The organism is Sphingobium sp. TomTYG73 (assembly GCF_055394245.1).
On record NZ_AP027340.1, the window covers coordinates 1 to 229029 of the forward strand.

Here is a 229029-nt window from a genome sequence, read left to right on the forward strand (position 1 = left end):
GTGACGATGAGGCGATCATCCATTGACGCGCGCAGCGTTCCCCCTCCTGGCGAACAGGAGATGCAGGCGCATTTAAACAAAGTGCTGATGAGCCCCGTCTTTGAACGCAGTCCCCGTATGCAGCGATTTTTACGCTATCTCTGCGAGGAGATGTTCGCGGGGCGAGGATCGCTCCTGAAGGAATATAGTATTGCGCTTGGCGTTTTCGACAAGCCTCAGGATTTTGATCCCGGCACCAGCGCGACTGTCCGGGTGGAGGCAGGACGCCTGCGCCGCCTGCTGACAAGCTATCAGATCAACCATGGCCAATCCGACACCATTCTGATTGTCATTCCCAAAGGAGGATATGTCCCAAGCTTCCAACGCAAGACGGAACAATCGGAAATTCTTGAGCGAGACGATGACGCTCCTGCAAAGGCTGCGACCCCGGATTTACCTTCGCATATGGAACTGCGCAGGGTAACGGTATTATCCTGCTCTTTCCGGTTAAGAGACATTTCCCAACTGACGGCCGAGTTCCTTGAAGAATTCGACCGCTTCCACGCATATTTTTCCTCGACCATGACGCAATTGGGCGGTGTCATGGAGAACGGCGCAACGGCCCGGCTCACCGTCTATTTCGGCTGGCCCACCTCGCTGGAAGATGCTTCGGGACGGGCGATGACAGCGGCAACGGAAATCGTTGCCTACGCACGGCGCGAACATCGAGATAATTGTGAGGTCCGTGTAGCCATTGATACAGGCAATGTTCTCTCACGACCCTGCCTGGAACAGCCGCTGATATTGGGTAACGTACCCACCATCGCCCTACAGATAATCGATCACACGCCATCTAACGCAATTCTCGTTTCGGAAGAGACCCGCCAACATTCACGCACCGCATTTGAAACCATTCCGGCTGGAGCAATAGAAGGCGAGGATGGGCACCAGATTCTTCTTTGGCGACTGCTGAGCCCCAGATCGACAACATGTTTTCTCGCGAAGCAAGATGCTCCGTCGGCCGACATCATCGGCCGGGGTGCTGAATTGGATCTGCTACGCAACCGTTGGCTCCTGGCTTCCACCGGAGAGGGGCAATCCGTCATCGTCGAAGGTGAAGCGGGTATCGGCAAATCCTGTTTGTCCGAAGCATTGATCAAACGGCTGCGGCCAAGGGGCTATCAAATCCGCCTGCAATGCTCTGCGCACCACAGCAACAGCGCACTTTATCCCGTTATCCAAATCCTCCGCCGGTTGATGGCGGGAAACGATCCATCAAACGCCGTACTGGGTCAATTTCTTAAGAGAGTCGGTTTGGACGGGCCGATCAACAGGGCGCTTCTTCAAACATTGCTCGCTCAGGCGGATGTGGAAGAAAATATGGAGGGCATCCTCCCATCGGCGAGCGAAAAGAAGGAAAAGACACTTCAGCTTCTGATCGCCATCCTTTCTGCCTTATGTAGCCGCAGACCAGTTATCCTCCTTGTCGAAGACATACATTGGGCGGACCCCACGACGCTGGAGCTGATTGGATTTGCCGCGTCGGCATGCCAGGATTTACGGCTCTACCTGCTAATGACGGGCAGGTCAGGGTGCGCGGCGCTGTTTGGACCGGGACAACCGGTTACTGTTCTTCGTCTCACCCGATTATCCCGCCAGGATTGTAGCCGGATGATTGACGGCATTGCGGGGGATGCGGCGTTGCCAATCCCGGCCCGGGATACGATTATCGACAAAGCCGACGGGGTGCCGCTTTATCTGGAGGAACTGACTAAGCTCCTGCTCGCCCAGAATGTTGGGAAGGGCGATCTGTCGACAGTGCCCGATAGCCTGAACGACTTGCTGGCATCTCAGCTCGGCTGCATGGGCTTTGCACGCCGGGTTGCGCAGGTGGCTTCCATAATAGGGCGGGACTTCCCTGGCGAGATATTGAGGGCTCTGGTCGGCGATGAAGATCAGCGGGTGGCCGCTGCGATCGACCAGCTGCTGGCCGCCGGCATTCTGACGCGCGGTCGCTCCAACGGCAAAGGTCGATATGCCTTTCGGCACGCGTTGCTCCGCGACGCGGCCTATACGTCGATGATGGACGCAGACCGTCAGGACCTGCATTCTCGAACTGCCGACATCCTGGTTGACTATTTCCCGGAAATAGCAGCCGATCACCCCGAAGTAATCGCTGGACATATGCGCCATGCGGCGCGTTTCGACGAGGCGGTATCCTTCTGGCTGGATGCTGGCCGCAAAGCGGCACAAAGATATGCCCTCGCTGAAGCAAGCGCGAACTATCACGCGGCGATTGAAACCCTTGCTTCGATTTCACCAGGTATCGGACGAAGCGAACGCGAACTTGATGCCTTGTTGGAGTTGGGGGCAACTGTTCGGGAAGCGGAAGGCTATTATGCCCCGGACTTGAAGCAAATTTACGAGCGCGCGCACCTGCTGGCGGAGGAGGTCGGACGGCCTGAAGCGCTGGCGGCCAGCCTGCATGGGCTTTGGACCGTGGCGGCGGGCCGTGGGCGCTGGAAGCATGCCGACCTGTTGGCGATTGAGTTCGACCAGTTCATTCATTCACTGGGACCAAATGCCCGCCTGGAGGCGGAAGGAGGGCGCCTGCTGGGCGCTGGCGCGGCATTCCGGGGAGACTTTGCCGCAGCCCGAACGCACTTCGAGCGCGTGGTCGCTGTCTATGATCCCGCGCAACACGGCCGCAGCTTCGGCTATGATCCCGGTGCGGCCTCCACGGCCTATCTTTCCTGGGTACATTGGCACACCGGCAATCCTGAACAGGGCAGGCGAGAGGCTGAGCGCGCCTTGGCCATGGCGGAAACCCTTGGCCACCCGGCAACTTTGTCACTGGTGCTGGTGTGGCTGCTCTTCCACGCGGTTTGCGAAAGGGATTACGGCCGTATCCACACCTATAATGACCGGCTTCAAGAGCTATGCTCGCAGCAGCTTTGCCGGTTCTGGCAGCCTTTCGGGCGAGCTTGCCTGTCCTGGGCGTCGTTCCATTCGACGCGTGATCCGTCACATCTGGATCAGCTCCTGGCCCATACGAAGGCCTTTTCTGAGCATTATCTCACATCCTGCCTGCACCTGCTCGCCGCTGATATCTGCGACGAAATGGGCCATTACGAAAAAGGCCTGCACCATACCGGTTTGTCCGCGACGTTCATGGCCCAGCATGACGAGCGGATATGGGAAGCGGAATATTGGCGCTTAACCGGACGGTTGCACGCACGCTGGGGGCCGGACAAGAGCGAGGCGCGGCGTTGCCTGGAACAGGCGCTGACCATCGCGCGTCAGCAAAACGCGGTCACGCTGGAACAGCGGGCCATCGCCGGCCTGCAAGCTCTGTCGGGTGCGGATATCGGCCTCGTTGCCTGAGCTGCCGACGCTGACCACGAGATAATACCCGATGATCTGGGAAGCCCGCCTAGCTGCGGGATGATCCCCGGTCAGCCATAGGGCAGCAGGGACAATGGCATCTCTATAGGCGGCGCCTCCTCAACCGGAATGGGCCGGGTGTAAAATCGTCCGGTCTCGCCCGAGGGGAAAGGCGTGTCTATCCATTGCCTTGGCCGATCGGCAGGCACCACAGGCAACTCGATCGCCGATGGCCGTGCGGCATCGTGATGGATCGTCTGGCGCGCGATCCGATAATCTTTTGGAGCAGCGGTGGAAAGGTCGATGAAATCCTGGGGGTTCACCTCGCTGTTCGGATAATCGCTGCTCGAAATGACGATGCGAACGCGGTGCCCCTTTTTGAACAGGTTGCTGGTTGGCGCCAGCTCGATCTCATATCTTTCTACCGCATCCGGCATCAGCCCTTCCGGAGCCTTGCGCGATTTACGATAGCGCGCCCGCACCATGCCGCTCGCCAGATTGTAGGAACGGCCGTCCGGAAACAGGTCGATCAGCTTCACGAACCAGTCGCAGTCCGTTGCCGACGATTGCGCATGGAGGATGACCCGGATTGCGCCCGTCACCTCCATATCCTCTTCCAGCGTCGCCGTCGTATAGACAAGAATATCCGGCCGATGGTCATTCGGCCGTTGATCCGCAGGCCCGCCGTGCAACGAATGCCCGCCCAGCGAAGGCACGGGATTAGCAGGATCGCTGACATAATGGTCAGCGGGTTCATCCGCGCCCGGAGCAGCCTGAGACAGCAGCCCGCCGCCCTCTGCGCCGTTCGCGTTACCATCGCTGTGCAAGTAGAACAGCGTCGGCCGAGCATCGGGGAGCGGCCAATCCTGCTCGGCCCGCCAACGATTTTCACCCATCACGTACAGCATAACCCGATGGTCGTCCCCTTCCCCCGAGCCCCCCAGAAGGTGGCGGTCCATCCACGCCCCCATCATGGCGACGTCATCGACCAGCGCATTGGGGAAATGACAGAGCATCCCGTTCGCGACGTGACCCCATGGCCCTATGATCAGCCGCTGCCCCTGACGCGCCGCTTCAGTGGCGCCATGGCGAGAAATGTTGACGAACGCATCCAGCGAATTACGGTTGAACAGATCATACCACCCGGTGAAATGCAGAACCGGCACTTTCACCCGGTCAAACCGCGAGGCTGCGTCATTCGGGGCGAAGAATTCCGGATTATCCCTGTTGTCGAGCCAAGCATTCCAGAATGGCATATGCCGGTTAATCGGGACGTCTTTCAGCGCGTGCCCGCGCGCGATCTCGAAAGCCAGGTCTGGGGATGCCATTAACATTTGCGGAGCCGCAAAGCCGCTGGGCAAGCCAACCGCCCGAGCGTCGGCCTTGATCGCTGCGGTCACCTCTTCGCCCATCCGTGCCGCAGCGGTGAACGCCATGCCCATGGTCCAGCACAAGGCCGTGCTATCCATCACGCCCCCCTTGTAGACCCAGCCATTGTTGAACTGGTTGACGGCCGGAACCTGAACGAAGGCGGCGTCGATCTCATTATCTTCGGCCTGGAGGTGCAGCAGCTGCGTCCCACCCATATAGGACTGGCCAGTGGTGCCGACCTTCCCGTTGCACCAACCTTGCTGCTTGATCCAGCGGACAGTATCGATGCCGTCCTGCCGTTCACCCCACCCCTCATTCATCATCGGGTCGAACACGCCGCCCGACCCGTTCGTACCGCGCACATCCTGAACCAGAACAGCGTAGCCTCGCCGGGTCAGATAAGCGGGCGTTCCAAACGAACCCTGCACAAACAGCTTGTTATAAGGCGTGCGGATAACAACCACGGGATAACCGACATCCGGCTCCACCTGTCCCGACGCCATCGGCAGGTATAGGTCGGCGGCCAGATCAACACCATCGCGCATTGGCACGACAAGGTTCCGGAAAACAGCTGTTTGCGCGGTTGTCAGATCCGATGGCACGATGGTCACTCCACTGATTGAAGGGCGCAGCGGGCCGTTTTCCAACCGATCGCTGTGTTTCCCCCGATATACTCTTCCCAGACGCCGTTGGAACATATCAGTTCGCTATCTAACCGTATGCTACTATCATCAAATCGCGCATTGGGAGAGCATTTCCGAAAGGCTCGAATGAGGCCTGAAGAATATGTCGGAAAATGCATTGGAGGGGAATTGAATATGTCTGTCAGGAAGTGGGCACTATTGGCCTCTGCGCCGCTGTTTCCGGCCATGGCCCATGCGCAAATCCCGCAGTCGGAGGACGAGCCTTCAGGCGCGGGAATGCTGCAAGATATTATCGTCACGGCGCAAAAACGTGCCGAGCCACTGCAATCGGTGCCTGTTGCTGTTTCCGCTTTCAATAGCGAAACATTGGAGCATGCGCGTCTGGATAACCTGACCGGACTGCGCGGACTGGTGCCGGGGTTGACGATCAACCGATCCGGCGCGTCCGTGGACGTTCCCCAGCTTAGCTTGCGCGGCATGTCCATTCAGGACGTGCTGCCCAGCCTTGAATCCAGCATCGGCTTTACAGTTGACGGCATCCCGATCGCCTTCCAGCGCGGATCGCTCATGGACGCCTATGATATTGAGCGGATCGAAGTGCTTCGCGGCCCGCAGGGTGTCTTGAATGGCAAGAACACGACGGGTGGCACCATCAACGTCATACGTTCGCGGCCCGACCCGGCAGCCGACGCGACCGGCAAGGTTCGCTTCACCATCGGCAGCTTTGGCGAAAATGATTATGAAGGCGTCATAATGGCGCCGATCGTCAATGACCTGTTGGCGGTCAAGGGCTCGATCACGGTACGAAAGAATAACGGCCAGTTCAGAAATATCGTTACAGGCGGGCGCAATGGAGACCGGGACGTCCGCACGTTTGGATTGGCATTCGTCGCTACGCCAACGGACAAGCTCAACCTGTATCTCGCGCTGGATCGGGTGGAAAATGACAGCGACTTGCCGCCCTACTCCCAGTTGCTGACGCCAAATCTGATCACCTACAAGGTGCCGGGTTATTTCGGCGGCGCCAACTCGCCTTGCCTCAATCCCTATACGGCGTCCATCTGCACGCCTCTCACCAAAGACAAGAATGTTGTTGAATCGCGACCATTCCCCGGTTCCCTGCGGCTTAATGCCCTGACCGGCGAAATTTCATATCAGGCAACAGATGAAGTTCGGCTCGTCAGCCTTACCGGCCTGCGCGAGTTCAAGGAATATACGCTCGGAGACTATGACTCCACGCGCTTCGCCCTGGCGCGCAATGAGAGCAATTTGAAGGCGCATCAGTTTTCCGAGGAACTAAGGTTCGAAACGTCTTTCAATGGCCCCTTCAATCTCGTCGGCGGCTTCTTCTACATGAACTATGAATATACTCAGAAAACCAACCTTTCCGTGGACCTTGCCGCCTTGCCTCCCATCGCCACGGGATTGCCCGATTGGCTGCCGCCAGGCTTTGCCTACCTCAATTCGGTGGATGCCTATGTCACCAACCAACATAACCGGTCGACCGCGCTATTCTTTCAGGCCGATTACGACCTGACGGACCAACTTCGCCTGACTGTCGGTGGACGACAGACCTGGGACCGCAAGAAAACGCATTATATCCTCTATTCGGCCGTGCCAGGAACGGTGCGGGACATGAGCGTTCTGGGACCGCTGGTGGGCGACGTCTCTGCTGGGGTGAGCTTTCAGAAGTTCACGCCAAAGGTCAACGTCCAGTATAAGTTCAATCCCGACATACTAGCCTATGCGAGCTACAGCCGAGGTTACAATACGGGAGGTTTCAGCGGCCGCACTGGCAATATTGTAACAGCTGTTCAGCCCTATGATCCCGAAGTGATGGACGCATTTGAAATCGGTTTCAAAAGTGAGCTCTTCGATCATCGTGTCCGCTTCAACATCGCGGCATTCCATAATATTCTCGACAACAAGCAAGAGAATGTTCTCCAGGTTGATGGATCGCGTCTCTTGTCCAGCACCTTAAATGTCGCGAAGGCGAAATATACGGGGGTAGAGGCAGAGTTGACCCTCGTGCCCACTCGGAACTGGACGATCCTGGCGACAGGCGGCTATCTGCACGCCAAATATTCAGAGTTCAGGGGCAACCTAGGGCAGGGGGACGCTGACCTGTCGGTACTCCGCCTACGCCGCACGCCCAAATGGACCGCTGGCCTCGTTTCCGACTATACAATCGACGCCGGAACCGGGAAATTCGGCCTGAACGCTGCTCTATACTATACTTCACGATATGAAACGGACGCGTTGAACGATCCGCGAGGATCGATCCCGCCTGTTGCCCGAATGGATGTAGGCATCCGTTACGAACTGCCGGTCAGCGATGGCACGAAGTTGGAAATTTCGGGCTTCGTGAAGAACGTCACCGACAACACCACTTACGATGGCATTACGTCGGGCGAGAGTCCGGGTTCATTGGTCGAGTTCGCGAACCCGATCACGGGCCGGACGTGGGGCGTTTCCCTGTCCGCGCGCTTCTAAAGCACTTCTGTCCAGAAGCTCGTGCCTGTCGCACCAAGTTGCGGCTGGCACGAGCCAGGAAATTCTCCAACAAACAAGCCAGCGACTGATCGCCTGATCAGCGACCGCGCCACGCCCCCGCGCGCTTCTCCACAAAAGCGCTCATGCCTTCTGCCCTGTCCTCGGTAGCGGTGAGGATCTGGAAAAGGCGCCGCTCGGTCAGGATGCCTTGAACCAGCCCCGTTTCAAAGGCGATGTTCACCATCTCCTTGTTCACCATTGCTGCCATTGGCGGCATCGAGGCGATGGCGGCGGCGGTTTTGAGCGCCTCTTCCAACAGCTGCGCGGCAGGCACGATGCGACTTACCAATCCGGAACGCTCCGCTTCGGCGGCATCCATCATGCGGCCGGTCAGGCACATTTCCATCGCCTTCGCCTTGCCCACGGCGCGGGTCAGGCGCTGGGAACCGCCCATGCCAGGGGCTACGCCCAACTTGATTTCGGGCTGGCCAAACTTCGCCGTCTCGCCTGCGATGATGAAGTCCGCCATCATCGCCAATTCGCAACCGCCGCCCAGCGCAAAGCCCTGCACAGCTGCGATCCACGGCTTGCGCGTTGCCACCACGCCAGTTTGCCAGCCATAAAAGAAATCCTCCAGGAAGAAGTCCGCCGCCTGCTTCTCGACCATCTCCTTGATGTCGGCGCCTGCCGCAAAGGCCTTCTCACCGCTTCCGGTCAGCACCGCGCACCGTTGTGCCGGATCGGCGTCATAGGCGGCGAATGCAGCGCTCAGATCCTTGAGCACCTGGCTATTGAGTGCATTGAGCGCTTGCGGCCGGTTGAGCGTGATTAGTGTGACGGCGTCATGCTGTTCGACGATAATGGTTTCAAAGGTCATGAGAGATTTCCGTTTGAGGCAGAGGGGTCCATTCCTTGTCCTGCGGCAGAGGCGCGAAGAGACTATCTATCAAGGTGCCATCGACCTCCTCGGGCGTCGCCGGGGACCATTTCGGAGCATTGTCCTTGTCAAAGATCACCGCGCGCACACCCTCGACGAAATCGGGACGGCGAATGATGTGGCAGGCCAGGCGATATTCGTTCCGCATATTGTCCGCAAAGTCGGTGAAGCCAGCGCCTTCCACCAGTTGACGCAGGGCGACCTTGACCGCTTGCGGCGATTTGGTTGCGAGCACCGCCAACTGCTTGTCCGCCCATTCCGACCCGTCCGCCTGGAGGGCAGCAAGGATATCCTCCAGGGCATCGCTCGCGAAAAGGCGATCGATCCTGTCCCGCTGCGCCATCAACCGGGATTCCGGAGCGGGCTCATTTACCTGATCAAGGATGGTCGAAACTTGAGAGGGATGTGCAAGGATTTCAGCCTTGAGCGCATCCAGCCTGTCAGAGCCGACATAATGGGTCGCAATCCCGATCGCGACGCAATCCGCGCCATCCAGACGTGCTCCAGTCGCGGCAAGCCATGTGCCGATCCGCCCCGGCAGCCGAGGCAGAAACCAGCCTCCACCCACATCGGGGAAAAGGCCAATTCCTGTTTCAGGCATGGCAAAGGTCGTACGCTCCGTCGCGACCCGATATCGGCAAGGCAGTGAGAGACCGACGCCGCCGCCCATCACAATCCCATCGATGAAGGCCACAATAGGTTTGTCGTAGACGAACAGCAGATGGTTCATTCGATATTCGACGCGGAAGAAATGCTCCGCTGCTGCGCAGTCCGTCTTTGCGCTATTGGCGATAAGCGCGATGTCACCTCCGGCACAGAATCCGCGCCCTTCGGCATGGTCGATCATGACCATGAGCACCGCCGGATCGTCGCGCCAATCCAGCAGCGCCTGATTGATTGCCTCGCACATCTCCGGGGTCAGCGCGTGGATAGCCTTGGGACGGTTCAGCCGGATGCGGCCCACGCCATTTTCGACCGAGAGGATCAACTGGTCAGTCATGTCTTTTCCCTGCACTCGCGGAGCGTCTCCGATAATGACCAGGCGTATGATCTGGCTGTGTTTCCCAGGGCCGATATTCCAAAGAGCACAGCAGTCGCGCCAATCGCCATGGAGCTGTGCTGTCCATGCGCGGGCGCGATTGTGCAATCAACATCTCATATTCGCAAATTAGGTCTGCATTTTTGCAGTGATTGGCATGATCAACATAGGCGACGCACCGCTCGAATGAGCCGCCGCCTGGCGCAATACTTCTCCCACAGGCTGCGGGCGAACCCCCATGAAAAAAGCCCGCTGCTTGGGGGCAGCGGGCTTCTGTATCTTGGCGCTATGCGGGCCGATCAGTGGAGGCCCGAGCCGCCGCCCGCCAGTTCCTTGGCGATGGAGCCGACCATGTCCTTGGCGTCGCCGAACAGCATCTGGGTGTTGCTGTTATAGTAGATCGGATTGTCGATCCCGGCGAAGCCCGCGTTCATCGAGCGTTTGATCACGAACACCGACTTGGCGCGGTCCGCTTCGATGATCGGCATGCCCGCGATCGCGCTCTGCGGATCGTCGCGCGCCGACGGGTTCACGGTGTCGTTCGCGCCGATGATCACCGCAACGTCCGCCTGCGGCAGTTCGGGGTTGATGTCATCCAGATCGACCAGCTGCTCATAGGGCACATTGGCTTCGGCCAGCAGCACGTTCATGTGACCGGGCATGCGGCCCGCCACCGGGTGGATCGCGAACTTGACGTCCACGCCCTTCTTGGTGAGCGCCTGGTACAGCTCGCTGACCTTGTGCTGCGCCTGCGCGACCGCCATGCCATAGCCGGGAATGATGACAACGCTGCTCGCGTTTTCCAGCTGCATTGCCGCTTCTTCGGCCGAGGCGGAGCGCACGACACGGTCGTCCTTGCCGCCCGCAACGCCCGCGACCACCTTGCCAAAGCCGCCGAACATGACATTGGCAAAGCTGCGGTTCATCGCCTTGCACATCACCAGCGCCAGGATGAAGCCCGATGCGCCATCGAGCGCGCCCGCCACGATCAGCAGCTTGTTGCCCAGCGCAAAGCCCATCGCGCTAGCTGCAAGACCCGCATAGCTGTTCAGAAGCGCGATGACCGTCGGCATGTCCGCGCCGCCGATCGGGATCACCAGCAATATGCCGAACAGCAGCGCCAGGCCCGCGAACAGCGGGAACAGCCAGGTCTGCGTCGGGTCAAGCGCCAGCGTCACCCCGATCGCCACCGTCGCCAGCGCCACCGCGCCATTGACGATGCGCTGGCCCGGGAAGGACACCGGACGGCTGCCCATCAGTTCCTGCAACTTGGCAAAGGCGATGATCGACGCGGTGCAGGTCAGGAAACCCAGCAGCATCTCGAACATCAGCGCCCACAGGATGAAGCCGCCCGCATATTCCGCATGGGCATGCTTGTAATATTCCGCGGCGCCGATCAGGCCGACGGCGAGCGCGCCAAAGGCGTGGGAGATGGCGGTTCGCTGCGGGATCGCCGTCATCGGCATCAGCAGCGCCATCGGAATGCCCGCCGCCGCGCCCGCGATCATCGCGATGATGATCAGGTTGTAATCAACGACCTCATGCTGAACCAGCGCGCCGATGATGGCGATGACCATGCCGATCTCGCCCGCGCGCACGCCGCGACGGGCGGTCGAGGGATGGCTCATCCACATCAGCGACAGGATGAACAAAGCGGACGCGACAATCGCCGCGAAGGGTACGAAAGCGTTCATCTCTTACTTCCCCCGCGGCTTGAACATCTTGAGCATGCGATCGGTGATCATGAACCCGCTCACAAGGTTCACCGTCGCGCAGAACACCGCGATGAAGCCCAGCGTCTTCGCCAGAGGCGTCGCCCCTGCCTCACCTGTAATCGTGATCGCCCCCACAATCACCACCGCCGCAATCGCATTGGTCAGCGACATCAACGGCGAATGCAAAAGCGGCGATACCTTCTTGATCAGCTGAAAACCAAGAAAAGCCGCCAATATGAAGACGAACAGATAATCTGCATTGAAAGCGTTCACTGACTTATCCCCTGTCCAGAAACCGCGATCCTATCAAGAAACCCTAGCGATCTTCCAATTTCGCACGGGTTCGGAGCATATTGCCCCTGCCATGATCGCTGGCTCCTATAAAATCCCTCCACGCACTATTAAGCGTGCCATATTGATCCAATACATCGCAGGCAAGCCGGTCAGAGCAATTTATCACATAGTCGATTCGCGCAACGAATTTATTCAACCTCTACGACAAGTAGGGCTGCGGGCATCAGCGATTTTCAAAATCGCTTGCAGCCGCGCTCTTCTTCATCCGCCTTGCTTGAGTGTCAGGGGCAGGCCAGCAGCGACAAATACCACCCTGTCGCAAGCGGCCGCCACATGCTGACTAAGCAGGCCCGCTTCGTCTCGGAAACGGCGGGCAAGTGCGTTTTCCGGGACGATGGAGAGGCCGACCTCATTGGCGACCAGCACAATGGGAACGGTGCAGCCGGTGATGGCGGCGATCAGTTCTTCGCTCCACCGGGCGATGTCTTCGCCAGCCAGCAGCAGGTTGGACAGCCACAGGGTAAGGCAATCGACAAGGATCGGGCCAGATGGCGTACGCGCGTGGGCATTCCGGATCGCGGCGGGCAGATCGATTGGGGCTTCGATCGTTCGCCAGCGCGCGTTGCGGCGGGCGCGATGCGTGGCGATCCGTTCGTGCATCTCAGCATCATACGCCTCGGCCGTCGCGATGTAGGTCATGACGCCGGGCAGGGCTTCGCACTGCGCTTCGGCATGGCGGCTCTTGCCCGAACGGGCGCCGCCGAGCACAAGCAGCTTCTGGAAAGCGGTCATCGCCCGATCCATCCGATCAGCGCCGTTGCGAGCCAAAGGAGCGCGCAGGCCCGGACGTAGAGCGCCAACGCGGCGCGGGCGAAAGCGGGCGTGGCTTCGCCCCCTTCCCCGCCGATCCATGGCTTGGCATGATATTGGCCTTCATAGGCGACCGGCCCGGCAAGGCGGATGGCCAGTGCGCCTGCCATCGCCGCTTCCGGCCAGCCTCCATTGGGCGATGCGTGACGGCCATGATCGCGCCAGAGGATGCGCCAGCCGCCCATGCCCGCGACGCAGATCAGGAAGCCGGACAAGCGCGCGGGGATCAGGTTCAGCAAGTCATCGAAGCGAGCGGCGGCCCAGCCAAAGGCCGCGAACGGCTCCTCGCGATGGCCGATCAGGCTGTCGGCGGTGTTGGCCGCCTTATAGGCCCAGATTCCGGGCAGTCCGCCCACGAGCAGCCAGAAGAGCGGCGCGACGACGCCATCGCAAAAGCTTTCGGCAAGGCTCTCTATGGCGGCTCGTGCGACGCCTGCTTCATCAAGAGTGGCGGTATCGCGTCCGACGATCTGGCTGACCGCGCGGCGGGCAGCGAAGAGATTGCCTGCTTCTAGAGCCTGAACGACGGGCAGGACATGGTCGTACAGACTGCGCTGCGCAAGTGCTGGCCAAGCGGCAAGCGCAAGCCCTGCCCAGGCCCAGGAGCCGAGCAAGTGGCGGATGATGAATTCTGTGGCCCACCCTGCTGCGATGGTGGTCGCGAGGAGGAGTAGCAGCGTGACGATACCGCCGAAACGGCGACGCGCTTTGCCGAAGTGGCGCCGGTTCAAACCGCGCTCGCAAGCGGTGATGATCCCGGCGAAGGCTCCGACCGGGTGGCCGATACGGGCGTGCAACCGGGCTGGCCAGCCTAGCGCCGCGTCAAGGATCAGCGCGGCCAGCTCAACCAAGCGCTTCGTCCAGCCGGGACATGGCGGCATCATCGGCGGGCAGACCGAAGCGGAGCCAATGAGGGTAATCTTCGAAAGGGCGGGTGAGAATGGCGTGGCGCGCGAGGCGGTCGAACAGGGCGGCGGCGTTCGGCGTGTCGATCAGGCGGAATAGCGGGCAATCGCCGCGCGGGATGAACCCGTGGCGGATAAGTAGCGCATCGAGGCTGGCGGCGCGGGCGGGGAGGGTCGCGATCGTCTCGTCAATCCAGCGCTGGTCTCGACAGGCGGCGCGGCCAAAGTCGATCGCGGCTGCGGAAAGGGGCCAGTCTCCCAGCAGCCTGCGGCAGGCGGCAATGATGGAGGCCGGGCCGAGGAGGAAGCCGAGGCGGACGCCAGCAAGCCCGAAGAATTTGCCAAAGGAACGGAAGATGAGCAGGCGGCGGTGATCCCCAACTTCGGCCGCCATGCTGGCACCGGGCAGGCAGTCGGCGAAGGCTTCATCGATGATCAGCCAGCCGCCCCCTCTTTCCTGTTGGACCAGAAGCTGCTGCATTTGCGCCTGCGTATAGAGGCGGCCATCGGGATTGTTAGGATTGGCGAGCAGGAGCGCGGTGCCCGGTGGCGCGTCTTCGGGTCGCTGCAACGGGCGCGAATTCGGGAAAACCTGCGCATGGGTGCGGTAAGACGGCAGGATATGGCAGGCGGGCGTATCGATCAGGTGGCCAAGCAGGCGCAGGCCGGTTTCGGTGCCCGGCAGTGCGCAGATGTGATCGGGGGAGACGCCGAAATATGTGGCGGCGGCCTGTTCGAGATCGGCAAGCGCTGCGGGATCGGGGAGGGATTGCCAGTCCGGGTTGATCGTGGCGGTACCGGGCCAGACGAGCGGATTTATGCCGGTGGAAAGATCAATCCAGGGAAGGCGCGTCTCATAATGCTGACGCGCCGCCGCCAGACGACCGCCATGCCAACGAAAGATGTCACTCATCGTGCCAGCACCAGTGCGGCGAGCAGGCCGCTTTCGATGAGTTCGATCCCGGCGCCATGACCATCGCCCGAAATGCCGCCGATCCGGCTGCGCAGCCACCATCCCCAAAGCGGGACGAGGATAGCGGCGGACAGGAGGGCGGGAATGATCAGGCAGAAAGCTAGGGCCAGCATTGTCCAGCCGAGCAGGTGCGCCGGGCTGATGCTTTCACGGAAGCGGCTGGCCAAGCCCTCATGGAGCGGCGGGAGCCAGAGGGTCCATGCCAGGGGGCCGATCCGCGCGACGAAGGGCACGGCGATGAGGGCGATCGGCGCGACATGCTCCGCGCAGAGGCGCAGCAGGACGAGCTTCGCCAGCAGTTGCAGGACGATGGTGACGACGCCGAAGCTCCCGATATGCGGGTCGGCAAGAACGGCGGACAGCTTTGCCGGGTCGCCATGGGCTGCCCCTACCCCGTCAGCGATGTCGCCAAGACCGTCGAGATGAAGCGCCCCGGTGATGGCGACCCAGGCGATCAGGCCGAGCAAGGCGGCCATCCAGGGTTCGACGAGGAGGCCGATCGTTATGGCGGCGGCGACGGCAAGGCCGACGATGATGCCGGTCGCGGGAAACCAGCGGATCGCAGCGGCAAAGTCCTTTGCCTCCGCGCGCACTTGCGGGAGCGGCAGGCGGGTCATGAGTTGCAGCGCGAGGACGAGGCGGATCATGTCACGAGGCCGGTGATCTGCGCGTTTGGATTGTCTCCCGTCCAGATACGCAGGCTGAGCAAGGCGCCATAGGGAAGGTCGATTGCCCAGGCCTGCTGGTACGTGAAGCCATACAGCGTAGTCAGCGCCCCCCGTATCGCACCGGCATGGGTGAGGACCAGCGAGGACCGGTCGATTTCGCCAAGTGCCGCCTTTACGCGCAGGCAAAGGCCGGACCAGCTTTCCCCTCCCGGCGGAGGATGGTCGTCCGGGGATGACCAGAAACGACCAATTTCCTCAGCAGGGAGAGTTGCGGGATCGGTGCCTTCCCACGCGCCGAAGTGCAGCTCCCGCCAGCGCGCGTCGACGTCGTGCGGCACTTGCCTGTTGGTTGCGATCAGGGCGGCCGGAGCGTGGGCGCGTGCAAGGTCGGAGCTGATCAGGCGGTCGAACGCAAGCGCGCGGGATCGTTCGATGCATAGCTGCATGGCGGCCGGGTCGGGGGGCATATCCATGTGACCGAGCAGGAGGCCGGGCGTTTGTGGCGCTGCGTGGCGCATCAGATGGAGCGTGAGCGGGCTCATAGCGCGTTAGCCACGGCGGCTTCGGCGAAGGTTGCCATCTGGTCGTGCGCGGCGAGGGCCGAGCGGATGAGTTGCGCCGCGACCGCTGCGCCGCTGCCTTCGCCGAGGCGCATGTCGAGGTGAAGCAAGGGGTGCAGGCCGAGCTCTTCGAGCAGCCGGGCATGGCCTGCTTCGGCGGAGCAGTGGGCGGCGAGGCAGTGGGCCGTGATGGCGGGATTGTCTCGCGCCAGAGGGGCGATGGCCGCGCCGCAGATAAAGCCGTCGAGCAGCACCGGCACACGCATCATGCGCGCGGCAAGGACGGCGCCTGCCATCGCCGCGATCTCTCGCCCGCCGAGACGGCGGAGGGTTTCGAAGGCGTCGGTGCAATGGGGACCGTGCAGCGTATGCGCGATCTGGACGGCCTGCGTCTTGCGAGTGAGGGCGGCTGCGTCGATGCCGGTGCCCCTCCCCGTCCAGTCCTGCGCCTCGCCATCAAAGGATTCAAGGCACAGTGCGGCGGCAGAAGTGGTGTTGGCGATGCCCATTTCACCTGCGAAGAACAGGTCGCAATCTTGCACGACGGCGGCGGCGCCCGCGTTCAGGGCGTCGAGGCACTCCGCTTCCGTCATCGCGGAGGCTTCGCATATGTCGGCGGTGGGATTGTCGAGGGCGAGCGGGACAATGACCAGCTCGGCTCCGCAGGCGCCCGCAAGCGCGTTGATCGCCGCGCCACCTGCTTGGAAGTTCGCGACCATCTGCGCGGTGACGGAGGGCGGGAAGGCGCTGACACCGCGCGCGGCGACGCCATGATTGCCCGCGAAGACGGCGGCGCGGATGCGGTCGGTGCGTGGACGTTCGCGACCTTGCCAGCCTGCCATGAAGAGGGCGACCTCCTCCAGGCGGCCGAGCGATCCGGCGGGCTTCGTCAAAGATGCCTGCCGCGCCGCTGCCGCTTCGATCGCCGCCGCATCAGGCTGAGGGAGGTTGGCGAGCGCGGATTGGAAGCCACCGCGATCCTGAAAGCCGATCATGTGCAAACAAAGCCTTCGGGCGGGGTGCGGACGATGAAATGGCCCTTCACTCCCTGCGGCCATTCGGCGTAGCGCACGACGCCTTCTTCGCTGGCCGCGTGGCGCAGGGCATAGTCGAGGATGGCGCGGGCGGCGTCGGCATCCGGGTTGAAGTCGCCCAGCACGTAGCCGACCTTGCCGGGGCCACGCACATGGACGGTGCAATGACGCTGACAGGCGAAGAGGCAGGGCATGTCCTGCACGGCAACCGCATCATAAGCAGGCTCGGCCGCCTGAAGATCGCGCATCGCTTCAACCAGCAACGCGCCGCCGCGCCGTCCTGCTCCATCTTCCCGCTGATCAGCGGACAGGCGGCAGGTCGAGCAGACCACCACCGACGCCCCGTTTTCGACCGCGCGCAGCATCAGCGGCGCACTTTCATAACCATGTGAACATGAAAGACCGTCATCATGGTCCTCCCCGCAAAATCGAACCGCAAACGGCCCTGCCCGGCCGGATGGCGAGCAAGGCGGTGGCTGTCGTCCGCGAGGGGAACCCCGTTCGTCCGGCACACCCTGTCCGGTCGAAGAACGACTGCGGCAGGCAGGTCTCCTGGCTCACGGGTCGCTGCGAACCGACCGCCTTCTCGGGAGAAAAGCTCCCCCAATGGCTGCGTGGCCGGTCCACTCACCGCTTACAGTTGCAGGGGCAGCGCGGGCATTACACCCGACTTCCCTTTTGATCCCCGAGGGGAACCTGTCGCGGGGCTGCTGATAAAGAGCCCGCGGCGCGTCCGCAAGCGGTAGATGGAGCGGCGCTTTGTCAGTCGGGCAGGCCCCCCCCCGAGAGTATGGCATCGGGCCGGGCAAGCACGACGATCGGCAATCCGGCGCTGGTCGCACGCTCGGCTGCCAGACGGGTCGGGGCGGATATGGTGACGAGCAGCGGGCAATTGGCGAGCGCTGCCTTTTCCACCAGCTCAAAGGAACAGCGGGAGGACAGCAGCGCGAAGCCGCCATCCCAGGATAGCTGCCGCCTCCGCATGGCCCCGATCAGCTTGTCGAAGGCATTGTGGCGGCCCACATCCTCATAGGCGAGGCGGATCGCGCCATCCGGTCCCGCCAAGGCAGCGGCATGGACCGCGCCGGTTTGCCGGTTGAGCGGCTGATGTGCGGCAAGATCGCGCAGGGCGCCGAAGATAGCTTCCCGGCTCGCTTCCGATCGGGCGGTCACGGCAGGCAAGGGCCGCATCGCCTGCTCCAGATTTTCCACGCCGCACAGACCACAGGAGGAATCGGAGACGCGATGACGGACCCGGCCGAGCAGCCCCTCGACGCGGTCTTCCGGCAGCGTGGCCCGCGCGACAAGGCCCTGCTCCGTAGCATGGACATCGACGTCGATCGGCGCGTCGGATGGGATGACCAGCCGCTCGGCCAGCGCGAACCCCTGCACCAGTTCCGCAACGTCGGCGGGCGTCGCCATCAACACGGCATAGCCAACGCCGTTGAACTCGATCGCGACGGGCACTTCCTCCGCCAACTCGCGCGTCACGGACGATGCGTCGCCATCGGGGGTGATGCGGGTGAAGGAGAAGGGCGAAGACATAGGGCCGGTCTAGGCGGGCAATGTGCCTCCGGCAAGCAAATGGACGCGGCCATGCAACTGCCGCTTCCCTTTGGCGGGCAAGCCATCTATGCACGGCCTCGATCGCGCCGGTGCCCGGAAGGGCTTTAAAGGGAATGCGGTGCGGGCTGCTGACAAGGCGCCCAAATCCGCGGCTGTCCCTGCAACTGTAAGCGGTGAGCGAGACGCATATCGACCTTCCGTCACTTGTCGGAGGGTCAGCCACTGGGCCGGACGCTAAATCATGCGAGGCCTGGGAAGGCCATGTGTCGAGCGATGACCCGCAAGCCAGGAGACCTGTCGGCGTCTGGTCGCTCTTGCTTTGGCCCAGGGGATGGCCGGGGCACGGTATTCCGTCTGAGCGACGCGTGCGGCGGGGCCGCACCGGCATGCGTGCCGGGCGCAAAGATGCGTCCGTCCGGCGCGGAATGTCGGCCGCTTAGCGGAGGTCCCGTCCAGTCTCGCTGACGCTGACGGGAGCCATGCTTTTATGGCCATGCAATTTCCGGCGCTTCGTCGCCGTGCCACTTTCATCTTCGCGGGGCTGATCGCCGCCAACATCGCGTTATGGCTATGCGCCTCGCTGATCTTTGCGGGCGACACGATGATGCTGGGCACCGCCCTGCTCGCCTGGAGCCTGGGGCTGCGCCATGCAGTCGATGCCGACCATATCGCCGCGATCGACAATGTGACGCGCAAGCTGATGCAGGAAGGTCAGCGGCCGCTGACCGTCGGCCTGTGGTTCGCGATCGGCCATAGCGCAATCGTGCTGATCGCGGCGGTCCTCATCGCCTTCGCCGCCAGCGCGCTTAGCCGCGTTGAGGCGGCGGGCGAGATTGGCGGGATGATCGCGACGATCATCTCCGCCACCTTCCTCTTTGCCATTGCCGCGATGAACCTCATCATCCTGCGGTCGGTTCTAAAGACCTTCAACCACGTCCGCAGTGGTGGCGCCTATGTCGATGAAGATATGGACATATTGCTGGGCAATCGGGGCATGTTGGCCCGCCTGTTCCGGCCGCTGTTCCGTCTGGTCACGCGCAGCTGGCACATGGCGCCGCTGGGTTTTCTGTTCGGGCTAGGGTTCGACACGGCGACCGAAGTCGCGATCCTCGGCCTGTCCGCGGGTCAGGCGGCGAGCGGGCTTTCGATCGCGACCGTGCTCATATTCCCCTTGCTGTTCGCGGGGGGCATGGCGCTGATCGACACGGCGGACGGCGCGCTGATGATGGGCGCCTATCAATGGGCGTTCGTGAAGCCGATCCGCAAGCTCTACTACAACATCACCATCACATCGGTGTCCGCGCTGGTCGCAATCGTCATCGGCGGGATCGAGGCGGCGGCGCTGCTGGGCGACAAGCTGGGCCTGACGGGCGGCGTCTGGTCGGTGGCCGCCAATCTGGGCGAGCACTTCAACAGCCTCGGCTTCTTCATCATCGGCCTGTTCGCCGCCTGCTGGCTGGTGAGCTGGATCATCTACCGCTGGAAGCGCTTCGACGAAATCGAGGTGCTCCTCTCCAATCAAGGACAGACTTTATGAGCAAGGTTCCCGCCACCGTCATCACGGGATTTCTGGGCGCCGGTAAGACGACGCTGATCCGCCACCTGATCGAAAATGCGGGTGGGCGGCGGCTTGCCCTCATCATCAACGAATTTGGCGATGTCGGCGTCGATGGATCGCTGGTCAAGGGGTGCGGCGATGAGGCTTGCACGGATGAGGATATTATCGAGCTGGCCAACGGTTGCATCTGCTGCACCGTGGCGGACGATTTCCTGCCCACGATGCAGCGACTGCTCGACCGAGATGTGCCGCCCGATCATATCATTATCGAGACTTCGGGCCTTGCCCTACCAAAGCCGCTGGTGAAGGCGTTTCAGTGGCCGAATATCCGGACACGGGCGACGGTGGATGGGGTGATTGCACTCATCGATGCCGATGCTCTGGCTGCGGGGCGCTTTGCCCATGACGAGGAAGCGCTGGCTGCGGCACGGGCGGCGGACCCGACGCTCGACCATGACAGCCCGATCGAGGAGCTTTTCGAGGACCAGCTGGCCTGTGCCGACCTTGTGCTGCTGAACAAGACCGACTTGGTCGAGGGCGGCAGGCTTGCGGAACTGGAGCGGGATCTGGCGGCGGAAATCCGGCCGGGCGTGCGTATCGTCCGCACCGCGCGGGGGGAGATCGACCCGGCGGTCCTGCTCGGCCTTGATGCCGGGGTCGAGGACCAGGTTGACGCCCGCCCCTCCCACCATGACGAGGAGGAGGATCATGACCATGAGGATTTCGACAGCTTCGTCATGGAGTTGGGAGAATTGGGCAATCCTGCGCCGCTGCTGGATGCTCTGAAGCAGGTCATAGCCGATCACGACATATTGCGGGTGAAGGGCTTCGTGGCCATTGCGGGCCGTCCGGCGCGGCTCGTCATTCAGGCGGTCGGGCCACGCATCCAGCATCATTATGACCGACATTGGCAGGCGCAGGAGACGCGCGCTTCGCGGTTGGTGGTGATCGGCCAGGCGGGGCTGGACCGGACGGCGATCGAACGGGCATTCATCCGGCAGGTGGCGGCCGCCTGATGCATTTGCTGACCGCCACGCCGGGCACCGTCTCCAATGGAGACGAAGCGATCGACCTTGGCCAATCGCCGGGCGACATCGTGCTGCTGACCGTGGCGGACAGCGATCTTGCCTGTTTTGCCAGCGCCGCCGCCATGCTGGGGGAAAGCGCGCCGTCCATCCGGCTGGCCAATCTCCTTCAGCTCAAGCATCCCTATTCGGTCGACCTGTATGTCGAGAAGGTGATTTCCCACGCGAAATTCGTGTGCGTGGTGCTGTTGGGGGGCAAGAGCTATTGGCCCTATGGCATTGAGGAAATCGCCAATGTCGCGCGCGACAGGGGCATTGCCTTCGCCGCCATCGCCGACGGGCGGGAGGATGATCCCGAACTGCGGATGGCGTCTACCCTGCCCCCGGAAATATGCGACCGGCTGCGCGATTATCTGCGGCAGGGTGGCGTCGCCAATGCCACGGCTTTTCTAAGGACCGCCGCGCGGATTGCAGGGTTGGACGCGGGCGCGCCCGACGCGCCGGTTCCGCTCGCCGACGCGGGATTGTATCTTCCCGGTGCCGAACGCCCGACGCTGGAACAGGTGAAGGCCGGTTGGATATCCGGCCAGCCGACGGCGTTGTTTCTTTTCTACCGCGCCTTGTTGATCGCCGGGACGCTGGAGGCGGTGGACGCGATGATTGCGGGATTGCGGGCTGAGGGACTTAATGTCCTGCCGGTCCATGTTCGGGCTTTGCGGGAACCCTTTGCGCGCGACTTTCTGGAAGGGGTGATCGGGGCGGCTCGGCCGGACGTCATTCTGAACGCCACCGCCTTTGCCGCATCGGCGCCGGGCGAACCGCGCACGCCATCCATATTGGAGCGGGCCGATTGCCCGGTTCTCCAGACCCTGTTCGCCAGCGCCGAACAGGCGGCGTGGCAGGACAGCGCTCGGGGGCTGGGTCCGCGCGATTTGGCGATGCATATTGCCTTGCCCGAAGTGGATGGGCGCATCTTCACCCGCGCGGTCGCTTTCAAGGCCGCCGCCCGCTTCGATACGCGGACGGAATGCAGCATCGTGGTGCCGCAGCTTCTGGCTGATCGTGTGCACTTTGTTTCCCAACTGGCTGCAAACTGGGCCAGATTGGGACTGACGCCGGTTGAAGGCCGCCATGTGGCGCTGGTCCTTGCCAATTATCCGAACCGGGATGGACGGATCGGCAATGGCGTGGGCCTCGACACGCCGGAAAGCGCGGCGGCGATCCTGCGCGCGCTGGCGGAGGCTGGCTACCGGACTGGCGACGCGCCAACCGATGGCGCGGCACTGATGCGGCATATGACCGGAGGTGACGCGCCCTGCTCGCTCGCACTCACCGACTATCGGGCGGCATTTGATGACTTTCCCGAAAACGTTCGTACAGCCGTTGCCGAGCGATGGGGCGAGCCGGAGGACGATCCCTTCTGCCGGGGTGAGGCATTCTCCCTTCGGGTCCATCGCTTCGGTCAGGTCGCGGTCGCGGTCCAGCCGTCGCGCGGCTATGATGTCGATCCGAAGAGCAGCTATCATGACCCGTCGCTGCCGCCGCCGCACGCCTATCTCGCCTTCCACATCTGGCTGGCGCGCACATTTGCCGCCCACGCGGTCGTGCATGTCGGCAAGCATGGCAATCTGGAATGGCTCCCGGGCAAGGCGACCGCGCTGTCCGAGAATTGCTTTCCGGAAATCTGCGCCGGGCCGATCCCGCAAATCTATCCGTTCATCGTCAACGATCCGGGCGAAGGGACGCAGGCGAAACGCCGCATCGGCGCATGCATCATCGACCATCTGACGCCACCCCTGACCCGCGCGGAGACCTATGGGCCGCTCAAGGAACTGGAGGCGCTGGTCGACGAATATTATCTGGCGGCGGGGATGGACCCGCGCAGGCTGGAAACGTTGCGCCGGGACATATTGGCATTGGCGGCAAGCCAGGGACTGGACAAGGATGCGGGCGCGGAAGGCAGCGGGGACGATGCCTTAGCGGCTATCGACAACTATCTCTGCGAACTGAAGGAAATGCAGATTCGTGACGGGCTGCATGTCTTTACCCGATCGCCTGAAGGGACGTTGCGGCGGGACCTGCTGATCTCCCTTGTTCGCTGCCCGAGAGGTTTGGAGGAGGATCAGCAATCGCTGCTGCGGGCTCTGGCGGACGATCTGGATTTGGGTTTCGATCCGCTCGACTGCGGCATGGGCAAGCCTTGGGATGGGCCGCGCCCGGACGTGCTGGCAGGCGTGGCGCAGGATGCATGGCGCAGCACCGGCGATACGGTGGAGCTGCTGGAGCTCTATGCCATGCAGTTGCTCGACAGGGGCGAAGCTGCGCCGGGGCAGCGCAGCGCGGCGGTTCTGGATGCGGTTAGGAACCAGCTTGCGCCGCGCGTGGATGCTTGCGGCGAGGCGGAGAAAGCGGGGCTGCTCAGCGCACTCGACGGCAAGTTCGTGCTGCCCGGCCCGTCCGGCGCGCCGACGCGGGGGCGGCCCGATGTGCTGCCGACCGGGCGGAACTTCTATTCGGTCGATACGCGCGCGGTGCCGACTGTGGCCGCATGGAATTTGGGCCAGCGATCCGCCGACCTCATTGTGCAGGATTATCTTCAGCGGGAGGGCGATTATCCGCGCGCCATCGCTCTGTCAGCCTGGGGCACGGCGAACATGCGGACGGGCGGCGACGACATCGCGCAGGCGCTGGCTTTGATGGGCGTGCGGCCGCGATGGGAGTGGGCTTCGGGGCGGGTCGTGGGCTTTGAGGTGATGACGATCGCCGAACTGAACCGGCCGCGCGTGGATGTGACGCTACGCGTGTCGGGCTTCTTCCGCGACGCCTTCCCGGAACAGATCGACCTGATCGATAGCGCCGCGCGCGCCGTGATGGCGCTGGATGAGCCCGATGAGGACAATCCGGCTGCGGCTCGTCACCGGGCGCAGGCGGCGGCGCTGATTGCCGAGGGGACGCCTGAGAAGGCGGCGCTGCGCCGCGCGGGGGCTCGCGTTTTTGGATCGAAGCCCAGCGCTTATGGCGCGGGATTGCAGGCGATGATCGACGAGCGGTTGTGGCATGACCGGGCGGACTTGGCGAAGATCTATCTGGATTGGGGCGGCTATGCCTATGGCGGCGGGGTCGAGGGCGATACCGAACGCGACCTGTTCGCCCAGCGGCTGACCGAAGCCGACGCGCTGATCCAGAATCAGGATAATCGCGAGCATGACCTGCTCGACAGCGATGATTATTATCAGTTTGAGGGCGGCATCGCGGCGGCGGTCGAGCATCTGTCAGGGCGCAAGCCGCTCAGCTATCATAATGACCTTAGCAGGCCCGAGCGGCCGGTCGTCCGGACGCTGGAGGACGAAATCGGCCGCGTCGTCCGGGCGCGCGTCACCAACCCCAAATGGATCGCGGGCATGATGCGGCATGGCTATAAAGGCGCGTTCGAGATCGCTGCCTCGGTCGATTATCTCTTTGCCTTCGCCGCCACGACAGACGGGGTGAAGGACCATCATTTCGACGCCGTCCACGCCGCCTTCATCGAGGATGAGGCGGTGCGGGCCTTCATGGCCGACGTCAATCCCGCCGCCCTGCGCGAGACCGCCGCGCGCCTCCACGAAGCGCTGGACCGGGGGCTGTGGCGGCCGCGGTCCAACAGCGCCGCCATGCTCCTCGCCCAACTGAAGGACCCATCATGATCGAACGCACGCCCGAACAACATGCCGAAAAGATGAAGAAAAAACAGGCCGCCCATGACAAGATCATGGCGACCAAGACGCAGGAAAAAGGCCTGCTGATCGTCCACACCGGCAAGGGCAAGGGCAAGACGACCGCTGCGCTGGGCATGGTCGTGCGCGCCATCGGTCATGGCAAGAAGGTCGGCGTGGTCCAGTTCGTGAAGGGCGCGATGACCACCGGAGAAAAAGTCGTGTTCGATGCGTTTCCGGACAATGTCACATTCAAGCCGATGGGCGAAGGCTTTACCTGGAACACGCAGGACAAGACCCGCGACATCGCCCTCGCCCGTGAAGCCTGGGACGAGGTAAAGCGGATGATCACCGATCCCGCCTATGATATGGTGCTGGCAGATGAGCTTAATATCGTCCTGCGCTACGACTATCTGCCCGTTGATGAGGTGCTTGAGGCCGTGGCGAGCAGGGACGAGATGAAGCATGTCATCATCACTGGCCGCAACGCGCCCGAGGCTCTGGTCGAGGCGGCGAACCTTGTGACGGAAATGACGCTAATCAAACACCCCTTCCGCAGCGGCGTGAAGGCGCAGGCAGGGATCGAATTTTGATGAGCGGACCCGCTATTACCCCGATCGACAGCGCGCAGTTCGAGGCGCTGGTGCGGGCGCGGCGGGACATTCGCCATTTCAGGACCGACCCGATCGACGAAGCGGATGTCGAATGGCTGTTGAGCATGGCGCATCGCGCGCCGTCCGTCGGCCTGTCTCAGCCTTGGCGTTTCGTGCGGATCGAGACGGCGGAGTTGCGCGAGGGGCTGGCGTGCCATGTCGACCGCCAAGTCAGGGAAGCGGGTAAGGAATATGACGGGGATCAGGACCGGCTCTATCGCAGCCTGAAACTTCATGGGCTGCGTGAGGCGCCGGTGCTGTTCGCCGTCTATTGCGACGATGGGACGGAGACCGGCCATCATCTGGGCGCTGTCACCATGCCCGAGGCGCGACGCTATAGCTGCGTGATGGCGGTCCATACGCTGTGGCTAGCGGCGCAGACGCGGCGGATCGGCATGGGGTGGGTGTCGATCATGGAGCCTGCTGGCGTGGACGCGATGCTGGATATTCCGGAGGGCTGGGAGTGTCTGGGGCTGCTGTGCCTTGGCCGACCGGTGAGCGAGGAGGATGTGCCGGAGCTGGAACGGCGGGGATGGGAAGAGCGCACGGATTGGCATTCGGTGGTGGTGCGGCGGTGACTAGGCCAAGTCCGCCTCCGTTCGCCCTGAGCTTGTCGAAGGGCTCCACTTCTTCAAAAGAAGTGAAGGGCTTCGACAAGCTCAGCCCGAACGGGGAAAAGGTAACTTTCTCACCCCCGCAAGAAATCCAGAGCCAGCGCTTCAAACCGGTCCTTGTGTTCGATCATCGTCCAATGGCCGCAGCGCGGAAATACATGCAACTCCGCATTGGGGATGATGCGCATGGGCAACAGCGCGCCGTCGAGCGGGCTGACCTTGTCATCGCGGCCCCACATGATCAGCGTGGGCGCCTGAATCCTGCCCAGATAATCGATACGCTGAGATACGCCCGCCCCGCTCATCGACTGGGCGATGAAACCGAGCGCGGCGCGCGTGTACATTTTGCGGCTGCTTTCCATCGTCACCGGCTCCAGCGCCGCCTTGTAACGCATGTCGATCAGTTCGTCGGTGATGATCGATTTGTCGTAGACCATGGATTCGAGCCACGCGATGATGTTCTCTCGCGTCGGGTCTTCGATAAAATCGACGAGGCGGGTCAGCCCTTCATTGGGGAAGGTGGAGGTAATGTTGAAACCGATCCCGCCAATCGTGATGTAGCGCAGCACGCGGTCAGGATGGGACGCCGCCAGATGCCCGCCCACGATCCCGCCATAGCTGTTGCCGACCACATGGGCGCCGTCGATGCCAAGGCCGTCCATCAGGGCGACAACAGCGTCGCGCGCCACGCCCACCGGATCGCCATCAACGGGATCGCTTTTCCCATAACCGGGCGCGTCCAGGATGATGGTGCGGAAATGCTGGGAGAAGAAGGGCAGGTTACCCTGAAAATTCGCCCAGCCAGTAACACCGGGGCCTGAGCCGTGAAGCAACAGCAGCGCGGGGCCTGATCCGGCTTCATGATAATGGAGCCGCCCCTTGTCCGTTTCCAGAAAGCGGCTGGTGGCTTCAAAGCTGAAATCGCTCATCTTTTCCTCTCCATTCTACAGTCGTTGATGAAGGCGTAGCGGTGACATTGGGTTGACGCAAGGAAGCGGTCCTTGGCCACTTCCCTTTGGCCTGCATCCCCCTTATGAAGCGGATCGAGCCGGGTTCGTCCCGGTTCATCGATCGCGCCGGTGCCCCGCAAGGGGCTTAAATGGGAACGCGGTGCGGGAGGGTTTCCTCCCTAATCCGTGGCTGTCCCTGCAACTGTGAGCGGCGAGCGAGGCATGGACCGGCCGACCCTGAGAATGGGGCGGCCAGCCACTGGAGCGATCCGGGAAGGCCCCATGCCAAGCTGTGACCCGCAAGCCAGGAGACCTGCCGGAGCAAAGGTCGCTCTTGCCATGATCCAGGGGATGGTCACGGCTCGGTTCTCCGTTTGAGCGACGAATTTCGTGCGGCTACGGCCGTGCAGGCGTGCGGCCTGTCCGCCTGCCTGTGCGTGCCGTCCGTGTGTTGTGGCGCTGGTGCGGGGAGTGCAGGAGCAATGCAGGAGCTGATGCGGCGTGACGCAGCGCGAGCTGGCGTGCGCGGCTGGTGCCCGACAGCATGGCGGCCGATGATGGCGGGCGACGGGCTGCTGGTGCGGGTGCGACCGGCGCTCGGGCGGATGAGCCGAGCGCAGGCGGTGGGGTTGTGTGAAGCCGCCCTCACGCTGGGCAATGGCCATATCGACATCACCAATCGCGCCGCCTTGCAAATCAGGGGCGTGAGTGAGGCAAATCATGCGGCGTTAATGGAGCGGCTGGTCGCGCTGGGGTTGGCGAATGCCGATGCGGAGCGGGACAGGCAGATTCCTGTCCTGATCAGCCCCGACTGGCTGCCGGGCGATGACAGTTCGGTCATAGCCGCCGCCTTGATCGAGCGCATGGCCGAGCTGCCCGATCTCCCCACAAAGGTCGGCTTTGCGATCGATGCGGGGCCTGCTCCGATGCTGAGTGATGTTCCAGCCGATTTCCGGATTGAAAGAGGGACGAACGGCGGGCTGATCCTGCGCGCAGATGGGCGCGCGCATGGCGTGGCTGTGAGCACAGAGAACGCCGCCGAGAGGTTGATCCGCTTCGCCCACTGGTTCGTGGCCAGCGGTGGCGCGCAGGCGGGGCGCATGGCGCGGCATTCGGCCCCGCTGCCTGATGTAGCGACTAAGGCCCCTGCCCCCGCCCGGCCTCGCGCTGCTGCCCTGGCGGCTGCGCCCGGCTCTTTCCAGGCGGCGCCCTTTGGCCGGATCGAGGCAGCTGCGCTCCTTGCCGTGATGACGGGCGGCGTAGAGGCGGTGCGCCTCACCCCCTGGCGTGGACTGGTGCTGGAAGGCAGCGACACGCCGTCCGATGATCCAGCCGATCCGCGACTTTCCGTCGATTGCTGTGCCGGTGCGCCCGCCTGCCCGCAAGCGAGCGTCGCCACGCGCGATCTGGCCGCCCGGCTCGCGCCGCATGTTCGCGGACTTCATGTCTCGGGTTGCGCAAAGGGTTGCGCGCGGCCTTCGCAGGCGGCGGTCGTCCTGACTGGACGAGAGGGCTGCTTCGACCTTGGCCGCAATGCGCGCGCGGGTTCGCCGCCGCTGCAAACGGGCCTGTCACCCGATCAGATACTTGCCCTTTTCGGAGCCCAATGATGCCGCATCTCTATGAAACCGACGGCGCGGAAATCTATCGCCAATCCTTCCGCATGATCCGGGCGGAGGCGACGCTCGACCGCTTTGCGGCAGAGGAAGAGCGGGTTGCCGTGCGCATGATCCATGCCGCTGGAATGGTCGGACTCGCGCCGCATATCCGCTTTTCGCCGGGCTTCGCTAAAACCGCGATCGCGGCGCTGGAGGCAGGCGCGCCGATCCTGTGCGATGCGCGCATGGTATCTGAGGGGATTACGCGCGCGCGACTGCCTGCTGGCAATTCGATCCTCTGCACTTTGAACGACGGCCAAGTGCCCGATCTTGCCCGGTCGATGGCGAACACGCGGTCGGCGGCGGCGCTGGAGCTGTGGCGGCCTCATCTGGCGGGAGCGGTGGTCGCGATCGGCAACGCCCCGACGGCGCTTTTTCACCTGCTCAACATGTTGGAAGACCCGGCATGCCCTCGCCCGGCGGCGATCATCGGTTGCCCGGTCGGTTTCGTCGGCGCAGCGGAGTCGAAAGAGGCGCTATGGGAGGCGCAGCCTGTGCCATGCTGCATCGTCGAAGGGCGGCTGGGCGGCAGCGCGATCACCGTCGCGGCCGTCAACGCGCTAGCGAGCGCAGCCGAATGAGCGGGACCATTCATGGCGTGGGCCTTGGCCCCGGCGCGCAGGACCTGATGAGCGTACGGGCCGACCGGCTGATCCGCAATGCACGCCACATCGCCTATTTCCGCAAGCCCGGCCGCGCGGGTCATGCGCGGAAGATCGTCGATGGGCTGCTGCGTCCCGATGCCATCGAATATGCGATGGAATATCCGGTGACGACCGAAATCCCGGTTAGCGACCCGCGCTATAATCAGCACCTTTCCGCCTTCTACGCCGAATGCACCGCGCATCTGCATAGACTAGCGGCGGCGGGCGAGGATGTGGTCGTGCTGTGCGAGGGCGATCCTTTTTTCTACGGCAGCTTCATGCATCTGCACAGCCGCCTGTCGCCACTCGCGCCCGTGCGGATCGTGCCCGGCATCACCGGCATGTCGGGCGCCTGGACAGCGAGCGGCACGCCGATCAGCTGGGGCGACGATGTGCTGACGGTCCTGATGGCTACCCTGCCCGAAGAGGAACTGGCCCGCCGCATCCATGACAGCAATGCGCTGGTCGTCATGAAAATCGGCCGCAATCTGGCCAAGCTCCGTCGCGCGGTTGAGGCAGCGGGCAAGCAGGACTGCGCCTGGCTGGTCGAATATGCGACGATGGCAGATCAGAAGATCACTCCGCTAAACAAGGCAGAGGCGATCACCAGCTATTTTTCCATCCTGCTGATCCACGGTCAGGGAAGGCGGCCATGAGCGGATGGGTGGCGGTTGCAGGGCTAGGCCCCGGAGCTGACGCGCTCGTGACGCCAGAAGTAACGCTGGCGCTGACAGAGGCGACCGATCTGGTGGGCTATGCGCCCTATGTCGCGCGGGTGGAGCACCGCTCCGGCCTTTTGCGCCATGCGTCGGACAATCGGGTGGAACTGGATCGCGCCGCCCATGCGTTGGAAATGGCCGCGGCGGGGCGGCGGGTCGTGGTGGCGTCGTCCGGCGATCCGGGCGTGTTCGCGATGGCGTCGGCGCTGTTCGAGGCGTTTGAGGCAGGGCCGCGCGCGTGGCGCGAGATCGACATTCGCATCCTGCCCGGCATTACCGCCATGCTGGCCGCAGCCGCGCGGGCGGGCGCGCCACTGGGTCATGACTTTTGCGCGATCAACCTATCGGATAATCTGAAGCCATGGGCGTTGATCGAGCAGCGGTTGCGCCTCGCCGCGCAGGCCGACTTCGCGATGGCCTTCTACAATCCCCGGTCGAAGGCGCGGCCGGAGGGCTTTGCGCGGGCGCTCGACATATTGCGCGAGGAATGCGGGGACGACCGGCTGATCCTCTTCGCGCGCGCTGTATCGACGCCGGACGAGCAATTGCGGATCGTCACGCTGGGCGAGGCAAGTGCCGATATGGCAGACATGCGCACGATGGTGATCGTGGGTTCAAGCCGCACCCGCCTTATCGAGCGCGCGGCCAGCCCGATCCTCTACACGCCGCGATGGGCCGCATGATCGATCCACGCCAGCACATCGCCGAGGTCGTGAACCGACTGCGCCTGTGGCATGGGCGGCCGGTCGATCATGATGACCGGCAAGCCGAGCGCCCGTGCCGCGTCGATCTTCGCGCGCGCGCCTGTGCCTCCGGCATTTTTGGCGACGACCAGATCGATGCCGTGCGCGCGCATCAGGGCGAGGTCACCCTCCAGCGTGAAGGGGCCGCGATCCACGGTCAGGTGATGACGCGGCAAGGCGGGCGGCGCATCGGGCGCATCGACAAAGCGGAGCAGATAATGATGTTGTGGTTGGGCGGCGAAGGCTTCGACATGCATGCGTCCGAGCGCCAGCATGACGCGCCGGGGCGGGCCGTCGAGTGCGCGGACAGCACTGGTTATGTCGGGAACATGGGTCCAGCGGTCGCCCTCCCCCGCTTGCCAGTCCGGGCGAGTGAGGATCAGATGAGCGACGTCCGCCTCATGCGCGGCGGCGACCGCATTGGCGCTGATCGTCGCGGCGAAGGGGTGGGTCGCGTCGATCAGGTGGGTGAACTCGCCCTCCATCAGGAACGCCGCCAATCCGGCCGCGCCGCCAAAGCCGCCGACGCGCACCGGCAGCGGCTGGGCACGCGGATTGCCGGTGCGTCCGGCATAGCTCAGCATGGCGCGCTCACCGCACTCGGCAAGGGACTTGGCGAGGGCTCTCGCTTCGGTCGTGCCGCCAAGGATCAGGATGTGGCGCATGGTGGCTGAAGGTCCCTGGCTGACGATCATCGGCATAGGCGAGGATGGAGCGGCGGGCCTGTCCGACGTTGCGCGCGCCGCACTGGAACAGGCTCGCATGATCATCGGCGCGCCGCGCCATCTGGCGCTGTTGCCACCTCTTAGAACCGAACGGCTGAGCTGGCCAGTGCCCTTTGAGGATGGCGTGGAGGCGCTGCTCGCCCGGCGGGGGGAGCCGGTGGTGATGCTGGCGTCAGGCGATCCCTTCTGGTTCGGAGCGGGGATGAGTGTCACGCGGCATTTGCGGCCTGAGGAATGGGTGTCGCATCCTGCGCCGTCGAGCTTTGCGCTGGCGGCTTCGCGGCTCGGCTGGGCTTTGCAGGATGTGGCCTGTCATGGCCTGCACGCCGCGCCGTTGACGCGGTTGAGGCCCATGCTGGCGCGGGGGTGCCGCGCCATTGTGCTGCTGCGCGATGGGGCAGCGGTGCATGCGCTTGGTTCCTACCTGGCGGAGGCGGGCTTTGGCGCGTCCAGCCTGCACGTCATGGAAGCGCTGGGTGGGCCGCGCGAGCGGGTGCGGCAGGCGCGCGCCGATCAGATTGGCTTTGACGATATTGCGCACCCTGTGGCGGTGGGGATACAAGTAGCGGGCGACGGCGAGGTGATGCCCTGCGTCAGCGGACTGGTGGATGACTGGTTCGATCATGACGGGCAGATCAGCAAGCGGCCGGTGCGGGCGCTGACACTGTCGGCGCTGGCCCCGCGTCCCGGCGAGACTTTGTGGGACATCGGCGCGGGATCGGGATCGGTCGCGATCGAATGGCTGCTCAGCCATGCTTCCACGCAGGCGCTGGCTTTTGAGGCTGACCCGGTACGCGCCGCGCGGGCGAAAGCGAATGCGGAGAGGCTGGGCGTCGACCGGCTGACGCTGATCGAAGGGCGCGCGCCGGCGGTGCTGGCGGGACGGGTCCGCCCTGACGCCATCTTCATCGGCGGCGGGCTGAGCGATGCGTCAATGGAAGCGATCATCGCCCTGCCGGGGAAGCGGACACGGCTGGTTGCCAATGCGGTGACGCTGGAATCCGAAGCGCTGCTGGCGCGGTGGCATGAGCGGCTGGGCGGCGAATTGCTGCGGATCGAGATGACGAGCGCCGCGCCGATCGGCACGCGGCGGGGGTGGAAAGCCGCCTATCCGCTGGTGCAGTGGAGCGTGACGCTATGATCGTCGCTGGCTTTGGTTGCCGCAGTGGAGCGAACCAGCAAGCCTTGCGCGCGGCGTTGGGCGGGCATGGGGCTGGCGTCACTGCACTGGCGACCTTGGCGCATAAGGAAGCGCTGCTTGCCCCCCTCGCCCGCGCCTTGGACTTGCCGCTGATCCTGATCGAACCTTGCGCCATCGAGGGAGCGGACACGCCCACGCGCTCCGCCGCCAGTCTGGCGGCTTACGGCACGGGCAGCGTCGCCGAAGCGGTCGCGATGACGGCGGCGGGACCGGGCGCGCAACTGATCGTCGCCCGCATCATCTCACCGGATGGGCAGGCCACCTGCGCGCTGGCCCAAGGAGTATCGCCATGACCGTCCATTTCATCGGCGCCGGGCCGGGTGCGCCGGACCTGCTGACACTGCGCGGCCGCGACCTGATCGCCGCCTCTCCCGTCTGCCTCTATGCCGGGTCGCTGGTCCCTCGCGCGCTGCTCGATCATTGCCCGGCCGAAGCGCGGATCGTGAACAGCGCGCCGCTGACGCTCGACGAAATCATAGCCATCATCGCAGAGGCGGACGCGGCGGGGCAGGATGTCGCGCGGCTGCATTCGGGCGACCTGTCGGTCTGGTCGGCGATGGGCGAGCAAATCCGCCGCCTCAAGGCACTGGGCGTCGGCTATACGGTGACGCCCGGCGTTCCGTCCTTCGCGGCGGCGGCGGCGGCGCTGGAAGCGGAACTGACGTTGCCCGGACTTGGCCAGTCGCTTGTCCTCACGCGCACGCCGGGGCGGGCGAGCGCCATGCCGCCTGGCGAGACGCTGGCGGCCTTTGGCGCGACCGGCGCGACGCTGGCGATCCACTTGTCCGTCCACAATCTGGCGAAGGTGGTCGCGGATCTGGTGCCACTCTATGGCGAGGACTGCCCGGCGGCGATCGTGTGGCGGGCAAGCTGGCCGGACCAACGCATCGTGCGCGGGACGCTAACGACGATAGAGGAGCAGGCGGCAGGCGGGCCTGAACGCACCGCCCTCATTCTCGTGGGACCAGCGCTGGGCGAGGGGGATTTCGCCGAGAGCCAGCTTTATGCGCCCGGCTATGACCGGCGATTTCGTCCCGCCACGACGGAATCGCGTTTCGCCGGATCAGAGGAATGACGCCCAGCGTCCTTATTGCCGCACCGCGATCCGGATCGGGCAAGACGATCATTACGCTCGGCCTGCTCAGAGCGTTGAAGCGGCAGGGCTTGAGCGTCCAGTCCTATAAATGCGGGCCGGACTATATCGACACGGGCTATCACCGGCTGGCGAGCGGACGGCCGGCCTTCAACCTCGACAGCTGGGCGATGGATGCGGCGCTGCTCCACGGTCTGGCGGGTGAAGCAGCGGACGCCAGCCTGATTGTCGCGGAGGGCGTGATGGGCCTGTTCGACGGCGCTCCGGCGCGGGGCGCGAGCGGCAATGGGAGCAGCGCGGACATAGCGGCGGCGCTTGGCTGGCCGGTCATCCTGATCATCGATGTGTCGGGCCAGAGCCAGTCGGCAGCCGCCATCGCGCAAGGTTTCCGCATGCTGCGGCCGGACGTGCGGGTCGCAGGAGTCATCCTCAACCGCATCGCCAGCCCGCGCCACGAGGCGATAATCCGGCAAGCGATGGAGGATATCGCCATGCCCGTGCTGGGCGCGATCCCGCGATCCGATACTCTTTCCATCCCGGAACGGCACCTTGGCCTAGTGCAGTCGGGCGAGCAGGCAGAGGTTGAGCAGACGATCGACGCGATCGCGGACCTGATCGAAGCGCATGTCGATCTTGCCGCTCTTCAAAAGGCGGCCGACGCGTTGCCGGGCACATCAGCGCCCCCCCATCGCTGCCCGCCGCCGGGGCAGCGGATTGCACTGGCGCAGGATGCCGCCTTTTCCTTCATCTACGCCCATTTGCTGAACGGCTGGCGCGCGGCTGGGGCGGAGATACTGCCCTTTTCCCCCTTGGCCAACGAAGCGCCGGACCGGCAAGCCGACGCCATCTGGCTACCCGGTGGCTATCCTGAACTGCATGCGGCTCAGATCGCCAATGCCGCGCGGTTTCTGGAGGGCCTGCGCCGCCATGCGCAGGATCGCCCCATCCACGGCGAATGCGGCGGCTATATGGTGTTGGGGCAAGCGATCGTCGATGCGCGGGGGCGGTCGCATGCGATGGCGGGGCTGCTCGGGCTTGTTTCCAGCTTTGCCGAACGGCGGTTGCAACTGGGCTATCGGCAGGCGCAGTTGCTGTCACCAATGGGCGGCCACGAGGCGGGAGCGGAGCTGCGCGGGCATGAGTTTCACTATTCGACGATCGTCGATCAGCCCGACGAACCGCTTGCCCATGTCGTGGATGCGATGGGCGCTGCGGTCGCCGCGACTGGATCGCGCCGGGGGCGCGTGACGGGCAGCTTCTTCCATCTTATCGCGGGTGCCGCATGATCCGCTTGTCACTGATCGGTATCGGCACGGGCAATCCCGACCATCTGACGCTCGCCGCCATTCGGGCGATGAACGAGGCTGACCTGATCCTGCTGCCGCGCAAGGGAGAGGCCAAGTCCGACCTGATCGACCTGCGCCGGTCCATCTGTGCACAACTACTGACCGGCCCCGCACGGGTCGTCGAGTTCGACATGCCCAAGCGCGCGGATCAGGCCGCCTATGTCGAGGCGGTCATCGACTGGCATGATGCAATCGCCGCCATCTGGATGGAGCAGATAGCGTTGCACCTGCCCGATGGCGGCACGGTTGCGCTACTCGTCTGGGGCGACCCGTCGCTCTATGACAGCAGCCTGCGGATCGCAGAACGGCTTGGCCCCTCGGCCGAGATCAGCGTCGTACCCGGTATCACCAGCGTTCAAGCGCTGACGGCCGCGCATGGCATCTGCCTCAACCGCCTGGCCGACCCAGTGCTGATCACCACGGGCAGGCAGTTGCGCGAACGGGGCTGGCCCAACGGCGTGCGCGATGTCGTCGTGATGCTGGACGGTCATTGCGCATTCCAAACGCTGGAGCCGGAGGGGATAACGATCTGGTGGGGCGCCTATCTGGGCATGGAGCATCAGTCGCTAGCCCACGGGCCTTTGACCGTGACAGGACCGGAAATCCTCGACCGCCGGGCACAGCTGCGCCAGCGGCATGGATGGATCATGGACGTGTATCTGCTGCGCCGGGACGCCTGAGGAAAACGCGCTTCAGGCGGCGTTGACGGTCAGCTCGATTACCGGTTTGCTGATCACCGGGCTAACTCCGTCGATCGTCCCCATCGCGGCACGACGACGAAATTCGGCGGCCATTGCCTGATGCATGGTCCGCGCGGACGCATCGGCGGTTGTCGCCGCAAGCTGTTCATGCATCCGGGCTCGTTCAAGACATTCTTGTGCATTGAGGGCATGAGTCATGAAAATGCTCTCCTGCTTCTTTTTGAGCGCTCCATGCATCGCAGGATGCGACCGATCGCTGGAGCCACTCGCGAAACGCGGCAGAATTTACGCTTTTCAGCCCTGCTTTGGAAATGGAATCTTAGCATCGCCGGGGGCTTGCCGCCACGGCGCACCGTTTCAGCCGATCCAGCCCTGCTGCGGCTGGCAACGATGGCTTTTCAACTCCTTACGACTTTCGGCATGAACTTCGCTCAACGCCACTTCATAACCCCATAGATTGGCGAGGCTTTGCAACACCATCGTCGCGTCGGACGCGTCCAGCACCACGCCATCGATGACCGCATGTTCCAGCATCAACGTCCGGTCACCCGCCAGATCGACATCCACCACCTGGATATCGGGCTCCTGCCGGGCAATGTCATGCTCGCGGGCCAGCGCGCGGCGGATGCGGCGATAGCCGCGCTCGTCATGAATGGCGTCGACGCGCAGTTCCGACTCGCTTTCCTTGTCGATCAGCTTGAACAGGCGCCACTGGCGGATAAGGTGCGGGCTGAGGAACTGTGACACGAAGCTTTCGTCGCGATAATTGGCCCAGATATCCTTCAGCACCTCGACCGGGTCGCGCGAACCGGCAAAATCGCTGAACCATTCGCGATCCTCCGCCGTCGGGTCCATGCAGATCCGCTCGATGTCGGACATGATGCCAAAGCCCAGCGCATAGGGATTGAAGCCCCCGAAATGGCCGGAATCGAACGTCGGTTGATAAACGACGCCTGTGTGCGACTGGATAAATTCCATGAAAGCGCCGTCGGTGATCCAGCCGCGATCATGCAGGATCGTCATGATGCGATAATGAGTGTAGGTGGCGCAGCCCTCGTTCATCGCCTTGGTCTGGCGCTGGGGGTAGAAATATTGGGCGATCAGGCGGACGATGCGCAATATCTCGCGCTGCCAGCTTTGAAGGAGCGGGCCGGTTTTCTCCAGGAAATAGAGGATATTTTCCTGCGGCAGGCCAAGCGCGGCGCGGCGCTCGTCCGACGGGACGGCGGCCGCCTTCGCGCCCACCGGCACCGTGCGCCAGAGGTCGTCATAAATGCGATCACGATAGGCCTGGCGCTCCGCCTCCCGTTCGGCCTCCGCCTTCAAATCGCGGGGACGAATGCGCGGATAGCGATGCACGCCCTGATTCATCAGCGCGTGGGCAGCGTCCAGCACCCGCTCGACGGCGAGCTGGCCAAAACGCTCCTCGCAACTCGCGATGTAGCCTTTGGCGAACTCCAGATAGTCGAGAATGCCCTCCGCATCGGTCCATTGGCGGAAGACATAATTATTCTTGAAGAAGTGATTATGCCCGAACGCGGCATGGGCGATGACCAGCGTCTGCATGGTCGCGCTGTTTTCCTGCATCAGATAGTTGATGCAGGGATCGCTGTTGATCACCAGCTCATAGGCAAGGCCGCGAAGCCCTTTGCGGTAGAGCATTTCATTGGTCACGAACTGCTTGCCGAACGACCAATGTTTGTAAAATAGCGGCATACCGATGGACGAATAGGCATCCAGCATCTGTTCGGCGCTGATAATCTCTATCTGATTGGGATAGATATTGAGCTTCATCTCCTGAAGCGCGATCGGCTCGATCACTTCATAAATGCGGTTGATCAGCGAAAAGTCCCAGTCGCTGCCGGTGAACAGCGGGGCGGATGCGCGCTCCCCCGTCAAGCGGGCGTCCCTTCGCCCACACCGCGCCGCTGGAACAGTTCACGGAACACCGGATATATTTCCCGCCGGTGCGACACCTTGCGCATCGTGAATTGCCGATTTGCCTGGCTGACAGGCGCATAGGCTTCCCAAAGCCCCGTGGCGGAGGTTGCCGCTTCGATGGAGGCGAACTCCTCCCGGCCAACCTCAAGATAGGCGAAATATTGGCAGAAGGGCAGGATTTCATTCTGCATCAGGTTGGCCACCCGCGCATTGTCCGACGCCAGCGTATCGCCGTCCGAGGCCTGCGCGACATAGATGTTCCAGTCGGTGGGGCTGTACCGATCCTTGACCACCTCGATGAGCTTGTCGAGCGCGCTCGATACCAGCGTGCCGCCCGTCACCGTGCTGTAGAAGAAGGTTTCCTCGTCCACTTCGGCCGCGCGGTCGGTATGGTGGATGAACACCACATCGACATGCTCATAACAGCGCGACAGGAACAGGTGCAGCAGCGCAAAGAAGCGCTTGGCGAGATCCTTCATATGCGCCGTCATGGAGCCCGAAACGTCCATCAGGCAGAACATCACCGCCTGGGCCACGGGTCGTGGGACCGGTTCGAAACGGCGGAAGCGTAGGTCAACAGGGTCGATATAGGCGATCAGGTTACGGCGGCGAATGATGTGCGCCCGCTCCTCCTTCAGCCTTTCCAGCGCCACGGCATCGTCCGGCAACGGCACCGATCGCCCCTCGATCTCGGCGATGGCCTCGTCAACCCGGCTGAGGTCACGGCCACTCGGGCGACGTAGTGCGATGCGGCGGGACATCGCCTTTTGCATCGTGCGCGGGACGGACAGGTTGGACGGGTTGCCGATCGTGGAATAACCCGCGCGGCGTATCCCCTCTATCTTGCCCGCGACCAGCTTCTTCTTGGCCATGTCGGGCAGTTCAAGATCTTCCAGGAACAGGTCGAGAAACTCCTCTCGGCTAAGCGCGAAGCGGAAATCATCCTCATCCTCGCCCTCCCCCGCCTGCGACCCGCCACCACCGCGGCCGTCGGGGCGCTTGATCCGGTCGCCTTCCAGAAACTCCTTATTGCCTGGAAGCACTCGCTCCCGGTCGCCACCCTTTGCCGCGCGGTGCAGCGTGGGTTCGTGAATGACGTCGCGGCGGATGGTGATTTCGCCTTCTCCGGCAAGGTCCTTGATGCTGCGGTCCTTCAGGCTGTCGCGCACCGCCTGGCTGACATAGGCTTTCGCCCTCCTCAGGAACCGTTGCCGGTTGACAAGGCTCTTGCCCCCTGGGTTCAGCCGTCTGTCGACTATGTGCATGGTGGGCCAAGCGCCTCCATCTGTTTATCCGGCCTGCTTGACCCTTATATACCATTCCACCAGCCGCCGGACCTGCCGTTCGGTGTAGCCCCGCTCGATCATCCGCGCGACGAACTCGTCATGCTTGCCCGCCGTGTCGCCATCCTTCTTGGATCCGAAGCTGATAACCGGCAGAAGGTCCTCGACCTGGCTGAACATCCGCTTTTCGATGACTTCGCGGATTTTCTCATAGCTCGTCCAGCTGGGATTGCGTCCGTCGTTGCTGGCCCGCATGCGCAGCGCGAACTTCACCACCTCGTTCCGGAAGTCCTTGGGATTGGCGATCCCGGCGGGCTTTTCGGTCTTGGACAATTCCTGGTTGATGATTTCCCGGTCCAGAAGCTGCCCCGTGTCCGGGTCCTTGAAATCCAGGTCCTCGATCCACGCGTCGGCATAGGCGACATAGCGGTCGAACAGGTTCTGGCCGTAGTCGTTATAGCTTTCGAGATAAGCCTTCTGGATTTCGTTGCCGATGAACTCGGCATAGCGCGGCGCAAGCTCGCCCTTGATGAATTCCAGATATTTGGCTTCCACATCGGCGGGGAATTGTTCCTGCCGGACCATCCCTTCCAGCACATACATGAGGTGGACGGGATCGGCGGCTATTTCGCTGCTGTCATGGTTGAAGGTCGCCGACAGCGCCTTGAAGGCGAAGCGGGTCGATGTGCCCGACATGCCCTCGTCCACCCCGGCGGCATCGCGATATTCCTGCATGCTCTTGGCGCGCGGATCGATCTCCCGCAGCATTTCGCCATCATAGACGCGCATCTTGGAATAGAGATTGCTGTTCTCATGCTCCCGCAACCGCGTTAGGACAGAAAAACGCGCCAGCATGTCCAATGTCCCCGGAGCACAGGGCGCCTTGCTGAGGTCAGACTCCCTAAGCAGCTTTTCATACACATGCCGTTCTTCGGTCGCCTGCAAGCTATAGGGCACCTTGATGACATAGATACGGTCGATGAAAGCTTCGTTATTCTTGTTATTCTTGAAATTCGACCATTCCGATTCATTGGAATGGGCCATGATGATGCCGTTGAAGGGGATGGCACCGATATTCTCCGTGCCGATATAATTGCCCTCCTGCGTCGCGGTCAGCAGCGGGTGGAGCATCTTGATCGGCGCCTTGAACATCTCGACAAATTCGAGCATCCCCTGGTTCGCGCGATTAAGGCCGCCCGAATAGCTGTAGGCATCGGGGTCATTCTGCGACAGCATCTCCAGCTTGCGAATATCGACCTTGCCGACCAGCGAACTGATGTCCTGATTATTCTCATCGCCCGGCTCGGTCTTGGCGATGGCGATCTGCCGCATGCGCGAAGGCATCAGGCGGATGACCTTGAATTGCGAGATGTCGCCGGAAAACTCGTCCAGCCTCTTGCGCGCCCATGGGCTGATCATGCCGGTCAGGCGGCGGCGGGGAATGCTGTAATTTTCCTCGATGAACGCGCCGTGCGTTTCCGCATCGAACAGGGCCAGCGGGCTTTCGAAGATCGGGCTGATCTCATCCCCGGCCTTCAGCGCATAGATGGGGTGCGTTTCCATCAACGCCTTGAGCCGTTCAGCCAGCGAGGATTTGCCGCCGCCGACCGGGCCGAGCAGATAGAGGATCTGCTTGCGCTCCTCCAGACCCTGGCTGGCATGGCGCAGGAAGCTGACGATATGTTCGATCGTCGCTTCCATGCCGTAGAAATTGGCGAAGCTTTTATATCGGCGGATGGTGCGGTTCATGAAGATCCGCCCGAGCCGCTGATCCCGGGACGTGTCTATGATCTCCGGCTCGCCGATCGCCGCCAGCAGGCGCTCCGGTGCTGATGCATGCATCAGAGGATCATTGCGGCACCCCAGCAAATAATCCTCAATCGACATCTCGGCTTGACGCCGTTCGTCAAAATTCCGCGTGAAGCTCGAAAACAGTTCGTTTTTCGTCACTGACGACTCCCGCCGCAGTAGTCATGTTACGAATATAATACGCGCGAGCCCGCAAAAATAGTCCTACAAAATTGAATGACTGTAAAAATTATTCCTGACCATCCGGATATTTCAGGATAAAGTGTCTGCGGGACGCGGGCACCTTGGCGATGCGCGCCTCACGCCGCGAACTCTGTCGAAGCGAGCGGAGCGAGCCTCCTCGCTCCGCTCCCGACGCCTTACTTTTTGCCGTTGCCCGAACTTCCATTCCCGGAACTGCCATTACCCGAACTCCCGTTGCCCGAACTGCCATTTCCGGAGCTTCCATTGCCCGAGCTGGTGCCGCCCGTCGTAGTCCCGCCAGTGCTCGTCGTCGTGGTGCCACCTCCGCCGGTGCTGCTACTTCCGCCGGTCGATGAACCGCCAACAGCACTCGATCCGCCGCTGGATGAGCTTGACGAACTCGTCGAGCTACTCCCTGCGGATGATGCGAACAAGGCTACCTGCTGGTTCATCTGACTGCCTACCGCCTGCCCCAACAGCCAGGTCGCCCCGACCATCCCGCCGCCGATGATGGCCAGCAAAAGCGCATATTCGGCAGCCGTAGCGCCTCCACGATCGCGCCACAGTCTTGAAGCTGAAAAGATTCCAGGCATGATGCTTCCCCATTCGCCGATGCGCCTTCCCGGCGCACGGCGTCCACACCCGCCTTTGGATATATAGCATAAATGCTATTAACCGCGATGGGCAAAGAAGGGTATAAGAAGGCGACCATTTTCGCGGTCTTAAGAGCATGGAGAGGTGCGATGACATCCATTCTGCTCCACATTCACGACGATAGCGCCATGGAGAGCCGACTCCAGGCCGCCAGTGACATTGCCCGGGCGCTCGAGGCGCATATCCACTGTGTGCAGGTCACCTCCATGCCTAACCTTGTCGCGGGGGATCTTTACGGCGGGGCATCCATCGCCCCCGCGATCATGGCCGAACTGCACCAGATCGATGCGCGCATGCGTGTGAAGGTGGAGCAACGGCTACAGCGCGAAGACGTAAACTGGGATTGGCGACAGGTCGATGGCGACATCGTTCACGGCCTGCTTTCAGCGTCCGCCCTATGCGACTTCATGATCGTGACGCTGCCCGCTGGCCCTCGGCGGGAAATGAGCGATCCGTTGCATCTCGCCGCCGATCTGGCGATGGGCGGCCGCACGCCGGTCCTCGCCGTGCCGGAGGACGCGCGGGGCATGATGATCACGGGCCGGGCGCTCGTCGCTTGGGAAGGATCGCGCGAGGCGTCGGCCGCGCTCCGTCTGGCCGTACCGCTGCTGAAGCATGCCGCAGAAGTGGATGTGGTGACCGTTGAGGAGGCGGGCAAATATCCCTTCCCCGCGACCGATGCGCCCGAATATCTCTCCCGTCATGGCGTCAGGACGCAATTCCACACATGGCCGCAGGATGGCCGCACCGTGGAGGCGACACTGAAAGCCGCGATCAATGTGCTGAAGCCCGATTGGATGGTGATGGGCGCGTTCGGGCACAGCCGCTGGCGCGAACTCGTCTTCGGCGGCGTGACCCGCACGATGCTGCGCGAGGCGCATGTTCCGCTCTTGCTGGCGCACTGACGAGGCCGCAGCGAAGCTCCGATCCGGAGAGATTGCGCCAAATTGAACCTTTCGCGCGCTCGATCACGCGCAAGAAAAGCCCTTGCGCGCGCGGCGCCACGCAAATGCCGGGCGAAGAAGTTAACGCCGGGCAATATTTGCCCCTCTGGTCCCATCATATCGGCGGCATCTCCAGTCCCCTCGGCCGCCGATAAAGCATAGATTCCCCGAAGCTACAGGGTCTTGCCTCCACACGGGGCGATTTGCGTGGACGCAAGATCAAGGGGGGAATTGATGCAATTGGGGTGGAAAGCCAGGATCATGATGGTTGCAGGCATGGTTGCCGCCATGCTGTTCCTGCTGCTGGGCGTTCGCGAAATGCAGCGATCGTCAGCAGCGACGGTCCCGACGGCCCGGTCGGCAGCGGACAGTCGATCCCCCCAACCCGTAGTGCTTGCATCCGCCGCCCGCCCGATCCGGACAGGCGAGACGATCACCGCCGCGATGATCCGCAATGCCATGGCCGACCCCGCGCGCCATCCCGCCGCCGCCACGCCCGCCGAATTGATCGGCAAGGTCGCCACCCGTGCAATTGCCGCAGGCGCGCTCATCCCCAGGGACGCGGTCGGCGGTGAGGAAAAGCTCGCGATCCGCGTGCCGGTCGGCATGCGGGCGATCAGCATCGACACCACGGCGGAGATCGCCGTTGCGGGCCTAGTCCGCCCCGGCGACCGCGTGGACGTACAGGTCGTCTATCCCGGCGCCGACGCCATCAGCGGCGCGCGCGGCGCAGGCCGCAGCCGCGCCCAGACATTGCTTCAAATGGTTCAGGTACTCGCCGTGGGCGACGCCGTCCTCGGCACCGCGCCAGCATCAGGGACGAAAGACCAGCTTTCCTCCCCGCCGCCGCCCGCCCGAACCGTGACATTGGCACTCGATCCTCGCCAGGTCTCCATCCTGTCGCTGGCGAAAAGCACGGGCGCGCTCACTCTCTCCCTTCGCAACCCGGTGGACAGTGAGGAGGTCGCGGTCGCACCAGCCAATTCCAACGGTCCCGATCCCGTCCCGCTCGCCCAAGCCCCAGCCGCGCGCCCTGCGCCCGTGGCCGCGCAGGCCCGCCCCGCCCCTGCTCCCCGCCAGCCGATCGAGCTGGTCATCGGCGACCGCCGCGAAACCATCTATTCGGGGAGCGCCCAGCGTTGAAACTCATCCTCGCCCTCGCAGTAGCGCTCGCCGCAGCACCTCCCGCCCAGGCGCAGGATCAAAGGTCGCTGTCGATCCAGCAGAAGCGGACGCTCACCTACCCCCGCCCCATCGGCCGGATAGAAGTGGATCGGGACAATGTTATTTCAGTCGCCGCACCCACCACCCGGTCCTTGAGCGTCACTGGAATAGGCGCAGGCACCACCACGATCAGCATATTCGGCCGCGACGGGTCACTGATGGCAGAAACGCACTTTGCCGTGTCATCCTCCCCCGCAACCGCGCGGGAGCCGGGCGCGCTCATGAGCCCCCGCATCGTCGCTGGCGAACAGGTCGTCGCCGTTGATGTCCAGTTCGCCGCCGTGTCTTCCTCCACGCTTAAGGCGTTGGGCTTCAACTTCTCCAAACTCAGCGGCGACATTCAGGGCGCGGTCGTCTCTCCCAGCAGTTTCAAGAGCGCCAGCTTCGCGCCCGGCGGCTCCTCGCTCGACGCCAGCGTGCCCATCCAGAACGCCTTCAACCTGTTCCTGTCCGCCCCCAATCGCGGCATCAACGCGGTGCTGAGCGCCCTTTCCTCGAACGGCCTGTCCGAACTGCTGGCCCAGCCCACCCTGCTCGTCCGCTCGGGCGAGCAGGCAAGCTTCCTCGCCGGGGGCGAGATACCTGTCCCGGTGCCGCAAGCGTCGGGCAGCGGCAACGCCATCTCGATCCAATATAAGGAGTTCGGCGTCCGCCTGTCGGTCACGCCCTTTGTCCTGTCGCCCGACCAGATCGTGCTGAAAATCGCGCCGGAAGTCAGCGAACTCGACTATAATAGCGGCGTCCAATTGCAGGGCTATGTCGTGCCGGGCCTGCGCCGCCGTTCGGCAGAGACCACGGTCGAACTGGGCAGCGGCCAGAGCTTCGTGATCGCGGGCCTCAGCTATTCCAGCCAATCGACCACACGAGAAAAGACGCCGTTGCTAGGCGACATCCCCGTGATCGGCGCCTTCTTCCGCCGCCAGCAGACGCAGAAGGAGCGGCAGGAGCTGGTGATCGTCGCGACGCCCCGGCTAGTGGGGCCGGTACAGGCAAAGGATGCGCCCGCCCTGCCCGGATCGCTGCTCGACACCAAAGACCCGGTCGTCCCCTTCGGCGTGGTGAGGCCATGACCATGGCGCGCATCATCCTCCTGTCGGTCGATCACAGCCTCGCCGCGCGGATCGGCGAAGCCATGCAAGGCCGCGCGGCCGTCGAGCTGACGCAATCAGTGATGCCGGATATGGTCGAGGGGCCATGCGTTATTCTGGTGGACCGGGACGCAATCCCTCCAGAACGCTCGATAGCAACAGCCCTGTCGGCAGTGGCCGAAGGCGCGACCGGACGCCCGATCGTGCTTGTCACCGGCGACACAGGCGCGGACGAGATATTACACGCCATCCGTTCCGGCGCCGACGATGTCATCCCCCGTGCGGCAGAGGGTGACGAAATCGCCACCATTCTCGGACGCCTGCTCAACCGCTCAACCGCCGATCATGGCAAGGGCGGACGGCTGACGCTGGTCCTTGGCGCAGATGCCGAAGCCGCCGCAATGGTCGCGACCGACATGGCGATCAGCCGCGCCCGCGCCGGTTCCTCTACGCTGCTGATCGACTTCACCATGCCGACCAGCGCGGCGGAAGCCTATCTCGACCTCCCGGTAAACTACGGCATCGCCTCAGCCATCGCCGACATAGAGCGGCTGGACGCAAGCCTGCTGTCAAGCGCCCTCGCCCGGCATGAGCCAAGCGGCCTGATGCTCCTCACGCTGGACGGCGGCTCAGGCACCGAACCTGCGGGCATCGCGCCAGCCGACATAGCCGCGCTCGTCCGCCTGTTGCGGGCCTGCTGCGGCGATCTCATCCTCTGCGCGGGCAGCCTGCGCCATCCGGGCCTCCTGCGCACGCTAGCTTCGCTCGCCGATCGCATCGAACTGGTCTGCGCGCAATCAATCCGCGAAATGGACGCCTGCCGCCGCTTGCTCGACCGCATCGGCGAGGATGAAGCCACGCTCGCCCGCACACGCCTGCTCGTCTGGGATCATCAGCCCGCCATATTGCTGGACAGCCGCCGCATGAGCGACATCCTGCGTACCAGCAGCACCCAACCGCTCCCCATCGACCAAATACGCATGCGCAATGCCCTGAATGCGGGCCGCCCGCTCGCCATGGAGGCCACGCCAGACCGCTACATGCGCGCCATCCGCACTGCCTGCGGCATCGAACCGCAGCGTTCGTCCAAGAGCCTCGAACGCCTCCGCCGCCTGCTCCAGCGCCCGGTGGAACCAGCGGCATGAGCCTGCTCTTCGACACCAGCCTGCCGCGCAGCGCCGCCCGCCCCGCTCCAGTGGCGCAGCCAGCCGCCCAGCGGATGAGCGACAGCTATCAGGCGGTGATGGCCCAGACCTGCGCGCAGGTCATCGAACAGCTGGAAGCACGCGGCAGCACCGCCGAAACGCTCGGCGCACGGGCACTGCGCGCCGAAATAGAACAGGTCATCACCAGCCGGAGCAGGCGCGGCCAACTCGCCCTCAATGCGGCGGAGCGCCTGTTGTTGATCGAGGATGTGGAGGACGAAGTCGCCGGGCTCGGCCCGCTAGCCCCACTGCTCCGCGACGGCAGCATCGATGACATCATCGTCAACGGCCCCGGCACCATCTATGTCGAACGCAGCGGCCTGCTGGAGAAGGTCGACCGGCGCTTCCGCGACGACGCGCACCTCATGAACATCATCCAGCGCATCGTCGGCCCCATCGGCCGTCGCGTGGATGAAGCCAGCCCCTATGTCGACGCGCGTCTCTCCGACGGCTCCCGCGTCAATATCGTCATCCCGCCGGTCGCGCTCGACGGCCCGATGCTGTCGATCCGCAAGTTCCGCATGCAGGCGCTGGGCATAGAGGATTTCATCAACCGCCAGGTGATGAGCGCCGAAATGGCCGCTTATCTCGCCGCCGCCGTGCGGTCGCGGCTCAACATCCTCATCTGCGGCGGCACCGGCGCGGGCAAATCCACCCTGCTCAACATGCTGTCGCACTTCATCAGTGATCGCGAGCGGCTGATCACCATAGAGGACGCCGCCGAGTTACAGTTGCGGCAGGACCATGTCGTCCGGCTGGAAACCCGCCCGCCCAATGTCGATGGCAATCGAGAGATTAGCGCCCGCGAGCTCGTCCGCAACGCGCTGCGCATGCGCCCCGATCGCATCATCCTGGGCGAGGTGCGCGGGGTCGAGGTGGTGGAGATGCTGCAAGCCATGTCCACCGGCCATGACGGGTCGATGGCGACGCTGCACGGCAACTCCCCGCGCGACGCCTTTGCCCGTCTCGAAATGCTGATGGGCTTTGCCGGGGTGCAGAATGACATCCGCGCAATCCGGCGCTTCATCGCCAGCAGCGTGCATGTCGTGGTGCATATCCAGCGCCTGTCGAACGGCAGCCGCCGCGTGACCGGCGTGACGGAAGTCACCGGCATCGAAGGCGAAGCCTATTCCTTCAACGAGCTGTTCAGTTTCCACGAACAGCCCGCCATGTCCGGCATAGGCGAATTCCGCAGCCACTCGCCCCGCCCCTATTTCGCCCCACGCCTGCGCGATTATGCGCCCGCCCCCTTCCGGCAAGGCATAGTATGAAGGCGGCAGCGTTCCTCCTGCTCGCGCTGTTGACTCTGGCAGCGGCGACATCCCCGCTGCTCGCCCTGCGCGCGCGAGAACAGGCGCGGCTCTCGCGGCGGCTGGCCGCGATCACACCCGGCGACGCCCCCGCATCCCGCCAAAGCGTCCGCCTGACTGTCCCCAGCCTCGCCGCGCCACTGCTGGCCCGAGCGCAACTGGAAATAACCACGCGCGCGATAGGCATCTTCGGCGGCTGCATGGCATTATTCACCCTCGCCACATTGCTGGCAACCGGGCCGGTGATGACAGTCATCCTGCTACCGCTCCCGCCAGCCCTATTGTTCCTGTGGATCAGGTCGCGCGCGCAGCGCCGCGTGAATGCCCTCATCGAGGCCCTCCCCTTCTACATCGACGCCGTGCGCCAGATGCAGGCAGTCGGCAGCTCATTGCCGCAAGCGCTGGAACGATCGCTCACCGACGCACCCGGCATCGTCCGCAGCTATCTAGCCCCAGCCGCACGCCGCCTCGAACTCGGCGCCCCGGTCAGCGAGGCGATGCAGCAGCTCGCCGACCGTCTCCGCGTTCCTGAAATGTCGATGCTGGCCGCCGCGATCCGCACCAACATGCGCTATGGCGGCCCCGTCAGCGCGGTGCTGTCGAACCTTTCCGCAATCCTGCGCGAACGCATCCGCATCGCGCGCGAACTGAAAGCCGCAACGTCCGAAGCCAAGGTCAGCTCCCGCGTGCTGATCGCCATGCCGATCGTTGCGATGGCGCTGCTGATGGCGTCCAACCCCGCCTATATCGACTTCTTCCTCGACGACGCGCGCGGGCACCGCATGGCATTCATCGCCATCGGACTTCAGATCGCAGGCATGCTGGTCATGCGCCGGGTGATGAGGCTCGCCTTCTGATGCCCTCGGCCTTTCTCCTCGCCTGCCTCCTCATGGCGCTCATCGGGCTCGGCGTAGCCTTGCTCGGCGGCCGGATGCTGATCGCCGATCGACGGCTGGAGGCACGGCTCGCCCGGTTTACGCCAATCGGACAAGCCAAGCCCTCGCTGCGCCTACCCACCATACTCGGAGCCGAAGGCCGCAACCGGTCGAGCCTCGAACGCCAGTTACAGCTCGCAGGCTATCAAGACCCACGCGCCATCAACCACTTCCTCTGGCTCCGGCTCGCCGTGACCCTGCTGGCGGCCCTGCTAGCCGCGCTCCTGTGCCGCATTCTCTGGCACGGCTGGCTATCCCGCCCGATGCTCATCATCATCGCCGCAGGACTCGCCTTCGTGGGCGCGCGTCAAGCGCTGAACCTGCTCGCCTCCAGCCGGGCAAGAAAGATCACCGCCGAATTTCCCTTCCTGCTCGACCTCATGCTGATGATGCTGGAAAGCGGCGTGTCGCTCGACCAATGTTTCCGCTCGATCACGCGCGACGAACAGGCGGCGGTGCCGCACCACGGCCAACTGATCGGCCTGCTGGTGACCGACCTCGACCGGGGCATGCGCTATGAACTAGCACTCGACCGCTGGGCCTCACGGGTAGCAGTCAGCGGCGCGAAAGAACTCGCATCCCTGTTCCGCCAGGCCATGTTCCAGGGAATAGAGCTTGCCCCCGCCCTGCGCGAATTCGCCCGTGAATTCACCCAGCGCCGCGTAGCCCGTGCGCGGGAAGCAATGGGCGGCATCACCGTGCGCATGGTCGTGCTGATGATCCTCTTCTTCATGCCCGCCCTGTTCATCGTTCTGGGCGGGCCGCCCGTCGTCGCCATCCTCGACACCTTGCGGGCGAGCGCGCGATGATGTGGCTCCTCCCCCTGCTCCTCGCAGCCGCCGACACATCCAGCGCGACACGCAACCTCTATCTGCAACTCATCCATCAAGCCCGCGCCGATGGCAGGCCCCGCGCCGCCATCGCCTATCTAGACGATTTCGACCGCCGCTATCCCGGCGACCGCGACGCCCGCATCCTGCGGGTGAACAGCCTGCTAGATCTCAACGATCTCAATGCAGCCGAAGCAGCCGCCGCAGCCCTCCCCGACGGCGGCGGCAGCGCGGTACGCGGCCACCTGCTCGCTGCGCGCGGACGCTGGTCCGAAGCCATCGCGCCCTACAGCCAAGCGGTTCAGGCAAGCCCCGCCGACCCCATGCTCCGCAACGCCCTCGGCTTCGCCCAGCTATGCGCGGGGCTAGCAGCGGAAGCGGCGGAAAGCCTGCGCGGCGCGCTGGACCTGTCGCCGGGCACCCCAGTGATCCGCAATAACCTCCTGCTCGCATTGAAGGCAGCCGGTCAAAATGCCGAGGCGGAAACCCTCCTCTCCACCATCCGCGATGAGCCTCAGCGTGACGCCCTCCGCCGCCAGATCGCCGCGCAAGCCGCTCGTCTCCCCGCACCAAAGGACCGCTGATGCTCTGCCTTTGCCTTCTATTGGCTTCCGCCCACACGCTCCCTGAGGCCGATCAGGCACGCCGCGTGATCGAATGGCAGCTACGCTCACCACCCCGCGCGCAAGAAAGCGCCGGCCTCAGCGCGGAAGAAGCTGAGGTCATCCGCAACCGCTACCTAGAATCCATCGGCCAACGCCTGCCCCGCTCCGCCGATCAGGACTCCATGCCCATCCCATGATGCTGCTCCGCCGCCTCCATCCCCTGTGGCACGACCGGCGCGCAGCCGTGGTGCCGATGGTCGCGGCGTTCGGCGCCGTGCTGGTCGGGGCGATGGGCTTTGCCCTCGACGCGGGCCTCTATTATGCCGGGAGCCGCGACCTGCGCGCCGCCACGGAAAGCGCCGCCCTCGCCGCCGCCATGTATCCCGCGCAGGCCGAAGCGCGCGCCCGCGACAGCCTCATCCGCAACGGCTATGACCCCGCAATCCTGCGCTTGGTGGAGCTTGGCCGCTACTGCGCCGACGCGGCCCTTTCCGCGCCCCAGCGGTTCGACGCCAGCTTCACCCGCTGCCCCGGCAATGGCCAGCCCAATGCCATCCGCATCCGCACCGGCAAGCCCAGCCGTCAATTCTTCACCCGCGTGTTGGGTGGTGCCAATCCCATCCCCGAACTCGCCGCCACCGCCACCGCCGCGCGCATCGACGAAGCGGGTGTCGGCGTCAGCTCCGGCATCCTCACCGTCACCAGTTCGCTGGTGAACAGCGTCAATGACCTGCTCGGCGGGCTGCTTGGTATCCAGTTGCAGTTGGGAGCCAGCGACGTCCAGACGCTTATGGGCGGCTATGTCGATGCTGGCCGCTTCTTCGACGCACTGGCTCAGCGCGTCGGCGAAACGGGCACCTATGGCGCCCTGACCAGCCGCAGCGTGGGATTGCGCGACCTGATGCTGGCGGCGGCAAGCGCGGCCGACCAACCAGCCACCGCCGCCACCCTGACCCTCGTCGCAGGCCGAGTGAGCAACAGCTACTCCGTGCCATTGCAGGGCCTGTTCGGCCTTGGCGTATGGAAGAACATGCCCGTCGGCGAGGCGGACGAACAACCCGGCCTGCGCGCGGGACTGAACGCCTATCAGCTTTTCGCCTTCGCCGTTCAGGCGGGCAATGGCAGCATCGACCTGTCCGACGCCATCAGCCGCCTCGCATCGGGCAGCACGATACGCCTCGCCGCCGTGGCCACCGGCCCAATCGACAGGCCGCGCTTCTCCTTCGGACCAGCGGGCGAGACCAGCGCCAGCACATCGGCGCTGCGGTTGCAGCTGAACCTTGGCCTCAACCTCAACATATTGGGGATCGGCGTCGAATCCGTCCCGCTGCTTATCGACGTCGCCGCAGCCCGAGCGGACATCAGCGCCATAGATTGCGCCAACACGGCGGAGCAGGCGCGTGACAGCCGGGTCAGCATTCTCGCCACCTCCGGCCTCGTCAACGCCTATATCGGTCAGGCCCCCGCCAACGCCATGAGCCGCCCGATGCCCCCGCTTTCCGCCAGCGACATAGCCCCCGCACGGATCCTGAGCGTCCTCAACCTCATCACCGCCGACGCCCGCGCGGTCGCGCAGCCGGTGATGGGCAATAGCGGAACGCTGCTTTTCGGGCCGGGCGGTCAGGGGACGATTGGCCGCCCCGGCACGCCCGGAACACCCGCCACCATCGGCAACGGGTCGCAAACGGGGCCACTGCTAACGTCCCTCACCAACAGCCTCAGCGGCCCGAACGGCCTTCAGGTGAAGCCGCTCAACCTCTGCATCTGGCCGGTCTGCGACACAGGCGCCACGCGGTCCCAGCTGCTCGGCGCGATCACCACCCCGCTGGCCGCGCTCATCGGCAACACCGCCGATCCACTGCTCGACAATCTGCTCGCCGCGCTCGGCATCCAGCTTGGCCATGCGACCGTATGGGTCACGGGCGCCCGGTGCGGTGTGCCGGTGCTGATTTAAAGGAGACCGGCGGCGCGATCCCCTCCACGCGCCGCCGATCATGACCGGAGGGATTTAAGGAGAATGACGATGATCATCGATGTGGCACGAAAGTTCATGAAGCGCCTGGCGCGCGACGAAAAGGGCCTCACCGCCGTGGAATATGCCGTGCTGGGCGGCGTGGTCGTAGCCGCCATCTCTGCACTACGCGGCGACTTCACCGCAGCGCTGGACGGCGCCTTCACGTCCCTGTTCAACAGCGTCACCTAAACCCCCGATGAAAGCCCATCGCAGGAGGAGCCGCGCCCCCGCGTCCCGGCTCCTCCCCCGGCTCTTCGATTGTCAGAAAGGCATCGCCGCGCTGGAGTTCGCGCTCGTCGCTCCAGCGCTGCTGATGCTGATCTTCGCGATCATCATCTATTCCTTCTGGTTCTCGGCCCTGCTCGGCGTCCGCCACGCCGCTGCGGAAGGCGCGCGCGCTGCGATGGCAGGCCTTTCCTCCAGCGAACGCGCCACACTGGCCCGCACCCGCGCACAGGCCGTCATCAACGGCTATGGCACGCTGCTCTCTTCGGGAGGGACAGTCGACATTCAGGCCGCGCCAGACGGCATAGGCCAGTTCAGGGTTCAGGTTCGCTACGACATAAGCGGGTCGCCGCTCATGCGCTACTCCACCTTCATCCCGCTCCCCTCGACCACCCTCGACGCAACGGTGATCGTCACCAATGGCAGCTATTGACCGGCCCGGCTGCCCGCCCTGCCGTAACAGCTACGAATATCAACAATCCCCCTTTCCTTTTCGCCGACGGCTGCGTAACTGTCCGCTCTCGCCATGACGCGCGCGCAACATTGATTGTCCGCGCGTTACGGGATGTCCGGAGCGGCGCTGAGCACTAGTTCGGATGTCCGCGGGGTAGTTTAGGGCACGCTTTTGCACCCGCAAGAGACGCCGCCATGCAGGAGTTAGCCATGCTTTCAAAGGTCACGCTCGCCAATACCGACCTCTCGGTCAGCCGTCTGTGCTACGGCACCAACATGCTCGGCTGGTCGATCGACCAGGACCGCAGCAACGCGATCCTCGACAAGTTCCTGGAGCTGGGCGGCAATTTCGTCGACACCGCCCGTTCCTATGGCGACTGGATGCCCGACGCGCCCAAGGGCGCCAGCGAACGCGCCATCGGCGCCTGGCTGAAGGGCAAGAAGCGCGAAGACGTCATCGTCGCGACCAAGGGCGGCCATTTCGACATGCGCGCTGGCGACTATCGCAACCGCGTCAACGCCACCGACATCGGCAGCGACCTCAATGAGAGCCTTGAGCATCTGGGCGTCGACACGATCGACCTCTATTGGGTCCACATGGACAATCCGGAAACCCCGGTTGCCGAACTGATCGACTTCCTGAACGAAGCGAAGAATGCGGGCAAGATCCGCTATTTCGGCGCGTCGAACTGGTCCGACGCCCGCGTGCTGGAAGCCAATGAATACGCCAAGGCGAACGGCAAGGCTGGCTTCGTCGCCGTCGAACCCTTCTGGGGCCTCGCCAAGCCCAATGAAGAAGCTGCCACCGCTCAGGGCTACCAGATGTATTTCGAAGATCATGGCGGCAAGCTCAAGGATGCTGGTCTCGCCATCATCCCCTATTGCTCGCAGAGCCGCGGCTACTTCGCCTTCGCTGAAAAGGGTGAAGTGCCCGAGCATCTTCAGGGCTTCTACGACAACCCGGTCAACAAGGACCGTCTGGCCGCTGCCAAGGACGTCGCCGCCAAGCATGGCGTCAGCGTTTCGGACGTGGCGCTCGCCTATCTCCTGAACCAGCCGCAGCAGGTGATCCCCATCTTCGGCGCGTCCAGCCCAGCCCGTATCGAGGAAGCCGTCAAGGCCGCCTCGCTCACCCTGTCGGCTGACGAAGTCGCGGCGCTGAAGATCGGCTGATCTTCCTAAGCTCGAAAAGAATGAAAGGGGGGCGATCCGGCGATCGCCCCCTTTTTTATTGCTCATCCCGATCAATTTTGCGCGAAGCGATCAATCTGGAATAGATTGTGCAAATTATTACGCGATCACTATTATTTTTGCCTGACTAACGACAAAGAACGCGATAAAAGGATGACGACCATACGCATGTGGCAAATCTAGGAGATCATGATGACCGCTGCCCTTTCACAATCACGGTCGGGCGCAGCGCCTGCATCTCTCACCACACCGGGCCAGATCGGCGCGCTGACCCTCCCCAACCGAATCATCGTCACCGCCATGGGCGTCAGCCTGGCCGAAGCAGACGGCACGGTCAGCCAGCGCCTGATCGATTATCATGTGGCGCAGGCAAAGGGCGGCGCGGGCCTGATCATCATGGGCGTCACCGGCGTCGCTTGGCCAGTGGGCGCGGTTCAGCCTAACCAGACCGCAATTTCCGACGACCGCTTCCTGCCGGGTCTCACTAAGCTGACCGAGGCCGTCCACGCAGCCGGCGGCCGGATCGCGGCACAGCTTCACCATGGCGGCCTCGTCGCCGGGCATAGCGCGCAGGACGGCCATCCCCTTTGGGCTCCGGCCTATCCGCCGCCCTTCGCGGGCGACTTCCCCGACTATTTCCTGCCCGAAGAGATGGCGGCATTCGCGGGCGGCGTGGTGCCGGAAATCAAGGTTCTGGAGAAGGCCGACATCGACCATGCCGTCCGCCAGTTCGCCGACGCAGCACTCCGTGCCAAGCGCGCCGGAATGGACGGCCTGGAAATCCATGGTGGCCATGGCTATCTCCTCTCCTCCTTCGTCTCCCCGTCCACCAACACGCGGCAGGATGAATATGGCGGCGGCGTGGCGGGCCGCGCGCGCCTGCTGCTGGAGGTCGTGCGCGCCGTTCGCGCGGCGGTTGGTCCCGACTTCCCGATGTGGGTCAAGATGGACTCGCGCGAACTGGGCAAGAAGAACGGCATCACCATCGACCATGCCCTCGAACTGGCGCCGCTGGTCGAAGCAGCGGGCGCCGACGCCCTCACCATCACCGCCTATCATGACGTTGGCCAGGGCAAGCTCCATTCGGGCTCCAACATCCCGCACGAACCCGCCTTCAATCTGGAAGCCGCCGCCGCCATCCGGAAGGTCGTTTCCATCCCCGTGATCGCATCGGGCCGGGTAGAAATCGACCGCGGCGAAAAGGGATTGGCGCAGGGCGAATTCGACTTCCTCGCCATGGGCCGCAAGCTGCTCGCGGACCCGGACCTGCCTCGCAAGCTGACGGAGGGCCGGGTCGCCGACATCCGCCCCTGCATCTACTGCTATACTTGCGTCAGCACCGCCTATCTCCGCGAACAGGTGCGCTGCGCCGTCCGATCGGAAACGGGCTATGAGGACCTTGACTGGTCCCCGGCCAAGGTTCCGGGCCATGTCGTGATCGTGGGCGGTGGCCCCGGTGGTATGGAGGCTGCGCGCAGGCTGGACCTTGCGGGCGCCAAGGTCACGCTCATTGAAAAATCCGATCGTCTGGGCGGCACGCTGCGCTTCGCGGGTCTCGCTTATGAACCCAATGAGCGGCTGCTCAACTGGCTGCGTGACCAGCTTGGCAAGTCGAAGGTCGATGTGCGCCTGAAGACGGTGGCGACCCCGGAACTGATCGCCAGCCTGATGCCCGACAAGGTCATTGTCGCGACCGGCGCCGTGCGCGACATGCCGCCGATCCCCGGCAATGATCAGGATTTCGTGCTGTCGGGCGACGATCTGCGCGGCATGATGCTGGGCGAGGACTCCGCTGAAATCCGCCGCAAGACCAGCTGGACGACCCGCGTCGCGACGAAGCTCGGCGCAGCCACCGGCGCAACCGCCAATCTCGATCTGGTGCGCAAGGCCACCCACGCCTGGATGCCGCTCGGCAAGCGCGTCGTGATCATCGGCGGCGAACTGGTCGGCGTGGAGCTAGCCGAATTCCTGATGGAGCGCGGCCGTGAAGTCACCGTCATCGGCGAAGCCCCCAGATTCGGCGGCGGCCTGCTGCTGGTGCGCCGCATGCGCCTGCTGGCGGAACTGCGCGAACATGGCGTGGCGATGTTCCCCGGCGCGAGCGGCATCGCGATCGGCAAGAACAACGTCACCTTCACCAATGCAGACGGTGAGCAAAAGAGCGTCGCTGCCGATCATGTCGTGGTGGCCATGGGCGCCCACGGCGACTCCACCCTCGCCAACGCGCTCCGTGCACAAGGCCATGATGTGGTGGAGGTCGGCGACGGCACTGGCGTCACCTATATCGAAGGCGCGATCCGTGGCGCGGCTGAGGCTGTGGCGGCAATGGGCCGCTGATCGCACTATAGAGCGTCAGAAAAAAGGGGAGCGCCGCAACGCTCCCCTTTTTGCATTTGATCTGCCCCCTCCCCCGTTCGGGCTGAGCTTGTCGAAGCCCTCTACTTCTAAAAAGAAGTAAGGCCCTTCGACAGGCTCAGGGTGAACGGAATTGAGGGATCAAAAATTCCTAGCGCCCGACCAATTCCGCCCCAGCCTCAACCCGATAATCCGCCAACACCGGAGCCGCCATGGCATCGGCAAACGCCTCATAGCTCCAAGGCCAGCTAGCCGGGACGCCCGTCGCATCCAGATACCAGCTGTTACAACCCGATCCGAAGATCGTGGTGCGCGCCGCCGCGATGCGCCTTTCCTCATAATCAGCATGAGCGTCAGCACTCGGTTCAACCGTCCGCGCCTCTCCGGAGCGAAGGAGGTCCAGCAACTGATCAACATAGGCCCATTGCTTCTCCGCAATGTCGATCAGGGAGAAGTTGCCGACAGGCCCGGTCGGCCCATTCAGCATGAAGAAGTTCGGAAAGCCCGGTATCGTCACCGCATAATAAGCGGTCGGACGAACAGCCCACACATCATCCAGTGATAGGCCGCCCCGGCCCAGCACCGTGGTCGGCCGGATGAAGCGATCAGCATGAAAGCCCGTCGCCAGCACCAGCGTATCAAGTTCATGGAGCCGTCCATCCTCCATCCGTACGCCCTTGGCTTCGACGCGCGCGATGCGGTCACGCTCCACCTCAACGTTCGGGGACTGCACGGCGTCATAATAGGACCAGCTGTAGATCAGCCGCTTGCACGCCGCCCGATAATTGGGCCGCAGCTTTTCCTTCAGCTCAGGATCGCGAATGCTGCTTTCCAGATTGTCGAGGCAATATTGCTCGATCGCCGCGATCTCTGGACCATGCGTGTCCGTAATGGCATGGGTAAAGCGGAAGATGTTGTCCCAATATTCCTTGTTGTTGCGAATGTCGTCGATCAGCGCGGGATCGCGACGGAATGCTTCCTTTTCTTCCTCGCTATACTGGAAATAGGGAACAGGCATGATCCACTGCGGCGACCGCTGGAAATGCACCAGTTTCGACGCACGTGTATTGAGTGCCGTGATGATCTGCACGCCCGTCGAACCGTTGCCGATGACGCCGACCCGCGCGCCATCGACCGGGGCATCATCCTGCCAGCGGGCACTGTGGAAAGCCTGCCCCTCGAAACTGTCCAGACCTTCAATGTCGGGCAGCTTGGGATGGTGCAGCACACCCGAAGCGGCAATCACGACTTCGGCCTCAACCTCTTCGCCGGTGATCAGGCCCAGCCGCCAGAGGCCAGCGCCCTCGTCCCAAGCCGTTGATACGACTTCGCTGTTGAAACGGACGTGCGGCATAATGCCATATTTCTCGGCCGTCTTTTCGAAATAGGTCTGTATTTCACCGCCCTTGGCATAATAGGCGTCCCATTCCGCATAGGGCTCGAAGCTGTAGGTATAGGCGTGCGCTGGCACGTCGCAGGTAAGCCCCGGATAGCGGTTTTCCCGCCAGGTGCCGCCCAGCCGCCCGGCCTTTTCATAAACGGTGAAATCCTCGCCCGCCTGGCGCAGGCGGATGGCGGCAAGGATGCCGGCCATGCCCGCTCCAATAACGGCGAAGCGCAGACCTTTGCGGCCCTGATCGATGGACAAGTCACTCTCCTGTCGGTTGTGTTTCTGACCATCATGATGATGCGACGGGCAGCGCCGCGCATCATGCAAATGGATCAGGTCTTGACCGACAGGCGAAGATCAGCCCCGCGCCGCCTTCCGCCCGGCCTGACGCCCGAAGAAGGTGCAGTCGGCAAGGCTGAGGCCGGAGCTATAACCATGCCCCCAGGCCGGAAGACCCGAAGTGCAGCGCCCCGCCGCGAACAGGCCCGCGACCGGCGCGCCAGTCCGGTCCAGCACCTCGCCATCCGTCGATGTCCTTAAACCCCCGAGCGTGAAGAAGCTGAAATAGCTGGTCGCGAAATTCAGCTCCAGCGCGACGAACGGTCCCTGATCCAGCGGCGTCAGGATCGGCGCGCGCTTATGGAACAGCGGATCGCGCCCCTCCCGCGCATGTTCATTATAGAAGGCCATGGTGGCGGACAGCGTGCCCGGCACCATCTCCAGTTCGGCTTCCACCTCTTCCCAGCTGTCGCCAGTCCCCGCGATCGTCATGCCAGCCATCGGGAGCGGCTCGTCAAAATGGGCGATGTCGAGCAACAGATAGACCCTGTCGCCCATCTGGTCGACCGCAACGCGGCTCACCCGGCCATGATAGCAATCTTCGTTGATGAAGCGCTGGCCCATCTGGTTGACGAACACGCCATAGGCCTGCGGTTCGGGCATGGTCCAGGGACAGGTGGTGAAGAACTGCTCCATATGGACGGCGTCACCGCCCGCGCTGACGCCCAGTTCGATCCCCACGCCATCATCCTGATCGCCGATCGGGCTGCTGATCTTGAACGTTTCCGGGCAATAACGGCGGCGCATATCTTCGTTGAAGGCAAAGCCGCCCGTGCAGAGGATAACGCCCTTCGCCGCCCGAACGAAGCGGTTGACATTGTCGATGCGCACGATGACCCCGACGACCCGCCGCGCTTCATCCTGCACCAGCGCCACGGCGCGGGCATCGGTCGTCACTTCAACGCCAAGCGCCTTCGCCCGAGCTTCCAGCAGATCGACCATCGGCCGCCCGCCGCCCCAACCCATATGGGCGATCACATGCCCGCGCGGGGCAGGCTTCGCTATCTCGCAAAAGGGCCATGCCGCTTCGCTGCCCGACCAGATCAGGGTGGAATCGTCCGTCGGCTCGATATGCTTGCCGGGCAGATAATTGCCGCGATAGGGGATGCCCTGCTCCTTCAGCCAGGCATAGTGGTTGAGCGACTCCTGCGCATAAAGATCGCACTTCGCCTCGTCCGCGCACGGCCCGCCCGCCGCCTTCAGATAGGCGGCCATATCCTCCGTGCTGTCCTCGAACCCCGCCGCGCGCTGGGCATCCGTCCCACCGCCGCCGCCGATATAAATCTCACCGCCCGACAGTGCCGACGCGCCGCCGCTGCCCGAACCGCGCTCGAACAGCATGACCCGCGCGCCTCCCGCCGCCGCTTCGATCGCCGCGCACGCACCCGTCGCGCCAAAGCCGATCACCGCGACGTCGGTTTCAAAATCCCACCGCTCAACCTTGCTGGCGGGATAGGGGCGATGAAGCGAAATGTCGGTCACGAAAAACTGTCCTCTCCTTATGCGATCGAGATCAGAAGGCCTTTGTCTGCCCCCCATCCACCATCAGCGTTTGGCCGGTGATATAACCTGCCGCGGCGCTTGCCAAGAATACGGCGGCCGCGCCAATATCTTTTTCGCAATCGCCAATGCGCTTCAGTGATACCTTGCTGATCTGCGTATCATAATCGGCGGGCGCCCATTCCTTCCACGCCATCACGCCCGGTGAATTGGCGAACGGGCAAATGATGTTTACCCGCACCGCCTCCGCGCCCCATTCGCTGGCGGCGATCTTGGAAATGGCGCGGATCGCTTCCTTCGCCGCGCAGTAAGACCCCTGCGTCGGGATCGCATCGAACGCCGCGCCGGTCGCGAAGTTGATGACCGACCCCTTGGCTTTAACCAGATGCGGATAGGCTTCACGCATCAACACGAAAGTCGGCCAGAAGCCGGTGTCGAAAGCAAGTTCCATGGCCTCGTCGGTCGTTTCGGCCATCGGCAACTGGCGCGAAGCCTGCGCCGCGTTCACCAGCACATCCAAACCGCCGAAATGCCCGACCGCCGCCTCGACGATTTTCGGCAACTCCGCCCGCTGCGCCAGGTCAACCGCCAGGAAATGCGCCTCGCCCCCCAGCGCGCGCAACTCCGCCTCGGTCGCGCGGCCAAGCTCTTCCTCCCGATCGACGATCAGCACGCGGGCTCCCGCCTTGACGAAGGCCGTCGCCACACCTTTGGCCACCCCGCGCGCGCCGCCGGTTACGATCGCTGCCTTGCCTTCCAGTGCCTTCATGTCCTGCTCCGATCCGCTCTCATTATGTGAAGTAAGCCCCGCCATTCACCGTCACGATGCTGCCGGTGGCAAAGCTGCCGTCATCGCCTGCCAGAAACGCCACGGCCCCCGCGATCTCGTCGGGCTGGGCCAGACGCTTCATCAGGCTGTCCGCCGCGATCATGTCCTTCATTTCGCTTGGCAAAGTGGCATAGATCGGCGTCTCGGTCGCACCGGGATTGACCGCATTGACCCGGATGCCACGATCCGCCAGCTCCCGCGCCATCGCCCGCGTCATGCCCAGCACTGCCGCCTTGGCCGCGCAATAAGGGATAGGCCCATCGCCCTTCACGCCAGACGTCGATCCGATGTTGACGATGCTGCCGCCAGTCCCCTGTTCCGCCATCAACCGAACCGCCGCCCGGCTGCATTTGAACGTCCCGTCCAACGTCACGGCCAGCACGCCGGACCAGCCCTCATCCCCGCAATGGATCGTCTGATCGACAAAGGTCGTTGGCGCCTCGCCCCGCGCAATCTGCCCGGCCCGCTCCCCCTGCGCCGCATAATAGCGGTCCATGCCGTCCCCTGCCGCGCTACCCCGCCCGGCATTGTTGACCAGCACGTCGACGCCGCCCAGCGCCTCCTTCACCTGCGCAAAGGCCCTGTCCACCGAAGCTGTGTCCGCCACATTGCAGGCAATCCCCACATGCGGCGCAGGCAGCACCGCGCCAGCCGCCGCCGCATCCAGATCAAGTATCGCGACCGTCGCCCCTTCGGCAGCGAGGCGCCGCGCAATAGCCGCACCAATCCCCTGCGCGCCGCCGGTCACGACAGCGCGTTTTCCTTTCAGCCGTTCCATGGAGATCAATCCTCTACTTCAGGACGCCAGGCGACGCCGTTCACATGCGCACCACCATCGGCAAAGAGGGTGTTGCCACTCATATAGCCGCCGCCCTCGCTAGCGAGGAACACCGCGATCGGACCAATATCCGCTTCCGCGTCGCCAAAGCGCCCGGCCGGAACCTGTTGCAGGATCGCCTGCGTCATCTCAGGATTGGCCGCGAAATAATCCTTCGCCTGCGGACTCGTGGCGGAAGGACAGATGGTGTTGCAGGTGATGCCGTGCGGCCCCCATTCCACCGCCGCCGTCCGGGTCAGCGCCCGCATCGCTTCCTTGCTGGCATTATAGGCCACGGTAAACATATGCGCGTTGACGCCATTCAGCGATCCCAGGTTGATCACGCGGCCATAGCCTTGCGCCTTCATGATCGGGAAAGCCGCCTTCATGGCCCAGAACACGGCATAATAGTTGAGGGCGAAGGATCCCTCCATATCTTCGTCGCTATGCTTCTCGATCCGCTTGGGGAAGCTGGCGCCCGCATTATTGACCAATATGTCGAGCCGCCCGAACCGCTGGTGCACGGCCTCGACCATGGCTTCCACCTCGGCCCGCTGCGTCACATCGGTGCGGATGAAAAAGGCGTCAACACCATGCGTGTCGCGCAGATACTGCGCCTCTTCCTCGCCCTGATCAGCCTTGCGCTGAGCGATCGCGACATTCGCCCCGGCAGCGGCCAGCGCCCGCACGATGCCCTGACCAACACCCTGCCCACCCCCGGTGACGAGCGCCGTGCGCCCTTCCAGCAGCTTTGCCATATTACCTCTCCTTATAGTCTTGTGACCCTACCCGCCGCTCATGCGTCCAGCAGCGCATAATCCAGATAACCGACCCGATCGTCGCCACTGCCCGTGTAGAAGCTGGCCTTGTTGGCCTTGTTGAGCGCTGCCCCCGTCTGGAAACGCTCCACCAGATCGGGATTGGCGATGTAGAGATAGCCGAAGGAAACGGCCTCGGCCTTCCCCTCCGCGACCACCGCCGAAGCCTTCTCCAGGTTCAGGCCGCCATTCTCGATCACCGCGCCGCTCCAGTTGGCGCGGACCAGCTCCAGCGCGTCCTGCCCTTCCAGCGGAATGTGGATCAGATGGCAGTAGGCCAGGCCCATGCCGTCGATAGCGTTCAACAACGCCGCATAGGTTTCATGCGGGTTCGCATCATCCATGCCGTTGAACTTGACGCCCGGACAGATACGGAAGCCGACCCGGCCCGCACCCACGGCGTCGGCCAGCGCCTCCAGCAACTCGACCACGAAACGAATGCGGTTCTCCACCGACCCGCCATAGCGGTCGGTCCGGTGATTGCTGTTCGATGACAGGAACTGCATCGGCAGGTAACCGCTGGCGCAATGCAGCTCGATCCCGTCCAGACCAGCGGCGATCGCGTTGCGCGCCGCCGTCACATATTCCGCAATGACGCCGGGAATCTCATCTGTCTCCAGCGCGCGGGGCACGACCGTTTCCACCGGAACGCCATCAGGGCCGGGGATCTTGTCCGGGCACTGAATGGCTGACGGCGAAACCGTCTCCGCATCCGCATCCTTGTTCGCCTGCACGGCGGCGCGGCCGACATGCATCAGCTGCATGACGATCTTTCCGCCCCCGCCATGCACGGCGTCGGCGACCTTGCGCCATCCTTCGACCTGCGCCGCGCTATGGATGCCGGGCGTCCGCCAATATCCCTTGCCGACGGGCGAAGGCTGCGTCCCTTCCGTCACGATCAGCCCGGCACTCGCGCGCTGACGATAATATTCGACCATGATGTCGGTCGGCACATCGCCCGGTCCGGCCCGGTCGCGGGTCATCGGCGCCATGACGACCCGGTTGGACAGCGCAATGTCACCCAATGTCACGGGCGAGAAAATATCCGTCATAGCAAATCAGCTCCGTACGCGCGGCTTGGGCAGCGGAGCGCCGCGCCGCATCGTTTCAATGAATTTTTCCAGCGGTGCGGGCGCATCGACCGGGCCATCATGCGGCTGCCCATGCCGGTCCCAATAGCTTTTCCAGCTCGGGAACAGGTCGTGGAAACTGCCATGATAGGGCTGCACGCCCGGCCAGCGCATCTTGCGGTCACCGATCGGCGGCTTGTTGAGGTCCGTCGCGTACCAATAAAGCGGCAAGCGGCGGCGGAAATACCAGCGGCCGTCGATCCGCTCATATTTATCGAAATACATCATCTGCATGATGACCCATTCGGCGCCGGTCTCATGCTCATTCTTTGAATAGACGACGCCCTGCGCATGGTCGGGATCGTCGAAATCGATGATGTGGCCGCCAATATGGTGGGACGTGCCATCAAACTGCATCGAATGGGTTTCGTCGAACCAGTCGCGGAGCGCCTTCCGCCCCTGCTTGCCGCCACCGACCTTCACATCTTCGGGGAACAGGTTCACCCAGGCGTCGGAGTCGCGCATGTCCAGCGCCAGCGAATATTTCGCGGCCAGCTGCCGGATCGCATCCAGCGATTCCAGTCGGTCTATGCGCGCAATCAGGCTCTCGTCCGCCACCCTCTCGATCCTTTCTATTTGGACCGTTTGTTTCCCCTTTCTCCCTGCCTCTGGAAATGCCAGAATAGCTCAAAGGTCATGACAAAACGGCTCAACACCAAACATCTGTCGCGTCCGGTGGCGACGCGTGTCCCCGTCGCCATCGCCCGCGATCTGCTGCGGCTGGTGGCGGAAATCGGCGTCGATCCCGCCGATCTTCTGCGGCAGGCGCGCCTGTCCCACCTCATAGGGCCGCCGATCGGCGGAACCGCCGCGCAGCGCGGGCTTTCGCAGGATGATTTCACCCGCCTTTATGCCCATTGCACCTGGGCTCTCGATGCGCAGGCCGCCCGTCAGGAAGGACGCGAGCCACTGACCAAGGCGGGAGTGGACATGCTCTGCCACTGCATCATCACCTGCCGCACATTGGCGGACGTGATCGATCGCACGGATCGCTTTTCCGAACTTATCGGCCCGCGCGCCGGGCGGCTGCGGCTGAAGGTTGATGACGGCGTCGCGCGGCTCGACATGGCGACCCCGCGCCAGATCAGGAACGCCAGCGCCTATGTGTCCGACCTCGCGGGCCTCTCCACCTATTACCGGCTATTCGGCTGGCTGATCGGCGAGGATATTCCGCTGCTCGGCGCGGCGATGCGCTACCCGCCCCTGCTGGACGAGCAGACCATTTCCTATCTCATGCCCGTGCCCATGCAGCATGGCGCGCCCGAAAACAGCCTGCGCTTCCCCGCCAGCTATCTCGACCGCCCGGTCCTGCGCAGCCATCATGAACTGGAACATCTGCTCGAACGCTTCCCCTTCGACGTCGAACAGTCGCAATCGCTCGACGCGCCATTGTCGGAGCGCATCCAGCACCTCTTCAGCGCCATGCTGGGAAGTGGCGAAGCGCCCGCAACCGCATCGCAACTCGCCCGCCAGTTCAGCATCAGCGTCGCCACGTTGAAACGCCGCCTCGCCGATGAAGGCACATCGCTGGTGCAACTCAAGACCGAAGCACGGCGCGCCCTCGCAACCCGGCTCCTGGACGACCCCCGGCTCACCATCACCGAAGTGGGCCGCCGCACGCAGTTTAGCGACACCGGCGCCTTCCGCCGCGCTTTCCAGCAATGGACAGGATCATCGCCTAGCCGCTGGCGCGAACTGCGCCAGGGCGGCGGCGAAACGCCGATCAGTACCGGCTGATGATCTTCTCGGCAAAGCGGTTGAGATCGTCGATCTTCTCCTGCAACGGCTGACTATCTTCTTCCACCGCATAGAGATTGCGGAAAGAGGCGACCACATCGGTCACGCCCGCATCCTCCTGTCGACGGATCATATCCAGATCGACCTCCCCCATGGCCGAACCGAAGATGCGGAACGGCGCGTCCTTGCGCCCAAGTTCCTCCCGATACGCCGCCAGCTTCTCCAGCATCGGCAGCATCATATCCATGCCACCCCCCGCAAACATCCAGCCATCGTTGCGCGCCGCGCGCTTCAGCGCAGGGTCGGAATGGCCGCCGATCAGGATCGGCACCGGCTTTGTCGGAACGGGATTGAGCTTCACCGGCGGCAAGTCGAAAAACTCGCCATGATATTCGAAATAGCCGCCATTGGTGAGGCCCCGGACGATATCGATGCACTCATCGAACCGCTTGCCCCGCCCTTCCCACGGCACGCCCATGACCGCATAATCTTCCGGCCATACGCTCAGGCCCACGCCAAAGTTGAAGCGATTGTCGAACAGCGCCTCGATCGACGCCACGATCTTCGCGACATAGAGCGGCGGGCGCACTGGCAGCTTCACGACATTGGTCGTCACCTCCAGCGTCTGCGTCGCGGCGAGCATCGCGGTCACATGGATGAACGACTCGAGGAACGGCTTGTTCTCCAGGAATTCGCGTCCGCCATCGTCGGTATAACTATATTTGGTGCCGGAACTTTGCGGATAGATCAGGCTATCGGGCACCGTGAACCCTGCATAGCCCGCCGCTTCGGCCGCCTTTGCCAGCGGCGCGTAATATTGGATCGCGGTCATCGACTCGCCCAGATGAAAGCGCATCGTCCTCTCCTTCCACATATTATTCTCAGGCCCGGCGGGCTGCGCCGATCAGACCCGATGCTTTCGACCTTATCCCTTCAGCGGGAAATTCAGTCAACTCCGCCTATGATCCGGTTCGTGCGCATTCGCGCTCGCTGCTACGCATATGTCGGCGTAAATGGCATACAGCGTTGCAAAAAGCGCATTGATCAATTGTTTTTTTCACCTATCCTATGCGCCAAAGCTGCACCCCGCATGAGGGGCAGGCGGCAAAAGGATCAGGAAAGGAAAGAGGATGCTTCTCAAGGACAAGGTCGTGATCGTCAGTGGCGTTGGCCCCGGCATGGGTCAGGCGCTGGCCCGGATAGCCGCCGCCGAAGGCGCGAGCGTCGTGCTCGCCGCCCGTAACCAGGCCTTCCTCGATGAAGTGTGCAGCGACATCAAGGCAAAGGGCGGCAAAGCCATCGCCGTCCCCTGCGACGTCAGCGATGAAGCGCAGTGCAAGACGCTGGCCGAACGCGCCGCCGCCGAATTTGGCGGACGCGTCCACGGCCTCGTCAACAGCGCCTATTTCCACGGCGACTGGTGCTTTGTCGATAATGCCGACCTGGGCGACTTCGCCAAGGCATTCGACGTCAACTGCCTCGGCGCCCTCCGCCTCACGCGCGCCTGCGTCCCCTATCTGCGCGACGGCGGCGCGGTCGTGAACGTGTCCACCATGGCGACGGTCAATCCCTATGGCACCGAAGGCGGCATGGAAATGCCCTATGCGGTGGCGAAGGGCGCGCTCAACACGCTGGGCAAATATATGGCGTCCGACCTTGGCCGCCACGGCATCCGCGTCAACACCTGCCGCATGGGCTGGATTCATGGCGAGCCGGTCGAAGGCTTCATCGCATCGCAGGTCGACGCCGGTTTCAAGCGTGATGACGTGATCGCAGGCGTTACCAAGAATATCCCCATCGGCATCATCCCGCCCGAAGATGACTGCGCCCGCGCCGTGCTGATGATGATCTCCGACTATTCGCGCGTTGTCAGCGGGGCATCGCTGGACGTCAACGGCGGCCAGTGGATGGCGCCCTAATCGTCAAGGAGGTGCGCCCATGTTCAAATGCATCGCACTACTGAAACGCAGGCCGGATCTCTCGCGCGAAGCCTTTATCGCTTATTATGAAACCCAGCACGCACCCCTGATACGGCGCGTGCTGCCGGGCATAGTCGATTATCGGCGCAATTATGTGGAGCTGGAGGGCGCCTTCCTGTTTCCGGGCGCGGCGCCGATCGACTTCGACGTGATCACCGAAATCTGGCTCGCCGACCGCGAAGCCTATGACCGCTTCACCGCCGCCGCCGCGCAAGAGGACATCGCCAACCAGATCGCGCGGGATGAGGAAAATTTCCTCGACCGCACGGCAACGCGCATGCTGGTGGTCGATGAAAGAGGTGCAGACATGCCCCCCGCCCCCACCCCCCAAGCCTTATTGGACGAACGGGAAATCATACGAGGCCTGTCCCGCTTCGCCCGCATCCTCGACAATAAACAGTGGGACCGCTTAAGCGACGTCTTCGCGCAGGACATCAGCTTCGACTATGGCGCCGGCGGCGACCAGCACGGCATGGCGGCGCTCTCCACCAATATGCGCCGCTTCCTCGACCGCTGCGGCGGCACGCAGCATCTCATCGGCAGCATCCTGGTCGATGTCGATGGCGACCGCGCGACGAGCCGATCCTATGTGCAGGCCCGGCATCAGCGGGTGAACGACCCCGCCGGACCCATTTTCGATTCCAACGGCGAATATGTCGATCAGTGGGAAAGGCGCGCCGAAGGCTGGCGCATCGTCCGCCGCGACGCGATCTGGGCCGCGCATACGGGCGACCCGATGATCCTGCACGCTGAGCCGGGCAACCTCGGCTGATAAGTCAGGGTTTGAGCCCAACACCACTCCCTATCACCGTTCGGGCTGAGCTTGTCGAAGCCTTCTTCTTCTAAAGAGATGTGAAACCCTTCGACAGGCTCTGCACGAACGGATTTAAGCGTTTAAATAGTGGATAGCCTCACCTCACGCCACCTCGGCAAAGGGCAGGCACACGCTGTCGAACCCCAGCACATGCGCAACGCGGCCCAGTCCAACCCATGCCGCCACGCTATGCGCCAGGTCGACAATCTCCTCATCGGAAAACAGCGCACGCGCCCGCTCCCAGAAATCCTCATCCTGCGCGAGCGACTTCGGCTCCTGCGCAAAGCGTTCGGCAAATTCAATCGCCGTCCGCTCGCGAGGACTGAAAACAGGCGACGTCCGCCAATTTTCGACCGCCGCATAAAAGTCCTCATCCGGCGCTGATCCATTGTCGGCAACCGTATGACTGGGCCGCTGCCCTGATGCGGCAAACATCGATTGAACGTCCCGCGCCGCGCGAAATTGCTGGCAGATGACACAACCGTTGATCTGCGCCGTCCGTGACCGCGCACCTTCAAATTCCCGCAGCGACAACAGGCTGTGCTGATACACCGCCTTGGAAAAGCCGCCCGCCGCACCCATGATCTCACGCGCATAATTGCGCGATGCATAGCCATAGGGGTCGGCGGCATCCTGCTCGGGTAAGTCGATACGGATCATGGCATCTCTCCTTATGTCGCTGTTTTGTTGTTCACCCGCCCGCTATTCAATCCACGCCCGGCGCACCGGGAAATTGTGCATAATATTGCCCGGTCAGCATGCCACCATCCACGGCAATCTCCGCGCCCGCCAGATAGGATGCCTCATCGCTCGCCAGGAACAGCGTCGCGCGCGCCACTTCCTCCGGCGCGCCGACACGTTGCAGCGGCACATTGCCGAACCGCTCGCTCACCTTTTCCCGCGTCGATCCGTCATGATTGGTCATCACCGTATCCACGCCGCCCGGATGCACCGAATTGACGCGAATGCCCCGATGACCAAGCTCCAGCGCAGCAACACGGGTCAGCCCCCGCACGCCCCATTTGCTGGACGAATAGGCGGCAAGTCCGTTCGCGCCCTTCATCCCATCGACGGAGGAAATGTTGACGATCGCGCCCTTGCCACGGGCGATCATCCCCGGCGCAACGGCCTTGATGCCCAGAAATTCGCCGGTCAAATTGACCTTCAACACCCGCTCATATTCGGCAAGGCTGGTGTCCAGCAGCGTGCGGAACAGCAGGATGCCCGCATTGTTCACCAATATGTCGACCGGCCCCAGATCTGCTTCGACGGCGTCGACCAGTTCGGCCCAGCCCTGCTCGCTCGTCACGTCATGATGATAGAAGCGCGCTGCATCGCCCAGTTCGGTCGCCAGTTGCGTGCCCACCTCATCCAGCACATCGGTGATGGCGACCTTCGCGCCCTCCTCCGCAAAGAGGCGGCTGGTGGCGGCGCCCATGCCGCGAGCGCCTCCGGTGATGATCGCAACCTTACCCTGCAAACGGCCCATGCGCCCTGCCTCTCCAAAAAATTTTCCGCACCGCGATACGCATTCTGGCGTTATTTCTTCGCAGGCATCTTGATACGCGTGGATAAACCGGCGCAAGAACAAGGGCAACCGGAATCGGGCCTTGGTCTCAAAAGGCACCAGAAATCCCGGAAAGGAGAGTGCTGCCATGCTGTTGAAGGACAAGGTGATCGTGATCAGCGGCGTCGGCCCCGGCATGGGTCAGGCGCTCGCCAAACTCGCCGCGCAGGAAGGCGCAAAGGTCGTCATGGGCGCCCGCAACATCGATTATCTCGAACAGGTGCGCGCCGAAATCGCGGATCAGGGCGGACAAGCCATAGCCGTCAAATGCGACGTCAGCGATGACGGGCAATGCCGCGATCTCGCTGAAAAGGCGGCCACCGCATTTGGCGCGCATCCACGGCCTCATCAACAGCGCTTATTATCACGGCGAATGGACTTTCGTTGACAATGCGGACGAAGCCCAATGGGCCAAAATCTATGACGTCAACTGCCTCGGCGCACTGCGCCTGACACGGGCTTGCGTGCCCCATCTGAAAGGCGGCGGCGCGGTGGTGAATGTTTCGACCATCGGCACGCTCCGGCCCGCTGGCGGCGCACATGGCATGGAAATGGGCTATGCCGTGTCGAAAGGCGGCCTCAACGTCCTCACCAAATATATGGCCGCCGATCTCGGCCGGTTCGGGATACGGGTGAACAGCTGCCGCATGGGCTGGATCTACGGCGCGCCCGTGCAAGCCTATATCGACTCCCTTGTGACGGAAGGAACCAGCGCGGAAGACGTCATCGCGGCCGTGACCAAGGACATTCCCCTCGGCATCATCCCGCCCCAGGATGACTGCGCCCGCGCGGTACTGATGATGCTTTCCGATTATGCGGCAGTAGTCACCGGCGCGGCGCTGGACGTCAACGGCGGCCATTGGATGGCGCCGTGATCAAGCTTGATAAGGCAGGGTACTCTATAGCAACAAGCGCTAAATCGAAGTCGATTTCTGCCGTTCGCCCTTAGCATGCCGAAGTCTGTTCCTTGGCGCCTGCTGCAAGCAGGCGGTCGAAGGGACTCTACATCTTCGGGCTCCACCCGCCAGAAAGGATGAGAAAAGGCTTCGACAGCCTCAGGGCGAAAGTGAACAAGAGGCAGTACCGATTTAAGGCACGATGCTACAAATCGGACGACGATCAACAGCACTCTAGGAGAGGCTTGGGAAACTGATGAAGCTTAAATCAGCACTGGTTGAACCGGAATGAGGTGGCCTTTGGCTCTATTTGTCTTATCCACAGCGGCTTGCGATAATCGCCCCGATCAGTGGGACGCATTCGTCTATCCTGACCGTGACGATCTCACGAAGCATGAGGAAATAGCGGGGTTCAAAACCTTCGAGCTTTGCCAACAGGCCGCAATTGGACGGTTAAGAAGTTTATCTGATCCCGATGCGGGCGATTATGAATGCGGGTACAAGTGCGAGCCGCGCGCCGATCTAGACGGAATCAATGTGTGCGAAGAAACCCGGAAATAAACCGGGTTTGCGAGGTCAGCTTCGCCCCAAGTATAACGGCAGGGACCGCAATCGCGCCCCTGCCCTCACGACATCAAGCCGCAGCGGGCATCTCACCCCAGGCCAGGTAACGCGGCGTACCATCTTCGCCAATCTCTTCGGTCAGGATAGACGTGACGCGGCTCACAGACTCCGCGATCCACCAGCGCCCGTCCTGCTTGCGATAGACATCCTGATATTCCACCGCGAGCCGGGTCACCGACCGCGTGGCGAGAATGATCGTCCGGAAATTGAGCGACCACAGCCCACGCGCTTCATCCGCGCTCACCAATTCAATATCCGCATTGGTCGCATGGTGAATGTCATAAACGCCGCCTGCCATCGCCATTTTCTGGAATATGGCGATAAACTCGTCGCGATCCGTGAATAGCGGGAAATTCTGGTAATCCAGCCTTATGCCCTGCGGCAGAAACGTCTCACGCAATTCGTCCACCAGCTTCAGGTCGCAGGCGCGCAGGTAACGCGCCTTCAACTGACGGATGGCGTTGACGTCCTCCAATGCCGTCACGCGGGCGGCAAGCTCTTCCAGATTGATCGACATGATACTCTCCTCAGGGGTTGAACCTCCCCCCGTTTTTCTGCGGTTGGACAGATCGACCGTCCCCGCCTGTTTTTAGTTTTCGGCCGCTTCTCGCGTAATCTTTGCGATGCCAGCCTCATATTTCAAATTATGAACGGACACGGACGTTTCCACCCGCTGGACGCCCGGCATGGGCCGAATGCGCTCCGTCACCAGGTCGTTCAATTGCTCGATATTGGTGAACAGCCCCATCGCCAACAGGCTGTAACGGCCCAGCAGAACGATAACGCAGGTGATTTCCGGAATTTCGGATAGACGGCGCGCCAACTCCGACACATGGGATGGATCGGCATCGATCCCCATCATGCAAAGATTGGGCGATCCCGCCATGCGGAAATCGGTGACGACGGTGAACTGGATCAGCCCTTCATTCTGCAACCGCTTGACGCGTGTGCGAATGGTGCCCTCCGTCACGCCCAGTTCGGCGGCGATGGCGCGGTTGGAAATGCGCGCGTCGCGGGCCAGCTTTTCGACGATCCCCTGGTCCAGCTTGTCCAGGCGCGCCCAATCGGCCTTCCCGGTCACAGCGGCACCACGTTGAATTCATATTTCACGATATCCACCGCCACCCCTGATGTGATGTGAACGACCCCGTCCACGCTGGCGATATGCTCGAACAACATCTCCTGCACCTCGCCAAAATCCCTCAACGCGACGAGCAATTCCACATCATGGTCGCCACTCATGACATTGACGCTCAGCACTTCGGGAAGATCGGCCAGATCGCGGCCAACCTCCTGAACATTGCGGCCCTGGACCTTCACGCCCAGGGCGATGATCACATTATAGCCATGGGCCGCAAAATCGGTGACGGCAACAACGCGCATCGCTTTCCCGTCGTCCATCTTTTGCAGCCGGGCTGAAACGGTGGCGGCGGTAACGGACAGCCGTTCTGCAATTTCCTGATTGGTTGCGCGGCCGTTGGTCCGGAGTATCTCTATGATATTCGTATCGAGAGTATCCAGCGATGGCGGCGTCGTTTTCCGCCCGCTTCTGATCTGCATTCTTGCCCCGCCTTCAAAAATGTAGCCGGTTTAATAGCGCGCACTTGCGGGCAGCACCAGTGTCAAAGCTGATGCCGCCGCAATTTGCGCGGCTATCTGCCGCTCATCCTACCGTGTTTCGGCGGGATGCAGCGCCTTGCGAAGGGCCGCGACCGCGTCGCGCTTCATCTGGCGGACTGGCGCGGCGTCGGGCGTCACGTCAAAACCGTGATAGGCCCCCGGATATACGTGCAGTTCTGCCGCAACGCCTGCTTCGATCAGCCGCCGAGCATAGTCCATGTCCTCCACCAGGAAGAGATCGAGCGCGCCCACGCAGATGAAAGCGGGCGGCAAACCAGCCAGGCTCTCCGCCCGCGCGGGGGCCGCGTAGGGCGATACGTCCGCCGATCCGGGCTCCTTACCCAGCAGGGATCGCCAGCCAAAGGCGTTGGCCTGCGGCGTCCACACGAATGCGCCCAGATGTTCGGGCTGGCGAGTGATGCAGGTGCGGTCGTCCAGCATCGGATAGATCAGGTTCTGGTGCGCGATCGCCGGGCCGCCCCGGTCGCGTGCCAGCAGCGCCAAAGCAGCGGCCAACCCGCCGCCCGCACTCTCGCCGCGAATGGCGATCCTCTTGGGATCGACGCCCAACTGCGCCGCGCCGTCATGCAGCCATTGCAGCGCCGCGTAACAATCCTCGACCGCGCCTGGCGCCACCGTCTCCGGCGCAAGACGATAGTCAACCGAAACGATGAGGGCGGAAGCGGAAAGCGCAAGCTCGATGTTGGAAAGGTGATTGGTACGCACCGACCCCATCACATAGCCGCCGCCATGAATATGCAGGATCGCGGGCAGAGTCCCTTGCGCATCGGCCGGACGATAAACCCTGACCAGCAGCTCATGCCCATCGGGCGCGATGATCCGCTCCTCCCGCCATTCAGCACCACTATCCTGCGGCTCGGGCGCCATCGCGGTCATCTGCTCCATGCCTTCGCGTATCGCAGGCAGGCTCTCTGCCGTGATGTCCAACGCCGGCATGAACTCCAACCCCGGCAACAGGGTGGGGTCGATCAGGTCACGCATCATACTCTCCTATTTTTCCTATTTTCCTATTTCTGTCTTCTCAGTGCGTTCTTTTCACCACTTCCTTCACGCAATCCACCGCCCACTTTGCCCGCATTTGCGGGGTGAAGTCTTTGTCGATGGCGTTTTGCTGGGGTATTTCGACGCTGAGGGGTGTGTTGGGATTGAGGGCGTTGACGAACTTGGGGATGTTGAACGTGCCTTGTCCGGGGAGTTGGCGCTGGATGCCGGCTTCGCGTTCGATCTGGTCGGGATCGATGGTTGTTGGGCCGTCGGCTATCTGGGCGATGGCGATGGCGGGGTGGGCAAGGAGGGGGAAGCTGGTTTCGGGTTCGGGTCCGCGCATGATGTGGAGAAGGTCGGCTGTGACCTTGATGTCGGATCGGCCGGAGCGGGCTATTTCCTCAAGGGCGGCCCTTAAGGTTTGGACCTGGGAGGGGGGATAAAATTCGATTGCGAGGGCGATGTCGAACGGGGCGGCGAGCTCGGCCAGTTCGACGAGCTTCTCGGTGCGGCGGATGGGATCGCGGTCGTAGCAGAGCACATTGGCGAGGGGCGCGCCGAGCGCGGCGCCGGCCTCGAGCGCAGGGATAAAGTCAGCGGGATTGGTGCGCCCCGCCATGGTGAAGGGGTAGACAAGGTCGACCGTGACCCCGGTGGCGGCGAGCGCGGCGCGGGTCTGGCGCAGCGCCTGGGGGTCGCGCACCAGGTCATAGGCGGGCATGGCGGGCAGCACCTCCATGGAATGGAGGAACGGGCAGATGCCTTCGCACCCCACCTCTGCGGCGATTTCGGCAAGCTGCCAGGGCGTGGTGTCGGTGACGGTGATATGGTCGAGCGACAGGCGCTTGTCGGCCATATCCTCTCCTCCTGTTATGTGTGAACCGGGCGCGGGGGCCGCGCCCGGCGGCGTGTCAGGCGGCGGCTTCGCGTTCCTTGACCATGTCGAGGGCGACGTCGACGATCATGTCTTCCTGCCCGCCGACCATCTTGCGACGGCCCAGTTCCACGAGGATGGTGCGGGTGTCGAGGCCGTAGGTTTCGGCGGCCTTTTCCGCATGACGCAGGAAGGAGGAATAAACCCCGGCATAGCCCAGCGCGAGGGTCTCGCGGTCGACCCGAACCGGCCGGTCCTGCAAGGGGCGAACCAGATCCTCGGCCGCGTCCATCAGCGCCATGACGTTGCAGCCATGGTTCCAGCCCTTGCGCTCGGCAGCGGCGATGAACACCTCGAGCGGCGCGTTGCCCGCGCCCGCACCCATACCGGTCAGCGAGGCGTCGATCCGCACCGCGCCGCACTGCGCCGCGACGATAGAGTTGGCGACGCCGAGCGAGAGATTATGGTGGGCGTGGATGCCGCGCTGGGTTTCGGGCTTCAAGACCCGGTCATAGGCTTCGAACCGGGCCTTGACCCCGTCCATGTCGAGCGCGCCGCCGCTGTCGGTCACATAGACGCACTGCGCGCCATAGCTTTCCATGAGGGCCGCCTGGCTCGCCAGCTTCTCCGGCTCGATCATGTGGCTCATCATCAGGAACCCCGAGACGTCCATGCCAAGATCGCGGGCGATGCCGATATGCTGTTTCGAGACGTCGGCCTCGGTGCAATGGGTCGCGACCCGCACCGAGCGCACGCCGATGTCATAGGCGCGGCGCAGTTCCTCGACCGTGCCGACGCCCGGCAGGATCAGCGTGGTGAGCACGGATTTGGTCAGCACCGAGGCGACCGCCTCGAGCCATTCCCAATCGGTATGCGCGCCGAAACCATAGTTGAAGCTCGCGCCATTGAGGCCGTCGCCATGGGCAACCTCGATCGCGTCGACCCCTGCGTCATCCAGCGCCTTGGCGATCGATTTCACATGGTCGATGCCGTACATGTGGCGGATGGCGTGCATGCCATCGCGTAGCGTCACGTCCTGGATATAGAGCTTGTCGCCCGCCTCGACGTTGAATGTGCTGGTCATGTCTTGATACTCCGTGGGCGCGCGCTTCAAGCGGCGACCGTCTTGCCCTGGGCGATGCGCTGCGCGAGCAGCTCGCCGGTCGCCTTGGCGGCGGCGGTCATGATGTCGAGATTGCCCGAATAGCTCGGCAGATAATCGCCCGCGCCTTCGACCTCGAGCAGGATCATGGTCTTGACCCCGGTGAACTCGCCGCGACCGGGGATGGTGAGCTTGTTGTTGTCGCCAAAGCGCTCGAACTGCACGTCCTGCTTGAGGCGATAGCCCGGCACATAGGCCTGCACCTTCTTGACCATCGCCTCGACCGAGGCGCGGATCGTCTCTTCATCCGCGCCTTCCGACAAAGTGAACACCGTGTCGCGCATGATCATCGGCGGTTCGGCGGGATTGAGGATGATGATCGCCTTGCCCTGCGCCGCGCCGCCGACCTTTTCGATGGCGCCTGCGGTGGTGCGGGTGAACTCGTCGATATTGGCGCGGGTGCCAGGCCCCGCCGAGCGCGAGGAGACCGACGCGACGATCTCGGCATAATGGACGGTCGCGACCTGGCTCACCGCAGCGACCATCGGGATCGTCGCCTGGCCGCCGCAGGTCACCATGTTGACGTTGCCAGCATCGAGATTGGCTTCGCCGTTGACCGTGGGGATGGTGTAGGGGCCGATCGCGGCGGGGGTGAGGTCGACCACCTGCTTGCCGTCCTTGCGCAGCGCTTCGTCATGGACCTTGTGGGCATAGGCACTGGTCGCGTCGAACACGATGCCGATCTCAGGGTAGACGTCCATCTTCATGAGGCCTTCCAGCCCCTCATGGGTGGTGGCGACGCCGCGCTCGCGCGCCATGGCGAGGCCCTCGGACGCCTCGTCGATGCCGACCACGGCCACCAGTTCCATATTCTGCGGATATTTGATCATCTTGATCATGAGGTCGGTGCCGATATTGCCCGACCCGATGATCGCCGCCTTGACCTTGCCCGTCATTACTTACTCCTCACGGCATCGCCCGCAAGCGATGCGCCACTTTTCATATTCAGATAAAGCGCGCGGTGCAGCTGCCAACCCCGTGGAGCTGCATCTCGAATATATCGCCTGGCCGCGCCGGTTCGAGCGGCACCAGGCTGCCCGACAATATCACATCCCCGGCGTCGAGCGTTACCCCATAGGCGCCCAGCGTATTGGCGAGCCAGGCGACCGCCTGCGCTGGCGATCCCTGCACCGCATGGCCATAGCCTTCCGAGAGCGGCTGCCCATTCTTGGTGACGGTGACATGGAGATTGGGGAGGTCATGGTCGCGCGGGTTTGCGCGCGCCTCGCCCAGCACATAGACGCCGCAGGAGGCATTGTCGGCGACGGTATCGACGATGCCGATCTTCCAGTCCTGGATGCGGCTGTCGACGATCTCGAAACAGGGAACGATGCTCTCCGTCGCAGCGATCACATCTTCCGCCGTGACGCCCGGCCCCTTGAGGCTGTCTTTCAGGATGAAGCCGATCTCCGCCTCGGCGCGCGGCGCGATGAGGCCGTTTGCCGCGACATCGATATCGCCCTCGATATACATGCGGTCGGTCAGGAAACCGAAATCGGGCTGGTGCACGCCCAGCATGTCCTGCACGGCCTTGGAGGTGACGCCGATCTTCTTGCCGATGACGCGCTCGCCATCACCCTTGCGGCGTTCGAGCGCGCCAAGCGAGATCGCATAGGCGTCATCGATGCCAAGCTGCGGGTAACGTGCCATCAGCGGCGGCACGGTGCGCCCCTCGCGCAGCGCCTGGTAGAGCTCGTCCGCCAATGTTTCGTTCAGGCTATCGCTCACAGATAGGCTCCGTCCTGGAAGATGAGGGGATCGACCGCGTCGGACAGGCGCACCGCCTTGACCCGGGCGATGACGATGCTGTGGGTGCCAAAGGGGGTCATGCTCTCGATCGTGCAGGAGAGGTTGGCCTGCGCTTCATCGAGGATGGGAAGGCCATGGGCATCGGGGGTCCAGCTGCCAACGCCAAAGCGCGCCTCGCGCGCCACCGCGCCGCCGAATGCTGCCGACACTTCGCGCTGGTGGCGCGAGAGGAGGTTGATGCTGACCGGACAGCCGGGCGAGAGATGGGCGTGGATGCCCGCTGTCTGGTTGACGCAGACGAGGACCGCTGGCGGGTCCATGGTGAGTGAGGTGATCGAGGTCGCGGCCATGCCGACCGGCGTCTTGCCCTCGCCCAGCGCGGTGACGATCGCCACGCCCGAGGGCAGGCGGCGCATCGCGCCCTTAAGGCCAGCGGTGACATCGACGGGCTCTGGAACAGGCACGGATTGCGCAGGAGCAGCGTCAGCCATTCTTCAGGAAGTCCAGCGAGTAGCGGTTGAACTCTGCCGCCCGCTCGACCTGCACCCAATGGCCGGTCTGCGAGAAGGTGAGGCAGCGCACGTCGGGGCAGGCGTCGAGGAACAGGCGGGCGTGGCTTTCGGGACAGAATTCGTCATTGAGGCCCCAGAGGACGAAGATGGGCTGCTTGACCTCGCCCAGGCGCGGCCCAAGGTCGGGGGTCTTGACGCGGGCGAGCACATCCTTGGGCTGGGTGCGCGCGACGGCAAAACGTTCCTCGACCAGCGCGTCGGTGATCAGGTGCGCCGAGGATGGGTGCATGAGGTTGCCGATCAGGCGGCGCTGTTCCTCGATGTTGAATTCAGGGCTGCCAAAGCCCGAGCGCATCTTGGCGATGCCGGACATGGTGAAATAGCTCATCTGTTCCGCCACGCAGCCCGGCGCCATCAGGACGAGCTTGCCGATGGTGAATTCAGGGTGGTCGAGCGCGATCTGGAGGGCGATGCCGCCGCCGAGCGAATTGCCGATGAGGTGGCCGCCGGTGATGCCATGTTGCTTGAGCGCATCGAGCAAAGTTTGCGTGAACAGCTCGAGCGGATAATCGGTCTCGGGCTTGGAGGAGGCGCCATAGCCGATGAGGTCGGGCAGGATGACGCGGTAACCGGCATCGGCAAAATCTTGCGCATTGTTGCGGAAGTTGGACGCGCCCGATGCGCCGGGACCGCTGCCATGGATGAAGATGACGGTGGGGGCGTTTGCCTGCGCCCCTGCGATTTCCGCGATCGAAATCTCATATCCGCCCGCAACGCTATAGGTCTTGCGGATCAATTCACTGCCCATGGATATCCTCTTTTGTCCTGGCCCGATGCTGTCCAGATGTCAGATGGTCAGATGCTCGCTTCAGATGAAGGTGAAGGCGGGCGGTTCGCCATTGATCGTGCCGATGACATCGCTGGTGCGGTTGGCCGGGTCATTGGCGACATGAGCGCGCGCGGCGTGGAGGTCGAGCCAGGGCTGGAGGATCGGGCTCGACATATAGACCGCCCGGCCGCCCAGCAGCTTGACCATGCCGTCGGCCAGTTCGGCCATGCGGCGCACGACGCTGGCGGACTGGTAGGCAAAGAGCGCGCGCTTTTCCATCGGCACGGGCTCATTGCGGCCCGCATAGTCCATGAGGTCATTGAAGGTCGTGCGGTGGGTGAGTTCCATCTCGTTGGTCTCGGCGATCGCGCGGGCGATGGCGGCGTGGAGATTGGGGTCGGCCTTGGACGCCTTGCCGGTGTTGGTCGAGACGCGGTTGCCCATGATCTCCATCGCAGCGCCAGTGGCGGCGCGGATGCCGCCGAAGGCGGCGCTGGAGACCGAGCGGATGAAGAGCTGCGCCCAGGGGATGCGGTAGAGCGGGGCGGTGTTGGTTTCCTGGCCCGGATTGGTCCCGGCAAAGCCGTCGCTGGCCTTGTGGGTGCGGTGTTCGGGCACGAACACGCGCTCGACGACGATGTCGAAGCTGCCGGTACCCTGAAGGCCGAACGTGTCCCAGGTGCCTTCGATCACCTGATAGTCGGAGCGCGGCAGCAGGAAGGTGCGCATGTCGGGCGGGCCGCCATCGGTGTCGAAATTGATCGCGCCAAGCAGCACCCAACCGCAATGGGAGGAGCCTGAGGAGAAGCCCCAGCGGCCCGACAGGTAGAAGCCCCCTTCGACCTTTTCCACCTTGCCGACCGGCTGATAGGTGGAGGAGACGAGCATGTCGGGATCATCGCCCCACACTTCCTTCTGCGCCTCGTCATGGAAGAGGGCGAGTTCATAGGGGTGGCAGCCCAGCACGCCGTAGATCCAGCCTGTCGACATGCAGCCTTCGGCAAGCGCCTTCTGGATTTCGAAGAAGACATTGGGGTGCATCTCATAGCCGCCGTAACGCTTGGGCTGGAGCACGCGGAAGAAGCCGGCCGCCTTCATCTCGGCGACGGTTTCGGGGGGCACGTCATGGGCGATGGTGCAGGCGCGCGCGCGCTGGCGCAGCGTCGGGATCATGGCCCTGGCTTTGGCGATCAGACTTTCGGGCGAAGGTATCCCGGCATTCGCCTCGTCAATGGGTCGGCTTGCTACTGCCCCGGTCATGATCTTCTCCATTGTAGGCGACTCTACTTCAGATTTGCTATATGCGTAGATTATGTAAACTGCTATTACGCAAACTGTCAAGGCAAACAGGGCTTGCGCATTTGGGCCGTTGCTTATAGGCGGATTGGGAACGAATTGCCATAAGCTCGTGAGCGCGCTTAACTGCCCCTCCTTGCCAAGCGCGAAACAGGCGGCAGCGCTTGCCATATGCGTATGGGGAAGGTCATTTTGCAACGCTCTGCGGCAGAGCATGGCTGGCAGACAGGAAAGAAGGCGAGGCGCTTGAAATGGCAGTGATATCGCTAGGCTATGTGGTGATCGAGGCGCGGGAGCTCGGGCCGTGGCAGGATTTTGCCTGCAATATCGCAGGGCTGATGGCGGCCCCTTCGCCGGACGAAGACGTCGCGCTGTTTCGCATGGACGACCGGCCCTGGCGCCTGCGGGTGCAGAAAGGCGCGGCCGACCGCTTCGTGGCGCCGGGCTGGGAATGCGCGAATCGTGACGCCTTCGAATCGGTGCTGGCCCGCCTCGAGGCGGCGGGCCGTCCGGTGGAACGGGCGGGGGTCATGGAAGCGCGTGGCCGTCAGGTCTATGAACTGGCCCGCTCGTCCGACCCGGCGGGTAACCCGATGGAGCTCTTCTACGGCCGCTTCGTCGACTACGCCCCCTTCGTCTCGCCCGCGGGCGTCAGCCGCTTCGTGACCGGCAGCCCCCATGGCGCGGACGGCGACATGGGGATGGGCCATGTCGTGCTCACTGCCCCCAATTTCGACGAGACCCACGCCTTCTACAAAGAGGTCATGGGCTTTGGCGACACCGACCTTGGCCGCTTCTACCTGATGGGTGGGGGCGCGGATGATCCGGGCGTGGGCTTTGCCTTCATGCACTGCAATGGCCGCCATCACAGCCTGGCGCTTGGCCAGCTGCCCGAAAGCCCCAATGGCGCTGTCCACATGATGCTCGAGGTCGGCTCCCTCGAGGATGTCGGCCGCGCCTATGACCGGGTTTTGAAGAGCAAGGGCAAGGTGCCGCTCTCGGCAACGCTGGGCCGTCATGTCAACGACAAGATGACCAGCTTCTACATGCAGACGCCCGGCGGCTTCGACATCGAATATGGCTGGAACGGCCTGGTAATCGACCCGGCGACCTGGGTCCCCACCACCAGCCTTTCTGTAAGCGACTGGGGCCATAAATGGGCTCATGAGCAGGACTGACGCAAAAGGATGACTGACATTATGCTCGACAAGCGCATGAGCGTCGACGACATCGTCGACCAGATTTCCGACGGGATGACCATCGGCATCGGCGGGTGGGCCACGCGCCGCAAGCCCATGGCGCTGATCCGCGCCATCGCCCGCTCGAACCTGAAAGACCTGACCGTCATGGCGGGCTATGGCGGCATGGACATCGGCCTGCTCGCCGCCACCGGCAAGATCAGGAAGCTGGTCTTCGCCTTTGCCAGCCTCGACCATTATCCGCTCGAACCCCATTTCCGCAACGCCCGCCAGGCGGGCGCCTTCGAGGTGCTCGAGCTTGACGAGGGCATGTATCATTGGGGTCTGCGCGCAGGCGCGATGAAGCTGCCCTTCCTGCCGACGCGCGTGGGCATCGGCACCGACATCATCACGCAGGACGGCTTTGACTTCAAATTCGTGAAGAGCCCCTATGCCGATGGCGAGGAATTCGTCGCCATGCCAGCGCTGGTGCCCGACATCGCGCTCATCCATGCCCATCGTTCCGACGAGCGCGGCAATATCCTCACCCTCTCGGTCGATCCGATCTTCGATGAACTGCTCGTGCGCGCAGCCAAGAAAAGCTACGCGACGGTCGAGAAGATCGTGCCGACGGCTGAGCTCGATATGAAGAAGAACAGCCGCTACAACCTCGTCGAGCGCGCGATGATCACCGGCGTTGCCGAGGCACCCTTGGGCGCGCATCCCTCGAGCGCTGACCCCGACTATCAGCTCGATCTCAAGCACATCAAGACCTATGTCGAAAGCGCCGCCTCGCCCGAAGCCTGGGCCGAGTATAAGGCGAAATATATCGACGTGTCGGAAGCCGATTATCAGGCAGCGATCGGCGGCGCGGACGCCGTCAAGCAGCTCCCCGTCCCCATTTACTAAGCGAGAGACCCATGACCCAGAACAGCTATTCGCTCGCTGAACTCGTCATCGCCGCCTGCGCCGAAGTTTGGCGCGAGAATGGCGAGGTGATGGCGACCGGCATCGGCCCCCTCCCCCGCATCGGCGCTGGCCTTGCCAAACTGAGCTTCGCGCCCGCGATCCAGACCACCGATGGCGAGGCCTGGTACACCAGCGAGCCGGTCGGCCCGGGCAAGCGTACCGCCGAGCCAGAATTTGAAGGCATCGCCAATTATGACCGCGTCTTCTCGGCGCTGTGGAGCGGCCGCCGCCATGCGCTGGTCGGGCCGGTGCAGATCGACCGCTATGGCCAGGCGAACATCTCCGTTATTGGCGATCACAAGAAGCCCAAAGCAGCGATGCTGGGCGCGCGCGGATTTCCGGGCAATTCGATCAGCCACCCCAACAGCTTCTTCTTTGCAAACCACAACAAGCGGGCGTTTGTTGAGGGCGAGGTCGATTTCGTGTGCATGGCGGGCTACAACCCGGCGCGCTACCGCAATGGCGCTGCGCCCCAGGGCCTGGACTTGCGCCGCATCATCACCAACCTTTGCGTGATGGATTTCGGCGGGCCGGATCACCAGATCCGCGTGATCTCGCTGCATCCGGGTGTGACGTTCGAGGAAGTGCAGGACAATACCGGCTTCCCGCTGGCAAAAATCGATGGCGAAATCCCCACCACGCCCGCGCCAACGGCCGAGCAGCTGGAGCTGATCGCGAAGATCGACCCCAATAATGTCCGGGCGACCGTGTTCAAGGACAATCCGGCCGGAGACAGAAGGGCAGCCTGACGATGAACGAGACCGACCGCCTGGTCGAACCGCAGCAGGTCGACATTGTTTACGAAACGGATGAGCCGGTCACCTATGAGGTGATCGACCATGTCGCGTGGATCATGATGAACCGTCCGGGCTTCAACAACGCCCAGAACGGCCAGATGACCTATGCCCTTGATGACGCGTTCGTACGCGCCGTGAACGATGACGATGTGCGCGCGATCGTGCTGGGCGGCAACGGCAAGCATTTCTCCGCTGGCCATGACATCGGCACGCCGGGCCGCGACGTGCACCAGCATTTCGAGAACCGGTTGCTGGTGCCCGGCCATGTCAACAAGCCCGCGGCCGAACTGCTCTACACCCGCGAGAAGGAGCAATATGTCGGCATGTGCCGGCGCTGGCGCGATGCGCCCAAGCCCACCATCGCCATGGTGCAGGGGGCCTGCGTCGCGGGCGGCCTCATGCTCGCCTGGGTGTGCGACCTCATCGTCGCGACCGACGACGCCTTCTTCCAGGACCCGGTCAACCGCATGGGCATCCCGGGCGTCGAATATTTCGCCCATGCCTATGAGCTCCCCCCGCGCGTCGCCAAGGAATTCCTGCTACTGGGCGAGCGGATGAGCGCGCAGCGGGCCGAAAGCTTCGGCATGGTCAACAAGATCGTCTCCCGCGAGGCGCTGCGCGAGACGGTGGCAGGCATGGCGGCCAAGCTCGTCGCCCAGCCCCGCCTTGGCAACTGGCTGACCAAGCAGGCGGTCAACCATGTCGAGGAGCTGATGGGCAAGCGCAACGCGATGGACGCGCAATATCATATGCACCATTTCGCCCATGCCCAGAACGACCTCGTCCAGGGCAGTTCGATCGCGGGCCTCGATGCCAAGAAGATGGCCGAGGCCAATAAGAAACAGGCGAGCGAATGATGGGCGATCCGCTGCACACGATCCTGACGGAGCGGCTTGGCTGCCGCTGGCCGATCATCCAGACCGCGATGGGCTGGGTGGCGGAACCCAGCCTCGTCATCGGGTCGAGCAATGCGGGCGCCTTCGGCTTCCTCGGCGCGGCGGTGATGACGCCGGACGAAGCGCGCGAGAAGCTGCTCGCCGTCCGCAAGGGCACCGACCGGCCCTTCGGCGTCAACTTCCACAGCTTTCAGCCCGGCGCTGACGCAATCGTCGAGCTGATCCTCGCCAACAAGGATCAGGTGCGCGCGGTGAGCTTTGGCCGTGGCCCCAATGCCAAGATGATCGGCCGGTTCAAGGATGCGGGCATATTGTGCATCCCCACCGTCGGCGCGGTCAAGCATGCGCAGAAGATGGTCGAGCTCGGCGTTGACATGGTCAATGTCCAGGGCGGCGAAGGCGGCGGGCATACAGGCTCTGTCCCCACCACCGTGCTGCTCCCCCAGGTGCTTGACGCCGTCAAGGTGCCGGTGATCGCGAGCGGCGGCTTTGCCGACGGGCGTGGCCTTGCCGCAGCGCTCGCCTATGGCGCGGTCGGCATCGCCATGGGCACGCGTTTCCTCCTCACCAAGGAAAGCCCGGTCCCCGACAGCGCCAAGGCGGAATATCTCAAGGCCTCGACCGACCGCATCGTCGTCACGACCAAGCTCGACGGCATCCCGCAGCGGATGGTGCGCACCCGCCTGATGGACAAGATCGAGAAATCCGGAAAGCTCGCCATGTGGCTGCGCGCGCTCGAAGCGAGCGCGGCGATGAAGAAGCTGAGCGGGGCCAGCTGGCTCGACATGATCAAGTCGGCCAAGGGCATGACCGGCCATGGCCAGGTGCCCCTGAAGCAGGCGATGATGGCCGCGACCATGCCGATGCTGATCCAGAAGGCGGTGGTCGAGGGCGACATCGAACATGGCGTGATGGCGACCGGCGTGGTCGGCGGACGCATCGTTGAAATACCCAGCTGCCAGGAACTGGTCGATCGCATCGTCGCCGAGGCGCATGAGCGCCTGGCCGCGCTCGCCGCGATGGGCCGCGAGACCGCCAGCGCCGCCTGAAGAAGAGGGAAGACAATGCCGATTACGCTGACCGTCAAGGGCGCCATCGCCGAAATCCTGTTCGACCATCCGCCGGTCAACGCCTTCGACACCAAGGGTTGGGAATCGATCCCGGCCATGGTTTACGAAGCCGCGGCGAATGAAGATGTGAAGTGCATCCTGATCCGCGCCGAAGGCCGCGGTTTCTGCGGCGGCGTCGACATCAAGGAGATGCAGGCCCATCCCGAGCGCATCGCCAAATTGAACAAGGATAATTACCTGACCTTCAAGGCGATCCGCGAATGCGCGATCCCCGTGGTCGGCGCGCTCCACGGCTTCGTCATCGGCGGCGGCGTCAATATCGCGGGCGCCTGCGACGCGCTGATCGCGGCGGAAGGGGCCTATTTCTCGCTGCCCGAGATCGATCGCGGCGCGATGGGGGGAGCCGCCTTCATGAGCCGCATGCTGCCGGTCCAGATGGTGCGCGCCAATTTCTTCACCGGCGGGCGCATTCCGGTCGAGGACGCCTATCGCCACGGATCGGTGCACAAGGTCGTGCCGCTCGAAAATCTCAAGGACGAGGCCTATGCCTTTTGCGAGATCATCGCGTCCAAGAGCCGCGCCGCGCTGGTCATCGCCAAGCAGGCGCTGAACCTCATCGAGCCCACCGACCCCTCGGCCCATTACCGGATCGAGCAGGGCTTCACGCTCGAAATGTACATGCATGAAGACAGCCAGAAGGCGCGCGACGCCTTTGTCGATAACAAGGGCGCGGCGAAATTCTGATGGACCTGACCTATACCCCCGAACAGCAGGCGTTCCGCGCCGAAGTGCGCAGCTGGCTGGAAGCCCATGTGCCGCAGGGATCGCTGGAGCATTTCGACGCAACGCGCGAAGGTTTCGAAGCGCATCGCCAATGGGAAAATACGCTGAAATCGGGCGACTGGGGCATGGTGACATGGCCCAAGGAATATGGCGGGCGCGGCCTTGACCTCATCCAGTGGCTGATTTTCGAGGAAGAATATTATCGCGCCGGGGCGCCGGGCCGCGTCAACCAGAATGGCATTTTCCTGTTGGGTCCGACGCTGATCGAATTCGGCACTCATGAGCAGAAGCAGCGTTTCCTGCCCAAGATGGCGTCGGGCGAGGAAATCTGGGCGCAGGCCTGGTCCGAACCGATGGCCGGGTCCGATCTGGCAGGCGTGCGGGCGACCGCCGTGCGTGAGGGCGACGAATATATCCTGAACGGCCACAAGATCTGGTCTTCCCGCGCGGTGTTCGCCGACTGGGCATTCGGCCTGTTCCGCGAGCCGGGCAGCGAGCGGCACAAGGGCATGAGCCTGGTCTTCTTCCCGCTGAATGCGCCGGGCGTGACGGTCAATGCGATCAAGAAGATCAACGGCCATGTCGGTTTCGCCGAGATTTTCCTCGAAAATGTCCGCGTCCCCGCCTTCAATCGCCTCGGCGACGAAGGCCAGGGCTGGCATATCTGCATGGCGACCGCAGGCTTTGAACGCGGCCTCATGCTGCGCTCCCCTGCCCGCTATCAGGTAGCAGCGAAGAAGCTTGCCGAGCTGTGGACCGCCAACAAAGAAACGGCCGACCCCGCGCTCGAAGCCGATGTCGTACGCGCGCACATGAATGCCGACGCCTATGCGCTCAACATCTACCAGACCGCCTCGCGGCTGATGGCGGGCGCCAAGATCGGCCCGGAGGCGTCGACCAACAAGATCTTCTGGTCCGAACTCGACATTCACCTCACGCAAACCGCGCTCAATATCCTGGGACCGCAGGCCGAACTCACGCACGAAGCGCCGGACGCGAACCCCGTCGACTGGATCGACGACTATATCTTCGCGCTCGCAGGCCCGATCTATGCCGGGTCGAACGAGATCCAGCGCAACATCATCGCCGAGCGCATGCTCGGCCTGCCGCGCTAAGGGGATTTAAGATGGATTTCACCTTAAGCGAAGAACAGCTGATGTTCGCCGAGACCGCGCGCTCGCTGTTCGCCGACAGCTGCACGCCCGATCATTGGCGCAAGATGATGGAAGCAGGCGTGGCGCGCGACGATGCGCGCTGGGCCTCCATCGTGGAAACCGGGCTGACGCTGGTGCTGCTGCCCGAAAGCGCGGGTGGCATCGGGCTTGGCGAGACTGACTTTGCCCTGATTGCGCAGGAAGCGGGTTATGTCGCGCTGCCCGAGCCGTTGGTGGAAAGCGCAGGGGTCGCCGCGCCGATGCTGGCGGCGCTGGCCCCCGACAGTGACGTGCTGGCCGATCCGAGCGCGACGATTGCGATCCAGCATCCGCTCAACCCCTTCGTCGCCAATGCGGACAGCGCGGCGGCTATTATCCTGCATGATGGCGGTGAGGCCTATCTGGTGACGCCCGATCAGGTGATGCTGACGGCGCAGCCCAGCATCGATCCGTTCCGCCGCATCTTCTCCGTCGCGTGGAGCAAGGACAAGGCGACGGCTTTGGGCAAGGCGGATTGGGACTTGGCGCTCGACCGCGCGGCGCTGTTCAACGCTGCCTTTGGCCTCGGCCTGGCCCAGCGGTCGGTCGACCTCGCCGTCGACTATGCCAAGGAACGGCAGCAGTTCGGAAAGCCCATCGGCAGCTATCAGGCGGTCAAGCATCACCTGGCCTCCGCTCAGGTCGCGATTGAATTCGCCAAGCCCGTGGTGGCAGCGGCGGCCGCCGAAATCGGCGCGCGCGACACGCAAGCCCGCGCCCGTGTCAGCCATGCCAAGCTGGTGGCCCTTGAGGCCGCCGACAAGGCCGCCCGCGCCTCGATCCAGGTGCATGGCGCGATGGGTTACAGCTGGGAGGTGGACGTCCACCTCTTCTTGAAGCGCGCCCTTGCCCTGACGCAAACATGGGGCACCCCCGCCCATCACCGCGCGCGCATCGCCACGCGCATCTTCACCCAGCCCATGGGGCCGGACCAGACCTTTGCCAGAGACGCTGGACAAAAGCAGGAAGCTTGAAAATGCCTGAAGCCTATATCGTCGACGCCGTCCGCACCCCCATCGGCCGCAAGAAGGGCAGCCTCGCCGCCGTCCATCCCGCCGACCTTGGCGCGCACCCGATCCGCGAACTGGTCAAGCGCACCGGCATCGACCCGTCAGGCGTCGATGACGTGGTGTGGGGCTGCACCGAGACGATCGGCGGCCAGGCAGGCGATATCGGCCGCACCGCATGGCTGGTCGCAGGCCTGCCGGAGGAAATCCCCGGCGTCACCGTCGACCGCCAGTGCGGCTCTTCGCAGCAGGCCGTCCACTTCGCCGCGCAAGGCGTGATGAGCGGCACCCAGGATCTGGTGGTCGCGGGCGGCAGCCAGGCGATGAACCAGATCCCGATCATGGCCGCGATGATCGCGGGCGCGCAATATGGTTTCGACAGCCCGTTCCACGGGTCGAAGGGCTGGGTCGAGCGCTATGGCATGGAAGAGGTCAACCAGATCAAGTCGGCCGAGATGATCGCCGACAAATGGGGCATCAGCCGGGAAGCGATGGAAGCCTTCGCCCTCGCCTCCCACCAGCGCGCGCAGGCCGCCTGGGACAATGGCTGGTTCGATCATGAAGTCGCACCGCTCGAGGGCCTCACCCGCGACGAAACCATCCGCCCCACCACCTCGCTTGAGGGCCTCGCGTCCTTGAAGCCCGTCAATGAAGGCGGCATCGTCACCGCAGGGGTCGCCAGCCAGAATTGCGACGCCGCCGCCGCGCTGCTGATCGCCAGCGAGCAGGCGGTCAAGGACCATGGCCTCAAGCCCCGCGCGCGCATCCATCACCTGTCCGTCCGCGCCGCCAACCCGGTGTGGATGCTGACCGGCCCGATCCCCGCCACCCAATATGCGCTCAAGAAGGCGGGCATGGCGATCGGCGACATCGATCTGTTCGAATGCAACGAGGCCTTTGCCAGCGTCACCATGGCCTGGATGAAGGAACTCGCTATCCCGCACGAAAAGGTCAATGTGCAGGGCGGCGCGATCGCGCTCGGCCATCCGATCGGGGCTACCGGCGCGCGGCTGATGACCACGCTGCTGGGCGCCCTTGAACGCACCGGCGGCCGCTATGGCCTCCAGACCATGTGCGAAGGCGGCGGCCAGGCCAACGTCACCATCATCGAGCGGCTCTAAGAGACGAGGCGCTCCATGCCCGCCTACGCCTATCAGGGGATCACCCCCGTCGTCGATCCGACCAGCTACGTCCATCCGCTCGCGTCGCTGATCGGCGACGTGATCGTGGGGCCGGGCTGCTTCATCGCGCCGGGTGCCTCGCTGCGGGGCGATTTCGGGCGGATCGTGGTGGAAGGCGACAGCTCGATCCAGGACAATGTGTCGGTCCATGCCAACCAGTTGCGCGACACGGTCATCCGTCGCGGCGCGACCATCGCCCATGGCTCGATCATCCATGGCTGCGAGATCGGCGAAAATGCGCTTGTCGGGATGAACGCGGTGATCCTCGACAATGCCGTCATAGGTGACGAAAATCTCGTCGCCGCCCTTGCCCTTGTGAAGTCCGACACGGTGACCCCGCCACGCAGCCTGGTCGTCGGCAATCCGGCCAAGGTGGTCAAGACCTTCGAGCCGCATCAGGTCACCTGGCGCAACAATGGCGAGGGCGAATATCAAAAGCTCGCCAAGGCCGCGCTGACTGGGCTGGTCGAGGCCGAGCCGCTGCGCGAAGCCAGCCCGGAGCGGCAGGCGCAGCGCGTGGCGTCGGACGCTGTCGCCGTGCGCCTCACCGGCGAGACCGCGCAGCATCGTGAGAAACAGGCGGCGCAGCGGGAAGGCCAAGCATGAACAGCGCTGTCGCCATCACCAACCTCCTCTACCGCTATGCCGAACTGATGGACGCAGGCGACCTCGAAGGCGTCGCCGCCCTGTTCGAGCGCGCGGCGATCAAGACCGGCGGCGGCGAAATGGTCGAAGGCGCAGCGCCGATGCTGGCGCTCTGGCGCGCTCATGTGCGCATCCATGACGATGGCACGCCGCGCACCAAACATGTCATCACCAATCCCATCGTCGAGGTGGACGAGGACGCGGGCACCGCCACCTGCCGCTCTTACTATACCGTGTTTCAGGCAACGCAGGACCTGCCGCTCCAGGCGATCTGCGCGGGCCGCTATCATGACGCCTTCGTCCGCACGGACGGGGCATGGCATTTTTCCGGGCGGGATTATTCCCTGCTCGATCTCGTTGGGGACTTGAACCAGCATCTGCTGATCCCCGTCGCAGCGCAATGAAGGAGTAAGGCAAGTGGGTATCTGCGAAGGACGTGTTGCGATCGTGACCGGGGCGGGCAATGGGCTGGGCAAGGCCTATGCGCTGGGTCTCGCGGCGCAAGGCTGCAAGGTCGTGGTCAACGACCTTGGCGTTGGCACCCATGGCGAGGCGGGCGAAACCAAGGGCGCGGCCGAGCAGGTGGTCGATGAGATCCGCGCCATGGGCGGCGAGGCCGTCGCCAACACCGACGATGTCGCTGAATGGGACTCAGGCAAGCGCATGGTCGAACAGGCGCTCGACAGCTTCGGGAGCTTGCATGCCGTAGTCAACAATGCAGGCTTCGTGCGCGACCGCATGTTCTTCACCTGTAGCCCGGAAGAATGGGACGCGGTGATCCGCGTCCATCTGCGCGGCCATTTCTGCACCTCGCGCCACGCCGCTGAATATTGGCGCGCGCAAAGCAAGGCCGGCAACCCGGTCGATGCGCGCATCATCAACACGACCTCTGGCGCGGGCTTGCAGGGCTCGGTCGGCCAGTCGGCCTATTCGACCGCCAAGGGCGGCATCGCCACGCTCACCCTCGTACAGGCCGCCGAGCTTGGCCGCCTGGGCATCACCGCCAATGCGCTCGCGCCCAATGCCCGCACCCGCATGACCAATACCGGCGCGTTCGACATGGAGGCGAAAGAAGGCGAGTTCGACCTGTTCGCGCCGGAAAACATGGCGCCGCTGGTCGCCTATCTGGTGTCGGAACAGTCGAAGGGCGTGACGGGCCAGGTGTTTGAATTGAAGGGCGGACAGGTCTTCCTCTCGCAAGGCTGGACCGACAGCCCCGCCTTCGACAAGGGTGCGCGGATTGACGCCAGCGAGATGGACGCGATCGTGCGGGGGCTTCTCCAAACCCGCGAGCCTGCAAAGCCCGTTTACGGAGCCGCCTGATGGACTTCGCGCTCAGCGACGACCAGCGCGCGATCCAGGAAGCGGCGCGTGACTTCCTGACCGACGCCGCCAACCCGGATGTCATCCGCGCCGCCGTCGAAGGGACGAGCGGCTTTGACGAGAGCCTGTGGTCGAGCCTTGGCGAAATGGGTTTTGCCGGACTGATGATCCCCGAAGCCCAAGGCGGCCTTGGCCTGGGCGCGGTCGAAATGGCGCTGGTCCTCGAAGAAACCGGCCGGGTCCTCGCGCCCGTGCCCTTCTTCGAGACCGCCGTGCTCGCCGTGCAAGCCATCCTGGCGGCAGGCAGCGAGGAACAGAAGGCAGCGCTGCTCCCCCGCCTCGCGTCGGGCACGCGCGCCAGTTTCGCCGGGACCGCAAGCCGCCCGACCCTCACCAACGGCAAGCTCAGCGGCACCGCGCAGTTCGTGACCTTCGGCCATGTGGCAGAGCTGATCGTGGTGGCCACCGCTGACGAGAGCCTCATCGTCCTCGAAGCCGACACCCCCGGCCTCGTCATCGAGGCGCTGCCCGCGCTCGACCGCACCCGCCGCTTTGCGACGCTGACCTTCGATTGCGCCGTGACGCCGGAGATGATCCTGGGCGCCCCCGGCAGCGCCAAGGCCGCGATCGCGCGCACCCTCACCATCGGCGCTGGCCTGCTCACCGCCGAACAGACCGGCGGCATGCAGTACAGCCTCGACGCCACCGTCGACTATGCCAAGCAGCGCGTCCAGTTCGGCCGCCTCATCGGCTCCTTCCAAGCCTATAAACATATGCTCGCCGACATGATGCTGCTGGTCGAAGCCTCGCGCTCGGCCGCCTATTATGCCGCCGCCGCGATCGATGAAAATGGCGAGGAACTGGCCGAGGCGGCCCATGCCGCGCGCGCCTATGTCTCCGACGCCTATTGCTCGGTCGCAGGCGACGCCATCCAGCTTCATGGCGGCATCGGCTTTACCTGGGAACATCACGCCCATCTCTATTTCAAGCGCGCCAGAGCTTGCGCCAGCTGGCTCGGAACCCCCGACCAGCATCGCGAAGCCCTCGCCCAGATCATCATGAAGGACGCCGCATGACCCCGACTTCTCCTGTGCCCCCCTATCCGACCCCGCTCGGCATGCTCAAGGGCAAGACCGTGGTCGTCACCGCCGCGGCCGGCACCGGCATCGGCTTTGCCGCCGCCAAGCGCGCCGCCGAGGAAGGGGCAAAGCTCCTCATCAGCGACTTCCACGAACGCCGCCTCAATGAAGCGGCCGACCGCATCGCTGACGAAGCCAAGGTCGAGCGTCCCGCCACCTTCGTGTGCGACGTCACCAGCGAGGAGGCCGTGCAGGCCCTGCGCGACGCATCGCTCGCAGCATTGGGCAAGGTCGATGTCCTCATCAACAATGCGGGCCTGGGCGGCGAGGCCGACATCGTCGATATGACCGACGAGCAGTGGGCGCGCGTGTTCGACGTCACCTTGACCTCGCTGTTCCGCATGACCCGCGCCTTCCTGCCGTCAATGTATGCCAACAAGTCGGGCGTCATGGTCAACAACGCCTCGGTGCTGGGCTGGCGCGCGCAAAAGGGCCAGGCCCATTATGCCGCCGCAAAGGCAGGGGTGATGGCCTTCACCCGCTGCGCCGCGATCGAGGCGGCCGAACATGGCGTACGCATCAATGCGGTCTCGCCATCCCTTGCCATGCACCCCTTCCTCGCCAAGGTGACCACCCAGGAAGCTTTGGACAAGCTGGTCGAGAAGGAAGCGTTCAAGCGCCCCGCCGAGGTCTGGGAAATCGCCAATGTGATGATGTTCCTCGCCTCTGACCTCTCCTCCTACATGACCGGCGAGATCGTCGCGGTCTCGAGCCAGCGGGCGTAAGATGGCGACCATCTTCGAGAATCCCCGCGACCTGCTCGGCAAGGAAGGCACCAAGCTCGACACCGCCGACTGGCTCACCATCGACCAGCCGCGGATCGACGCCTTTGCCGAGTGCACCGGCGACCATCAGTGGATCCATGTCGATCCGGTGCGCGCCAAGGACGGTCCGTTCGGCGCGACCATCGCGCATGGTTACTTGACCCTTTCCCTCGTCAACCTGTTCATGCCCCAGATCGTCGAGGTCCGGCGGTTTTCCGCAGGGGTCAATGTCGGCATGGACAGGACCCGCTTCCTCAATCCGGTGGTCGTTGGCTCGCGCATTCGCGGTACCGGCGAAATCGTCTCGGTCGAGGAAGTGAAGGGCGGCGCCATCCAGGCGGTGATCCGCGTCACCGTCGAGATCGAAGGAAAAGACAAGCCCGCCTGCGTGGTCGATACCATCAACCGCTATTTTCCGGAATAACGGCCTTGGCCCGCGCCATCCTCGCCCTCACATTGAGCCTTCTCGCCGCTACCCCAGCTGGAGCCAAAACCATGCCCGATCCCGTCAAGATGGAATCCGCCGTCCACGCCTATGTCGCCGCGTTCGAAGCGGGCAGCGCCGACCAGGTCGCCGCCCTCTATGCGCAGGATGCAACCGTTGAAGACCCGATCGGCTCGCCCATCCACAAGGGCCGCGAAGCCATTCGCGCCTTTTACGCGCAATCGATGCAGACCGGCGCGAAATTGAAGCTCGAAGGCCCGGTGCGCGTGGCAGGCGATTATGCCGTCTTCCCCTTCTCGGTGAACCTCAACTATGATGGCGGCCACAAGCGCATCGACGTCATCGACACCTTCCGCTTCAACGACGCCAATGAAGTGATTGAAATGCGCGCCTTCTGGGGCCCCACCAACATGCACGGCTTCTAAGCCGCCCACCTTCTCCCGGCGGGCGCGAAACATAGAAATAGACAAGGACATTTACCCATGCGTGAAGCAGCCATCATCTCGACCGCCCGCACTGGCGTTGGCAAAGCCTATCGCGGCGCGTTCAACGACACCGAAGCGCCGTTCATGTCCTCCCATGTGGTCGACGCCGCCATCGCCCGCGCTGGCATCGATCCCGCCCGCGTCGATGACGTGTATCTGGGCGTCGCCAACCAGTGGAACACGCAAAGCTACAATGTCGGCCGTTTGACCGTCCATGGCTCGGTCCTCCCCGACACCACCAGCGGTTTTTCGATGGACCGCAAATGCTCGTCCGGCCTCAATGCGCTGGCGTTCGCCGCACGCGGCATCATCGCCAATGAGATTGACTGCGCCGTCTCGGGCGGCGTGGAAAATGTCTCGCTCACCATCGACAAGCATTATCCCGCCTTCCGCAACCGCTCCGAGTTCATCAAGGCGCGCGATCCCAACGCCTATATGGTGATGATCGAGACCGCCGAGATCGTCGCCGAGCGCTATGGCATCAGCCGCGAGGACCAGGACCGCTTTGCCGCCCAGTCGCAGCAGCGCGCCGCCGCCGCCCAGGCCGCAGGCAAGTTCGATGACGAAATCGTTCCGATCACGGTCACCAAGGCCCTGTTCGACAAGGAAGGCAATGAGACCGGCAAGGAAGAGCTGACGCTTGACCGTGACGAGGGCATCCGCGCGGGCACGACCTACGAAAAGCTCGCGGAGCTGAAGCCCGTGTTCAAGAACGGACAGGTCATCAAGGAAGGCAAGCACGTCACCGCGGGCAATGCCAGCCAGCTATCCGACGGCGCCTCGGCCCAGGTCGTCATGGACCTTGCCACCGCGCAGAAGGAAGGCCTGCCCATCCTCGGCATCTATCGGGGTTTTCAGGTCGCAGGCTGCGGCGCCGACGAAATGGGCATTGGTCCTGTATTCGCCATCCCCAAGCTGCTCGAGCGCGCAGGCCTCAAGATGGACGACATCGGCCTGTGGGAACTCAACGAAGCGTTCGCCAACCAGGCGATCTACTGCCAGCGCACCTTGGGCATCGATCCGGACAAGCTCAACGTCAATGGCGGCGGCATCGCCATCGGCCACCCCTTCGCCATGACCGGCTCGCGCCTTGCTGGCCATGCCCTCATCGAAGGCAAGCGCCGCGGCGTCAAATATGTGGTCGTCTCCATGTGCGTCGCGGGCGGCATGGGCGCGGCCGGTCTGTTCGAGGTCGCCTGATCCATGCAACTCGCCTTCGCCCCTGAATTGAAAGCCTTCCGCGAGGAGGCCGCGAGCTGGCTCAACGAGCAGCTCGCCGGTCCCTTCAAGGCCATCCGCGGCCAGACCAACCAGGTCGACAATGTCGAGCTACGCCGCGCCTGGGAAGCCGCCCTGGGCGAAGCGCGCTGGAGCGTCATTGGCTGGCCTGAGCAATGGGGCGGGCGGGGTGCCTCGATCGCCCAGCAGATCATCTTCGCCGAGGAATATGCCCGCGCCAAGGGACCGCCGCGTGCCGGGCACCTGGGGGTCGAGCTGCTCGGGCCAACGCTGATCGCGATGGGCAGCGAAGAGCAAAAGGCCCGGTTCCTCCCCGACATCGCCACCGGCAAGGCGATCTGGTGCCAGGGCTATTCTGAACCCGGCGCGGGATCGGACCTGGCCAACGTCAAGACCAAGGCCCGGCTCGAAGGCGACCGTTACATCATCGATGGGCAGAAGATCTGGACCTCGATGGGCACGATCGCCGACTGGTGCTTCGTGGTTGCCCGCACGCAGCCCGGGAGCGTCGGCAACAAGGGCCTCTCGTTCCTCATGGTCCCCATGGACCAGCCCGGGGTCACCCCCCGCCCGATCCGCCAGATGACCGGCGAGGCCGAGTTCGCCGAAGTGTTCTTCGATGGCGCGGAAGCGCTCGCGATCGACCGCATTGGCGAAGAAGGCGAAGGCTGGAAGGTCGCCATGGCCCTGCTCGGGTTCGAACGCGGGGTATCCACCCTCGCCCAGCAGATGCAGTTCAGGAACGAACTCGACGACATCATCGCCATCGCCAAGGCCAACGGCAAGGCAACCGACCCCCTCACCCGCCAGAAGATCGCCACCGCCCATGCCGGGCTCAAGATCATGCGCTACAACGCCCTGCGCATGCTCTCAGGCAGCGAAGCCAATCCCGAACTCACAGGCGCCGCCTATACCTACAAGCTCTACTGGTCCCGCTGGCACGTGGCGCTCGGCGACCTCGCCATGGCGGTCATGGGACAACAAGGCGAAATAGGCATCAACGACGAACGCATGGGTCCCCTCACAACCATGCACCTCATGTCTCGGTCCGATACCATCTACGCCGGTACAGACCAGATACAACGCAACATCATCGCCGAACGCGGATTAGCTATGCCAAGAGAACCCAGAGGATGAGGAATATTCAGTGCGTCGCTCTGGCGGCGCTCTCGAATTAAAGAAGAAGATGCACAATTGAAACGAGGAGAATAGGGATGCCGCTAGACCCGCAACTTGAGGCCATGTTCGCCAATCAGCCGGAATGGCCGCCGATCCGGACCATTCCGGTTGCTGCGTTGCGGGAGGCGGTGCGGTCGAGTTCGATCCAGCTTCCGCCACCTGCTGTATCCCTTGCCTCGATCGCCGATCGGACCATTGCGGGGCCGAACGGTGAGATACCGGTGCGCATCTATACGCCCGAGGGCGCGGGACCTTTCCCAGTCACTGCCTATTTCCATGGCGGCGGGTTCGTTGTCGGCGATCTCGACACGCAGGACATGATCGCGCGCGGGCTGGCGGCGGGCGCAGAGACCATCGTGGTGTCCGTCGACTATCGCCTCGCGCCCGAGCATAAGTTCCCGGCGGCCTTCGAGGATTGCTGGGCTGCGACGCAGTGGGTCGCGGCTAATGCGGCCGAACTGGGGGGCGATCCCGCCCTGATCGCGGTTGCTGGCGATAGCGCGGGCGGCGTGCTGGCGAGCGCCTGTGCCCTTCTCGCAAGAGACGCGGGCGCGCCCCGTATCGCGGCGCAGATCAACTGGTATGGCCCCGGCATCCATCCGATCCCAGAAGAGGGATCCGCGCTTGAATTTGCGAACGGCCCTGTGCTTCGCCTGGAAGATGCCCATTATTTCTGGGAACTACACATCAAGGACGAAAGCGATTACGACGATTTCCGCGCCAGTCCGATGAAGGCGACGAGCCATCAGGGCCTGGCGCCCGCCTTTATCGCCAGCGCCGAATGCGACCCTATCCGGGACGCGGTGGAAGCATATGCCCCGGTGCTGGAAAAGGCCGGGGTGGAAGTTCAAGTGAAGCGCTATCCCGGCATGGTGCATGGGTTCGTGTCATGGATCGGTTTCCTGCCGGGCGCGCAGGAGGCGATGGCGGATGCCTGCGCCTTTGCGAAAAAGCAGTTTGCGGCCGCCCGCCAGACCGCTTGACCGCATAAGCCGAAGGGCGGCCCTAGAAAAGCTGGAGCCGCCCTTCGGCTAGAGCATTTTCGAAGCAGATGGCATCATCTGCTGGCTCGGAAAATGCGGAAAACAAAAGACAAATAGAGCATGATCCGATCCAATCTGATCGGATCATGCTCGAGCCGGAAGCATCGTATTAAAGCCCCTTTTCCGTCACCCCGGGCTTGACCCGGGGTCCCGCTGCTTGGACAGCGTCAGATAAAGCGGGACCCCGGATCAAGTCCGGGGTGACGATCCCTTGAGCATGATCAAACTATAGAGCGCGCCGCGTTTAATCGGACGCAGATCGCGCGCTCTAGTTTTTTGTTATCGCATCGTTTTAAGCGCAAAACCGGTTCCCACTTTTGCGCACGATGCTCTCAACATCCACAGCAGGCCTTTACCCGCCGCTATCGTCCGCCAATCAACGCACGCGCTTCGGCCGATCCGTCAAGCAAGCGGTTGATGCGCCGCGCCACCTTCCATTCCGTGCCGACCCTCACGAGGTGCCAGCTATTGGCGGAGGCGCGATGGGCTTCCCAACTATCGTCCGCCTTGCGGAATACGACGGAATAGGTTCGGGCGGTTGCCCTGTCGCCGTCCAGATCGATGACCGGCGGGCTAAGGACATGGGCGGCGCCGCCATGGATCAAGCTCTGGTGGCTTTCACCCTCGAGCAAGGCCTGGATCGCGGCACGGCCCGTGTAGCTGCCGAACCCGCCGACTTCGTAGACGCCATCCTCGGTCCACAGAGCGGCGGCACCGGCGCAATCACCCGCGTCTGCCAGCGGGCCATAGCTTGCGATCAGGTCGCGTATCGCCTCCCGGTCTTCAAGGATGGCGATACGCGCGGCGAGATCGGCCGAGGCGGTCAGAGCTTTACGACCTTGCATTGCGGCACCGGATGCTCGTCAGCCTCTATCCAGCGCCAAAGGCCGGTGCCCTTGCGGTGACCCGACAGGTCGATCCAGTTGCCGTAGCCCGGGTCCTTGTCGGCGCAGACAAGGATGACGCTGCCATCATCCTCATATTTGGCCTGCGCGCCATTGACCCACACCTTGCGGTTCACATGGTCCATGGATTCCATCCACCAATTGTCGATCTGGAAGTTCCAGAAGCGGCAGCGGGGCGGCTTGGCTGTGATGACCAGCGCTTCATCAGGCGCAAGGTCGTAATAGATGTGACCGTACCAGATTTTCGGGTCGCCCCCGGCGCGCTGGTAAAAAGGCTGTTCCTTGCCATCATAGATGCGGTTGGGCTGTTCCATGAACCATTGCGACCAGTCCGCGAAGGTGTTCGCTGTTCCGCGCACCCATGCGGCAGCGCCGTTCAACTGCGCCTCGATCGTTTCAGGCGCGAGAATGACGGGGACGGCAGGCCCCTCGCTGATCCGTTCGATATGCACATCGGCAGCGACTTCCGCACGCTTGTCATTGAAGGTCTGACGGATGATCAGCAGCGTCGTGTCGTCCGCCATCGGCAGCCAGTTGCCGGGCTTTTGCGTCTTGCTGACAATAATCTCGAAGCTGCCATCCGGCCCGACCTGCATGTCGGCAAGTTCGATCTCGCCCGTGGAGGCCATCGTGCCGTCGATCGCGTAACGGTTTGCCTTCGACCCGATGGAAAAATAGGGCACGCTGTTCCGCTTGCCGGTGATGCGATAGTCGCGATCACCCCGGACGACGATTTGCTGATAGAGATTGTCCGGATTATCGGCCCCAATCTTGATCGCGTCATCGGTCAGCAGGAAAATGCGCGGAAAATCCGGATCGCTGGAATCGACCAGCATGTTGAGAGCCGACCGCGTGAGCCGGGAAAGATAACGCAATCCCTCCGCCTGGTCGATCGCGGTGCCGGGCGCGCTGGGGCGGTCCAGAACCTCGCCCGCTTGTGCCAGCTGGTCGCAGAAAGTCCGCCAGACGGCCGACAACCGCAATTCTCCACCTTCCTGTCCGGTCACCATACTCTCCTATATGCGTATTAGATGGATTGGTTTACGCCATTTTCAGGCGCTGATATGGAGATTGTCTCACATAAATGCGTAACATGAAAGGGGTTGAGGAATGACGGCATTAGCCTTCAGTTTCACCAAGATCATCGTTAAGGATCTTGCCGCTGCCGAACGCTTCTACACTCAGCTGTTCGGCCTTGAGGTGGTGGGGTATATCAATCTTGGCGAAGGCGAAGCGTTGATGAACGAGGTGATCCTCAAGACTGCTGGCGCTCAGCCGCCCGCCCCCAACTTCATTCTGGTCAGCTATCCCAACCGGAATTGCCCCGCCACCGGAGAGGCGACGACGGGGTTCGTGGTGGATGATCTTCACGCGACCCTGGCGGTTGCGACCGCCGCCGGTGCGACGATCGAACTCGGTGCGACCGACGTACCCGAACATGGTTTGCAGATGGCCTATATCCTCGACCCCCAAGGCCACAGGGTCGAGTTGCTACAGATGCTGAACGCGTAGAGCGCGCTGCGTTTAATCTGCATCACTCAACCCGTTCGGGCTGTCCTAACGAGTCACTTGCCTCGTTCGAATGTCGAAGCCCTTCCCTTTTCTAAATAGAAGTAGAGCCCTTCGACAAGCTCAGGGCGAACGGGGTTGTGAAGTGGTGCCGAAATAAAGCACGAAGCTCTGGGATGTGTGGTTTGAGTGATCGTCACCCCGGGTCGAGCCCGGGGTGACGGAAGGGAGTAGGATGCTCTCAATCACATTTCGTGGTCGATGACGGCGCGGGTTACTTCCCCCGCCTTCAGCGCGGCGATGGCATCGTTGATCTGATCGAGCGGCCAGATGCCGCTGATCTGGTCGGCGATGTTCAACCGGCCGTCGCGCGCCTGTGCGATGAGTTCGGGATAATCGCGGTCGGGCAGCGCGCCGCCGTTCATTGTCGCGATCACCTCGCCGCCCATCACGAAGCTGCCGAGCGGGAGCGCCGCTTCCGCGCCGGGGCGTGACATGCCGATCAGCACCACCCGGCCACCGCGCTTCGTGCAGCGCAAGGCGGTGTTGATCGCGCCGACCGCGCCGCTGCATTCCACCACCACATCGATAGGGCCATATTCGCCAGCCAAAGCGGCGGCGGCCGTTTCGCTGTCCTGTGTGGGGTCTGCGAGGACAAAGTCGGTCGCGCCGAATTGCCGCGCCGTCGCTTCCTTCGCGGGATTGGCGTCGACAGCGATTACATGGGCACCGTTCCGGGCGGCGCCCTGAATGGCGTTGACGCCGATGCCGCCGACACCAAAAACGGCCACGGTGTCCCCGGCGCGCACGCGGCCCAGAACGCGGGCGGCGCAGACACCGGTCGAGACCGCGCACCCGATCAGCGCGCCTTGGTCCAACGGCAGGTCATCGATGGCGAACAGCTGCGATGCCTTCACCACGATTTCGCTAGCGAAGGAGGAGACGTTGGCAAAGGACGCAACGGGCTTTCCATCCAGCGTGAAGGGGAAGCCCGGCGCAAAACCCCAATTAATGTCGCAATTATGCGGTTCGCCACGCTGGCATTCACGGCACTCCCCACAAGGCGTTTGCGTACCCACGCAGACATGGTCGCCTATGGCCCAGCCTTCGACGCCCGGCCCCAGCTCCGCAATCTCGCCAGCCGCTTCATGGCCCAGGACGACCGGCAAGTTAGGCAGATGCGGGGTCAGCATCGCGATGTCGCTATGACAGATGCCCGACCGCAGCACGCGGACGCGCACCTCGCCCGGACCGACAGGGCGAAGCGTCAACTGGTCGCTGACGAATAGCGACTGTCCATCCCAGACCGCGGCCCTCATGCGCTCAACCCCGCCAGCAGGGGATAACGGAAGGAGGGATCATCCCGATCCGCGCGGCCATTGGGTGCGTCCTTGCTCATGCGTTCAAAAGCCTCTTCATCAACCGGCACGATCGATCCATGATCGAACACCAGGCTGCGATAAGTGAATTTCCATTCGCCATCCCGCCGTTCATATCGATCGAGATAGCGGCCAAGGGCGATGAACAGCTTTGCGCCCGGCCCATGGGTCCGGTGCCATGCCTCCACATAATGTTCACCCTCGGCATGGTCGCCATCGATCACGAACAGGCTGTTCGTAATATTGTGGCGAGTGAGGTCCCAATGCGCGGTGATTTCGGGTAGCCAGGCAACGAAGTCGTCGGGACCTCCCTGAAACATTGCCCCATGATCGTCGATCGCGTCATCATGATACAGCGTTCGCACCAAGGCGAAGTCGCGGCGATCACATCCACGGCAGTAGCGCATGACCAGATCATGTAGTGCAATCCGGTCGAGCAATGGCTGCGACATCTATCTCTCCATTACCGGGCGGTTGCCGGCATATTATCGTCAAGTGAGCGGAATAGCCGCCCTCCATCCTATAAGGAAGGCGCAAAAGAGCCTGTCTGCTGTTTTCGCGACAGGGCGACTGGCCGTCCAAATCATTTGGCGATGGGTCGTAAATCGCCTATAAACCATGCAACCCCGCCGAAGAAAATGGGGAAGAGGATGGAACCTGACAGCTCGGTATTTCTGCTCTGTCCATTTCGATTGCTGTGCCTGGCCAGCGGCCTGTCCGCGCTAGTGGGATTCAGCGTCATCCTTCTGCTGACATAATTTCATTTCCGATTCCGCGTCGGAAAAAACTTGCCTTCCGCCTGCGGCAAACTTTAAGTCATCGCTTCGAAGCCCAGACGGTAGGATTTCTATGAGTGAGCCAAAGGGGTCGTTGGCCGATGCGGTCGATGCAGAACCCCTCCCCGACGATGCGATTGGCGAAGGGGCAAGCCGCCCGAAGCGGCGGAGGCTGGGCCTGGTTTTGGGCATTGCGGGCGTGGTTGTTCTTATAGCCGGTGCGTTCTGGTTTGCCCGATACGAGCTGTACGGTAAATATCAGCAAAGCACGCAGGACGCCTATTTGCAGGCCGACAGCGTCACCGTTTCGGCGCGGGTGTCAGGTTACGTCAGTGAAGTGCTGGTCCATGAAAATCAGGATGTGAAGCCCGGTCAGCCATTGTTGCGGATCGAAGCGCCCGATTATCCGGCACAGGCGGCGCAGGGGCAGGCGCAGATCAATCTGGCGCAGGCGAACGCCGCCAATGCGGAAGCGATGATCGGGGAACAGGAAGCGGCGATCGAGCAGGCGCGCGCGATGCTGGCGGCGGCGCAGACGAAGGCGCGGTACGCAGCGTCCGAAGTGGCGCGATACAGTCCGCTTGCGGCGAGTGGCGCGGAACCCGCTGAAAAGCTGGCGACGCTTCGCACCCAGGCGGCGCAGGCGGCGCAGGATGTGGCGGCGCAGAAAGCATCGACGCAGGGCGCGGAGCGGCGGATTGCCAGCCTGCGCGCCCAGATCGCCCAGGCGAAAGCGCAAGGCCAGAGCGCACGCGCCCAACTGGACGCGGCACAGCGTAACGTCCGGGACATGGTGATACGCGCAAGCATCGCGGGACGGGTGGGCGATCTTTCGGCGCGCATCGGCCAGTTCGTGCAGCCCGGCCTGCGCCTGATGTCGGTCGTGCCGGTGGAGCAGCTTTATCTGGAAGCGAATTTCAAGGAGACGCAGCTGGGGCTGATGCGTCAGGGGCAACCGGCGGAGATCGATGTGGACGCTCTGCCGGGGGTGACGCTGCATGGCCATGTCGCCAGCCTTGCGCCCGGCACCGGGGCGCAATTTTCGCTGCTGCCTCCGCAAAATGCGACGGGCAACTTCACCAAGATCGTGCAGCGCGTGCCCGTGCGCATCGCCATAGATGCCGACCCGTCGATCAAGAAGCTGTTGCTGCCCGGCATGTCGGTGGAGGTTTCGGTGGACACCCGGTCGGCCCGCGAAGAAGTGGAACGGCTGAAGAATAGCAAGCAGGTTCGGCCGGAAGCCGCGAAGTGAACGCAGGCCAGCCTGAGACAGCCGAGCGCGCAAGCGTCGCGGACTGGCTCGCGGTGGCGGCTGGCACGCTGGGTGCGATGATGGCGATGCTCGACATTTCCATCGTCAATTCCGCCCTGCCGATCATCCAGGGCGAAATCGGCGCGAGCGGTACGGAAGGGACCTGGATCGCGACGTCGTTCATCGTCGCGGAAATCATCATCATTCCCTTGGCGGGCTGGTTGCAGCGGCTTCTGGGGCTGCGCAATTTCCTCCTGATCGCCACCGTGGGTTTTGTGGGATTTTCGATGATCTGTGGCATGGCGCAGACATTGCCGGTCATGATCGGGGGGCGGATCGGCCAGGGCATTACGGGCGGGGCGCTGATCCCCACGGCCATGACCATCATCGCGACGCGATTGCCGCGCCATCAACAAGCTGTGGGTAATTCCCTGTTCGGGGCCACGGCGATCCTGGGGCCTATCATGGGGCCGGTGCTGGGGGGCTGGCTGACCGAGAATATCAGTTGGCATTATGCCTTCTTCCTCAACCTGCCGGTGGGGCTTGCTCTGCTGCTGCTGCTGCTGGTCGCGCTTCCCTATGAGCGGCCGCGCCTTGACCTTATCGGCGAGGCGGACTGGCTGGGCGTGTTCGGCCTTATCCTGGGGCTGGGCGGGCTTACCGTCGTGCTGGAGGAAGGCGAGCGGGAGCAGTGGTTCGAGTCATCGACGATCATATGGCTGACCATCACGGCCGTGGCGGGGTTCGCCATGCTGCTGGCCGGGCAGTTGCTGGCGAAACGGCCGGTGATCCGGCTGCGGCTGCTGTTGGACCGGCAGTTTGGCGCAGTGTTCATCATGGCGATGATGATCGGCATGGTGATTTACGGCACATCCTATGTGATCCCGCAATTCCTCACGCTGATCGCAGGCTATAATGCGCTGCAGTCGGGGCAGATCGTACTGCTGTCGGGCGTACCGATGGTGCTGATGATGCCGTTCATGCCATGGGCGATCCGCACCATACCGATCCATCTTTCGGTCCTGATCGGATTGGTCCTGCTGATCCTCAGCACCTATATCGAAACATCACTGACGTCGGTGTCCACGGGCGCCGATTTCGTCGATTCCCAGTTGATGCGCGGCGTCGGCACCATTTGCGTCATGATGTTCCTGAACCAGGCGGCAATCCGTTCCGTGCCCATGTCTTTGGCAGCCGATGCGTCAGGCCTCTACAACGCCGCGCGCAATCTGGGCGGCTCCTTCGCGCTGGCGGGCATCGCGGTGGTGCAGGACCAGCGGCTGTGGCTTCATGCGCGCAGGATGGAGGAGAATCTGGCGGCCAATGGCCTTGACCTTCAACATTATGTCGATGCGCAGGCACTCGCGCTGGGCGGCCGCGATGCGGCGTTCCGCATGATCGAACAGGGCATTCAGACGCAGGCGCTTACGATGACCTTTATCGACCTGTTCTGGATGCTGATCATCGCCATCCTGTGCACCGCGCCGCTCGTCTTTTTCCTCCGCCCGCTGCCACAGCATGCCGCGCCTGTGGCCGCTCATTGAGATTGTCGATGCGTAACCGATCCGCCTTTGCCTTTGCCTTGCTCCTGACCACGGCCTGCACCGCTGGACCCGACTATCGCGGCCCTGGGGACGTGGCCCCTGCCCCACCGTCGCATTTCGTCCGGGGAGACGCCGGGTCCGGGTCAGTGGAAGCGGCCGCGCCATGGTGGACTAGCCTTGGCGATCCGGTGCTGAACCAGTTGATGGATCAGGCGCTGGCCGGGAACCCTCGCCTGGACGCCGCAGCGGCGCGCATCCGGCAGGCGCGCGCGGCCCTGCGCCAAAAGAGGGCGGAAGAGCTGCCAACGGTCAACGGCTCAGTCATCTATGCCAAGGCGCGCTTGCCCGGACAGTCGGAGGATGGGAGCGCCACCACGCTCGACCTGTACAATGTCGGTTTCGACGCAAGTTGGGAACTGGATCTTTTCGGCGGCAGCCGCCGCGCCGTCGAGGCGACGCGGGCCGATGTCGCGGCGAGCGAGGCGGGGCTGGACGACGCCCGCGTCAGCCTGTCGGCGGAAGTCGCGCAAAGCTATGTCGAGCTACGCGATCGGCAGCAGCGCCTGTCTCTGGGTGTCGAGGCGTTGGCTTTGCAGGATGAGGAGGTCGCCCTCACCCGGCAACGTTTTGAACGGGGGACGATTGCGCGAGGCGAGCTGCTGCAACAGGAGTCCGACCGGGATCGCGCGCGCGCGCAGTTGGCGCCGATGCGGGCCGAGATCGACGCGTTGAAGGATAAGCTGGCGGTGCTGACCGGCGCTGTTCCGGGGACGCTGGACAGCTTGCTCGATCCGTCGGCTGCTTTGCCGCTGCCCCCTGCTGAGGTCGCGGTGAGTGATCCGGCCGCCCTGTTGCAGCGCCGCCCCGATATACGCGCGGCGGAACGCAAGCTGGCCGCCCAGACCGCACGGATCGGCGTGGCGGATGCGGCGCGCTTTCCGCACATCAGCTTCCTGGGGCTTATCGGGCTTGGCGGGTCGTCGCCGGAGGATCTGGTCGATCTGGACAAGTTCACGGTGGCGGCGGTGCCACGGATCAGCTGGTCTTTCCTGGATTTCGGAAAAGCCCGCGCGCGGATCGATGCCGCGGAGGCGCAGCGGGATGAGGCAGCGGCGGATTATCGCGCGGCGGTGCTGAACGCGTTGCAGGATGCCGAGGGTTCGCTGGCGCGGTTCCAGCGGCAGCGGGAGAGCCTGGCCGATCTGGCGCGGGCCGAACGACAGGCGAAGATGGGAGCAGAGCTTGCGCGGCAGCGGAGTCAGGCGGGGACGATTTCGGGAATAGACTATTTGAAGCAACGGCGTCTGGTCTTGGCGGCTTCGCAGGCGAGGGTTCAGGCGGCGGCGGGGCTGACCGTGAGTTTTATCAATGTGCAGAAGGCCATGGGGCTTGGATGGCAGGGAATGAGTAGCCACTGAGGCAAGGTTATTACGGATAGAAATAAAATAGGAGAGACAGGATGAGCGCGGATCTGGCCATGGGTTGCCGCCGTCTGGTGGACAAGGTCGTCGTCGTGGCTGGCACGTCCACCGGCATCGGACGGGGGACCGCTTTGCGGCTGGCGGCGGAGGGCGCGACCCTGATCGTCGCAGCGCCGGGCAGTCACAAGGACAGGATCGACAGCCTGGTCGATGAGATCGGCGCGATGGGCAGCCGCGCGACCGGATGCGCGTTCGACGCGACCGATGACGCGTCGAACGCGGCGCTGATCGATATGGCGGCGAGGACCCATGGCGGGATCGACGCGGTGCATGCCAATTTCGCCGACCTGCAAATCCTGTTTTCCGACACCAACGCGCTGACCGTGACCGACGAGGTGATGGAGCGCACATTGGACGTCAATCTGAAGGGCATGATGCGGATCACGCGCCATGCCCTGCCCAAGCTGCTGGAGCGCGGCGGCGGGGCCATGATCTATACCTCATCGGGCGCGGCGATCGCGGGGGTGCCGGTGCGCCCCTGTTATGCGATGGCGAAGGCCGGGATCAATGCGCTGGTGCGCCATGTCGCCAGCGGCTGGGGCAAGCAAGGTATCCGCGCCAATGCCATCATGCCGGGGTGGTGATTACGCCCGAGCTTCGCGCCACGATGCCGACGGATTTCCAGCAGCAGGTGCTGGAGAAAGGGCGGTCTCCGCGCCTTGGGCTGGTGGAGGATATTGCGGCAATGGTCGCGTTGTTGGCGAGCCGGGACGGTGAGTGGATCAGTGGTCAGTGCATCGCGGTGGATGGCGGATCGACGATTAATTAGAGCGAAGTGCGCACATTGATCCTCCCCATCGTGAGATGGGGAGGGGGACCGTTCGCGAAGCGAATGGTGGAGGGGAAATCTCACAGGTCGTGCCATTTCCCCCTCCACCAGCCTACGGCTGGTCCCCCTCCCCACGCTTCGCGCGGGGAGGATTTTTAGGTCTGATCAGAAGGCGATCTTGGCATCCACGCCGTAGGAGGTGGGCTTGTTGAACGTCGCACCGGCGAAGCCCAGGGCGCCGAAGTCGATGCCGTAAACGAGCCGCTTCTGGTTCAGCAGATTGTCGCCCCAGATGCCCACGTCGAGCTTGCCGCCGCCAAGGTCGAAGCCTTCGACAGACAGACGCGCCTTTACGTTGGTCTGGCTGGGCGAAACGATCTGTTCGTTGAACGGCGCAGTGTTGTCGAGCGCGTTGAAGTAGATCTTCGTGCGATAGGAATAGTCGCCACGCAGACGGACAAGCGTGTCACCGCCGCCGATCGGGTGCGAATATTCAGCGCCGACATGGACGTTCCACTTGGGCGTGTAGAGCGGCCGTGCCTCGTCAGCGACGTCCACCAGCGTGTTGGTGCCCGGATCGCGGAAGAGGAAGGTCTTATAGTCATGCTTCACATAACCGACCGAACCGTCGATCTGGAAGCCACGGAAGGGCGCCGCCGTCAGTTCCGCTTCGAAGCCCGACAGGCGCACCTTGCCCGCGTTGACGATCAGCGAGGTAGCGCCGCCGCTGCCCGCGGCGAACTGCTGGACCTGCAGATCGTTATAGTCGGTGATGTAGCCAGCGACGTTCAGGCGCAGGCGGTTGTCGAACCATTGCGACTTGAAGCCTGCTTCATAAGACGTCGCCTTTTCAGGATCGAAGCCGTTGATGCTGCCACCGCGCGGGTTGATGCCGCCCGAGCGATAGCCGGTCGATACGCGGCCATAGAGCATGACATCGTCCATCACCTCATAGCTGACCGACGCCAGCCAGGAGAAGTTGTCGAAGCTGCGGCGGCCACGCTGCACGGGGAAGACGTCACCGGCCAGATAGATGGTCTTGTCGTCAGCTGTGTGACGGCCGCCCAACGTGACTTCCAACTTGTCGTCGAGCGAGGACGGCTTCCAGCTAACCTGGCCGAACAGGGCCATCGACTGTGACGTGCCGCCGAATGCCTGAACGGGGGTGGCGTTGATGCCGACGGTCGCGAGGCCCGGATTGGCCGCCGCCACGGCTGCCGCAGTGCCGGCCGGGAGGCCGTAGAAATCAAGCGCAGCCACCGGCGCCAAAATCGTCAGAGCCTGCTGGTTATATTCCGACGACTTTTCGTAGAAATAATACATGCCGAGCAGGTAGCTGAGGTCGCCGACCTTGCCGAGCGCCTGGAATTCCTGGCTGAACTGCCACTGCTTCTGCGGGGCATTGTTGCCGGTATAGGGGACAACATCCTGAACAGATACAAGCGTGGGTGAGTTAAAGTCGATTACTGGCCCGCGCAGGACGCCATTACCCGACAGGTTCAGGATCGTGTCCTGGAAGAACTTCCGGTAGCCGGTGATCGACTTGACCGTAAGCTCAGGAATAGCTTCATAGCTGAGGGTCAACCCGTGGCCCTGAACGCGCGTCTTGCTGCCGTAGCGGAAGTTGCCGTTGCGGTCGGTGAAGCCCGCCTGCTGAACCGTGCCCTGACGATCGGGGCTGACGAGGAAGGGCGCGCCGCCGAAGCTGGGCGACTGCGAATAATAGTCCTGCGCCAGTGGGGTGGCAGCGACGATCTGGAAGAAGGCAGGCGTGCCCTTGCGATTGTCATAATCGAAGCTGTAATTGACCGTCAGGTCGCCCAGATCCGCCTGCAAACCGATGGCAACCGAGTCAGCATTCAGTGAGCCGGGGTCCTGCGAGGCCGGGGTGAGCGTGTTGTTCACATAGCCGTCGCCCTGGCGATGCTGATAGGCGATCGACGCCTTCAAAACGTCGCCCAGAATATAGCCAGTGTCCAGACGCGCGCGGGCATACCATTCGTTGAAGCGGCCGTAGCCAGCCTTTGCCGTGACATGCATGTCATTGGCGGGCTTCTTGGTGATCAGCTGGAGCGCGCCACCGATGGTGTTGCGGCCGAACAGCGTGCCCTGGGGGCCGCGCAACACTTCGATCCGTTCCAGATCGATAAGGTCGAACACGGCACCGGCGGCACGGGCGAGGTAGACGCCGTCGAGATAGACGCCCACGCCCTGTTCAGACACGGCCGAAGGTTCGTTGTTGCCGATGCCGCGAATGTAGATGGTCGCGGCCGAAAGGCTGGACGGCTGCTGTTCGATCGTGATGTTCGGCGCGAAATTGGGGACATCGGTCGGGTCCGAGATGTTCTGCCGTTCGATGAAGTCGCCGCTGAGCGCGGTAACGGCGACAGGGACGTTCTGCAGCGTTTCCGCGGAACGGCGCGCAGTTACGACGATGTCACCGAGAGTGGTCGATGGTTCCTGAGCGGCGCTTTGTTCCTGAGCGTTCGCCGAAACCGAAAACGGCACCAAAATTGCGGTAACGCCCGCAAGCAATATGGACTTCATACATCCTCCCAAACACATGCTGCTCTTAGTCAACAGTCCCGGTCTTTATCGTTATCTGCATGCGCCACACGGGAAAAAGCGCCTGTTGACCCCGAACATGGATAAACATGTCCGATGCAGCTCCGTTAGTCGCAATTATCGCTTACATCAAGGATGATTGCGTCAATCTGCGTATTATCTGACGTTTATATCTACGCTGTTGCACATTTGCACACCGGCAATCTTAGCGCCTAACGAGAGGCGGAATGGCCGCCCGGCAACTGCGCAGCCGGAGTTGCGACATGGCGGAGCAGCAGCGCTTGAGTGGAAAGACCGTACGGAATGGCGGCCTGGGCTTGCCATCCCGGCAGCCACAGGACGGCCTTTGCCGGAAAGGCGAGGTCGGTCCAGTTGCTCAAGAAGTCGATCGAAACGCCGGGCATGTCCTTGGCGAACCCCTCCGCCCACTCCAACACCGCAGAGCGCAGATCGACGCCTTCGGCGTTCTGAACGAGCAAGGCGGTTCGGCGGCCGTCGGAATCGGCGGGGTCTCCGGGGGAAAGGATGACTTCTTCGACCCCAGCCGAGGCGATGAGGGGCCGGTTCATGAAGCGTTCCTCATCAGCGGCCATGATCTTTCCGACCGGCCCCGCCATGAGTGCTGCCGCCGCCTCTATATCGTCGGCCCAGAATTCGCTGATCGTGTCCCAGCCGAATAACTGCGCCCCGGTGACATGGTTGCGGGCGTAGGCAGAGAAGGGGAAATAGCTGATCGCCAGCGGAGCGTGATTTTCCTCATAGTAATGCTGGAAATCTTCGCGAGTGGTGCCCGGCTTGTGGGCCAGAGCGCAGATGGACTTGGTCATGCGGCGGCACTCTTTGCAGAAAGGGCTGTGACAATTTGCTCTGCGGCGGCGTAGGGATCAAGCTGCCGCGTTTCGACCTGATCGACTATGGTCTCGCCGCATAGCGCCATCGCGCGGGATGCGAGGGCGTCGCGGACGAGGGAGAAGAGCTGCTCCCTTGCGCTCAGGCGGCTGCGAGCGGTGAAATCCCCATGTTCTTGCAGGAAGCTGCGGTGGGCGGCGATGGCATCGGCGATGGCGTCCGCGCCCTCCCCCTTTGCAGCGACGGCGCGCAGTAGTGGCACGTCCCAGCGCTGGTCCGTGACGGTTTGGGCGCGCAGGTGGAGCATCAGTTCCATCTGGCGGTGGGTGGCGTCATAGCCGTCCCGGTCGGCCTTGTTGACGACGAAGATGTCGCCTGCCTCCATAAGGCCCGCCTTCACCGCCTGGATTTCGTCGCCGAGGCCCGGAACCGCGACGATGACGGTGGTGTGGGCGAGGTTGACGACGTCGATTTCGTCCTGCCCTACTCCCACGGTTTCGACCAGGACGATGTCATAGCCCATGGCGTCGAAGACGAGGCACGCATCATGGGTGGAGCGGGACAGGCCGCCTGCCTGCCCCCGCGTGCCGAGGGAGCGGATGAAGACGCCGGGGTCGAGCGCGTGGCGGCTCATGCGGACGCGGTCGCCGAGGATCGCGCCGCCGGTGAAGGGGCTGGACGGATCGACGGCGATGACGGCGACGCGCTGTTCGCGCTTGCGCCATTCGGCGACGAGAGCGTCGGTGAGGGTGGACTTGCCAGCGCCGGGCGGGCCGGTGACGCCGACCAGCTGGGCGCGGCCGGTGTGCGGGTAGATGGCGGCCAGCACTTGCGCGCCGCGCGGGTCGCGGTCATCCAGCCAGCGGATGGCGCGCGCGCCTGCCGCCACTTCTCCAGCGAGGAGGCGGTCGGCTATGTCAGCCGCGCCCTGCGGCATCAGGCGGCATCCTCCGCCAGCCGCTGCGCCCACCAGCTTTCGAGATAGGCGACGATGTCGCGCGTGTCGGCGCCCATGGTGAAGATGCGATCGACGCCTGCTTCCTCAAGGATCGGCTTGTCCTCTTCCGGGATGACGCCGCCTGCGACCAGCAGCTTGTCGCCCGCGCCTGCGTCGCGGAGCAGGCGGGCGAGTTTGGGCAGGTTGCGGGTGTGACCCGCCGAAAGGGTGGAGATGCCGACGACGTCTACATCCTCCTGAATGGCGGCGGCGCAGACCATCTCCGGGGTTTGCTTGAGGCCGGTGAAGATGACCTCCATGCCCGCTTCGCGCAGGGCGTGGCCGATGACGGTGACGCCGACGGTGTGCGTGTCCATGCCGAGCTTGGCGAGCAGGACGCGCAGGGGGCGTTTGAATGTGGTCATGCTGGTCAAATCCCCATCAGCTGGCTGTCGGCGCTGTGGACGCCGAAGACGTCGCGCATCGCGTTGCAGATTTCGCCGTGCGTGGCGTAGAGTTTTACCGCTTCGAGGCAGGGCGGGACCATGTTCGCGCCGGTGCGGGCGGCTTCGCGCACCTTTTCGAGCGCTGCATCGACGGCGGGCTGGTCGCGGCGGGCGCGCAGGTCGCGGACCTTGCGGATCTGCTCTTCCTCCATCGCATCGTCGAGGCGGAAGATTTCGATCTCGCGCGCCTCATCTTCGCGGGTGAGGTGGTTGACGCCGACCCATTTGCGACGGCCCTCCTCGATATCCTTGTTGCGTTCATATTGTTCGCGGCCGAGGGCGCGCTGGATATAGCCGGTCTCGATGGCCTTCAGCGCCCCGCCCATGGCGAAGATCTTGTCCATCTCGGCGAAGGCGGCGTCCTCCATCTGCTTGGTGAGGGTTTCGACATAGTAGGAGCCTGCCAGCGGATCGATGGTCTCGGCGACGCCGGTTTCGTGGGCGACGATATGCTGGATCGCGGCGCCGACGCGGATGGCGTTTTCGGCTGGGAGGGCGTGGGCCTCGTCATAGAGGGGGGTCGTCATCGCCTCCCCTGCCCCGCCGAGCGCGCAGGCGGTCGCCATGATGCCGAGCCGGGCGATGTTGTTGAGCGGCTGCTGGAGGGTGAGCGCTATGGTGGTGGGGGACGTCATCATGCGGATTTTGAGCGCTTCGGGCTTGGTCGCGCCATAGCGCTCCCTCATCAGCCGCGCCCAGCATTTGCGGAAGGCGCGCAGCTTGCAGACGCCTTCGAAGAAATCCATGTCCACATTGACGACGAAGTGATTGATGTAGGGCGCGACCGTGTCGATATCGAGACCGCGCTCCAGCACCGCGTCGATATGCGCGCAGGCTATGCTAAGCGAATAGGCAATCTCCTGCACCGGGTTCGCCTTGGCGGGCTGAAGCTGGGCGGAGATGATGGAGATCGGCGCCCAGTTGGGATGGTTGCGGATGATATATTCGATGCAGTCGGTGGCGATCCGCAATCCATGTTCAGGCGGATATATGTAGCGGCCGACGCAGGTATATTCGATCAATATGCCGTTCACGATGTGGAGGACGAAGTCCTGCGGGTCGACGCCCTTTTTCTCCAGCGCGGCGATGATCATGGCCAGGTTGACCGGCTGCGGCGCGTTGCAGACGCTCATCAGATATTTGAGCTTGTCGAAGGGGAGGTCGAAGGCTTTTTCGAGGTCTTCGAGGCTGTCGAGCGCCATCCCTGCGCGGCCGACTTCGCCCTCCACTACGGGATCGTCGCTGTCATAGCCGTTGGTGGTGGCTAGGTCATATTCGAGGATGAGGCCGGAGAGGCCCTGGTCCAGCATGTAGCGCGCGCGCTTCGCCCAATCCTCGCCTTTGCCGAAGCCGGTGACCTGGGTCATCGTCCAGAAATCGGAGCGATGGCCGTTCGGGCGGGTCGAGCGGGTATAAGGATATTCGCCGGGGAAGCCGAGGTCTGCGCTATAGTCGAAGCCTACCGCATCGAGATCGACGGGCGTGTAGAGCGGCTTGATCGGCCATTTGAGCGCCTGCGTCACGAAGGGGTCTCGGCGTTCTGGGCGCTGATCGAGGGCGGGGCCGCGCGTTTCCTGCTGCCAGCGCGCTTCTTCCTGCGCGATTGTGTTGGTGGCGGGGACGATGGGTCCGGTCGGGCGATTCATGGCGGCACTCTCCTTGGCTTTATTGCTATCCGGTGCGGGAGAGCGGGCTCAAGGAGCGTCGGGAGAATGCCGCATGATTTTCGCATGATCTCGTAATATTTCACGCTTTGTGATAAGTGACGGTGATGGATGCCATATCGATCCGGCAGGCGCGGGAGAGCGCCGACATTGTGCGTCGGTCGCTTGGGCTCGATGGCGCGGCTGTTGAAATATGCGCTTTTCCCGAAGTGCGGGAAGAAACGGTGCAGATGGTCGAGCCGCAGTCGGTTTTGATGCTGGGCCTTTCGCGGCTGCTGACTGGGTCGGAGGGGCGGAAGGCGGGTGATCCGCGCCGTCCGTTCGCGCGCATGGGGGCGCTGGCGCTGCGTCCGGCTGGTGTGCCGATGGAGTTTCATGTCGCGAAGGGCGCGTTCGATACCCTCCGCATTCGCTTTGAGGATCAGCGGATAGCGCCAGCGCTGGCGGGGATCGGTTTTGACGATGCGACGTTGGGTGCGTGCTTCGACATGCATGCGCCGCCCATTGAGGAGGCGATGCTGCGGCTGGCGGCAGAGGTCGAGCATCCCGGAAGTGACAGCGCAGATATTGCGGAGGCGCTGGTGTCGCTGATCCTGCTCGATTTGCGACGGTTTCTCGCTCAAGCGGCGGAGCGCGCGGGGCGGCGGCGGGGCGGGCTATCCGCGCGGGCGTTGCGGGTGGCGCTGGCGATGATCGATGCGCCCGGCCCTGCACCGTCGATCAATGCGATGGCGGAGCGGTGTGGGATCAGCAGGGATCATTTCATCCGCTGCTTTCACCAGACGACGGGCATCAGTCCGGGTGCGGCGATCCGGCGGCGGAGGATCGATCGGGCGAAGGCGATGCTGACGGAGGATAAGGGGTCGATTGAGGAGGTTGCGCGGGCGTTGGGCTATGCGGGGGCGCCGTCTTTTTGCGCTGCCTTCAGGCGCGAGACTGGGCGGCCGCCTGGGGCCTGGCGGGTGTTGATGCGGTAGGTTCGAGAATAGAAATCCGTTCGGGCCGTTGTCGAAGCCCCTTCACTTCCCCTCTGACGTGAAGCCTATGAAGAAGTAGAGCCCTTCGACAAGCTCAGGGCGAACGGAGGAGAAGTGGTCTTGAACGGATGGTTCAAACCGAGAAAGAGACGTTCTAAGGACCAAGATCAATGAGCGAGATCGACTTCACCGCCACGATCATCGAATCTTGCCCGGTGTCGGGCGGGCGGTTCGAATTGGTGGAATGGCACTGGCCCGACATCGTCAGCTTTGAGCGAACCGAGCAGCAATTGATGCTGGAAATGTCGCTCCCCCCGATGGCCGCCGATGCTTCAGCCTATTTCCCGGACATTGATCCCGAGCGCCGCTGCTTCATGGGGGCGCTGTTCGTCCGTCATCCGGGCGTCGCGATCGGCGGGCGATCGGAAGGCAGGCAGATCCGCGTGATCCGATGCGTTTTTGATGACTCGCATGGTGCGGCGATCATCGGCTCGGGCGAACCTTCGCTGCCATTCCTGCAAGGGCTGCTCAATATCCGTAACGACGCGCTGCGCAGTCTGATGCGGCTGGCCCATCGGGAGTTGATCAATCCGCTTGATCGGTCGACCGAGGCGATGGAAGCGTTTTTCCAGCTGGTGCAGGTGGAGCTGGGTCGGGTGTTCCAACAGGCGGCGGGTGCGGCGACGGCCAGTCGACTTGCACCCTGGCAGTTCCGCCGTATTCGCGAGCGGATCGAGGCGGGTGCGCCCATGCCCGGCGTTGCCGAACTTGCGGCGCTGTGCGGGATCAGCACGCGGCATTTGCACCGGCAGTTCCTGGCGCTGACCGGCAAGACGATTTCCGACTATATCGAAACCTATCGCATCGAGCAGTCGAAGCTGCTGCTGGCGCGTCGCGATGTGCCCATGAAGCAGGTGGCGGAGCAAGCGGGATTTTCGCACGGGAACAGCTTTGCGCGGGCGTTTCGCCGGGCGACGGGATTGTCGCCGCGCGAATATCGGCAGCGGTCGGCGGCTTTGATGGATTGAGGGGCGCGGAGGGCTGATGCGCAGCCCTCCGCGCCCTTCCTCACCAGCGCAGTTTGAGCGAGGTGAAGCCCATTACCGGGCCGCCGAAGACGGATTCGGCGTCCTGATCCGGGTCCAGTTCGAATTCGGGAATTTGCCGCAGCCATTCCTGTAGCGAGATCATGATTTCCCGCTTGGCGAGGTGCGACCCGATGCAGCGGTGCGGCCCGAGGCCGAAGGTGACATGGTTATTGACCTTGCGATCGAGGTCGATGGTCTGCGGGTCGCTGAACGTGCGCGGGTCGCGATTGGCCACTGTGTTGGGCAGGACAACCCGATCGTTACGGCGGAACTGCACGCCCTTATACTCGCAATCGTGGGTGACGCGGCGGTAAATGTTGGAGACCGCGTTGATCCGCATCAGTTCCTCGATCGCGAGGAGGAAGGCTGATGGATCATCCAGCCGGTCGCGGAATTTCTGCCGCGCGTCCGGTGATGTCGCGAGATAGCGCCAGACATAGGTCATGGTGTTGGTGACCGTGTCGAGCCCCGCGACGAAGAGCAGGAAGCCGCAATTGATGATGTCTTCCCAAGGGAAGGGATTGCCGTCCGCGTCGCGCGATTGCACGACGGTAGAGGCTATGTCGCTGCCGGGATTGCGCTCCTTCTCTCGGAAGAGTTCTTCCAGCACGTCATAGATTTCCAGCAGGTTCGCGGCGCGGATGTCCGGGTCAGTGCTGCGGAAGAAGGTGTCGGAGATACGCAGGAATTCAGGCAGGCGCTCTTCGGGCAGGCCGAACAGCTCAAGGAAAGTGCCGGTCGGGAATTTGGCGGCATAATCCTTGACGAAATCGCACCCGCCCTTTCCAGCGAAGCCTGAGATGAGCCTTTCGGCGCGGCTATGCAGTCCGTCGGTCATCCGGCGGACGGCGAGCGGCGTGAACATGGGCGCGAGCAGCTTTCGGAACACGTCATGCTGTGGCGGATCGACGCCATTGGGCTGAAGAATTGGATAGGGTTCCAGCGGCGGGATTTGCGCCTTATGCGTCGAGAAAATCTCGTGATTGCGATAGGCTTCGGCAATGTCGGCGTAGCGCAGGAACACCCAATGACCGCCGTTGCGCGGCGTGTAGAAAATGGGCGGCGCACCTTTTTGGATAAGGCCGTGCCAGATTTGCACCGGATCGGACACGTCGGCAGGCATGTCGAAAAAGTCGAAATCCCGGATCAGGTCTTCAGGGACATGGGTTGGCGCGGCGGGGTAGAAGCTCACGGTCATGCGGCCGATCCCTTCGCGATGCGCAGCGCGCCTTCGGGGCAGTTGCGCACGGCTAGCCGGACTTTTTCCTCAAGCTCCGGGGGAAATTCGGGTTGTTCTATGACGACTTTACCCTCCACCGCGTCGGTGGAAAACACCTCCGGGCACAGGTCTTCGCATCGGGCGTGCCCCTGACATTGGGCAAGATTGGCAACCACTCTCATCGAGGCAGACTCTCCTGATCTTCGTTGCCGCCTTTTACCAAATCGGTGATCGGGGGCCTATTGCCGGGAAGGAGCAAAATGCGTCATCAGGAGCAGATCAGGACATTGGTACTGGCTTTGGGCTGCCGGTCAGAAGATGCCGAGCGCTTTCAGGCGGTCGAGCATCTGGGTTTCGCCGGTCGCGGTCGGGTCGGCGGGTTCGAACTCAAGTTCGATCATACCGTCATAGCCGCCAATGGCTTGGAGGATCGCGGGCCAGTCCAGTTCTCCGAGGCCTGGGTCGACGCGATTGGGCACGTCGGCGAACTGGATAAGGCCGGTCTCCTTGGCGCAGGAGGCGAAGGAGGAAGGCACGTCATGGCCCATCATCGCGACATGGCCGGTGTCGAACAGCAGGCGGACCGAGGGCATTGCGACGGCGCGGACCATCTCCGCCGCATCCTCCAGCTGGTCGAGCAGGAGGCCGGGGATGCGGCTGGGGGCGATGGGTTCAACGAGCAAGGTGAGTCCGCTGCGGGCTGCATCGTGGGCATGGCGCTTTAGATTTTCCGTCATCGCGTCGACTTGCGCCTTGCGGGGGCGATGGTTGTCGAGGCCAGCCACGCAGACCACGCTGCCGCCGTTGAAGCGAGTGGCGATCTCGATGCTGAGGTCCACGCTGCTGCGTAGATGTTCTAGGCCAGTTTCATCTTCGGCGCTCCAGATGGGCTGGTTCCAATATTTTAGGTCGCTGAAGCTGGAGAGGACGAGGCCACGGCTGGCCATCCGGTCGGCCATCGCGACTTGCTCAGCCTCGGGCCGCAACATCATGAAAAGGTCCTGCACGCCGCGAAAGCCGTGGTCGGCGAGCGCGTCGATCTGGTCGAGCGAGTTGGTGGAGCTGGCGAGGTGCGCGAGCATCGGGCGGTCGGGGGAGCTGAGGCCGAGATGGCCGCCGATGGGCCAGCGGCCGGTCATTGGGTCACCGAGCGGGCGAAGTCGATTAGCGCCTTGTTGAAGGCGGCGGGCTTTTCCTGCTGCACGAAATGGCCTGCTTCCGGCACGGCTATGATGTCGCGGAGGCCGGGGACTCGCTGGCGCATCCGCTCTTCCCAATCGGTGAAGAAGCCGAAGGACGGGTCCTTTTCGCCATAGAGGAACAGGGTGGGCGTTTCGACGTCATGGTCGGCCCATTTCTCGCCGATGTGCCAATTTGCGTCGGCGGTGCGGTAGCTGTTGAGGCCGCCGATGAAGCGCAGCATCGGGGCGGCGGCGACATATTCGCTGACGAAGCGGTCGAACTCTGTCTGGGAGAGCCAGGGCCAGGGGAGCGGCGGCGCGGGTGGCAGGACGTCTAGATAACCGCTGCCTACCGATGAGACCGTTTTCCAGCTCCAGAGGTCGCCCTTGGACGAGAGGGCGTAGAAGAGGCGGGCGAGGAATTCAGGGGCGCGGTCGGCAAGTTCGCGCTCGGCGGGGCCTGCTTCCATGAAATAGTGGAAGTGGACGAAATGTTCGGCGGCCATGGCGGCGAAGCGTTCGCTGGGGAGGCGGTCGGGGGAGGATGCTTCTGGTTTGGCGGGCGCGTCCGTTGGGAGGCGCGGGGCGCTGCCCAGCATAGCGCGTCCGGCCATGTCATAGTCATAGGGGATGGTGGCGATGAGGCCCGCCACCCGATCGGGCGCGCGAACGGCGAGGTTCCACGCATATTGCGCGCCGAAATCCTGGCCGACGATGACCGCCTTGTCCGCTTCATAATGGTCGAGCAGGGCGATGAGATAGGCCTGCATGTGGTCGGCATCATAGGCGGCGGGATCGGTGGGGCGGTCGCTGCCGCCATAGCCGAGGCTGTCGATGGCGACGGCGCGGAAGCCTGCCCCTGCGAGCGGCTCCATCTGATGTCGCCATGACCATGCTAGGCCGGGGAAGCCGTGGATCATGAGGACGAGCGGCCCCTCGCCCTGTTCCACTGCGCGGAGGTGGTAGCCGCCTACGTCGATCCGTTTTTCTGTCATAGCTGGGCGTCCTCTTCCCCGCAGGCGATGCGCCAGGCGAGGCCTGCTATTTCTCCGGCGCGGGCGCCGTGGATGGCGGCGGCTTCGCTGGAGGCGTTACCACTGATGGCGCGGTGATAGACGCCTTGGCGGATGGCTGCGTTGCGGAACATGGCGAAGGCTAGGGCGTAGCGCCAATGGGCAGGGTCGATGGGGCCTGCGCCGGTCCGTTCGGCGTAGCTTTGGAGATAGTCGGCTTCGGATGGGATGCCGAGGGCGGGGAGGTCGGCGTCGGACAGACCGCGATAGCCTTCCTTTGGGACGCGCCATGCCATCAGGTGCTGGGCAAGGTCGGCGAGGGGGTGGCCGAGGGTTGAGAGTTCCCAGTCGAGGACGGCGATGATGCGGGGCTCTGTCGCGGCGAAGATCATATTGTCGTTGCGATAGTCGCCGTGGACGATGCGGCTGGCTTCGAGGCCGGGATCGTTGGCGGGGAGCCAGTCGATGAGGGACTCCATGGCGTCGAGCTGCTGGGTTTGGGTGGCGCGATATTGTTTGGTCCAGCGGGCGACCTGGCGGGCGAAATAATTGCCGGGTTTGCCATAGTCGGTGAGGTCGACCTGCGCGGGGTCGATGGCGTGGAGGGCGGCGAGGACGCGGTTCATTTCGTCATAGATCGACGCGCGGTCGGCGGGGGTGAGGTCCGGCAGGCGGGCGTCCCAGAAGTTGCGGCCTTGCGCATAGGCCATGATGAAGAAGGGCGTGCCGACTATGCTGGCGTCCTCGCACAGGGCGAGCGGGCGGGCGACGGGGACGGCGCTGTCCTTTAGCGCATCGGTGACGCGATACTCGCGCTCAATCGCATGGGCGGAGGGTAGCAGCACGCCATCGGGCTTGCGGCGCAGGACGAAACGGGGCTTGCCATCCACCGAGAGGAGATAGGTGGGATTGGACTGGCCGCCCGCGAATTTTTCCGCGCTGATCTCTCCGTCCGCGCCCGGCACATGGGCGCGTAGCCATGGGCCGAGACGGCCAGTGTCGAGCGTGCGGACGTCAGTCATATTTAGCGAGTTCGAGGCGGCCGAGCTGATGGCGGTGCACCTCGTCCGGGCCATCGGCAAAGCGGATCTTGCGGGCGTGGGCATAATAGTTCGCGAGGAAGAAATCCTGGCTGATGCCCGCCGCGCCATGCGCCTGCATCGCCCAATCGATGACCTGACAGGCCATGTTGGGGGCGGCGACCTTGATCATCGCGATGTCGGCCTTCGCCACCTTGTTGCCGACCGTGTCCATGCGGTGTGCGGCGTGGAGGGTCAGCAGCCGCGCCTGATCGATCATGATGCGCGAATTGGCGATGCGTTCGATGATGACGCCCTGCTCGGCGAGCGGCTTGCCGAAGGCGACGCGGCTCTTCACCCGGCGGCACATGGCCTCCAGCGCGCGTTCGGCCATGCCGATCATGCGCATGCAATGGTGGATGCGGCCCGGCCCCAGCCGCGCCTGCGCGATCTCGAAGCCGCGTCCTTCGCCGAGCAGCATGTTGGATGCGGGCACGCGGACATTTTCGAAGAGGATTTCCATGTGGCCATGCGGCGCGTCGTCATAGCCGAGCACGGTCATGGGCCGCAGCACGGTGATGCCGGGGGTGTCGCGCGGGACCAGGATCATCGACTGCTGCTTGTGCTTGGGCGCCGACGGGTCGGTCTTGCCCATGAAGATCATGAGCGCGCAGTCCGCCTCGCCCATGCCGGAAATCCACCATTTGCGGCCGTTGATGACATAGTCATCGCCATCGCGGACAATCGAGCTTTCGATGTTGGTCGCGTCGGAGGAAGCGACCTGCGGCTCGGTCATCGCGAAGGCAGAACGCATCTCACCCGCCAGCATGGGCTCCAGCCAACGCGCCTTATGCTCGGCCGTGCCGAAGCGTTCTATCGTTTCCATATTGCCGGTGTCGGGCGCGGCGCAGTTGAACACCGCAGGGCACCAGTGGACGCGGCCCATTTCCTCGCAAAGTGGGGCGTATTCGAGGTTGGTGAGACCCGCGCCATGGGTGCTTTCGGGGAGGAACAGGTTCCAGAGGCCTGCTTCCTTCGCCAGTGGTTTGAGCCTGTCGATCAGGGTGACGTGCGCCCAGCGGTCGCCGGTCGCGACCTCCTCATAATAGGCTTTCTCATTGGGATAGATATGCGCGTCCATGAAGGCGCGCAGCCGGGCGAGCAGATCGGCGGTTTTGGCGTTGGGATCGTAGCTCATGCGTAGAAGCCCCTGCCCTCACGCGCATATTGGACGAGCAGCGGCGCGGGGGTCCAATAGGCGTCGCCCTGTTCGGCGCGGAACTTCTCGATCGTGGCCAGCACCTTGTCGAGGCCGATCTGGTCGGCCCAATGCATGGGGCCGCCGGTATAGCTGGGCCAGCCAAGGCCGTTGACCAGCGCGACGTCGATCTCGTGCGGGCGCGGCACGATGCCCTCGCTCAGCAGCTTTGCGCCTTCGTTGACCATGGCGTAGAGCAGACGCTCGTGGATTTCATCCTCGCCGATTTCGCGGAGTTTGAGGCCGTGGCGTTCAGCATGGGCAGCGATCATCTCTTCGGTCAGCGGGTTGGCGCTAGCCTTGCGGTTTTCGTCATAGCTGTACCAGCCGGAGCCGGTCTTTTGCCCAAGGCGTCCGGCAGCAACCATCTGTTCGGGGAAGTCGGCGCGCAGTTCGCGCTCCGTCGCGGTGGCGGCGCGGGCCTTGCGGGCGGCGGCCTGCACGTCGAGGCCAGCTAGGTCGCCGAGCGCGAACGGTCCCATGGGAAAGCCGTAGGAGAGAAGCACCTTGTCGATGGCGGCGGGCTTCGCGCCCTCCTCGACAAGGAAGAAGCCTTCGCGTGACCGCTTCGACAGCATGCGGTTGACGATGAAACCGTCGCATACGCCCGACAGGATGGGCAATTTGCCGATGCGCTTGCCCAGCGCCATGATGGTCGCGACGACTTCGGGATCGGTCTTTGCCGCGCGGACATTTTCCAGCAGGCGCATGACATTGGCGGGGTTGAAGAAGTGCATGCCGCACACGTCTTCGGGGCGACCAGAGGCTTCCGCCAGCGTGTCGATGTTGAGGAAGCTGGTGTTGGAGGCGAGGATCGTCCCGGCGGGCGTGACTTCGCCGAGTTTGGCGAAGACGGCTTTCTTCGTCTCCAGATCCTCGGTCACCGCCTCGATCACCAATTGCGTGGGCGACAGGTCGCGCGGATCAGCGCTGGTGGTGATGAGCGCGAGGCGCTTGTCCATCGTCTCCTGCGACATGCTGCCCTTGGCGACGGAGGAGGACCACATTTTGGTGATGGCTCTCATCGCGGCGTCGATGTTCGGTTGGTCAAGGCCGACGGCGATGACCGGAATGCCGACGCTGACGACCGCCATGACGATGCCGCGTCCCATGACGCCGAGACCGATGACGCCGACCCGCTCGATGTTGCGGGTCAGGGTTTCGGGCGCGAGCCCGGGGATGCGGGCGACTTCGCGTTCGGCGGCGAAGAGGTGGCGCAGTGCTTTTGACTGCGATCCGTTCATGCATTCGCGGAAGATCGCGAGTTCCTGGCGAACCGCCTCATCGAAGGGGAGTTCATAGCCGAGGCGCATGGCTTCCAGCGCACGAAGCGGAGCGGTCTGGCCGCGCATCTTCTTGGCGACGGTTTTGCGGGCTTCTTCGAACAGAGCCGGGTCGTCGGCGGGCATGGGCAGGGTGGAGGAGCTGCGCGGCCCCTTCCCTTCCGCGACCAGCTTTTCGGCAAAGCTGCGTGCTTCGGCGGCGAGATCGCCGCCCGAAGCCACGGCATCGATGAGGTTGGACTTCAGCGCGTCGTCCGTGCCGATTGGATTGCCTTCCGTCACCAGCTTGATCGCGGTGGCGAGGCCAGCGAGGCGGGGCGTGCGCTGCGTGCCGCCACCGCCGGGCATGAGGCCGAGCTTCACTTCCGGAAAGCCGAACTTCGTGCCCGGCGCGGCGATGCGGTAATGGCAGGCGAGCGCGACTTCGAGGCCGCCGCCCAGCACCGTGCCATGGACGGCGGCGATGATCGGCTTGGTCGAATGGTCCATCATTTCCATGACGAGCGGCAGGCCCGGATCGGCCATGGGCTTGCCGAATTCCTTGATGTCCGCGCCCGCGATGAAGGTCTTGCCTTCGCAACGGATGACGAGCGCGTGGAGGGCGGGATCGGACTCCAGTTTGCGGATGGCTTCGGCAAGACCCTGCCGCACGCTGGCGGAGGTGGCGTTGACCGGGGGATTGTCGATCACCGCTTCGGCGATCGCGCCGTGGGTGTGGAAGCTGACTGTTTGCGACATGAGGGATTTCCTGTTCAGGATGCGGGCTGAAGGGTCAGGAGCACCTTGCCCTTCACCTTGCGTTTTTCGAGATGCTGGAGCGCGGCCACTGCGTCGGGCAGGGCAAAGCGCGTGTCGATGACGGGCTTCAACGCGCCCTCTGCGAGCCAGGCGAGCAGCTGGCGCATGTTTGCGCCCTGCGCGACCGGATCGGCGCGGACGCTGTTGCCCCAGAGGACGCCGACGGCCGACGCGCTTTTCAAGAGCAGCAGATTGGCGGGGATGGAGGGGATCTCGCCCCCGGCAAAGCCGATGACGAGCAGGCGGCCACCCCAGGCGAGGCTTTTCACCGCAGTCAGATTCATGGGGCCGCCGACCGGGTCATAGACGACATCGACGCCCTTTCCGTCGGTCAGCTGCTTGAGGCGTTCGCGCAGATCCTCCTGCGCATAGTCGATGAGTTCGTCCGCCCCTTGCGCTTTGGCGAGGGCGAGTTTTTCCGGGCTGGAGGCAGCAGCGATCACGCGCGCGCCCATATGCTTGCCGAGTTCCACGGCGGTGAGGCCGACGCCGCCGCCCGCGCCGAGTACCAGCAGCGTTTCGCCGGGCTTGAGTTGCGCGCGGTCCTTTAGCGCATGATAGGATGTGCCATAGGTGATGGAGATGCCCGCCGCGACCTCCAGATCGACGCCGTCGGGCACCGGCCAGACCTGCGTCGCGGGGACGCGCACCTGCTCGGCAAAGGCGCCGCTGCCGGTGAAGGCGATGACGCGGTCCCCGGCAGTGAAGCCTGTCACATCAGGTCCAACGGCGGCGATGCGCCCCGCTGCTTCACTGCCGGGGACGAACGGCAGGGCTGGTTTGGTTTGATATTTGCCCTGCACGATCAGCACGTCGGGATAGTTTACCCCGGCGGCCGCCACGTCGATCACCACTTCCCCCGCCCCTGCTTGAGGCTCGGGGAAATCGCCATGTTGCAACTCTTCGACCGGCGCGAACGCGGTGCAGATCATGGCTTTCACATCACTCTCCTTGAACACACCTACCGGGCGTGTGAGACCTGATTTAGGCCTTTGGAGGCGATGCTACCAATTCGTAATTCCGACGCATGGCATCAGAAAAACTGATGGATTGGTAGTAGGAGAAGCTATTTTCCTGATCCCCCCGATTGTTCGCCCCATTGTCGGGCAAATTCGTGAAAGGCGCGGCAGGCTTGAGGTTGCTGGGTTTCGCGGCGGCTCACCAGGCTGACGATGCGGGTGAAATGCAGTTCGGGCACCGGCAGTTCGACCAGCTCGCCGCGCGCCAGCTCATCGGCGACGGTCAGGCTGGAGAGGCAGGCGAGGACCGCGCCGTCGCGAACGATGCGCTTGATCGCTTCGACGCTTTCGCCTTCGAACACGATGTTGAGCGAGTTCATGGATTTGAGCGTCTCAACCGTGAAGGAGATGCGTTCGCTGGAGAGCGTCTTTTCCAGCGCCCATGGCTGGTCGCCAAGGTCCGCGAGCGGCACCGTGGGACGCCCGGCGAGGGGGTGGTCGGGGGCGGCGCAGACCACCAGCCGGTCGCGCAGCCATGGCTCCGCCTCCAGATAGCTGCTGTTGACCGGCGCGCCGACGAAGCCGACGTCCAGCGCCATGTTGCGCACGCCCTCCATCACCTCATGGGAGGGCATGATGCGCATTTCGACGCGGACACCGGGGTGAAGGCGCATGAAGGCGGCGCAAAGGCCGGGCAGCACATAGTCGCCCACCGGGACCGCCGCGCCGATGCGCAGCCGCCCCCGCACTTCTTCGGGTAGGGAGAGGGACTCAAGGTCCGCGACCTGCACCAATATGCCGCGCGCCATTTCCAGCATCGGGCGACCCCGATCGGTCAGCAGCATGCGGCGACCGGAGCGGGCGAACAACTGCACGCCGAGATGGGTTTCCAGGTCCTTGAGCGACATGCTCGCCGCCGAGGGGCTGAGGCCGATTTCGTCAGCCGCGCCCGCCACGCTGCCGGTGCGGGCGACGGCTTCGAATACCGCGATCTGGCGGAGGGTTATCCTCACCCCTCGGCAGCGGCGATCAGCTTATTTCGCCGCGGTGCATCGCCTCGGCGCGGGCCTTGAGCGCCTTGGCCGAGTCGTTGAAGGCGCGCGTTACCCATGGGCCGCAGAAACGCATGACATGGATGCCGTTCGGGCCGGTGAAGGCGTCGGTCGACTGATAGCGGCACTTTTCGGCCCCAAGTTCTTCGATGATCTGGTCGCGGCGGGCGGGATAGGGCCAGGCTTCACTATCCTTCAGTTCCCAGGACAGGAGGCGGCCCGGTTCGAACGCGCAGACATATTCGCAATTGGGCGCGAGCGAGCCGGGATTGGCATAGTTGACGAGTCGCATGTGAACCGGCGCGCCCATCTCCAGCGTGGATTCCGCCCAGACGCAGAAGGGGTTCCATTCGCCATAACGCGGCATGTCGGTCAGGATTTTCCACACCACCATTGCGGGCGCGTCGATTTCCATGGGGTCGGATGCGACCAGCGTCTCGGGATCATAAAGTTTGAAGGGATCGAAGCGATCAGCGGTCAGGGTTTCGGTGGACATCCTCTTCTCCTTGATATGTGCAAACCGGCAAGCGTGGTACCGCATTTTGGCGACGCGAATGCCGCCGATTCCGCTGAATGGCGCGTTTGTTTGCGTAGACAATAGCAGCGGTAGTTTGCGGGTCAATGGCGGGCAGCCGGGCAAATCCGGCTTGACCTGCGTATCATATTGACCAATTCAGCACGCAAGACATCATATGCGACCCCGCTTGCACCGGCATATTCGGCCAAGTCCCTGCGGCGTCGGCATCGCACAGCACAACAGACGTCAGCATGACGCGCGGGAGAGATAATGGCCGATAGTTACGACTTCATCATCGGGGGCGGCGGGTCGGCGGGATGCGCACTAGCCGGGCGCCTGTCGGAAAATCCGCGCAACCGCGTGCTGCTGCTGGAGGCGGGGGGCAAGGATAACAGCGTGTTCATCCATGCGCCGGGCGGGCTGCTGCCGATCATGTATCGCGGCATGTTCCAGTGGATGCATGTCAGCGTGCCGCAGGCCAATGCGGGCGGGCGGCAGATGTACACGCCGCGCGGCAAGGTTCTGGGTGGCTCCTCCTCCATCAACGGCATGGTCTATGACCGGGGCGCGGCGGCGGACTATGATGGCTGGCGCCAGCTGGGGAATGAAGGGTGGAGCTATGACGATGTGCTCCCCTATTTCAAGAAGCTGGAAGATTTCCAACCGGGCGGCGAGGAAGGCTATCATGGCCGGGGCGGGCCGGTGCTGGTCTCTCGGCCGGGCATCCACAATCCGCTTGCCAAGGCGTTCCGCGATGCCTCGATCGCGGCGGGCGTGCCCTATAATGACGACCCCAGTGGATCGCAGCGCGAGGGCGTGGTGCCCGCCGATGTCACCGCGTCGGCCGGGCGGCGATGGAGCGCGGCGCGCGCTTATCTGACACCTGCGCTCAAACGGCCGAACCTGCGCGTCATCACCGGCGCCAATGTCGAGCGGGTGATCGTGGAGGACGGGCGCGCGACCGGCGTCAGCTGGCGGCGAGCGGGACAGCTTGAACAGGCGAACGCGACGCGCGAGGTTATTCTGTCGGCAGGCGCCATCCATTCGCCCTGGATCCTGATGCTGTCGGGGATCGGGCCAGCGGATCATCTGCGCCAGACGGGGGTGCAGGTGGTGCATGACCTGCCGGGCGTCGGCCAGAACTACCGCGATCATGTGGCGGTCAGCGTGAAGCAATATTGCACGCAGCCGGTGTCCCTCTTCAACGTCTTCCACCCGGTTGTCGCGGCCAAGGCCGTCGCGAACTTCCTGCTGTTCCGCAAGGGGCCGCTGGCCAGTCCTCCGGCGGAGATCGGCGCTTATTTGAAGACCATGCCGGGCGCGGAATATCCCGATGTGAAGGTGCATTTCGCCATGGCGCTCTATGAGGCGATGGGGCGCAAGCTGATCATGGACCATGGCTATTTCGCGCATATCGACCTGCTGAACCCGGAAAGCGTGGGCGAGATAAAGCTGACGGGATCGGATGCGTCCGCGCCGCTGTCAATCGATCCCAACATCCTGTCGACCGCCAAAGACATGGCGATGGGCCGCGCCGCCATCCGCGCGGTGCGCAACATTTTCGCGCAGGCCCCCTTCGATCCCTTCCGGGGCGAGGAACTGGCGCCGGGGGCAAGCATCCAGTCGGATGACGAGCTGGACGCCTATCTGCGCGAGACGGCGATTTCCGATATTCATGCCGTGGGCACCTGCCGCATGGGGCATGACCCGATGGCGGTCGTCGATCCCCAACTGCGTGTCCACGGAGTGGCGGGGCTGCGCGTCGTCGATGCATCGGTCATGCCCCGCGTCCCCGGCGGTAACACCAACGTCCCCACGATGATGGTGGCCGAAAAGGCCGCCGACATGATCTTGAAAGCCTGACGCCCTTGCGATCGGGAAGATAAAGGAGAGGCCGATGTCTGAACTGCGTTTCGACGATAAGGTGGCGATCGTCACGGGTGCGGGAGGTGGCTTGGGCAAGGCCTATGCCGCCCTGCTCGCCGCGCGCGGGGCCAAGGTGCTGGTCAACGACCTCGGCGGCAATTTCCAGGGCGAGGGCAAGGATCAGGGCTATGCCGACGCCGCTGCCCGCGAGCTCCGCGACGCTGGCGGCATTGCAGAGGCCAATGGCGACAGTGTCGCGACATCGGCTGGCGCAGAAGCGATCGTACAGGACGCGCTGACGCGATGGGGCCGCGTCGACATATTGGTCAACAATGCGGGCATCGTCAGTGCGTCGGGTACATTGTCGACGGTGACCGATGAGCAGTGGGACAAGGACATGGCCGTGTCGGCCAGCGGCACCTTTTACCTGTGCCGCGCGGTATGGAACGGCATGCTGGAGCGTAATTTCGGCCGCATCGTCAACATCTCGTCCGGATCATGGTTCGGCATGGGCAGCGCGGTGCCCTATCCCGCCGCCAAAGGCGCGGTATGGGCCATGACGCGTGGCCTCGCCGCCGCGACGCAGGCGCAGGGCAAGGACGTCAAGATCAATGCCATCATGCCGATCGCGGGCAGCCGGATGACGCAGTTGATGGGGCCGGAAATCCACGGCCTGATGGAGCGAGACTTCCCCGCGCGGGCGGTTGCGCCGGTCGTAGCGATGCTGGCCCATGACAGCGCACCGTGCAATGGCGAGATGTTCACGGCTGGCGGTGGCGGCTATACAAGGGTGTTCGCGGGCGTCACTCGCGGCTATCGGGCGACCGACAAGGACTGGACCCCCGAAACGGCGCTTGCACAATTCGATACAGTGATGGACACGAGCGGTTTCCATATTCCGGCTGGGTCGATGGACGAAGCAGCCCTCTACACCTCGGACGTGCCCTGGGACGCGTTCAAGGCCTTTATTCAATAAGTTTGATCAGCGAGAAAGAGCAGAAATCATGACTGGCAGGTTGCAAGACAAGGTCGCCATCGTCACCGGCGGTGCGCGTGGTATGGGCGAAGCGACGATCCGCCTGTTCGCGCGCGAGGGCGCGAAGGTGGTCATCGCCGACGTGCTGGAGGCTGAAGGTCAGGCATTAGCCGCCGATATCGGCGATGCCGCGATGTTCCAGCGGCTGGACGTGTCGGACGAAGCCAGCTGGACCGCGCTGGTCGATGCCGTGATCGCCCGTCATGGCCGGATCGATGCGCTGGTCAATAATGCGGCGGTCGTGGCTTTCGGCCCGATCACCGATCTGACCGTCGCAGATATCGACCGCGTTCTGGGCATCAACGTCAAGGGCACGATGCTGGGGCTGAAGCATGTCGGGGCCAAGATGTGCGCGGCGAAGCGCGGGTCCATCGTCAACATATCGTCGGTGGACGGCCTTCGCGGCGTCAATTCGGTTTCGCTCTACAGCAGCTCCAAATGGGCGGTGCGCGGCTTTACCAAGAGCGCGGCGCTGGAATTTGGCCATCAGGGCGTGCGCGTCAATTCGGTGCATCCGGGCGGGGTCAACACGGCCATGGGCAACCCGCAGGCGCTGGAAGGTGAAGCGAAGAATGCAGGCTATGAGCGCGTACCATTGCAGCGGATTGGCGAGCCCGAGGAAATCGCCGCCGCAAGCCTGTTCCTCTGCTCGGACGAGGCCAGCTACATTTGCGGCGCTGAACTTGCGGTCGATGGCGGCTGGGCGGCTGGCTATTATCACCATTATCTGCCCGCGGCGCCGGCTTCGCTGACCTCGATGTAATTCCTTCCCTCTCGGAGAAACTTGAACATGACTGAAGAAGAAAAGGTCTTTTCGGGCGGCGTCGCCGTCATCACCGGCGCGGGCGCTGGCATCGGCATGGGCTTTGCCCGCCGCTGCGGCCAGATCGGCATGACCGTCGTCGTCACCGACATCGACAAGGGCCGCGCCGACAAGGTTGCCGCCGAGATCGTGGCGGCGGGCGGCAAGGCTGAAGCGATCCAGCTGGATGTGTCAAAGCCCGAAGCGCTCGATGCGCTGGCGCAAGATGTGTTCGACCGGCATGGCGCGGTTCGCCTGCTGATCAACAATGCGGGTATCGAGACGATCGGCAATGTCTGGGAAATCCCGACGGCGCGTTGGGAAACGACGCTGAACGTCAACATCCATGGCGTCGTGCATGGCGTGCGCGCATTCGTTCCGCACATGCTGCGCGTGGGTCAGGAAGCGTGGATCGCGAACCTGGCGTCCGTCGGCTCTTTCGGCCAGATGCCGACGCAGGCGGCCTATATCATGAGCAAGCACGCCATCCAGTCGTTCAGCGAGTGCCTCTATCTGGAGATGCAGGTCGCAAAGGCGCCGATCAACGTCTGCTCGATCATTCCGGGCATGCTGAAGACCAGCATCTTCGACGCCGATGCTGGCGTCGGCGAGCCGGAGAGCGCTTCGGGGCACCGTGCCACCATGGCCCATTTGATGGCCAATTACGGCATGGACCTGGACGAAGGCTGCCGCGTCTTTGTAGAGGGTCTTGCCGCGCGCAAATTCTGGATTTCGAGCCAGCCGGAAATGACCGAGCAGGCGGTCGCTGGCCGCATTGCCTTCTTCCAGGAACAGAGCAATCCGGAACTGGGCGAGCAGCAGCGCGCGCTGCTGGGTATCTGAAGCAAAGGCCGGGCGGGTTCAGGCTCGCCCGGCCCTTCTTTATCAGGCCTTCGCGGCCTCTTCCTTGACGATTTCCAGGAACAGCGGCCGTTCACCGCCGCCATGGACTTCAAGGCGCGCGCCGCTGACATAGGCGGCGGCTGGCGAACCCAGGAACACCACCGCTTCGGCGATGTCGCTGCCCCGGCCCATGCGCTTCAGCGGAATCGATGACGCGATCCGATCCTGCGCCGCCTGCGTGCCATAGGTCATTTCAGCCGTCTCGGTCTCGATCAGGCCGACGATGATCGCGTTGACCCGCACATCCGGCCCCCATTCCTGCGCCAGGCTGGTGGTGAGGCTGAGCAGGCCCGCCTTCGCGGCGCCATAGATCGCCGTGTCGGGCGAGGGACGTGCGCCGGAGACGCTGGCGATGTTTACGATCGATCCGCCCACTGCCTTCAGATGCGGATAGGCGGCTTGCGCGACATGCAGCGGTGCGAGCAGATTGAGTTGCAGGATGCGTTCGGAAAAGCGCGGGCTGGCCGTCGCGGCGTCGGCCTGCGGCGATCCGCCCGCATTGTTGACGACAAGGTCGATGCGGCCATGGCGCGCGACAAGCTGGGCAATCCAGTCCGACACCGCCGCAGGATCGCGAATGTCGCAGGATGCGAATTCCGCCGTTTTCCCATCGGCCCCGATCGGCTCATCCGGTGCGGTGCGGCCGCAGGTCGCTACTGCATAGCCTTCAGCCAGCAAACGCCGGACAATCGCCGCGCCGATCCCGCGCGTACCGCCTGTGACGATCGCAACCTTGCCAACTCCCGTTTCGCCCACGGCCTTATCCTTTCCTTTTTCGAGAAATGCGCAGCGGGCGCATCGCATGGATAGACCCCATACTCAATCTGCACCATCCTTCGCCAGACATAATGCAGTAGTCATTGCAGATTGTTACGCATATCAGGTATAGGTGACGCATAATAATCGCATATCGCGTCACATATGGAGAGGTTTGATGGCTTACACTGTGCAGCAGCTCAGCGATCTGGAAGATATCCGGACCCTCAAGCATCGTTATTTCCGGGGAATCGACACGGCCGATCTGACGCTGCTCGGCACCCTGTTCACGGAAGACCTGACCGTCGATTATCGTGGCGGCACCTATCGCGTCCGGCTGGCGGGCCGCGACAATATGCTGGAGTTTCTGGCGAACAGCTTCCATTCCGGCGCGGTTGCCATGCATCACGGCCATATGCCCGAAATCACCCTGACCGGCGAAAATGACGCCGAAGGGATCTGGTATCTGGAGGATATCTTCATCGACGTGGAGCGCAGCAGCCACACCATCGGCAGCGCCATTTACCGCGACGTCTATCGGCGCGAAGATGGCGTATGGAAGATCGCACGCACCGAATATGATCGCGTGTTCGAGATGATCCGCCCGCTGGCCGCCGACGCGCAAATCACCTCGCACCACCTTGCCACCGCTGGCCGCAAGCCGGAAGAGCGCAGCGACATCAGCCATTTGATCGAGTGGGAAGCGGCCTGAGCCAACGGATGATGCACGAACGCAACAGCTGCGGCATTTTTGCGGCGGGCTGCTGAAGAACAAGGCGGGCGGCGTTATAGTCGCCCGCAATAACAGAATGACGCTTTTTTTGGGGAGGAAAGCATGCGCAAGACGCTATATCCGATCGTATCGTTGATCGCTTTGGCCGCACCGGGGGCTGCGCTGTCGCAAACGGCAGCGGCGGGAGCAGACGCCGCCAGCGACAGTGACATTGTCGTCACGGCCCGCCGCCGCGAAGAACGGTTACAGGATGTGCCGATCGCGGTCAGCGCGGTCGATGCTTCGGCTCTGAACAGCCGGGGCCTCGACAATGTGACGCAGATCAGCCAGATCGCGCCCAATATCCAGTTCACGCCGGGCCAGGGCGGCAATAGCGGTGGCATCGCGCCGTTCATCCGGGGCGTCGGCGAAAATGACTTCATCATCACGTCCGATCCTGCGGTCGGCGTCTATATCGATGGCGTCTATGTCGCCCGCACCTTTGGCGCGACGACCGAATTGCTGGGCATCGACCGCATCGAAGTGCTGCGCGGGCCGCAGGGCACGTTGTTCGGCAAGAATACGGTGGGCGGCGCGATCAATATCGTGTCGGCGGTGCCGGGCCGGGAGCAGAAGATCGAAGCCGACCTGCGATACGGGTCGTTCAACACGGTGCGCGGGCGCGTCTATGCCGAAACGCCGCTGTCCGACAGCTGGTCGCTGGGCGTCGCGGCGCTGGGCGAGTTTGGCGAGGGGTGGCAGAAAATCCCATCCGGCGACAATCTGGGCAACCGCAACGTCGTCGCGGGCAAGCTGGCGCTGCATTATGATGGCGAAGGGCTGGACGCGGTGTTGCAGGTCGATGGACTGCACCGGCGCCAGCACAGCGCGCCGCATAGCATGATCGCCTTCACGCCGACCTTCTTTTCCATCCTGCAATCGACCTTCATCGCGCCCTGCTGCACCGTGCCGGGCGACATCGACCGTACCGACAGCAATTCCGAGCTGAACAAGGATCAGACCGACGCGGTGAACGCATCGCTGACCCTGACCAAGGATCTGGGCGGGGCGACGTTGAAGTCGATCACCGCCTATCGCTATGTCGATGCGCTGTTCGGTCGGGACGGTGACGCGTCGTCGGCGGTCAATTATGCCGGTGACATTCATGACGAGCGGGCGCGGCAGATCAGCCAGGAATTGCAGCTGTCGCTCGATTTGGGCGGGCGCGGCACATTGTTGCTGGGCGCCTTTGCCTACCGCGAAAAGACACGCGACAATACGCGGCTGATCGTCGCCGACGGCCTGTTTGACGCGTTGGTGGCGGCGGGGCTTGATCCTTTCCCTGTCCCCTTCCCGCCCTTTGCGGTTCTAGCGTCGTCGCTCGACTTCAACATCGATTTCCGCAACCGGCAGCGCACCGACAATCTCGCCCTGTTCGCCAACGGCAATTATGAGCTGACCGACGGCCTCTCGCTGGAACTGGGCGCCCGTTATACCTGGGAGAAGAAGAAGTTTTCCCAATCTGCGATCCGCATTTATTCGGGCGAGCCGCTGCTGGCGGGGACGCCCAGCTATACGCTGGAAAAAAGCTGGGATGCCTTTACGCCCCGCGCCTCGCTTTCCTACAAGTTCCGACCGAACCTGATGACCTATGTGTCCTATTCGCGGGGCTTCCGGTCGGGCGGGTTCAACGGGCGGCCTACCTCGCTCGAGGAAATCGGTTCCTATGATCCGGAACATCTGACCTCCTACGAAGCGGGGCTGAAGGCAGGCTTCGGCCGTATCGCCACCATCAACCTTGCCGTGTTCCGCAACGAATATCGCGACCAGCAGATATTGGTATCGACCGTCAGCCCGACGACCGGCCTGATCGTCGTCCGCAACGAAAATGCGGGCCGATCCCGCATTCAGGGCATCGAGCTGGAAGGCGCGTTCAAGGTGTCGCCGCGCTTCACCGTTACCGGCGCGCTCGGCTTGCTGGACGCCAAATATCTGGAATATGTGTCAGTCATTGGGGGCGTGCCGACCGACGTCAGCAACCGCAAGCTGAAGCAGGCGCCGGATATCACGGCCAATGCCAGCGCGGTCTATCAGGCGCCGCTCAGCGACAATGTAGAGGGCGTGCTGAGGCTGGACGCAGCCTATAAGAGCCAGGTCTTTGTCGATGCGGAAAACACGCCGCTCCTGCGGCAGCCCGATCATGCGATCCTCAACGCCAGCGCCGAACTGCGCTTTGCGGACAGCGGGCTGTCGGTGCGCGTGGGCGTCGATAACATCACCGATCGCCGTATCATCACGGCGGGCTATGATGCATCGACCAGCTTTGGCTTTACGGAGGCTTATTATTCGCCGCCCCGTCGCTACAGCGTGACGCTGGCCCTGCGACGCTGAACCGGGTACGGCCTCGACGGTGACTGCCATCGTCGAGGCTGGAGGCGGGAATCTGAATGATGAGCGATGATACCGCCTTTGCCGACCTGTTGCAGACGCTCTACGGCGGGCTGACGCGGTCCCCGCCGTGGGAGGATTTCCTGCGGGCGCTGGCGGCCATCACCGACACGACCTTCGCCACGCTGCTGATCGGTCGGGGGAGCGCCGGGATCGATGCCCATGTCACCCCCGGCGCGGACCCGGAGCGCACGCAGGAATATCAGCGCATCTCGCAGGCCGATCCCTTCGTCGGCCTGCCCGAGGGGCGAGTCGTTTCCTTCCGTGATTTCGTCAGCCATGTCCCGGCGCGCTTCCGCGACTGGCTGGACGTGGCGCGCAGCAGCGAAATTCTGGGCGTAGACCTGCATCGTCTGCCTGATATCGCCGTCCGGCTGCGCCTGACGCGGGACGAAGGCCATGCGCAATTTGGCGATACCGAGCGGGAATTGCTCGAACGGCTGATCCCGCACCTGCGCATCGCGCTCGACCTTCACGCGCGGCTCACAAGCACCCAGGCGGAAAGCCAGCTGTTCAGCAGCGCCATGGCTGGTTTGGCGGTAGCGACCCTGATCCTTGATCGGGAAGGCCGCATCCTGCGCCGCAACACGCTCGCCACGCATATGCTGGAAGAGGGCGCCATCGTTTCCGAGCAGCATGGCAAGCTGGAGGCCAGGACCGGCTCCAGCGCTGCGGCGATCAACCGCATCCTTTCCTCCCCGCCGCCACTTGGCGAGGAAATCCTGTTCGAGATCGCCTCTACCGTCGGGCAGCCATTGCATGCGCGGGCGCGGGCCATCCCTTCCTCCGCCTATGGCGACGGGGCCTGGATCGCCCTGTTCATCGCGGACCCCAGCCGACCCGCCGGTCCATCGGAAGAGCTGTTGCGCGAACGCTTCCAACTCACGCGGGCGGAAGCGGGACTTGCCGTTCATCTGGCGCAGGGCGCCACGTTGGCGGACGCCGCGGACGCTTTGGGCATCGCCTACAATACGACGCGATCCCATCTGCGCGCGATATTTGCCAAGACCAACACGCACCGGCAGGTCGAACTGGTCACGCTGCTGCGTTCCATCGGTAGCGAGTCTGAAATCTGATCCATTTGGATGATGTGGCGGCACGGCACTCGGCATAGCCTGTCTCCACGAAAGAAAGTTTTGTGGAGAAGATGATGAAATTCTCGATCATTTACGAAGCGCAGATGGCGGACACGTCGCGCCAGAACGAACAGCAGGTGTTCCGCGACATTATCGAGCAAGCCATCCATGCCGAGGAAATGGGCTTCGACACGATCTGGGCCGTCGAACATACCGCGCTGACGCAATATGCGCACATGTCCGCACCGGAAACTTTCCTCGCCTATCTCGCCGGGCGCACGTCGCGCATCGGCATTGGCCATGGCGTCGTCTGCCTGCCGCCCGCGATGAACCATCCGGTGAAGGTCGCTGAACGCATCGCCACGCTGGACATTCTATCGAATGGCCGCGTCCATTTCGGCATGGGCAAGGGCGGAACGCAGCAGGAAGCGGGCACCTTCGGCTATAATCTCGAAGACCTGCCGCCGATGATCGACGAGAGCATGTATCTGATCCCCAAGATCCTGAAGCATGGCGAGATCGAACATGATGGCGAGTTCGTGAAGATCCCCTTCCGCCCGATCCACCCCAGCCCGATGCAGGACCCGCATCCGCCGATCTACATGGCCTGCACCCGCGCCGACACGCTGACCACCGCCGGATCGCGCGGCATCGGCGCACTGGTGCTCGGTTTTGCCGGACCGAGCGACATTGCGCAGAAGAACGCCATTTATCGTGAGGCTTTCAAGAACCGGAAGGCCGAGGATCAGGTTGGCTATCGTCCGACCGAACATCTCGCGGCGCTTTGCCCCGCCGTGGTTCTGGAAGATCGGGAGAAGGCACGCCGCATCGGCCTTCGCGGACAACGCTTCTTCGTGGAATCGCTGGGCCACTGGTATTCGGGCGGCCCCGCTCCCGACGTGGAGGACCTGGACGCGAGCGAAAGCCTTGCCGCGCTTCAGCGTCACAAGGAAGAAACGGTGGCCTGGCTGTCGGAAGAGAAGATCACCATCGGTGGCCACCACACGGAATCCTTCGAGGTTGTCGAAGACGCCTATGGCACGCCGGAAGATTGCATCCGGCAGGTCAAGCGTCTGCAGGATGCGGGTGCCGACGAAATTCTGTTCATGTTCCAGATGGGCGGCATCCCGCATGAAGTGATCATGGAGACCATCCGCAATATCGGCGAGAAGGTTATCCCCTATTTCCGTGAGCAGGCGACGCTGGCGGCGGAATGATGGATTGTCCGGGCGGGGCAGTGCGCTCCGCCTGGGAATGCTGCGAGCGGCTGAGTGGCGCTGCGTTGAAGTTGTAGAGCATCACCCAACCCCGTTCGCCCTGAGCCTGTCGAAGGGCTTCACTTCTTAAAGAAGAAGGGCTTCGACAAGCTCAGCCCGAACGGGGGTAGTTGTAGTGCTGATATAGGACGATAGGCTAGCCCGAAGCGTACAAATCCACCATCGCTTGCATCAGCCGCGCCGCGCGTTCGTGCGGATCCCCGGTCGCCAAGGCACGCGACGGCGCTTCCACGGCTATGGTGGCATGATCCGGAAGCAGCGGGAGCAGCGCCCCAAGGCCGAATTCACCTTCGCCGGGCAGCAAGCGGTCGAACACGGCTTCATTGACCCGGTCATGCGGCGGCTCGATCGGGCCGTCGTTCAGCTGGACATGGCGGATACGCTCAGGCGGCAGGCAGGCCACATCGTCCCAGCCTCCGCCGCTGCGAATGACGTGGAGCGTGTCGATGCACAGGCCCACCTCGGCGCCCAGGGAATGGGCGATCTCAAGCGCCTGTGAAGGCGACCGGATCGAGGATAGCGGATAGGGTTCGATAATGGCGGGAACACCCGCCCGCTGGCAAATCTCCACCATGCGGGCCAGCGACTCCCGCAGCCGTGCGTGATCCGGGTCGAGACCCAATATATTGACAGTCCCGCCCAACGCGGCGGTCAGTTCCGCGCTGCTTTCCAGCAGCCCCCAATCAGGATCGGCATCCAGCATGAAAGGCTCGATGACACCGGCTCGAAGGCCGGTGTCGCGCAATGCGGAAATCACCGCCTTGCGGGCGCTCTTGTCCAGAATGAGGTCAGGCGTCGGGCTGATCGGGATCGGCGTCACGAACAGGCTGACGGCGGTGAAGCCTGCGCTGGCGGCCGCCTCGATCACCGTAAGGGCGTCGAGGTTCACCAGCGAAAGATGGTCCAGGCAAAAGCCATTTTCAGGGGGCGTCATGAAAACACGCCCCCTGCCACGCCTGATGGTTCAGGCGTGAACGCCCCCGTCGATACGCACGATTGCGCCATTCATGTGCCCTCCATCCTCACTCGCCAGCATGGCGATGACGCCCGCAATTTTGTCCGGGGTCGCAAATCCATTGATCGGGCCGAGATGATTATACAACTCCCAATCGGCGCCTTCCACCATGCCGGTTTGGACGCTGTTGGCGAGCGGCGTTTCGATGCCGCCCGGCGCGACCGCATTCACCCGCACGCCGCGCTTCAAATATTCCCAGGCGAGGCTCTGGGTGTAGGCGGCGACCGCGCCCTTGCTGGCGGCGTAGCCGGTGAGGAAGGGATGGCCGAAATGGCTGGAGGTGGACGCGGCGTTGACGATGTTGCCCTTTGTCTTTTCCAGATGCGGCAAGGCTTCGCGGCACATCAGGAAGGTGCTACCCATATTGACCGCAATGAGGGACATGAAGGCTTCATAGTCGGTCGTTGCGGCGTGGCTTGATCGGATGATGCCCGCCATGTTGACGAGAACGTCGAGTTGCCCGGCTTCTTCGACCCACTGCGCCACGATGGAGCGGGCGGTCGGCTCGTCAGCCACCGATCCGGCGCGAACGGCAATGCCGGGCTGTTCCTGCCTTAGCGTTTCCAGCCCCTTTTCATCCAGGTCCACCGCGAGCACCCGGCCGCCTTCGACAGCCAGCCGGATGGCGGTGGCGCGTCCTATGCCGGATGCGGCTCCGGTTACAATGATCGACTTGCCTGCAAATCGGCGCCCTAAATCCATCGTCAGCTCCTTTACGCCACGATGGCGGGGTGCGGGATGCGCGGATCGCCCAGCATCGCCCGATAGGATGGCGGGGTGCGCCCGCCAGCTTCGGTGATGCCATATCGCTGCGCAATCTCTGCCGTGATCAGCGTCTGGCCGTTCAGTTCGTCCCGGTTTGGATCGTCATGGATGGCGGCGATCACCCGGCCATTGAATTCAGGCGTCTCGGCATCGGCCATGAACTTTTCATATTGCTCAGGATGCTCGCCTAGCGTCCGCGCGCTGCGTTCCGTTAGGAGCGGCCCCATCCAGAGCGCAATTGCGGTAACGCCCGTACCCCGGAAGTCCACACCCATGTCGGCGGCGAACTTGTCCACGCCCGCTTTCTGCGCGCCATAGGCTGCGCCGTGCATGTAGCAGACCGAACCGAAGGAGGAGGTAAAGGCAATGAGGCCGCTGCCCGCCGGAACCATCATGCGCGCGGCATGCCAGCTGGCGAGATAATGGGAGCGCAGGCCGACGTTCAATATATCCACAAGCCCGGTCGATTTTTCCCAGAAGGGACCGGGCTTGACGAGATCGTCGTTCAGGGCGGCGACATTGTTGACCAATATGTCGAGGCGGCCGCTTTCGTCACGCACACGCTCGAACAGCGCGGCGATGGCTGCGTCATCGGCATGGTCGACCTGCACCGCGCGGCCTTCGCCGCCGGCTGCATCGACCTGCGCCGCAGTCGCGCCGATGGTACCGGGCAGTTCCGCATCGCCTTCGCGAACGGAGCGGCCCGTCACATAGACGCGATAGCCTTTCTCCCCCAGCGCCACCGCAATGCCACGACCCGCGCCACGGCTGGCGCCGGTGACGATGGCGACCGGACGTTCACTTCTCTCCATTTTATTTTCTCCTTCAGGCCGCCTGCGTGGAACTACGCTTGTCGAGTGTGACATGCAGGCCGTTGGTGCGCTTGTGCATGTCGGGCGTCTTGTCGCGGGGGTTGTAGAACTGCTTGTACCAGCTGCGCACCTTGCCATAGGGGCCGTCATTGGGGATGACGAGCGGGTTCAAACAGGCCCGCTTGTTCTGCCAGATCTCGACATCCTGCGCGAAGGCGAGGCGGCTGCCTTCCTGATATTCCAGCGCTGCGGCGCGTAGCTCGTCCGTCACCGGCGCGGTGCCGTCATTCACCTGCACCATCAGGCCATGCCAGACGCGGATCTTGCCATCCTCGATCGGGGTGTGGGTGATCATGATGAAGCTGTCGAACGTTCCCGCCATCTCCGACTGGAGGATCGACGGGCCGGTATACCAGGTGTCGAGCGTCAGCACGTCTTCCGGGTTCAGCGTCAGCGTGCGGTGCCCGGCGGCATAATATTGGTGGACGATATGATCCTTGAACTCATTGGCGAAGTAGACGAAATCCTTCGCGCCATGGATCGGGATGAAATGGCCGAAGTCGGCCATGTTATCGACCACCTCGATCGGGTGGATATCAAGATCGCCCATATAGTCGATCTTCCAGTTGACCCAGCCCGGCGCATCATAATGGCCGCCAAAATCGGGCAGGTCGAAATTGGGTTCGAGCCCTTCAGGATCATGCCAGATCCAGATCGTGCCAGCCCGCTCCATCGCCGGGAAGGTTTTGAGCTTCGCTGCCTTGGGCACGAAGTCGGAATAGGGGATATTCTTGCACTGACCGTCCGGCCCATATTGCCAGCCATGGAAGGGGCAGCGGATCGACTCGCCCTCCACCTGCTCGCCATCGCGCACGATGTAGCTCGTCGTGTTCTTCGCCAGATGCGCGCCCATGTGCGGGCAATAGGCTTCGGTCACATAGACCTTGCCGCTCTCGCCACGGTACATCACCATGTCCTGACCCAGATAGCGCATCGCCTTGGGCGTGCTCGTCGCCTCGGCGCTCTCACCCACCATGAACCAGCCACGAGGGAAGGTGAAGTCTCCCAGACGATAGTCCGACGATGTCGCCATTTCTTGATCCTCTCACTGCCCATGGCAAATTAGCAGCTAATGCGGCGAGTCACAGCCTCGCTTATAGCCTTTTTGAAATCTTCCTCTTTCTACGCAAAACATCATTATAAAGGCAAGTTCATATGTTAAATGCGCGATTCATAGCCGTTATGACTCTATGGATGACGAGGTAAACAGGATATGTCCGAATCCTCTCGACCCCGCGTACCGGGACCTGACCAAACGCACATGCGGGCCGCGCTTCAGGCCTATGTGGATCGCATCAACGCGGGCGATCGGGACGGCGTTCTGGCGCTGTTCGCGCGTGATGCGGTGATCGAGGACCCGGTCGGTTCGCCGCCCAAGACCGGCGAGGAAATCCGCGCATGGTTCAGCGACACGATCGCTTTTGACACACACATCCAGCCGGTCGCACCGATCCGGGGATCGCATGCCAATGCGGCGGCGCTCGTGTTCGATGTGACGTTTCAGCCGCCAGAAGGCCCGCGCCTGCTGATCCGGTCGCTGGATGTCTGCACGTTCGACGCGGAAGGACGCATCACCAGCCTGAAGGCCTATTGGGGTCCGGAGGACATGGAACCATCCCCCTGAAAACGGAGGCCATGAAAAAAGGGGCGCCCTGACGGGACGCCCCTTCTTCCTGCTCTTGCTATCCGCTCGCGCTCAGGCGGCGACCAGCTCACGCGGCGCTTCGGCCGGATATTCGGCAGGGCCACCATAGTCGTAAGCGGCGTTCAGTGCCTTGATGAAAGCCGGATCGTTCAGTGGATCGGTCGGCGTCTCGATCTGGAAACCGCGCGAACGGACATCCTTGATCAGCGTATCGAAAACCTGATCATAGGTGAGGTTGTCAGACCCATCCATGTTCTTCTTGAGCTCGGCATAATCTTCGAACACTTCGGCCGACCAGTGGACGAGGAAGCGCAAATCGTCGGTATGATAACGCTCGATGACTTCGTCGCCGGTCTTTACCAGCCAGCCATCGGGGTTGCCCGGTTCGCCGCTGAACAGGGAGTCAAAGCCCAGGCCCTGCGGCTTGCGGCGCTCGATCGGGCCATTGGCTTCGCCGCGATGGACGAGCATTTCATTCTGCACAACCACACCACGATTATAGACGGGCGGCTGCAACCGCGCGGGCTTTTCCAGCGGACCCTTGGGCCAATAGGTGAAGCCGCTATTGGGATCATGGCTGAACCAGGTGATCACCTGGGCCATCTTGATCAGATAATCCTGGAACAGGCCCGACCGGCCCATGATCGAACATAGCCATGTGGGCGAGTTTTCATAGCGAACGCCACGGAAGCTGGGCGAATCCAGATGGCCCGGATCAGTATTGCCGCAGGGGCCGTTCACGTTGAACAGCATCATCTGCGGCTTGGCGTAGTCCGCATTCCAATAGGATTTGGCATATTCCAGGAATGTCGGATTGTAGAAGGTATCCTGAATCTCCGGGTACATGCAGGTCGAATAATTGGCATAGAAGCCGCGGAATGTCGGCGTCAGGAACATGTCGAGCGTCGGCTCGAACCCTTCCGGAAAACCGCCCGCGAAGGTGGCGATCAGGGATTCCGGCGTCGGAAAATGCTGCGCGATGATGAGCTTCCAGGCGCCGCTATGGACGACATCCAGCAGCCGCCGACGCTGATCCTCGGTGTAGACGTCATGCAACTCGCGCGGCGGCGAAACAGGCTGCAGCATGTCGGACAACCGCCGCTTCTGCTCATTGCTCAACATGATTTTTGCAACTCCTCTCCAAACGTCGGGCGAATCATTCCACCGCCTTTAAACACCGTAAAGTTATCGCATTATAACTTTTCGGTCAATGCTGGTTGGCACGGAAATGTCCATCGACCCCGGTCGGGATGTTTTGCGTCACACAGAAAGGATAATGGCACGGGATCGACAGAAGATTGGCTGGCCGCGCGACAGGGATGATGGCACCTTCCTGCCTCAAATCAGGAGAGGATGCGGCGCAATGACTGACGCCTTGAAAGAACCGATCGACAAGCGCGCGATTGAAACGCAGGCCGCGCAGCGGCTGCTATCGGGCCAGTCGTGGGAAGATTTCTGCGACGTCCTGAAAGTCGCTGGCCGGATGATAGACCGGTTCGGCGATGATCCGTCCGATCTCGACCGGGCGGAATGGTATCGTTTTCTGACGCGGGTCGCCCGGTCGAGCTTTGAGCGGCTGATCGAGAACGCCGAACCCACCCGGCCGCGCCTGCGCGACATGGTATGGCGCCAGTCGATCAACGTCCAGACGGTCGATCAGGACCATCTGATGTGCCAGTTCGATGAAGCCCGCGATTACCGGATCATCGGCACGCGCGGGACCATACCCTATTTCATCTTCGCCATTTTGACCGCGCCAGCGCCCGACGATTTGGGCGCGCGTGATTGGGCGCAACTGGGCGTGGAGGGATTGAAACAGTTCGATCCCTCCAACCTGAAAACCACCGGCTTCCTGGGCAGTCAGCAGCTTCATATCGAGGATGACGGGACCTTCGAAATCATCATGTCGCAAAATGATCCCGGCGAAGGCAAGAACTGGCTGAAGCTGCAACCCGATACCAACTGCATCCTCATCCGGCTGGTCTGGAGCGACCGGGAAAAGGAGATCGCTCCGGGTCTGCGGATCGAGCGGATGGATGGCGCGGCACCTGAACCCATCACGCCAGCCTTGATGGCGAACAACCTGGCCTGGGCCGCGCAGGGCGTGTTGGGCTATGCCGAACTGGTGCGCAACTGGTGGAACGGCACGCAGGGCAATTTCGCGGCGAAGCTGAACCGGCTGGACTATAGCCGCGCGCAATATCTGTCGAACGGTGGCGTGCCCGACCGCCATGTAGCCTTCGGCGGGTGGGAAAAGGGGCTGGACGAAGCGCTGGTGCTGGAATTCGTGCCGCCTGAGTGCGAATATTGGAACTTCCAGATCTGCAACATGTGGCAGGAAAATCTCGACACGTTCGAGGATGGCAACGGATGGGTGAACAACTATCGTTTCGTGGCCGAGCCTGATGGCCGGGTCCGCATCGTCATAGCCGAGCGCGATCCGGGTCTCGGCGGCAACTGGGTGAATAGCTATGGGCATGAGCGGGGGATTTGGGGGCTTCGGCTGGTGCGGACAGAAAGCACTGCGGAAGTAAATCTGTGGCGCCTGCCGCTTGCGCGCTTGGAAGCAGAGGGCACGGCCGCGCTGGATCCGGGCGCAGCGATCCTGACCGGCCAGTTTGTGGATTGATGCAATGGCCGTACGAACGCTTGACCATGTGAACATCCGTACAGCGGACGTGCCCGGAACGGCCGCCTTTTTCCGCGACGTGCTGGGCCTTCGCGCGGGTGTCGCGCCGGGGGCGGAGTCGATCGACAAGGGCTGCTGGATACACGATCCTGACGGTCGTCCGATCATTCATATCGGCCCTGTCGAGGGCCGCTATCCCAGTGATGATGCGTTTCCCTTCACCCCTGCGCGGGGCAGCGGCGCTGTGCATCATGTGGCGTTGGAATGCGACGACCTGCCCACGATGTTCGCGCGACTGGAAGCCGCCGGTCTTGGCGTCGTGCGCAAGGATTATCCGCCGGCCAATCTCTGCCAACTATTCGTGGAAGAGCGGAACGGGATCATCCTGGAACTGAATTTCCGTCTGGATCAGACATGACGGACGATCCGATGCTTGTCCTGTCAGCCCCGCCCTTCATCCATGTTCCGCTGCTGGAACGGCTGGCGCCCGCGCGGGCAGCCGGGTTTTCCGCCATATCGCTGATGCCCGGCGACATCTGGGCTTTGGAAGAGGCGGGGATGAATGCCGCCGACATCGGCATGCGGATAGCGGACCACGGCTTGGCAATCATGGAGATGGATTGCACGGCCTGCTGGCTGCCCAGCCATCGCAGCGCTGGGGATGATGTCCCTATGGCCGCCCTGCTCCGCTCGATGACGCCCGACCGCGTGGTGGAAACCGCCGCGCGCATCGGGTCACCCTCCGTCACGGCGGTGGAGATGATGGGCGTCACGCCGTCACTCGATGAGGCTGCGGAAGCCTTTGCCGATTTGTGCGACCTGGCCGCCCGCCATGGCATGAAGGCGCATATCGAGTTCCTTCCCTTTGGCGGCATCCCCGACCTGGCGAGTGCTTGGGCGATCGTTCAGGCGGCGGGCAGGCCGAATGGCGGCCTGACGCTCGACAGCTGGCATTTCTTCCGCAGCGGGGCGAACTTTGATCTGCTGGAGCAGATTCCGGGGTCGCGCATCCACACGATCCAGATAAACGACGCGCCCGCGCAGCCGCAATCCGACCTGATGCACGAAACGATGACCGCCCGTCTTGTGCCGGGACAGGGCAGCTTCGACCTCACCCGTTTCATCCGCACGCTCGATCGGATCGAGGCGACAGCGCCTATTTCGGTCGAGATTTTTTCCGCTGCGACCAGTGCAGCGCCGATGGGCGAAGCCATCGCCTCATGGGCGCCAGCAGCCCGCGACATCATCAGAAAGGCCAGAGAAATACGATGAGTGGAGAAGAAACGCCGATAGGCGCGGTGGTTGTGGGCACGGGCTTTGGCCTGTTCACGCATGTCAGGGCGCTGCGGGAAGCGGGCTTCGAGGTTCGGGCCATTGTCGGGCGCAACCGGGAACGTACGGCTGAGCGTGCGGCGCCCCTCGGCATCCCGCTGGCGTCGGATAATCTGGAACAGGTGCTTGCCGACGATCCGGCGATCCGGCTGGTGACGGTCGCAACGCCGCCGCATGCGCATTACACGCCGGTCATGCAGGCCATTGCCGCCGGGCGTAATGTCATGTGCGAAAAGCCCTTTGCGCGCGATCTGGCGCAGGCGCGCGAGATGCTGGACGCAGCGAACAAGGCTGGCATCGTCCACGCGCTGGGCGCGGAGTTCCGGTTCGACAGCGCGCAGGCGTTGCTGCGCCGCGTGGTGCAGGATGGCCTGATCGGCGATCCAATGATGTTCAGCCGCATCTACCAGCAGCCGGGCACGGGTGAGGAAGAACCACTGGCCGATTGGTGGACCGATGCGGCGCAGGGCGGCGGCTTCCTGGGCGCTTTCGGCACGCACATGATCGATCAGGTTCGTTCGACCTTGGGCGAGATCGTGGCGGTCAACGCGATCTTGCGCAAGCTGACGACGACCCGCCCCGCGATGACATCCGATGATTATTATAATGTGCAGTTCAGGACCGCGAACGGGTGCATGGGCGTGATCGAGGCCGCAATGAACTTTCCCGGACCCTTCGTCATGGCGACCAAGGTGGCGGGGACGAAAGGTGCGGCCTGGATCCAGTCCGGCAACGCCTTTGGCGATCCTGAAGAGGTGTGGATCAAGGATGCGGACGGCGCGCGGCAGGTGCCGATGCCTGCCGAACTGGTCAATCCCGCGCCCGAACCCTTTGCCGTCGCGGAGCTGATCCAGACGGAAATGGATCGCTGGCACACGCAGGGGTTCGATGTCGCCCCTTATGCCAAGCTGTTCCGCCAGTTGAAGGCAAGAATCGAAGGGCGCACGCCGCCCCTGCCTGATCCGGCGGGCGATTTTCATGATGCGGCGGCAGGACAAGCCGTGCTCGATGCCGCGCGCCTTTCGGCGGCGGAAGGCCGTTGGATCGAAGTGGAGACAGTATGACGAACCCATCCTATGATTTTTCCGGGGCGCATGTCCTCGTCACCGGCGGCACCAGCGGCATAGGTGCCGCCGCCGCTGCCGCCTATCTTGAAGCCGGGGCGAATGTGACGATTACCGGCACGCGCGGCAGTGCCGCCGACTATGACGGCGACCTGTCCGGCTACCGCTATCTTCAGATGGACATAGAGGACGGCAAGAGCATCGACGCTGTGGCCGCTAGCCTCGATAAGCTGGACATTCTGGTGAACAATGCCGGGGTGGCGCTGCCCAGTCTTGGCCTTGACGAATATGAGCCCGATATATTCGCCCGCGCCGTCAACATGCTGCTGGTAGGCGCTTTCCGCATGGCGCGGCAAAGCGCGGACCTGCTGGCGCAAAGCAAGATCGCAGGCGGGGGAAGCGTCGTCAGCATCGCGTCGATGAGCAGCTATTTCGGTATTCCGATCGTGCCGGGCTATGGCGCCGCCAAGACCGGCCTGCTCGGCCTGACCCGGTCACTCGCGGTCAAATGGGGGGAGCGCGGCATCCGCGTCAACGCGGTCGCGGCAGGGCTGACGCGAAGCCGCATGACTGAGGGGACCTTCGCGCAAGAGGACTGGATGGCGCCCACGCTCGCAAGGACGCCCTTGGGCCGTCCCGGTGCGCCCGAAGATATCGCCAACGCGATCCTTTTCCTGTCGAGTCCCGGCGCGGCATGGATTACCGGTCAGACCTTGGCCGTTGACGGCGGGTACACCGTCTCCGGCTGATTCGCCGCCTGGAGCATCGGGCCTTTAATCTGAATCACCCAGCCCCGTTGGCTGTTTGAATGAGTCACTTGCCTCGTTCAAATGTCGAAGCCCTCCTCTTCCTAAAAAGAAGTAGAACCCTTCGACAGGCTCAGGGCGAACGGCATTAATAGAGGTGGAGCCGATTAAAGCACGAAGCTCTAATCGATACGAAAAGTGCAGAAACGATAAGAGCCGGTCCTTACAGACCGGCTCTTATCCTATGTCATTCCTTTCGACCCGCGATCAGTGCAGTTCGAAATTCTCCTTGGCGGGACCACGTGTCTGGTTCCAAAGGTCCACCAGTCGCCACGGCCAGGACAGGAATACTCGACCTGTCGAGTTGTTATAATAGCTGTTCGCCCTCGGGTGGGTCCAGATCATATTCTTCATCTGTTCCTCGACCTCCCGGTTCCACTGTTCGAACGCCTGCTGTGTGGGTTCGACAGCACGAGCGCCGCTTTCGTTGATCCAGTCCAGGCATTCGATGATATAATTGACCTGGGCTTCGGAAATCAGGTTCTGGCCCGCCGCATGGTTGGGCGCGCTGTTGGGGCCAACCGTCATGAAGTAATTGGGATAGCCGGGCACGGTCACGCCCAGATAGGAGCGCGGATCGTCCTTGCCCCATTCGTCGCGCAGTGACCGGCCGCCCTTGCCGTGGATTTCCAGCTTGCCCATCATGTTGGCGACGTCGAAGCCGGTGGCGCAGACGATGATGTCGAATTCATACTCCTTGCCGTCCTTGGTGCGGATGCCCTTGGGCGTGAAGCATTCGATGCCGCCATCTTCCAGCGTGACATTGGGCTGCTTGAGCGCGTCAAACCAGCCAGCGTCCAGGATGATGCGCTTGGAAAAGATCGGGAAGTCCGGCGTCAGCTTTTCCTTGAGGTCGGGACGGTCGTGGAACTTCGCTTCCAGATGGGCGAGCGCCCATTGCCGCGCGCCCTCATTGGCCGCCGAGACGGATGGGCTGTCGACCGGCCATTCCGGGTCCTTGACCACATTGCCGTAGAGGCCGTCGGCCGCGAACCAGTAGACGCGGAAGCGGAACCATTCGCGGAAATGCGGAATGTAACGCAGGGCGAACTTCATGCCCGGCGACACTTCATGATTGATCTCGGGATTGTAGATCGACCAGTAGCGCGTGCGCATGAAGACGGTGAGATCGCTGACCTGATCCGCGATCGCGCCGATCAGCTGCGCGGCGCTGGCGCCGGTGCCGATGATGCCGACGCGCTTGCCCTCGATCCGGACGGACGGATCCCAGGTCGCGGTGTGCATCATTTTGCCCTGGAACTCTTCGCGGCCCGGGATATCAGGCCATTTCCAGCGGTTCACTGGGCCGTGAGCGTTGATGACGGCATTGGCGCGGATGATTTCTTCCGTGCCGTCCTTGCCGCGCACCGTGACGTTCCACGCCGCCTCTGCATCGTCATAGCGCAGGGCGACCACTTCGGTATTGAAGCGGATATTGCGGCGCAGGTCGTACTTGTCGGCGACGTGCAGCAGATATTTCTGCATATCCACGCCCTTGGGATGGTAATGCGACCATTCGGGCGTGATTTCGAAGGAATAGGAATAGAAGTGGCTGGGCGTATCGACGCCCACGCCGGGATAGCGGTTTTCGTACCAGGTGCCGCCGACTTCGGGGTTCTTTTCGATCACGATATGCTCGTAACCGCCTTCTTCCAGCTTGAGCGAGGCGGCAAGGCCGGTCATGCCGGCGCCGATCACCAGCACCTTGAAATCTGTCGGCGGCGGCGTGCGCCCTTCGATTTCCTTGCGCGGCTTGGGCAGTTTGAAACCGATCTGGTCGAACAGCAGCGGCAGGAATTCGTCCGCTACTTCCTCGCCCACGCCGACGCTCATCATCCGCTTCATCAACGCGTCGGACGGATCGTCCTCGCGCGCGGCGCCGGGGGTCGTCAGCACGTGGAGCAGTTTGGTACGCAGTTCCTGGCTATATTCGGCGGGGATTTCGGTGTTGGGAACGGAGAAAGGCGGTTTGATATAGTTGCCGAAGATGTCCAGCATCGCCGCGTCATGGGTCAGATGGACATAGACCATCAGCAGCGTCTGGATGTTCGCTTCCTCCAGCGCAACGCGCAGTTCTTCGCTATCGGCCAGCGGCAGGCTGCGATCGTGCCAGTCCCGTGCCATTACCGCGCCATCCACATGTTCAGCCATCGTCCTAGGGTCCTCTCCGACTCACTATATTTGTAAGTGAATGCTCACTTGTGGATAATAGGGGCTGCTTTTTGAGTCAAGCGACCCTGCCTTCGCAGCCCGAGCACCCTTGAAGAAAGGTGCGCACAGCCATCCCGACATGAGCCGCACATTCCGTTTCATCCGGGAGCGCAGCGTCGATCAGCAGATAATTATGAACCGGCATCAGGAGCATGGAGAGCAGCAACTTCGCCGCTGCCATACTGTCCCCTTTCGCAACCCTGGCCCGCTCAAGATGGCTGGCCAAGGGAAGGATGAGATAATCATCCTGGCTCTGCCGGATCATGGCTCCGAATTCGGTGAACTCATGTGCTTCGCGCATCAACAGCCGCGCCATGCCTACGGTCGATGGCCTGGTGAATTCCGTCAGCAACGCAACGCCAAAAGCCCGTAGATCAGCTTCAGGCTCGGCTGGATCGTTAAATTGGGGCAAGGGAAAACGCTCTACCCCGGCGGCAAGGCAGGCCCGGAAAAGGGCCGCCTTGTCTTCATGCCAAAGATAGAGGGATCGCTTCGACACGCCTGCCGCCTGGGCGATAGCGTCCATGGTGACCGCCCGATAGCCTTGGCGGATGAACTCCTCGCGCGCGATCTGGAGCAGACGACGCTTCTTCGCGAGCGTCTGGTCTGCCCGGCCTATCCGCGCCGGGACAGGCACTGATTTCCCGTCAACAGATGCTGTTGCGGACGTCCCCATCAGGCCTCATGCCGCACTGGAAAGCGGTCATAGTAAAAGGCGAAACGTTCCCGAGCGGCGGCTTCGTTCAGGCCGAACACGCCTTCAAGGTCGTAGATCACCTTGCCATGCTTGTTCCGCGGATTTTCGTTGAGATAGCCAAGCAGCTGATTTTCGACCTCTGGGGTCAATTCCAGCCCCGCCAGCGCGTAAACCTCCCGCATCACCCGTTCCTGATCGGCCATATATTCGTGGAACAACAGATCGACCGACTGTTCCGGCCCCCATGCGTCCCGCTGATCCACACAGGCGCGCAGCAGCCGCTCGATCCGGTCCAGCCAGAGGCGGGCGAGCGCAGGAGGATCGACCGGATCGCGGCGGATACGGTCGCTATAGCCAAGCATGGTGGTCAGCGACCGCAGAACAGCGACGGGATCGCGATGCGTGATGACCATCGTGGCATCGGGGAAAACAGCCTTGATCGCGGCCAGATTTTCCATGTGCTGCGGTGATTTCAGCAGCCAGCGATTAGGCCCCCGGTGCCAGGTCAGCACCTGCAGCACCTTCTTTTCATAGGCATAGCTGGGGGTGCGGTCATGAGCGAAATAATGGTCGATCCAGCGCGGAATGCGGGACTGGAACTCCCAGCTGTAGCAGTTGAGGTCCATATAGAGCAGTTCATTATCCTCATGGATCGACGCTGCATCCATGCCGTGCATCGCCGCCATGTGGGGCAGCATCGCTTCGAACGCGCTCCATAGTTCGGCACTGCGGGTGATACGCGGGTCAACTTCGCCGGGCGCAAGTTCGCGCACCTGGACGGGCTCCTCGGCTTCCCAGAGTGTCAGCGATCGCAATCGCTCATCGCGAGCGAGCCAGTTGACGAGGTGCGTCGTGCCCGAACGCGGCAGCCCCGCGATGAACAGCGGGCGATCGATCTGGATGTCGAGGATTTCCGGGTGCCGCTTGACGATATCCTCGATCCGCAGGCGGTTCACCATGACGCGCACCAGATGATCGAGCAGGGTGATCCGGCCGCCACGGGTCAGGCCTTCATCCTCATCCCACGCCTGAAGCGTCACCGCCATGCGTTCGCGAAAGCTCTGATCCTCACCGAAATCATCAAGGCCGCCGGAATTGGCGATGGCCTGGGCCAGAACCTGATCCACCGTCATATGGTCGGGCCGGTCGGCAGGTCCCTGGCGGGCCGCCTCGATCATTGGCGTGACAATCGGCTCCGCCATGTCGTCGATATGAATTTCCTGCGGCTCGGGCTGCATGGTTTCGCTCATTGTTGATCCTTTGGCGCGGCTGGAGCCAGCTTCACGCAGTCTGGGGGAAAGTGACGATGACCTTGGCCGATGCTTCGGTATCGGCGGCGATGCGGAAGGCCTCATCCAATTTGTCGAACGCGATACGATGGCTGATCAGCGGATCGACATTGATCTCACCGCTCGCCAGCATCTGGAGGCATTCGTTGAACTCATCCTCGCGGTCGGTTGCGATCGATCCGGAAATGCTGAACTCATTGGCCATCATCTTCCACAGATTGACCGGCATCGGCTTCTTATGAAGCGCGACGATCACGATGCGCGCGCGGAATTTGGCAACCTCGAGCAACTCGGCCAGCGGCGGCTGCGCTCCGGCGGCGTCGATAATGACATCCGTGCCGACAAAGGGCATGCCGAACCTCTCACCGGTTCCGTGCGCCTTCCCGATCGCCTCGACCAGCGGTTCGCGCGAGGGATTGACGGTGACGGCAGCGCCAAGCTGGCGGGCGCGTTCGAGCCGGGCGTCCGACAGATCGGCGATAAGAATGTCCTTCACGCCACGATGGCGAAGGCAGATGATTGTGCAGAGGCCGATCGGACCCGCGCCGAGTATCACCACCTTGTCGCCCGACTGCACCCGGCCGATATTCACGCCGTGCAGGCCCACGGACAGAGGCTCGGCCAACGCTGCCTTTTCGAGCGGCAAGCTGTCGGGGATGGGGCAGATGTCCGCGCCAGCGCGGGCGTCCGGAACTAGGATGAACGGAGCGAAGGCGCCCGTCGGCCCGCCCCCGCCGATAAGGCCCGCGTCCGGATTGACGGCGCAGCGCTGACCCGGCTGAATGCCCTGCACTTGCGCGCCCACCTTTTCCACGACGCCTGCAAATTCATGGCCGATGGGCAGGGGTTCAGCGAGCGGCGCGCCGCCGCCCAGGCCACCTGCGGCAACATAGCCCAGGTCGCTGCCACACACGCCCGTGGCGCCGATGCGCACCAGCACATCATGGGGACCGACGACCGGTATCGCGACCTGATCGACGCGCATGTCGCCAACGCCATGAACGCGCGCCAGCGGCATGGTTGCGGAATTTTGCTGATCCGGATTCGCACCCACGCCTTGGGAATCGCTCATGACGTCCTCTCCTCACTTTTTTGTTCGGCGAAACTGGTAAACCAATCAGTTTCCGAGTCAAGAAGAGAAGCGGCTGACGGCGGACCGAATGCCGGGCGAACGAAAACTGCCCCGCACCTTTTGACAGGCACGGGGCAGCATCATTCGATCATCATTAGGCGGCCCCTCAACGCCGGGGCACGACGGCTATTTCATCCGATTTTGGCGGAGATGAGGAAGGGCCGCAGATAGGCTTCCATGCCTTCGCTGCCGCCTTCGGACCCCATGCCGCTGTCGCCGACGCCACCAAAGGGCGTTTCCGGCATCGCCATCGCGAAATGGTTGATGCCCAGCATGCCCGCATGGATTCCTTCGGAAATCTTGCGTTCGGTGCTCATGCTGTTGGTGAAGGCATAGGATGCAAGGCCGTAGGGCAGCCGGTTAGCCTCTGTCAGCGCGGCATCGATGTCGTCGACCGGCATCACGAGCATGAGGGGACCGAACGGCTCTTCATTCATCGCGTCCATTTCGGGCGTCATGCCTGACAGGACGGTTGGCTGGAAGAAATAGCCGCGATTGCCGATGCGCGACCCGCCGGTTTCGATCTTCGCACCACGCTGTACCGCGTCAGCCGCCAGCGCCTCAATCTTGGAAAGCTGACCTGCTGTCGTTAGCGGCCCCATCTGCGTGTCCGCAGCCATGCCGTCACCGACGCGCAGCTTGCTGGCCACTTCGGTCACGCCCGCGACGAAATCGGCATAGAGCGGCTTTTCAACCAGGAAGCGCGTGGGCGAGACGCATACCTGCCCTGCATTGCGGAACTTGAATTCCGCCGCCAGCGGAACGACAGTGGCAAGATCGGCATCGCGCGCGACGATCACCGGATTATGTCCGCCAAGCTCCATCGTCACCTTCTTGAGGTGCTGCCCGGCGGCGCTTGCAAGCAGGCGGCCGACGCGGGTCGATCCGGTCAGCGTCACTTTGTGGATTTCCGGCGCAGCGCAGAGGGTGGCGGAAATTGCCGCCGGATCACCCCAGATCACGCTGATCGCGCGGGGTGGCAGGCCCGCAGCCAACAGCGCCCGGCCAATGCGCCACCCGGCGCTCGGCGTTTCTTCGGCGCACTTCAGCACGACCGAACAACCTGCCGCCAACGCCGGCGCGACCTTCTGCATGACGGTCCAGGCCGGGAAATTCCAGGGCGTGAATGCGGCCACGGGACCGACGGGGCGGCGCTGTACCACCCAGCGCATGTCGCTGGCGCGCGTGGGGATCAGACGTCCGTAAGCGCGACGGCCTTCTTCCGCATACCAATCGAGCAGGTCGGCCGATCCCAGCCATTCGCCCCGCGCCTGCGCCAGCGGCTTGCCGCCCTCGCGCGTCATTTCAGCGGCGGCTTCGTCAGCCTCGGCGCGCATCAGGTCAGCGGCGCGGCGCAAGACCTTGCTGCGTTCGAAGGGCGAGATGGCGGACCATTGCGCGAAACCGTCAACCGACAGCCGGGCTGCTTCAGCAGCTTCGGTCGCGCCGCACGAGGGCAGCGTGGCAATCAGTTCCTCGGTGGCCGGGTTGACCAGCTTCATCGTGCCGAGCGAACCCTGGCTGCGTTCCTGACCGTCGATGATGGGGCGGGGCGTCGAATTGGTCATGTGCTTATACTCCAAGGGTCCGACATGCGCTGCAAAACTCATCCGCTGGACAGCTGCGCGCGCATTAGTTGGCGGCCTCTTACCCCTCCCGCCACGGAGGGGACAAGACCCAGCCGCCAGTGAATGGCCCGTTCAGGCCCCGCGAATGAAGTCGGCGGTCGGCGATGCGGCGGACGCCAGCCTCAATTCGCCCAGAACACCGGCCCAATAGCTTTCCGAGCCATCGGCCAGCCGCCATCCGTGCAGGCGGCGGGTCAGCAATTGGAGGTCATATTCCTCACTTATGCCGATCGCGCCATGAACCGCATGGGCGATGGCGGCGACCTGCCCTGCCGCGAGGCTGGTGCCGTGCTTGGCGATCGCGGCGTCGGTGAGCTTGGGTTCAAGCCCCGAGCGCGCGCCGATCGCGGCGGCGATGCGGGCGGCTACGGCCTGTTCGGCGAGGACGGACAATTGCTGCTGCACTGCCTGCTGCTTGCCGATGGGCTTGCCGAACTGGACACGCTCATTGGCGTAGGCGACGGTCATTTCCATGACCCGGCCAGCCGCGCCGGAAATGAGCTGCGCCCGAAGCACAGCAGCGATGGGGCGCAATGCAGCCCCGTTCAGCCCTGAAGCATAGGCGTCCGCGTCATGGGGGACACCCGTAGCCTCGACCTTTGCGGTAGTCAGCACCGGCGCGTCCGGGGTGCCCGACAGGATGTGGAAGGCGACTACGGCGAAGGGCACTGCGCCTGCGCCGGTGGCGATCGCGATCGGGCCTTCGGGCGCTTCGATGCCAGCTGCGGCGAGCAGCGCACGCGCGATCATCGTATCGCCCACCGGCAGAGGGACGGCATGGCGGCCGAGCAAAGCGATCAGTGGCGCGGCGTCCTCCAACGAGAGCCCTGCCCCGCCCGCCTCTTCGGCGACGAGGGCGTCAAGGAAACCGGATTCGACAAAGGCATTCCACATCGCGCTGCTGTCACCGCCCTGCTCGATCTCGCGGATCGCGGCGGGGGTGCAGACGTCTTCGATCAGGCGGGCGAAGGGATCAATCAGTTCGGACATGTCCATGAAGTGGCTCCCTTCAGCGCAGGCCAAGGCCGCGGGCGATGATGCCGCGCAGGATTTCACGCGTGCCGCCACGCAGCGAGAAGCTGGGCGCGATATGGGTGACGTAAAGCAAAGTGCGGTATAGCTCAGGATCGACCGGCTCGTCCGGATTGGCGGCCAGATCGTCACCGATCAGCTGCGGCACGGCCTGTTCGAAGCTGGTGCCGAGGTCCTTCATCAGCGATGCTTCGACCACCGGGCTTTCACCCGCCACCAGCCGCGCGGTAACGGCCAGCGACATTTCGCGCAGGACGGCCTGCTGCGCCATCAGCGATCCGACGAGGCGCAGCGTGGCGCTGTCCTTGCGGCCGACGGCTTCGAGATGACGGACCCAGGCGTCGATCAGGACGACAGAGGAATAGATGCGCTCAGGCCCGCTGCGTTCGAAGGCGAGTTCGGCGGTGACCTGCTTCCACCCCTGCCCTTCGGCGCCGATCAGCGCGTCGGGGGCGAGGCGGACGTCTTCGAAGAAGACTTCGGCGAAATGCGCGTCGCCGGTAAGGTCGACGATCGGGCGGATGCTGACGCCGGGCGCCTTCAGGTCGACGATTAGCTGAGACAGGCCCTGCTGCCGGTCGGCGCTGGTGCCCGATGTGCGGACGAGAGCGATCATGTAATCGCTGTGCATCGCGTTGGTGGTCCAGATCTTCTGGCCGTTCAGTAACCAGCTGCCGTCTGCCTGCTGTTCGGCACGGCTACGGACGCTGGCTAGGTCGGAACCGGAGCCCGGCTCGCTCATGCCGATGCAGAAAAGCGCTTCGCCCTTCGAAATGCGGGGGAGGTAGAAGCGGCGCTGTTCTTCGGTGCCGTAATGCAGGATCAGCGGGCCGCTCTGGCGGTCGGCGATCCAGTGCCCGGCGACCGGGGCACCTGCGGAGAGTAGTTCTTCGACCACGACGAAGCGGGTGAAGGGACCGCGGCCGACGCCGCCATATTCCTTGGGCAGCGAGAGGCCGAGATAACCCGCCTGCCCCAGCTTGCGGCTGAAGGCGGCGTCGAAACCCTGCCAGGATCGGGCGCGGCGGTGTACCGGCAGTTCGGCGATGGCTTCCTGGATCAGCGCGCGCAGAGCGGGGCGGATCGCCTCATCCTCGGGCGGGAGGGTGGAAAGGGTCAGTGTTTCGAACAAGCCGGCCTCGTGAAACCGTTAAGGAAGTGGCGAATAGATCGCGTTTTGTGACTTTATAGTCCAATATCGAATTTCGGTTATTCGATATTCAATGGCTATCGGAGGCGATGGCGGCGAAGTTTTTGGCGAGCGGACTCGCTGCGTCGCGGGGGAGGGCTACGCCGGTGAGGACGGGTACCTTGTTGGCGAGGCGGACGAGGCGGACGCCTTGGGGCACTGAGCCAGCGGCGCGGGAGGGGACGAGCGCGACGCCCAGGCCGGAGCGGACGAGGGCGAGGACGGCACTCAATTGCGCGGCTTCCTGGGCGACGATGGGCATGAAACCGGCCTTCTGGCAGGCGGTGAGCGTGATCGAATGGAGGACGCTGATGCGGCTTTGCAGGATGAAGGGTTGCTGCGCCAGATCGCCTAGCGCCACGCTGTCCGCGTCGGCGAAGGAGCTGCCTTCGGGCAAGGCCGCATGCAGTTCGTCGGGGTCGATGACCTGCGTGTCCACGGCCGCGATCTGGAGCAAGGGCAGGCGGACAAGGCCAACGTCCAGCTCGGCGGCGGCGAGCTTTCGCGCGATTTCGGCGCTGGTCGCTTCCTCCAGCACCAGTTCGACGGCAGGATAGCGGCGGCGATATTCCGCGATGAGGCGGGGGAGCAGTTCGAAGGTCGCCGAACCGACAAAGCCCACCCGCAACTGGCCGCGTTCCCCCGCCGCGCCTTCCCGCGCGGCTTCCCGGAAGCGATCCGCCTGCGCCAGGGTCGCCCGCGCCATGTCGAGCGAAGCGCGGCCCGCCGCCGTCAGCGTGACGCCGCGCGCGCTTCGCACGAACAGAGCAGCGCCCAGTTCATCCTCCAGCTTGCGGATGGCGACGGTCAGCGGCGGCTGCGACATGTTGAGCCGCTCCGCCGCACGGTGGAAATTGCCGGTTTCGGCGAGCATGACGAAATAGCGGAGCTGGCGCAGTTCCATGATAGCTTCCATATATCGAACAATCGAAAATCAATATTAGCTTGATAGAAAGCGAGCGCCTAGCGTCCTGCGATCTTTTCATGTTTGGATTGGGAGAGCCCCGCTTGGACCCGTTTCTTCTCGTCGAGCGCGACGGCCCCGTCGTCATCGCCCGTTTCAACCGCCCCGAAGAACGCAACACGATCACCGAGGTCGCGCATAGCGAGGAGATCGTCGATTTCTGCCGCCAGATGGTGCGGGACAATTCGGTGCGGGCGATCGTCCTGACCGGCAATGGCAAGGCATTCAGCGCAGGCGGCAATGTCAAATATATGGCCGAACGATCGGGCATGTTCGGCGGCACGCCCTATGAAATCCGCAACGCCTATCGCACCAGCGTGCAGTTGATCGGCCCGGCTATCCATGAACTGGAAGTGCCCATCATCGCGGCGATCAATGGCCCGGCGATCGGCCTTGGCCTCGACATCAGTTGCATGTGCGACATCCGCCTGATGGCCGACACGGCCGTGGTCGCCGAAAGCTATGTGAAGCTGGGCATCATTCCGGGCGGCGGTGGCGGCTGGCTGTTGCCGCGCCTGATCGGGCCGCAGCGCGCCAATATCATGACGCTGACCGGCGACGCGATCGACGCCAAGACGGCACTGGAATATGGGCTGGTCGCCGAAGTGCTGCCCGCCGACAAGCTGATGGACCGGGCGCTGGAACTGGCGGGCAAGATCGCCGCCAATCCGGGTCATGCGACGCGCATGGCGAAGCGGCTGATGCGCGAAGGGGCCGACATGAAGCTGACCACGCTATTGGAAATGGCCGCGGGCTATCAGTCGCTGGCCCACTATACCGAAGATCATCATGAAGCGATCGCCGCTTTCCTTGGCAAGCGCGCGCCGGAGTTCAAGAACAAGTGAGCGAGCAGCAGACAGCCACCGGGCCTCTGGCCGGGATCAAGGTGCTCGACCTGTCGCGCGTGCTGGCGGGGCCGTGGACAACGCAGATATTGGGCGATCTGGGCGCGGACGTGATCAAGGTCGAGCAGCCGGGGCAAGGCGACGACACCCGCCGCTGGGGGCCTCCCTTCCTGGACGACGGGTCGAAGGACGCGGCCTATTATCTGTGCGCGAACCGCAACAAGCAGTCGGTTGCGATCAACCTTGCCGACCCGCGTGGCGCCGACCTGATCCGCGAGATCGCGCTGGGCGCGGACATCGTGGTCGAGAATTTCCGCGTCGGCGGGCTTAACAAATATCGGCTGGATTATGCGTCGCTGTCCGCGATCAATCCCAAGCTCATCTATTGTTCCATCACCGGCTTTGGTCAGGATGGACCGTACAAGGATCGCGGCGGTTACGACTTCCTGATCCAGGGCATGAGCGGGCTGATGTCGATCACCGGCCGTCCCGACGGTGAGGCGGGCGGCGGGCCGATGAAGGTGGGCATCCCGATCAGCGATCTGGTGACGGGGCTCTATTCGGCGATCTCCATCCTTGCCGCGCTCGCCCATCGCGACCGCACGGGCGAAGGCCAGCATATCGACATGTCGCTGCTCGACACGCAGGTGGCGCTGCTCGCCAATCAGGCGTCCAACTATATGAATGGCGGCATGATCCCCCGGCGGCTGGGCAATGAGCATCCCAATACCGTGCCCTATCAGGATTTCTCCTGCTCCGACGGCGACATATTGGTGGCGTTGGGCAATGACCGGCAGTTCCGCAGCTTCTGCGATCTGATCGGGCGGCCGGACCTGCCGGACGATCCGCGCTTTATCGACAATGGCAACCGGTCGCCTAACCGCAAGGCGTTGCAGGACGAGATGGGACCGGCGATCGCCAAGTGGAAGTCGGATGATCTGATCGCCGCGATGGAAGCGGCCAAGCTGCCGGGCGGGCGGGTCAATGAGATACCCGACATTCTTGCAGACGAGCATATTGCCGCGCGCGGTGTCATCAAGGACATGGTTCGGTCGGACGGAACGCCGGTCAAGGTGCTGGGCTATCCTGGGAAATTTTCCAAGACGCCCGCCGATTATCGCCGTGCGCCGCCGCGTTCGGGCGAGGATACGCGTGACGTGTTGAGCGACGTGCTGGGATTGTCCGAAGGGCAGATTGCGGCGCTTGTGGAAGCGGGGGTTATCGCGGAAAAGCTGCATTGATTTTTGCGCGGAGACGCGGAGGAGGAGGACGGTGATTATGGCCCTCCCCCCTCCGTCACCCCGGCGAAAGCCGGGGTCAAGTCCGGGGTGACGAAGATGGCAGGAGTACCGCTCCGCTTCGTTCTTGAAAGATCGGGAAATAGCAGTTCATCATGCCGGGGACGCCCGGCTCAAGATTGAGAGGATTACAGCATGACCACCAAGATCGGTTTCATCGGGCTGGGCGCCATGGGTCTGCCCATGTCATCGAACCTTCAGCGCAAGGGCTTTGCGGTCACGGTGTACGACATCGACGCGGAGAAGATGGACAAGGTGGCAGCGCTGGGCGCGGCCAAGGCCGCCACGGTCGCCGAGGCAAGCCGGGGTCAGGACATCGTCATCACCGTCCTGCCCGCGACGCAGCATGTCGAAGCGGTGGTGCTGGGCGAGGACGGCGTGCTGGCCAACATCGACGCAGGTGCCGTACTGATGGACCTTTCCACCATCGATGCAAAGGGCACGGACCGGGTGGCGGCGGCCTGCGCGGCCAAGGGCATCGGCTTTGTCGATGCGCCGATCGGCCGTCTGTCGCTGCATGCCGAACGCGGGGAATCATTGTTCATGGTCGGCGCGGAGGACGCGGAATTCGCGCGGGTCGAACCGGCGCTGAAGGCGATGGGCACCGACATCTTCCGCTGCGGCAAGCCGGGCATGGGCAGCCGCATGAAGGTGATCAACAATTTCATGCTGCTGTCGACGGCGCAGATCGTTGCGGAATCGCTGGCGCTGGGTACGAAGCTGGGCCTCGACATCCAGACCATGCATGACGTGACCGGCAACACCACGGCGCGCAACGGCCAGTTCCATGTGCTGATGGTGAACAAGGTGCTGAAGGGCGATATGGAGCCGGGCTTCACCATTGACCTCGCGTTCAAGGACTTGACGCTGGCGATGAACGCGGCGGCGGAAAACCGCGTCGGCCTGCCCATGGGCGCGGCGGCGCATGCCGCGTTCGGTGGCGCGCGAGCGACCGACTATGCGAACAAGGATTATTCGGCGCTGCTCGACTATGCCTGCCGCAACGCCGGTGTCGAAACGCCGCGCATGGATTGATCCGGAAAGGCCGTGAGCGCGCCGCAACTGATCGCCACCTGCTGGACCACGGCAGGCAATGTCCGGCCCGACCGGCCGGACAATCTTGGCCGCTTTCCGCTGGACCAGCGGATCGAAGCGGCGGCGCGCGCGGGCTATGCGGGGACGGGCTTTTGGCTGGGCGACCTGCTTGCCTGGGAGGCGAGTGGGCGGGATTATGGCTCGCTCAAGCGGCTGCTGGATGATGCCGGGCAGAAGATCGTTGAGCTGGAATATCTGGCGGATTGGTTTGCATCGGGGGAGCGTCGGGTTCGGTCGGATGCGGCAAGGGTGGAGCTGTTCCGCGCCGCCGACGCGCTGGGCGCGCGGCATATCAAGGTGATGCCGCCTTTCCTGCCCGACGATCCGGCGGGGGCAGCTCTGTCTGGCGAGTTTGCGGCGCTTTGTGCGCAGGCGGCGGATCATGGGCTGATGATCGGGCTGGAAATGCTGCCCTTTTCGATGCTGCCGAACCTTGGTTCCGCGCTGGAGATGGTGGCTGCGGCGGACGCGGCCAATGGCGGGCTGCTGGTCGATATCTGGCATGTGATGCGCTCTGGCGGCACGATGGACGAGGTTGCGGGGTTGCCTGCGCGCTTCATCATCGCTGCTGAACTATGCGACGCGACGATGGCGATGCAGGGTGAGATCACGGAAGATACGATGCGCCATCGCAAGCTGTGCGGCGAGGGTGAGTTTGATGTGCCGGGCTTTATCCGCGCGATGGGTCGGGCGGGCTATGACGGTCGTTATGGCGTGGAAATCCTGTCCGATGCGTTTCGCCAGCTTCCGCTTGTCGAAGCCGCGCGGCGCAGCTTTGAGAGCAGCGTGGCGCAATTTGGCCGCTGATCCTTTAGAGCATGATCATGTTTGAGTGATCGTCACCCCGGGCTTGATCCGGGGTCCCGCTTCTTATCTGATGCTGCCGAGGCAGCGGGACCCGGGGTCAAGCCCGGGGTGACGGAAAAGGAGCCTTGATACAGATGCGATCGATTGTCCTGTATGCACTGACGATTGCGCAGAAAGGCATTTCCGCCGCAACGGTCCTGTCATAGGAGGCGCATCGCGGCGGGAGCGAAGCCGTCGAGCATGAGGGGCGCTTTTCATGGCTGTGACGATCCTGGGCGCGCTGGTCCCGGTGTTTGGGCTGATCCTGATCGGCTATGTGTGCGGGCGCTATGACATATTGGGCGATCGCGCGTTCGAAGTGCTGAACCGCTTCGTCATCGCCATCACGCTGCCCATCCTCACATTTCGGTCGATCGCGCATATGGACCCGAGCAATCTGGCCGTGCCGGGCATGTTCATCGCGGTGACGCTGGGCGCGCTGATCACCTATGCGCTGGCCTTTGCGATTGCGCGGCGGTTCGGGCGGTCGGGGGCGAATGCGAATATCGCGGCTTTGTGCGCCTGTTTCAGCAATACGGGCTTTATCGGCCTGCCGGTGGCGACGCTGGCCTGGGGGCCGGAGGCGGTCGCGCCGGTGTCCGTGACGATGCTGATTTACTCGGCGATCGTGTTCACGGTCGGTCTGGTGATGAGCGAGGTGACGGCGAGCCAGGGCCATGGGGTGGGCACCGGATTGAAGCTCGCGGCGCGATCGACGGTGCGCAATCCGTTGATCCTGATGGCGGTGCTGGGGTGCGTCTGGTCAGTGCTGCGCCTGCCGCTGACGGGACCGGCCGACATATTGATGCAGACGCTGGCGCAGGCGACGGCGCCGTGCGCGCTGACGGCGATCGGCATTTTCATCGCGCTGCCCCGGCGCAGCGCGACGCCCGGACCGATCGGGCGGGTCGTTGCTTTGAAGCTGCTTGTGCAGCCGCTGATCACGGCGGGGCTGTTGTGGATGCTGCCGCCGATCCCGCCGCTTTGGGCGAAGGTCGCGATATTGATGGCGGCGATGCCGTGTGGCGCGTCGAGCTTTGTGCTGGCGGGGAAGGCGGGGCGCTGGGCGATGGAACTGAGCGCATGGGCGGTCATGCTGACGACGACGATGGCGTCGATCACGCTGACCGGGATGCTTTGGTGGCTGGGGGCTTAAAGGTCTTCGGTGACGCGGGCCATTGCCAAGGGGCGGACGAGCAGGAAAAGGGCGGACCAATCGCCGGTGTCGGCGGCGGCTTCGCGTTCCTGCCGGGCGATCAGATAGGCGTCGTCGCGTAGTCGTTCGAACAGCGCCTGCACCCGGTCGCGGCCATTGGGGCCTAGCCAGAGCATATCCGAGACATAGCGGGCGTCCCCCTCCAGCAGCGAGGGGCCGAGGAAGAAATGCTTTACCACGCGGTTGAAGGCCTGGTCGAGGGGGCCGCCCGGGCGCCAGCGGACGGCGCGGCTGGTGAGGGGGCGCAGGCGTCCGCCGGGCAGGCTGTCGACCAGGCCGAGGCGCCGGAGCCGCTCGATCGCTTCGTCCAGCGCGGCCGTGTCGATGCCGAGCGTCGACTGGCACTCCGCCCGCTGCGCGCCGTTGAGGACGAGGAAGAAGAGCAGCGCGAGGCTGCGGTCGGCGGCGAGGACGCGCTCCTGCGCCAGGGTGAAGCGATCCGCGCCGCTGTCGGCCGATCGGGCTAGCAGGTCACGCACGTCGATGCCGATGGCGAGGCAAAGGCGGTCGAGATTGTCGAGCGTCAGCCCCCTCCCCCGCAGCCAGCGCCAGAGGGTCGGCTCCGCGACGTCCATGCGGGCGGCGAGGTCCGCTACCCGGACGCCTTGCATGCGCAGTTCGTGGCGGAGTTGGGCCAGGATGGCAGCGACGCCGGGGCTTTCATTTTGCGGCATGTCTGAAGTCCGATCGTTAGGTGATCGCATGGGATCATATAATGATTGCCGGGAGCAAGCGTGAATTGATCCGGTGGTGTCCTTATCCCACTATGCGCGCGAGATAAGAGAGAGGATGGACGGATGGCGACCACGGCCGACTATGGCTTGGGCGAATTCACTTTTCCCCGTGGCTGGTTCATGATCGCGCGGGCCGAGGATGCCGTGGCCGCGCCCACCGCGCTGCGCATGTTCGGGCGCGATCTGGTGCTGTATCGTGGGGAAAGCGGGCGCGCGGCGCTGCTCGATGCCTATTGCCCGCATATGGGCGCGCATCTGGCGGCCGAGCAAAGTTCCGGTGCGGGCGCGCGGCGGATCGAGGGGGATTCGATCCGTTGTCCCTATCATGCGTGGCGCTTTGGGCCGGACGGGATCTGTAACAATGTGCCCTATTTCGACGGGCCGCTGCCCCCGGCGGCGCGGGTGCGCGCCTATCCGGTGGAGGAGCGGTTCGGATGTCTGTTCGCCTGGCATGATCCCGAGCAGATGGAGCCCGACTACCCCTTGCCGGACCTGCCGGAATGGGAAGATGCGGGCTGGGTGCGCTGCATCTATGATGATCTGGGGCAGATTCCGGTGCATCCGCAGGAGATTATCGACAATCTGGTCGATGCGCGGCATTTCGGGCCGGTCCATGGGCAACGGCTCGCCTATTTCAACTCGCGCTTCGACGGCGTCACCGGACGGCAGCTTTCCGGCGGAGGTCATGAGACGATGACCAGCGAGGGCGGCGTACTAGACGTCGATGCCTATTATACCGGGCCGGGCATATTGATCGCACGCTTTTCCGGCGAGACGGACGCGGTTCAGATCGTACTGCATACGCCGGTCGAGGATGGCGTGACCCATGTGTGGCATGGCATCATCACGCGGGGACGACAGGTGCCGCCCTCGGCAGAGGATGTGACCTTGCATGGTCAATATCAGCAGCTTGGCCTGTCCGCCTTCTCGCAGGATTTCGAGATTTGGCGGACGAAGGCGCCAGCGTTGCAGATATTGCGCCTGCCGACCGATGGGCCGTTCCACCGCAACCGCGCATGGTATCGGCAATTCTACAATCCGCGCGCGCAGGCGGCGGGCCATCAGGGCCGCGCCAATGGCGACCATGCCACCAAAGGGCTGGATCAGGCGCCGACGGCCGCAGCGGCCGAATGACATTCATAACGAACAGAGGATAGTATAGAAATGAACAGGGATTTCCCGGAAGGCGCGGCGCTGATCTTTGGCGGGAGCGGCGGGATCGGCAAGGGCGTCGCGGTCGAGTTCGCCAAGTCGGGCACGGACGTCGCCATCTGCTATCGCAGCAAGAAGGACGTGGCCGAGGCGACGGCGCAGGCGATCGAAGCGCTGGGCGTCAAGGCCAGCCTGCATCAGGTCGATGTGCGCGATCGCGCTTCGGTCGATGCGGTCGTCGCGTCCGCCACCGCCGCCCATGGCCGCGTGCATAGCGTCGTGTGGGGCGCGGGGCCGCTGGTGCCGCAGGTCGCGATCGCCGAATGGAGCGACGATCAGTTCCGCCAGGCGATGGAGGTCGAGGTGTTCGGCTTTTACAATGCCGCCCGCGCCTTCATCCCGCACATGCGCGAAAAGGGCGGTGGGTCGTTCGTCCATCTGGGATCGGCGGGGCATGATTGGTGGCCCAAGCTCGATGGCCTGTCGGTGGCCCCTAAGGCGGCCAATGAAGCGCTGATCAAGGGCATCGCCAAGGAAGAGGGCAAGCATGAGATCCGCGCCAATTCGGTGCTGGTCGGCGTCATCGACGCGGGCATGTTCCACGAACTGACCGCGCAGGGCGTGTTCGACGATTATTGGATCGCGGAAACCAAGAAGCTGCTCTGCCTGAAGCGCTGGGGCCAGTCGGAGGATATCGGTCAGGCGGCGGTGTTCTTTGCATCCGAACGCGCCCGCTATGTGACCGGGCAGGTGATTTCGGTGTCGGGCGGCTTTGGGGTCTGATGCTGTCGCAGCGCGGTTTATGAGAGGTTCTTTTACCACCCTCTCCCTTTCCGCTTCCTGTCCGCTAGAGCATGATCATGTTTGCGTGATCGTCACCCCGGACTTGCTCCGGGGTCCCGCTTCTGTTCTGACGCTGCCGAGGCAGCGGGACCCCGGGTCGAGCCCGGGGTGACGGAAAAGGAGCCGAGGGCGTAAACTCATACGAGCGGGAAACCGATCCTGATCTGGAGTGCGAGGCAGGCTCTAGGTCCGTCGCAGGACATGTTCGACGCTATCGTCGGCTGTACCGGCTTTCCCTTCGTCGCAGCCGACTTCCTTTTCCAGCGCGGCGCGGATTTCTTCGACCTCGTTCGCGCTGCGATGCTCTATGCCGATAAACTGTTCGCGCGCGGCGTCCAGAGCGCGGATGACCTCGTCCAGCTTTGCCTGCATGGCGGCGGCGTCGCGGTTCTGGCTGTTCTGGATCAGGAAGACCATCAGGAAAGTGACGATGGTCGTGCCGGTGTTGATGATCAGCTGCCAGGTGTCCGAATAGCCGAACAAGGGGCCGGTCACGCCCCATATCAGAATGAGCCCCAGCGCGAACACAAAGCTGAGCGGCTGGCCAGCGGCCGAGGCGATCCGGGTGGCCATGGCGGTGAAGATGCGGTCCATATCATGTCCCTAATGCTGCTGCCGCTGGTCATTCGGAACCAGCAACATTTAGAAACATTCAACCAAGCGAAATGATCAACGCCGCTGCGATAAAAGCCACGGGATACGCAATGTCTACCCTGAGCGTGATCGTCTTAGACGGAAGCATCGGCATTAAGGCTGCTTTTCCGTCGCCCCGGGCTCGACCCGGGGTCCCGCTGCCTCGACAGCGTCAGAACAGAAGCGGGACCCCGGATCAAGTCCGGGGTGACGAGTACTAGAGCGCGCTGCGTTAAATCCGACGCAAGACGCGCGCTCTAGCTATTTGTCGCCGCATCGTTTTTTGCGCAAAACCGGTTCCCACTTTTGCGCACGATGCTCTAATAATGATCATGCCCTAGTCGCCGGAGTGGTGACATGCATCGTCGGCATGGGGCTGCGACGGCGCAGCTTGCCGCATAAATCTGGCGTTGATTTTGGTGGGTGAGGGAGCAGCCCGCGCCGCCATCTGCGGCTGCGAGCAGGCACCCCTTGCTACCCGTAGATCAGAGTTCGACCACCGACAGGATGTGGCTGTCAAAGCCCGGCCACACATAGTCGAACTCCAGGATCAGCGTGTCGCCGATCTGGCCGCTCGTCAGCAAATCCGTCTCGACAAACAGCTGAAGGCCGTTGCGGCCATAGGCATAGCGCGTGACGTTGCCGAAGGCGGGTGACGCGTCCAGTTGCGCGTCGATTTCCGCATTGCCCTGACGGGGGCGATTGACCTTTACCTTCAGGCGGCCCTTCAGGTCCGGATCATTTTCGTTCGCGTCGATGAGGGCAAGCGTCATCTTTTCGATCACTTCGAAAGAATCGACCAGCGTTCCGATGTGGAACGTATATTCGGGATCGGAGTCGACAGCTTCGCGCAGCGCGGCAACCGCAGCATGTTCCTTGTCCGTGCCATAGCCCAGCGCTTCGCGCGCGGCCTTGTTCAGCGCGGCCTGCGCCGCTGGCAGCGCGGCGAGGTAAAAGATGCCATCGCCGCGGCTGCGGTTGTCGTTATGCACCACGAAACGATAGAAGTTTCCCTGGGGAAAGGGCAGCATCTGCGTTTCCACGAAGCCCAGAAGCTTGAGCAGCTTGGCCGCGACAGGGCCGTCCTCCGCATTCGGATAATATAGGGCGACATGCCCCATCGAGCGCATGCAATCCTGTGCCTCTACCGCCAAAGTAGCCATTTTTCGTGCCTCCTGATCCGGCCGCTCACACGGCCGTCATTGCCTGGAAAATCCGCCCGATCGGGCCATCCATCCTGAACGCGGTTAGTTGCGCCAAGCGACCGCTGGCGCAACCTGATCCGCCATTATGCCGCCTGCGTGGAACTACGCTTGTCGAGTGTGACATGCAGGCCGTTGGTGCGCTTGTGCATGTCGGGCGTCTTGTCGCGGGGGTTGTAGAACTGCTTGTACCAGCTGCGCACCTTGCCATAGGGGCCGTCATTGGGGATGACGAGCGGGTTGAGGCACGCCCGCTTGTTCTGCCAGATCTCGACATCCTGGGCGAAGGCGAGGCGGCTGCCTTCCTGATATTCCAGCGCTGCGGCGCGTAGCTCGTCCGTCACCGGCGCGGTGCCGTCATTCACCTGCACCATCAGGCCATGCCAGACGCGGATCTTGCCATCCTCGATCGGGGTGTGGGTGATCATGATGAAGCTGTCGAACGTCCCCGCCATCTCCGACTGGAGGATCGACGGGCCGGTATACCAGGTGTCGAGCGTCAGCACGTCTTCGGGGTTCAGCGTCAGCGTGCGATGTCCGGCGGCATAATATTGGTGGACGATATGATCCTTGAACTCATTGGCGAAGTAGACGAAATCCTTGGCGCCATGGATCGGAATGAAGTGGCCAAAGTCGGCCATATTGTCGACCACCTCGATCGGATGGATATCAAGATCGCCCATATAGTCGATCTTCCAGTTGACCCAGCCCGGCGCGTCATAATGGCCGCCAAAATCGGGCAGGTCGAAATTGGGTTCGAGCCCTTCAGGATCATGCCAGATCCAGATCGTGCCCGCCCGTTCCATCGCCGGGAAGGTCTTGAGCTTGGCTGCCTTGGGCACGAAGTCGGAATAGGGGATGTTCTTGCACTGGCCGTCGGGGCCATATTGCCAGCCATGGAAGGGACAGCGGATCGATTCGCCCTCCACCTGCTCACCATCGCGGACGATATAGCTCGTCGTGTTCTTCGCCAGATGCGCGCCCATGTGCGGACAATAGGCTTCGGTCACATAGACCTTGCCGCTCTCGCCACGGTACATCACCATGTCCTGGCCAAGATAGCGCATCGCCTTGGGCGTGCTCGTCGCCTCAGCGCTCTCACCCACCATGAACCAGCCACGCGGAAAGGTGAAGTCTCCCAGACGATAGTCCGACGATGTCGCCATTTCTTGATCCTCTCACTCGCTACCTGACGTAGCAGGACGGGCCGCTCGGCCATATGAACCATATGGCGATCAGCCCGACCACGATAACTGCTGCCATATAATTTACGCAAAGCCATCCGCCCGCGCAAGTTACTTATCGCCAATAAGCTTGAACCGGCCCTTAATACTGCGCATTGGAGAAACGGCCGACCGGCGGCACCCCGGTGGTGCGTAGGCCCGAAATCATGCGCCGTGGCCGCTTAGGCCATCGCCCGCGCGGCCGATATGGTTTCGCGCAACGTCGCGAGCAAGGCGTCGAGATCAGCATCGTTGGCGATGCTGACGTCCAGCATGACGGCTCCTTTAGCGACGCGCGCCCGGCCGATGCGATCGCCGTCTGCGAGGATCACGATCTCACCCATATCCCTGGGCCGCCGCGCGGCGGCCTGACGCAGACGGGACAGGACCGTTGCGGATGGCAGCATCGCCCCGTCACCGGCCGCGCGCGCCTGCTGCTCTGTCGCGATGATCCGCGCTTCGGCGATCACGTCCGCTCGCTGCTCGTTCCTGCGCAGCAGCGGGGTCAGCAATTCGGAATAGCGGACCTTCAGATCTTCCTTCGTGGCGAAGGCCTGGATCACCTCTTCGGGCAGTTGGGCAAGGGCGAGAAGGCGGCTCAGCTGGCTGTTGGACAGGCCCAGCGCTTGCGCCATGCGCGATTGCACGCCACCGTAGAAACGGTCCACCGCCTGCTGATAGCTGCGCGCGCGGTCGAGTTCGCAAATGTCGGCCCGTTCCCGATTCTCGATATCCGCGAGACGGAAGGCCTCCTCGTCCGACAGTTCGACCAGCAGCGCGTTGAGGCGCAATTCAGGGCGGCCATTATGGTTGAGCCAGTCGATCGCAAAGCGGCGGCGGCTGCCGACGAGCAATTGATAGGGCTGCTCCGACGCGCCGGTGTTCAACCGCACCAGCACGGGAATGCGGTTGCCGCCTTCGGCCGCGATGGATTCGATCAGCGACCGGCAGCTGTCAGGATTGAGGCCGGGCTGATCGCGCGGATTGCCGTCCCAGACGACGCATTCGCCCGGCCGGATCAGCATCGGCGCGCGGCTGTCGACCTTGCTCTCGGCAAAGCTGGTGAGCCGGTCGTCCAGGCGACCCAGCGCCTCCTGCTCGACCATGGCCGCGCGGCCGATTTTGCCATCGCGGGACAGCGTCGCCATCATCTCCCGTATCAGGGCCACCATTCCATCCGTCCTCCGTTGCCGGGACTGCACTAGCGCCATGTGCCCTGCCCCGCCCGCTGGACTGCGTCCGTAATGGTGCGAGTGAGGGGCAGCGGGAGCCTTCTTTGCGTGTACGCAAAAGCGGGATCAACGTAGGCTGACTCGGCGCCATCGACGATCACGGTCGATGTCATGGTGCGGGCAAGACCCAGAAGATAGGCGACGCGCGACCGGTTGCTTTCCGATGCACAGGCCGTGTGCAGGAACGGGCGGTCCAGCTTCACCATGTCGGGGGACAGCGCCATCAGCTGCCCGACCGAGGCGCGGCCCGACCCGAAGCGCGCTACCGATATCCGGACGCCCAACGCGCGCAGGGTCCTGACGAAGGCCAGCGCGTCGCGAAACAGGAGGATGTCGCTATGGTCGCTGATCTCGATCACCAGCCGCCGTGCGACTTGGGGGGCGTGCCTTAGCCGGTCGAGCAGTTCGCCCCAGCCCGCCCCTTCACCGTGCAGGTTGAGCGACAGGCTTTGGGGCGACAGCGCGACGGAGAGGCAGGCGGTCGGGTCGCCTTCCAGTTCGCGCAGCACGTCGCGCACCAGCAATCGGTCGATCAGGTGGGCCAGGCCGAGCCGCTCCAGCGCGGCGTAGCTTGTGGCGCAGTCGGCTTGGTCGCCGGTCAGCGTCGCTTCATGATATAGGGTTCCGCGGTTATCCTCTGCCCGCGACACCGGACGCCAGCGGATGAAGGCTGTGCCGTCCTGCACCTGATGCAAGAGAGCGGCGGCCTGCGCCATGTCTTTGCGGTAGAAGGCTGTGGCCTCGCCGGGTCGGATGGCAATGGCCCCCTGATGAAGGCTGGAGGCCGTGAACCGGGCGCGCGCCTCCCCTTCCCCGGTGTCGGCATGGCCTGCGGATATGGACAGCAATATATCGCGGCCTTCGTACCGGAATGGTTCGCTGTCGAGCGCCTCGCAGAGCCTTTCGCCTAACCTTCCCATAGGCAGGGATCGCATGAGCGGATAGCGCGCTGTCAGCGTGATGTGGCCTCCCTCCACGTTGCGAAGGTTGATGCGACCCAGATGCCGCCGCGCCGCATGGGTCACATGATCGACCGCGCCACAGGCGGCACCGGCACCATAGGCCGCTTCGATCGCATGAAAATTATTGAGACTTATGACGAGCAGATGCTCGGCCTGATGGGGTTTCGTCAAACGCAGATCCTTTCAGTGAACCCGGCGCACAAGGAAAGGGACGGGAAGGTTTGAGGAGGCGGCGCCCACCGCCTCCTCTCCCCTCCGTGGGAAGGCTCAGCGACCCAACAAGCCTCCCAATAGGCCGGTAACCGGCGCGATCGGGCTTTGCTCGCCCGTCGATGGAGCCGAAGCGCCACCGAGCAATCCGGTTACTGGCGCCAGCAGCGATTCCCCGCCGCCGCTACCGCCTGCGGGCAGTGCCGGGGCCAGTCCGTTGACGGCATCGAGCACGGGGGAAGCGACGCTGTCGACGGTCGATGTCACCGTGGCGACGACGGGCGCGGCGCCGGTCACGACCTGATTGACCGCAGCGCCCGCTTGCGCCCCCAGCACGCCGCCGACGAGGTTGCCGACCGGCGCAAGTCCGGCCTCCACGCCCGTCGTGGTTGTCGGGACCGTCACATCGACGATCGTCCCCTGCGTCAGCACATCGGCGGTCAGCAGCTGCCCCTGCGCCGGGGCCGTGGTGGACGGCAACAGGTTGACCCCGGCCAGCGTGCCGCTGGTGGAGGGACCCGTTACCGCCTCACCACCGACATTGGCGCCGATCAGCGGAGCGCCAAGCAGCGCGCCCGGCGCTTCGCCGCCACCGCCGAGCGCACCTGTCAGGCCGCCCGCGACGGTTTCAACCAGCCCCGTAACGGGGGCAAGCGCGCCATCGCTGCCGACAAGCGGAGCCGTGATGGGCGCGAGCGCGCCGTTCAGCGTGTCGAGCACGGGCGCCGTCACCTGAGTGGCGGCGGAGGTCACCGTTGCCACTACGGGCGCGAGGCCATCGGTCAACTGGGTGACGGTGCCGCCCGCCTGATCGCCCAGCAAGGTTCCGGCGAGCGAACCCACCGGCGCCAGTCCCTGCTGCACGCCCGCGACGGTGGTCGGCAGGGTGGCCTGCACAACGGTGCCATCTCCGTTCAGCAGATTGACCGTGGCAACGGTTCCGGTCGCGCTCCCGGCGTCGGACAGGGCATTGAGGCCGACCAATGATCCGGGACCTGTCGGACCCGTGATCGCCTGATTACCCAGATTGACGCCGATCAGCGAGCCGCTGGTTGGGCCGGTCGGGCCACTGGGTCCAGACGGGCCGGTCGGACCTGTGGGGCCACCGGGTCCAGTAGGACCTCCGGGACCTGTCGGGCCGTTCGGTCCTGTTGGGCCGCCGGGGCCTGTCGGACCACCTGGACCCGTAGGGCCGTTCGGGCCGGTGGGTCCACCTGGACCCGTGGGACCGCCTGGACCCGTTGGGCCACCGGGGCCGCTGGGGCCGCCCGGACCCGTGGGACCGCCTGGACCCGTTGGGCCACCGGGGCCACCAGGGCCGCTGGGACCGGTTGGCCCTGATGGCCCTGATGGCCCGGAAGGCGTCTTGCCGCCTGCCGTGCGGACACTGAAACCCACGCCATCGGAGCAGGCGCCGAGTAGGAAAAGCGGAATCGCCGTGGCGCAAAGCAGCAGACGCCGCCCTGACCGCGCTGGCCCAACCAAAGACATGCTACAATCTCCCTGTTCAATGCGAACATCATCGCAAGGCCACAAGGCTAAGCACGGCATTCCCTTACGGCTTCTTCTAAAATCACCGATTTGGTGAGATTGGGGTGTTGGGGGCGAAGAGGTGCTGGAGGGGACGTGGGAAGTGTTGGGTTAGGTACGCAAAGGGCGTGTGGGTGTGGTTTTTGGGTGGAAAGTGGGGGCGAGGATAAGGGAAATGGGGGTTGGGCGGCTTTGAACGGCGCAAAAGGGCGGCTTCGCGACGTTGTCCACCTTTGTCCATTATGGTTCGATCTGTCCGATATAGTCTGCGGGCGTGGGAAGAGGAACTGATTAGGCGAGCGGCCTTACTCCCTCTCCCCTTCAGGGGAGAGGGTTGGGGAGAGGGGAGCAACGTCGCCTTTCAGTCCCCTCTCCCGCCTTCGCTACGCTCGGCACCTCGGCCAGAGTCACGTGCCTCTGGCCGACCCCTGAAGGGGAGAGGGGCCTGTAGCGCTTCGATGACAGCTCGCCTCACCGCCAGCGTGGCCCTTCGACCCAGGTCACCAAGCTCCGCCGCACCCCCGCTGTTACCGGCAGCACCCGATGTTGCAGGAAGGAGGGAAAGATCAACAGGCTTCCCCGCGCCGCGAAGGTCGCGCCGGGTTGCGCTACGCAGAAAAATTCGAACGCACCGCCTTCATACTCGTCCGGCTCGGACAGTTGCACCACGACCGACAGCTTGCGGTCGAACGGGCGGCCTGATTCCAGCCACACATCCTGATGCCAGTCATATTTGCCCTGCTGCGTCGCGTGATATTCGGTGAACTGCACTTCATAGGGTGCAACGATGTCCACCCCGAAATTGGTCCGGTTGGAGGCGCCGACAAATTGCATCAGCCGGTCGATAATGTCTTTCTCCCGCAACGGATCGAACCAGCGGATGATGGAGGACCGATAGGTCTGATCGTCGCGGCTGCTGTCCGCGAAGCCGACCGTCGCCGACTGGTCGGCATAGAAGTCCGCCCGCTTGACGATGGCATCGCATTCGGTAGCCGTTAGCGCCGACGGCCACACTTCCCACACATTGTTCATGATCTCAGCCTTCCTTTGCGTACACGCAAAATGGGGTCAGAAGGCGCGCCCGATGCCGAAGAAGAAGCGCGCCCGGCGCGAATCTGCGCTGGCGGCGCGCTTGATCGGCACCGCCACCTCCGCGCTCGCCCTCCATTTGCTGCCGATGCCGATGCGCACGCCGCCACCAGTCGATGCGAGCGAGAAATCCTCCGCAGGCAGGCGGTATTGGGGGCGGGCCACCGCATGCGCGAGCGCGCCATCGGCATAGGTGAAGAGCGTCGCCTTCTGCAAAACCCCTGTTCGCGCAGGCGTCCAGCTGAGTTCAGCGCCGCCCGCAATGGCCTGTTCGGCGGTCCTGATCCCCAACGGGAACGCCATGCCAGCGCCGCTGCCGCCTAATGAAAAGCGCTCTGTCACCGGCAGCCCGTCGCGGGAATATTGCGCCTTCGCATTGAGTTTCAGGGCGACGCACTTCGATAGGGTGCGCACGGCGACCGCCTGCACATTGACCTTGGTGAAGATTTTTTCCGAAAAGCCGGTGAAGGCCCGCGCGCCCAATAGGCCCACGCCTCGGCTGACGACCGCCGACAGGGCCTGCCCTTGCCGCTGGTCGGAGTGCGACCAGGACGCGCCCAGCCGCACCGCCCGCGATTTATAGTCGCCAAATCGGACATCGAGGAAATAATTGCTGCTGTCGATCCCGTCGATCGAGGCGTTGACGGTCAGGTTGGTCTTGTTGGAGCGGACCAGCGCATGGCTGATCGTCACCCCCGCCAGCGTCGCTTCTCCTTCGATCGGCCGGTCGCGCACGCGGCTTTTCATATGGGCGATGTTGGCGGACAGGGTCGTGCCGTTGCTGCCGATCGGGGTCGAATGGCTCAGCGAATAGAGTTGATAGCGTTCGGGGTAAAAGGGCAAATAGCCCGCGATCCGCGTGCTGTCCCCTTCGCGCAGCACCCCGTTGGCCGTGACCGACAATTGCGCCTGCACGCCGTCGATCACGTTGCTGACGGCGCTATTGTCGATCAGGATGCCGATCTGCACCTGCTCCCGCTTGACGATCAGGTCCAGGATCAGATCGCCTTCGCCCCCGCCCTGCCGCACCCGCGCCTCGACGCTCTGGCCCGGTATGTCGCGCAGCAGGCCCAGCGCGCGTTCCAGCGTTGCCTTGCGCAGCGGAGTATCGCGCTTCAGCCGCCGCATCTGCGCTTCGATCAGGCGGGTCGGCATGCTGGGGGAAACGCCTGCCAGCCGATATTCCTTCACCCGTCCTTCGACCAAGCGCACGATCAACTGACCGCCTGCGGGCACCTGCGCCGGGATGGATACGGAATAGAAGGCGATGTCGCTGCGGGCGTAGGCATCGCTTACCGCCTTCGCCACCGCCTGCAATGTCTCGCGCGTCAATGGCCGTCCGATCAACGGAGCCACCGCCTTGTCCAGCAGCGGCATGGGCAGGGAGGTGCCCATATAATGCACCCGCGCCAGCCGGACGCTTTCGGCCGCATTTCCCACCGTTCCGACCGCAGGGGCGGGCGTAGCGACCTTCACGGAAGGCGCAGGCGCAACGCCCGGTGCGACCCGATCGGCCCTGTCCCGGTCGATCACTGGCGCAGAGGCACCCTCTCCCGGCCCGGCGATCTGCGCCGCTGCGGGAGCGGCCATTGTGACGAGCGTCATGGCCGCCACAATCGCCTTCAGCCCATCCAGAACCCTGTTGAAACCCATTTGCCCCATGCCGCCCCACGCCATGGAAAATGGCGCCTGCCAGCATCAGGGCCTAGAGCAATGTCTTTGCGATTTGCTCCGCAAGTGGAACCGATTTGGTGTATTTCGGCCCGATTCTCCATCGGGACAAGCGGCGATTGTCACCAGATTGGCGGGATCGGCCCAGAGGTGGAGCGGGATAAGGGCGTAGGGCCGGTCCAACCGCTGCACCCGTCAGTCCTCGCCGCTCTGGAGGCGAGGGGAGGGGAATTACCCAGGTCGTGCCCCTTCCCCTCCGTCAGGCCGTTGGCCTGCCACCTCCCCATCTGACGATGGGGAGGATTTATTTAACGCCCGGCATCCCAAACTTCCGTCATCCCGGCGGAAGCTGGGTTGACGAGATATGTAGGGATCAGATTCCGGGCACTCCCAGCAGCCGCGCCTCGTCCTTCAGCCTTGCGGCCTCCCCCGGATTGGCCTTGCGCGCCGCCTCATACACCGCCTGCGCCTTGGCCGTTTCGCCGAGCGTCATCCGGCTGCGCATCAGCATGATCCAGCCGTCGACATTGCCGGGATTGGCCTTGAGCTTGGCCTCCAGCCCCGACACCATGCCCTCTATCATCGCGTCCTGCTGGCCCTTGGGAAGCTGCGACGCCGACTGCATCTGCTCGCGGCTTGGGCCGGGGATTGCCGCTGTCGCGACCGAGCCGATCGGCGGATGCGGCGCGGTTGGCTTTACTGCGGCAAGGCGTTCCTTGACTTCGATGCCATTGATCTTGCCCACCTGCTCAATGGTCCGGCGCAAGTCTGCTTCCCATGGCGCGCCCGGCGGCGTGTCGGCGAGCAGGGCCAGCCAATCGCGGATCGCCCCTTCATGATCCTTAACCAGGTCCTTGCGCACTGCCTGGAAGTATCTCGCGCGTGGCTCCTTGGGGTCGAGCTTCACCGCCTTGTCGAAAGCGTCTGCCGCTTCCTTTGGCATCGGGTCATGCTCGCTCGCCATGACCACCGCTTCGCCGAGCGATGACCAGAAGGTCGCGTTGTTCGGGGCCAGCTTTACCGCACGGCGATAGGCGCGCGCCGCGTCGGCGTGGCGGCCGTTTTCGAAATAGGCCCAGCCGAGCATCTGCCAGCCTTCCGCATCGTTGGGATTGGCGCCGACGCGCTCCTGCAAGCCACGGATGACGCTTTCCGGATCGGACGGCTGCTGGCCGGGCGCGGCGAAGGGGGCGGAGGCCGATGCCGTCTCCGCCTTTTCCGGCCGGTCGCGCCAGACATTATAGCCGACCGACACGATCGCCAGCCCGGCTGCTCCGATGAGAGCCATGCGCCCCACGCTCAGCTTCGTCACTTCCACCATCCCCGATAATCTCAACTGCTCTCTAGCGTGACGCAGCGGAATTGATAGAGTGCCCAAAGACTTGATCCGCGCACGATAAACCGGCAGGGGCATCGCCGGGGCTGCGGGTGATCTCGCAAGAGGGGGGCAATAAGTGACTGACCGCGTGCGTATCGCGATCGTCGGGTCGGGACCGGCGGGGATGAGCGCGGCCGCGCGCGCGGCGCAGCTGGGCATTTCCCACCTTCTGATCGAAAAGACGGACCATTTGTCCGACACGATCTTCAAATATCAGAAGGGCAAGCATGTGATGGCGACGCCCAGCCAGCTCGTGCTGCGGTCCGATTGCGATTTCGATGCGGGCAAGCGCGAGGCGATCCTTGGCCGCTGGAACGAGCAGGCCGCCGCGCAGGGCCTGAACGTCGCTTATAATGCCGAGGTGAAGGCGATCAGCGGGACGGGCGATCCCATTGCCGGATCGGTCCAGAAGATCGTGGAGCGCAAGCGGGACGGCTCGACCGAGACGAAGGAAATCCAGCGGCTTGCCCCGCCCTATCGACTGACGCTGACCGACGGGCGGGAAATTATTGCCGACGCGGTGATCATGGCGATCGGCACGCAGGGCAATCCCAACCTGATGCGCGTGCCGGGTGCGGACCTGCCCCATGTCCAGTATCAGCTGGACGACCCGGCCGACTATAATGACGAACATATCTTCGTCGTCGGCACCGGGGACGCGGGCATTGAGAATGCGATGGGGCTTGCCGCTGACGAAGCACAGGGCAATGCCGTCACCATCCTCAACCGGGGAACGGAGTTCGCCAGCGCGAAGCCCGCGAACGTAAAGGCGCTGATGGCCGCCGCCGAAGCCGGTCGCCTGTCGATCATGACGGAATCGACCACGGCGAAGATCGAGCCGGGCTTCATCACGCTCGACAGCCGTGATGGCGAGGTGAAGGTGCCATGCGACCGCATCATCGCCCGCATGGGGTCGGCACCGCCGCGCGCCTTCGTCGAAAGCTGCGGCGTCGAGTTTGCGAGTAGCGACCGGCTGGCCTTCCCGAAGCTGTCGCCGGTGTTCGAAAGCACCGCGCCGGGCATCTTCGTCATCGGCGCGCTGGCGGGCTATCCGCTGATCAAGCACTGCATGAATCAGGGCTATGACGTTGTCGAATATATCAACGGCAATCGCGACCTGAAGCCTGCGGACGAGCCGATATTGGCCGCCAAATTCGCTGCCCTACCGGGGCAGAAGAGCGTCGCGGAATGGCTGGAATATCTGCGGACCAACGTATCGATCCTTGAAGGGTTATCTCCCCTCCAGATGCGCGAGTTCATGCTGGACAGCGAGGTTCGCGCCTATCGCTCCGGCGCAGTGATTTTCGAGAAGCATGATCCCGGCTCCTCCCTTTTCGGCATCGCGGCTGGGCAAGCGCTGGTCGAGGTCGCGCCGGGGACCGAGGTTGCGATCGAGGCCGGGAGCATCTTCGGCGAAGTCGGTCTGATTTCCGGCCGTCGCCGTGGCTCGACGGTGCGCGCGGGGACGGAATCGATCATGGTTGAGGTGTCGCGGACGGCGGCGCTGAAGCTCATGTCGTCCAACCCGCCCGCCAAGCGCGCGATCACCCGCATCTCGACAGAGCGGCAATTGCTCCAGATGTTCGGCGCGGGGCTAACGCCTGCCGACCTTACCGAAGTGCTTGACAGCGCCGAGATCAAGACCGTCAAGGCGGGCGAGGCGATCCTGACTGAAGGCGATCTGGGCAACGACATCTATGTGATCCGCGTCGGATCGATGATCGTGGAGAAGAAGATCGGGGGGAAGAACGTCTTCCTCTCCTACCTCCCCGCCGGCTCCTATGTTGGGGAGATGGCGCTGATCGCGGGCGGGCCGCGCACCGCCACGGTCAAGGCGACGGTCAAGTCCGAAGTCATCAAGCTGAACGGCGACGCCTTCGCCCGGCTGATGGCGGCCAAGCCCGCCTTGCTGGAGCGTGCCCGCCGCGACATGGCCGCGCGGCAGGACGTCAACGCCTTTATCGAAAGCCGCAAGGATAGCTTTTCCACTGTCGTGGACATGTATTCGGAGACGGCGAAGTTCCTGGTCGACAACGGCATCGGCGAGGCGACCGACGTGCTGCTGATCGACGAGCATCTCTGCGTCGGCTGCGACAATTGCGAAAAGGCCTGCGCCGACAGCCATGAAGGCTTGTCGCGCCTCGACCGGGAGGCCGGGCGCACCTATGCGCATCTACATGTGCCCACGAGCTGCCGCCATTGCGAGCATCCGCACTGCATGGCCGATTGCCCGCCCAACGCGATCCATCGCGGCCCGGACGGCGAAGTGTTCATCGATGAAACCTGCATCGGCTGCGGCAACTGCCAGCGCAACTGCCCCTATGGCGTGATCCGCATGGACAGCGTGCCGCCGGAAAAGCCGGGTTTGCTCAGCTGGATGTTCTTCGGCGCTGGACCGGGTCCGGGCGAGCCGTCGAAAAAATGGCGCTACAAGCATGCCGAACCGGGGGTCGAGAAGCCCAAGAAGGCGATCAAATGCGACATGTGTTCTGGCATTGATGGCGGCCCGGCTTGCGTGCGTGCTTGTCCGACGGGCGCTGCGATCCGCGTGTCGCCGGAGGATTTTCTGACCGTCGCCCGTCTTGATGGGCAAGCGAATTGAGCATGGCTATTTTGTCCCGCACTCATTCCGTCCTGTCCCCAGAAGCGGGTCTGAGTCAGGCACATGACCCTCTGAGACTTCTCCCGGGCGCTCCGCTACAACGAGTTTTCAATTGTGATCGCCTACCCCCGTTCGGGCTGAGCCTGTCGAAGCCCTTTCCTTTTTTGAAAGAAAGAAGAGCCCTTCGACATTTGAGCGAGACGGGTGGCTCGCTTAAACAGGGCGAACGGATGAGAGCTTATTTCGATACGATCATGCTCCACACCAAAGCGAACGCCCTCTGATGGCCACACGCGCTACCTCCACCCGCCGCGTCAAAGGCGAAACCCTCCATGACGGGTTCCTGCGCCACGCCAATTTCCGCTGGCTGAAGATCGCTTGCCTTCTCTGCCTGCTCGTCATCGCCAGCTATCTGATGATCGACATCACGCCGCGCCATAATGGCGGCAGCTGGTACGGCTATACGCTAGGCACGATCGGCGTCGGCCTCATTCTCTGGCTCACCTTGCTGGGCCTGCGCAAGCGCGCCATGACGCGCGGCCGCTGGTCGCTCAAGGCATGGACGAGCGCGCATGTCTATCTGGGCCTCAGCCTCATCGTCATCGGCACGCTGCACACGGGCTTTCAGCTTGGGTGGAACGTTCATACGCTCGCCTATGTGCTGATGATGTTGGTGATCCTTTCCGGTCTGTTTGGCATCATCGTCTACGCGACGCTCCCCACAGCGCTCAGCAACAATCGGGCGGAAATGACGCAGGTGCAGATGCTGGAGGCGATCCGCGCCATCGACCGGCAGTTGCATGACGCCGCCCAGCCCCTGCCCCACGAACAGGCCAGCCTCGTTCGCCAGTCCCTTAATGACGATCCCTTCGGCGGCAGCCTGATCGCGCGTCTTTCGGGCCGCTACCCACGCTGCGCCACCGCCGCCGCGCAGGCGTCGCTGCGGCACTGGACCGGCGACCATCCGGATACGGGCAAGGAGCCTCTGGAAAAGGTCGATGCCCTGCTCGAACGCAAGCAGGCGATGCTCGCCCGCCTCCGCCGCCACCTGCGCTTGAAGGCGCTGCTGGAAATCTGGCTCTACGTCCATGTGCCCGCCACCTTCGCCCTGCTGGCCGCGCTGACCGCGCATATCGTCAGCGTCTTTTTCTACTGGTGAGCGCCATGAGCTTCACAGTCCGCCAGATCAGCCTGACCGCCGACGGTCGCGAGATCGTCCGCAGCGCGACGCTCGCAAAGCCGCAGCTCGCGTTGGGCCGCGCCTCCACCAACGACATTCACCTCCCCGACCTCGCGCTCGAACCCGATCACGCGCGGATCGAGCAGATCGACGCGCGCACTATCCGCGTGCGCGCCACCGGCACGCTGGGCTTCGATGTCGAAGGCCGCACCACCCGTTCGGCCGACATCGACACCGCCAAGGGCGCGGAACTGCGCTTCGGCGGCCACCGCATCACCGTCAGCGCCGAAGACGGCGCAACCATCCTCTCCATCCGCCGCGTCGATGCCGTGTCCGATGCGTCGGAGGAAAAGGAGGAGGCCCGCGTCTTCTCCCTCGCCCGCCTCGCCCCGCCCAAGCGCCTGACCGCCTGGGGCCTCGTGCTGGCCATCCTCATCGGCTTCCTCGCGATCCCCATCTACAGCTACGCCACCCGTCCGGCCGACGACATACGCAACATCTACAGCGTGAAGGGCGATGGCGCATGGTCATCCGGCCCGTTGAGCCAGGCGCACCACGCGCTCGAAGGCAAATGCGAGACCTGTCACCAAAAGGCGTTCGTCTCCGTCCGCGATTCCGCCTGCCACACCTGCCACAAATCCGTCCACGATCATGCCCCCGCCGCCCGCATCGCCATGGCGCGCGCGGAGCCGGGCGTTGGCGGCAAGTTCCTGAACCTCGTCGCCACGACCTTTGGCAAGCCGCCCGAAGGCGCCTGCGTCGATTGCCACCGCGAACATGAAGGCGCAGGGCCGATGCAGCCCGCACCGCAGGCTTTCTGCACAGACTGCCACGGCAGCCTCAAGGATCGGCTGAAGGACAGCAAGCTCGCCAACGCCAGCGACTTCGGCACGGATCACCCGCAATTCACCGCGCTCGTCCAATATAATCCCGGCAAGCACCCCAGCTTCACCCGCGCCTCCCTCGACGCCAAACCGATGGACGACAGCGGTCTCAAATTCCCGCACGACGTCCACCTGTCAAAGACCGGCGGCGTCGCCCGCATGGCCCGCACGCTGGGCGCGCAATCGGGCTATGGCGACGCGCTCGCCTGCAAGGATTGCCACCGGCCGACCGCCGACGGCGTGCGCTTCCTGCCCGTCGACATGGAGCGTGATTGCCAATCCTGCCACAGCCTCGCCTTCGAGACGATCGGCGGCACCGTCCGCACCCTGCGCCACGGCCAGCCCGATCAGGTGATAGCGGACCTTCGCGCCTATTACCGCTCCACCGCACCCGCCCAGCCCCTGTCGCTCGGCGGCATGGCCCGCCGCCGCCCTGGCGACTATGCGCAGGGCCGCGTCTATCACGCTTATTTCGGCGCGGCGGCCGCCCGCCCCTCCCGCGCCGACGACGCCATCCGCGCGGTCTTTTCCAAGGGCGGGGCCTGCTATGACTGCCACATCGTCACGGGTGGCGGAACGAGCTGGCAAGTCGCGCCCGTCAACCAGCCCATGCGCTACATGATGAAGGGCTGGTTCGATCATAAGGCGCACGCTACCGAGAGTTGCGAAAGCTGCCACGCCGCGCCCAAAAGCCATGACGCGCGGCAATTGCTGCTGCCCGGCATCGACAGCTGCCGCACCTGCCATGGCGGTGAAAAGGCGAAGGCCGATGTGCCGTCCGGCTGCGCCATGTGCCACAGCTATCATGTCGGCGACGGCGCGCCATGGACGCCCGCCGATCGCGCTGTCAGACGGGATCAGGCGGACAGGCCACGGCGTGCCGGCCGCGACGGGTAAGGGGGAGCTAAAGACCATGCTGATCGCCCAGATCACCGACATTCATCTCGGCTTTGACCCCGGCAATCCGGCGGAGCTTAACCGCCAGCGGCTCGATCAGGTGCTGCGCGCTCTGATCGACGGCCCCAACCGCCCGGACCTGCTGCTCGCGACCGGCGATCTGACCGAGCGGGGCGACCCCGAAAGCTACCGCGCCCTCGCTGAAGCCTTTGCGCAATGCCCCTTCCCGGTCTGGCCAGCCATGGGCAATCATGACGACCGCGCCAATTTCGCGCAGCATTTTCCCCACATTCCGCAGCAGGACGGCTTCGTCCACTACGCCATCCCGCTGGAAAGCCGCCGCATCCTGATCCTCGACACGCTGGAGCCCGGCCGCCACGGCGGCGCCTTCTGCGAAGCCCGCGCGGAATGGCTAAGCGCCCGCCTCGACGAGGATGCCGGAACGCCCACCCTCATCGTCCTGCATCATCCCCCGGTTGAAGCCGGAATCGAATGGATGAACACCCACCCGGACGAACCCTGGGTCCAGCGCTTCGCCGCCACCATTGCGAACCGCCCCAACATCGCCGCGCTGCTCTGCGGCCACCTCCACCGCACCATCACCGCGCCGTGGCAGGGCACGACCGTCGCCATCTGCTCCTCAACCGCCCCGCAACTCGCGCTCGACCTGCGCCCGATGGACGCGGACGCCCCCGACAACCGCCCGATGATCATCGCCGACGCGCCCGCCTATGCGCTCCACCGCTGGACGGAGCATGGCCTTGTCACCCATTTCGAGACGGCGGACGATCACGCCACATTGGCAAAGTTCGACACCGGCATGCAGCCGCTGGTCCGCATGCTGATGGATGAACGTCCGGCGTGACGGCGGCGTCCGCCAGAATCTGAGCAAGGCCGCTGCGCCCAACCGGATGGGGAGGGCGTGAGGAATGGACGCCCCTTGGGGCGCCATCACTTGTACAAGATGACGGGCTGGATGAGGGCCGTGTCGATCCGCATGACCTTTGGAGTTAGGGCGGATTGCGGACTTTCTCCCCTCCCGCAGGCGGGAGGGGTCGGGGGTGGGCTTAAGTAACATTCGCCTTGCTTTGCAGCGGCTCGCCGACTCCCTCCGCCACCCTTTCCACGTGCGGAGGGGCATGTCCCGATGGGGTGGCTAGTGGGCTGTCTGCTTGTATGCCGCACCTGTTGGAAAGCAGACGAGTTATCGTCTACGCTATTCCTATGAAACGTACTCCGGTTCTCGCGTCGGCAATCATCTTGCTCCTGCTGTGGGATGGGCTGGCACCAGTTAGGGCAGAACCGGCCAACGCCGAACACACGTTCCACACGCTCCCGCTGAGGTTGGCACAACCACAATGGCGACCACTGACTGGGCAACAAATAACGGCGTTGATTTCAGACCGCACCATAGTCATCGATACGACATACGAACCCTATCCCGGCGCAAAGGTGAATGCGATGTTCCGGGGCGGATGTCCGCCATATGAAACATTCTTCGCAGACGGGCGCTGGCAGATGGGAATGTGTCAACGAGCTTACCGCGTTTATGAGGGTCGCTGGATTACGGAAGCGTTTCGCGGTGGGGAAAGATTATGCGTTGACGCAATCGACCGTCCAAAGGAATGCCGGTTCGTCTGGCAAGGATCGACCGCCGACCAGATTGTTATGGCACTCGCGACACGGGCCGAGGTGAATGAATTGAACGAGGATTACAGCCCCTACAGGCTGACAAAAAGCCGGGAATAGGTGTCCCAGCTATGTCTGTTTCTGGTGCAAGCGCAGTTGGTTCTCAATGGCCACTAATGGTCATCAACAGCCGCTCTGCCTGTCATCTCCTCCGAAGGCCAAACATTGAAACCCTCTCGCCCTACTCCATCGTCCCCATCGCATTTCGCTCCCGAAACATGATAGGCTCACGCGCGGCCGTCGTCGGCGCCACGATCGGCGGCAGCAGGAGACCAGCCAATGGCCCGGAACGACGACGATCTGTCAGCGCTCGATGTGCTCATCGTCACCGCGCTTATCGGCCTCACCCTAAGCGTAGGCTGGAAACTGTGGGGATCGCTCTTTAGCTCATAGGTGCCCTAGCGGTTATCGCGAGGCTAACCCACAGATCGTGCAGCCGTGGTCGACCTGGCCGCACATCCCCCTCACCGCAGCAAAGGCGGCCGCCACGCCTTCATATCCACATCATCGCTGACCTTGTAGGGCACACCCTTCGACGTCAGGAACAGCCGCTCCATCTCGGGCCGGGTGAAGGGCCGCGATCCCAGTCGTCCGAATACGGCGATCTGCCCGCCCGTCTCATCCACCGCCCGGTCGCGCTCCAGCCCCTTGGACAGCGCCACCGCAGGGGTGGGCGTCCGCGCCCAGGCGATCAGTTCGGGCTTGGGCGCGGGGGAGAAGCCGTAGAAATTGGGCTGGCTCGCCGGGCTGGTCAGCTGGATCACCTTCATGCCGTTCCGGCCGTCCGCGACATAGGCGAAGAGGGAGGCGTTGGTGGTGCCGACGATGACATCCTCCACGTCCGTCATCTGTCCGCCGAATGTCTCCCTGGCATAGAGGCTGGGCTTCAAGGGATTGGTGATGTTGACGATTGCCAGTCCCTCCGCCTTCGCCGCGACATAGGCATAGGTGCGCGCCAGATAGATGCGGCGCGCATCCTTCAGCGGCACGGTCGCGGATGGCACGGCCACCGGATCGGTGAGCTTCGTCACGTCGAACAGTTTCAGCCCTTCGGCGTCGGTGACCCAGAGGTAGCGGAATTGGATCGCGCTCGCCCGCGCATCCTTCATCGGCCGAACGGCGGCGAGGCGCGGATGCAGCGGATCGCTAAGGTCCACCACCACCAGGCCAACGTCAGCCGTGATATAGGCAATCTGCCCCGCCAGCTGGATATGCCGCGCCCCGTTCAACACGCCATCGGGGTTCCAGGTGACGGCCCGCTTCAGGAAATTATTGCGGAACTCGCCATCGGCCAAGGTCTCGATATTGACCATGATCAGCCCCTCGACGCTGTCCGTCACCGCCGCATAGCTGTAGATCGGCAGGAAGGGCTGTTCCTGGTTGATCTCGCGCAGTTCCTTGGTGCTGCGCAGCGGGTTGATCGGCTGATTGGTCGGCAGCGCCATGCAGGTCGCATTCTTCGACGCCACGCCCGTATTGTGGCCGAGTTTCGAGAACGGCCCGCTCACGATCGGCTCGGAAAAGCCCTTGTTCGCGATCGACGCGACGTCATAGACGCGGAAGCCGCCCTTCCCTTCCGCCACATACATATATTCGCCGCGCAGTTGCAGGCAGCCGACGCGATCGCGCGTGCCCTTCACGACATTGCGGAATTCCTCGATCGGCTGCGTCTCGCCCGACGCCTTTTTGTCGAAGAATTTGCCCCGGACCCAGTTTTTCAGCTCGCGGCCATTCTGCTCGACATGCAGCTTCCAATAGTCGGGATAGGCATATTTCTGGAGGTAAGACCCGATCACCGCCTGCGGTTCGTCCCATTCGGTGACGCGGATCGCTTCGAACCCGCCTTCGAGGCCGGTCCAGGCATTGAGGCCGACGAAGTTCACGAAGTTCGTGCCGAGCAGCATCAGCTGCGACATGATCGCGTTGTTATCGTCCTTCGCCGACAGGTGGCAGTCGGAGCAGGTCTTCGTCTCGGTCTTTCGCACGGTATGCGGGAAGTGCGGCGCGAACGCCTGCGACGAAAAGCCGATGCCCGAAATCGGCGGCTGCTGGATATAGATGCGCTCGCGGTTGATGTTGGTCGATGACAGCACCAACGCGGACGTCGACCGGACAGGGGCCGTCTCATTCCCCTTGGTCGTCATATGCTTGCCGAGTTGGAACATCTCGTCGCGCGCGACCTGCGGGTTGTAGGTGGCGAAGTTGCGCGTTTCCTCCCCATCATAATGGTGGAGCGAGGTTTTCCAGTTCGCCTCGATCGGCAGGTGGCAACCGCCGCAGCTCGTCGTCCAGCTCAGATGACAGGTGAAGCAGGCCATGGAGTCATCGCCATGCGCGCGGTCTGCCTTCGCCACGCCGGGGCCGAAGGCGAAGCTGCCATCCTCCGCGCCCGATTTGCTCATCAGCTTGGCGCGCGCCGCTTTCGCATTGAAGTGCGGGTTGGCGGGATCGACGCTGTCCTTCACCAGCGACACTTCCCATTCGAGGTTGGGATCGACGATCGATCGCTGGATCAGCTTGCGCCGCCCGCTCGCATCGTAGAACCATTCGAACCGCCGCTTGCCATCCGGGTTGCGCAGCAGCGCCAGGTTATTCCCTTTGGGCGGTGCGGCCGGTCCCGAGGTCAGCAGCGTCGGATAGGCGTCCGCCGTGCCGTGGCAATCCTTGCACCCAATCTCGATCGCGTTTGCCACCTCGCCATAGATGAAGCCGTTGCCATGGCTGTCCTGCGCGAAATGGCAGTCGGCGCATTGCAGGCCCTTTTCGGCGTGGATGTCCATGAGGTGGACGGACTTGCCCGGATTGGTGCCGGGCTGGACGAACTTGTCCTCGCCCTTCTTGCGCCATTTTTCCGGATCGTCGTTCGACACGACCTTGCCGTCCGCATCGAGCAGATTGCCCTCACGGTCGCGCTTGAACACGCCGCGGAAGTTCCAGCCATGGCCATGATAGTCGGCGAACTGCGTATCCTTCGCCTTGTCATTGAGGTCATAGACGTTGCGCAGGAAATCGAGGTCGGCCCATTTGCCCTTCGGCCCCGCTCCTTCCGGGTTCCGCTCCAGCGTCTTGTGCACGTCGGCCGCGTCGGGATATTTTTGCTTCTCCGGCCACATCAGGGCCGCGTCGGACTCATAGTCCCACATGGTGTAGCCGAGATAGCTGTTCAGGAAGATATTGGGCTGGTGCATGTGGCAATTCATGCACTGCGCGGTGGGGATCGCGCGGGTGAAGGCGTGGCGGATCGGATGGCCGCTTTCCTTGACCGCGCCGATGGGATGGTCGGGCGTCTCGTCATGGGCACCCTTCAGCGCGCCATGTTCCATCTTGTTCGCGATGGTCGGATCGACCGTGGCCGTCTGCCCGTCGCGCCCATATGGCGCATAGGTCAGGCTGTGGCGCGGCTCGCGGTCATTGGCGTAGACGACATGGCAGCCCGAACAGCCCGAATGGCGGTAATCGCCCGGCTGATCATTGGTCCCCATGAACCACATATAGGGGTCGTTGAGCCGCGTCTTGTGCAGGTTCAGCACCGGGATCGCGACGCGCAGGCCCGTTCCCGGCCCACGGCTTGATTGCTTCAGGTCCGGCCGCCCCGGCTCCTCCAGCCGCTGGATGGCGCCGGTGGGATTGGGCAGGCCGATCTCCGCAAACTGCGTGGAGATATTGCGACCGCCGCGCTCGAACACGCGGAACACGTCGCCCGGCGGTGTCACCTGCCAGTTGGGGAGCGGATAGAGTTCGGCCAGCGCGCCGCGCGCCTTCTGCTCCGCGGTCAGCGTCCCCGGGGGCGATCCCGGCGAGACGATCTTCGCGGGCTTGCCATCCTTTGTATAAGCCTCGCCGAAGATGTAATTCTTATACGGCACGATGCCGTTATTATAGGCAGCCCCACCCCACAGCATCGCGCCCGACGCCATCAGCGATCGCTCCGCCGCCTCGATCGTCTGCATGTGGCATGATCCGCAGGCGTCGCGGGCCACGCGATAGTCGCTGGGGTTCACGAAGCGGACAAATTCGGGCGCTTCGCGGTTGAGCAGGGCATAGGTCCGCTTCGGGTTCGCCGAGGACGGATAATGCCAGCTTCCCGGATAGCGTGGCAGGACATGCGCCTTGTCGCGCGCCGCGACATAGGCGGGATCTTCGAAGCCATGGGCAGGATCGCCGCGCACCGTCGCGTCGCCGCCGTGGCAATCGACGCAGCCCAGCATCACCGCCGGGGTGGCGTGCATCGACGGCTCGTCGGTCTTGGTGTGGCAGCTGTAGCAACCGTCCGACTTGGCCGCGACCTGATCGGCGGTCTGGCTCATCGGCGCGGCGGATGTCTTGGCGTAAATCCGCTCCACCGGCTTCTCCGCGTCCGAGGCGTGGAGAATCACCACCGGCACCGTCATCGCGGCCAGGATCAGCAACAGAAAGGCGAAGAACGGCCGCATCAATAACTCAGGATCAGATTGCCGAGCACCGAATAATAATTCCGGTTGCGCTCGCTATTGGTGAAAAGGTCGCGAAATCCCGCCCCCGGCAGCAAAGTCGCGCCCGAAAGGCGAAACACGATATTCTGCGTCGCCTTGGGCCGCCAGATCGCGGCGGTGGACAGGTCCCAGCCGATAGATTTGGGGATGCTCCCCTCATTGCGCAAAGCCTGCAAGGTCGCGGTATTCTCAAACCACAAATGGTTGGCATTGGCCGACAGCCGCAGTTCCGGCAGCACGTCGAAATCCGCCCCCGCGCCGATCAGCATCGTGCCCGGATTGTTGAAGTTCGACTGGCCCTGCTCCTTCGAGGAGCGCAGGGAGTTCAATATGCCGTTGCGGCCGTTGATGCCGATGACGCGGCCGCCGCCTGCGAAGGGGATGGTCTGCCTGATCCAGTAGCTTGTGTCCGCTCCTGCAAAGACAGGGTTCTCGAAAATCGCGTCGAAGCCATTTTCGCGATTGTCATAGGGATCGCCATCCCCGCTCGCATACAGCCCCGACAGCCGGAACCGCATCCAATCCTTGTCGATGCTCGCCTCGGCAGCGGCAAAGAACGCCCTGATCTGCGCAGGCTGCGAGGTAAAGAAGCTGTTCCGATCCTCCCCTAATGCCCCGTAAACAGAAGCCGTCAGGTTCAACCGCCCGACCCGCCCATCGGCATTATAGCCTAGATAAACGACATCATAATCCCGCCCGCGCAGGTCGCCGAGCAAGGCAGGCCGCACAGGAAAGCCGTTATCGTCCACCTCGATCCGCCCGGCTTCGCGGTTCATATTGTAAACGGCGGTGATCTGGCTGGTCAGGCCCGGAATCAGGAAATCCTGCCGATAGAGATTAGCCAGAAACACCCAGTCCCGCCGAGGCGTCTGCACCACTGAATTCAGGCCCGAATTGGTATCCTTCTCCAGCCGCCAGAAGGCAGCGAGGTTGAACTGAAAGCGGTTATTATCCCGATTCCCAAACAGCCGGATGCCCAGCTGCTGGTCGTTGAACAGGAAGCCGCGAAAATCCGACTGGAAAGGCTGGATGCCCACACGGATCGACCGGAAGTCATAGCGATCCGAAGTATTCGCCAGATGATAATCGACGAACAATTCCTGCACGCCCAGAAAATGGTCGGTGCGATGCGACGGCTGCGACGGCTCCACGAACAGCACCCGCCGTTCGGGCACATTCACATGGTTGATATTATAGGCCAGCGTCAGCCGATATTCGATCTCCGGCGGCTTGAACGCGGTCGATCCTTTGATTAATGCCACCCCGCCGATGAAGGTCTGGCTCAGCACATAGCTCGCATCCTTGCCGAACACATTAATGCTGCCCGGCCGCTCGGTCGTCTGGACGCCGACGGGAATGGGAAAGGTGCGCGGTTCGATCACCGTGTCGCTCACCGCATTGGCGACGAAGAACCAGTCGTCGCCCGTGATCGGCAGCCACTTGACCTTCTCGCGGTTGATCGGCCGGTCGCCCTTCAGCGTGTTCTGGCCATAGGGGTCGAACCAGCGTTCCTTGACCACGCCGAGCGATTCAATCAGCCGCCAGCGATCCGGGATGGGCACCTGATCGACCGGAAAAGCCTCGGGCGGCGGCGCGCGCACGGCTCCCGCATTATCCTGAGTCACTGCTTCGGGCAGCGGTGCTTCATAGCCCGGCCGCCGCCTGCCCTCGATCGACTGGTCATCGGCACCCACTTCGGGCGCGTTCAATAGCTCTTCCCAATTGTCCGGCGGAGGCGGAGGCACGGGCTCGCCCGGCTGTGCCAGCGCAAACAGCGGCAGGAAGGCGGCAAGTCCCATCGCTAGAGGCCCTGACACACATTTTGCGACCCACTGTCGAGGAACGGCGCAAAGGGACAGCTCACATAACGCAGCCGCACCGAGGCATTGCCCAGGTCCACGACGATCTGATCCGCCCGGATCGCGGCAGGCGCATTACCGATGCCGCCGCCCCTCTGCCCGCCATTATGCGCGCCCAGGAAGCTGATCATGTCGTCCTGATCGATGCCGTCGCCCGACACCCCGATCGCGCCCACCAGCACGCCACCGCGATAGATAGGCACGGAGCCGGGGAAAATCTGAACGCCGTTCTGGATGCGATTGCCCGCGCCCACGCCGGTCACAGCCGAACAACGCTGCGGCGTATCGGTCGCACTCGCGCCCGTCACAAAGCTAAGATGCGCGGCCAGATCGCCCACCACCAGCGCCGACTGCAGCCCGGTCGAGAAGGGATTGAACTGCGCGATCGGGCGGGAGAAAGGCCCATTGGGACGCCCCACTTCGCCATCGGGGAAATAGGGGCGCGACAGATTGCCATTTGCGCGGTCGGTAAAGGCATGGGTGCCCGTCAGCGCCGCCGGATCATTGAGGAAAGTCCGCGCCTTGCCCACGAACGCCGCCACATCCGCGCTGCTGCTCGCCAGCAGGTCCGGCCCCGCATGCGCGCCCGAGAAAAACGCTGCCGTCCGCGCCTTCTGCAAGCTCACATCAGTGCCAAAGATCGGCGCATCGGGCGACCGCACGATCCCCAGCGCTGCGCCCCGCGTATCCACGACACTGATCGTCACCTGCGCCCGGCTGTCCAGCGGCTGCCTGATCTGCGCCCGCGCCCGGCTCATGATGGTGAAGGCTTCCTCCAGCACCGCAGTCACCTCTGCGGCGGAAAGCGGCTGCGCGACATCCCCGGCATCGGTCGCCGCCCGGATCGGAAAGCGGTTACTCCCCGACCCATCGGTCAGCACGAAAGCGTCACGATTGGAAAATTCCGCCACCCGCGAAGCGCGCACGCCCGAAAGCTCGCTGCCATAGGCGACCCCCGCCAGCACCATCGGCGCAGGATCGCCATAATAGCCGCGCACCGCCACCAGCGACCCGGCGCTGCCGTTGATCGCCGCAAAGCTGGCCGAGCCGCTCGCCATCAACCCCGCATAGGCCGCATCCGAATAGCGCAGCGAAGTCCCGTCCACGAAAATGCGGTTGGCCCGGATGCTCTCCGGCGCCTCGAACCCCAGCGTCCCGGCCAACGCGATATATTCTTCCGGATCATTATCCGTGTCGGTGACATCAGGGTCCGATCCATAAACCCCGTCCGCCATCACCCCGACGCCGCCGACAACGACGCCATTCTTGTAAAGCGGAAAGCCACCCGGATCAGCCGCCAGCCCCAGCGGCGACCGCTTCGGCCCGATCATCGCTTGTGAACCCGACGACATATAACGCGCCGACAAGTCCGAACAGGGCAGCTGGCTGAACTGCACCCCGAACAGCGGCCCGCTCTCCAGCCCCACCGTCCCCGGCGCGGGCGGGAAATGCTCCTGCACGATCATGCTCGCCGTGCGCGTCGAAAAGGCATTGCCCCCGCTCGACAGATAGGCCCCGGTGATCGCCTTGCTGATCGCTCCAGCCTCGGCCGGGACGGTCAGATTCTGCGCGTCGATATTCTGCCCGTTAGGCGCCGCGCTGGTCGTTGCGCTCGCCCGCGCGCCGTTCATGCGGAATACGGCCAGCACGTTACCGACTCGGTCTGTAACCGCGATGACTGCTGGCAGGCTCCGCGCCTGCGCCTCAGCGGTCGCATGCGCTACGACATTCTCCACATCGGCGACGGTTAGCGCCTCCTGCGCCGGATCGGCATAGAGGCGCGTCGGCGTGGGCGTCGGGGTCGGGGTGGGCGACCCGCCGCTTCCGCCACTGCTGCCGCCGCCACCGCCGCAGGACGCCAGCATTAACGCCGACAGCGCCGCGAACGCGCTCAATCTGTGCCGCAATCCGCTCACCGCAATGCTCCGATACTGCGCGCCGCGCTGCCCAGCGCGCTGCGGAAGGTGGCGGGTTGATAGCTGTTGGGCTCCTTGACCGCTGCATAGGCGCGGTTGACGTCCGCCCGGATGCCTGCCGCTGCGCCCACAGTCACGCGGCCCGACTTCACCATGGAGTTGAGCAGCGTATCGACCGCCATCACCGCCTGCACCGACCCTTCATAATCGGTGAAGCGCGGGCTGATCGCTCCCCCCGCAATCTCACTGACGATGGCGAACGCCATATCGCCATTCATCTTTGCCCCCGCAAATCCGTTGGCCAGCGCTCCCGCGCTCGCCGCCAGCTTGCCCGCTGCCGCAACCGCCGCGCCTCGGTCCCGCGCAATCGCCGCATGAAACGCCTTGCTGTCCGCATCGAACCGCGCCGCCGCGCCGGGCGCGATCACCTTGGCCGCCGCCGACAGCATGATCATATTCTCGTCATTGAAGGGCGGCATCCCCGCCGGGATCGGCCGTCCGGGGTTCGCTTCCCACGTCTTGCTCCGCTCCGCCTGGTCATAAATGCGCCGGTGGCAGCTCTGGCAGTCGAAGAAGTAGAATTCGGGGAAAGCCCCCTCCGTCCCCTTCGCGCCCGCATAGAGGGTCAGTGCGCGCTGCACCGCCATCGCCTGACCCACCGCCCAGAATTTCAGACCGTCGGTCCGCCCCTTGCGTCGCGCATAGTCGGCATCCTCGTCATGATGCGCCTGCATGGAAGAGAAGAGGTCGAGTTCAAACGAGACGCGGGGATGCCCCGCCGCCATCATGCGGTGATCGACGAACTGCCCCGGCCGGTCGCTCCCAAAATGGCAATCGAGACACACGGCAGCCCGCGCCTGGGGCCGGTCCAGCAGGATCATCCCCGCCGCCAAATTGGACGCATGGCTCGCCCCGACGGCATAGTGCGACGCGATCCAGCCGCCCGCCGCGCCGTGGCACGCTTCGCATCCGACCCCATCGCTCGCGAGCAACCGCGCGCCGGTTGCCGCCGCCGGAGTCGAATGGCATCCAAGGCAAGCGGGCGCCGCCGTCGCATCGCCCAAACCCAGTGTCGCCGCGATCTGGCGCCCGCGCGTGCCGCTCAGCACCGCAAAAGCGCGACTATGCGCGCCGCCGGGGCTGGAAGGCTCCTGCCAGCGCATCAGCTCATCCTGGCGCACGACCTTGCCGTCGCCTTCCATCCGCCCGTGACAGGTAGAACCCGCGCAGGAGGCAACGCCGGTAAAGCCGCGCGTAACGGGCGCCGCATCAGCCGCCCCCCGGCCGCCCCCCGGCAAGGCGCACAGCAGCAGCACGAGCAGCATCGCCGCGCCCAGCACTACCATGCCAGCCGCCCGCCTGCTCACTCCATGGCTCCTGAAGCCCCCCATTCACACGCCCCCTTGCGCGCGACCGCTCTAGCCGCGTCCGCGCCACCCTTTCAATCCCGTTTCTCTTGATCTTTCCGCTTATTGCGCATCGCAGGCCGGCTCCCCCGGTCCGCCGCATGGCGCTTCCCACAGATCCTCGTTGCCCGCGCCGGTCACCGGCTCGTCGATCAGCGGAGGGAAGCCCTCCGTCACGACATCCCGCAACGCGATGAACGCCGTCGGGAAGATGCGCGACACCGCCACCGTGGGATCGAGCAGGCCGTCGAACGTGTCCCTGCTGTCGAAGCTCAACGCGGTGCACGATCCGAAGATGAAGCAGCCGTTGATCTTCGATCCCGCAGCATAATGTCCATCCATCGCCACCAACGGGATCGTGTCGAGCCCGGTCGCAAAGCCGCCGCCAGCCAGCGCCAGCCGGCCGTTGATCGCAATTTGCGGCCGCCCGTTCCCACTGCTGATGATCAGGCTGTTGGCCGTAAAGCCGCGCCGGTCGGCAAAGCTGGTCGACAGCCCGCTATTCTGGATGAAGATACCGTCGGTCGCGGCCAGACGGATCGTCCCCGCCTGCAACATCCCGGCGTCCAGCGCCAGCCCATCATTCTGCGCCAGCCGCAAATCCCGCGCCGTCAGCGAATCCGCCGCCCGCACATCGGCAATCGCCTCCGCCGTAGCGACATAGATGGACGGCGCGTCAAGCGTCAGCACACCGCCCAGTCCGCCATTGCCGTCACTGATCGCGACGGACCCAAGCCCCGCGATTACCTCCAGCGCGTCTCCGGCCGTCAGCGTCAGCCCACCATCGCCCGTCCGCCCGGTCATCGCCACGGCGCCCTGCACGCGCAACAGCCCGGCTGCGCCGATGCTCATCACTCCGTCGCCCGGAAGCACATTGGTCCCGATCGTCAGGTCGCGCACGGCCACATCCCCCGCGCCCGCGATCGCAATGCCGCCTGCCGATACACGGCCCAGCTCCGCCGCCGACAGGCTGTAGCCCACCGTCGCATCGCCACCGCCAATGAACGCCTGCGCACCCGAGGCATCGAAGCGCAACAGTCCCACCGCGCTCACTTGCCCATTGGCTAAAATCGCGATGTCGCCAGAACCGATCGTCACCGCCTGGCCGCTGACCCGGCCGTTCACTGCCACCAGCCCTGCGGCATTCAACAGCACATCGCCACTCGCCACGGCATTGGCGATCGTCATCCCACCGCTCGACCCCAGGCTGATATTCCGCCCCAGCGCATTGATCGCACCCTGCGCCAGCAGGTCGTTCACCACCAGATCACCGGCTCCCGCATCCAACGCCGCAGCTCCACCCGAAGCCAGAGCCTGCGCGCTGATCCCCGATCCGTTCATCGTCAGCAATCCCGCCGAACGCAGCGATGCGCCCGACGCGCTGATGCCGCCCGGCGTGTCGAGGGCGATGCTGGCCGCCGACAGGCTGTCCGTGCCTGCCGCCCGTCCGGCATGGCTGAACGTGATGCTCGTGCCCGAATAGCCGGTCAGCGCGCCCGTCACCGCCAGCGCGCCGCCGCCGTTGAAGGCAAAGGACAGCGGCCCTTCCGTCAGGAAATCGGCCGCGCCACCCACCTGCACCACATTGCCCGACGCGGCAAAGCTGATGCCGGTGAAGCCCGGCACCACCTTGCCCGCCGCATGCAATGTCATCGGCCCGGCCACGCGCAGGCCGCCGCCTGCCGCACTGCTGCTGTCGGTAAAGCTGATCCGGCCGCCCGCATCGCCATTGGCGGTCATGGACAGCGAAACCAGTTGCCGCTGCACACCCGCGCCCAGCGCGATGCCGCCGCCGTTGGTGAGGGAAGCCGTCCCGCCACTCGTCAGGCCGTCGATCCCGCCCGTGCCAGCCAGTCCCGCCGCGCCGTCAGCGACGATGGAAAGCGGCCCCAGCAAGAAATCGCCATCGCTCGCTTCGAAGGAGGCGACACCGCCCGCCCCCGTTCCGCCGTTGCCGCCCGCGCCATCGGCCAGCGCCGGGTCGCTCGCAACGCCGCCATTGGCGCCCGCGCCGCCCTGACCAACCGCCGTGATGCTGTAGGCGGGCAGCGTCGAAAAGCTGTTGCTTATACGCAATTTTCCGCCGTCGATCCGCAATGTGGCCGACCCGCCCGCCGCATTGCCGCCCGAACCGCCTGCCCCACCGGCAAGCCCATCGATCCCGGCCGAACCCGCACCGCCGGTCGCATTGCCGCTCAACATCAGTTCCGCGCCAGTGACCGCGCTCGCCCCGGCATCCACCGCGAACAGCGCAGTCCCGCCCTGTGCGTCACCGCCATCCGCGCCCGCAAGGCCCAGCCCGCTCTGGAACGCGCCAACGCCGCCCGCGCCGCCAAACGCTTCGGCCAGCACGCCGATGTCGCCCGCGTCGAGAGAGGTTGATCCCCCGGTCAGCCCCAGCGTCGCCGTGCCGCCAAAGGCATCGCCGCCCCGGCCCGCCGCTCCGTTGACCGCCGTGCCGCCAGCACCGCCAAAGCCGGAAGCCGACACGCGCAACTCGCCACTGACGCTGGTCGCGCCAAAACCGATGTTGAGCGCCGCGATGCCGCCAGTGCCCGTGCCGCCCGCGCCACTGCTGGCGCTATCCGCGCCCGCGCTGCCGATACCGTCGGCGCTGACGATCAGGCTGGCAAAGCCGGGATCGACGTCGATCAGCATGTCCGCCGTGCCACCCGTCCCGGCGCCACCCGCACCGCCCTGACCGGGGCCAAAGGCATAGATCGGGTCGCCGGTCGCCTCATCGAAACTATCGATATAGCCGTTGATACCCGCCAATCCGCCTTCGCCAGTCGCCGACACGCTCAACGCGCCGATCGCATGGCCTTCGCTCAGATAAGCGACGCGCGCCGTTCCGCCCGTGCCATCGCCTGCCGCGCCGCCCGCCGCATCACTGCTGTTATTGCCGCCGCCGCCACCGAGGCCAGCCGCCGACACCAGCAGCGACGGCGCTGTCAGCGCCCCGCTCGCCAGAGTCAGTTCCGCCGTGCCGCCAGTGCCATTGCCGCCAGCGCCCGCCGTAAACAGGCCGCCGGGCGAACCCGATCCGGCTTCACCACCGGCACCGCCATGGCCCTGTGCCCGGATGCCCAGCTCTCCGGTCACGACGATCTGGCCGGTGCCGCCCGCGCCCATCAGCAACCGGGCCGTGCCGCCGATGCCCGCGCCGCCGTCCGCGCCATTGGGTCCGTTAGAGGAATAGAAGGAATAATAGGGGTCGGGGCCGCCGCCCGCGCCGTTGGCCTCAACCAAAATGCTGCCCGCATTCAGCACGCCGCCGCGCGATTCCAATATCGCCGTGCCTCCAGTGCCCGTACCGGCCAGGCTGGTCACTTCATCGCTGGCATTCGCCGCGACCGCTTCGCCGCCGATGCCGCCCGCGCCCAATTCCAGATTGGCGATGTTGGCGGTGCCGCCGGTCATCAGGAACTGGACCGATCCGCCCTGCCCGCTACCCGCCTGAAACGGCGTGACGCCGTCACCGCATGACGGGCAGTTGATGGAGGAAGACCCGCCCTGTCCATTGGCGCCCGCATAAAGGCTAGCCGCGTCGAAACTGCCGCCCGCGACCAGGAAATTCACCGAGCCGCCAGTGCCGTTCCCGCCATCGCCCTCGTTAAAGGCCGAACCTCCCGAACTGAACGCAGAGCCACCGAAACTCGACTCGGCCATCAAGCCGAACGATCCTTCCGTCGAAGCACCGTCAGCCGAAGCATAGAGGGTGCCGAAAAGCATCACCGCGTTTCCTGCTGCACCGGCCCGGCTCTCCACCGCTATGCTGCCGCCCAACCCATCGCCGCCTCGGCCCGCAACGCCGTCAAAAGATGCCGTTTCCCCGCCCACGCCTTTCGCGTGCAGATACAGACTGCCATCCGCCACAAAGCTCGCGTCGGTCGCGTGGATCAGGATCGACCCACCCGTGCCATTCGCCCCGTTCGCGCCATAGCCGCCCCGGCCATCGGCGATGACGTTGCAATAAAAGGTGCAATCGGCCCCGAAACTGCCGCGCAGCCCGTTTGCGGCACTTGCCGACAGGGTAATGCTGCCCCCCGTGCCGGTCCCCGCCACCCCGCTGGCATCGCCGCCGGTCGCGCTGGCATATATGTCGAAATAGCCGGTCGTGATGCCGCCACCCGCCGCAGAGACGTCGATCGTCCCGCCTGTCGCGTTACCGCCTGTGGCGGGCGGGGAGGAATAGCTATATTCGACCCCGGCGGTCGCACTCAACGTCATGGTGCCAAAATCGATCGCCCCCGCCAGCGGCCCGCTCGGTCCTGCGGCGGTTCGTGCCGATACGGTGATGGCGCCGCCCGTCGCATTGCCTGCACTGTCGCTGCCGGCCCCCGCCGTCGCGTTGGCATAAGCGGACAGGCTAGCCGCGCTGATCGAACCGCCTGCCGCGATGACGTTGATCGCACCACCCGTGGCGTCGCCTCCAGCCAGTACCGGAAAGTTAATGCCTCCCAAGCCATAGGCGTTGGCATCCAGCTGCATCGCCCCGGTGACGTCGATCTGCCCATTGCCCGCTGGCAAGGCGCTGCCACCAAAGGTCAGGACGTCGATCGTCCCGCCCGTGCCGCCAAACCCGGCGGTCAGGTGCATGTCGCCGCCAACGCTGATGCTGCCGCCCTGATCGGCGCGCACGGTGATCGCCTCACCCGCCTTCAGGTCCATGGTGCCCGTTGCCCCTATGGCTCCCGCAGTTCCCGATTGCAGCGTGATCGCCCGCTCCGCCGTCAGGTTGAGGTTCGCGAAGTTCGCGGCAGCGCTTGGCTGAATGGCGATATTGCCGGTCGCCTGCCCCGTAACATCCGGTTGCCAGGTCCCGCCGCCGATGCTGATGCTCGCCTCGCCCGCGCCCGTCATATTGCGCGGCCCGATTACCCCGCCCGCTACGTCATAGCCAGCCGACAGCACTACCGCGCTGTCCGACTGCACCGCGCTTGCCGCTGCGTCATAGCCGACATTGCCCGACAAGAGCATGGTCAACGCCTGATTCTTCGGCATCGCAACCATGAAGACATGTTGCGCATCGGTGACCGTCGCGCCCGGCCGCTCCGTGCTGCCCGTATGCACCACGCCATTGGCGTCGGTCGTGCCCGCGCTGATGCTGATGTCGAACAGGCCACCGTTGATCCTGATATCCGCAGCCTCCGCACCGACATAGGCAGCCGCGCCATTGACGGTCACCGTGCCGCCCTGCACCACGCGCGGCGCTACCAGCGCGACATAGCTGCCGCTCGATAGCGCGTTGATCTGCGCGCCCGGTTTCACTTCGACCGATGTCAGGACGTTGGTGGGACCGCGAAAACGGATCTCGCCCCCGCTCCCGTAGAGCCCGCCGGTCGTGTCGATGTCATTGCTGGTCAGCACCAGCGACCCGACATTGAACAAGGCATTAGGACCAGCCACGATCCCGCCCGGCGCGTAGAACCACACTTTGCCGCCCGTGCTGCCGTTGATCTGACTCTGCACAGTGCCGTTCAGTTCGATCACTCGCGAAACCGACACCCCGCTGCCATTGACGGGCAGGATTCGGTTCAAGACGGTGAAGTCACTGAAACCACTGAAGACGACAGTGTTATTCTGGGGCAGGAAGTCGATCGGGCCAGTGCCGCTCGTATCGTCAGGCGTCCAGTCGATGATCGCCTCAGACGAATTCAACGAGATGGTGTCGGTCCCGGCGGACGATCCTTGCGAAACAAAGGCATCGCCTGATTGTACCGAATAGCTGCCCTGAAAAGCCTTGTTGACCTGCGCCACGCCAGCGCCGCAGCCAACCGCGAGCGCAACGGCGCTGGAGCGGCCCAACAGGGTCAAAAGCCAGGATTTGCTACGCTTTGCCGACATTAACGCCTCCACGGCAGAATTCGAGTGCTAAGCGACAACAGCAACCGCGTGTCTCCCCGCTCCGTCTGCAACCCCGCGCGCCGCAGCGGCGTTGCCAGCGTCACATCAATCCGCGCATGATTGGACCAGGTCGCCCGCACCCCGCCACCGGCCGAATAGAGCTTTTGCGGATCAAGCCCGGCAAAGACGCTGCTTTGGTGCCACATCCATGCCGCGTCGAAGAAAAGGAAAGGCTGCACCGCGATCGCGCCCGGCCCCTTCGGGGTGATCCGCCCGTAGCGGACCTCCGCCCCGAACCCGACGCCGCTGTCACCCGTCAGCGTGCCCGGATCATAGCCGCGCCCGACCGTATAATTGCCCGCGCTCATCTGTTCATAGGACAGCAGCGGGTCCGGGCTATATTGCGCGCGGGGCGACAGCGCGAAAGTCAGCTTCGGGGTGGGGCGATATTCCGCCTGCACCCCTGCCCTCACCAGAAAAGCGGAGGCATCTCCGTCCAACTGCCCCGTCGGAATGCAGGCCGCCTGATTACCGCAAGGCTCACTCGCCCCCAATCCGGCGAGTCCGTGACGTAGTTCCAGATTGCCACCGATCCGCCATTTGGGTTCGATCGCCGAATAGCCGGTCGTACTGCCCAGGCTGTCGGCATCGATCGCCTCTCCCTCCAGCCGAAGAAACAGCACGCGCAGCCGGTCACGCGACAAGGGCAGAGAGCCGATGCGAAGGTCCTGATCGACCACGTCCAGCCCGCCGCTCGCCAACAGCGTGTGCACCTGTCGCCGCACCAGGGGATAGGACAGTGCGGCCGAAGCGATCATCGTTTTGGACGACAGGTCCAGCCCGTCGATATCCGGCTTGCTCCAGGCATAGGTGAAGTCGCCCGACAGCCGCAGCCCGTCGCTCCCCAGCGCCATGCTGTGTCCGACCTGCAACACCGTCTGCTCGCTCGGTTGCACGGTGTTGAAGATGCTGAGGACCGTGCTGTCCCCCATCCCGGTCAGGTCGTTGAAGCGCACCCGCGCGAGGCCGCCGAAGCGGCCCACCGCGTTGCTGCCAAGGTTCTGGACATTGACGTCCATCTCCACCCGGCGACGCACCACCTGCACTTCGCCGATGACCTCGCCGGGCGCCGTCCCGGCGGGCCGCAGCGCCAGCCGCACGTCATAGCCCGGTAGGTCGCGTGCCAACAGCAGGTGCCGCTCCGCCTCATGCACATTGAACAGCGGTTGCCCCTTGAGCGCTTCCATATGCGCGGCAATCAGCCGTTCGCTCCGGCCCGCATCGCCCCGCACCTCGATAGCGACCAGCCGCGCCATCAATATGTCGAAACGGACGGTGCCGCCTTTCTCGATCCGCTGCGACGGGACCTGCACCGCCGCCAGATAGCCCAGCTGCCGAAGCGCCGTCGCGGCCCGGTCGCGGACTTCGCACAGGCTGGCGATCGGCACGTCGCGCCCCGCCAGATCGCCCCAGCTGTCCTTCAGGACTGCTGCGTCCACGCCGCGAAGGCCGTCAAACTGCACATCGGCAAAATTCACGGTGACATTGGCAAAGCGCGGATCGGCCAGGGGGCAGGGCGCGCGCTCCACACCGCCTTCGACGGTCAGACGGCTTCCTTCGCCCGCGACGTCGGCGGCCTGCTGCCCCGGGGACAGTTCCTCCCGCGTCGGCGCGCGCGGCGCGACCTGCGCCATTGCGGGCATTGGCACCATGGCAGTCAGTGCCAGCGCCATCCGCCATTGCGCACGCCCCGTCATGCGGGATGTTGCTGCCCCCTGAAACCCCATAGCCGTCTCATTCCCCCAAAGTGCGACGGGAGCGGCCATATGGCCTGTCGTCCCTGTCGCTGCGACCGTCCGGGTGAAGGCGCTCTGCCCGCCGCCCGTCGGCTTATCAAGTCCCTAGCGTGCCGCCGTATCGATCAACAGATCAAGCTGCGCCTGGCATCCATTCGCGATCAGCGCTGATGCCGTGCTGTCGATCCCGCCAGCGGGTGCCCCCAGCAGTGCGAAGCGAATGTCGGCGGAACGCCCATCGGCATCCATCCGATAGGTTGCGCCATCTTTGACGGGGAGCGCTGCGGGCCATGCCGCCATCGCCTCCCCAGCGGCGAAGCTGGCCGTACCCTGCGCGCCACCGCCGCTGATGCGGACGGTTGCCGATTTTTTGGCATCGGCACGCCACAGGCGCACGGCGGCGGGATCGGACACGCATAGCGGCCCCGGCTGCGCAACATCGACCAACCACAGATTGGGCCGCTTCGCCACCGCTGACGCGTCCCCCAATGCGCCGCGCACGGCCCCGGTGCGCGCCCGGCGAACCCTTTTCGTATCGAGCAGCGCCGCCATGGTCACATTGGAAGCAGGCACTGTCGCCGCCGCCGTCACGTTGAAACGGCCCGGTCCACGCAGCGTTCGCGTGCCCTTCGCATCGAGCAACGTCACAACGTCCCCCGCCTTGAGCAGCAGTGCCCCGCCATCCGCGAGCTTCTTGCCCGGCGCATAGCTGCCCGCCGAGGGTCCCGAAGACCGCACCACCAGGCTGTCGGCCCATGCAGGCGTCCCAGCGCCCACGGCCACCGCCATCCCGAGCGCCACCGCCCCCTTAGCCCAGACCATAAGTTCCTCCGTCCCCAATATATTCATAGCGATACACCAGATTGGCGAGAGCCGCATCATCCGGATGCTCCTGCGCCACTGCCTTGAGATCGGCCAGCCCTGTCGCCCGCTTCTCCGCATCTTCGGTGTCGAAGGCGGCAAGCGCGGCGCTCAGTCGAGCGCGATCGGCGGTCACGAAATCCGGCGCTGGCTCAAACAGGTCGACGGGCGTCGACCGACCGCGAAGGCGGACCCGGCCCATTGGTCGCCACCAGTCGAGGCCCGACCGCTCCATTGCTTCTCGCGAAACCAGCACCGACGTTTCCAGCGCCTTGTTCGCCGCTTCAAGCCGCGCCGCCGTATTCATGCTGTCGCCCAGAGCCGTATATTGGATGCGCCCTTCGCCGCCGAAATTCCCGACGATCGCATCACCATGGTGCAGCCCCACTCGCGTTCGACCGATCGGCGGGACGCCGGGCGGCAGATCTTGCCGGAACGCCTCCCCCGCCTGCCACATGGCATAAGCCGCAAGTGCGGCCTTGCGCCCGTCATCCTCTCGCGCGATCGGCGCGCCCCAGAATGCGACGACCGCATCGCCGACGAATTTGTCGATGGTCCCGCCATGGGCGAGGACGACGTCGCTCAACATGTCGAGGTAACGGTTCAGCAACTGCGCGACCATTTCCGGCGCGATCGCGTGGCTCAGTTTGGTGAAGCCTTCCAGATCGGTGAAGAGGGTGAAGATGGGTCGCTTTTCGCCATGCAGCGCCAGCTTCTCTGGCTCGGCCAATATCTGCGCGGCGATGTCGCGGGGAAGATATTTTCCCAGCGCCGCCTGCGCAAAGCGGCGCTGCTGCGAATTCACCGCCCGCGCCGCCGCGCTGACGGCCGCAAAGGTGACGACCCAGCCCAGCGCCCACCCGGCGGCAGGCAGCCCCTTGGTGTCCCAGCCGCTCGCCTGCAACCAAAGCGGCAAGCCCGCTATGGCCACGGCTTGAAGTCCAAGTGCGGGCACCAGCCAGAACCAACGCAAATCCGCGAGGCTAGTGAGCGCTGCGGCCAGTATGATCAGCGCCGCCGCGATCCACATTACCCAGCCTGGCACCGCAGGCAACAGAGCGCGATCGAGCAGTTGCGCAAGCATCGTGGCATGCACTTCCAGCCCGATCATCGTGGACTTCGCCTGCCGTCCGGACAGCGATGTCTCGAACTGATCGATATCGACGATGTCGCCGCCGATCAGCACATGCCGGCCCCGCACCATCGGCGCGAGAGCAGCGGCCATGGAGGGATCGGCGAGCAAGTCGATCTGAAGGCTTGGGATCACCGGTTCTTCCGATCCGTCCGCCTGGGCGTTCGGCATGCGAAAACGGATAGCGCCGCCATAATGCGCAAAGGGTGCCGACGGGTGCATCGCCAGCGACAGCAGCGGTGGCTGGCCCGGCACTGGCTTTGGCCAGCTGCGCGCGACATTGTCGGAATCCGTTTCCAACCGGATGCTCGCGGGCCTGACCCTGGAGGTCCGCGCCTCAGCGATGAACCGGTCCAGATATTGCTGCTGTTCGAAGATGATCTGTTCGCGGTTATCGCCGAAATTGGCATAGCCGAGCCAGACCGGCGTGCGCATCGCATGCAGCGCCGACAATAGCTGCGCGTCTTCATCCTGCGGCTGATCGAACAATATATCGATGCCGATGGAGGTTGCGCCCATCGCGTCCAGATTGCGCAGCGCCCGCGCCAAAAGACCGCGGTCCAGTGGTGAGCGTTTGCGCGTGGCGATCAATGTCTGATCGTCATAGACGACCATCAGGATGCGCTTGTCCTGCTCGACACGGGGCGCGAAAGTGGCCGCGCGCCAATCATACAGGCCACGCTCCGCGTCGGCGGTCGGCATCTCCCGCTCTGAACCGGCGGCGCCCAATGGCTTGGTCCAGTTCCACCCCGCGACGAACAACGCCAGCAGCAATAACAGCGCCGTCCCGGCAAGCCGCCATCGCCCCGCGTCCTGCATCACGCGCGCGCCCCGGCGCAACAGGCCTTGCGCCGCCATCGGGATCAGCGCCGGGCGATCAACGGACGGGCGCCATCGCCTATGACGGCAAAGCCGGACCAGTAGAAGGGATGCGAAGTGTCCGCGTCGTCCATCAGCTGAATCTGGGCCAGACGCAGCGCCTCAGCCACTGGTTGGTCGGGAGCAGCCGCGAACAGCCCGGCCATCAGTCTTTCGGTCGCGCGATATTCTTCGGGAGCGGGCCAATGGCTCGCGATGATGGAACGACCGCCCGCACCGATGAAGGCGCGCACCAGTCCGTCAAGCGCTCCGCCGCTGCCGGAAAGCCCGGCCGCGCGGGTCGTTTCGGCCCCCGCCGCCCCTGCCGTGTCGCAGGCCGACAATATGACAAGGTCCGCATCCAGCCGCAGATCGAAGATTTCGCCAAATTGCAGCAGGCCATCCGACCCGGATTTTGGCGCAAAACTGGTCAGCAAGGCCGGACGGGCCGGGCATCCCGCGCGCGGCGGCGTGACAAGGCCGTGGGTAGCGAAATGCAGGATACGGAAATGGTTGAGGTCATTGCGCGCCTTGACCGCCTCATCGGTGAAGGCCGCGCCGGTGACGAGTTCGCTGCCCGATGTTCCAACCGCCTGCGCCGCCTGACGCAACTCGGCCGCCGGAATGGGGTGGTTCCATTGGGCAGGCGACCAGCTGCAATCGTCAGCCTGACCGGGCAGCGCGCCACGCGTCAGCGCGGCCAGCCTTGGCCCGGCGATCGGCGCATTGTCGCCAAAGCCGATATAGCTTTGCGGTGCGCCCGAGGGCGGCGTCAGCCGGGCGTCGCGGAAAGCGCGGGCCGACAAGGCGGTGCTCACCGCATGATCGCGGCCGAGCCAGTCGACGCCACGAAAGTCGAACTCGTCGCCGCCCTTCTCCAGCCGTGCGACATAGGCATCGACGCCAGGTTGACTGGCGACCAGCAGATTGACCGGCAGTTGCAGCATCGCGCCGTCCGGCTCGAAGATCAGATGCCGCGCGCTCTTCAGCCGCGCATCGATCGGGCCGAACAGGTCGAGATAGAGGCTGCGTGCCACCGGCAGGTCGAGCGCATAGGTGGATTGCACACCCGCGACATCGGTCGAAATCGTATCGCGCAACGCCGCGACCTTGCGCGCCACCTCGCCAGCGCTGACAGGCAAGCGGAAGCCTGTTGCCCCCTGCCCGTCTATCCACAGGGCGTAGAGGGCATCGCCAAGCTGCGCGAGCTTGTAATAGCCCTCCCCCACCTTCAACGTTCCGCGCATTTCGCCAAGGGTCAGCGCCTGCGGGCTGACGGCGCGATATTGGGGATAGGCGGCCAGTGCCGTCAGCGTCGCGGCCTGATCGGTCGCCAGCGCGTCGATCTCCGCCTGCCGCCGCGCGATCTCATCCTGGGTCGCGCTGTCGCCCTTGCCCGCTTCACGCAATTGGGCGAGGGCGATGCGGCCACGCTCTATATCGCGAGAGAGAGATGTCGACTGGCGGAAAAGACGCGCGGCCTCTCCGTCGCCCGCCGACAATTCGCGGCTCAGCAATTCCAGCGTCTCGGCCGCACCGGGACGCACCAGCAATTGCGACGCTTCGAACAGGTCCGCCGCAAGCTCCGGGCGCCGGGGCATTTCGGACGTGAGCAGCGTGAAATAGGGCTGCAACTGGTTCGCCATCGCCGTCAGCGTGCCACGATTGGCCACAGTGGACGTCATGATCGCGCGATAGGTCTTCAACGCCTCATCAGTCCGCCCGCGCCGCACGAGGAACGCGCCCAAACGAGCACGCGCGCCGTTGAGGGCCATCGTTTCGGGATATTGCGCGGCGATCAGCCTGACGGCCTGATTGAGCCGCGCCTCGGCACCGCCATAATCCTGCTCCGCTTCGTGCGTCAGCGCGATCTCACCCAGCAGTTGCGCGCGCAGCCGGGTGATCGAGGTCACACGGCCATCGCGCACCCGCTGCACGTCGTTGAGCGCCTGGGTGAGCACGGTGCGCGCCTCCCGAGGCTTGCCCGACAGGCGCAAGATGGTGCCGCGCAATTGCTGTGCTTGCGCATCGAGTATGGCCGCCCGCTCGCCGGGTGTGAGCGCCGTATCCTGCCGCACGCCCAGTGCCCGCGTTTCAGGCGCGCCACTGCTCAATTCCGCCGCCACGTCGCTCGGCAAGGTCACTGCGCCATCAGTGCCAGCGGCCAGCGCCGTCCCACCTTCCACCGGCTGGTCGAGCAAGGCGAGCGCGCCTTGAAGATCGCGCTGATTGAGGTGATGCACCGCTTCGAAATTACGGCGCAGGCGGAGCTGGACAGCGTCGGCCGTCGGCACGGCGCGAGCCTGGGCAAAAGCGGCATCGGCCTGATCGAACAGGCCAAGGTTGGACAATTGCAAACCGTGGTTCACAAGATATTCGTGTCGTCGGTTGGCCCGTTCGGCAGGGCTTAAGGCTTGCGTATCCGGATCACGGGCGAGGCGGTCGGTCAGGCTGTCGAAAAATTCGGCGGCCTCGGCATAGTTACCCGAGGCGTTACGGCGATAGCCCTCCGCCATCACGGTCTGCGGATCGAGGGTCGCCGCCTGCATCCGGGCAAAGGCCGCCGCATTGCTGCCGCCGGTCGTGACGATGTCGATCTTGCCTGGCACGGTGCGGCCCAAAGCGACGGTGCGGAGGCCAAGGTCCAGGACCGTATCATAGGGCGCGAAGCCCTGCGTCACATAAAGCGTCTTGCCCCGTTCGACGGACAGGATGCGGTAAGCGCCCGCTTCGCTGGAGCAATTGCGGACTGTTACCGCACCAATATCGGGCAAGGTCATGCCGCCCGGCGCGCTGCAGTTCACGGAAGATCGGCGCGATGCTGACAGTCTTTCAAGCAGCGCCGCTTCGCTATCGGCCCCGCTCCGCCGGAGCGCATAGATACGGCCTACCGGACGCGCGGCGTCACGGCATACGACGGCCCAGGCGCGATCGAACATGGTGCGGCTTGCCGGGTCGCCGTTGACGCTCTGCGCCTGACAGAGCGCTCCGCCGCCACTGCCGATGCGAAAGCTGTCCTGCAACAGCGGCCGGTCAAGCTCCGACTGCGCGGCCAGCGCAGATGACAGGCCCAAAGCGCCCAGCCCGGCCAAGATCCGACAGAAATTCCCTATAGCGCTCAAGGCTATCCCCCCAGCCTCGCCGGATCTGTCCGTGCAAGCCCCCTGTGGCGCGATCCAGCGCGCTCTTCATAGCGCCGCCCCAGCTTGCCGCAAGGTAAAAGAGGGCTGTCGCGCCGATCCGATGCGGCGATTAAACCAGCATTTCGTTGGATGTCGGGCTTCGGGTTGCTCATCCTCCCGAACGAGAAACTGATGCGGACAAAAATGGTGCGTAAGGACGATAGTCGTCCGGACTGTCAAATTTTGACCTTATTGCGGCGGAGGCCTGCTCTCGCCAGTCCGCCAAATCCGATAGATGACATCTAGATTTGACCTATCGCATTGCATATATACATTCAAAGAATGTAATTTGATGTTTTATACATCATATGAGGACCAATGATCACTTCTCAGCAAATGCGGGCGGCGCGAGCGTTGCTCGGAATCGATCAGCGCCAACTCGCCGCTTTGGCGAGCGTGTCCCTGCCGACGATCCAGCGCATGGAAGCCTCCGACGGACAGGTGCGAAGCGTCGTTGATACCTTGGTCAAGGTGATCAGCGCGCTCGAAGCGGCAGGGATCGAGATCATCGGCGAAAATGCTCAGAGCAACGGCGCAGGACGTGGGGTCCGCCTCAAGGAAACAGCCGCGGGCCGCCAACCCAGGCGCGTGCCCTCTTTGCTGTTCGATCAGACGGCTGAAGACGATGGATCGTAACGCACGGCTTGTCGCCTTCACGCCGAAGCTGATCACCGTCTTGCGCGAGGGCTATTCGGCCGACCGCATGCGGCGCGATTGCATTGCCGGGCTCACGGTCGCGATTGTAGCCCTCCCCCTTGCCATGGCGCTGGCGATCGCGAGTGGGGCCTCGCCTGATAAGGGGCTCATTACAGCCGTTATAGCCGGCTTCCTGATTTCTGCGCTCGGCGGATCGCGGGTTCAGGTCGGTGGGCCGACAGGCGCCTTTGTCGTCGTGGTTTTCGGCGTCATCGCACAGCATGGCTATGACGGACTGCTCTTGGCCACGCTGATGGCTGGGCTGATGCTGATCATTGCTGGATATTCGGGTCTGGGCAGTCTCGTCCGCTTCATTCCCCAACCCGTCGTCATCGGATTCACCGCAGGCATCGCCGTCATTATCGCGTCGAGCCAGGTCAAGGATTTTCTCGGCCTGCGGATAGACGGCGGTGTCCCTGCCGATTTCATCCCCAAATGGCAGGCCTATTTCTCTGCGCTGGGCAGCATCCAGATATTGAGCTTAGCGATCGGCGCCGGATCGTTGGCGCTGATCATCGCACTGCGCAAATGGGCGCCACGGGCGCCGGGATTCCTGATCGCGGTCATATTGGCAGCAGCGTCGGCGGCGCTGCTCCAGTTGCCGGTGGAAACGATCGGATCGCGCTTTCCAAACCTGCCTACCGGAATTCCTGTACCCGCCTTGCCAGATTTCTCTCTTGCCAAGCTTCAGGCGGTCGTCCCCTCTGCATTCACGATCGCGTTTCTGGCGGGAATCGAGGCACTTCTGTCTGCGGTCGTGGCCGATGGCATGATCGGATCAAGGCATCGATCCAATCAGGAGCTTGTCGGCCAGGGCGTCGCCAACATCGCATCCGCATTGTTCGGTGGCCTGCCAGCGACGGGCGCCATCGCCCGCACGGCGACCAACATCAAGGCGGGCGCCATCACGCCCATCGCGGGCATGATGCATGCGCTGTTCCTGTTGCTGTTCATTCTGTTCGCCTCGGATCTCATGGCCTTCGTGCCGCTGGCAGCACTCGCGGCCATCCTGTTCATGGTCGCCTGGGGCATGAGCGAACATCATCGCTTCATCCAGCTGCTTAAAATGCCCAATGGCGACCGGGGCCTGTTGCTGCTGACCTTCGGTCTCACTGTGCTGGTCGATCTCACCGTGGCGATCGGCGTAGGGGTGACACTGGCTTCGCTGCTGTTCATGATGCGCATGAGTCGCACGGTGGAGATTGCGAACGACAGCGGCAATGGAACGCCGCCACCCGAAGAAAGGGAGGACATCCACCAGCGCGATGCCCTTCCGCCGGGTGTCGAGGTGTTCCGTGTCGATGGCCCGGTCTTCTTTGGCGTCGCGAATGAATTGCTCGATACGCTGCGGCGGGTCGGCCCCACGCCGAAGGTCATCATCCTTCGACTGCGGCAGGTGCCCCTGCTTGATGCGAGCGGCGTGACGGCGATCGAGGAAATCGTCCGGCAAGCAGCCTCCGCCGGGACGCAGATCATCGTTTCAGGCGTTCAGGCACAACCCATGGCGATGCTCAAGCGGGTATCGCTGGGACCGGCGGATCGGCGCGTCATCTTCAGCGATGATTTTCCCGACGCCCTCCGCCTCGCAAGGGCAATCATTCTCGCACCAACTTCCGCAGCCCAGCGGCTCAACTAACCACCAGATCCGGGGATTTGAAATGACCGATACGAACGACGAGTATGTATATGACGAAGCTTCGGGCGAGTGGATCTCCGCGGCGGAGGCTGCTGCCAAGGACCAGCTCGCAGACCGGGTTGAAGTGCATGATTCCGCCGGTAACCTTCTGGCGGACGGCGACAGCGTCATCACGATCAAGGATCTGAAGGTGAAGGGCGCCGGGCAGACGCTGCGCAAAGGCACCGTGATCAAGTCGATCAGGCTGACCGGCGACCCACAGGAAATCGATTGCCGTTATGAGGGCATCAAAGGCCTGGTTCTGCGAGCCGAGTTTGTGCGCAAGCACTGATATGCGGGGGGCCAAAACGCTGGCATGGAGATGGACGGATAATATCGCTCCGAACTTGTAGCTGGGCAGTGCGTCAACCCGCGCGCGCGGCGCGACCTGCGCTCCATCCCATGCGGCCCTTGAGCAGTTCGCACAGTAGGAGAACGCAGGCTGGCATCAGGATCAGGAGGGCCAAATCCGTCAGCTTCAACGGAGCAAAGTCCAGAACCTGACGCAGGGGTTGCAGCATGAAAATCAGTGCACAAGCCAGCAGGACGAGCAGCGCGACATAGCGCAGCGAAACATTGTGTCGCCAGACGGCGCTCGTCAGGGATGTACTGAAGGACCGGTTGACCAGCACCAACGCCATGATGGACGTCACCAGCCCGAAGAAGAGGAGCGCTCGTACGCGGCCAGGGTCATAGCCCCAGACGGTCGCGCAGACGTGGAGAGCGAGGAGCAGCGCGAAGGCAATCCCGCCATAAGCGATGCTTGGCAGGACCAGACGTCCGGAAAAGAGGCGTTCTTCCGGATTGCGAGGTGGCCTGCGCATGATACGGTTTTCTTCCCGTTCGGCTTCGAAGACGAGCGCGCAAACCGGATCGATGATCATTTCAAGAAGGGCTATCTGGATTGGCCCCAGCACCAGCGGAAGGTCCAGCAGAAGTGGCGAAACAGCAAGCCCTGCGATCGGCACATGCACGGCGAAGATGAACCCGATGGCCTTGCGGATATTGTCATAGATGCGGCGGCCGAGCCGAATGGCGACGACGATGGCACCAAAATCATCCTCAACCAGGACGATGGCCGCCGCCTCCCGCGCTACGTCCGTGCCGCGCTTGCCCATGGCGATGCCGATATGGGCGGCCTTTAGCGCCGGTGCGTCGTTGACGCCGTCACCGGTCATAGCGACCACTTCACCCGCCGCTTTGAGCGCCGAGACAATGCGCAACTTCTGTTCCGGCATGGTGCGCGCGAAAATGGCCACGTCCTTCACGCGTGCGCAAAGCTCCGCATCGGACATAGCCGCGACGTCGCCGCCGGTCATGAGCGCGCCTGCGCCGATCCCCGCCTGTAGCGCAATAGCCTGCGCGGTGGCGGGGTAGTCGCCGGTTATCATGACTACCCGGATCCCAGCCATGCGGCATTGGGCCACGGCTTCCGGAACCCCCGCCCGCAGCGGATCGGACAAGCCGATCAGCCCGAGAAGACTGAACGCGTGCGCTTCATGCCCTATCCCGACATTTGGCTCCGCTATATTGGCAGAAGCCACGCCCAGAACGCGCATCCCGCGAGCCGCCATGACCTGAACCGCCCGCTCAAGGGCCGAACGAGCCCCTTCGTCCAGTCGACACAGACGCGCGATCGCTTCCGGTGCGCCCTTCGCGGCAACAAGCAATGGTTCCCCGGCGTTCGCGGGCCGCCAGACATTGGACATTGCCAGGAGGTCCGGCTGAAGACCGTTGGTGTGGACCAAGAGCCAGTCTTCGCGAGCAGGAACCCGGACATCCCGAGCAGCGGTGTGGAATGCCACCTCCATCGGATCGACCGGCACGGGAGCGCTCGCCAGGGCAGCCGCGCTGATCAGGTCATGGAATTGCGCTTGCGGTAATCCCTCGCCAAGAACCGCCGCCTCACCTGACGGCAGCCACAATTCAGTGACCGTCATCCGGTTCTGAGTCAGTGTCCCGGTCTTGTCCGTACACAGGACCGTGGCCGCGCCCAGAGCCTCTATCGCGGAGGCCCGTCGGGTGAGCACGCCGACCTGTGCAATACGCCATGCGCCCATGGCCAGGAATATGGTGAGGACCACCGGAAACTCTTCAGGCAACAACGACATTGCCGTCGCGATCCCGGCCAGCAGCGCGGCCATCCAGTCGCCCCTCACCCATCCGTACAGCAGGACCACCAGCAGTGCGACGGCGACACCGCCGACCGCGCACAGGCTGACCATTCGGGTGGTTTCCTTGTGAAGATGTGGCGCTTCTGTCTCCAATGTTTCGAGGAACCGTCCGATCTGGCCAATGCGGCTGTGCGTGCCGGTAGCCGTCACCCGTGCGATGCCCCCGCCGTGCGTCACGATCGCTCCCGAAAAGAGATGAGGGGTATCGTCGCCCCCCGGCTCCGCCTGTTCAGCATCCCCGGCGAGCCCAGGCCGCTTGCGAACCGGCACAGCCTCGCCGGTCAGCAGCGACTCGTCTGCTTCAAGCTCGCGGGCCTCCACCACCAGCGCATCCGCCGCGATCCGGTCCCCCGCTTCCAACACCAGGATGTCGCCATTTACGACCTCACGACCAGGGATGCGCAGGGTTTCCCCGTCACGTACAACCAGGGCGCGCGGTGCCGAGAGGTCTCGCAATGCCTCAAGCGTACGTTCGGTGCGCGCCTCCTGCACGATCGTGATGATGATCGACAAGCCAGCAAAGCCGAGCAGGATCAGCGCCTCAGTGCGGTCGCCGAGCAGAAGATAGACAACGCCCGCCGCCAGCAGCATGGCAAACATCGGCTCCCGCAGCACCTCCATCGCGATGCGCAGGGGCGTCCGTCGGTTTGGCCGGGGCAGTTCGTTGGGGCCATCCTCCGCCAGCCGCTCGCGCGCCTGTGACGTGGAGAGGCCGACAAGACCAAGATGTCCCCCCGAAGACCATTTAAGGCTATCTGGAATCGGGGCCGACACTCAGCAGCGTCCGCACATCATGCAACCGGGGATTTCTGCCTGGCCTCCGCTACGGCAACTATTTTCAGGGTAGCAACGAAGCTGTCAGGGTTGAGGGAGATGCTATCGATGCCCTCCCGCACGAGGAATTCTGCGAATTCGGGATAGTTGCTCGGCGCCTGCCCGCATATTCCCACCTTCACGCCCGCCTTTCGCGCGCGAGCAATGAGGTCGGCGATCATCTGCATTACCGCAGGGTCGCGCTCGTCGAACAGCGGTGCCAGTAGATCGGAATCACGATCGACGCCGAGAACGAGTTGCGTCAGATCATTGGAGCCGATCGAAAAGCCGTCGAAGCGGGCGGCAAACTGTTCAGCGAGGACCACATTCGCAGGGATTTCCGCCATCATGTAGAGCTGAAGCCCCCGCTCGCCGCGCATCAGTCCATGGCGCGACATTTCGGTGATGACCTTGTCCGCTTCGGCCAGCGTCCGGCAGAAGGGGATCATGACAATGACATTTTCAAAGCCGATCGTTTCTCGCACGAAGCGGATGGCGCGGCATTCCAGCGCGAAGCCGTCGCGATAGCGTTCATGATAATAACGCGACGCCCCCCGGAAACCGAGCATGGGGTTTTCTTCATGCGGCTCGAACGCGGCGCCGCCCAGCAGATGGGCATATTCATTGGTTTTGAAGTCGGATAGGCGCACGATCACCGGATGCGGATGGTGCGCGGCCGCGATTTTCCCAATGCCCCGCCCCAATGTCTCGATGAAATAATCGCGCGGATGCGCATAGCTGCGGGTCAGGTTTTCAATCTCGCGGCGCTCGGCGATGTCCGTCACCTGATCGGGGTGGGCAAGCGCCATCGGATGCACACGGATGAGATTGCTGATGATGAATTCCATCCGGGCCAGGCCTACGCCATGAGATGGGAGCCGCCACCAGCGGAAGGCTTTGGCGGGACTGGCGACGTTCAGCATCAACTGCGTCCGCGATGCAGGCAGACTGGCCGTATCCACTTCTTCGCCTGTGAAAGGCAACCGGCCGGGATAGACCTGACCCCGGTCGCCTTCGGCGCAGGAGAGCGTTATTTCCTGGCCCGCCGCGATGCGGCTCGTGGCGTCGCCGGTTCCCACGACCGCAGGGACGCCCAGTTCGCGGCTGACAATGGCCGCATGGCTGGTCGGGCCGCCGTGATCCGTGACGATGCCCGCCGCGCGCCGCATGACGGGCACCCAATCGGGGTCGGTGTTGTCGGTGACGAGGATGGCTCCATCGACAAAACTCGCTATGTCTTCAGTGCTCCGAATGATGCAGGCCGACCCGGCAGCGATCGCGTCGCCGACAGCTGCGCCCGTGGCGAGCGGCGCGGGCGCCTTGGCCGTCAGCCGCCAGGTTTTGAGCGCGGTGGCGGATCGCGCGCCATGCACGGTTTCCGGTCGCGCCTGCACGATGAAGAGCTTGCCGCTCTCTCCATCCTTGGCCCATTCCATGTCCATCGCGCAGCCATAATGCTGCTCGATCAGCACGGCCCAGCGCGCCAATTCCAGTATCTCCTCGTCTTCCAGGACATGATGCTCGCGCTCGTGATGGCTGCAATCGACCAGTTCTGTACGCGCGCTGCCGCCCGTCGCGTAGATCAGCTTCTGCGCCTTGGCACCGATCCGCTTCTCCACGATCGGTTTCAGTCGCCCGTCCGAGAGGAAAGGCTTGAAGACCAGATAGCTGTCGGGATCGACGCGGCCCTGCACCACGGTCTCGCCCAGGCCCCAGGCCGCGCTGATGACGGCGACGCGCGGAAATCCGGTCTCCGTGTCGATCGAGAACATGATGCCCGACCCGGCCAGATCGGATCGCACCATGATCTGGATGCCGATGGAAAGCGCGATCCGCAGATGGTCGAAACCCTTGGCCTCGCGGTAGGCAATCGCCCGGTCGGTGAAGAGCGAGGCGAAACAACGCCGACATGCGTCGAGCAAGGCGCGCTCGCCAACGACGTTGAGAAAACTCTCCTGTTGCCCAGCAAAACTGGCGTCCGGCAGGTCCTCGGCTGTCGCGCTGGATCGCACTGCGACAGCGACTTCGTGCTTGCAGGCATTGCGCGATAAATCGCGATAAGCGGAGATAATGGGTTCGGCGATTTGCGGCGGCAGTTCCGCATCCAGAAACAGGCGGCGGGCTGCCTCACCCGCTTCATGAAGCGGCATCGTCCCGTTCCGATACTGCGCCACGATGGCAGCGAGTCGATCCCCAATGCGGTTATGGTCGATGAGCGCCCAATAGGCCCACGCCGTTGTTGCAAAGCCCGGTGGAACCTGCACGCCTGCCTTGCCGAGTATGGCGACCATCTCGCCAAGAGAGGCGTTCTTGCCACCCACGCGCCCGACATCGGCGCGTCCGAGCGCGTCGAACCAGGCGATCACATCATCCTTGACGGGCGGGGGCGCAGCTAGCGTTTCGGTGGTCATGGGGCGGGAGTTTGCAGAGGCCATGCCATCAGGAACATTGGGAATGATACGGATGACAGGCATGGGGGCCGCCTCATCCGTATAACTACGGACTGCGCCTCTCCTTCTTTGGCCTATTGAGTTATGATCGGGAAAAAGATGAGCGGGAGAGGTTCGCGTGAGTTCAGCGTTGACTCTGACATTCCACGGCGCGGCAGGCACGGTCACGGGCTCTTGCATGGAATTGCGGCTGGGCGACCGAGCCATCCTTGTCGACTGCGGGCTGTTCCAGGGATCGCGCACGCTTGAGACCTTGAACCACGGGGCCTTCAGCTTCGACCCCGCCAAGATCGACGCGGTCGTGCTGACCCATGCCCATATCGATCATTGCGGTCTTCTGCCCAAAATGGCGGCGCAGGGTTATAAGAGGCCAATCTGGTGCACGCCCGCCACCTCCGACCTGCTGGAATATATGCTGGCGGATGCAGGCAGGATTCAGGAAAGCGAGGCGGATCGCCGCAATCGGCGCCGCGATCGCGCGGGCGAGAGCCTGTTTGAGCCCCTCTACACCGAAGAGGATGCGCTGGATGCGTGGCGGCTCAGCCATCCGGTGCCGCTGGGCGACTGGTTCGATCCGGCGCCCGGATTTCGCGCGCGCTTCTGGAATGCCGGGCACATATTGGGCGCGGCGTCGGTGGAAATCGAGGCGGCGGGCGTGCGCCTGCTGATGTCGGGAGACCTGGGGCCGGTCAACAAAGCCTTCCATCCCGACCCGCAAGCGCCGACCGGCGTCGATCATGTGGTATGCGAAGCGACCTATGGCGATCGCGCGCGCGATAAATTCACGATCGAGCAGCGCCGCAATCAACTTGAGGCCGAGATCAAGGATGCCTTGAGCCGCGGCGGCAACCTCGTGATCCCCAGCTTTGCGCTCGAGCGGACGCAGGAAATGCTCCTTGACCTTGCCAAGCTGGCCGATGCCAAGCGGATTCCCAACGTCCCGATCTTCGTCGACTCACCGCTCGCGAGCCGGGCGACCAAGGTGTTCGCGGCTCATGCCTCGGAGTTGGAGGATACGGGCGGCGAAGACATTTTCCGTCATCCCTCGATCCATTATGTCGAGGATGTCGCGGAATCCGTTCGGCTCAACACCATGTCAGGCGCGATCATCATGGCGGCATCGGGCATGTGCGAGGCAGGCCGCATTCGCCATCATCTGAAGCATAATCTCTTCCGGCGGGAATCGACGGTCCTGTTCGTGGGCTTTCAGGCGAAGGGCACGCTTGGCCGGGTCTTGCTCGACGGCGCGCAGCGTGTGCGTATCTCCGGCGAGGATGTTAATGTACGCGCGCGCATTCGGCGGATCGACAGCTATTCCGCCCATGCCGACCGCGACGAACTGCACAGCTGGATCAGCGCGCGCCGACCGATAACCGGCAGCCTTTTCCTCGATCATGGCGAACCCGAAGCGGTGGCAGCGTTGCGGACCCTCGTTCAGGCAGACGATCCCGCCACAAATATCGTCGCGCCGCAGATCGGCGAGGTCTATGCGCTTGAGCCGGGAACGCAGGCGAAGCGCATCCAGACAGGTCGCGTGGACATGGAACAGCTTAGCGGGCCGGATTGGCAGAATGACTATGCCGACTTTATCACCCATCTCAAACAGCATCTTGGCCGCATCAGGAACGAGCGAGCGCGCCGCGAGGCCCTCGCCCAAATGCGGCGCATACTCGATGGATATGAGGAGGCGAGACATCGCCATTCGTGAAGATGGAGGTTCCGATGCCCCGAGTTGCTCCTTCTCCTATCCGGCATGCAGTGGTGCTCGCGCACCCTGATCCCCATAGCTTCAACGCCGCCATCGCCCATGCTTATTGCCAGGCTGTGGAGGCTGCGGGGCAACAGTCTATCCTGCGCGACCTGTACGCCATGAATTTCGACCCGGTGCTGAAGAATGGCGAACGGCCTGATCGCAAGGGCTATCACCTGTCGCCCGACGTAACGGCGGAACTGGACATATTGCGCGGCGCCAATGTGGTCGTTTTCGTCTTTCCTATCTGGTTCGGCATGCCGCCAGCCATGCTTGTCGGTTATATCGATCGCGTTCTGGGCGCGGGAACGACTGTGCGTCAGGTTCAGGACAGGTCGGGTGAAGGACTGCTCGGCAAAGGTCATCTCTGCGCCATCACGACCTCTGGTGCTTCGGAGGACTGGCTTGACGCCCAGGGTCAGACGGAGGCCCTTCGCGCGCTTTCGGGCACCTACCTCTTCCGCGCCTTTGCGATGCAATCATCCGAGGCGCTGCATATTGGGGACGTGGTGGAGAGCGCGGATGCCGCTTTTTTCGAGGGCCAACTCCAGCGGGTCCGCGATCGCGCCGCCAGCATCTGTGCGCGCGTGGCCGAGGAACTCTTTGGAACGCCCCTGCCCCCACGCACGAGCGACGGAAGCTGAAAATTCCCGATGGGCGAACGGCAACGACATGAGGTGGGCAGATCATGCTGACGATTAAGCGTCTGGCAATCGACACTTATCCGGAAAACACCGCCTTTCTTCTGCGCCAAAGCAACGGCTATTCCGCGGAACAATTTCAAGCGCTGCGCAAGATACGGGTCAGCGGGGACAGTGCCGAAATCCTCGCGACGCTGGCGCTCGTGGATGAGCCGACCCTGCTGGAACCGGGAGAGATTGGCCTCGGCGAGCAGGCGTTCAGGCGGCTCGGCCTGCCCGAAGGTTCGCCCGTGGCGATCGCACAGGCAATGCCCCCAGCCAGCCTGGAATTTGTCCGTCGCAAGATCGACGGCGACACCCTGCAGGATGACGAGATATCAGCCATCATCCGGGACATCGCCGCGCATCGCTATTCCCCTATGGAAATCGGCGCGTTCCTGGTCGCCTGCGCCAGCTTCATGAGCACGCAGGAAACGCTGGCAGTCACCTGCGCGATGGCCGATGTCGGCAACCGCTTCGATTGGAAAGCCCCGCTCGTGGTGGACAAGCATTGCATCGGCGGCATTCCGGGCAACCGCACATCGATGATCGTCGTGCCGATCGTAGCGGCCCACGGCCTCATCATGCCCAAAACCTCGTCACGCGCGATCACCTCCCCGTCCGGCACGGCCGACACGATGGAAGTGCTCGCCAATGTCGACATGTGCGAAGCGGACATGCGGGCTATCGTCGCCCGGGAAAAGGCGGTGCTGGCCTGGGGCGGCCGGGTGAACCTGTCGCCAGCGGACGATGTGCTGATCTCTGTCGAGCGGCCTTTGCGGATCGACACGTTCGACCAGATGGTCGCCTCCATCCTGTCCAAGAAGCTGGCGGCGGGTTCCACGCATCTGGTGCTCGACATACCCGTCGGCCCGACCGCCAAGGTCCGCACGCAGGATGATGCAGTCAGGCTGCGCAAACTGTTCGAGCATGTCGCCGACAAGATCGGTCTCGTGATCGATATCGTGACCACGGACGGATCACAGCCTGTCGGGCGCGGAGTCGGCCCGGTGCTTGAGGCACGCGATGTCATGGCCGTGCTGCGCAACGACGGCGATGCTCCGCCGGACCTTCGCGAACATGCCCTGTTTCTGGCCGGACGAGTGCTCGATTTCGATCCCGCGCTGCGAGGTGGCAGGGGCTATGCACGGGCGATGGAACTGCTCGCCTCGGGCGAAGCACTTGCGGCGATGGAACGGCTGATCGAGGCGCAGGGGCGGCAGACGGCCAAACATGCGCCGGGCGAGCATGTTCACGAGATTCAGGCCCCCCATGACGGACGAGTGCAGGCGATTGATTGCCATCGCATAGCGCGCATCGCCCGGCTTGCCGGTGCGCCGATGGACAAGGGCGCGGGCATCGACCTGCTGCACAAGGTGGGCAGCGATGTCCGCAAGGGGCAAGCGCTTTACCGTATCCATGCCCAGTCGCGAACCGGTCTTGGCTTCGCGCGCGATCTGGCGATGGAAGACTCAGGATATGAGGTCGCTCGATGAGCGCGGTCCTCTTCGCCTTCGAAGATGGCATGGCACCGGCCCGCAGGCTGGGGTCACTGTTGAACATCCCGACGATCGCCGTCGAGGTCCACCGATTTCCCGACCGGGAATGCCTGATCCGTGTACCGACGCCCGCTCGAACCGCCATCTTCTATCGCTCATTCGACGATCCCGACCACAAGATCATCGAACTGCTGCTGGCGGCCTCGGCGGCGCGCGATCAGGGCGCGGAACGCGTCATCCTGATCGCGCCTTACCTTGCCTATATGCGGCAGGACAAAGCCTTCCGCGCCGGAGAAGCCGTCAGCCAGAAAGTCATCGGCGGCCTGATAGCCGACCATTTCGACGGACTGGTGACGGTCGATCCTCATCTCCATCGCATAGCCGCCCTGAGCGAGGTTATTCCCGGCATCCCTGCGATCAGCCTATCCGCCGCGCCCCTTCTCGCTACCCTGATCGACGCGCGGGACGATCCCGTCATCATCGGGCCGGACAGTGAATCCCGTCAGTGGACCAAGGCTGTCGCAGCACCGCTGGGCCTCAGCACGCTGGTGGCGGCAAAGCAAAGGCTGGGCGACAGGCAGGTCAGGCTTGCCATCCCCGACATCGATAAGGTTCGCGGCCGCCGCGCTATAGTGGTGGACGACATGATTGCCAGCGGGCGGACGTTGATTGAGGCGGCGCGGCTTCTGCTCGACACAGGCGCGACATCGGTTGAAGCCATCGTGACACATTGCCTGGCGAGTGCCGACGATCTTGCGATCATGAAGGCAGAGGGCATCGCACCTATCTTCAGCAGCGACAGCATCGATGGGCCTACGAACAAGGCCCCTCTCGCGCCCCTGATCGCCGCCGCGCTGCGCGATAACGGGCTGGTCTAGATCATCTTTCTACGAGGAAGCGCAGAATGTCAGCGCGGCTGAGCAGACCGACCAGCTTGCCGTTCGATGTGACTGGCAGACGCTTCACTGCCCGCCCTTCCATGATGGCAATCGCTTCCTCCAGCGATTCACCTCCATCAACGGTGATCGGCTGCCTCGACATGATCTCGGCAACCGTCATGGAGGCCAGCGAGCGTGCCCGCTCCTCCGCCTCGGCGCTAACCAGGGCATCGAGCCGGAAAGGCCCAAGGTCTTGCCGGAAAAAATCTCCCTCCGTGACGATGCCCACCAGACGTTCCTCCTCGTCAAGGACCGGGAGAGCACTGATCCGGTGATCGGACATGCACTTGATGGCAGCTGCCAAGGAACTTGTAGCCGTGGTCGTGGCCGCTCCCAAAGTCATGATGTCGCTGGCCTTCATGGCAGTCATCCTTCTTCCTTATGGCAGGGACTACGCTTGTGCGTCGGCCCGGCATGTTTCCTGTGATGGCGCAATGGACGGCACGAGGGCGAACAAGCGCTCGACATCCTCGCGATGGCAGAGGTCAGTGCCGGGCGTCAGGACCGCCGCTCCACCTGCGGCAATTCCGTAACGGAATGCCTCGACGGGATCACGCTCACAGCCGAGTGCGAAAACCATTGCCGCCAGGAAACTGTCGCCAGCCCCCACCGCGCTCCTGGTTTCCACAGGGACGGCAGGCAATCGCCAGGTCCCTGAGCGACTAGCCAGTATCGCGCCATCGCGACCCATCGTCACGGCGACATATTCCGCCTTGCCGCCATCCACGATCTCCTGCGCGGCGGCGCAGATTTCGCTTTCCTCCATCAACGCTCGGCCAACCAGTTGCCGCAACTCACCGATGCTCGGTTTGACAAGATAGAGGCCTCCGCCGCTGACCGCCTCTTGCAGCGCCTTGCCTGAAGTGTCGAGGATGAGGCGCATGCCGTGGCGTTGCGCCAGCTGACACACTCGACTGTAGAAATCGTCCGGCACGCCGGGAGGCAGCGATCCGCTGGCGACAAGGAAGTCAGCCTGCGGACCATCGAGATGATGCAGGGCGGCTTGCCATTCCTCGGCCGTCAGCTCTGGCCCCTGTGGCACGACACGATATTCCTTACCCGTCTCCCGCTCATAGATGGATGTGCTGATGCGGGTGTCGCCTGCAATGGGTATGCGGAACCGGACCAGCCCATGCTGATCCAGCAGCCCGTCGAGCGTAGGTCCGGTTGCTCCACCGGACAGATAATAAGCGCGCGCCGTGCCGCCCAGCCGCGCAATCACCCGAGCCACGTTGATGCCACCCCCGCCCGGATCATAATGTTCCTGGCGCGCCCGCATCTTGCGGGTGTGAAAGACCCGATCCGCCTCATAGGCGACATCGATGGCCGGATTCATCGTGAGCGTGACGATCCTCTTCATGCCCGTGAGGCTATGCGCCCCTCCCGACGGCTGGAATAAGTATATGTCCCGATGGGCGACGCATCCGGGACGTGGGAAATAGGCTTCTCCATCTTGTCAGTTGAAGGAGCATCGCAATGCGAACACTTCCGCTATTGGCCGCTGTGCTGGTCATCAGCGCGTGTAAACCGGCGAACGAGACGGAAGCGCCCGCGCCCCAGACGAATGGTTCGACGATGAACTATGTCGAGGAGATCGCGGCATTGCCCAAAGAGGCCCGGGATGCGGCGTTTTTCCGTGCCATCCGGGATGCTGGCCTGCCTTGCCAGCAAGTAATCGACAGCGGCCCGATGCCCGGAACCACCGCGCCGTCCGCCGCCTGGAGGGCGCAATGCGAGGATAAGGCTTATCATCTTATCCAGATCCAGCCCGACGGATCGGCCGTGGTCGCCAGCCGGACCAGTCCTTGAGGCCGGATCATGCGCTCCAGGCCCACCGGAGAGTAACCATGACGCAACGGGACAGACCCGCGACACGTCTATGGCTGATATTGGCCATGGTCGCAGCCGCGTTGATCCTTACCTTCCTGGCCGCTCAATTGATCAGCGGAGAATGGCTATGGATCATCCTGAACGGGCTATTGCAGCACGAACTGGGCTGAATTTGTCGTAGAGGTCACAATCACGCTGATTGGGTATTTCGTTGCCGACGCGCATCAGCCAACAGCTTGACCACTTCGGCATCGCTCGTCTGATCGAATACCACATAATGCGCCCCGACTGCATAGAAGGGATGGGGTTCGTAAAGGCAGATGATGTCGTCGCATTCCTCCCGCAGACCTGCGATCACCGCCGCAGGCGCTACCGGCACCGCCAGAATGAGCCGCGCGGGATGCGCCTTGCTCATGCCCTTCAGCGCCGCCTTGATCGTGCCTCCGGTTGCTATGCCGTCATCCACCACGATCACGGTACGGCCTGCTACCGGAATGGGTTCATTATTCCCCAGATAAACGCGCCGACGCCGATCGATTTCAGCCAACTGCTTGCGCATCTCGGTACGGATATACTCCGGCGTGGGTGCCAGCTGCCGCACGATTTCCTCATTGAGGACAAGTTGCGGTTCTGCCCCATCGACCACCGCGCCGATGCCCAGTTCCTCGTAGCCCGGCGCACCGAGCTTGCGCACGAAGAGAAGATCCAAATCCGCATCAAGCGCTCTTGCCACCTCGAAGGCGACTGGCACGCCTCCTCGCGGCAAGGCAAGCACCAACGGATGGCTCGGCGCAAAACGTGCCAGCGCCTTGGCCAAATGGACGCCTGCATCACGACGATCGTGAAACAGCATGGATTGGGGTTTCATCGGGTCTCCCCCTTCAGGTGAGAATTGAACCATCGCCTGGCCAGGCTGATGACCTGATCGAGCGTTCCGGGTTCCTCGAACAAATGGCTCGCTCCGGGCACGATGACCAGTTCCGCGGGCGCCGTCATGAGCGCCTTTGCGTCATGATTTAGGCTCAGCACATCACGGTCCAGACTGCCGACGATCAGGAGCGTCGCGGCACGAACCCGGCCCAGAGCTTCAGCCCCCGCGAGGTCCGGCCTGCCGCCGCGAGACACCACCGCAGCAGCCCTGTCATCCGGCATCGAAGCGGCAATGATCGCGGCCGCTGCGCCTGTGCTCGCGCCGAAATAGCCCAGCGGCAGCGTGGCGAGCGGCGCCATGCCGTCGGCCCAGTCAGCAGCCTCCCTCAACCGGCGCGCAAGCAACTGCACATCGAAGACATTGCGTCGGTCCAGTTCTTCCTGCGGCGTCAGCAGGTCGACCAGCAAAGTCGCGAGCTGGGATCGATGCAGACCAGCGGCGACATATTGGTTGCGCGGGCTGTGCCGCCCGCTGCCGCTGCCATGAGCGAATATCACCAACCCCGTCGCGCCATCCGGCATGTCGAGGAAGGCCCGCAGCCCATGCCTGCCGATTGTCACATCCTGCCGGTTCACCAATATCTGCGTCATGGTCATAATCCGAAAGGCCAGGTTTCCGGCGCGCCTGAAGGGCGTTCCGGACCCAATGGCGTTACCGCCGAGGTCTGTTCGAACCAGACCCAGGCATCGAATTGCTCCGCCAGCACCGCCTCGAAATAATGGCTGAGCCGCTCCGTTTCGGGCCGATAAACGACGCCGATCGCGCGTTCCAAAAGTGCGTGGCCGAGCAAATCCCGCAGCGCTTCCTTGCCCGGTCCCCGCCAGTCAGTCAGGCTGCGAACGACGCCCGTGCGCCGGAACGCATGTTCATAACTGTCCGGGCGCGCGGGACGGACGGATTTGATCTCCATCGCCCCGCCCCAGTCGCTGGCGGCCGCGACAAGTCCGGTGTCCGTCCCAAAGCCGATCGACACGGCATCGTCGCCATAGGCGAGACGGCAAAGCTGGCCGATGTTGAATTCACCCTGCCAACCCATCGCCGTTGCGGCTGCATTGCCGACATGGCTGTTATGCGCCCAGATGACCGCTTTGGTTCCGCTGCCGCGATGCGCCATCAACGCCTGGAGCGTTTCGAACATGTGCCGGTCGCGCAGGTTCCAGCTTTCGGTCGAGCTGCGGTACATGGCGCGATAATAGCGTTCCGCGGCGCGAACTATGCGGGCGTTCTGATAGGCATCGAACCATGCCTCGCCATCCTGTTTGAGCAGGTCCAGCCTCTGGTCGAGAAGCTGGCGAAGCTGCGCCATCACGCCATCTTCACATCCTTTGCCACCGGAAAGAGTGACCGCCCGTCCATAATGCGCGGGTTCATCCTGCCACGGCGTCAGGCATCCATAGCGGCGGCGCGCGTCCTCCGCCTCGGCCGGGTCGGCCTTGTCGAGATAGGCGAGAACGGCATGGATGGATTCGCTGAGGCTGTAGACATCCAGGCCATGGAAGGATGCCTGGCGCGCTTCCGCCAAGCCCTGATTATGTCCCCGCAGCCAATCGGCGAAGGCCTGCACTTCCTGGTTGCGCCACATCCATGTCGGGAAGCGTATGAATACATCCCCCCGCCTGGGACGCGGCGCCTGGTGCCGCACATAATTGTCAATGCGCGCGGCATCGGGCCAGTCCGCTTCTACCGCCACGACCGTGAAGCCGTGCCGTTCTATCAGCCGACGGGTAATCGCGGCGCGCGCACGATAAAATTCAGAACTGCCATGTGTCGCCTCGCCCAGAAGGACGACCCTGGCATTTCCGAACCGATCGAAACAGGCACCGAAATCCTCCACCTTGTCAGGCGAGGGCAATGGCTCAGCATGGTGCCTGAGAGCCTGGACAAGCTCATCGGGCGCTTGAGTGGTCGAGCGGTCAAACATCGTTGCCTGGGTCATCTTCTTCCTCACATCGTCAGGATGTCATTCCCTCAGGCGTGATGGCTGCTCACCGCCGCCATGACTTCAATCGCAAGATCGCGGTGACCACAGTGCGAGACGTCACCCAGCGACAGGATGCCGACCATGTTGGATCGATCATCCACAACCGGCAGACGGCGGACCTGTTGGCTTTCCATCAACCTGATCGCATCCTCGATGCTGTCTTCGGCATGACAGAAGACGACCGGTTTCGACATGATGTCTGCGGCTGTCATCGCTCTCGCCTGTCCGTTCCCGGCAAAGCCGCGCAAGGCGATGTCCCGATCCGTCACGATCCCCAACGGCGTGTCGCCATCGCTCACCGGGATCGCGCCTATATCCTTTTCCCTCATGATCCGGGCCAGTTCGGCGAGGCCGGTGTCCGGCGCCACCCGATCGACTCCGGGATGCATGACTTCCGACACATAGGTCATGATTTTCTCCAATCCATGACGCCATCAAATGGACTCAGGCACCATGATCGCGAAATCGGTGGCAATAGGTATTGGGGAATATACGAAGTGTCAGGCGGGCCGGGCATGGTAGCAGACGGCTGCCTTTGAGAACAGCTATGGGGTCAGGGCGTTGTCGACGCTTGGGCGTGGCAAGCCCTTGAGAAGATAAAGCGCAACAAGCTGGGCAACCGATCGCACTTCCAGCTTGCGCATCAACCTCGCGCGATGGACTTCGACGGTCCTGTGGCTGATGCCCAGCAACTCGCCGGTCTGCCGGTTGGTAAGGCCATTGGCGACCGCCACAAGCACTTCACGCTCGCGCCGCGTCAAAAGGTCCAGGGCGACAGCGGAAGAGCGTCGCTGTGGCTGCTTCTTGGTTATGCCCGTCATGGTCACACCTGCGAACCCACGTCCCGCGTCGTCGCATCGATAACCGCATTGACGAGCGAAGACTCCTTGCAAGGCTTGTCGAGCACTGCATCAAAGCCGTGCGCGATTGCCTTCTGCATCAATTCGGTCGAACCGAACGCGGTCACCATTATGGCCCGCCCCTTCCATCCCGCCGAGCGGAGCGCAGCCAATACCTGAAGGCCGTCATGCCCCGCCATCAGGTAATCGGTCACCAGACAAGCCGGATTATTCGCTTTCACCTCGGCGATCAGCAATTCCGGTATCGCGAAGGAGCGGACGTTAAACCCTCGTCCCTGCAACAGGAGTTGCATCGACCTCCTCGATCCCGCGTCGTCGTCCAATATGACTATGGGGATTGGTAGGTCGGCCATTGTCTTCGCGCCTTGCGCCGCAGGATTCAACAACATGCCCAAGTGGTGGCACGGCGGCGTCGCTACGTCTTTAAGTATTGATCCCAGTCAGGCCCTTCTGTCCCATCCTCGCAGCAAAGGCGATCCGCAGCGCATCTGACAGGCTGTGGACATGCAGTTTTGTCATGAGGTTAGCCCGATGCACCTCCACCGTTCGCGAAGATATGCCAAGATCATAGGCGATCGTCTTGTTGGGAAGGCCCTGAGCAAGTCCTTCCAGCACTTCCCGCTCGCGTGCCGTCAGGGCGCCGATGATTACGTCGGCACTGGCGGCCTGTGCCGCTGCACCTTGGGCAAAGCGGACGCGGCCGAAGGCGCGCCCGATCGCGTCGATCAATACGGTCTTTTCAAACGGCTTTTCCAGAAAATCGACCGCACCCGCCTTCATCGCCTGCACAGCGACCGATACCTCGCCGTGGCCGGTCATGATGATGACAGGCATCGTGATCCCGCGCTCCGCCATGGTCCGCTGTACCTCCAGACCGTCGATCTGGGGCATGCGGACATCCAGCAGGACACAACCCGCCTCCACCGATCGCAAATCCTTCAAAAATGCGGCCCCGGAACGCCACGTCTCGACCGCATAGCCCGAGGTCCTGAGCATGTAGCCGACCGATCGCCGGATGGAATCATCGTCATCAACGATGTGAATGAGCTTCCTGTCGGTCATAGACATCCTCCGCCTGCGCTCGAATGAGGGTGAAATGGAAATCGGTGCCCTTCCCCTTGTGCGTATCCATCCATATCTTGCCGCCATTCACTTCCACGATCGTCCGGCATATGGACAGACCCAGGCCCATCCCTTCCGGTTTGGTGCTGACAAATGCGGTAAACAACTGCTTGGCGACGCCTGGCGCCATGCCGCAACCGGTGTCCGATACGGTGACCTGGATGTCACCTTCCTTTTCGGCACGGCTCGAAATGGTGAGCCTTTTAATCGGGCTATCGGCCATCGCTTCGCACGCATTCCGAATAAGATTGATCAGAACTTGCTGGATCTGAACCTTATCGACCAGCACGGGTGACGCACCGGGATCGAGATCGAAATGCGCCTCAATCCCCATCTCCCTCGATCCCGCGAGTCCTAGCACGGAGGCTTCATTCACAAGGTCAGGGAGGCTTTCGATGGTCTTTTCCACTTCGCCTCGCGAAACAAATTCCCGAAGTCGACGCACGATCTGCCCTGCCCTCAAAGCTTCGCTGGCGGCTTCCCCCAGCGCTTCCCGCATCATGGGCCATTCGCTTTTGTCGGGGCTGGCCATCTGATCGCGGACCGCCTCGACATAATTTGCGACCGCCGCGATCGGTTGATTAAGCTCATGCGCCAGCGTTGAGGCCATGGTGCCCATCGCACTGACCCGCGTGACGTGGATGATTTCGGCCTGCAAGGTCGCCATCTGCTGCTCAATCATACGCCGCTCGGTAAGATCGCGGACGAAGCCGGTGAATATCCGCTCATTTCCCCGCAGCGCTTCCCCGATGTACAATTCCATCGGAAAGAGCGATCCATCGGCCCGCTGGCCAAAGACCACCCGTCCCTTGCCAATGATACGCTTTTCACCGGTTTCCAGATAACGGTGGATATAACTGTCATGACGCTCTCGATCCGGCGACGGCATGAGCATCCTCACATTTTCGCCCAACACCTCAGATTCCTTGAAACCGAAGAGCGCCTCTGCTGCGGCGCTGAACGAAAGCATCTTGCCGCTTTCGTCAATGACCACCATGGCATCGGGGACAGTAGACAAGATGGCGGTTAATTGGCTTTCGTGGGCACGCAACCGGTCTTCGGCGGAACGCTTTTCGGTGATATCGGAAATGATCTTCGCAAAGCCCCGCAGTTCCCCGCCTTCGCCGTAAAGAGCCGTCCAGCTGACGGCAGCAAGGAATTCCGACCCATCCTTGCGAAGACGCCAATCCTCCTCCTCGAATCTCCCTTCTTTGCGTGCACGCTCGATGTCAGCTTGCGGCTTGCCGACGGCAACGGCTTCGCCGGGATAGAAGAGGGCGCTTGGCTGGCCCAGGATTTCTTCCTCGGTCCATCCCTTGAGCCGCTCGGCCCCGCGGTTCCAGATCGTGACCTGCCCCATCGGATCAAGCATGTAGATGGCCAGGCCTTGAGCACCGTCGATCAACAGGTTCAGTTCCATGGCCATCTGTTCGCTGGCCTTCGCCGCCAATTCAGCCCGCTCCAAACGCAGGTTGGCCTTATGAACGAAACGGATCACAAGAATGATGATGGCGGCAGTGGCGCCAAACATGACCACTTCGAATATGTCGCGCACTTGGACTGCGGGCCTGCCCATGAAAAGGAAGTTCGCGGCGATGCCGAGCAATGTGGCAAGGATTGCCGGCCCTTCACCCACCCACAGCGCGACGGCCATGACGGCGACGATAAATGGCATATAGGCCGACCTGTCGCCCAGCCAGGGGTCTAATAACGCCCGCACCGCCGATGCGATTGCAACAGCGAGGACAATCGCCGCAAAGCCAGCCAAGGGCGCGGTTATCCGTTTGAACACTGCCTCACCTGTCGAAGGAATTCACTTCGCTTATACGACGCTATCTCTTCCAGGCTCGCCAAGAAATACGAACTGATAAATGCCGATTTAAAATTATGAAAATCAACATGATTATTTTTCAGTTCTAAGTTTCTGCTCCAATAGGATTCGTACTGACGGCTGTACTTCTCATCGACTCACTACCGTTCACGGCAGATGAGCGTTGCTCGACTTAGGCAAGTTTCCAAAGGAGGCCGGGTCGCGCGCTCCATAATGTGAGTTCGGTGGGGGATCGACACGCACGCGCCAAGCATATTTCTGAGGGTGGATCGCGCGTCGCTGCAGTCGCCTGTCATCCCGGCAGTTTGGCGACGATCATGGCAACGATTGCTATCATGAGTCCGAAGAAAAGCGCCGTGAGGAAGATGGCGTCAACCGATTGCCGCAAGCGATCCACGAAAGACATGATGTTCTCCATCAACTCGGCCGACAGCCAAAAGGCAGGATAAAATGGACAAGCCCCCGATGAACGTCATCGATAGTGCCATTGGGTTCACCGGGGGCTATCCGATCAGTAGCTGACCAAGATATTATCCTCGACCTTGGTCACGCCAGGAGCAGCCCAGGCCGCCCGCTCGGCGACGCCACGTTCATGCCAGGCCTTCACCCGGCCACCCAGGCGAACCGTATTGCCGTCTGTAAAAATGGTGACACCTGCGGCATCCAGATCCGCCTGGCGCTTGAATGCAGCAATGATCCGTTCACGGATGTCCGAAGTAACGGGCAGCTTCTTTACCTCGATCAGGTTGCTGACCCCTGTTACACCCGAAATTCTTGCGGTCGCCTTCCTCGCCTCGTCGCTTTGATAATGGAAGTCCACCGTGCCGGAAAGCGTGACCCAGCCTTTCTCCACCTTCACATTGATTTTCTCGTGAGGGATGGCGACGTTCCAGGAAAACATGTCGAGGATACGCTTGGCGATTTCATGGTCGGCCGTGTGCGGCTCGGACTTGAAGCGGACCTGGATTTCCTCGGCGATGGCCTTGACGCCGCTGACGCGCCTCGTCGCCTTTTCGGCAGCAATCTTTTCAACATAGTTGGTCACATAGCCCGACAGGGTCACGACCCCGTCGTTCACCGCCACGCCGATGTCTGCGTGATCGACGCTGGGATCCCATTCAAGTTCATCCATGACGTCACGCTGCAACTGTCCGTCGGTTTTCATCACAACTCTCCTTGTCCCGGGGGAATGCGCGCCATTCTCGGGCGCGTGATTTGCTGACGGCGCGGAACGCCACCGGCAAAAGCATGGCGACTACCGTACCGACTCCTGCCTCGGCACTGCCGCGGATCAACAATCTGCCATCCATGTCGCGGATTGCCCGCCGAATTCGGTTTAGTCCCATTCCGCGGCCCGGTTGCCTGGCACCGGCCTCTGGCATGCTGCCATTCATCAGGAGTCCAGGGCCATCGTCGGCCACCACCAGCCAGATCCAATCGCCGATCCTGCGGCATCGAAGCACTATTCGGCGCGCGCCAGCAGATCGTGCGTTCGCGACAAGCTCCAGCACCACCGCTTCAAGGTCGGCGGGGTCGGCGCTCACAAGAGCGGCTGGTACGGCTACCTGCGTGTCGATCTCCAAACAG

At 63.5% G+C, this 229029-nt stretch carries 201 protein-coding genes, 1 pseudogene and 3 riboswitches (1 of these 205 only partly in view); of the genes and pseudogenes, 96 read left to right on the top strand and 106 right to left on the bottom strand.

The window, feature by feature from the left end; translation table 11 throughout:
• The first annotated feature begins 117 nt into the window (after window positions 1–117).
• Entirely contained in the window at window positions 118–3363 is a 3246-nt protein-coding gene (locus ACZ5TH_RS12960; protein WP_464795433.1) for an ATP-binding protein, read from the top strand.
• A 71-nt stretch (window positions 3364–3434) separates the two neighbouring features.
• Here the strand turns inward: ACZ5TH_RS12960 and ACZ5TH_RS12965 are convergent, their stop codons facing one another.
• Window positions 3435–5345 (bottom strand): CocE/NonD family hydrolase, encoded by a 1911-nt coding sequence (locus tag ACZ5TH_RS12965; protein WP_464795434.1) that lies wholly within the window; start codon window positions 5343–5345, stop codon window positions 3435–3437.
• A gap of 207 nt (window positions 5346–5552) precedes the next feature.
• On the opposite strand from ACZ5TH_RS12965, the gene ACZ5TH_RS12970 reads away from it, so the two are divergent.
• Window positions 5553–7871, top strand: coding sequence for a TonB-dependent receptor (locus ACZ5TH_RS12970; protein WP_464795435.1), 2319 nt, complete (start codon window positions 5553–5555; stop codon window positions 7869–7871).
• A gap of 97 nt (window positions 7872–7968) precedes the next feature.
• Here the strand turns inward: ACZ5TH_RS12970 and ACZ5TH_RS12975 are convergent, their stop codons facing one another.
• The 12 genes from ACZ5TH_RS12975 to fdhD form a co-directional block, all read right to left on the bottom strand.
• Window positions 7969–8748, bottom strand: coding sequence for an enoyl-CoA hydratase-related protein (locus ACZ5TH_RS12975; RefSeq protein WP_464795436.1), 780 nt, complete (start codon window positions 8746–8748; stop codon window positions 7969–7971).
• On the bottom strand, window positions 8738–9808 hold the full coding sequence (locus tag ACZ5TH_RS12980) for an enoyl-CoA hydratase/isomerase family protein (protein WP_464795437.1): 1071 nt from the start codon (window positions 9806–9808) through the stop codon (window positions 8738–8740). The genes ACZ5TH_RS12975 and ACZ5TH_RS12980 overlap by 11 nt, the downstream gene beginning before the upstream one ends.
• Window positions 9809–10146: 338 nt before the next feature.
• On the bottom strand, window positions 10147–11541 hold the full coding sequence (locus tag ACZ5TH_RS12985) for an NAD(P)(+) transhydrogenase (Re/Si-specific) subunit beta (RefSeq protein WP_464795438.1): 1395 nt from the start codon (window positions 11539–11541) through the stop codon (window positions 10147–10149).
• A 3-nt stretch (window positions 11542–11544) separates the two neighbouring features.
• Window positions 11545–11835: an NAD(P) transhydrogenase subunit alpha part 2 gene (locus tag ACZ5TH_RS12990; RefSeq protein WP_196227069.1), complete on the bottom strand. Its 291-nt coding sequence runs from the start codon at window positions 11833–11835 to the stop codon at window positions 11545–11547.
• A gap of 282 nt (window positions 11836–12117) precedes the next feature.
• Window positions 12118–12648: a bifunctional adenosylcobinamide kinase/adenosylcobinamide-phosphate guanylyltransferase gene (gene cobU, locus ACZ5TH_RS12995; RefSeq protein WP_464795439.1), complete on the bottom strand. Its 531-nt coding sequence runs from the start codon at window positions 12646–12648 to the stop codon at window positions 12118–12120.
• Window positions 12645–13610, bottom strand: a complete 966-nt coding sequence (gene cbiB, locus ACZ5TH_RS13000) for an adenosylcobinamide-phosphate synthase CbiB (RefSeq protein WP_464795440.1) — start codon at window positions 13608–13610, stop codon at window positions 12645–12647. The genes cobU and cbiB overlap by 4 nt, the downstream gene beginning before the upstream one ends.
• On the bottom strand, window positions 13570–14544 hold the full coding sequence (locus tag ACZ5TH_RS13005) for a threonine-phosphate decarboxylase (protein WP_464795441.1): 975 nt from the start codon (window positions 14542–14544) through the stop codon (window positions 13570–13572). The genes cbiB and ACZ5TH_RS13005 overlap by 41 nt, the downstream gene beginning before the upstream one ends.
• Window positions 14541–15251, bottom strand: a complete 711-nt coding sequence (locus tag ACZ5TH_RS13010) for an adenosylcobinamide-GDP ribazoletransferase (RefSeq protein ID WP_464795442.1) — start codon at window positions 15249–15251, stop codon at window positions 14541–14543. Before ACZ5TH_RS13010 ends, ACZ5TH_RS13005 begins: the two co-directional genes overlap by 4 nt.
• Window positions 15248–15814, bottom strand: a complete 567-nt coding sequence (locus ACZ5TH_RS13015; RefSeq protein WP_464795443.1) for a histidine phosphatase family protein — start codon at window positions 15812–15814, stop codon at window positions 15248–15250. Before ACZ5TH_RS13015 ends, ACZ5TH_RS13010 begins: the two co-directional genes overlap by 4 nt.
• Window positions 15811–16827, bottom strand: a complete 1017-nt coding sequence (cobT, locus tag ACZ5TH_RS13020) for a nicotinate-nucleotide--dimethylbenzimidazole phosphoribosyltransferase (RefSeq protein WP_464795444.1) — start codon at window positions 16825–16827, stop codon at window positions 15811–15813. The genes ACZ5TH_RS13015 and cobT overlap by 4 nt, the downstream gene beginning before the upstream one ends.
• Window positions 16824–17231: a DUF1636 domain-containing protein gene (locus ACZ5TH_RS13025; RefSeq protein ID WP_464795445.1), complete on the bottom strand. Its 408-nt coding sequence runs from the start codon at window positions 17229–17231 to the stop codon at window positions 16824–16826. Before ACZ5TH_RS13025 ends, cobT begins: the two co-directional genes overlap by 4 nt.
• 160 nt (window positions 17232–17391) lie before the next feature.
• A riboswitch (cobalamin riboswitch) is annotated at window positions 17392–17581 on the bottom strand.
• A gap of 47 nt (window positions 17582–17628) precedes the next feature.
• Window positions 17629–18411, bottom strand: a complete 783-nt coding sequence (gene fdhD / locus ACZ5TH_RS13030) for a formate dehydrogenase accessory sulfurtransferase FdhD (RefSeq protein WP_464795446.1) — start codon at window positions 18409–18411, stop codon at window positions 17629–17631.
• Between the two features lie 91 nt (window positions 18412–18502).
• Window positions 18503–18748: riboswitch (cobalamin riboswitch) on the top strand.
• A 171-nt stretch (window positions 18749–18919) separates the two neighbouring features.
• Here fdhD and ACZ5TH_RS13035 point away from each other — a divergent pair.
• The 5 genes from ACZ5TH_RS13035 to bluB are packed head-to-tail and all read left to right on the top strand — an operon-like array spanning window position 18920 to window position 25938.
• A complete protein-coding gene (locus tag ACZ5TH_RS13035; protein ID WP_464795447.1) occupies window positions 18920–19969 on the top strand; it encodes a HoxN/HupN/NixA family nickel/cobalt transporter in 1050 nt (349 codons plus the stop codon).
• Complete coding sequence (gene cobW, locus ACZ5TH_RS13040; RefSeq protein ID WP_464795448.1) at window positions 19966–21006, top strand: cobalamin biosynthesis protein CobW; 1041 nt, start codon at window positions 19966–19968, stop codon at window positions 21004–21006. The genes ACZ5TH_RS13035 and cobW overlap by 4 nt, the downstream gene beginning before the upstream one ends.
• Entirely contained in the window at window positions 21006–24698 is a 3693-nt protein-coding gene (cobN, locus tag ACZ5TH_RS13045) for a cobaltochelatase subunit CobN (protein WP_464795449.1), read from the top strand. Before cobW ends, cobN begins: the two co-directional genes overlap by 1 nt.
• Window positions 24695–25300, top strand: a complete 606-nt coding sequence (gene cobO / locus ACZ5TH_RS13050; protein ID WP_464795450.1) for a cob(I)yrinic acid a,c-diamide adenosyltransferase — start codon at window positions 24695–24697, stop codon at window positions 25298–25300. The genes cobN and cobO overlap by 4 nt, the downstream gene beginning before the upstream one ends.
• Window positions 25300–25938 (top strand): 5,6-dimethylbenzimidazole synthase, encoded by a 639-nt coding sequence (gene bluB / locus ACZ5TH_RS13055; protein ID WP_464795451.1) that lies wholly within the window; start codon window positions 25300–25302, stop codon window positions 25936–25938. Before cobO ends, bluB begins: the two co-directional genes overlap by 1 nt.
• Before the next feature lie 110 nt (window positions 25939–26048).
• On the opposite strand, the gene ACZ5TH_RS13060 is transcribed toward bluB, so the two are convergent.
• Window positions 26049–26903, bottom strand: coding sequence for an alpha/beta fold hydrolase (locus ACZ5TH_RS13060; RefSeq protein ID WP_464795452.1), 855 nt, complete (start codon window positions 26901–26903; stop codon window positions 26049–26051).
• 131 nt (window positions 26904–27034) lie between these two features.
• A riboswitch (cobalamin riboswitch) is annotated at window positions 27035–27259 on the top strand.
• Window positions 27260–27418: 159 nt separating this feature from the next.
• Here ACZ5TH_RS13060 and ACZ5TH_RS13065 point away from each other — a divergent pair.
• Genes ACZ5TH_RS13065 through cobJ form a run of 4 tightly spaced genes read left to right on the top strand, consistent with a single transcriptional unit; the run spans window position 27419 to window position 30628 of the window.
• Window positions 27419–28534 (top strand): cobalamin biosynthesis protein CobG, encoded by a 1116-nt coding sequence (locus ACZ5TH_RS13065; protein ID WP_464795453.1) that lies wholly within the window; start codon window positions 27419–27421, stop codon window positions 28532–28534.
• On the top strand, window positions 28534–29163 hold the full coding sequence (locus tag ACZ5TH_RS13070; RefSeq protein ID WP_464795454.1) for a precorrin-8X methylmutase: 630 nt from the start codon (window positions 28534–28536) through the stop codon (window positions 29161–29163). The genes ACZ5TH_RS13065 and ACZ5TH_RS13070 overlap by 1 nt, the downstream gene beginning before the upstream one ends.
• On the top strand, window positions 29160–29882 hold the full coding sequence (gene cobI, locus ACZ5TH_RS13075) for a precorrin-2 C(20)-methyltransferase (protein WP_464795455.1): 723 nt from the start codon (window positions 29160–29162) through the stop codon (window positions 29880–29882). The genes ACZ5TH_RS13070 and cobI overlap by 4 nt, the downstream gene beginning before the upstream one ends.
• Window positions 29879–30628: a precorrin-3B C(17)-methyltransferase gene (cobJ, locus tag ACZ5TH_RS13080; protein WP_464795456.1), complete on the top strand. Its 750-nt coding sequence runs from the start codon at window positions 29879–29881 to the stop codon at window positions 30626–30628. The genes cobI and cobJ overlap by 4 nt, the downstream gene beginning before the upstream one ends.
• On the opposite strand, the gene ACZ5TH_RS13085 is transcribed toward cobJ, so the two are convergent.
• On the bottom strand, window positions 30604–31353 hold the full coding sequence (locus ACZ5TH_RS13085; protein WP_464795457.1) for a cobalt-precorrin-6A reductase: 750 nt from the start codon (window positions 31351–31353) through the stop codon (window positions 30604–30606). The two genes, cobJ and ACZ5TH_RS13085, sit on opposite strands and share 25 nt — an antisense overlap.
• On the opposite strand from ACZ5TH_RS13085, the gene cbiE reads away from it, so the two are divergent.
• The 5 genes from cbiE to cobF are packed head-to-tail and all read left to right on the top strand — an operon-like array spanning window position 31352 to window position 35733.
• Window positions 31352–32554 (top strand): precorrin-6y C5,15-methyltransferase (decarboxylating) subunit CbiE, encoded by a 1203-nt coding sequence (gene cbiE, locus ACZ5TH_RS13090; protein WP_464795458.1) that lies wholly within the window; start codon window positions 31352–31354, stop codon window positions 32552–32554. The two genes, ACZ5TH_RS13085 and cbiE, sit on opposite strands and share 2 nt — an antisense overlap.
• Window positions 32551–32907 (top strand): cobalamin biosynthesis protein, encoded by a 357-nt coding sequence (locus ACZ5TH_RS13095; RefSeq protein WP_464795459.1) that lies wholly within the window; start codon window positions 32551–32553, stop codon window positions 32905–32907. The genes cbiE and ACZ5TH_RS13095 overlap by 4 nt, the downstream gene beginning before the upstream one ends.
• Window positions 32904–33689: a precorrin-4 C(11)-methyltransferase gene (gene cobM / locus ACZ5TH_RS13100; protein WP_464795460.1), complete on the top strand. Its 786-nt coding sequence runs from the start codon at window positions 32904–32906 to the stop codon at window positions 33687–33689. Before ACZ5TH_RS13095 ends, cobM begins: the two co-directional genes overlap by 4 nt.
• Entirely contained in the window at window positions 33686–34993 is a 1308-nt protein-coding gene (locus tag ACZ5TH_RS13105) for a cobyrinate a,c-diamide synthase (protein ID WP_464795461.1), read from the top strand. Before cobM ends, ACZ5TH_RS13105 begins: the two co-directional genes overlap by 4 nt.
• Window positions 34990–35733, top strand: a complete 744-nt coding sequence (gene cobF, locus ACZ5TH_RS13110; RefSeq protein WP_464795462.1) for a precorrin-6A synthase (deacetylating) — start codon at window positions 34990–34992, stop codon at window positions 35731–35733. The genes ACZ5TH_RS13105 and cobF overlap by 4 nt, the downstream gene beginning before the upstream one ends.
• Window positions 35734–35745: 12 nt before the next feature.
• On the opposite strand, the gene ACZ5TH_RS13115 is transcribed toward cobF, so the two are convergent.
• The 4 genes from ACZ5TH_RS13115 to ACZ5TH_RS13130 all read right to left on the bottom strand — a co-directional run bounded on the left by ACZ5TH_RS13115 (window position 35746) and on the right by ACZ5TH_RS13130 (window position 40928).
• On the bottom strand, window positions 35746–35991 hold the full coding sequence (locus tag ACZ5TH_RS13115; RefSeq protein ID WP_464795463.1) for a hypothetical protein: 246 nt from the start codon (window positions 35989–35991) through the stop codon (window positions 35746–35748).
• Between the two features lie 120 nt (window positions 35992–36111).
• Complete coding sequence (locus ACZ5TH_RS13120) at window positions 36112–37653, bottom strand: SpoVR family protein (RefSeq protein WP_464795464.1); 1542 nt, start codon at window positions 37651–37653, stop codon at window positions 36112–36114.
• The gene (locus ACZ5TH_RS13125) at window positions 37650–38960 is read right to left on the bottom strand and encodes a YeaH/YhbH family protein (RefSeq protein ID WP_464795465.1); all 1311 of its coding nucleotides are present in this window, start codon (window positions 38958–38960) and stop codon (window positions 37650–37652) included. Before ACZ5TH_RS13125 ends, ACZ5TH_RS13120 begins: the two co-directional genes overlap by 4 nt.
• A gap of 24 nt (window positions 38961–38984) precedes the next feature.
• A complete protein-coding gene (locus ACZ5TH_RS13130; RefSeq protein WP_464795466.1) occupies window positions 38985–40928 on the bottom strand; it encodes a PrkA family serine protein kinase in 1944 nt (647 codons plus the stop codon).
• 306 nt (window positions 40929–41234) lie between these two features.
• On the opposite strand from ACZ5TH_RS13130, the gene ACZ5TH_RS13135 reads away from it, so the two are divergent.
• The 14 genes from ACZ5TH_RS13135 to ACZ5TH_RS13200 all read left to right on the top strand — a co-directional run bounded on the left by ACZ5TH_RS13135 (window position 41235) and on the right by ACZ5TH_RS13200 (window position 55985).
• Complete coding sequence (locus ACZ5TH_RS13135) at window positions 41235–41426, top strand: hypothetical protein (RefSeq protein WP_464795467.1); 192 nt, start codon at window positions 41235–41237, stop codon at window positions 41424–41426.
• A gap of 287 nt (window positions 41427–41713) precedes the next feature.
• Window positions 41714–42529, top strand: a complete 816-nt coding sequence (locus ACZ5TH_RS13140; RefSeq protein ID WP_464795468.1) for a universal stress protein — start codon at window positions 41714–41716, stop codon at window positions 42527–42529.
• 273 nt (window positions 42530–42802) lie between these two features.
• Window positions 42803–43711, top strand: a complete 909-nt coding sequence (gene cpaB / locus ACZ5TH_RS13145) for a Flp pilus assembly protein CpaB (protein ID WP_464795469.1) — start codon at window positions 42803–42805, stop codon at window positions 43709–43711.
• Window positions 43708–44862: a type II and III secretion system protein family protein gene (locus tag ACZ5TH_RS13150; RefSeq protein WP_464795470.1), complete on the top strand. Its 1155-nt coding sequence runs from the start codon at window positions 43708–43710 to the stop codon at window positions 44860–44862. Before cpaB ends, ACZ5TH_RS13150 begins: the two co-directional genes overlap by 4 nt.
• Window positions 44863–44864: 2 nt before the next feature.
• The gene (locus ACZ5TH_RS13155) at window positions 44865–46025 is read left to right on the top strand and encodes an AAA family ATPase (RefSeq protein ID WP_464795471.1); all 1161 of its coding nucleotides are present in this window, start codon (window positions 44865–44867) and stop codon (window positions 46023–46025) included.
• Complete coding sequence (locus tag ACZ5TH_RS13160) at window positions 46022–47356, top strand: CpaF family protein (protein WP_464795472.1); 1335 nt, start codon at window positions 46022–46024, stop codon at window positions 47354–47356. The genes ACZ5TH_RS13155 and ACZ5TH_RS13160 overlap by 4 nt, the downstream gene beginning before the upstream one ends.
• Window positions 47353–48252 carry a type II secretion system F family protein gene (locus tag ACZ5TH_RS13165; protein ID WP_464795473.1) on the top strand — a complete coding sequence of 300 codons (900 nt, stop codon included), beginning with the start codon at window positions 47353–47355 and terminating at the stop codon, window positions 48250–48252. Before ACZ5TH_RS13160 ends, ACZ5TH_RS13165 begins: the two co-directional genes overlap by 4 nt.
• Window positions 48252–49139 carry a type II secretion system F family protein gene (locus tag ACZ5TH_RS13170; protein WP_464795474.1) on the top strand — a complete coding sequence of 296 codons (888 nt, stop codon included), beginning with the start codon at window positions 48252–48254 and terminating at the stop codon, window positions 49137–49139. The genes ACZ5TH_RS13165 and ACZ5TH_RS13170 overlap by 1 nt, the downstream gene beginning before the upstream one ends.
• Complete coding sequence (locus tag ACZ5TH_RS13175) at window positions 49136–49744, top strand: tetratricopeptide repeat protein (protein WP_464795475.1); 609 nt, start codon at window positions 49136–49138, stop codon at window positions 49742–49744. The genes ACZ5TH_RS13170 and ACZ5TH_RS13175 overlap by 4 nt, the downstream gene beginning before the upstream one ends.
• A gap of 214 nt (window positions 49745–49958) precedes the next feature.
• Window positions 49959–51719, top strand: a complete 1761-nt coding sequence (locus ACZ5TH_RS13180) for a TadG family pilus assembly protein (RefSeq protein ID WP_464795476.1) — start codon at window positions 49959–49961, stop codon at window positions 51717–51719.
• A gap of 63 nt (window positions 51720–51782) precedes the next feature.
• Window positions 51783–51968: a Flp family type IVb pilin gene (locus ACZ5TH_RS13185; protein WP_464780486.1), complete on the top strand. Its 186-nt coding sequence runs from the start codon at window positions 51783–51785 to the stop codon at window positions 51966–51968.
• Between the two features lie 7 nt (window positions 51969–51975).
• The gene (locus tag ACZ5TH_RS13190) at window positions 51976–52437 is read left to right on the top strand and encodes a TadE/TadG family type IV pilus assembly protein (RefSeq protein ID WP_464795477.1); all 462 of its coding nucleotides are present in this window, start codon (window positions 51976–51978) and stop codon (window positions 52435–52437) included.
• Window positions 52438–52667: 230 nt separating this feature from the next.
• Entirely contained in the window at window positions 52668–53630 is a 963-nt protein-coding gene (locus tag ACZ5TH_RS13195; RefSeq protein WP_464795478.1) for an aldo/keto reductase, read from the top strand.
• Between the two features lie 210 nt (window positions 53631–53840).
• Window positions 53841–55985 carry an oxidoreductase gene (locus tag ACZ5TH_RS13200; RefSeq protein ID WP_464795479.1) on the top strand — a complete coding sequence of 715 codons (2145 nt, stop codon included), beginning with the start codon at window positions 53841–53843 and terminating at the stop codon, window positions 55983–55985.
• 169 nt (window positions 55986–56154) lie between these two features.
• On the opposite strand, the gene ACZ5TH_RS13205 is transcribed toward ACZ5TH_RS13200, so the two are convergent.
• From ACZ5TH_RS13205 to ACZ5TH_RS13235, 7 genes are all read right to left on the bottom strand, one after another.
• Entirely contained in the window at window positions 56155–57651 is a 1497-nt protein-coding gene (locus ACZ5TH_RS13205; RefSeq protein ID WP_464795480.1) for a flavin-containing monooxygenase, read from the bottom strand.
• 99 nt (window positions 57652–57750) lie between these two features.
• Entirely contained in the window at window positions 57751–59214 is a 1464-nt protein-coding gene (locus ACZ5TH_RS13210) for an FAD-dependent oxidoreductase (protein ID WP_464795481.1), read from the bottom strand.
• Window positions 59215–59245: 31 nt separating this feature from the next.
• A complete protein-coding gene (locus ACZ5TH_RS13215) occupies window positions 59246–60001 on the bottom strand; it encodes an SDR family NAD(P)-dependent oxidoreductase (protein WP_464795482.1) in 756 nt (251 codons plus the stop codon).
• A gap of 22 nt (window positions 60002–60023) precedes the next feature.
• Window positions 60024–60839: an SDR family NAD(P)-dependent oxidoreductase gene (locus tag ACZ5TH_RS13220; RefSeq protein ID WP_464795483.1), complete on the bottom strand. Its 816-nt coding sequence runs from the start codon at window positions 60837–60839 to the stop codon at window positions 60024–60026.
• 5 nt (window positions 60840–60844) lie between these two features.
• Window positions 60845–61636 carry an SDR family NAD(P)-dependent oxidoreductase gene (locus tag ACZ5TH_RS13225; RefSeq protein WP_464772722.1) on the bottom strand — a complete coding sequence of 264 codons (792 nt, stop codon included), beginning with the start codon at window positions 61634–61636 and terminating at the stop codon, window positions 60845–60847.
• Window positions 61637–61674: 38 nt separating this feature from the next.
• Window positions 61675–62748: an alkene reductase gene (locus tag ACZ5TH_RS13230; RefSeq protein WP_464795484.1), complete on the bottom strand. Its 1074-nt coding sequence runs from the start codon at window positions 62746–62748 to the stop codon at window positions 61675–61677.
• Window positions 62749–62754: 6 nt separating this feature from the next.
• On the bottom strand, window positions 62755–63384 hold the full coding sequence (locus ACZ5TH_RS13235; protein WP_449468788.1) for a nuclear transport factor 2 family protein: 630 nt from the start codon (window positions 63382–63384) through the stop codon (window positions 62755–62757).
• A gap of 78 nt (window positions 63385–63462) precedes the next feature.
• On the opposite strand from ACZ5TH_RS13235, the gene ACZ5TH_RS13240 reads away from it, so the two are divergent.
• Window positions 63463–64563, top strand: coding sequence for a helix-turn-helix transcriptional regulator (locus ACZ5TH_RS13240; protein ID WP_464795485.1), 1101 nt, complete (start codon window positions 63463–63465; stop codon window positions 64561–64563).
• Here the strand turns inward: ACZ5TH_RS13240 and ACZ5TH_RS13245 are convergent.
• Window positions 64550–65419 carry an LLM class flavin-dependent oxidoreductase gene (locus tag ACZ5TH_RS13245; protein WP_464772719.1) on the bottom strand — a complete coding sequence of 290 codons (870 nt, stop codon included), beginning with the start codon at window positions 65417–65419 and terminating at the stop codon, window positions 64550–64552. The two genes, ACZ5TH_RS13240 and ACZ5TH_RS13245, sit on opposite strands and share 14 nt — an antisense overlap.
• A 274-nt stretch (window positions 65420–65693) precedes the next feature.
• On the opposite strand from ACZ5TH_RS13245, the gene ACZ5TH_RS13250 reads away from it, so the two are divergent.
• Both ACZ5TH_RS13250 and ACZ5TH_RS13255 read left to right on the top strand, forming a co-directional pair.
• Window positions 65694–66482, top strand: coding sequence for an SDR family oxidoreductase (locus tag ACZ5TH_RS13250; protein ID WP_460988738.1), 789 nt, complete (start codon window positions 65694–65696; stop codon window positions 66480–66482).
• A gap of 19 nt (window positions 66483–66501) precedes the next feature.
• Window positions 66502–67314 carry an EthD family reductase gene (locus ACZ5TH_RS13255; protein ID WP_464795486.1) on the top strand — a complete coding sequence of 271 codons (813 nt, stop codon included), beginning with the start codon at window positions 66502–66504 and terminating at the stop codon, window positions 67312–67314.
• Between the two features lie 144 nt (window positions 67315–67458).
• Here the strand turns inward: ACZ5TH_RS13255 and ACZ5TH_RS13260 are convergent, their stop codons facing one another.
• The gene (locus tag ACZ5TH_RS13260; protein ID WP_464795487.1) at window positions 67459–68016 is read right to left on the bottom strand and encodes a carboxymuconolactone decarboxylase family protein; all 558 of its coding nucleotides are present in this window, start codon (window positions 68014–68016) and stop codon (window positions 67459–67461) included.
• A 46-nt stretch (window positions 68017–68062) separates the two neighbouring features.
• Entirely contained in the window at window positions 68063–68845 is a 783-nt protein-coding gene (locus tag ACZ5TH_RS13265) for a glucose 1-dehydrogenase (RefSeq protein ID WP_464795488.1), read from the bottom strand.
• Window positions 68846–69011: 166 nt separating this feature from the next.
• On the opposite strand from ACZ5TH_RS13265, the gene ACZ5TH_RS13270 reads away from it, so the two are divergent.
• Entirely contained in the window at window positions 69012–69311 is a 300-nt protein-coding gene (locus ACZ5TH_RS13270; protein WP_464795489.1) for an SDR family NAD(P)-dependent oxidoreductase, read from the top strand.
• Entirely contained in the window at window positions 69250–69798 is a 549-nt protein-coding gene (locus tag ACZ5TH_RS13275) for an SDR family oxidoreductase (RefSeq protein ID WP_464795490.1), read from the top strand. The genes ACZ5TH_RS13270 and ACZ5TH_RS13275 overlap by 62 nt, the downstream gene beginning before the upstream one ends.
• A gap of 655 nt (window positions 69799–70453) precedes the next feature.
• Here the strand turns inward: ACZ5TH_RS13275 and ACZ5TH_RS13280 are convergent.
• The 11 genes from ACZ5TH_RS13280 to ACZ5TH_RS13330 form a co-directional block, all read right to left on the bottom strand.
• On the bottom strand, window positions 70454–70960 hold the full coding sequence (locus tag ACZ5TH_RS13280) for a nuclear transport factor 2 family protein (protein WP_449468775.1): 507 nt from the start codon (window positions 70958–70960) through the stop codon (window positions 70454–70456).
• Window positions 70961–71032: 72 nt separating this feature from the next.
• Window positions 71033–71524, bottom strand: coding sequence for an Lrp/AsnC family transcriptional regulator (locus tag ACZ5TH_RS13285; protein WP_464795491.1), 492 nt, complete (start codon window positions 71522–71524; stop codon window positions 71033–71035).
• Window positions 71521–72003, bottom strand: coding sequence for an Lrp/AsnC family transcriptional regulator (locus ACZ5TH_RS13290; RefSeq protein ID WP_196227017.1), 483 nt, complete (start codon window positions 72001–72003; stop codon window positions 71521–71523). Before ACZ5TH_RS13290 ends, ACZ5TH_RS13285 begins: the two co-directional genes overlap by 4 nt.
• 108 nt (window positions 72004–72111) lie before the next feature.
• The gene (locus ACZ5TH_RS13295; RefSeq protein ID WP_464795492.1) at window positions 72112–73065 is read right to left on the bottom strand and encodes an alpha/beta hydrolase; all 954 of its coding nucleotides are present in this window, start codon (window positions 73063–73065) and stop codon (window positions 72112–72114) included.
• 40 nt (window positions 73066–73105) lie between these two features.
• Entirely contained in the window at window positions 73106–73924 is an 819-nt protein-coding gene (locus tag ACZ5TH_RS13300; RefSeq protein ID WP_464795493.1) for a sugar phosphate isomerase/epimerase family protein, read from the bottom strand.
• 55 nt (window positions 73925–73979) lie between these two features.
• Window positions 73980–75026, bottom strand: a complete 1047-nt coding sequence (gene dmpG, locus ACZ5TH_RS13305; RefSeq protein WP_464772711.1) for a 4-hydroxy-2-oxovalerate aldolase — start codon at window positions 75024–75026, stop codon at window positions 73980–73982.
• 26 nt (window positions 75027–75052) lie between these two features.
• Window positions 75053–76000, bottom strand: a complete 948-nt coding sequence (locus tag ACZ5TH_RS13310) for an acetaldehyde dehydrogenase (acetylating) (RefSeq protein ID WP_464795494.1) — start codon at window positions 75998–76000, stop codon at window positions 75053–75055.
• A gap of 49 nt (window positions 76001–76049) precedes the next feature.
• The gene (locus ACZ5TH_RS13315) at window positions 76050–76832 is read right to left on the bottom strand and encodes a fumarylacetoacetate hydrolase family protein (protein ID WP_464772709.1); all 783 of its coding nucleotides are present in this window, start codon (window positions 76830–76832) and stop codon (window positions 76050–76052) included.
• Complete coding sequence (locus tag ACZ5TH_RS13320) at window positions 76829–77344, bottom strand: flavin reductase family protein (RefSeq protein ID WP_449468763.1); 516 nt, start codon at window positions 77342–77344, stop codon at window positions 76829–76831. The genes ACZ5TH_RS13315 and ACZ5TH_RS13320 overlap by 4 nt, the downstream gene beginning before the upstream one ends.
• The gene (locus ACZ5TH_RS13325) at window positions 77337–78173 is read right to left on the bottom strand and encodes an alpha/beta fold hydrolase (RefSeq protein WP_464795495.1); all 837 of its coding nucleotides are present in this window, start codon (window positions 78171–78173) and stop codon (window positions 77337–77339) included. The genes ACZ5TH_RS13320 and ACZ5TH_RS13325 overlap by 8 nt, the downstream gene beginning before the upstream one ends.
• A 60-nt stretch (window positions 78174–78233) precedes the next feature.
• Window positions 78234–79454: an acyl-CoA dehydrogenase family protein gene (locus ACZ5TH_RS13330; protein WP_464795496.1), complete on the bottom strand. Its 1221-nt coding sequence runs from the start codon at window positions 79452–79454 to the stop codon at window positions 78234–78236.
• Window positions 79455–79741: 287 nt separating this feature from the next.
• On the opposite strand from ACZ5TH_RS13330, the gene ACZ5TH_RS13335 reads away from it, so the two are divergent.
• The 19 genes from ACZ5TH_RS13335 to ACZ5TH_RS13425 all read left to right on the top strand — a co-directional run bounded on the left by ACZ5TH_RS13335 (window position 79742) and on the right by ACZ5TH_RS13425 (window position 96766).
• The gene (locus tag ACZ5TH_RS13335; RefSeq protein ID WP_464795497.1) at window positions 79742–80668 is read left to right on the top strand and encodes a VOC family protein; all 927 of its coding nucleotides are present in this window, start codon (window positions 79742–79744) and stop codon (window positions 80666–80668) included.
• Window positions 80669–80677: 9 nt separating this feature from the next.
• Window positions 80678–81577, top strand: a complete 900-nt coding sequence (locus ACZ5TH_RS13340) for a CoA transferase subunit A (RefSeq protein ID WP_449468756.1) — start codon at window positions 80678–80680, stop codon at window positions 81575–81577.
• Between the two features lie 11 nt (window positions 81578–81588).
• On the top strand, window positions 81589–82386 hold the full coding sequence (locus ACZ5TH_RS13345) for a CoA-transferase subunit beta (protein ID WP_464795498.1): 798 nt from the start codon (window positions 81589–81591) through the stop codon (window positions 82384–82386).
• 2 nt (window positions 82387–82388) lie between these two features.
• On the top strand, window positions 82389–83291 hold the full coding sequence (locus ACZ5TH_RS13350; RefSeq protein ID WP_464795499.1) for an enoyl-CoA hydratase: 903 nt from the start codon (window positions 82389–82391) through the stop codon (window positions 83289–83291).
• On the top strand, window positions 83291–84379 hold the full coding sequence (locus tag ACZ5TH_RS13355) for an NAD(P)H-dependent flavin oxidoreductase (protein WP_464795500.1): 1089 nt from the start codon (window positions 83291–83293) through the stop codon (window positions 84377–84379). The genes ACZ5TH_RS13350 and ACZ5TH_RS13355 overlap by 1 nt, the downstream gene beginning before the upstream one ends.
• A gap of 15 nt (window positions 84380–84394) precedes the next feature.
• Complete coding sequence (locus ACZ5TH_RS13360; protein ID WP_464795501.1) at window positions 84395–85144, top strand: enoyl-CoA hydratase family protein; 750 nt, start codon at window positions 84395–84397, stop codon at window positions 85142–85144.
• A complete protein-coding gene (locus ACZ5TH_RS13365; protein WP_464795502.1) occupies window positions 85144–86298 on the top strand; it encodes an acyl-CoA dehydrogenase in 1155 nt (384 codons plus the stop codon). The genes ACZ5TH_RS13360 and ACZ5TH_RS13365 overlap by 1 nt, the downstream gene beginning before the upstream one ends.
• An 11-nt stretch (window positions 86299–86309) precedes the next feature.
• Window positions 86310–87350 (top strand): acyl-CoA dehydrogenase family protein, encoded by a 1041-nt coding sequence (locus ACZ5TH_RS13370; RefSeq protein WP_464795503.1) that lies wholly within the window; start codon window positions 86310–86312, stop codon window positions 87348–87350.
• A 2-nt stretch (window positions 87351–87352) separates the two neighbouring features.
• Window positions 87353–88504: an acetyl-CoA C-acetyltransferase gene (locus ACZ5TH_RS13375; protein ID WP_464795504.1), complete on the top strand. Its 1152-nt coding sequence runs from the start codon at window positions 87353–87355 to the stop codon at window positions 88502–88504.
• 15 nt (window positions 88505–88519) lie between these two features.
• A complete protein-coding gene (locus tag ACZ5TH_RS13380) occupies window positions 88520–89170 on the top strand; it encodes a gamma carbonic anhydrase family protein (protein ID WP_464795505.1) in 651 nt (216 codons plus the stop codon).
• Entirely contained in the window at window positions 89167–89613 is a 447-nt protein-coding gene (locus ACZ5TH_RS13385) for a nuclear transport factor 2 family protein (RefSeq protein ID WP_464795506.1), read from the top strand. The genes ACZ5TH_RS13380 and ACZ5TH_RS13385 overlap by 4 nt, the downstream gene beginning before the upstream one ends.
• Window positions 89614–89626: 13 nt before the next feature.
• The gene (locus tag ACZ5TH_RS13390) at window positions 89627–90532 is read left to right on the top strand and encodes an SDR family oxidoreductase (RefSeq protein WP_464795507.1); all 906 of its coding nucleotides are present in this window, start codon (window positions 89627–89629) and stop codon (window positions 90530–90532) included.
• The gene (locus ACZ5TH_RS13395) at window positions 90532–91608 is read left to right on the top strand and encodes an acyl-CoA dehydrogenase family protein (RefSeq protein WP_464795508.1); all 1077 of its coding nucleotides are present in this window, start codon (window positions 90532–90534) and stop codon (window positions 91606–91608) included. Before ACZ5TH_RS13390 ends, ACZ5TH_RS13395 begins: the two co-directional genes overlap by 1 nt.
• Window positions 91605–92396, top strand: coding sequence for an SDR family oxidoreductase (locus tag ACZ5TH_RS13400; RefSeq protein ID WP_460988414.1), 792 nt, complete (start codon window positions 91605–91607; stop codon window positions 92394–92396). Before ACZ5TH_RS13395 ends, ACZ5TH_RS13400 begins: the two co-directional genes overlap by 4 nt.
• A gap of 1 nt (window position 92397) precedes the next feature.
• Window positions 92398–92859 (top strand): MaoC family dehydratase, encoded by a 462-nt coding sequence (locus ACZ5TH_RS13405; RefSeq protein ID WP_464795509.1) that lies wholly within the window; start codon window positions 92398–92400, stop codon window positions 92857–92859.
• A gap of 5 nt (window positions 92860–92864) precedes the next feature.
• Entirely contained in the window at window positions 92865–93305 is a 441-nt protein-coding gene (locus ACZ5TH_RS13410) for a nuclear transport factor 2 family protein (RefSeq protein ID WP_464795510.1), read from the top strand.
• A gap of 57 nt (window positions 93306–93362) precedes the next feature.
• A complete protein-coding gene (locus ACZ5TH_RS13415) occupies window positions 93363–94565 on the top strand; it encodes an acetyl-CoA C-acyltransferase (RefSeq protein WP_464795511.1) in 1203 nt (400 codons plus the stop codon).
• 3 nt (window positions 94566–94568) lie between these two features.
• A complete protein-coding gene (locus ACZ5TH_RS13420; RefSeq protein WP_464795512.1) occupies window positions 94569–95741 on the top strand; it encodes an acyl-CoA dehydrogenase family protein in 1173 nt (390 codons plus the stop codon).
• Window positions 95742–95818: 77 nt separating this feature from the next.
• On the top strand, window positions 95819–96766 hold the full coding sequence (locus ACZ5TH_RS13425) for an alpha/beta hydrolase (protein ID WP_464772694.1): 948 nt from the start codon (window positions 95819–95821) through the stop codon (window positions 96764–96766).
• A 422-nt stretch (window positions 96767–97188) separates the two neighbouring features.
• On the opposite strand, the gene ACZ5TH_RS13430 is transcribed toward ACZ5TH_RS13425, so the two are convergent.
• Window positions 97189–97671 (bottom strand): nuclear transport factor 2 family protein, encoded by a 483-nt coding sequence (locus ACZ5TH_RS13430; RefSeq protein WP_464795513.1) that lies wholly within the window; start codon window positions 97669–97671, stop codon window positions 97189–97191.
• On the bottom strand, window positions 97650–98738 hold the full coding sequence (locus ACZ5TH_RS13435; RefSeq protein WP_464795514.1) for a DUF1214 domain-containing protein: 1089 nt from the start codon (window positions 98736–98738) through the stop codon (window positions 97650–97652). The genes ACZ5TH_RS13430 and ACZ5TH_RS13435 overlap by 22 nt, the downstream gene beginning before the upstream one ends.
• 103 nt (window positions 98739–98841) lie before the next feature.
• Here ACZ5TH_RS13435 and ACZ5TH_RS13440 point away from each other — a divergent pair, with 103 nt between their 5' ends.
• Window positions 98842–99243: a VOC family protein gene (locus tag ACZ5TH_RS13440; RefSeq protein ID WP_460988716.1), complete on the top strand. Its 402-nt coding sequence runs from the start codon at window positions 98842–98844 to the stop codon at window positions 99241–99243.
• Between the two features lie 242 nt (window positions 99244–99485).
• Here the strand turns inward: ACZ5TH_RS13440 and ACZ5TH_RS13445 are convergent, their stop codons facing one another.
• Together ACZ5TH_RS13445 and ACZ5TH_RS13450 are read right to left on the bottom strand one after the other, a co-directional pair.
• Entirely contained in the window at window positions 99486–100559 is a 1074-nt protein-coding gene (locus ACZ5TH_RS13445) for an alcohol dehydrogenase catalytic domain-containing protein (protein ID WP_464795515.1), read from the bottom strand.
• Window positions 100556–101071, bottom strand: coding sequence for a nuclear transport factor 2 family protein (locus tag ACZ5TH_RS13450; protein ID WP_464772689.1), 516 nt, complete (start codon window positions 101069–101071; stop codon window positions 100556–100558). Before ACZ5TH_RS13450 ends, ACZ5TH_RS13445 begins: the two co-directional genes overlap by 4 nt.
• A 397-nt stretch (window positions 101072–101468) precedes the next feature.
• On the opposite strand from ACZ5TH_RS13450, the gene ACZ5TH_RS13455 reads away from it, so the two are divergent.
• The 4 genes and pseudogenes from ACZ5TH_RS13455 to ACZ5TH_RS13470 all read left to right on the top strand — a co-directional run bounded on the left by ACZ5TH_RS13455 (window position 101469) and on the right by ACZ5TH_RS13470 (window position 106441).
• The gene (locus ACZ5TH_RS13455; protein ID WP_464795516.1) at window positions 101469–102647 is read left to right on the top strand and encodes an HlyD family secretion protein; all 1179 of its coding nucleotides are present in this window, start codon (window positions 101469–101471) and stop codon (window positions 102645–102647) included.
• Window positions 102644–104191: an MDR family MFS transporter gene (locus ACZ5TH_RS13460; protein WP_464795517.1), complete on the top strand. Its 1548-nt coding sequence runs from the start codon at window positions 102644–102646 to the stop codon at window positions 104189–104191. The genes ACZ5TH_RS13455 and ACZ5TH_RS13460 overlap by 4 nt, the downstream gene beginning before the upstream one ends.
• An 8-nt stretch (window positions 104192–104199) precedes the next feature.
• Window positions 104200–105609, top strand: coding sequence for an efflux transporter outer membrane subunit (locus tag ACZ5TH_RS13465; RefSeq protein WP_464795518.1), 1410 nt, complete (start codon window positions 104200–104202; stop codon window positions 105607–105609).
• A 59-nt stretch (window positions 105610–105668) separates the two neighbouring features.
• Window positions 105669–106441: pseudogene (locus tag ACZ5TH_RS13470) on the top strand (SDR family NAD(P)-dependent oxidoreductase).
• A 165-nt stretch (window positions 106442–106606) separates the two neighbouring features.
• Here ACZ5TH_RS13470 and ACZ5TH_RS13475 read toward each other — a convergent pair.
• The 5 genes from ACZ5TH_RS13475 to ACZ5TH_RS13495 all read right to left on the bottom strand — a co-directional run bounded on the left by ACZ5TH_RS13475 (window position 106607) and on the right by ACZ5TH_RS13495 (window position 112944).
• A complete protein-coding gene (locus ACZ5TH_RS13475; protein ID WP_464795519.1) occupies window positions 106607–108988 on the bottom strand; it encodes a TonB-dependent receptor in 2382 nt (793 codons plus the stop codon).
• A 230-nt stretch (window positions 108989–109218) separates the two neighbouring features.
• Window positions 109219–109833 (bottom strand): EthD domain-containing protein, encoded by a 615-nt coding sequence (locus tag ACZ5TH_RS13480; RefSeq protein ID WP_464795520.1) that lies wholly within the window; start codon window positions 109831–109833, stop codon window positions 109219–109221.
• Window positions 109830–110792 carry a methylmalonyl Co-A mutase-associated GTPase MeaB gene (meaB, locus tag ACZ5TH_RS13485; RefSeq protein WP_464795521.1) on the bottom strand — a complete coding sequence of 321 codons (963 nt, stop codon included), beginning with the start codon at window positions 110790–110792 and terminating at the stop codon, window positions 109830–109832. Before meaB ends, ACZ5TH_RS13480 begins: the two co-directional genes overlap by 4 nt.
• A complete protein-coding gene (locus ACZ5TH_RS13490) occupies window positions 110792–111217 on the bottom strand; it encodes a cobalamin B12-binding domain-containing protein (protein WP_464795522.1) in 426 nt (141 codons plus the stop codon). The genes meaB and ACZ5TH_RS13490 overlap by 1 nt, the downstream gene beginning before the upstream one ends.
• 5 nt (window positions 111218–111222) lie before the next feature.
• The gene (locus tag ACZ5TH_RS13495; RefSeq protein ID WP_464795523.1) at window positions 111223–112944 is read right to left on the bottom strand and encodes a methylmalonyl-CoA mutase family protein; all 1722 of its coding nucleotides are present in this window, start codon (window positions 112942–112944) and stop codon (window positions 111223–111225) included.
• A gap of 125 nt (window positions 112945–113069) precedes the next feature.
• Here ACZ5TH_RS13495 and ACZ5TH_RS13500 point away from each other — a divergent pair, with 125 nt between their 5' ends.
• Both ACZ5TH_RS13500 and ACZ5TH_RS13505 read left to right on the top strand, forming a co-directional pair.
• A complete protein-coding gene (locus tag ACZ5TH_RS13500; RefSeq protein ID WP_464795738.1) occupies window positions 113070–113939 on the top strand; it encodes a helix-turn-helix domain-containing protein in 870 nt (289 codons plus the stop codon).
• Between the two features lie 170 nt (window positions 113940–114109).
• Complete coding sequence (locus ACZ5TH_RS13505; protein WP_464795524.1) at window positions 114110–114967, top strand: helix-turn-helix transcriptional regulator; 858 nt, start codon at window positions 114110–114112, stop codon at window positions 114965–114967.
• 40 nt (window positions 114968–115007) lie between these two features.
• Here the strand turns inward: ACZ5TH_RS13505 and ACZ5TH_RS13510 are convergent, their stop codons facing one another.
• From ACZ5TH_RS13510 to ACZ5TH_RS13555, 10 genes are all read right to left on the bottom strand, one after another.
• On the bottom strand, window positions 115008–116225 hold the full coding sequence (locus ACZ5TH_RS13510; protein ID WP_464795525.1) for a cytochrome P450: 1218 nt from the start codon (window positions 116223–116225) through the stop codon (window positions 115008–115010).
• Complete coding sequence (locus ACZ5TH_RS13515) at window positions 116222–116428, bottom strand: ferredoxin (protein ID WP_449469455.1); 207 nt, start codon at window positions 116426–116428, stop codon at window positions 116222–116224. Before ACZ5TH_RS13515 ends, ACZ5TH_RS13510 begins: the two co-directional genes overlap by 4 nt.
• Before the next feature lie 129 nt (window positions 116429–116557).
• On the bottom strand, window positions 116558–117385 hold the full coding sequence (locus ACZ5TH_RS13520) for a TIM barrel protein (RefSeq protein ID WP_464795526.1): 828 nt from the start codon (window positions 117383–117385) through the stop codon (window positions 116558–116560).
• Window positions 117382–118422: an alpha/beta fold hydrolase gene (locus tag ACZ5TH_RS13525; protein ID WP_464795527.1), complete on the bottom strand. Its 1041-nt coding sequence runs from the start codon at window positions 118420–118422 to the stop codon at window positions 117382–117384. The genes ACZ5TH_RS13520 and ACZ5TH_RS13525 overlap by 4 nt, the downstream gene beginning before the upstream one ends.
• Window positions 118419–119462: a phosphotransferase family protein gene (locus ACZ5TH_RS13530; RefSeq protein ID WP_464795528.1), complete on the bottom strand. Its 1044-nt coding sequence runs from the start codon at window positions 119460–119462 to the stop codon at window positions 118419–118421. Before ACZ5TH_RS13530 ends, ACZ5TH_RS13525 begins: the two co-directional genes overlap by 4 nt.
• Window positions 119455–120657 carry an acyl-CoA dehydrogenase family protein gene (locus ACZ5TH_RS13535; protein WP_464795529.1) on the bottom strand — a complete coding sequence of 401 codons (1203 nt, stop codon included), beginning with the start codon at window positions 120655–120657 and terminating at the stop codon, window positions 119455–119457. Before ACZ5TH_RS13535 ends, ACZ5TH_RS13530 begins: the two co-directional genes overlap by 8 nt.
• Entirely contained in the window at window positions 120654–122738 is a 2085-nt protein-coding gene (locus tag ACZ5TH_RS13540; protein WP_464795530.1) for a 3-hydroxyacyl-CoA dehydrogenase NAD-binding domain-containing protein, read from the bottom strand. Before ACZ5TH_RS13540 ends, ACZ5TH_RS13535 begins: the two co-directional genes overlap by 4 nt.
• A gap of 14 nt (window positions 122739–122752) precedes the next feature.
• Window positions 122753–123730 carry an NADPH:quinone oxidoreductase family protein gene (locus ACZ5TH_RS13545; RefSeq protein WP_464795739.1) on the bottom strand — a complete coding sequence of 326 codons (978 nt, stop codon included), beginning with the start codon at window positions 123728–123730 and terminating at the stop codon, window positions 122753–122755.
• A 134-nt stretch (window positions 123731–123864) separates the two neighbouring features.
• Window positions 123865–124770: a LysR substrate-binding domain-containing protein gene (locus ACZ5TH_RS13550; protein ID WP_464795531.1), complete on the bottom strand. Its 906-nt coding sequence runs from the start codon at window positions 124768–124770 to the stop codon at window positions 123865–123867.
• Between the two features lie 16 nt (window positions 124771–124786).
• Entirely contained in the window at window positions 124787–125305 is a 519-nt protein-coding gene (locus ACZ5TH_RS13555) for an SRPBCC domain-containing protein (RefSeq protein ID WP_464795532.1), read from the bottom strand.
• Window positions 125306–125596: 291 nt separating this feature from the next.
• On the opposite strand from ACZ5TH_RS13555, the gene ACZ5TH_RS13560 reads away from it, so the two are divergent.
• Genes ACZ5TH_RS13560 through ACZ5TH_RS13575 form a run of 4 tightly spaced genes read left to right on the top strand, consistent with a single transcriptional unit; the run spans window position 125597 to window position 129873 of the window.
• The gene (locus tag ACZ5TH_RS13560) at window positions 125597–127189 is read left to right on the top strand and encodes a GMC family oxidoreductase (RefSeq protein ID WP_464795533.1); all 1593 of its coding nucleotides are present in this window, start codon (window positions 125597–125599) and stop codon (window positions 127187–127189) included.
• 34 nt (window positions 127190–127223) lie between these two features.
• Window positions 127224–128168 (top strand): SDR family NAD(P)-dependent oxidoreductase, encoded by a 945-nt coding sequence (locus ACZ5TH_RS13565; RefSeq protein WP_464795534.1) that lies wholly within the window; start codon window positions 127224–127226, stop codon window positions 128166–128168.
• Window positions 128169–128196: 28 nt separating this feature from the next.
• Window positions 128197–128991 (top strand): glucose 1-dehydrogenase, encoded by a 795-nt coding sequence (locus ACZ5TH_RS13570; protein ID WP_464795535.1) that lies wholly within the window; start codon window positions 128197–128199, stop codon window positions 128989–128991.
• Between the two features lie 27 nt (window positions 128992–129018).
• Entirely contained in the window at window positions 129019–129873 is an 855-nt protein-coding gene (locus tag ACZ5TH_RS13575; protein WP_449469473.1) for an SDR family NAD(P)-dependent oxidoreductase, read from the top strand.
• Window positions 129874–129915: 42 nt separating this feature from the next.
• On the opposite strand, the gene ACZ5TH_RS13580 is transcribed toward ACZ5TH_RS13575, so the two are convergent.
• The gene (locus ACZ5TH_RS13580; protein ID WP_460988668.1) at window positions 129916–130689 is read right to left on the bottom strand and encodes an SDR family oxidoreductase; all 774 of its coding nucleotides are present in this window, start codon (window positions 130687–130689) and stop codon (window positions 129916–129918) included.
• A gap of 178 nt (window positions 130690–130867) precedes the next feature.
• On the opposite strand from ACZ5TH_RS13580, the gene ACZ5TH_RS13585 reads away from it, so the two are divergent.
• From ACZ5TH_RS13585 to ACZ5TH_RS13600, 4 genes are all read left to right on the top strand, one after another.
• Window positions 130868–131401, top strand: a complete 534-nt coding sequence (locus ACZ5TH_RS13585) for a nuclear transport factor 2 family protein (protein ID WP_464772667.1) — start codon at window positions 130868–130870, stop codon at window positions 131399–131401.
• Between the two features lie 123 nt (window positions 131402–131524).
• Window positions 131525–133792 (top strand): TonB-dependent receptor, encoded by a 2268-nt coding sequence (locus tag ACZ5TH_RS13590; protein ID WP_464795536.1) that lies wholly within the window; start codon window positions 131525–131527, stop codon window positions 133790–133792.
• 59 nt (window positions 133793–133851) lie between these two features.
• Complete coding sequence (locus ACZ5TH_RS13595; RefSeq protein ID WP_464795537.1) at window positions 133852–134925, top strand: helix-turn-helix transcriptional regulator; 1074 nt, start codon at window positions 133852–133854, stop codon at window positions 134923–134925.
• Between the two features lie 74 nt (window positions 134926–134999).
• Complete coding sequence (locus tag ACZ5TH_RS13600) at window positions 135000–136142, top strand: LLM class flavin-dependent oxidoreductase (protein WP_449469850.1); 1143 nt, start codon at window positions 135000–135002, stop codon at window positions 136140–136142.
• Between the two features lie 196 nt (window positions 136143–136338).
• Here the strand turns inward: ACZ5TH_RS13600 and ACZ5TH_RS13605 are convergent, their stop codons facing one another.
• Genes ACZ5TH_RS13605 through ACZ5TH_RS13620 form a run of 4 tightly spaced genes read right to left on the bottom strand, consistent with a single transcriptional unit; the run spans window position 136339 to window position 139887 of the window.
• A complete protein-coding gene (locus ACZ5TH_RS13605) occupies window positions 136339–137136 on the bottom strand; it encodes a sugar phosphate isomerase/epimerase family protein (RefSeq protein WP_464795538.1) in 798 nt (265 codons plus the stop codon).
• Window positions 137137–137166: 30 nt separating this feature from the next.
• On the bottom strand, window positions 137167–137919 hold the full coding sequence (locus ACZ5TH_RS13610; protein ID WP_464795539.1) for an SDR family NAD(P)-dependent oxidoreductase: 753 nt from the start codon (window positions 137917–137919) through the stop codon (window positions 137167–137169).
• Window positions 137920–137930: 11 nt separating this feature from the next.
• Window positions 137931–138794: an SDR family NAD(P)-dependent oxidoreductase gene (locus ACZ5TH_RS13615; RefSeq protein WP_449469483.1), complete on the bottom strand. Its 864-nt coding sequence runs from the start codon at window positions 138792–138794 to the stop codon at window positions 137931–137933.
• A 13-nt stretch (window positions 138795–138807) separates the two neighbouring features.
• On the bottom strand, window positions 138808–139887 hold the full coding sequence (locus ACZ5TH_RS13620) for a Rieske 2Fe-2S domain-containing protein (protein WP_449469484.1): 1080 nt from the start codon (window positions 139885–139887) through the stop codon (window positions 138808–138810).
• 228 nt (window positions 139888–140115) lie between these two features.
• On the opposite strand from ACZ5TH_RS13620, the gene ACZ5TH_RS13625 reads away from it, so the two are divergent.
• The gene (locus tag ACZ5TH_RS13625; protein ID WP_464795540.1) at window positions 140116–140478 is read left to right on the top strand and encodes a nuclear transport factor 2 family protein; all 363 of its coding nucleotides are present in this window, start codon (window positions 140116–140118) and stop codon (window positions 140476–140478) included.
• 72 nt (window positions 140479–140550) lie between these two features.
• Here ACZ5TH_RS13625 and ACZ5TH_RS13630 read toward each other — a convergent pair whose 3' ends face one another.
• Window positions 140551–141621, bottom strand: coding sequence for a hypothetical protein (locus tag ACZ5TH_RS13630; protein WP_464795541.1), 1071 nt, complete (start codon window positions 141619–141621; stop codon window positions 140551–140553).
• Between the two features lie 241 nt (window positions 141622–141862).
• On the opposite strand from ACZ5TH_RS13630, the gene ACZ5TH_RS13635 reads away from it, so the two are divergent.
• The 5 genes from ACZ5TH_RS13635 to ACZ5TH_RS13655 are packed head-to-tail and all read left to right on the top strand — an operon-like array spanning window position 141863 to window position 146273.
• Entirely contained in the window at window positions 141863–143128 is a 1266-nt protein-coding gene (locus ACZ5TH_RS13635) for a DUF1214 domain-containing protein (protein ID WP_464795542.1), read from the top strand.
• 4 nt (window positions 143129–143132) lie between these two features.
• Window positions 143133–143546 (top strand): VOC family protein, encoded by a 414-nt coding sequence (locus ACZ5TH_RS13640; protein WP_464795543.1) that lies wholly within the window; start codon window positions 143133–143135, stop codon window positions 143544–143546.
• Window positions 143543–144400, top strand: a complete 858-nt coding sequence (locus tag ACZ5TH_RS13645; RefSeq protein ID WP_464795544.1) for a sugar phosphate isomerase/epimerase family protein — start codon at window positions 143543–143545, stop codon at window positions 144398–144400. Before ACZ5TH_RS13640 ends, ACZ5TH_RS13645 begins: the two co-directional genes overlap by 4 nt.
• Window positions 144397–145524 carry a Gfo/Idh/MocA family protein gene (locus ACZ5TH_RS13650; RefSeq protein ID WP_464795545.1) on the top strand — a complete coding sequence of 376 codons (1128 nt, stop codon included), beginning with the start codon at window positions 144397–144399 and terminating at the stop codon, window positions 145522–145524. Before ACZ5TH_RS13645 ends, ACZ5TH_RS13650 begins: the two co-directional genes overlap by 4 nt.
• The gene (locus tag ACZ5TH_RS13655) at window positions 145521–146273 is read left to right on the top strand and encodes an SDR family NAD(P)-dependent oxidoreductase (protein WP_464795546.1); all 753 of its coding nucleotides are present in this window, start codon (window positions 145521–145523) and stop codon (window positions 146271–146273) included. Before ACZ5TH_RS13650 ends, ACZ5TH_RS13655 begins: the two co-directional genes overlap by 4 nt.
• A gap of 264 nt (window positions 146274–146537) precedes the next feature.
• Here the strand turns inward: ACZ5TH_RS13655 and ACZ5TH_RS13660 are convergent, their stop codons facing one another.
• The 8 genes from ACZ5TH_RS13660 to ACZ5TH_RS13695 form a co-directional block, all read right to left on the bottom strand.
• Entirely contained in the window at window positions 146538–148481 is a 1944-nt protein-coding gene (locus ACZ5TH_RS13660; protein ID WP_464795547.1) for a flavin-containing monooxygenase, read from the bottom strand.
• A gap of 76 nt (window positions 148482–148557) precedes the next feature.
• Window positions 148558–149178 carry a TetR/AcrR family transcriptional regulator gene (locus ACZ5TH_RS13665; protein ID WP_464795548.1) on the bottom strand — a complete coding sequence of 207 codons (621 nt, stop codon included), beginning with the start codon at window positions 149176–149178 and terminating at the stop codon, window positions 148558–148560.
• A gap of 38 nt (window positions 149179–149216) precedes the next feature.
• Window positions 149217–150488, bottom strand: coding sequence for a sulfotransferase family protein (locus ACZ5TH_RS13670; RefSeq protein WP_464795549.1), 1272 nt, complete (start codon window positions 150486–150488; stop codon window positions 149217–149219).
• Window positions 150489–150519: 31 nt separating this feature from the next.
• Window positions 150520–151599: a zinc-dependent alcohol dehydrogenase gene (locus ACZ5TH_RS13675; protein WP_464795550.1), complete on the bottom strand. Its 1080-nt coding sequence runs from the start codon at window positions 151597–151599 to the stop codon at window positions 150520–150522.
• A 191-nt stretch (window positions 151600–151790) separates the two neighbouring features.
• Window positions 151791–153227, bottom strand: coding sequence for an NAD-dependent succinate-semialdehyde dehydrogenase (locus ACZ5TH_RS13680; protein ID WP_464795551.1), 1437 nt, complete (start codon window positions 153225–153227; stop codon window positions 151791–151793).
• 132 nt (window positions 153228–153359) lie between these two features.
• Window positions 153360–154283, bottom strand: a complete 924-nt coding sequence (locus ACZ5TH_RS13685) for an acyl-CoA dehydrogenase family protein (protein ID WP_464795552.1) — start codon at window positions 154281–154283, stop codon at window positions 153360–153362.
• Window positions 154284–154296: 13 nt separating this feature from the next.
• Window positions 154297–155451 (bottom strand): acyl-CoA dehydrogenase family protein, encoded by a 1155-nt coding sequence (locus tag ACZ5TH_RS13690; RefSeq protein ID WP_460988630.1) that lies wholly within the window; start codon window positions 155449–155451, stop codon window positions 154297–154299.
• An 88-nt stretch (window positions 155452–155539) separates the two neighbouring features.
• Window positions 155540–156412, bottom strand: coding sequence for a LysR family transcriptional regulator (locus ACZ5TH_RS13695; RefSeq protein WP_464795553.1), 873 nt, complete (start codon window positions 156410–156412; stop codon window positions 155540–155542).
• Window positions 156413–156516: 104 nt separating this feature from the next.
• On the opposite strand from ACZ5TH_RS13695, the gene ACZ5TH_RS13700 reads away from it, so the two are divergent.
• The 5 genes from ACZ5TH_RS13700 to ACZ5TH_RS13720 all read left to right on the top strand — a co-directional run bounded on the left by ACZ5TH_RS13700 (window position 156517) and on the right by ACZ5TH_RS13720 (window position 161712).
• Window positions 156517–157317: a crotonase/enoyl-CoA hydratase family protein gene (locus tag ACZ5TH_RS13700; protein WP_464795554.1), complete on the top strand. Its 801-nt coding sequence runs from the start codon at window positions 156517–156519 to the stop codon at window positions 157315–157317.
• Window positions 157314–158558, top strand: a complete 1245-nt coding sequence (locus ACZ5TH_RS13705) for a CaiB/BaiF CoA transferase family protein (RefSeq protein ID WP_464795555.1) — start codon at window positions 157314–157316, stop codon at window positions 158556–158558. The genes ACZ5TH_RS13700 and ACZ5TH_RS13705 overlap by 4 nt, the downstream gene beginning before the upstream one ends.
• A gap of 192 nt (window positions 158559–158750) precedes the next feature.
• Window positions 158751–159650: an NAD(P)-dependent oxidoreductase gene (locus ACZ5TH_RS13710; RefSeq protein ID WP_464795556.1), complete on the top strand. Its 900-nt coding sequence runs from the start codon at window positions 158751–158753 to the stop codon at window positions 159648–159650.
• 12 nt (window positions 159651–159662) lie between these two features.
• Window positions 159663–160517 carry a sugar phosphate isomerase/epimerase family protein gene (locus ACZ5TH_RS13715; protein WP_464795557.1) on the top strand — a complete coding sequence of 285 codons (855 nt, stop codon included), beginning with the start codon at window positions 159663–159665 and terminating at the stop codon, window positions 160515–160517.
• Between the two features lie 256 nt (window positions 160518–160773).
• Complete coding sequence (locus ACZ5TH_RS13720) at window positions 160774–161712, top strand: AEC family transporter (RefSeq protein WP_464773258.1); 939 nt, start codon at window positions 160774–160776, stop codon at window positions 161710–161712.
• On the opposite strand, the gene ACZ5TH_RS13725 is transcribed toward ACZ5TH_RS13720, so the two are convergent.
• Window positions 161709–162476, bottom strand: coding sequence for a helix-turn-helix domain-containing protein (locus ACZ5TH_RS13725; protein WP_464795558.1), 768 nt, complete (start codon window positions 162474–162476; stop codon window positions 161709–161711). The two genes, ACZ5TH_RS13720 and ACZ5TH_RS13725, sit on opposite strands and share 4 nt — an antisense overlap.
• 93 nt (window positions 162477–162569) lie before the next feature.
• On the opposite strand from ACZ5TH_RS13725, the gene ACZ5TH_RS13730 reads away from it, so the two are divergent.
• Window positions 162570–163640, top strand: a complete 1071-nt coding sequence (locus tag ACZ5TH_RS13730) for a Rieske 2Fe-2S domain-containing protein (RefSeq protein ID WP_460988620.1) — start codon at window positions 162570–162572, stop codon at window positions 163638–163640.
• A gap of 30 nt (window positions 163641–163670) precedes the next feature.
• On the top strand, window positions 163671–164441 hold the full coding sequence (locus tag ACZ5TH_RS13735; RefSeq protein WP_464795559.1) for an SDR family NAD(P)-dependent oxidoreductase: 771 nt from the start codon (window positions 163671–163673) through the stop codon (window positions 164439–164441).
• 243 nt (window positions 164442–164684) lie between these two features.
• On the opposite strand, the gene ACZ5TH_RS13740 is transcribed toward ACZ5TH_RS13735, so the two are convergent.
• The 9 genes from ACZ5TH_RS13740 to ACZ5TH_RS13780 all read right to left on the bottom strand — a co-directional run bounded on the left by ACZ5TH_RS13740 (window position 164685) and on the right by ACZ5TH_RS13780 (window position 175574).
• The gene (locus tag ACZ5TH_RS13740; protein ID WP_449469518.1) at window positions 164685–165095 is read right to left on the bottom strand and encodes a low affinity iron permease family protein; all 411 of its coding nucleotides are present in this window, start codon (window positions 165093–165095) and stop codon (window positions 164685–164687) included.
• Window positions 165096–165619: 524 nt separating this feature from the next.
• A complete protein-coding gene (locus ACZ5TH_RS13745) occupies window positions 165620–166297 on the bottom strand; it encodes a hypothetical protein (protein WP_464795560.1) in 678 nt (225 codons plus the stop codon).
• Window positions 166298–166422: 125 nt separating this feature from the next.
• On the bottom strand, window positions 166423–167502 hold the full coding sequence (locus tag ACZ5TH_RS13750; protein WP_449469484.1) for a Rieske 2Fe-2S domain-containing protein: 1080 nt from the start codon (window positions 167500–167502) through the stop codon (window positions 166423–166425).
• A gap of 239 nt (window positions 167503–167741) precedes the next feature.
• Window positions 167742–168731, bottom strand: coding sequence for a ParB/RepB/Spo0J family partition protein (locus tag ACZ5TH_RS13755; protein WP_464795561.1), 990 nt, complete (start codon window positions 168729–168731; stop codon window positions 167742–167744).
• 29 nt (window positions 168732–168760) lie between these two features.
• Window positions 168761–169924, bottom strand: coding sequence for an EAL domain-containing protein (locus tag ACZ5TH_RS13760; protein WP_464795562.1), 1164 nt, complete (start codon window positions 169922–169924; stop codon window positions 168761–168763).
• Window positions 169925–170020: 96 nt separating this feature from the next.
• The gene (locus ACZ5TH_RS13765; RefSeq protein ID WP_464795563.1) at window positions 170021–171454 is read right to left on the bottom strand and encodes a hypothetical protein; all 1434 of its coding nucleotides are present in this window, start codon (window positions 171452–171454) and stop codon (window positions 170021–170023) included.
• A 510-nt stretch (window positions 171455–171964) separates the two neighbouring features.
• A complete protein-coding gene (locus tag ACZ5TH_RS13770) occupies window positions 171965–172525 on the bottom strand; it encodes a 2OG-Fe(II) oxygenase (protein WP_464795564.1) in 561 nt (186 codons plus the stop codon).
• 36 nt (window positions 172526–172561) lie between these two features.
• Window positions 172562–174259, bottom strand: a complete 1698-nt coding sequence (locus ACZ5TH_RS13775) for a ShlB/FhaC/HecB family hemolysin secretion/activation protein (RefSeq protein WP_464795565.1) — start codon at window positions 174257–174259, stop codon at window positions 172562–172564.
• Window positions 174260–174626: 367 nt separating this feature from the next.
• Window positions 174627–175574, bottom strand: coding sequence for a tetratricopeptide repeat protein (locus ACZ5TH_RS13780; protein ID WP_464795566.1), 948 nt, complete (start codon window positions 175572–175574; stop codon window positions 174627–174629).
• A 181-nt stretch (window positions 175575–175755) separates the two neighbouring features.
• On the opposite strand from ACZ5TH_RS13780, the gene ACZ5TH_RS13785 reads away from it, so the two are divergent.
• The 5 genes from ACZ5TH_RS13785 (at window position 175756) to ACZ5TH_RS13805 (ending at window position 182943) form a co-directional block, all read left to right on the top strand.
• Complete coding sequence (locus ACZ5TH_RS13785) at window positions 175756–178233, top strand: cyclic nucleotide-binding domain-containing protein (RefSeq protein WP_464795740.1); 2478 nt, start codon at window positions 175756–175758, stop codon at window positions 178231–178233.
• Between the two features lie 283 nt (window positions 178234–178516).
• Window positions 178517–179392 (top strand): hypothetical protein, encoded by an 876-nt coding sequence (locus ACZ5TH_RS13790; RefSeq protein ID WP_464795567.1) that lies wholly within the window; start codon window positions 178517–178519, stop codon window positions 179390–179392.
• Window positions 179393–179397: 5 nt separating this feature from the next.
• The gene (locus ACZ5TH_RS13795; RefSeq protein WP_464795568.1) at window positions 179398–181194 is read left to right on the top strand and encodes a cytochrome c3 family protein; all 1797 of its coding nucleotides are present in this window, start codon (window positions 179398–179400) and stop codon (window positions 181192–181194) included.
• A gap of 16 nt (window positions 181195–181210) precedes the next feature.
• A complete protein-coding gene (locus ACZ5TH_RS13800; RefSeq protein ID WP_464795569.1) occupies window positions 181211–182059 on the top strand; it encodes a metallophosphoesterase in 849 nt (282 codons plus the stop codon).
• A 359-nt stretch (window positions 182060–182418) separates the two neighbouring features.
• Window positions 182419–182943, top strand: a complete 525-nt coding sequence (locus ACZ5TH_RS13805; protein WP_464795570.1) for a hypothetical protein — start codon at window positions 182419–182421, stop codon at window positions 182941–182943.
• A gap of 404 nt (window positions 182944–183347) precedes the next feature.
• Here the strand turns inward: ACZ5TH_RS13805 and ACZ5TH_RS13810 are convergent, their stop codons facing one another.
• From ACZ5TH_RS13810 to ACZ5TH_RS13850, 9 genes are all read right to left on the bottom strand, one after another.
• Window positions 183348–187316, bottom strand: coding sequence for an LVIVD repeat-containing protein (locus tag ACZ5TH_RS13810; protein ID WP_464795571.1), 3969 nt, complete (start codon window positions 187314–187316; stop codon window positions 183348–183350).
• Window positions 187316–189154, bottom strand: a complete 1839-nt coding sequence (locus tag ACZ5TH_RS13815; protein ID WP_464795572.1) for a hypothetical protein — start codon at window positions 189152–189154, stop codon at window positions 187316–187318. The genes ACZ5TH_RS13810 and ACZ5TH_RS13815 overlap by 1 nt, the downstream gene beginning before the upstream one ends.
• A 2-nt stretch (window positions 189155–189156) precedes the next feature.
• Window positions 189157–191079: a heme-binding protein gene (locus tag ACZ5TH_RS13820; RefSeq protein ID WP_464795741.1), complete on the bottom strand. Its 1923-nt coding sequence runs from the start codon at window positions 191077–191079 to the stop codon at window positions 189157–189159.
• 47 nt (window positions 191080–191126) lie between these two features.
• The gene (locus ACZ5TH_RS13825) at window positions 191127–192455 is read right to left on the bottom strand and encodes a multiheme c-type cytochrome (protein ID WP_464795742.1); all 1329 of its coding nucleotides are present in this window, start codon (window positions 192453–192455) and stop codon (window positions 191127–191129) included.
• A gap of 144 nt (window positions 192456–192599) precedes the next feature.
• Entirely contained in the window at window positions 192600–198383 is a 5784-nt protein-coding gene (locus ACZ5TH_RS13830; RefSeq protein ID WP_464795573.1) for a beta strand repeat-containing protein, read from the bottom strand.
• On the bottom strand, window positions 198383–200140 hold the full coding sequence (locus ACZ5TH_RS13835) for a ShlB/FhaC/HecB family hemolysin secretion/activation protein (protein ID WP_464795574.1): 1758 nt from the start codon (window positions 200138–200140) through the stop codon (window positions 198383–198385). The genes ACZ5TH_RS13830 and ACZ5TH_RS13835 overlap by 1 nt, the downstream gene beginning before the upstream one ends.
• A 144-nt stretch (window positions 200141–200284) precedes the next feature.
• On the bottom strand, window positions 200285–201001 hold the full coding sequence (locus tag ACZ5TH_RS13840; RefSeq protein WP_464795575.1) for a hypothetical protein: 717 nt from the start codon (window positions 200999–201001) through the stop codon (window positions 200285–200287).
• On the bottom strand, window positions 200988–203030 hold the full coding sequence (locus ACZ5TH_RS13845; protein WP_464795576.1) for a CHASE2 domain-containing protein: 2043 nt from the start codon (window positions 203028–203030) through the stop codon (window positions 200988–200990). The genes ACZ5TH_RS13840 and ACZ5TH_RS13845 overlap by 14 nt, the downstream gene beginning before the upstream one ends.
• Before the next feature lie 5 nt (window positions 203031–203035).
• Complete coding sequence (locus ACZ5TH_RS13850; protein ID WP_464795577.1) at window positions 203036–206122, bottom strand: CHAT domain-containing protein; 3087 nt, start codon at window positions 206120–206122, stop codon at window positions 203036–203038.
• A gap of 408 nt (window positions 206123–206530) precedes the next feature.
• Here ACZ5TH_RS13850 and ACZ5TH_RS13855 point away from each other — a divergent pair, with 408 nt between their 5' ends.
• From ACZ5TH_RS13855 to ACZ5TH_RS13865, 3 genes are read left to right on the top strand one after another with little or no spacing between them, the layout of a single operon-like run.
• Window positions 206531–206848: a helix-turn-helix domain-containing protein gene (locus ACZ5TH_RS13855; protein ID WP_464795578.1), complete on the top strand. Its 318-nt coding sequence runs from the start codon at window positions 206531–206533 to the stop codon at window positions 206846–206848.
• Window positions 206838–208544 (top strand): SulP family inorganic anion transporter, encoded by a 1707-nt coding sequence (locus ACZ5TH_RS13860; RefSeq protein ID WP_464795579.1) that lies wholly within the window; start codon window positions 206838–206840, stop codon window positions 208542–208544. Before ACZ5TH_RS13855 ends, ACZ5TH_RS13860 begins: the two co-directional genes overlap by 11 nt.
• A 22-nt stretch (window positions 208545–208566) precedes the next feature.
• The gene (locus ACZ5TH_RS13865; RefSeq protein WP_449469547.1) at window positions 208567–208875 is read left to right on the top strand and encodes an alkylphosphonate utilization protein; all 309 of its coding nucleotides are present in this window, start codon (window positions 208567–208569) and stop codon (window positions 208873–208875) included.
• Between the two features lie 73 nt (window positions 208876–208948).
• Here ACZ5TH_RS13865 and ACZ5TH_RS13870 read toward each other — a convergent pair whose 3' ends face one another.
• Window positions 208949–211531, bottom strand: a complete 2583-nt coding sequence (locus ACZ5TH_RS13870) for a cation-translocating P-type ATPase (RefSeq protein WP_464795580.1) — start codon at window positions 211529–211531, stop codon at window positions 208949–208951.
• Between the two features lie 17 nt (window positions 211532–211548).
• Window positions 211549–213981: a phosphoenolpyruvate synthase gene (ppsA, locus tag ACZ5TH_RS13875; protein WP_464795743.1), complete on the bottom strand. Its 2433-nt coding sequence runs from the start codon at window positions 213979–213981 to the stop codon at window positions 211549–211551.
• Window positions 213982–214138: 157 nt separating this feature from the next.
• Between ppsA and ACZ5TH_RS13880 the strand changes: the two genes are divergently transcribed.
• Genes ACZ5TH_RS13880 through ACZ5TH_RS13895 form a run of 4 tightly spaced genes read left to right on the top strand, consistent with a single transcriptional unit; the run spans window position 214139 to window position 218827 of the window.
• Window positions 214139–215728, top strand: a complete 1590-nt coding sequence (locus ACZ5TH_RS13880) for an MBL fold metallo-hydrolase (RefSeq protein ID WP_464795581.1) — start codon at window positions 214139–214141, stop codon at window positions 215726–215728.
• 14 nt (window positions 215729–215742) lie between these two features.
• On the top strand, window positions 215743–216414 hold the full coding sequence (locus ACZ5TH_RS13885; RefSeq protein WP_464795582.1) for an NAD(P)H-dependent oxidoreductase: 672 nt from the start codon (window positions 215743–215745) through the stop codon (window positions 216412–216414).
• A gap of 44 nt (window positions 216415–216458) precedes the next feature.
• A complete protein-coding gene (locus tag ACZ5TH_RS13890) occupies window positions 216459–217946 on the top strand; it encodes a thymidine phosphorylase family protein (protein ID WP_464780596.1) in 1488 nt (495 codons plus the stop codon).
• Window positions 217943–218827 (top strand): ribose-phosphate diphosphokinase, encoded by an 885-nt coding sequence (locus tag ACZ5TH_RS13895; protein WP_464795583.1) that lies wholly within the window; start codon window positions 217943–217945, stop codon window positions 218825–218827. The genes ACZ5TH_RS13890 and ACZ5TH_RS13895 overlap by 4 nt, the downstream gene beginning before the upstream one ends.
• A 1-nt stretch (window position 218828) precedes the next feature.
• Here ACZ5TH_RS13895 and ACZ5TH_RS13900 read toward each other — a convergent pair whose 3' ends face one another.
• Together ACZ5TH_RS13900 and ACZ5TH_RS13905 are read right to left on the bottom strand one after the other, a co-directional pair.
• Window positions 218829–219257 (bottom strand): CBS domain-containing protein, encoded by a 429-nt coding sequence (locus ACZ5TH_RS13900; protein WP_464795584.1) that lies wholly within the window; start codon window positions 219255–219257, stop codon window positions 218829–218831.
• Between the two features lie 21 nt (window positions 219258–219278).
• Complete coding sequence (locus ACZ5TH_RS13905; RefSeq protein WP_460988582.1) at window positions 219279–220247, bottom strand: 1-phosphofructokinase family hexose kinase; 969 nt, start codon at window positions 220245–220247, stop codon at window positions 219279–219281.
• Window positions 220248–220363: 116 nt separating this feature from the next.
• Between ACZ5TH_RS13905 and ACZ5TH_RS13910 the strand changes: the two genes are divergently transcribed.
• Window positions 220364–220696 (top strand): hypothetical protein, encoded by a 333-nt coding sequence (locus ACZ5TH_RS13910; protein WP_460988581.1) that lies wholly within the window; start codon window positions 220364–220366, stop codon window positions 220694–220696.
• A gap of 38 nt (window positions 220697–220734) precedes the next feature.
• Entirely contained in the window at window positions 220735–220887 is a 153-nt protein-coding gene (locus tag ACZ5TH_RS13915; protein ID WP_464795585.1) for a hypothetical protein, read from the top strand.
• A 20-nt stretch (window positions 220888–220907) separates the two neighbouring features.
• Here the strand turns inward: ACZ5TH_RS13915 and ACZ5TH_RS13920 are convergent, their stop codons facing one another.
• The 10 genes from ACZ5TH_RS13920 to ACZ5TH_RS13965 all read right to left on the bottom strand — a co-directional run.
• Window positions 220908–221585: a phosphoribosyltransferase gene (locus ACZ5TH_RS13920; RefSeq protein ID WP_449469560.1), complete on the bottom strand. Its 678-nt coding sequence runs from the start codon at window positions 221583–221585 to the stop codon at window positions 220908–220910.
• The gene (locus ACZ5TH_RS13925; protein ID WP_464795586.1) at window positions 221582–222244 is read right to left on the bottom strand and encodes a dienelactone hydrolase family protein; all 663 of its coding nucleotides are present in this window, start codon (window positions 222242–222244) and stop codon (window positions 221582–221584) included. Before ACZ5TH_RS13925 ends, ACZ5TH_RS13920 begins: the two co-directional genes overlap by 4 nt.
• On the bottom strand, window positions 222241–223584 hold the full coding sequence (locus tag ACZ5TH_RS13930) for an erythromycin esterase family protein (RefSeq protein ID WP_464795587.1): 1344 nt from the start codon (window positions 223582–223584) through the stop codon (window positions 222241–222243). Before ACZ5TH_RS13930 ends, ACZ5TH_RS13925 begins: the two co-directional genes overlap by 4 nt.
• Window positions 223585–223616: 32 nt before the next feature.
• Entirely contained in the window at window positions 223617–224039 is a 423-nt protein-coding gene (locus tag ACZ5TH_RS13935; RefSeq protein WP_449469564.1) for a CBS domain-containing protein, read from the bottom strand.
• A gap of 135 nt (window positions 224040–224174) precedes the next feature.
• Window positions 224175–224450: a response regulator transcription factor gene (locus ACZ5TH_RS13940; protein WP_449469565.1), complete on the bottom strand. Its 276-nt coding sequence runs from the start codon at window positions 224448–224450 to the stop codon at window positions 224175–224177.
• A gap of 2 nt (window positions 224451–224452) precedes the next feature.
• Window positions 224453–224878: a response regulator gene (locus ACZ5TH_RS13945; RefSeq protein ID WP_464795588.1), complete on the bottom strand. Its 426-nt coding sequence runs from the start codon at window positions 224876–224878 to the stop codon at window positions 224453–224455.
• Between the two features lie 34 nt (window positions 224879–224912).
• Entirely contained in the window at window positions 224913–225551 is a 639-nt protein-coding gene (locus ACZ5TH_RS13950) for a response regulator transcription factor (protein WP_449469568.1), read from the bottom strand.
• A complete protein-coding gene (locus tag ACZ5TH_RS13955; protein ID WP_464795589.1) occupies window positions 225520–227403 on the bottom strand; it encodes a PAS domain S-box protein in 1884 nt (627 codons plus the stop codon). The genes ACZ5TH_RS13950 and ACZ5TH_RS13955 overlap by 32 nt, the downstream gene beginning before the upstream one ends.
• A gap of 550 nt (window positions 227404–227953) precedes the next feature.
• Window positions 227954–228607, bottom strand: a complete 654-nt coding sequence (locus ACZ5TH_RS13960; protein WP_196226904.1) for a BON domain-containing protein — start codon at window positions 228605–228607, stop codon at window positions 227954–227956.
• Window positions 228579–229029, bottom strand: partial view of an ATP-binding protein gene (locus ACZ5TH_RS13965; RefSeq protein ID WP_464795590.1) — the 3' portion only. It continues 302 nt past the right edge of the window; only the last 451 of its 753 coding nucleotides appear in the window; its start codon lies off the right edge, out of view; the stop codon is at window positions 228579–228581. Before ACZ5TH_RS13965 ends, ACZ5TH_RS13960 begins: the two co-directional genes overlap by 29 nt.

Bases quoted from the DNA above. Each gene is read 5' to 3' on its own strand.
- ACZ5TH_RS12960 (WP_464795433.1), top strand. From the start codon at position 118: ATGCAGCGATTTTTACGCTATCTCTGCGAGGAGATGTTCGCGGGGCGA.
- ACZ5TH_RS12970 (WP_464795435.1), top strand. From the start codon at position 5,553: ATGTCTGTCAGGAAGTGGGCACTATTGGCCTCTGCGCCGCTGTTTCCG.
- ACZ5TH_RS12975 (WP_464795436.1), bottom strand. From the start codon at position 8,748: ATGACCTTTGAAACCATTATCGTCGAACAGCATGACGCCGTCACACTA.
- ACZ5TH_RS12980 (WP_464795437.1), bottom strand. From the start codon at position 9,808: ATGACTGACCAGTTGATCCTCTCGGTCGAAAATGGCGTGGGCCGCATC.
- ACZ5TH_RS12985 (WP_464795438.1), bottom strand. From the start codon at position 11,541: ATGAACGCTTTCGTACCCTTCGCGGCGATTGTCGCGTCCGCTTTGTTC.
- cobU (WP_464795439.1), bottom strand. From the start codon at position 12,648: ATGACCGCTTTCCAGAAGCTGCTTGTGCTCGGCGGCGCCCGTTCGGGC.
- cbiB (WP_464795440.1), bottom strand. From the start codon at position 13,610: ATGATGCCGCCATGTCCCGGCTGGACGAAGCGCTTGGTTGAGCTGGCC.
- ACZ5TH_RS13005 (WP_464795441.1), bottom strand. From the start codon at position 14,544: ATGAGTGACATCTTTCGTTGGCATGGCGGTCGTCTGGCGGCGGCGCGT.
- ACZ5TH_RS13010 (WP_464795442.1), bottom strand. From the start codon at position 15,251: ATGATCCGCCTCGTCCTCGCGCTGCAACTCATGACCCGCCTGCCGCTC.
- ACZ5TH_RS13015 (WP_464795443.1), bottom strand. From the start codon at position 15,814: ATGAGCCCGCTCACGCTCCATCTGATGCGCCACGCAGCGCCACAAACG.
- cobT (WP_464795444.1), bottom strand. From the start codon at position 16,827: ATGATCGGCTTTCAGGATCGCGGTGGCTTCCAATCCGCGCTCGCCAAC.
- ACZ5TH_RS13025 (WP_464795445.1), bottom strand. From the start codon at position 17,231: ATGCTGCGCGCGGTCGAAAACGGGGCGTCGGTGGTGGTCTGCTCGACC.
- fdhD (WP_464795446.1), bottom strand. From the start codon at position 18,411: ATGTCTTCGCCCTTCTCCTTCACCCGCATCACCCCCGATGGCGACGCA.
- ACZ5TH_RS13035 (WP_464795447.1), top strand. From the start codon at position 18,920: ATGGCCATGCAATTTCCGGCGCTTCGTCGCCGTGCCACTTTCATCTTC.
- cobW (WP_464795448.1), top strand. From the start codon at position 19,966: ATGAGCAAGGTTCCCGCCACCGTCATCACGGGATTTCTGGGCGCCGGT.
- cobN (WP_464795449.1), top strand. From the start codon at position 21,006: ATGCATTTGCTGACCGCCACGCCGGGCACCGTCTCCAATGGAGACGAA.
- cobO (WP_464795450.1), top strand. From the start codon at position 24,695: ATGATCGAACGCACGCCCGAACAACATGCCGAAAAGATGAAGAAAAAA.
- bluB (WP_464795451.1), top strand. From the start codon at position 25,300: ATGAGCGGACCCGCTATTACCCCGATCGACAGCGCGCAGTTCGAGGCG.
- ACZ5TH_RS13060 (WP_464795452.1), bottom strand. From the start codon at position 26,903: ATGAGCGATTTCAGCTTTGAAGCCACCAGCCGCTTTCTGGAAACGGAC.
- ACZ5TH_RS13065 (WP_464795453.1), top strand. From the start codon at position 27,419: ATGCGGCGTGACGCAGCGCGAGCTGGCGTGCGCGGCTGGTGCCCGACA.
- ACZ5TH_RS13070 (WP_464795454.1), top strand. From the start codon at position 28,534: ATGCCGCATCTCTATGAAACCGACGGCGCGGAAATCTATCGCCAATCC.
- cobI (WP_464795455.1), top strand. From the start codon at position 29,160: ATGAGCGGGACCATTCATGGCGTGGGCCTTGGCCCCGGCGCGCAGGAC.
- cobJ (WP_464795456.1), top strand. From the start codon at position 29,879: ATGAGCGGATGGGTGGCGGTTGCAGGGCTAGGCCCCGGAGCTGACGCG.
- cbiE (WP_464795458.1), top strand. From the start codon at position 31,352: ATGGTGGCTGAAGGTCCCTGGCTGACGATCATCGGCATAGGCGAGGAT.
- ACZ5TH_RS13085 (WP_464795457.1), bottom strand. From the start codon at position 31,353: ATGCGCCACATCCTGATCCTTGGCGGCACGACCGAAGCGAGAGCCCTC.
- ACZ5TH_RS13095 (WP_464795459.1), top strand. From the start codon at position 32,551: ATGATCGTCGCTGGCTTTGGTTGCCGCAGTGGAGCGAACCAGCAAGCC.
- cobM (WP_464795460.1), top strand. From the start codon at position 32,904: ATGACCGTCCATTTCATCGGCGCCGGGCCGGGTGCGCCGGACCTGCTG.
- ACZ5TH_RS13105 (WP_464795461.1), top strand. From the start codon at position 33,686: ATGACGCCCAGCGTCCTTATTGCCGCACCGCGATCCGGATCGGGCAAG.
- cobF (WP_464795462.1), top strand. From the start codon at position 34,990: ATGATCCGCTTGTCACTGATCGGTATCGGCACGGGCAATCCCGACCAT.
- ACZ5TH_RS13115 (WP_464795463.1), bottom strand. From the start codon at position 35,991: ATGCATGGAGCGCTCAAAAAGAAGCAGGAGAGCATTTTCATGACTCAT.
- ACZ5TH_RS13125 (WP_464795465.1), bottom strand. From the start codon at position 38,960: ATGCACATAGTCGACAGACGGCTGAACCCAGGGGGCAAGAGCCTTGTC.
- ACZ5TH_RS13140 (WP_464795468.1), top strand. From the start codon at position 41,714: ATGACATCCATTCTGCTCCACATTCACGACGATAGCGCCATGGAGAGC.
- cpaB (WP_464795469.1), top strand. From the start codon at position 42,803: ATGCAATTGGGGTGGAAAGCCAGGATCATGATGGTTGCAGGCATGGTT.
- ACZ5TH_RS13155 (WP_464795471.1), top strand. From the start codon at position 44,865: ATGGCGCGCATCATCCTCCTGTCGGTCGATCACAGCCTCGCCGCGCGG.
- ACZ5TH_RS13160 (WP_464795472.1), top strand. From the start codon at position 46,022: ATGAGCCTGCTCTTCGACACCAGCCTGCCGCGCAGCGCCGCCCGCCCC.
- ACZ5TH_RS13165 (WP_464795473.1), top strand. From the start codon at position 47,353: ATGAAGGCGGCAGCGTTCCTCCTGCTCGCGCTGTTGACTCTGGCAGCG.
- ACZ5TH_RS13170 (WP_464795474.1), top strand. From the start codon at position 48,252: ATGCCCTCGGCCTTTCTCCTCGCCTGCCTCCTCATGGCGCTCATCGGG.
- ACZ5TH_RS13175 (WP_464795475.1), top strand. From the start codon at position 49,136: ATGATGTGGCTCCTCCCCCTGCTCCTCGCAGCCGCCGACACATCCAGC.
- ACZ5TH_RS13180 (WP_464795476.1), top strand. From the start codon at position 49,959: ATGATGCTGCTCCGCCGCCTCCATCCCCTGTGGCACGACCGGCGCGCA.
- ACZ5TH_RS13185 (WP_464780486.1), top strand. From the start codon at position 51,783: ATGACGATGATCATCGATGTGGCACGAAAGTTCATGAAGCGCCTGGCG.
- ACZ5TH_RS13190 (WP_464795477.1), top strand. From the start codon at position 51,976: ATGAAAGCCCATCGCAGGAGGAGCCGCGCCCCCGCGTCCCGGCTCCTC.
- ACZ5TH_RS13195 (WP_464795478.1), top strand. From the start codon at position 52,668: ATGCTTTCAAAGGTCACGCTCGCCAATACCGACCTCTCGGTCAGCCGT.
- ACZ5TH_RS13200 (WP_464795479.1), top strand. From the start codon at position 53,841: ATGACCGCTGCCCTTTCACAATCACGGTCGGGCGCAGCGCCTGCATCT.
- ACZ5TH_RS13215 (WP_464795482.1), bottom strand. From the start codon at position 60,001: ATGAAGGCACTGGAAGGCAAGGCAGCGATCGTAACCGGCGGCGCGCGC.
- ACZ5TH_RS13220 (WP_464795483.1), bottom strand. From the start codon at position 60,839: ATGGAACGGCTGAAAGGAAAACGCGCTGTCGTGACCGGCGGCGCGCAG.
- ACZ5TH_RS13225 (WP_464772722.1), bottom strand. From the start codon at position 61,636: ATGGCAAAGCTGCTGGAAGGGCGCACGGCGCTCGTCACCGGGGGTGGG.
- ACZ5TH_RS13230 (WP_464795484.1), bottom strand. From the start codon at position 62,748: ATGACGGATATTTTCTCGCCCGTGACATTGGGTGACATTGCGCTGTCC.
- ACZ5TH_RS13240 (WP_464795485.1), top strand. From the start codon at position 63,463: ATGACAAAACGGCTCAACACCAAACATCTGTCGCGTCCGGTGGCGACG.
- ACZ5TH_RS13245 (WP_464772719.1), bottom strand. From the start codon at position 65,419: ATGCGCTTTCATCTGGGCGAGTCGATGACCGCGATCCAATATTACGCG.
- ACZ5TH_RS13250 (WP_460988738.1), top strand. From the start codon at position 65,694: ATGCTTCTCAAGGACAAGGTCGTGATCGTCAGTGGCGTTGGCCCCGGC.
- ACZ5TH_RS13255 (WP_464795486.1), top strand. From the start codon at position 66,502: ATGTTCAAATGCATCGCACTACTGAAACGCAGGCCGGATCTCTCGCGC.
- ACZ5TH_RS13260 (WP_464795487.1), bottom strand. From the start codon at position 68,016: ATGATCCGTATCGACTTACCCGAGCAGGATGCCGCCGACCCCTATGGC.
- ACZ5TH_RS13265 (WP_464795488.1), bottom strand. From the start codon at position 68,845: ATGGGCCGTTTGCAGGGTAAGGTTGCGATCATCACCGGAGGCGCTCGC.
- ACZ5TH_RS13270 (WP_464795489.1), top strand. From the start codon at position 69,012: ATGCTGTTGAAGGACAAGGTGATCGTGATCAGCGGCGTCGGCCCCGGC.
- ACZ5TH_RS13280 (WP_449468775.1), bottom strand. From the start codon at position 70,960: ATGTCGATCAATCTGGAAGAGCTTGCCGCCCGCGTGACGGCATTGGAG.
- ACZ5TH_RS13290 (WP_196227017.1), bottom strand. From the start codon at position 72,003: ATGCAGATCAGAAGCGGGCGGAAAACGACGCCGCCATCGCTGGATACT.
- ACZ5TH_RS13295 (WP_464795492.1), bottom strand. From the start codon at position 73,065: ATGCGTGACCTGATCGACCCCACCCTGTTGCCGGGGTTGGAGTTCATG.
- ACZ5TH_RS13300 (WP_464795493.1), bottom strand. From the start codon at position 73,924: ATGGCCGACAAGCGCCTGTCGCTCGACCATATCACCGTCACCGACACC.
- dmpG (WP_464772711.1), bottom strand. From the start codon at position 75,026: ATGACCAGCACATTCAACGTCGAGGCGGGCGACAAGCTCTATATCCAG.
- ACZ5TH_RS13310 (WP_464795494.1), bottom strand. From the start codon at position 76,000: ATGACGGGCAAGGTCAAGGCGGCGATCATCGGGTCGGGCAATATCGGC.
- ACZ5TH_RS13320 (WP_449468763.1), bottom strand. From the start codon at position 77,344: ATGGCTGACGCTGCTCCTGCGCAATCCGTGCCTGTTCCAGAGCCCGTC.
- ACZ5TH_RS13325 (WP_464795495.1), bottom strand. From the start codon at position 78,173: ATGGGCAGTGAATTGATCCGCAAGACCTATAGCGTTGCGGGCGGATAT.
- ACZ5TH_RS13330 (WP_464795496.1), bottom strand. From the start codon at position 79,454: ATGACCGGGGCAGTAGCAAGCCGACCCATTGACGAGGCGAATGCCGGG.
- ACZ5TH_RS13335 (WP_464795497.1), top strand. From the start codon at position 79,742: ATGGCAGTGATATCGCTAGGCTATGTGGTGATCGAGGCGCGGGAGCTC.
- ACZ5TH_RS13340 (WP_449468756.1), top strand. From the start codon at position 80,678: ATGACTGACATTATGCTCGACAAGCGCATGAGCGTCGACGACATCGTC.
- ACZ5TH_RS13345 (WP_464795498.1), top strand. From the start codon at position 81,589: ATGACCCAGAACAGCTATTCGCTCGCTGAACTCGTCATCGCCGCCTGC.
- ACZ5TH_RS13350 (WP_464795499.1), top strand. From the start codon at position 82,389: ATGAACGAGACCGACCGCCTGGTCGAACCGCAGCAGGTCGACATTGTT.
- ACZ5TH_RS13355 (WP_464795500.1), top strand. From the start codon at position 83,291: ATGGGCGATCCGCTGCACACGATCCTGACGGAGCGGCTTGGCTGCCGC.
- ACZ5TH_RS13360 (WP_464795501.1), top strand. From the start codon at position 84,395: ATGCCGATTACGCTGACCGTCAAGGGCGCCATCGCCGAAATCCTGTTC.
- ACZ5TH_RS13365 (WP_464795502.1), top strand. From the start codon at position 85,144: ATGGACCTGACCTATACCCCCGAACAGCAGGCGTTCCGCGCCGAAGTG.
- ACZ5TH_RS13370 (WP_464795503.1), top strand. From the start codon at position 86,310: ATGGATTTCACCTTAAGCGAAGAACAGCTGATGTTCGCCGAGACCGCG.
- ACZ5TH_RS13375 (WP_464795504.1), top strand. From the start codon at position 87,353: ATGCCTGAAGCCTATATCGTCGACGCCGTCCGCACCCCCATCGGCCGC.
- ACZ5TH_RS13380 (WP_464795505.1), top strand. From the start codon at position 88,520: ATGCCCGCCTACGCCTATCAGGGGATCACCCCCGTCGTCGATCCGACC.
- ACZ5TH_RS13385 (WP_464795506.1), top strand. From the start codon at position 89,167: ATGAACAGCGCTGTCGCCATCACCAACCTCCTCTACCGCTATGCCGAA.
- ACZ5TH_RS13395 (WP_464795508.1), top strand. From the start codon at position 90,532: ATGGACTTCGCGCTCAGCGACGACCAGCGCGCGATCCAGGAAGCGGCG.
- ACZ5TH_RS13400 (WP_460988414.1), top strand. From the start codon at position 91,605: ATGACCCCGACTTCTCCTGTGCCCCCCTATCCGACCCCGCTCGGCATG.
- ACZ5TH_RS13405 (WP_464795509.1), top strand. From the start codon at position 92,398: ATGGCGACCATCTTCGAGAATCCCCGCGACCTGCTCGGCAAGGAAGGC.
- ACZ5TH_RS13415 (WP_464795511.1), top strand. From the start codon at position 93,363: ATGCGTGAAGCAGCCATCATCTCGACCGCCCGCACTGGCGTTGGCAAA.
- ACZ5TH_RS13420 (WP_464795512.1), top strand. From the start codon at position 94,569: ATGCAACTCGCCTTCGCCCCTGAATTGAAAGCCTTCCGCGAGGAGGCC.
- ACZ5TH_RS13425 (WP_464772694.1), top strand. From the start codon at position 95,819: ATGCCGCTAGACCCGCAACTTGAGGCCATGTTCGCCAATCAGCCGGAA.
- ACZ5TH_RS13430 (WP_464795513.1), bottom strand. From the start codon at position 97,671: ATGCAAGGTCGTAAAGCTCTGACCGCCTCGGCCGATCTCGCCGCGCGT.
- ACZ5TH_RS13440 (WP_460988716.1), top strand. From the start codon at position 98,842: ATGACGGCATTAGCCTTCAGTTTCACCAAGATCATCGTTAAGGATCTT.
- ACZ5TH_RS13445 (WP_464795515.1), bottom strand. From the start codon at position 100,559: ATGAGGGCCGCGGTCTGGGATGGACAGTCGCTATTCGTCAGCGACCAG.
- ACZ5TH_RS13450 (WP_464772689.1), bottom strand. From the start codon at position 101,071: ATGTCGCAGCCATTGCTCGACCGGATTGCACTACATGATCTGGTCATG.
- ACZ5TH_RS13455 (WP_464795516.1), top strand. From the start codon at position 101,469: ATGAGTGAGCCAAAGGGGTCGTTGGCCGATGCGGTCGATGCAGAACCC.
- ACZ5TH_RS13465 (WP_464795518.1), top strand. From the start codon at position 104,200: ATGCGTAACCGATCCGCCTTTGCCTTTGCCTTGCTCCTGACCACGGCC.
- ACZ5TH_RS13475 (WP_464795519.1), bottom strand. From the start codon at position 108,988: ATGAAGTCCATATTGCTTGCGGGCGTTACCGCAATTTTGGTGCCGTTT.
- ACZ5TH_RS13480 (WP_464795520.1), bottom strand. From the start codon at position 109,833: ATGACCAAGTCCATCTGCGCTCTGGCCCACAAGCCGGGCACCACTCGC.
- meaB (WP_464795521.1), bottom strand. From the start codon at position 110,792: ATGCCGCAGGGCGCGGCTGACATAGCCGACCGCCTCCTCGCTGGAGAA.
- ACZ5TH_RS13490 (WP_464795522.1), bottom strand. From the start codon at position 111,217: ATGACCACATTCAAACGCCCCCTGCGCGTCCTGCTCGCCAAGCTCGGC.
- ACZ5TH_RS13495 (WP_464795523.1), bottom strand. From the start codon at position 112,944: ATGAATCGCCCGACCGGACCCATCGTCCCCGCCACCAACACAATCGCG.
- ACZ5TH_RS13500 (WP_464795738.1), top strand. From the start codon at position 113,070: ATGGATGCCATATCGATCCGGCAGGCGCGGGAGAGCGCCGACATTGTG.
- ACZ5TH_RS13505 (WP_464795524.1), top strand. From the start codon at position 114,110: ATGAGCGAGATCGACTTCACCGCCACGATCATCGAATCTTGCCCGGTG.
- ACZ5TH_RS13510 (WP_464795525.1), bottom strand. From the start codon at position 116,225: ATGACCGTGAGCTTCTACCCCGCCGCGCCAACCCATGTCCCTGAAGAC.
- ACZ5TH_RS13515 (WP_449469455.1), bottom strand. From the start codon at position 116,428: ATGAGAGTGGTTGCCAATCTTGCCCAATGTCAGGGGCACGCCCGATGC.
- ACZ5TH_RS13520 (WP_464795526.1), bottom strand. From the start codon at position 117,385: ATGACCGGCCGCTGGCCCATCGGCGGCCATCTCGGCCTCAGCTCCCCC.
- ACZ5TH_RS13525 (WP_464795527.1), bottom strand. From the start codon at position 118,422: ATGACAGAAAAACGGATCGACGTAGGCGGCTACCACCTCCGCGCAGTG.
- ACZ5TH_RS13530 (WP_464795528.1), bottom strand. From the start codon at position 119,462: ATGACTGACGTCCGCACGCTCGACACTGGCCGTCTCGGCCCATGGCTA.
- ACZ5TH_RS13535 (WP_464795529.1), bottom strand. From the start codon at position 120,657: ATGAGCTACGATCCCAACGCCAAAACCGCCGATCTGCTCGCCCGGCTG.
- ACZ5TH_RS13540 (WP_464795530.1), bottom strand. From the start codon at position 122,738: ATGTCGCAAACAGTCAGCTTCCACACCCACGGCGCGATCGCCGAAGCG.
- ACZ5TH_RS13545 (WP_464795739.1), bottom strand. From the start codon at position 123,730: ATGATCTGCACCGCGTTCGCGCCGGTCGAAGAGTTGCAACATGGCGAT.
- ACZ5TH_RS13555 (WP_464795532.1), bottom strand. From the start codon at position 125,305: ATGTCCACCGAAACCCTGACCGCTGATCGCTTCGATCCCTTCAAACTT.
- ACZ5TH_RS13560 (WP_464795533.1), top strand. From the start codon at position 125,597: ATGGCCGATAGTTACGACTTCATCATCGGGGGCGGCGGGTCGGCGGGA.
- ACZ5TH_RS13565 (WP_464795534.1), top strand. From the start codon at position 127,224: ATGTCTGAACTGCGTTTCGACGATAAGGTGGCGATCGTCACGGGTGCG.
- ACZ5TH_RS13570 (WP_464795535.1), top strand. From the start codon at position 128,197: ATGACTGGCAGGTTGCAAGACAAGGTCGCCATCGTCACCGGCGGTGCG.
- ACZ5TH_RS13575 (WP_449469473.1), top strand. From the start codon at position 129,019: ATGACTGAAGAAGAAAAGGTCTTTTCGGGCGGCGTCGCCGTCATCACC.
- ACZ5TH_RS13585 (WP_464772667.1), top strand. From the start codon at position 130,868: ATGGCTTACACTGTGCAGCAGCTCAGCGATCTGGAAGATATCCGGACC.
- ACZ5TH_RS13590 (WP_464795536.1), top strand. From the start codon at position 131,525: ATGCGCAAGACGCTATATCCGATCGTATCGTTGATCGCTTTGGCCGCA.
- ACZ5TH_RS13595 (WP_464795537.1), top strand. From the start codon at position 133,852: ATGAGCGATGATACCGCCTTTGCCGACCTGTTGCAGACGCTCTACGGC.
- ACZ5TH_RS13600 (WP_449469850.1), top strand. From the start codon at position 135,000: ATGAAATTCTCGATCATTTACGAAGCGCAGATGGCGGACACGTCGCGC.
- ACZ5TH_RS13605 (WP_464795538.1), bottom strand. From the start codon at position 137,136: ATGACGCCCCCTGAAAATGGCTTTTGCCTGGACCATCTTTCGCTGGTG.
- ACZ5TH_RS13610 (WP_464795539.1), bottom strand. From the start codon at position 137,919: ATGGATTTAGGGCGCCGATTTGCAGGCAAGTCGATCATTGTAACCGGA.
- ACZ5TH_RS13615 (WP_449469483.1), bottom strand. From the start codon at position 138,794: ATGGAGAGAAGTGAACGTCCGGTCGCCATCGTCACCGGCGCCAGCCGT.
- ACZ5TH_RS13620 (WP_449469484.1), bottom strand. From the start codon at position 139,887: ATGGCGACATCGTCGGACTATCGTCTGGGAGACTTCACCTTCCCTCGT.
- ACZ5TH_RS13625 (WP_464795540.1), top strand. From the start codon at position 140,116: ATGCGGGCCGCGCTTCAGGCCTATGTGGATCGCATCAACGCGGGCGAT.
- ACZ5TH_RS13630 (WP_464795541.1), bottom strand. From the start codon at position 141,621: ATGTTGAGCAATGAGCAGAAGCGGCGGTTGTCCGACATGCTGCAGCCT.
- ACZ5TH_RS13635 (WP_464795542.1), top strand. From the start codon at position 141,863: ATGACTGACGCCTTGAAAGAACCGATCGACAAGCGCGCGATTGAAACG.
- ACZ5TH_RS13640 (WP_464795543.1), top strand. From the start codon at position 143,133: ATGGCCGTACGAACGCTTGACCATGTGAACATCCGTACAGCGGACGTG.
- ACZ5TH_RS13645 (WP_464795544.1), top strand. From the start codon at position 143,543: ATGACGGACGATCCGATGCTTGTCCTGTCAGCCCCGCCCTTCATCCAT.
- ACZ5TH_RS13650 (WP_464795545.1), top strand. From the start codon at position 144,397: ATGAGTGGAGAAGAAACGCCGATAGGCGCGGTGGTTGTGGGCACGGGC.
- ACZ5TH_RS13655 (WP_464795546.1), top strand. From the start codon at position 145,521: ATGACGAACCCATCCTATGATTTTTCCGGGGCGCATGTCCTCGTCACC.
- ACZ5TH_RS13660 (WP_464795547.1), bottom strand. From the start codon at position 148,481: ATGGCTGAACATGTGGATGGCGCGGTAATGGCACGGGACTGGCACGAT.
- ACZ5TH_RS13670 (WP_464795549.1), bottom strand. From the start codon at position 150,488: ATGAGCGAAACCATGCAGCCCGAGCCGCAGGAAATTCATATCGACGAC.
- ACZ5TH_RS13675 (WP_464795550.1), bottom strand. From the start codon at position 151,599: ATGAGCGATTCCCAAGGCGTGGGTGCGAATCCGGATCAGCAAAATTCC.
- ACZ5TH_RS13680 (WP_464795551.1), bottom strand. From the start codon at position 153,227: ATGACCAATTCGACGCCCCGCCCCATCATCGACGGTCAGGAACGCAGC.
- ACZ5TH_RS13685 (WP_464795552.1), bottom strand. From the start codon at position 154,283: ATGGACATGTCCGAACTGATTGATCCCTTCGCCCGCCTGATCGAAGAC.
- ACZ5TH_RS13695 (WP_464795553.1), bottom strand. From the start codon at position 156,412: ATGGAACTGCGCCAGCTCCGCTATTTCGTCATGCTCGCCGAAACCGGC.
- ACZ5TH_RS13710 (WP_464795556.1), top strand. From the start codon at position 158,751: ATGACCACCAAGATCGGTTTCATCGGGCTGGGCGCCATGGGTCTGCCC.
- ACZ5TH_RS13720 (WP_464773258.1), top strand. From the start codon at position 160,774: ATGGCTGTGACGATCCTGGGCGCGCTGGTCCCGGTGTTTGGGCTGATC.
- ACZ5TH_RS13725 (WP_464795558.1), bottom strand. From the start codon at position 162,476: ATGCGATCACCTAACGATCGGACTTCAGACATGCCGCAAAATGAAAGC.
- ACZ5TH_RS13730 (WP_460988620.1), top strand. From the start codon at position 162,570: ATGGCGACCACGGCCGACTATGGCTTGGGCGAATTCACTTTTCCCCGT.
- ACZ5TH_RS13735 (WP_464795559.1), top strand. From the start codon at position 163,671: ATGAACAGGGATTTCCCGGAAGGCGCGGCGCTGATCTTTGGCGGGAGC.
- ACZ5TH_RS13740 (WP_449469518.1), bottom strand. From the start codon at position 165,095: ATGGACCGCATCTTCACCGCCATGGCCACCCGGATCGCCTCGGCCGCT.
- ACZ5TH_RS13745 (WP_464795560.1), bottom strand. From the start codon at position 166,297: ATGGCTACTTTGGCGGTAGAGGCACAGGATTGCATGCGCTCGATGGGG.
- ACZ5TH_RS13750 (WP_449469484.1), bottom strand. From the start codon at position 167,502: ATGGCGACATCGTCGGACTATCGTCTGGGAGACTTCACCTTTCCGCGT.
- ACZ5TH_RS13755 (WP_464795561.1), bottom strand. From the start codon at position 168,731: ATGGTGGCCCTGATACGGGAGATGATGGCGACGCTGTCCCGCGATGGC.
- ACZ5TH_RS13765 (WP_464795563.1), bottom strand. From the start codon at position 171,454: ATGTCTTTGGTTGGGCCAGCGCGGTCAGGGCGGCGTCTGCTGCTTTGC.
- ACZ5TH_RS13770 (WP_464795564.1), bottom strand. From the start codon at position 172,525: ATGAACAATGTGTGGGAAGTGTGGCCGTCGGCGCTAACGGCTACCGAA.
- ACZ5TH_RS13775 (WP_464795565.1), bottom strand. From the start codon at position 174,259: ATGGCGTGGGGCGGCATGGGGCAAATGGGTTTCAACAGGGTTCTGGAT.
- ACZ5TH_RS13780 (WP_464795566.1), bottom strand. From the start codon at position 175,574: ATGGTGGAAGTGACGAAGCTGAGCGTGGGGCGCATGGCTCTCATCGGA.
- ACZ5TH_RS13785 (WP_464795740.1), top strand. From the start codon at position 175,756: ATGAGCGCGGCCGCGCGCGCGGCGCAGCTGGGCATTTCCCACCTTCTG.
- ACZ5TH_RS13790 (WP_464795567.1), top strand. From the start codon at position 178,517: ATGGCCACACGCGCTACCTCCACCCGCCGCGTCAAAGGCGAAACCCTC.
- ACZ5TH_RS13795 (WP_464795568.1), top strand. From the start codon at position 179,398: ATGAGCTTCACAGTCCGCCAGATCAGCCTGACCGCCGACGGTCGCGAG.
- ACZ5TH_RS13800 (WP_464795569.1), top strand. From the start codon at position 181,211: ATGCTGATCGCCCAGATCACCGACATTCATCTCGGCTTTGACCCCGGC.
- ACZ5TH_RS13805 (WP_464795570.1), top strand. From the start codon at position 182,419: ATGAAACGTACTCCGGTTCTCGCGTCGGCAATCATCTTGCTCCTGCTG.
- ACZ5TH_RS13810 (WP_464795571.1), bottom strand. From the start codon at position 187,316: ATGCGGCCGTTCTTCGCCTTTCTGTTGCTGATCCTGGCCGCGATGACG.
- ACZ5TH_RS13815 (WP_464795572.1), bottom strand. From the start codon at position 189,154: ATGGGACTTGCCGCCTTCCTGCCGCTGTTTGCGCTGGCACAGCCGGGC.
- ACZ5TH_RS13820 (WP_464795741.1), bottom strand. From the start codon at position 191,079: ATGCTGGCGTCCTGCGGCGGTGGCGGCGGCAGCAGTGGCGGAAGCGGC.
- ACZ5TH_RS13825 (WP_464795742.1), bottom strand. From the start codon at position 192,455: ATGCTGCTCGTGCTGCTGCTGTGCGCCTTGCCGGGGGGCGGCCGGGGG.
- ACZ5TH_RS13830 (WP_464795573.1), bottom strand. From the start codon at position 198,383: ATGTCGGCAAAGCGTAGCAAATCCTGGCTTTTGACCCTGTTGGGCCGC.
- ACZ5TH_RS13835 (WP_464795574.1), bottom strand. From the start codon at position 200,140: ATGACGGGGCGTGCGCAATGGCGGATGGCGCTGGCACTGACTGCCATG.
- ACZ5TH_RS13840 (WP_464795575.1), bottom strand. From the start codon at position 201,001: ATGGTCTGGGCTAAGGGGGCGGTGGCGCTCGGGATGGCGGTGGCCGTG.
- ACZ5TH_RS13845 (WP_464795576.1), bottom strand. From the start codon at position 203,030: ATGGCGGCGCAAGGCCTGTTGCGCCGGGGCGCGCGCGTGATGCAGGAC.
- ACZ5TH_RS13855 (WP_464795578.1), top strand. From the start codon at position 206,531: ATGATCACTTCTCAGCAAATGCGGGCGGCGCGAGCGTTGCTCGGAATC.
- ACZ5TH_RS13860 (WP_464795579.1), top strand. From the start codon at position 206,838: ATGGATCGTAACGCACGGCTTGTCGCCTTCACGCCGAAGCTGATCACC.
- ACZ5TH_RS13865 (WP_449469547.1), top strand. From the start codon at position 208,567: ATGACCGATACGAACGACGAGTATGTATATGACGAAGCTTCGGGCGAG.
- ppsA (WP_464795743.1), bottom strand. From the start codon at position 213,981: ATGACCACCGAAACGCTAGCTGCGCCCCCGCCCGTCAAGGATGATGTG.
- ACZ5TH_RS13885 (WP_464795582.1), top strand. From the start codon at position 215,743: ATGCCCCGAGTTGCTCCTTCTCCTATCCGGCATGCAGTGGTGCTCGCG.
- ACZ5TH_RS13890 (WP_464780596.1), top strand. From the start codon at position 216,459: ATGCTGACGATTAAGCGTCTGGCAATCGACACTTATCCGGAAAACACC.
- ACZ5TH_RS13895 (WP_464795583.1), top strand. From the start codon at position 217,943: ATGAGCGCGGTCCTCTTCGCCTTCGAAGATGGCATGGCACCGGCCCGC.
- ACZ5TH_RS13900 (WP_464795584.1), bottom strand. From the start codon at position 219,257: ATGACTGCCATGAAGGCCAGCGACATCATGACTTTGGGAGCGGCCACG.
- ACZ5TH_RS13905 (WP_460988582.1), bottom strand. From the start codon at position 220,247: ATGAAGAGGATCGTCACGCTCACGATGAATCCGGCCATCGATGTCGCC.
- ACZ5TH_RS13910 (WP_460988581.1), top strand. From the start codon at position 220,364: ATGCGAACACTTCCGCTATTGGCCGCTGTGCTGGTCATCAGCGCGTGT.
- ACZ5TH_RS13915 (WP_464795585.1), top strand. From the start codon at position 220,735: ATGACGCAACGGGACAGACCCGCGACACGTCTATGGCTGATATTGGCC.
- ACZ5TH_RS13920 (WP_449469560.1), bottom strand. From the start codon at position 221,585: ATGAAACCCCAATCCATGCTGTTTCACGATCGTCGTGATGCAGGCGTC.
- ACZ5TH_RS13925 (WP_464795586.1), bottom strand. From the start codon at position 222,244: ATGACCATGACGCAGATATTGGTGAACCGGCAGGATGTGACAATCGGC.
- ACZ5TH_RS13930 (WP_464795587.1), bottom strand. From the start codon at position 223,584: ATGACCCAGGCAACGATGTTTGACCGCTCGACCACTCAAGCGCCCGAT.
- ACZ5TH_RS13935 (WP_449469564.1), bottom strand. From the start codon at position 224,039: ATGACCTATGTGTCGGAAGTCATGCATCCCGGAGTCGATCGGGTGGCG.
- ACZ5TH_RS13940 (WP_449469565.1), bottom strand. From the start codon at position 224,450: ATGACGGGCATAACCAAGAAGCAGCCACAGCGACGCTCTTCCGCTGTC.
- ACZ5TH_RS13945 (WP_464795588.1), bottom strand. From the start codon at position 224,878: ATGTTGTTGAATCCTGCGGCGCAAGGCGCGAAGACAATGGCCGACCTA.
- ACZ5TH_RS13950 (WP_449469568.1), bottom strand. From the start codon at position 225,551: ATGACCGACAGGAAGCTCATTCACATCGTTGATGACGATGATTCCATC.
- ACZ5TH_RS13960 (WP_196226904.1), bottom strand. From the start codon at position 228,607: ATGAAAACCGACGGACAGTTGCAGCGTGACGTCATGGATGAACTTGAA.